General features: G+C 70.4%; 220 protein-coding genes, 1 tRNA gene and 3 riboswitches (2 of these 224 cut by a window edge). Of the genes, 119 read left to right on the top strand and 102 right to left on the bottom strand.

Annotated features, from left to right (window positions below; genetic code table 11):
* On the bottom strand, window positions 1-707 hold the 5' portion of the coding sequence (locus tag ACTJJ4_RS06445) for an IclR family transcriptional regulator (RefSeq protein ID WP_440942507.1). Its footprint begins 34 nt before the window's first position; only the first 707 of its 741 coding nucleotides appear in the window; its start codon is at window positions 705-707; its stop codon lies beyond the left edge, outside the window.
* Window positions 708-804: 97 nt separating this feature from the next.
* Here ACTJJ4_RS06445 and ACTJJ4_RS06440 point away from each other — a divergent pair, with 97 nt between their 5' ends.
* The 6 genes from ACTJJ4_RS06440 to ACTJJ4_RS06415 all read left to right on the top strand — a co-directional run bounded on the left by ACTJJ4_RS06440 (window position 805) and on the right by ACTJJ4_RS06415 (window position 8,188).
* On the top strand, window positions 805-2,658 hold the full coding sequence (locus ACTJJ4_RS06440) for an FAD-dependent monooxygenase (protein ID WP_440942506.1): 1,854 nt from the start codon (window positions 805-807) through the stop codon (window positions 2,656-2,658).
* 84 nt (window positions 2,659-2,742) lie between these two features.
* On the top strand, window positions 2,743-3,714 hold the full coding sequence (locus ACTJJ4_RS06435; protein WP_440942505.1) for an ABC transporter ATP-binding protein: 972 nt from the start codon (window positions 2,743-2,745) through the stop codon (window positions 3,712-3,714).
* A 2-nt stretch (window positions 3,715-3,716) separates the two neighbouring features.
* Complete coding sequence (locus tag ACTJJ4_RS06430) at window positions 3,717-4,529, top strand: ABC transporter permease (protein ID WP_440942504.1); 813 nt, start codon at window positions 3,717-3,719, stop codon at window positions 4,527-4,529.
* Window positions 4,530-4,555: 26 nt separating this feature from the next.
* Entirely contained in the window at window positions 4,556-5,734 is a 1,179-nt protein-coding gene (locus tag ACTJJ4_RS06425; protein WP_440942503.1) for a sensor histidine kinase, read from the top strand.
* Complete coding sequence (locus tag ACTJJ4_RS06420; RefSeq protein ID WP_440942832.1) at window positions 5,728-6,339, top strand: response regulator; 612 nt, start codon at window positions 5,728-5,730, stop codon at window positions 6,337-6,339. Before ACTJJ4_RS06425 ends, ACTJJ4_RS06420 begins: the two co-directional genes overlap by 7 nt.
* Before the next feature lie 103 nt (window positions 6,340-6,442).
* Window positions 6,443-8,188, top strand: a complete 1,746-nt coding sequence (locus tag ACTJJ4_RS06415; RefSeq protein ID WP_440942831.1) for a Na+/H+ antiporter — start codon at window positions 6,443-6,445, stop codon at window positions 8,186-8,188.
* Between the two features lie 123 nt (window positions 8,189-8,311).
* On the opposite strand, the gene ACTJJ4_RS06410 is transcribed toward ACTJJ4_RS06415, so the two are convergent.
* The 6 genes from ACTJJ4_RS06410 to ACTJJ4_RS06385 form a co-directional block, all read right to left on the bottom strand.
* On the bottom strand, window positions 8,312-10,048 hold the full coding sequence (locus ACTJJ4_RS06410) for a thiamine pyrophosphate-binding protein (protein ID WP_440942502.1): 1,737 nt from the start codon (window positions 10,046-10,048) through the stop codon (window positions 8,312-8,314).
* Between the two features lie 164 nt (window positions 10,049-10,212).
* Window positions 10,213-11,028: a class II glutamine amidotransferase gene (locus ACTJJ4_RS06405; protein ID WP_440942501.1), complete on the bottom strand. Its 816-nt coding sequence runs from the start codon at window positions 11,026-11,028 to the stop codon at window positions 10,213-10,215.
* A 102-nt stretch (window positions 11,029-11,130) separates the two neighbouring features.
* Entirely contained in the window at window positions 11,131-12,621 is a 1,491-nt protein-coding gene (locus tag ACTJJ4_RS06400; RefSeq protein ID WP_440942500.1) for an MFS transporter, read from the bottom strand.
* 10 nt (window positions 12,622-12,631) lie between these two features.
* Window positions 12,632-14,056, bottom strand: a complete 1,425-nt coding sequence (locus ACTJJ4_RS06395) for a dihydroorotase (protein ID WP_440942499.1) — start codon at window positions 14,054-14,056, stop codon at window positions 12,632-12,634.
* Window position 14,057: 1 nt separating this feature from the next.
* The gene (locus ACTJJ4_RS06390) at window positions 14,058-14,960 is read right to left on the bottom strand and encodes an acetamidase/formamidase family protein (protein ID WP_440942498.1); all 903 of its coding nucleotides are present in this window, start codon (window positions 14,958-14,960) and stop codon (window positions 14,058-14,060) included.
* Window positions 14,957-15,901, bottom strand: a complete 945-nt coding sequence (locus ACTJJ4_RS06385) for a branched-chain amino acid transaminase (protein WP_440942497.1) — start codon at window positions 15,899-15,901, stop codon at window positions 14,957-14,959. Before ACTJJ4_RS06385 ends, ACTJJ4_RS06390 begins: the two co-directional genes overlap by 4 nt.
* 301 nt (window positions 15,902-16,202) lie before the next feature.
* Here ACTJJ4_RS06385 and ACTJJ4_RS06380 point away from each other — a divergent pair, with 301 nt between their 5' ends.
* The 15 genes from ACTJJ4_RS06380 to ACTJJ4_RS06310 all read left to right on the top strand — a co-directional run bounded on the left by ACTJJ4_RS06380 (window position 16,203) and on the right by ACTJJ4_RS06310 (window position 29,032).
* On the top strand, window positions 16,203-17,090 hold the full coding sequence (locus ACTJJ4_RS06380) for an ABC transporter permease (RefSeq protein ID WP_440942496.1): 888 nt from the start codon (window positions 16,203-16,205) through the stop codon (window positions 17,088-17,090).
* On the top strand, window positions 17,087-17,938 hold the full coding sequence (locus ACTJJ4_RS06375) for an ABC transporter ATP-binding protein (protein WP_440942495.1): 852 nt from the start codon (window positions 17,087-17,089) through the stop codon (window positions 17,936-17,938). The genes ACTJJ4_RS06380 and ACTJJ4_RS06375 overlap by 4 nt, the downstream gene beginning before the upstream one ends.
* A gap of 1 nt (window position 17,939) precedes the next feature.
* The gene (locus tag ACTJJ4_RS06370) at window positions 17,940-18,764 is read left to right on the top strand and encodes an ABC transporter ATP-binding protein (protein WP_285634405.1); all 825 of its coding nucleotides are present in this window, start codon (window positions 17,940-17,942) and stop codon (window positions 18,762-18,764) included.
* Window positions 18,761-19,822, top strand: a complete 1,062-nt coding sequence (locus tag ACTJJ4_RS06365) for an ABC transporter permease (RefSeq protein ID WP_440942494.1) — start codon at window positions 18,761-18,763, stop codon at window positions 19,820-19,822. The genes ACTJJ4_RS06370 and ACTJJ4_RS06365 overlap by 4 nt, the downstream gene beginning before the upstream one ends.
* 72 nt (window positions 19,823-19,894) lie before the next feature.
* Window positions 19,895-20,722 carry a hypothetical protein gene (locus ACTJJ4_RS06360; RefSeq protein ID WP_440942493.1) on the top strand — a complete coding sequence of 276 codons (828 nt, stop codon included), beginning with the start codon at window positions 19,895-19,897 and terminating at the stop codon, window positions 20,720-20,722.
* A gap of 11 nt (window positions 20,723-20,733) precedes the next feature.
* The gene (locus ACTJJ4_RS06355) at window positions 20,734-21,552 is read left to right on the top strand and encodes an MBL fold metallo-hydrolase (protein WP_440942492.1); all 819 of its coding nucleotides are present in this window, start codon (window positions 20,734-20,736) and stop codon (window positions 21,550-21,552) included.
* Between the two features lie 64 nt (window positions 21,553-21,616).
* Window positions 21,617-23,218, top strand: coding sequence for an ABC transporter substrate-binding protein (locus ACTJJ4_RS06350; RefSeq protein ID WP_440942491.1), 1,602 nt, complete (start codon window positions 21,617-21,619; stop codon window positions 23,216-23,218).
* Between the two features lie 72 nt (window positions 23,219-23,290).
* A complete protein-coding gene (locus tag ACTJJ4_RS06345) occupies window positions 23,291-23,962 on the top strand; it encodes a cysteine hydrolase family protein (RefSeq protein WP_440942490.1) in 672 nt (223 codons plus the stop codon).
* 13 nt (window positions 23,963-23,975) lie between these two features.
* Window positions 23,976-24,680: a hypothetical protein gene (locus tag ACTJJ4_RS06340; RefSeq protein ID WP_440942489.1), complete on the top strand. Its 705-nt coding sequence runs from the start codon at window positions 23,976-23,978 to the stop codon at window positions 24,678-24,680.
* Window positions 24,677-25,495, top strand: coding sequence for an MBL fold metallo-hydrolase (locus tag ACTJJ4_RS06335; RefSeq protein ID WP_440942488.1), 819 nt, complete (start codon window positions 24,677-24,679; stop codon window positions 25,493-25,495). Before ACTJJ4_RS06340 ends, ACTJJ4_RS06335 begins: the two co-directional genes overlap by 4 nt.
* An 81-nt stretch (window positions 25,496-25,576) precedes the next feature.
* On the top strand, window positions 25,577-26,494 hold the full coding sequence (locus ACTJJ4_RS06330; protein WP_440942487.1) for a polysaccharide deacetylase family protein: 918 nt from the start codon (window positions 25,577-25,579) through the stop codon (window positions 26,492-26,494).
* Window position 26,495: 1 nt separating this feature from the next.
* Window positions 26,496-26,906 carry a cupin domain-containing protein gene (locus ACTJJ4_RS06325; RefSeq protein WP_440942486.1) on the top strand — a complete coding sequence of 137 codons (411 nt, stop codon included), beginning with the start codon at window positions 26,496-26,498 and terminating at the stop codon, window positions 26,904-26,906.
* Window positions 26,903-27,658, top strand: a complete 756-nt coding sequence (locus tag ACTJJ4_RS06320) for an aldolase/citrate lyase family protein (protein WP_440942485.1) — start codon at window positions 26,903-26,905, stop codon at window positions 27,656-27,658. Before ACTJJ4_RS06325 ends, ACTJJ4_RS06320 begins: the two co-directional genes overlap by 4 nt.
* A gap of 10 nt (window positions 27,659-27,668) precedes the next feature.
* Window positions 27,669-28,286, top strand: coding sequence for a cupin domain-containing protein (locus ACTJJ4_RS06315; protein WP_285634393.1), 618 nt, complete (start codon window positions 27,669-27,671; stop codon window positions 28,284-28,286).
* Window positions 28,287-28,306: 20 nt separating this feature from the next.
* Window positions 28,307-29,032, top strand: a complete 726-nt coding sequence (locus ACTJJ4_RS06310) for a maleate cis-trans isomerase family protein (RefSeq protein ID WP_440942484.1) — start codon at window positions 28,307-28,309, stop codon at window positions 29,030-29,032.
* Window positions 29,033-29,049: 17 nt separating this feature from the next.
* On the opposite strand, the gene ACTJJ4_RS06305 is transcribed toward ACTJJ4_RS06310, so the two are convergent.
* Window positions 29,050-29,943 (bottom strand): polysaccharide deacetylase family protein, encoded by an 894-nt coding sequence (locus ACTJJ4_RS06305; RefSeq protein ID WP_440942483.1) that lies wholly within the window; start codon window positions 29,941-29,943, stop codon window positions 29,050-29,052.
* Window positions 29,944-30,023: 80 nt separating this feature from the next.
* Here ACTJJ4_RS06305 and ACTJJ4_RS06300 point away from each other — a divergent pair, with 80 nt between their 5' ends.
* The 4 genes from ACTJJ4_RS06300 to ACTJJ4_RS06285 are packed head-to-tail and all read left to right on the top strand — an operon-like array spanning window position 30,024 to window position 33,510.
* Window positions 30,024-31,403, top strand: coding sequence for an amidohydrolase family protein (locus ACTJJ4_RS06300; protein WP_440942482.1), 1,380 nt, complete (start codon window positions 30,024-30,026; stop codon window positions 31,401-31,403).
* On the top strand, window positions 31,400-31,576 hold the full coding sequence (locus ACTJJ4_RS06295; protein ID WP_440942481.1) for a hypothetical protein: 177 nt from the start codon (window positions 31,400-31,402) through the stop codon (window positions 31,574-31,576). Before ACTJJ4_RS06300 ends, ACTJJ4_RS06295 begins: the two co-directional genes overlap by 4 nt.
* On the top strand, window positions 31,569-32,996 hold the full coding sequence (locus ACTJJ4_RS06290; protein WP_440942480.1) for an amidase: 1,428 nt from the start codon (window positions 31,569-31,571) through the stop codon (window positions 32,994-32,996). Before ACTJJ4_RS06295 ends, ACTJJ4_RS06290 begins: the two co-directional genes overlap by 8 nt.
* Window positions 32,997-33,000: 4 nt before the next feature.
* Window positions 33,001-33,510, top strand: coding sequence for a phosphoribosyltransferase (locus ACTJJ4_RS06285; protein ID WP_285634381.1), 510 nt, complete (start codon window positions 33,001-33,003; stop codon window positions 33,508-33,510).
* 19 nt (window positions 33,511-33,529) lie between these two features.
* Here ACTJJ4_RS06285 and ACTJJ4_RS06280 read toward each other — a convergent pair whose 3' ends face one another.
* From ACTJJ4_RS06280 to ACTJJ4_RS06245, 8 genes are all read right to left on the bottom strand, one after another.
* Window positions 33,530-35,053, bottom strand: coding sequence for an ATP-dependent DNA ligase (locus ACTJJ4_RS06280; protein WP_440942479.1), 1,524 nt, complete (start codon window positions 35,051-35,053; stop codon window positions 33,530-33,532).
* A 31-nt stretch (window positions 35,054-35,084) separates the two neighbouring features.
* Window positions 35,085-35,855: an enoyl-CoA hydratase/isomerase family protein gene (locus ACTJJ4_RS06275; protein ID WP_440942478.1), complete on the bottom strand. Its 771-nt coding sequence runs from the start codon at window positions 35,853-35,855 to the stop codon at window positions 35,085-35,087.
* Between the two features lie 38 nt (window positions 35,856-35,893).
* Window positions 35,894-37,042 (bottom strand): 1,2-phenylacetyl-CoA epoxidase subunit PaaE, encoded by a 1,149-nt coding sequence (gene paaE, locus ACTJJ4_RS06270; protein ID WP_440942830.1) that lies wholly within the window; start codon window positions 37,040-37,042, stop codon window positions 35,894-35,896.
* Between the two features lie 14 nt (window positions 37,043-37,056).
* Window positions 37,057-37,557 carry a 1,2-phenylacetyl-CoA epoxidase subunit PaaD gene (gene paaD / locus ACTJJ4_RS06265; RefSeq protein WP_440942829.1) on the bottom strand — a complete coding sequence of 167 codons (501 nt, stop codon included), beginning with the start codon at window positions 37,555-37,557 and terminating at the stop codon, window positions 37,057-37,059.
* 5 nt (window positions 37,558-37,562) lie between these two features.
* Entirely contained in the window at window positions 37,563-38,381 is an 819-nt protein-coding gene (gene paaC / locus ACTJJ4_RS06260; RefSeq protein WP_440942477.1) for a 1,2-phenylacetyl-CoA epoxidase subunit PaaC, read from the bottom strand.
* The gene (gene paaB / locus ACTJJ4_RS06255; RefSeq protein WP_285635722.1) at window positions 38,378-38,683 is read right to left on the bottom strand and encodes a 1,2-phenylacetyl-CoA epoxidase subunit PaaB; all 306 of its coding nucleotides are present in this window, start codon (window positions 38,681-38,683) and stop codon (window positions 38,378-38,380) included. Before paaB ends, paaC begins: the two co-directional genes overlap by 4 nt.
* Entirely contained in the window at window positions 38,683-39,657 is a 975-nt protein-coding gene (gene paaA / locus ACTJJ4_RS06250; protein ID WP_440942476.1) for a 1,2-phenylacetyl-CoA epoxidase subunit PaaA, read from the bottom strand. Before paaA ends, paaB begins: the two co-directional genes overlap by 1 nt.
* An 86-nt stretch (window positions 39,658-39,743) precedes the next feature.
* Complete coding sequence (locus ACTJJ4_RS06245; protein WP_440942475.1) at window positions 39,744-40,163, bottom strand: pilus assembly protein CpaE; 420 nt, start codon at window positions 40,161-40,163, stop codon at window positions 39,744-39,746.
* A 54-nt stretch (window positions 40,164-40,217) separates the two neighbouring features.
* On the opposite strand from ACTJJ4_RS06245, the gene ACTJJ4_RS06240 reads away from it, so the two are divergent.
* Window positions 40,218-42,302, top strand: a complete 2,085-nt coding sequence (locus tag ACTJJ4_RS06240; RefSeq protein ID WP_440942474.1) for a RecQ family ATP-dependent DNA helicase — start codon at window positions 40,218-40,220, stop codon at window positions 42,300-42,302.
* 96 nt (window positions 42,303-42,398) lie between these two features.
* On the opposite strand, the gene ACTJJ4_RS06235 is transcribed toward ACTJJ4_RS06240, so the two are convergent.
* The 7 genes from ACTJJ4_RS06235 to ACTJJ4_RS06205 form a co-directional block, all read right to left on the bottom strand.
* Entirely contained in the window at window positions 42,399-42,689 is a 291-nt protein-coding gene (locus ACTJJ4_RS06235) for a nucleotidyltransferase family protein (protein ID WP_440942473.1), read from the bottom strand.
* Window positions 42,690-42,832: 143 nt separating this feature from the next.
* Entirely contained in the window at window positions 42,833-44,134 is a 1,302-nt protein-coding gene (gene paaK / locus ACTJJ4_RS06230) for a phenylacetate--CoA ligase PaaK (protein ID WP_440942472.1), read from the bottom strand.
* A 27-nt stretch (window positions 44,135-44,161) separates the two neighbouring features.
* Window positions 44,162-44,551, bottom strand: coding sequence for a hydroxyphenylacetyl-CoA thioesterase PaaI (paaI, locus tag ACTJJ4_RS06225; protein ID WP_440942471.1), 390 nt, complete (start codon window positions 44,549-44,551; stop codon window positions 44,162-44,164).
* Window positions 44,548-46,629, bottom strand: a complete 2,082-nt coding sequence (paaZ, locus tag ACTJJ4_RS06220) for a phenylacetic acid degradation bifunctional protein PaaZ (protein ID WP_440942470.1) — start codon at window positions 46,627-46,629, stop codon at window positions 44,548-44,550. The genes paaI and paaZ overlap by 4 nt, the downstream gene beginning before the upstream one ends.
* Window positions 46,626-47,480, bottom strand: a complete 855-nt coding sequence (locus ACTJJ4_RS06215) for a 3-hydroxyacyl-CoA dehydrogenase family protein (RefSeq protein WP_440942469.1) — start codon at window positions 47,478-47,480, stop codon at window positions 46,626-46,628. Before ACTJJ4_RS06215 ends, paaZ begins: the two co-directional genes overlap by 4 nt.
* Complete coding sequence (locus ACTJJ4_RS06210; protein WP_440942468.1) at window positions 47,477-48,253, bottom strand: enoyl-CoA hydratase/isomerase family protein; 777 nt, start codon at window positions 48,251-48,253, stop codon at window positions 47,477-47,479. The genes ACTJJ4_RS06215 and ACTJJ4_RS06210 overlap by 4 nt, the downstream gene beginning before the upstream one ends.
* Entirely contained in the window at window positions 48,246-49,436 is a 1,191-nt protein-coding gene (locus ACTJJ4_RS06205) for a thiolase family protein (protein WP_440942467.1), read from the bottom strand. Before ACTJJ4_RS06205 ends, ACTJJ4_RS06210 begins: the two co-directional genes overlap by 8 nt.
* Before the next feature lie 197 nt (window positions 49,437-49,633).
* On the opposite strand from ACTJJ4_RS06205, the gene ACTJJ4_RS06200 reads away from it, so the two are divergent.
* Window positions 49,634-50,971, top strand: a complete 1,338-nt coding sequence (locus tag ACTJJ4_RS06200) for an MFS transporter (protein WP_292700800.1) — start codon at window positions 49,634-49,636, stop codon at window positions 50,969-50,971.
* A 72-nt stretch (window positions 50,972-51,043) separates the two neighbouring features.
* Here ACTJJ4_RS06200 and ACTJJ4_RS06195 read toward each other — a convergent pair whose 3' ends face one another.
* From ACTJJ4_RS06195 to ACTJJ4_RS06185, 3 genes are read right to left on the bottom strand one after another with little or no spacing between them, the layout of a single operon-like run.
* A complete protein-coding gene (locus ACTJJ4_RS06195; RefSeq protein ID WP_440942466.1) occupies window positions 51,044-52,438 on the bottom strand; it encodes a dihydrolipoamide acetyltransferase family protein in 1,395 nt (464 codons plus the stop codon).
* A complete protein-coding gene (locus tag ACTJJ4_RS06190; protein WP_440942465.1) occupies window positions 52,435-53,463 on the bottom strand; it encodes an alpha-ketoacid dehydrogenase subunit beta in 1,029 nt (342 codons plus the stop codon). The genes ACTJJ4_RS06195 and ACTJJ4_RS06190 overlap by 4 nt, the downstream gene beginning before the upstream one ends.
* Window positions 53,460-54,563: a thiamine pyrophosphate-dependent enzyme gene (locus ACTJJ4_RS06185; RefSeq protein ID WP_292700810.1), complete on the bottom strand. Its 1,104-nt coding sequence runs from the start codon at window positions 54,561-54,563 to the stop codon at window positions 53,460-53,462. The genes ACTJJ4_RS06190 and ACTJJ4_RS06185 overlap by 4 nt, the downstream gene beginning before the upstream one ends.
* A gap of 152 nt (window positions 54,564-54,715) precedes the next feature.
* Between ACTJJ4_RS06185 and ACTJJ4_RS06180 the strand changes: the two genes are divergently transcribed.
* Window positions 54,716-55,153 (top strand): Lrp/AsnC family transcriptional regulator, encoded by a 438-nt coding sequence (locus ACTJJ4_RS06180; RefSeq protein ID WP_285634326.1) that lies wholly within the window; start codon window positions 54,716-54,718, stop codon window positions 55,151-55,153.
* Between the two features lie 28 nt (window positions 55,154-55,181).
* Here the strand turns inward: ACTJJ4_RS06180 and ACTJJ4_RS06175 are convergent, their stop codons facing one another.
* A complete protein-coding gene (locus ACTJJ4_RS06175; RefSeq protein ID WP_440942464.1) occupies window positions 55,182-55,832 on the bottom strand; it encodes an HAD-IA family hydrolase in 651 nt (216 codons plus the stop codon).
* Between the two features lie 91 nt (window positions 55,833-55,923).
* Between ACTJJ4_RS06175 and ACTJJ4_RS06170 the strand changes: the two genes are divergently transcribed.
* The gene (locus ACTJJ4_RS06170) at window positions 55,924-57,060 is read left to right on the top strand and encodes a DUF998 domain-containing protein (protein WP_440942463.1); all 1,137 of its coding nucleotides are present in this window, start codon (window positions 55,924-55,926) and stop codon (window positions 57,058-57,060) included.
* Here the strand turns inward: ACTJJ4_RS06170 and ACTJJ4_RS06165 are convergent.
* Window positions 57,049-58,446 carry an MFS transporter gene (locus ACTJJ4_RS06165; RefSeq protein WP_440942462.1) on the bottom strand — a complete coding sequence of 466 codons (1,398 nt, stop codon included), beginning with the start codon at window positions 58,444-58,446 and terminating at the stop codon, window positions 57,049-57,051. The two genes, ACTJJ4_RS06170 and ACTJJ4_RS06165, sit on opposite strands and share 12 nt — an antisense overlap.
* 298 nt (window positions 58,447-58,744) lie before the next feature.
* Here ACTJJ4_RS06165 and ACTJJ4_RS06160 point away from each other — a divergent pair, with 298 nt between their 5' ends.
* The 3 genes from ACTJJ4_RS06160 (at window position 58,745) to ACTJJ4_RS06150 (ending at window position 62,156) form a co-directional block, all read left to right on the top strand.
* A complete protein-coding gene (locus tag ACTJJ4_RS06160) occupies window positions 58,745-60,205 on the top strand; it encodes a glyceraldehyde-3-phosphate dehydrogenase (protein ID WP_285634277.1) in 1,461 nt (486 codons plus the stop codon).
* Between the two features lie 85 nt (window positions 60,206-60,290).
* Window positions 60,291-61,340, top strand: a complete 1,050-nt coding sequence (locus ACTJJ4_RS06155; RefSeq protein WP_440942461.1) for a winged helix DNA-binding domain-containing protein — start codon at window positions 60,291-60,293, stop codon at window positions 61,338-61,340.
* A 27-nt stretch (window positions 61,341-61,367) separates the two neighbouring features.
* Complete coding sequence (locus ACTJJ4_RS06150) at window positions 61,368-62,156, top strand: thioesterase family protein (RefSeq protein WP_440942460.1); 789 nt, start codon at window positions 61,368-61,370, stop codon at window positions 62,154-62,156.
* Between the two features lie 146 nt (window positions 62,157-62,302).
* On the opposite strand, the gene ACTJJ4_RS06145 is transcribed toward ACTJJ4_RS06150, so the two are convergent.
* Complete coding sequence (locus tag ACTJJ4_RS06145) at window positions 62,303-63,745, bottom strand: XRE family transcriptional regulator (protein ID WP_292700831.1); 1,443 nt, start codon at window positions 63,743-63,745, stop codon at window positions 62,303-62,305.
* 112 nt (window positions 63,746-63,857) lie between these two features.
* Here ACTJJ4_RS06145 and ACTJJ4_RS06140 point away from each other — a divergent pair, with 112 nt between their 5' ends.
* From ACTJJ4_RS06140 to ACTJJ4_RS06130, 3 genes are all read left to right on the top strand, one after another.
* Window positions 63,858-65,729, top strand: a complete 1,872-nt coding sequence (locus ACTJJ4_RS06140) for a phosphoenolpyruvate carboxykinase (GTP) (RefSeq protein ID WP_440942459.1) — start codon at window positions 63,858-63,860, stop codon at window positions 65,727-65,729.
* A gap of 174 nt (window positions 65,730-65,903) precedes the next feature.
* Window positions 65,904-67,082 carry an FAD-binding domain gene (locus ACTJJ4_RS06135; RefSeq protein ID WP_440942458.1) on the top strand — a complete coding sequence of 393 codons (1,179 nt, stop codon included), beginning with the start codon at window positions 65,904-65,906 and terminating at the stop codon, window positions 67,080-67,082.
* 1 nt (window position 67,083) lies between these two features.
* A complete protein-coding gene (locus tag ACTJJ4_RS06130; RefSeq protein ID WP_440942457.1) occupies window positions 67,084-67,701 on the top strand; it encodes a helix-turn-helix domain-containing protein in 618 nt (205 codons plus the stop codon).
* Window positions 67,702-67,718: 17 nt separating this feature from the next.
* Here the strand turns inward: ACTJJ4_RS06130 and ACTJJ4_RS06125 are convergent, their stop codons facing one another.
* The 12 genes from ACTJJ4_RS06125 to ACTJJ4_RS06070 form a co-directional block, all read right to left on the bottom strand.
* Window positions 67,719-69,596, bottom strand: a complete 1,878-nt coding sequence (locus ACTJJ4_RS06125; protein ID WP_440942456.1) for an ABC transporter ATP-binding protein — start codon at window positions 69,594-69,596, stop codon at window positions 67,719-67,721.
* A 53-nt stretch (window positions 69,597-69,649) separates the two neighbouring features.
* The gene (locus tag ACTJJ4_RS06120; protein ID WP_285634264.1) at window positions 69,650-69,856 is read right to left on the bottom strand and encodes an AsnC family protein; all 207 of its coding nucleotides are present in this window, start codon (window positions 69,854-69,856) and stop codon (window positions 69,650-69,652) included.
* A 58-nt stretch (window positions 69,857-69,914) separates the two neighbouring features.
* Entirely contained in the window at window positions 69,915-70,328 is a 414-nt protein-coding gene (locus ACTJJ4_RS06115; protein ID WP_440942455.1) for an MmcQ/YjbR family DNA-binding protein, read from the bottom strand.
* 81 nt (window positions 70,329-70,409) lie between these two features.
* Entirely contained in the window at window positions 70,410-71,864 is a 1,455-nt protein-coding gene (locus tag ACTJJ4_RS06110; protein ID WP_440942454.1) for an MFS transporter, read from the bottom strand.
* A gap of 99 nt (window positions 71,865-71,963) precedes the next feature.
* A complete protein-coding gene (locus ACTJJ4_RS06105; protein WP_292701243.1) occupies window positions 71,964-72,323 on the bottom strand; it encodes a Fe-S protein in 360 nt (119 codons plus the stop codon).
* A gap of 98 nt (window positions 72,324-72,421) precedes the next feature.
* On the bottom strand, window positions 72,422-72,898 hold the full coding sequence (gene ribH / locus ACTJJ4_RS06100; protein ID WP_285634252.1) for a 6,7-dimethyl-8-ribityllumazine synthase: 477 nt from the start codon (window positions 72,896-72,898) through the stop codon (window positions 72,422-72,424).
* A complete protein-coding gene (gene ribA / locus ACTJJ4_RS06095) occupies window positions 72,895-74,169 on the bottom strand; it encodes a GTP cyclohydrolase II (RefSeq protein WP_440942453.1) in 1,275 nt (424 codons plus the stop codon). The genes ribH and ribA overlap by 4 nt, the downstream gene beginning before the upstream one ends.
* Window positions 74,166-74,795 (bottom strand): riboflavin synthase, encoded by a 630-nt coding sequence (locus ACTJJ4_RS06090; RefSeq protein ID WP_440942452.1) that lies wholly within the window; start codon window positions 74,793-74,795, stop codon window positions 74,166-74,168. Before ACTJJ4_RS06090 ends, ribA begins: the two co-directional genes overlap by 4 nt.
* Window positions 74,795-75,823 (bottom strand): bifunctional diaminohydroxyphosphoribosylaminopyrimidine deaminase/5-amino-6-(5-phosphoribosylamino)uracil reductase RibD, encoded by a 1,029-nt coding sequence (gene ribD / locus ACTJJ4_RS06085; RefSeq protein WP_440942451.1) that lies wholly within the window; start codon window positions 75,821-75,823, stop codon window positions 74,795-74,797. The genes ACTJJ4_RS06090 and ribD overlap by 1 nt, the downstream gene beginning before the upstream one ends.
* 51 nt (window positions 75,824-75,874) lie before the next feature.
* Window positions 75,875-76,015: riboswitch (FMN riboswitch) on the bottom strand.
* Between the two features lie 177 nt (window positions 76,016-76,192).
* Complete coding sequence (locus ACTJJ4_RS06080; protein ID WP_440942450.1) at window positions 76,193-77,104, bottom strand: hypothetical protein; 912 nt, start codon at window positions 77,102-77,104, stop codon at window positions 76,193-76,195.
* A gap of 57 nt (window positions 77,105-77,161) precedes the next feature.
* The gene (locus tag ACTJJ4_RS06075) at window positions 77,162-78,025 is read right to left on the bottom strand and encodes an Fpg/Nei family DNA glycosylase (protein WP_440942449.1); all 864 of its coding nucleotides are present in this window, start codon (window positions 78,023-78,025) and stop codon (window positions 77,162-77,164) included.
* 40 nt (window positions 78,026-78,065) lie between these two features.
* Entirely contained in the window at window positions 78,066-78,629 is a 564-nt protein-coding gene (locus ACTJJ4_RS06070; protein ID WP_440942448.1) for a GNAT family N-acetyltransferase, read from the bottom strand.
* Window positions 78,630-78,700: 71 nt separating this feature from the next.
* On the opposite strand from ACTJJ4_RS06070, the gene ACTJJ4_RS06065 reads away from it, so the two are divergent.
* From ACTJJ4_RS06065 to ACTJJ4_RS06050, 4 genes are all read left to right on the top strand, one after another.
* Window positions 78,701-79,606: an EamA family transporter gene (locus ACTJJ4_RS06065; RefSeq protein WP_440942447.1), complete on the top strand. Its 906-nt coding sequence runs from the start codon at window positions 78,701-78,703 to the stop codon at window positions 79,604-79,606.
* Window positions 79,607-79,615: 9 nt separating this feature from the next.
* Complete coding sequence (gene mfd / locus ACTJJ4_RS06060; protein ID WP_440942446.1) at window positions 79,616-83,149, top strand: transcription-repair coupling factor; 3,534 nt, start codon at window positions 79,616-79,618, stop codon at window positions 83,147-83,149.
* A gap of 23 nt (window positions 83,150-83,172) precedes the next feature.
* Complete coding sequence (locus ACTJJ4_RS06055) at window positions 83,173-83,559, top strand: hypothetical protein (RefSeq protein WP_440942445.1); 387 nt, start codon at window positions 83,173-83,175, stop codon at window positions 83,557-83,559.
* 62 nt (window positions 83,560-83,621) lie between these two features.
* Complete coding sequence (locus tag ACTJJ4_RS06050; protein WP_440942444.1) at window positions 83,622-84,377, top strand: methyltransferase domain-containing protein; 756 nt, start codon at window positions 83,622-83,624, stop codon at window positions 84,375-84,377.
* Between the two features lie 7 nt (window positions 84,378-84,384).
* On the opposite strand, the gene ACTJJ4_RS06045 is transcribed toward ACTJJ4_RS06050, so the two are convergent.
* Together ACTJJ4_RS06045 and ACTJJ4_RS06040 are read right to left on the bottom strand one after the other, a co-directional pair.
* Entirely contained in the window at window positions 84,385-85,212 is an 828-nt protein-coding gene (locus tag ACTJJ4_RS06045; protein WP_440942443.1) for an alpha/beta hydrolase, read from the bottom strand.
* A gap of 10 nt (window positions 85,213-85,222) precedes the next feature.
* Window positions 85,223-86,056: an SDR family oxidoreductase gene (locus ACTJJ4_RS06040; RefSeq protein WP_440942442.1), complete on the bottom strand. Its 834-nt coding sequence runs from the start codon at window positions 86,054-86,056 to the stop codon at window positions 85,223-85,225.
* A gap of 175 nt (window positions 86,057-86,231) precedes the next feature.
* Here ACTJJ4_RS06040 and cydC point away from each other — a divergent pair, with 175 nt between their 5' ends.
* Entirely contained in the window at window positions 86,232-89,618 is a 3,387-nt protein-coding gene (cydC, locus tag ACTJJ4_RS06035; RefSeq protein WP_440942441.1) for a thiol reductant ABC exporter subunit CydC, read from the top strand.
* Here cydC and ACTJJ4_RS06030 read toward each other — a convergent pair.
* On the bottom strand, window positions 89,587-90,417 hold the full coding sequence (locus tag ACTJJ4_RS06030; protein WP_440942440.1) for a M56 family metallopeptidase: 831 nt from the start codon (window positions 90,415-90,417) through the stop codon (window positions 89,587-89,589). The genes cydC and ACTJJ4_RS06030 overlap by 32 nt on opposite strands.
* A 10-nt stretch (window positions 90,418-90,427) precedes the next feature.
* Window positions 90,428-90,784 carry a BlaI/MecI/CopY family transcriptional regulator gene (locus ACTJJ4_RS06025; RefSeq protein WP_285634214.1) on the bottom strand — a complete coding sequence of 119 codons (357 nt, stop codon included), beginning with the start codon at window positions 90,782-90,784 and terminating at the stop codon, window positions 90,428-90,430.
* A 146-nt stretch (window positions 90,785-90,930) separates the two neighbouring features.
* Here ACTJJ4_RS06025 and ACTJJ4_RS06020 point away from each other — a divergent pair, with 146 nt between their 5' ends.
* Both ACTJJ4_RS06020 and cydB read left to right on the top strand, forming a co-directional pair.
* A complete protein-coding gene (locus ACTJJ4_RS06020) occupies window positions 90,931-92,511 on the top strand; it encodes a cytochrome ubiquinol oxidase subunit I (protein ID WP_440942439.1) in 1,581 nt (526 codons plus the stop codon).
* A gap of 21 nt (window positions 92,512-92,532) precedes the next feature.
* Complete coding sequence (gene cydB / locus ACTJJ4_RS06015; protein ID WP_440942438.1) at window positions 92,533-93,570, top strand: cytochrome d ubiquinol oxidase subunit II; 1,038 nt, start codon at window positions 92,533-92,535, stop codon at window positions 93,568-93,570.
* Window positions 93,571-93,715: 145 nt separating this feature from the next.
* Here cydB and ACTJJ4_RS06010 read toward each other — a convergent pair whose 3' ends face one another.
* Window positions 93,716-94,189 (bottom strand): DUF1772 domain-containing protein, encoded by a 474-nt coding sequence (locus ACTJJ4_RS06010; protein WP_440942437.1) that lies wholly within the window; start codon window positions 94,187-94,189, stop codon window positions 93,716-93,718.
* 59 nt (window positions 94,190-94,248) lie between these two features.
* Between ACTJJ4_RS06010 and ACTJJ4_RS06005 the strand changes: the two genes are divergently transcribed.
* The 3 genes from ACTJJ4_RS06005 to ACTJJ4_RS05995 all read left to right on the top strand — a co-directional run bounded on the left by ACTJJ4_RS06005 (window position 94,249) and on the right by ACTJJ4_RS05995 (window position 95,802).
* Complete coding sequence (locus ACTJJ4_RS06005; protein ID WP_440942436.1) at window positions 94,249-94,815, top strand: TetR/AcrR family transcriptional regulator; 567 nt, start codon at window positions 94,249-94,251, stop codon at window positions 94,813-94,815.
* A 140-nt stretch (window positions 94,816-94,955) separates the two neighbouring features.
* Window positions 94,956-95,114 (top strand): hypothetical protein, encoded by a 159-nt coding sequence (locus tag ACTJJ4_RS06000; RefSeq protein ID WP_292701279.1) that lies wholly within the window; start codon window positions 94,956-94,958, stop codon window positions 95,112-95,114.
* Window positions 95,115-95,205: 91 nt separating this feature from the next.
* Window positions 95,206-95,802, top strand: coding sequence for a gamma carbonic anhydrase family protein (locus ACTJJ4_RS05995; protein ID WP_292701281.1), 597 nt, complete (start codon window positions 95,206-95,208; stop codon window positions 95,800-95,802).
* A 107-nt stretch (window positions 95,803-95,909) separates the two neighbouring features.
* On the opposite strand, the gene gdhA is transcribed toward ACTJJ4_RS05995, so the two are convergent.
* Together gdhA and ACTJJ4_RS05985 are read right to left on the bottom strand one after the other, a co-directional pair.
* Window positions 95,910-97,328 (bottom strand): NADP-specific glutamate dehydrogenase, encoded by a 1,419-nt coding sequence (gene gdhA, locus ACTJJ4_RS05990; protein ID WP_440942435.1) that lies wholly within the window; start codon window positions 97,326-97,328, stop codon window positions 95,910-95,912.
* A gap of 89 nt (window positions 97,329-97,417) precedes the next feature.
* The gene (locus ACTJJ4_RS05985; protein ID WP_440942434.1) at window positions 97,418-100,084 is read right to left on the bottom strand and encodes a phosphoenolpyruvate carboxylase; all 2,667 of its coding nucleotides are present in this window, start codon (window positions 100,082-100,084) and stop codon (window positions 97,418-97,420) included.
* A gap of 103 nt (window positions 100,085-100,187) precedes the next feature.
* Here ACTJJ4_RS05985 and ACTJJ4_RS05980 point away from each other — a divergent pair, with 103 nt between their 5' ends.
* Window positions 100,188-101,351 (top strand): Na+/H+ antiporter NhaA, encoded by a 1,164-nt coding sequence (locus tag ACTJJ4_RS05980; protein WP_440942433.1) that lies wholly within the window; start codon window positions 100,188-100,190, stop codon window positions 101,349-101,351.
* Between the two features lie 70 nt (window positions 101,352-101,421).
* Window positions 101,422-102,057 (top strand): MazG family protein, encoded by a 636-nt coding sequence (locus ACTJJ4_RS05975; protein WP_440942828.1) that lies wholly within the window; start codon window positions 101,422-101,424, stop codon window positions 102,055-102,057.
* A 91-nt stretch (window positions 102,058-102,148) separates the two neighbouring features.
* On the opposite strand, the gene ACTJJ4_RS05970 is transcribed toward ACTJJ4_RS05975, so the two are convergent.
* On the bottom strand, window positions 102,149-102,697 hold the full coding sequence (locus ACTJJ4_RS05970) for a GNAT family N-acetyltransferase (RefSeq protein ID WP_440942432.1): 549 nt from the start codon (window positions 102,695-102,697) through the stop codon (window positions 102,149-102,151).
* Window positions 102,698-102,899: 202 nt separating this feature from the next.
* Between ACTJJ4_RS05970 and ACTJJ4_RS05965 the strand changes: the two genes are divergently transcribed.
* Entirely contained in the window at window positions 102,900-104,159 is a 1,260-nt protein-coding gene (locus tag ACTJJ4_RS05965) for a histidine--tRNA ligase (RefSeq protein ID WP_440942827.1), read from the top strand.
* Between the two features lie 134 nt (window positions 104,160-104,293).
* Entirely contained in the window at window positions 104,294-105,079 is a 786-nt protein-coding gene (locus ACTJJ4_RS05960; protein WP_440942431.1) for an SGNH/GDSL hydrolase family protein, read from the top strand.
* A 123-nt stretch (window positions 105,080-105,202) separates the two neighbouring features.
* Here the strand turns inward: ACTJJ4_RS05960 and ACTJJ4_RS05955 are convergent, their stop codons facing one another.
* A complete protein-coding gene (locus ACTJJ4_RS05955; protein WP_440942430.1) occupies window positions 105,203-105,733 on the bottom strand; it encodes a VOC family protein in 531 nt (176 codons plus the stop codon).
* An 81-nt stretch (window positions 105,734-105,814) separates the two neighbouring features.
* Here ACTJJ4_RS05955 and ACTJJ4_RS05950 point away from each other — a divergent pair, with 81 nt between their 5' ends.
* The gene (locus tag ACTJJ4_RS05950) at window positions 105,815-106,591 is read left to right on the top strand and encodes a helix-turn-helix domain-containing protein (RefSeq protein WP_440942429.1); all 777 of its coding nucleotides are present in this window, start codon (window positions 105,815-105,817) and stop codon (window positions 106,589-106,591) included.
* Window positions 106,592-106,597: 6 nt separating this feature from the next.
* Here ACTJJ4_RS05950 and ACTJJ4_RS05945 read toward each other — a convergent pair whose 3' ends face one another.
* Window positions 106,598-107,830 carry an APC family permease gene (locus ACTJJ4_RS05945; RefSeq protein WP_440942428.1) on the bottom strand — a complete coding sequence of 411 codons (1,233 nt, stop codon included), beginning with the start codon at window positions 107,828-107,830 and terminating at the stop codon, window positions 106,598-106,600.
* A 106-nt stretch (window positions 107,831-107,936) separates the two neighbouring features.
* Window positions 107,937-108,410, bottom strand: coding sequence for a PaaI family thioesterase (locus ACTJJ4_RS05940; protein WP_440942427.1), 474 nt, complete (start codon window positions 108,408-108,410; stop codon window positions 107,937-107,939).
* Window positions 108,411-108,541: 131 nt separating this feature from the next.
* Here ACTJJ4_RS05940 and ACTJJ4_RS05935 point away from each other — a divergent pair, with 131 nt between their 5' ends.
* The 10 genes from ACTJJ4_RS05935 to ACTJJ4_RS05890 all read left to right on the top strand — a co-directional run bounded on the left by ACTJJ4_RS05935 (window position 108,542) and on the right by ACTJJ4_RS05890 (window position 118,275).
* A complete protein-coding gene (locus tag ACTJJ4_RS05935) occupies window positions 108,542-108,892 on the top strand; it encodes a GntR family transcriptional regulator (protein WP_292701306.1) in 351 nt (116 codons plus the stop codon).
* Window positions 108,889-109,926 (top strand): DUF1648 domain-containing protein, encoded by a 1,038-nt coding sequence (locus tag ACTJJ4_RS05930; protein ID WP_440942426.1) that lies wholly within the window; start codon window positions 108,889-108,891, stop codon window positions 109,924-109,926. The genes ACTJJ4_RS05935 and ACTJJ4_RS05930 overlap by 4 nt, the downstream gene beginning before the upstream one ends.
* Complete coding sequence (locus ACTJJ4_RS05925) at window positions 109,923-110,978, top strand: DUF1648 domain-containing protein (protein ID WP_440942425.1); 1,056 nt, start codon at window positions 109,923-109,925, stop codon at window positions 110,976-110,978. Before ACTJJ4_RS05930 ends, ACTJJ4_RS05925 begins: the two co-directional genes overlap by 4 nt.
* 11 nt (window positions 110,979-110,989) lie before the next feature.
* Entirely contained in the window at window positions 110,990-111,970 is a 981-nt protein-coding gene (locus ACTJJ4_RS05920; protein ID WP_440942424.1) for a lysostaphin resistance A-like protein, read from the top strand.
* Window positions 111,971-112,040: 70 nt separating this feature from the next.
* Complete coding sequence (locus ACTJJ4_RS05915) at window positions 112,041-112,700, top strand: O-methyltransferase (protein ID WP_440942423.1); 660 nt, start codon at window positions 112,041-112,043, stop codon at window positions 112,698-112,700.
* A gap of 117 nt (window positions 112,701-112,817) precedes the next feature.
* Entirely contained in the window at window positions 112,818-114,098 is a 1,281-nt protein-coding gene (gene eno / locus ACTJJ4_RS05910; RefSeq protein ID WP_440942422.1) for a phosphopyruvate hydratase, read from the top strand.
* A 44-nt stretch (window positions 114,099-114,142) separates the two neighbouring features.
* A complete protein-coding gene (locus tag ACTJJ4_RS05905; protein ID WP_440942421.1) occupies window positions 114,143-114,697 on the top strand; it encodes an FtsB family cell division protein in 555 nt (184 codons plus the stop codon).
* Window positions 114,698-114,749: 52 nt separating this feature from the next.
* Entirely contained in the window at window positions 114,750-115,286 is a 537-nt protein-coding gene (locus ACTJJ4_RS05900) for a DUF501 domain-containing protein (protein ID WP_440942420.1), read from the top strand.
* The gene (locus ACTJJ4_RS05895; RefSeq protein WP_440942419.1) at window positions 115,283-116,656 is read left to right on the top strand and encodes a S8 family peptidase; all 1,374 of its coding nucleotides are present in this window, start codon (window positions 115,283-115,285) and stop codon (window positions 116,654-116,656) included. The genes ACTJJ4_RS05900 and ACTJJ4_RS05895 overlap by 4 nt, the downstream gene beginning before the upstream one ends.
* 20 nt (window positions 116,657-116,676) lie before the next feature.
* Window positions 116,677-118,275, top strand: a complete 1,599-nt coding sequence (locus tag ACTJJ4_RS05890) for an NAD(P)/FAD-dependent oxidoreductase (protein ID WP_440942418.1) — start codon at window positions 116,677-116,679, stop codon at window positions 118,273-118,275.
* Window positions 118,276-118,337: 62 nt separating this feature from the next.
* Here ACTJJ4_RS05890 and ACTJJ4_RS05885 read toward each other — a convergent pair whose 3' ends face one another.
* The gene (locus ACTJJ4_RS05885) at window positions 118,338-119,165 is read right to left on the bottom strand and encodes an aldo/keto reductase (RefSeq protein ID WP_440942417.1); all 828 of its coding nucleotides are present in this window, start codon (window positions 119,163-119,165) and stop codon (window positions 118,338-118,340) included.
* 21 nt (window positions 119,166-119,186) lie between these two features.
* Entirely contained in the window at window positions 119,187-120,380 is a 1,194-nt protein-coding gene (locus tag ACTJJ4_RS05880) for an MFS transporter (protein WP_440942416.1), read from the bottom strand.
* 117 nt (window positions 120,381-120,497) lie between these two features.
* Here ACTJJ4_RS05880 and ACTJJ4_RS05875 point away from each other — a divergent pair, with 117 nt between their 5' ends.
* Window positions 120,498-120,950 (top strand): MarR family winged helix-turn-helix transcriptional regulator, encoded by a 453-nt coding sequence (locus ACTJJ4_RS05875; protein WP_440942415.1) that lies wholly within the window; start codon window positions 120,498-120,500, stop codon window positions 120,948-120,950.
* Window position 120,951: 1 nt separating this feature from the next.
* Here the strand turns inward: ACTJJ4_RS05875 and ACTJJ4_RS05870 are convergent, their stop codons facing one another.
* The 3 genes from ACTJJ4_RS05870 to ACTJJ4_RS05860 all read right to left on the bottom strand — a co-directional run bounded on the left by ACTJJ4_RS05870 (window position 120,952) and on the right by ACTJJ4_RS05860 (window position 123,393).
* Entirely contained in the window at window positions 120,952-121,548 is a 597-nt protein-coding gene (locus ACTJJ4_RS05870; RefSeq protein ID WP_440942414.1) for a hypothetical protein, read from the bottom strand.
* 39 nt (window positions 121,549-121,587) lie between these two features.
* Entirely contained in the window at window positions 121,588-123,282 is a 1,695-nt protein-coding gene (locus ACTJJ4_RS05865) for a hypothetical protein (protein WP_440942413.1), read from the bottom strand.
* A gap of 38 nt (window positions 123,283-123,320) precedes the next feature.
* Window positions 123,321-123,393 (bottom strand) — tRNA-Leu (locus tag ACTJJ4_RS05860).
* 103 nt (window positions 123,394-123,496) lie between these two features.
* Here ACTJJ4_RS05860 and ACTJJ4_RS05855 point away from each other — a divergent pair.
* The 3 genes from ACTJJ4_RS05855 to ACTJJ4_RS05845 all read left to right on the top strand — a co-directional run bounded on the left by ACTJJ4_RS05855 (window position 123,497) and on the right by ACTJJ4_RS05845 (window position 126,699).
* A complete protein-coding gene (locus ACTJJ4_RS05855) occupies window positions 123,497-124,750 on the top strand; it encodes an amino acid deaminase/aldolase (RefSeq protein ID WP_440942412.1) in 1,254 nt (417 codons plus the stop codon).
* On the top strand, window positions 124,747-126,060 hold the full coding sequence (locus tag ACTJJ4_RS05850; RefSeq protein ID WP_440942411.1) for a D-arabinono-1,4-lactone oxidase: 1,314 nt from the start codon (window positions 124,747-124,749) through the stop codon (window positions 126,058-126,060). Before ACTJJ4_RS05855 ends, ACTJJ4_RS05850 begins: the two co-directional genes overlap by 4 nt.
* A 72-nt stretch (window positions 126,061-126,132) precedes the next feature.
* Complete coding sequence (locus tag ACTJJ4_RS05845) at window positions 126,133-126,699, top strand: LemA family protein (RefSeq protein WP_292701378.1); 567 nt, start codon at window positions 126,133-126,135, stop codon at window positions 126,697-126,699.
* Window positions 126,700-126,730: 31 nt separating this feature from the next.
* Here ACTJJ4_RS05845 and ACTJJ4_RS05840 read toward each other — a convergent pair whose 3' ends face one another.
* Entirely contained in the window at window positions 126,731-127,990 is a 1,260-nt protein-coding gene (locus ACTJJ4_RS05840) for a winged helix-turn-helix domain-containing protein (RefSeq protein WP_440942410.1), read from the bottom strand.
* 68 nt (window positions 127,991-128,058) lie between these two features.
* On the opposite strand from ACTJJ4_RS05840, the gene ACTJJ4_RS05835 reads away from it, so the two are divergent.
* Both ACTJJ4_RS05835 and ilvA read left to right on the top strand, forming a co-directional pair.
* A complete protein-coding gene (locus ACTJJ4_RS05835; RefSeq protein ID WP_440942409.1) occupies window positions 128,059-129,255 on the top strand; it encodes an AI-2E family transporter in 1,197 nt (398 codons plus the stop codon).
* Window positions 129,252-130,481, top strand: a complete 1,230-nt coding sequence (ilvA, locus tag ACTJJ4_RS05830; RefSeq protein ID WP_440942408.1) for a threonine ammonia-lyase — start codon at window positions 129,252-129,254, stop codon at window positions 130,479-130,481. Before ACTJJ4_RS05835 ends, ilvA begins: the two co-directional genes overlap by 4 nt.
* 81 nt (window positions 130,482-130,562) lie before the next feature.
* On the opposite strand, the gene greA is transcribed toward ilvA, so the two are convergent.
* Together greA and ACTJJ4_RS05820 are read right to left on the bottom strand one after the other, a co-directional pair.
* Window positions 130,563-131,051: a transcription elongation factor GreA gene (gene greA / locus ACTJJ4_RS05825; RefSeq protein WP_292701391.1), complete on the bottom strand. Its 489-nt coding sequence runs from the start codon at window positions 131,049-131,051 to the stop codon at window positions 130,563-130,565.
* A 122-nt stretch (window positions 131,052-131,173) separates the two neighbouring features.
* The gene (locus tag ACTJJ4_RS05820; protein WP_440942407.1) at window positions 131,174-131,560 is read right to left on the bottom strand and encodes a DUF4307 domain-containing protein; all 387 of its coding nucleotides are present in this window, start codon (window positions 131,558-131,560) and stop codon (window positions 131,174-131,176) included.
* A 96-nt stretch (window positions 131,561-131,656) separates the two neighbouring features.
* Between ACTJJ4_RS05820 and ACTJJ4_RS05815 the strand changes: the two genes are divergently transcribed.
* Window positions 131,657-131,950 (top strand): hypothetical protein, encoded by a 294-nt coding sequence (locus ACTJJ4_RS05815; RefSeq protein WP_292701396.1) that lies wholly within the window; start codon window positions 131,657-131,659, stop codon window positions 131,948-131,950.
* 7 nt (window positions 131,951-131,957) lie between these two features.
* Here ACTJJ4_RS05815 and ACTJJ4_RS05810 read toward each other — a convergent pair whose 3' ends face one another.
* On the bottom strand, window positions 131,958-132,431 hold the full coding sequence (locus ACTJJ4_RS05810) for an S-ribosylhomocysteine lyase (protein ID WP_285634109.1): 474 nt from the start codon (window positions 132,429-132,431) through the stop codon (window positions 131,958-131,960).
* 74 nt (window positions 132,432-132,505) lie between these two features.
* A complete protein-coding gene (gene trhA / locus ACTJJ4_RS05805) occupies window positions 132,506-133,240 on the bottom strand; it encodes a PAQR family membrane homeostasis protein TrhA (protein WP_440942406.1) in 735 nt (244 codons plus the stop codon).
* Window positions 133,241-133,329: 89 nt separating this feature from the next.
* Here trhA and ACTJJ4_RS05800 point away from each other — a divergent pair, with 89 nt between their 5' ends.
* The 3 genes from ACTJJ4_RS05800 (at window position 133,330) to ACTJJ4_RS05790 (ending at window position 136,812) form a co-directional block, all read left to right on the top strand.
* On the top strand, window positions 133,330-134,112 hold the full coding sequence (locus tag ACTJJ4_RS05800; RefSeq protein WP_440942405.1) for an isoprenyl transferase: 783 nt from the start codon (window positions 133,330-133,332) through the stop codon (window positions 134,110-134,112).
* A 44-nt stretch (window positions 134,113-134,156) separates the two neighbouring features.
* Entirely contained in the window at window positions 134,157-135,287 is a 1,131-nt protein-coding gene (locus tag ACTJJ4_RS05795) for an aminotransferase class V-fold PLP-dependent enzyme (RefSeq protein ID WP_440942404.1), read from the top strand.
* A gap of 217 nt (window positions 135,288-135,504) precedes the next feature.
* Entirely contained in the window at window positions 135,505-136,812 is a 1,308-nt protein-coding gene (locus ACTJJ4_RS05790) for a PhoH family protein (protein WP_292702174.1), read from the top strand.
* A gap of 121 nt (window positions 136,813-136,933) precedes the next feature.
* Here ACTJJ4_RS05790 and ACTJJ4_RS05785 read toward each other — a convergent pair whose 3' ends face one another.
* From ACTJJ4_RS05785 to xseA, 6 genes are all read right to left on the bottom strand, one after another.
* Complete coding sequence (locus ACTJJ4_RS05785) at window positions 136,934-137,794, bottom strand: DUF559 domain-containing protein (protein ID WP_440942403.1); 861 nt, start codon at window positions 137,792-137,794, stop codon at window positions 136,934-136,936.
* A 126-nt stretch (window positions 137,795-137,920) separates the two neighbouring features.
* Complete coding sequence (locus tag ACTJJ4_RS05780) at window positions 137,921-139,339, bottom strand: class II fumarate hydratase (protein ID WP_440942402.1); 1,419 nt, start codon at window positions 139,337-139,339, stop codon at window positions 137,921-137,923.
* Entirely contained in the window at window positions 139,336-140,007 is a 672-nt protein-coding gene (locus ACTJJ4_RS05775) for a carbonic anhydrase (protein ID WP_440942401.1), read from the bottom strand. Before ACTJJ4_RS05775 ends, ACTJJ4_RS05780 begins: the two co-directional genes overlap by 4 nt.
* Window positions 140,004-140,645, bottom strand: coding sequence for a DUF4245 family protein (locus ACTJJ4_RS05770; protein ID WP_440942400.1), 642 nt, complete (start codon window positions 140,643-140,645; stop codon window positions 140,004-140,006). Before ACTJJ4_RS05770 ends, ACTJJ4_RS05775 begins: the two co-directional genes overlap by 4 nt.
* Window positions 140,642-140,881, bottom strand: coding sequence for an exodeoxyribonuclease VII small subunit (locus tag ACTJJ4_RS05765; RefSeq protein WP_285634092.1), 240 nt, complete (start codon window positions 140,879-140,881; stop codon window positions 140,642-140,644). The genes ACTJJ4_RS05770 and ACTJJ4_RS05765 overlap by 4 nt, the downstream gene beginning before the upstream one ends.
* 289 nt (window positions 140,882-141,170) lie before the next feature.
* Entirely contained in the window at window positions 141,171-142,448 is a 1,278-nt protein-coding gene (xseA, locus tag ACTJJ4_RS05760; RefSeq protein WP_440942399.1) for an exodeoxyribonuclease VII large subunit, read from the bottom strand.
* 157 nt (window positions 142,449-142,605) lie between these two features.
* Here xseA and ACTJJ4_RS05755 point away from each other — a divergent pair, with 157 nt between their 5' ends.
* The 3 genes from ACTJJ4_RS05755 (at window position 142,606) to ACTJJ4_RS05745 (ending at window position 145,495) form a co-directional block, all read left to right on the top strand.
* Entirely contained in the window at window positions 142,606-143,577 is a 972-nt protein-coding gene (locus ACTJJ4_RS05755; protein WP_440942826.1) for a 4-hydroxy-3-methylbut-2-enyl diphosphate reductase, read from the top strand.
* A 91-nt stretch (window positions 143,578-143,668) separates the two neighbouring features.
* Window positions 143,669-144,208: a DUF6264 family protein gene (locus tag ACTJJ4_RS05750; protein ID WP_440942398.1), complete on the top strand. Its 540-nt coding sequence runs from the start codon at window positions 143,669-143,671 to the stop codon at window positions 144,206-144,208.
* A 24-nt stretch (window positions 144,209-144,232) separates the two neighbouring features.
* Window positions 144,233-145,495 (top strand): hypothetical protein, encoded by a 1,263-nt coding sequence (locus ACTJJ4_RS05745; RefSeq protein ID WP_440942397.1) that lies wholly within the window; start codon window positions 144,233-144,235, stop codon window positions 145,493-145,495.
* Between the two features lie 66 nt (window positions 145,496-145,561).
* Here the strand turns inward: ACTJJ4_RS05745 and ACTJJ4_RS05740 are convergent, their stop codons facing one another.
* On the bottom strand, window positions 145,562-146,164 hold the full coding sequence (locus tag ACTJJ4_RS05740; RefSeq protein WP_440942396.1) for a DUF4822 domain-containing protein: 603 nt from the start codon (window positions 146,162-146,164) through the stop codon (window positions 145,562-145,564).
* Window positions 146,165-146,270: 106 nt separating this feature from the next.
* Complete coding sequence (locus ACTJJ4_RS05735; protein WP_440942395.1) at window positions 146,271-146,762, bottom strand: hypothetical protein; 492 nt, start codon at window positions 146,760-146,762, stop codon at window positions 146,271-146,273.
* Window positions 146,763-146,809: 47 nt separating this feature from the next.
* On the opposite strand from ACTJJ4_RS05735, the gene ACTJJ4_RS05730 reads away from it, so the two are divergent.
* The 3 genes from ACTJJ4_RS05730 (at window position 146,810) to ACTJJ4_RS05720 (ending at window position 148,627) form a co-directional block, all read left to right on the top strand.
* Entirely contained in the window at window positions 146,810-147,367 is a 558-nt protein-coding gene (locus ACTJJ4_RS05730; protein ID WP_440942394.1) for a sigma-70 family RNA polymerase sigma factor, read from the top strand.
* Window positions 147,364-148,020 carry a zf-HC2 domain-containing protein gene (locus ACTJJ4_RS05725; protein WP_440942393.1) on the top strand — a complete coding sequence of 219 codons (657 nt, stop codon included), beginning with the start codon at window positions 147,364-147,366 and terminating at the stop codon, window positions 148,018-148,020. The genes ACTJJ4_RS05730 and ACTJJ4_RS05725 overlap by 4 nt, the downstream gene beginning before the upstream one ends.
* Window positions 148,021-148,096: 76 nt before the next feature.
* The gene (locus ACTJJ4_RS05720; protein ID WP_440942392.1) at window positions 148,097-148,627 is read left to right on the top strand and encodes a COG4315 family predicted lipoprotein; all 531 of its coding nucleotides are present in this window, start codon (window positions 148,097-148,099) and stop codon (window positions 148,625-148,627) included.
* A gap of 85 nt (window positions 148,628-148,712) precedes the next feature.
* Here ACTJJ4_RS05720 and fbaA read toward each other — a convergent pair whose 3' ends face one another.
* Complete coding sequence (gene fbaA, locus ACTJJ4_RS05715; RefSeq protein WP_440942391.1) at window positions 148,713-149,741, bottom strand: class II fructose-bisphosphate aldolase; 1,029 nt, start codon at window positions 149,739-149,741, stop codon at window positions 148,713-148,715.
* Window positions 149,742-149,924: 183 nt separating this feature from the next.
* Here fbaA and glpX point away from each other — a divergent pair, with 183 nt between their 5' ends.
* Both glpX and ACTJJ4_RS05705 read left to right on the top strand, forming a co-directional pair.
* Window positions 149,925-150,911 carry a class II fructose-bisphosphatase gene (glpX, locus tag ACTJJ4_RS05710; RefSeq protein ID WP_440942390.1) on the top strand — a complete coding sequence of 329 codons (987 nt, stop codon included), beginning with the start codon at window positions 149,925-149,927 and terminating at the stop codon, window positions 150,909-150,911.
* Between the two features lie 127 nt (window positions 150,912-151,038).
* A complete protein-coding gene (locus ACTJJ4_RS05705) occupies window positions 151,039-151,317 on the top strand; it encodes a hypothetical protein (RefSeq protein WP_292701479.1) in 279 nt (92 codons plus the stop codon).
* A gap of 78 nt (window positions 151,318-151,395) precedes the next feature.
* Here ACTJJ4_RS05705 and ACTJJ4_RS05700 read toward each other — a convergent pair whose 3' ends face one another.
* Window positions 151,396-151,989, bottom strand: coding sequence for a 3'-5' exonuclease (locus tag ACTJJ4_RS05700; RefSeq protein WP_440942389.1), 594 nt, complete (start codon window positions 151,987-151,989; stop codon window positions 151,396-151,398).
* Window positions 151,990-152,049: 60 nt separating this feature from the next.
* Here ACTJJ4_RS05700 and ACTJJ4_RS05695 point away from each other — a divergent pair, with 60 nt between their 5' ends.
* Both ACTJJ4_RS05695 and ACTJJ4_RS05690 read left to right on the top strand, forming a co-directional pair.
* On the top strand, window positions 152,050-152,793 hold the full coding sequence (locus tag ACTJJ4_RS05695) for a class I SAM-dependent methyltransferase (protein ID WP_440942388.1): 744 nt from the start codon (window positions 152,050-152,052) through the stop codon (window positions 152,791-152,793).
* Window positions 152,786-153,496, top strand: coding sequence for an HAD family hydrolase (locus tag ACTJJ4_RS05690; RefSeq protein ID WP_440942387.1), 711 nt, complete (start codon window positions 152,786-152,788; stop codon window positions 153,494-153,496). Before ACTJJ4_RS05695 ends, ACTJJ4_RS05690 begins: the two co-directional genes overlap by 8 nt.
* A 19-nt stretch (window positions 153,497-153,515) precedes the next feature.
* Here the strand turns inward: ACTJJ4_RS05690 and ACTJJ4_RS05685 are convergent, their stop codons facing one another.
* From ACTJJ4_RS05685 to ACTJJ4_RS05670, 4 genes are read right to left on the bottom strand one after another with little or no spacing between them, the layout of a single operon-like run.
* Complete coding sequence (locus ACTJJ4_RS05685; protein WP_440942386.1) at window positions 153,516-154,040, bottom strand: hypothetical protein; 525 nt, start codon at window positions 154,038-154,040, stop codon at window positions 153,516-153,518.
* Window positions 154,041-154,063: 23 nt separating this feature from the next.
* Window positions 154,064-155,842 (bottom strand): alpha/beta hydrolase, encoded by a 1,779-nt coding sequence (locus ACTJJ4_RS05680; protein ID WP_440942385.1) that lies wholly within the window; start codon window positions 155,840-155,842, stop codon window positions 154,064-154,066.
* Window positions 155,839-156,141, bottom strand: coding sequence for a hypothetical protein (locus ACTJJ4_RS05675; RefSeq protein WP_440942384.1), 303 nt, complete (start codon window positions 156,139-156,141; stop codon window positions 155,839-155,841). The genes ACTJJ4_RS05680 and ACTJJ4_RS05675 overlap by 4 nt, the downstream gene beginning before the upstream one ends.
* Window positions 156,138-156,674: a hypothetical protein gene (locus tag ACTJJ4_RS05670; RefSeq protein ID WP_440942383.1), complete on the bottom strand. Its 537-nt coding sequence runs from the start codon at window positions 156,672-156,674 to the stop codon at window positions 156,138-156,140. The genes ACTJJ4_RS05675 and ACTJJ4_RS05670 overlap by 4 nt, the downstream gene beginning before the upstream one ends.
* A gap of 115 nt (window positions 156,675-156,789) precedes the next feature.
* Here ACTJJ4_RS05670 and ACTJJ4_RS05665 point away from each other — a divergent pair, with 115 nt between their 5' ends.
* The 3 genes from ACTJJ4_RS05665 (at window position 156,790) to ACTJJ4_RS05655 (ending at window position 158,800) form a co-directional block, all read left to right on the top strand.
* Window positions 156,790-157,449 carry a Type 1 glutamine amidotransferase-like domain-containing protein gene (locus tag ACTJJ4_RS05665; protein WP_440942382.1) on the top strand — a complete coding sequence of 220 codons (660 nt, stop codon included), beginning with the start codon at window positions 156,790-156,792 and terminating at the stop codon, window positions 157,447-157,449.
* A gap of 25 nt (window positions 157,450-157,474) precedes the next feature.
* Entirely contained in the window at window positions 157,475-158,548 is a 1,074-nt protein-coding gene (ychF, locus tag ACTJJ4_RS05660; protein WP_440942381.1) for a redox-regulated ATPase YchF, read from the top strand.
* Window positions 158,549-158,629: 81 nt separating this feature from the next.
* Window positions 158,630-158,800: a hypothetical protein gene (locus tag ACTJJ4_RS05655; RefSeq protein ID WP_440942380.1), complete on the top strand. Its 171-nt coding sequence runs from the start codon at window positions 158,630-158,632 to the stop codon at window positions 158,798-158,800.
* 124 nt (window positions 158,801-158,924) lie between these two features.
* On the opposite strand, the gene ACTJJ4_RS05650 is transcribed toward ACTJJ4_RS05655, so the two are convergent.
* Together ACTJJ4_RS05650 and ACTJJ4_RS05645 are read right to left on the bottom strand one after the other, a co-directional pair.
* On the bottom strand, window positions 158,925-160,766 hold the full coding sequence (locus ACTJJ4_RS05650; RefSeq protein WP_440942379.1) for an alpha/beta fold hydrolase: 1,842 nt from the start codon (window positions 160,764-160,766) through the stop codon (window positions 158,925-158,927).
* Entirely contained in the window at window positions 160,763-161,365 is a 603-nt protein-coding gene (locus ACTJJ4_RS05645) for a TetR/AcrR family transcriptional regulator (RefSeq protein WP_440942378.1), read from the bottom strand. The genes ACTJJ4_RS05650 and ACTJJ4_RS05645 overlap by 4 nt, the downstream gene beginning before the upstream one ends.
* Before the next feature lie 185 nt (window positions 161,366-161,550).
* Here ACTJJ4_RS05645 and ACTJJ4_RS05640 point away from each other — a divergent pair, with 185 nt between their 5' ends.
* From ACTJJ4_RS05640 to ACTJJ4_RS05625, 4 genes are all read left to right on the top strand, one after another.
* Window positions 161,551-162,021, top strand: coding sequence for a hemerythrin domain-containing protein (locus tag ACTJJ4_RS05640; RefSeq protein ID WP_440942377.1), 471 nt, complete (start codon window positions 161,551-161,553; stop codon window positions 162,019-162,021).
* Window positions 162,022-162,078: 57 nt separating this feature from the next.
* Window positions 162,079-162,327: a hypothetical protein gene (locus tag ACTJJ4_RS05635; RefSeq protein WP_440942376.1), complete on the top strand. Its 249-nt coding sequence runs from the start codon at window positions 162,079-162,081 to the stop codon at window positions 162,325-162,327.
* A gap of 4 nt (window positions 162,328-162,331) precedes the next feature.
* The gene (locus ACTJJ4_RS05630; RefSeq protein WP_440942375.1) at window positions 162,332-162,817 is read left to right on the top strand and encodes a DUF2716 domain-containing protein; all 486 of its coding nucleotides are present in this window, start codon (window positions 162,332-162,334) and stop codon (window positions 162,815-162,817) included.
* Between the two features lie 87 nt (window positions 162,818-162,904).
* Window positions 162,905-163,726, top strand: coding sequence for a DNA-formamidopyrimidine glycosylase family protein (locus ACTJJ4_RS05625; RefSeq protein WP_440942374.1), 822 nt, complete (start codon window positions 162,905-162,907; stop codon window positions 163,724-163,726).
* Window positions 163,727-163,754: 28 nt separating this feature from the next.
* On the opposite strand, the gene arfB is transcribed toward ACTJJ4_RS05625, so the two are convergent.
* Together arfB and ACTJJ4_RS05615 are read right to left on the bottom strand one after the other, a co-directional pair.
* Window positions 163,755-164,198, bottom strand: coding sequence for an alternative ribosome rescue aminoacyl-tRNA hydrolase ArfB (arfB, locus tag ACTJJ4_RS05620; protein ID WP_440942373.1), 444 nt, complete (start codon window positions 164,196-164,198; stop codon window positions 163,755-163,757).
* Window positions 164,199-164,215: 17 nt separating this feature from the next.
* The gene (locus ACTJJ4_RS05615; RefSeq protein WP_440942372.1) at window positions 164,216-164,875 is read right to left on the bottom strand and encodes a dihydrofolate reductase family protein; all 660 of its coding nucleotides are present in this window, start codon (window positions 164,873-164,875) and stop codon (window positions 164,216-164,218) included.
* 121 nt (window positions 164,876-164,996) lie between these two features.
* On the opposite strand from ACTJJ4_RS05615, the gene ACTJJ4_RS05610 reads away from it, so the two are divergent.
* The 5 genes from ACTJJ4_RS05610 to ACTJJ4_RS05590 all read left to right on the top strand — a co-directional run bounded on the left by ACTJJ4_RS05610 (window position 164,997) and on the right by ACTJJ4_RS05590 (window position 168,072).
* On the top strand, window positions 164,997-165,731 hold the full coding sequence (locus ACTJJ4_RS05610) for a class I SAM-dependent methyltransferase (RefSeq protein ID WP_440942371.1): 735 nt from the start codon (window positions 164,997-164,999) through the stop codon (window positions 165,729-165,731).
* Window positions 165,732-165,774: 43 nt separating this feature from the next.
* Complete coding sequence (locus tag ACTJJ4_RS05605; RefSeq protein WP_440942370.1) at window positions 165,775-166,137, top strand: hypothetical protein; 363 nt, start codon at window positions 165,775-165,777, stop codon at window positions 166,135-166,137.
* 77 nt (window positions 166,138-166,214) lie between these two features.
* On the top strand, window positions 166,215-167,081 hold the full coding sequence (locus ACTJJ4_RS05600; protein ID WP_440942369.1) for an AraC family transcriptional regulator: 867 nt from the start codon (window positions 166,215-166,217) through the stop codon (window positions 167,079-167,081).
* Between the two features lie 117 nt (window positions 167,082-167,198).
* Window positions 167,199-167,738 carry an alpha/beta fold hydrolase gene (locus tag ACTJJ4_RS05595; protein ID WP_440942368.1) on the top strand — a complete coding sequence of 180 codons (540 nt, stop codon included), beginning with the start codon at window positions 167,199-167,201 and terminating at the stop codon, window positions 167,736-167,738.
* A 7-nt stretch (window positions 167,739-167,745) separates the two neighbouring features.
* Window positions 167,746-168,072, top strand: a complete 327-nt coding sequence (locus tag ACTJJ4_RS05590) for a YchJ family protein (protein ID WP_440942367.1) — start codon at window positions 167,746-167,748, stop codon at window positions 168,070-168,072.
* 10 nt (window positions 168,073-168,082) lie between these two features.
* Here the strand turns inward: ACTJJ4_RS05590 and ACTJJ4_RS05585 are convergent, their stop codons facing one another.
* Window positions 168,083-168,661 (bottom strand): 1-acyl-sn-glycerol-3-phosphate acyltransferase, encoded by a 579-nt coding sequence (locus ACTJJ4_RS05585; protein WP_440942366.1) that lies wholly within the window; start codon window positions 168,659-168,661, stop codon window positions 168,083-168,085.
* A gap of 88 nt (window positions 168,662-168,749) precedes the next feature.
* Entirely contained in the window at window positions 168,750-169,040 is a 291-nt protein-coding gene (locus ACTJJ4_RS05580; protein ID WP_285633987.1) for a Fe-S cluster assembly protein HesB, read from the bottom strand.
* Between the two features lie 144 nt (window positions 169,041-169,184).
* Here ACTJJ4_RS05580 and ACTJJ4_RS05575 point away from each other — a divergent pair, with 144 nt between their 5' ends.
* Window positions 169,185-169,829, top strand: coding sequence for a DUF1345 domain-containing protein (locus ACTJJ4_RS05575; protein ID WP_440942365.1), 645 nt, complete (start codon window positions 169,185-169,187; stop codon window positions 169,827-169,829).
* A gap of 21 nt (window positions 169,830-169,850) precedes the next feature.
* Here ACTJJ4_RS05575 and ACTJJ4_RS05570 read toward each other — a convergent pair whose 3' ends face one another.
* Window positions 169,851-170,324: a DUF6328 family protein gene (locus ACTJJ4_RS05570; protein WP_440942364.1), complete on the bottom strand. Its 474-nt coding sequence runs from the start codon at window positions 170,322-170,324 to the stop codon at window positions 169,851-169,853.
* Window positions 170,325-170,433: 109 nt separating this feature from the next.
* On the opposite strand from ACTJJ4_RS05570, the gene ACTJJ4_RS05565 reads away from it, so the two are divergent.
* A complete protein-coding gene (locus ACTJJ4_RS05565) occupies window positions 170,434-170,583 on the top strand; it encodes a hypothetical protein (protein WP_440942363.1) in 150 nt (49 codons plus the stop codon).
* A 21-nt stretch (window positions 170,584-170,604) separates the two neighbouring features.
* Here the strand turns inward: ACTJJ4_RS05565 and ACTJJ4_RS05560 are convergent, their stop codons facing one another.
* The 3 genes from ACTJJ4_RS05560 to ACTJJ4_RS05550 all read right to left on the bottom strand — a co-directional run bounded on the left by ACTJJ4_RS05560 (window position 170,605) and on the right by ACTJJ4_RS05550 (window position 174,064).
* Window positions 170,605-171,183: a carboxymuconolactone decarboxylase family protein gene (locus tag ACTJJ4_RS05560; protein ID WP_440942362.1), complete on the bottom strand. Its 579-nt coding sequence runs from the start codon at window positions 171,181-171,183 to the stop codon at window positions 170,605-170,607.
* 48 nt (window positions 171,184-171,231) lie between these two features.
* Window positions 171,232-172,338 (bottom strand): 3-deoxy-7-phosphoheptulonate synthase, encoded by a 1,107-nt coding sequence (locus ACTJJ4_RS05555; RefSeq protein ID WP_440942361.1) that lies wholly within the window; start codon window positions 172,336-172,338, stop codon window positions 171,232-171,234.
* A 253-nt stretch (window positions 172,339-172,591) separates the two neighbouring features.
* A complete protein-coding gene (locus ACTJJ4_RS05550; RefSeq protein WP_440942360.1) occupies window positions 172,592-174,064 on the bottom strand; it encodes an MDR family MFS transporter in 1,473 nt (490 codons plus the stop codon).
* A 170-nt stretch (window positions 174,065-174,234) separates the two neighbouring features.
* Here ACTJJ4_RS05550 and ACTJJ4_RS05545 point away from each other — a divergent pair, with 170 nt between their 5' ends.
* A complete protein-coding gene (locus ACTJJ4_RS05545) occupies window positions 174,235-176,238 on the top strand; it encodes an ABC transporter ATP-binding protein (RefSeq protein ID WP_440942825.1) in 2,004 nt (667 codons plus the stop codon).
* Window positions 176,239-176,271: 33 nt separating this feature from the next.
* Here the strand turns inward: ACTJJ4_RS05545 and ACTJJ4_RS05540 are convergent, their stop codons facing one another.
* A complete protein-coding gene (locus ACTJJ4_RS05540) occupies window positions 176,272-177,045 on the bottom strand; it encodes an SDR family NAD(P)-dependent oxidoreductase (RefSeq protein ID WP_440942359.1) in 774 nt (257 codons plus the stop codon).
* A 17-nt stretch (window positions 177,046-177,062) separates the two neighbouring features.
* Window positions 177,063-178,001, bottom strand: coding sequence for a glycosyltransferase family 2 protein (locus tag ACTJJ4_RS05535; RefSeq protein WP_440942358.1), 939 nt, complete (start codon window positions 177,999-178,001; stop codon window positions 177,063-177,065).
* A 70-nt stretch (window positions 178,002-178,071) separates the two neighbouring features.
* On the opposite strand from ACTJJ4_RS05535, the gene ACTJJ4_RS05530 reads away from it, so the two are divergent.
* On the top strand, window positions 178,072-179,061 hold the full coding sequence (locus ACTJJ4_RS05530; RefSeq protein WP_440942357.1) for a squalene cyclase: 990 nt from the start codon (window positions 178,072-178,074) through the stop codon (window positions 179,059-179,061).
* A gap of 204 nt (window positions 179,062-179,265) precedes the next feature.
* Here the strand turns inward: ACTJJ4_RS05530 and ACTJJ4_RS05525 are convergent, their stop codons facing one another.
* From ACTJJ4_RS05525 to ACTJJ4_RS05505, 5 genes are all read right to left on the bottom strand, one after another.
* Complete coding sequence (locus tag ACTJJ4_RS05525) at window positions 179,266-180,423, bottom strand: cysteine desulfurase family protein (RefSeq protein ID WP_440942356.1); 1,158 nt, start codon at window positions 180,421-180,423, stop codon at window positions 179,266-179,268.
* The gene (nadC, locus tag ACTJJ4_RS05520; RefSeq protein WP_440942355.1) at window positions 180,423-181,274 is read right to left on the bottom strand and encodes a carboxylating nicotinate-nucleotide diphosphorylase; all 852 of its coding nucleotides are present in this window, start codon (window positions 181,272-181,274) and stop codon (window positions 180,423-180,425) included. The genes ACTJJ4_RS05525 and nadC overlap by 1 nt, the downstream gene beginning before the upstream one ends.
* Window positions 181,271-182,800 (bottom strand): L-aspartate oxidase, encoded by a 1,530-nt coding sequence (gene nadB / locus ACTJJ4_RS05515; protein ID WP_440942354.1) that lies wholly within the window; start codon window positions 182,798-182,800, stop codon window positions 181,271-181,273. Before nadB ends, nadC begins: the two co-directional genes overlap by 4 nt.
* A complete protein-coding gene (nadA, locus tag ACTJJ4_RS05510; RefSeq protein WP_440942353.1) occupies window positions 182,797-184,095 on the bottom strand; it encodes a quinolinate synthase NadA in 1,299 nt (432 codons plus the stop codon). Before nadA ends, nadB begins: the two co-directional genes overlap by 4 nt.
* Window positions 184,096-184,203: 108 nt before the next feature.
* Window positions 184,204-184,827 (bottom strand): NUDIX hydrolase, encoded by a 624-nt coding sequence (locus ACTJJ4_RS05505; protein ID WP_440942824.1) that lies wholly within the window; start codon window positions 184,825-184,827, stop codon window positions 184,204-184,206.
* 72 nt (window positions 184,828-184,899) lie between these two features.
* On the opposite strand from ACTJJ4_RS05505, the gene ACTJJ4_RS05500 reads away from it, so the two are divergent.
* The 9 genes from ACTJJ4_RS05500 to ACTJJ4_RS05460 all read left to right on the top strand — a co-directional run bounded on the left by ACTJJ4_RS05500 (window position 184,900) and on the right by ACTJJ4_RS05460 (window position 196,563).
* Window positions 184,900-185,811, top strand: a complete 912-nt coding sequence (locus tag ACTJJ4_RS05500) for an amidohydrolase family protein (protein WP_440942352.1) — start codon at window positions 184,900-184,902, stop codon at window positions 185,809-185,811.
* Window positions 185,812-185,903: 92 nt separating this feature from the next.
* Window positions 185,904-185,997, top strand: a riboswitch (glycine riboswitch).
* Between the two features lies 1 nt (window position 185,998).
* A riboswitch (glycine riboswitch) is annotated at window positions 185,999-186,114 on the top strand.
* A 50-nt stretch (window positions 186,115-186,164) separates the two neighbouring features.
* Entirely contained in the window at window positions 186,165-187,271 is a 1,107-nt protein-coding gene (gene gcvT, locus ACTJJ4_RS05495; protein WP_440942351.1) for a glycine cleavage system aminomethyltransferase GcvT, read from the top strand.
* The gene (gcvH, locus tag ACTJJ4_RS05490; protein WP_440942350.1) at window positions 187,268-187,645 is read left to right on the top strand and encodes a glycine cleavage system protein GcvH; all 378 of its coding nucleotides are present in this window, start codon (window positions 187,268-187,270) and stop codon (window positions 187,643-187,645) included. Before gcvT ends, gcvH begins: the two co-directional genes overlap by 4 nt.
* Window positions 187,646-187,701: 56 nt before the next feature.
* A complete protein-coding gene (gene gcvP / locus ACTJJ4_RS05485) occupies window positions 187,702-190,521 on the top strand; it encodes an aminomethyl-transferring glycine dehydrogenase (protein WP_440942349.1) in 2,820 nt (939 codons plus the stop codon).
* A gap of 179 nt (window positions 190,522-190,700) precedes the next feature.
* The gene (locus ACTJJ4_RS05480; RefSeq protein ID WP_440942348.1) at window positions 190,701-192,365 is read left to right on the top strand and encodes a peptide ABC transporter substrate-binding protein; all 1,665 of its coding nucleotides are present in this window, start codon (window positions 190,701-190,703) and stop codon (window positions 192,363-192,365) included.
* A gap of 92 nt (window positions 192,366-192,457) precedes the next feature.
* Complete coding sequence (locus tag ACTJJ4_RS05475) at window positions 192,458-193,384, top strand: ABC transporter permease (RefSeq protein ID WP_285633932.1); 927 nt, start codon at window positions 192,458-192,460, stop codon at window positions 193,382-193,384.
* Window positions 193,377-194,318 (top strand): ABC transporter permease, encoded by a 942-nt coding sequence (locus tag ACTJJ4_RS05470; protein ID WP_285633929.1) that lies wholly within the window; start codon window positions 193,377-193,379, stop codon window positions 194,316-194,318. Before ACTJJ4_RS05475 ends, ACTJJ4_RS05470 begins: the two co-directional genes overlap by 8 nt.
* Window positions 194,315-195,991, top strand: a complete 1,677-nt coding sequence (locus ACTJJ4_RS05465) for a dipeptide ABC transporter ATP-binding protein (protein ID WP_440942347.1) — start codon at window positions 194,315-194,317, stop codon at window positions 195,989-195,991. The genes ACTJJ4_RS05470 and ACTJJ4_RS05465 overlap by 4 nt, the downstream gene beginning before the upstream one ends.
* Complete coding sequence (locus tag ACTJJ4_RS05460; protein ID WP_440942346.1) at window positions 195,988-196,563, top strand: PH domain-containing protein; 576 nt, start codon at window positions 195,988-195,990, stop codon at window positions 196,561-196,563. Before ACTJJ4_RS05465 ends, ACTJJ4_RS05460 begins: the two co-directional genes overlap by 4 nt.
* Window positions 196,564-196,574: 11 nt before the next feature.
* Here the strand turns inward: ACTJJ4_RS05460 and ACTJJ4_RS05455 are convergent, their stop codons facing one another.
* The gene (locus ACTJJ4_RS05455; RefSeq protein ID WP_440942345.1) at window positions 196,575-197,372 is read right to left on the bottom strand and encodes a CPBP family intramembrane glutamic endopeptidase; all 798 of its coding nucleotides are present in this window, start codon (window positions 197,370-197,372) and stop codon (window positions 196,575-196,577) included.
* Between the two features lie 41 nt (window positions 197,373-197,413).
* Between ACTJJ4_RS05455 and ACTJJ4_RS05450 the strand changes: the two genes are divergently transcribed.
* The 3 genes from ACTJJ4_RS05450 to ACTJJ4_RS05440 all read left to right on the top strand — a co-directional run bounded on the left by ACTJJ4_RS05450 (window position 197,414) and on the right by ACTJJ4_RS05440 (window position 203,134).
* Window positions 197,414-199,996, top strand: a complete 2,583-nt coding sequence (locus ACTJJ4_RS05450; RefSeq protein WP_440942344.1) for a UvrD-helicase domain-containing protein — start codon at window positions 197,414-197,416, stop codon at window positions 199,994-199,996.
* A 96-nt stretch (window positions 199,997-200,092) separates the two neighbouring features.
* Entirely contained in the window at window positions 200,093-202,003 is a 1,911-nt protein-coding gene (gene typA, locus ACTJJ4_RS05445) for a translational GTPase TypA (protein WP_285633918.1), read from the top strand.
* A gap of 318 nt (window positions 202,004-202,321) precedes the next feature.
* Window positions 202,322-203,134, top strand: a complete 813-nt coding sequence (locus ACTJJ4_RS05440; RefSeq protein ID WP_440942343.1) for a phospholipase — start codon at window positions 202,322-202,324, stop codon at window positions 203,132-203,134.
* 30 nt (window positions 203,135-203,164) lie between these two features.
* On the opposite strand, the gene ACTJJ4_RS05435 is transcribed toward ACTJJ4_RS05440, so the two are convergent.
* The gene (locus ACTJJ4_RS05435; RefSeq protein ID WP_440942342.1) at window positions 203,165-203,710 is read right to left on the bottom strand and encodes a helix-turn-helix domain-containing protein; all 546 of its coding nucleotides are present in this window, start codon (window positions 203,708-203,710) and stop codon (window positions 203,165-203,167) included.
* A gap of 65 nt (window positions 203,711-203,775) precedes the next feature.
* Between ACTJJ4_RS05435 and ACTJJ4_RS05430 the strand changes: the two genes are divergently transcribed.
* From ACTJJ4_RS05430 to ACTJJ4_RS05405, 6 genes are all read left to right on the top strand, one after another.
* Window positions 203,776-204,519, top strand: coding sequence for an AzlC family ABC transporter permease (locus ACTJJ4_RS05430; protein ID WP_440942341.1), 744 nt, complete (start codon window positions 203,776-203,778; stop codon window positions 204,517-204,519).
* Complete coding sequence (locus tag ACTJJ4_RS05425; RefSeq protein ID WP_292701634.1) at window positions 204,516-204,830, top strand: AzlD domain-containing protein; 315 nt, start codon at window positions 204,516-204,518, stop codon at window positions 204,828-204,830. The genes ACTJJ4_RS05430 and ACTJJ4_RS05425 overlap by 4 nt, the downstream gene beginning before the upstream one ends.
* 42 nt (window positions 204,831-204,872) lie before the next feature.
* Complete coding sequence (locus ACTJJ4_RS05420) at window positions 204,873-205,283, top strand: histidinol dehydrogenase (RefSeq protein ID WP_292701637.1); 411 nt, start codon at window positions 204,873-204,875, stop codon at window positions 205,281-205,283.
* A gap of 9 nt (window positions 205,284-205,292) precedes the next feature.
* Window positions 205,293-205,613 (top strand): ferredoxin, encoded by a 321-nt coding sequence (gene fdxA, locus ACTJJ4_RS05415; protein WP_285633905.1) that lies wholly within the window; start codon window positions 205,293-205,295, stop codon window positions 205,611-205,613.
* On the top strand, window positions 205,614-206,726 hold the full coding sequence (dapC, locus tag ACTJJ4_RS05410; protein ID WP_440942340.1) for a succinyldiaminopimelate transaminase: 1,113 nt from the start codon (window positions 205,614-205,616) through the stop codon (window positions 206,724-206,726).
* A 160-nt stretch (window positions 206,727-206,886) separates the two neighbouring features.
* A complete protein-coding gene (locus ACTJJ4_RS05405; RefSeq protein WP_440942339.1) occupies window positions 206,887-208,176 on the top strand; it encodes a citrate synthase in 1,290 nt (429 codons plus the stop codon).
* A gap of 81 nt (window positions 208,177-208,257) precedes the next feature.
* Here the strand turns inward: ACTJJ4_RS05405 and ACTJJ4_RS05400 are convergent, their stop codons facing one another.
* A complete protein-coding gene (locus tag ACTJJ4_RS05400) occupies window positions 208,258-209,691 on the bottom strand; it encodes an MFS transporter (RefSeq protein ID WP_440942338.1) in 1,434 nt (477 codons plus the stop codon).
* A 143-nt stretch (window positions 209,692-209,834) separates the two neighbouring features.
* Between ACTJJ4_RS05400 and ACTJJ4_RS05395 the strand changes: the two genes are divergently transcribed.
* The gene (locus ACTJJ4_RS05395; RefSeq protein WP_292701652.1) at window positions 209,835-210,404 is read left to right on the top strand and encodes a TetR/AcrR family transcriptional regulator; all 570 of its coding nucleotides are present in this window, start codon (window positions 209,835-209,837) and stop codon (window positions 210,402-210,404) included.
* Window positions 210,405-210,604: 200 nt separating this feature from the next.
* Here the strand turns inward: ACTJJ4_RS05395 and ACTJJ4_RS05390 are convergent, their stop codons facing one another.
* On the bottom strand, window positions 210,605-212,161 hold the full coding sequence (locus ACTJJ4_RS05390) for a DEAD/DEAH box helicase (protein WP_440942337.1): 1,557 nt from the start codon (window positions 212,159-212,161) through the stop codon (window positions 210,605-210,607).
* A gap of 287 nt (window positions 212,162-212,448) precedes the next feature.
* Window positions 212,449-213,402 carry a 2,3,4,5-tetrahydropyridine-2,6-dicarboxylate N-succinyltransferase gene (gene dapD / locus ACTJJ4_RS05385; protein ID WP_440942336.1) on the bottom strand — a complete coding sequence of 318 codons (954 nt, stop codon included), beginning with the start codon at window positions 213,400-213,402 and terminating at the stop codon, window positions 212,449-212,451.
* A gap of 67 nt (window positions 213,403-213,469) precedes the next feature.
* Between dapD and dapE the strand changes: the two genes are divergently transcribed.
* The 3 genes from dapE (at window position 213,470) to ACTJJ4_RS05370 (ending at window position 216,027) form a co-directional block, all read left to right on the top strand.
* Entirely contained in the window at window positions 213,470-214,543 is a 1,074-nt protein-coding gene (dapE, locus tag ACTJJ4_RS05380) for a succinyl-diaminopimelate desuccinylase (RefSeq protein WP_440942335.1), read from the top strand.
* Entirely contained in the window at window positions 214,525-215,739 is a 1,215-nt protein-coding gene (locus ACTJJ4_RS05375; RefSeq protein ID WP_440942334.1) for a hypothetical protein, read from the top strand. The genes dapE and ACTJJ4_RS05375 overlap by 19 nt, the downstream gene beginning before the upstream one ends.
* Window positions 215,740-215,853: 114 nt before the next feature.
* Entirely contained in the window at window positions 215,854-216,027 is a 174-nt protein-coding gene (locus tag ACTJJ4_RS05370) for a DUF3117 domain-containing protein (protein ID WP_286302741.1), read from the top strand.
* Between the two features lie 65 nt (window positions 216,028-216,092).
* Here ACTJJ4_RS05370 and ACTJJ4_RS05365 read toward each other — a convergent pair whose 3' ends face one another.
* A complete protein-coding gene (locus ACTJJ4_RS05365; RefSeq protein ID WP_285633860.1) occupies window positions 216,093-216,722 on the bottom strand; it encodes an O-methyltransferase in 630 nt (209 codons plus the stop codon).
* 86 nt (window positions 216,723-216,808) lie between these two features.
* Here ACTJJ4_RS05365 and ACTJJ4_RS05360 point away from each other — a divergent pair, with 86 nt between their 5' ends.
* The gene (locus tag ACTJJ4_RS05360; protein ID WP_440942333.1) at window positions 216,809-217,204 is read left to right on the top strand and encodes a twin-arginine translocase TatA/TatE family subunit; all 396 of its coding nucleotides are present in this window, start codon (window positions 216,809-216,811) and stop codon (window positions 217,202-217,204) included.
* A gap of 63 nt (window positions 217,205-217,267) precedes the next feature.
* Here the strand turns inward: ACTJJ4_RS05360 and ACTJJ4_RS05355 are convergent, their stop codons facing one another.
* The 3 genes in view from ACTJJ4_RS05355 to ACTJJ4_RS05345 are tightly spaced (each overlapping or abutting the next) and all read right to left on the bottom strand, a layout consistent with a single transcriptional unit that may run on beyond the window.
* Complete coding sequence (locus ACTJJ4_RS05355; protein WP_440942332.1) at window positions 217,268-218,407, bottom strand: Mrp/NBP35 family ATP-binding protein; 1,140 nt, start codon at window positions 218,405-218,407, stop codon at window positions 217,268-217,270.
* Window positions 218,404-218,925, bottom strand: a complete 522-nt coding sequence (locus ACTJJ4_RS05350; RefSeq protein WP_440942823.1) for a DUF1003 domain-containing protein — start codon at window positions 218,923-218,925, stop codon at window positions 218,404-218,406. Before ACTJJ4_RS05350 ends, ACTJJ4_RS05355 begins: the two co-directional genes overlap by 4 nt.
* Window positions 218,925-219,218, bottom strand: the end of a protein-coding gene (locus ACTJJ4_RS05345) for a magnesium transporter (protein ID WP_440942331.1). It continues 969 nt past the right edge of the window; only the last 294 of its 1,263 coding nucleotides appear in the window; its start codon lies off the right edge, out of view; its stop codon occupies window positions 218,925-218,927. The genes ACTJJ4_RS05350 and ACTJJ4_RS05345 overlap by 1 nt, the downstream gene beginning before the upstream one ends.

Raw genomic sequence — 219,218 nt, 5'->3', positions numbered from 1 at the left:
GACTCCTGCAGGCGGGCGGCGATTTCGGCGTCCGGATGCCGGGAGGCGACGTGCACGACGGCCAGCGCGGCGGGGCGCCGGCCGCGCAGTGCGAGCGGCACGGCGATCGAGTGCAGGTTCGGGATGACCTCGTCGTGGCTGGTCGCGTAACCGCGGGCGCGCGCCTCTGCCACCTCGGCGCGCAGCGCCGCGGAGACCTCAGGCCACTCGGCATCCGCCAGCTGCGAGAGGATCGCCTTGCCTGGCGCGCCGGCCGTGACCGGATGCCTCGTGCCCGGCCGCTGCGCGACGTTCGCGACCGTGTGACGGGGCTCGACGCTGGTGAGGGTGATGACCTCGTCGCCGTCGAGCACCGCCAGGAACGCCGTGAGGGCGAACTCGTTGGCGACCGCGGTCAGCTCGGGGAGCGCCCCGGCCTGCAGGTCGTGCGCGACACCCGCGGCGAGTGCCGCCATCCGGGGGCCGAGCGCCGCGAGCCCCGACGCGTTGCGCGCGACGAGCCGATGGTCCTCGAGCGTGCGCAGGAGCCGATAGGCGATCGAGCGGTGCACGTCGAGCCGCGCGGCGACCTCGTCGATCGAGAGGGGACCGTCGGCGAGGATCTCCAGGATCCGGATGCCGCGGCTCAGCGTCTGCGAGGCGGGGGCGGCGGGCACGGGATCTCCTTCGGGTCGCGGGCGGCCCTTGTCAGGGCATCCGCTCGTCATATACGATCTGTTCAATAGTAGAACGGTGTGTTCGAATATAGAACACGCTGTCCCGCCGCGCAAGACCTGACGATGCAGTCCAGGGAAGGACCCGACGATGCAGTTCCACCACCACGGCTACGTGTCCGGCGAGCCCCGCGTGCTTCCGGCCGAAGGGCTGGGCATCGACCGCCCGGCGGACCTCCCCGACGAGATGGACGTGCTCATCGTCGGCTCCGGCCCCGCAGGCATGCTGCTGGCCGCCCAGATGTCGCAGTTCCCGACGGTGAGCACGCGCATCATCGAGCGCCGCAGCGGCCGCCTCGAGCTCGGCCAGGCCGACGGCATCCAGCCCCGCAGCGTCGAGACCTTCCAGGCCTTCGGATTCGCCGAGCGCATCATCGCCGAGGCCTACAACATCGGCTGGATGAACTTCTGGGGCCCCGACCCCGAGAACCGCGAGAACATCATCCGTACCTCGCGCACCGAGGACTACGGCCTGAAGATCAGCGAGTTCCCGCACCTGATCGTGAACCAGGCGCGCGTGCTGGACTACTTCGCCGAGGCCGCCGCCCACGGCCCCGGCCGCATCGTCCCGGACTACGGCGTGGAGTTCCTGGGCCTCACGGTGCACGACGAGCGGGAGTACCCCGTCGAGGTGCGCGTGAACGACAACGGCACTGAGCGCACCATCCGAGCCAAGTACGTCGCGGGCTGCGACGGCGCGCGCAGCGGCGTGCGCGAGGCGATCGGCCGCAAGCACGTCGGCGCCATGGCCGCGCACGCCTGGGGCGTGATGGACGTACTGGTCAACACCGACTTCCCGGACTGGCGCACCAAGTGCGCGATCAACGCCGAGGCGGGCAACATCCTGCACATCCCGCGCGAGGGCGGCTACCTCAGCCGGATGTACATCGACCTGGGCGCGGTCGCGGAGGGCGACAACCGCCAGGTCAAGCACACGCCGCTCGAGGTCGTCATCCAGAAGGCCAACGAGATCCTGCACCCCTACACGCTGGACGTGAAGCAGGTCGCTTGGCACAGCGTCTACGAGGTCGGCCACCGGGTCACCGACGGGTTCGACGACGCGCTGGACGGTGACCGGCACCCCCGCGTCTTCCTGACCGGCGATGCCTGCCACACGCACAGTGCGAAGGCCGGCCAGGGCATGAACGTGTCCATGCAGGACGGCTTCAACCTGGGCTGGAAGCTCGGTCACGTGCTCAGCGGGCGCGCTCCGCAGGAGCTGCTGTCGACCTACGGCGCCGAGCGCCGTCCCGTCGCCCAGCAGCTGATCGACTTCGACAGGGAGTGGTCCTCGCTCATGGCCCGCAAGCCCGAGGAGATCTCCGACCCGCAGGAGCTCGCGACCTTCTACCTGGGCACCGCGGAGTTCCCCTCCGGGTTCATGACGCAGTACGAGCCGTCCATGATCGTCGACGGTGCATCGCAGCAGGAGCTCGCCGTGGGGTTCCCGCTCGGCAAGCGCTTCAAGTCGGCCGAGGTCACCCGGGTCAGCGACGGCAACGCCGTCCACCTCGGCCACCACGCGACGGCCGACGGGCGCTGGCGCGTGTACGCCTTCGCCGACGCGGAGGCCACGAGGCTGGCGGCCTGGGCGGATGCCGTGGAGCCCGTGTTCGCGCGCTACACGCCGCAGGACGGCGATGTGGACGCCGTCTTCGACGTGAAGGCGATCTACCAGCAGCGTCACGACGAGGTCGAGTTCACCGACGCGCCGGCGCTGTTCCGCCCGCAGACCGGCCCCTTCGGGCTGACCGACTGGGAGAAGGTGTACTCCGCGGCCCCGACCGTGTGGTGCCACGACGACATCTTCGAGGTTCGCGAGCTCTCCCGCGACGGCGTGGTCGTCGTGGTGCGCCCGGACCAGTACGTGGCGGCGATCCTGCCGCTGGATGCCGTGGACCGGCTCTCGGAGTTCCTCGAGGGCGCCCTCCTCCCGGCATCCTGACGTCGGGTCGGCATGACAGTTGTCACGCCGACCTCATGACATCGCCCTCCGGCGTCCGGCGTCCGCGCCGACGACGCTGGACACATGCAGACGACAGCAGAACCGCAGACGCGGGTCACCCCCGCTCCCGCCATCCAGGACGCGCGTCCCCAGGACGCCGTGATCGAGCTGCGCGGCGTGCGCAGGGGCTACGGCACGGGCGACCGCCGCGTGCAGGCCGTCGACGGGGTCGACCTCGTCGTCCGCCGCGGCGAGATCGTTGCGCTGCTCGGGCCGAACGGCGCGGGCAAGACGACCACGCTCGACATGCTGCTCGGGCTCACCGACGCGGACGAGGGCACCGTCCAGGTGCTCGGAGGCCGCCCCTCGCGCGCCACCGCCGACGGCTCCATCGCCGCCGTGCTGCAGACCGGCGGGCTGCTCTCCGACCTCACCGTCGGCGAGACCGTGCGCCTGATCGCCTCGCTGCACGGCAGGGCCGCGCTCGGCCGCGTGCCCGAGGTGCTGGCCCGTGCCGATCTCGAGAAGATCGCGCGCCGTCGGGTCTCGAAGTGCTCCGGCGGCGAGCAGCAGCGCGTGAAGTTCGCGCTCGCCCTGGTCGCCGACCCCGACGTGCTCGTGCTGGACGAGCCGACCGCGGGCATGGACGTGACCGCCCGCCGCAACTTCTGGGACGTCATGCGCGCGGATGCCGATGCCGGTCGCACCATCGTCTTCGCCACGCACTACCTGGAGGAGGCCGAGCAGTTCGCCCGCCGCACTGTCGTGATGAACCACGGCCGGGTGGTCGCGGACGCTCCGACGGCGCAGCTGCGTGTCGGGCTCGGCGCCAGGACGGTCGCCGCGAACCTGCCGGAGACCGGCGCCGACGGCATCCTCTCCTTGCTGCGAGATCGCGACGATGTCACCGAGCTGCGCGTGGACGCGGACCGGCTCACCCTGCGCGCGACCGACTCGGATGCCGTGGCCGCCGCGCTCCTCGCCTCCGGCGCACACGATCTGGAGATCACCGCTCCCACCCTCGAAACTGCCTTCACCGCCCTGACGGAGGACTGACCATGACCACCTCGACCCCGAGTCTCACCCGCACGCCGCGTGCTCTGCGCGTTCCGCGCAAGGGCATCTCACCGACCATGCTCCGCATCGAGGCGCTGCGCCAGCTGCGCAACCCGTACACGCTCGCGTTCACCCTGGCCATGCCCGTCGTGATGTACATCCTCTTCGGTGCCAGCGCCGCGTACGGGTCGCAGTCCGCAGGCCACGGCAACGTGTCCTTCTACGTGATGATCTCCATGGCCGCCTACGGCACGGCCGTCGCGATGAGCTCGCTGACCTCGCTGGCCGCCACCGAGTCTAAGCAGGGGTGGGGCCGGCAGCTCGCCATGACGCCGCTCGGAACGCTCGGCTACGCCCTGACCAAGCTCATCACCTCCGTGACGTTCGCCGCCCTCGCGCTGGTCGCGGTGTTCACGGCCGGACTGCTCACAGGTGCGAAGGCGGACGACGCCTGGCGATGGGTCGCGGCCGCCGCGATCATCCTCGGCATCGGGCTGATGTACGGCCTGTTCGGGCTGGGCGTCGGGCTGTTCTTCAACGCCGACTCGGCCGCCGCGCTGGCATCCATCTCGATGACCTTCTTCGCCTTCTTCGGCAACGTGTTCATGCCCCTGGACGGTGTGATGCTCTCGATCGCGCGCTTCACGCCGCTGTACGGGTTCGTGGCTCTCAGCCGGTGGCCGCTCACCGACGGCGTGCTCACCACGGGACAGGCCGACCCGCTCTGGATGCCGCTGCTGAACGTGGCCGTCTGGCTCACCCTGTTCTCGGTGCTGGTCGTCGCCGGGGTGCGCCGCTCGCGGACACGCCGGTGACACGTGCGCGTCACTAGGTTGGACTCATGATGCGGGAGACCGACGAGACGGCCGCGGGCCGGGACGCCGAGGCGATCCGGCCCGCGGCCGGTTCCCTGCCCGCCAGGCGGATGGCGGAGCGGAAGGACAGCCAGCCGAAGAACCCATGGGAGCGGTTCGGCTGGCTGATGGCCGTGATCTGGCTGGTCTTCCTGGCGTATCCGGTGATCGCGCTGCTGGGCTCGACCGCTCCCGAGGCCTGGATCATCGTCGGCTGGGCGGCGATGATCGCCTTCGTCGCCCTGTACGTTCTCGGGTTCATGCGCGGCATGAGCTCGGGCGGTGGTCTGGGCCGGCCGCCGGCGCCGGGGCAGTGGCTGTTCTTCGGCGGGCTGATCGTCTGCGCGGTGATCTCGATCCCGGCGGAGGGCGGCTCGGCGCTGAGCTTCCTGCCGTTCATCATGTCGTTCGCGTCCTACGGGCTGAACCGGATCGCGCACTGGGCGACCTTCGCCGGCGCGGTGACCGTGACCGTGCTGTGGATCCTCCTGGTGCCGGGCGGGCTGGACTATGTCTCGGTGCTCGCGATCGTCGCCCTGCTTGGCGTGGTGAACACGGTGTCGACCTGGCTGATCATCCGCTCCGCCGACGCCGATCGGCTGGGACTCGAGCTGGCGACCAGCGAGGGCCGCGAGGCCGTGGCGCGCGATGTGCACGACCTGATCGGGCACTCGCTGACCGTGGTGAAGCTCAAGGCGCAGCTCGCCCGTCGTCTGATCGACACGGACCCCGAGCGCGCCAAGGCGGAGCTCGCCGCGATCGAGTCGCTGACGGCGGAGGCGATCGCGGGCGTGCGGGCGACGGTGGCGGGCGCCCGCGCCGCATCCCTGACCGAGCAGCTGTCGGCCAGCGCCGATGCGCTGCGGTCGGCCGGCGTGACACCCGTCGTCGACGGCGATCCCGGCGCGCTCTCGCCCGCGCAGGGACTGACGGCCAGCTGGATCCTGCGGGAGGCGACCACGAACATCCTGCGTCACGCCGACGCCTCGACCGTGACCGTCTCCGTGCGGCCGGGCATGCTGGCCGTTCAGGACGACGGGCGGGGCGCGGGCGACCAGGAGGGGAACGGCGTGCGCGGCATGCGCGAGCGGGCAGCGGCCGCCGGCGCGCGCTTCGAGCTGATCAGGCCCGTGACGGGCGGAACGCGTGTGGAGGTCACCTGGTGAGCATTCGGATCGTGATCGCCGACGACCAGGCGCTGGTCCGCGGCGCGCTCGCGGCGCTGCTGGCGCTGGAGCCCGACATCGACGTGGCCGGCGTCGCGGCCGACGGTGCGGAGGCGCTGACGCTGGTGGGCGACCTCGCCCCGGACGTCTGCCTGATGGACATCCAGATGCCGGGGCTCGACGGCATTGAGGCGACGCGACGGCTGCGCGCCGCCAGCCCCGCGACGCGCGTGCTGATCGTCACCACGTTCGCGCGTCCCGGCTATCTGCGGTCGGCGCTGGATGCCGGTGCCGCGGGGTTCATGGCCAAGGATGCCCCGGCGGAGGAGCTGGCCGACGCCGTCCGGCGCGTGCACTCCGGGCTGCGCGTGCTCGATCCGGCGCTCGCCGAGGAGAGCCTCTTCGAGGGCGCGAATCCGCTCAGCGACAGGGAGCGCCAGGTGCTGCGGCTGGCCGCCGACGGGAGGTCGGCCGCGGCGATCGCATCCGAGGTGTTCCTCTCGGCCGGAACAGTGCGCAACCATCTCTCAGCGGCGATCGGCAAGACCGGTGCCGGGAACCGCGCCCAGGCCGTGCGCATCGCGCAGGACAAGGGATGGGTGTGACGTCATCCTCTTCCGTGCGACGACACACGGGAATACCGTCTCCTTGACGGGCGCTGTGCTTCTTCGCACGTCGCGCCCGATGCGACGGCGGATGAGGTGGCGCATGGAGGGTCTGGAGATCACGGTCCTGCTCGGACTGACGATCCTGGTCGGGACGCTGCTCGCGCCGCGGCTGCGCATCGCGCTGCCGCTGGTGCTGGTCGTGTTCGGACTGCTGCTCGGCTTCGTGCCGGCGCTGCGGGAGATCCAGCTGCCCCCGGAGACGGTGCTGCTGCTGTTCCTGCCGGTGATGCTGTTCTGGGAGAGTCTGACGACTTCGCTGCGGTCCATCCGTCGCGACTTCCGGTACATCCTGCCGATGAGCACGCTGCTCGTGGTGGCCTCGGCGTTCGCCGTCGCGGGCGTGGCCGTCCTGTTCGGCCTGCCGTGGGAGATCGCGCTGATCCTCGGCGCCGCGGTCGCGCCTCCTGACGCCACCGCCGTCGCCGCGCTCGGGCGCCTGCTCCCGCGGCGCAGCTTCATGAAGCTCAAGGCCGAGAGCCTGACGAACGACGGCACGGCGCTGGTGCTCTACGCCATCGCGGTGTCGCTCGCGGTCGGCGGCCAGGTGACGCCGCTCATCGTCACCTGGACGATCGTGGTCTCGTACCTCGGCGGCATCCTGGTCGGCGCCGCCGTCGCCGCAGCCGGCTGGATGCTGCTGCGCCGCACGCGGTCGACGATCGCGATCAACGTGACGATGCTGCTGGTGCCGTTCGTGTCCTTCCTGCTCGCCGAGATGATCCACGCCTCCGGGGTGCTCGCCGTCGTGGTCGCGGGGCTGATCGCGGCATACCTCAGCCCTCTGGTCACCACCGCGGCGTCACGCCGCCAGGCCGAGGCCGCTTGGCCGTTCGGCGTCTTCCTGCTCAACGGCGCGCTGTTCGTGCTGATCGGCCTGGAGGTGCAGTGGGTGGCGCACCAGACGTCGCTGCAGACCATCGGCTGGCTCGTGCTCGCGACCGTCGTGGTCTGGGTGACGCTGCTCGTGGTGCGCTTCCTGTTCCAGCTGTTCGCCCTCCCGTTCCAGCGGCTCGGCGGAGGGCAGGTGCATCCGCGTGGCCTGCGCACCAGGATGCAGATCGTCTCGACCGTCGCGGGCATGCGCGGCGCGGTGTCGCTCGCGATCGCGCTCTCCGTGCCGATCGCCGACGGCGCGGGCATCCGCCTCGCCGGACGCGACGACATCATCTTCGTCACGGCGGGGGTGATCCTGCTCAGCCTGCTCGTGCAGGGTCCGCTGCTGCCGGCGGTCGTGCGCTGGGCCCGCTTCCCCGTCGACAACGGCGAAGCCGAGGAGTACGAGCTCGCCGAGCGCGCCATCTCCGGCGCGGCGATGGCTGCGCTCGACGGGCTGGCCACAGAGCACGGGATCAGCGACGAGGTGCGCGACCGCCTGCGGCGGGACGGCTATGAGCGGCTCGAGCTCGCCAACGCGCGTGCGATGGCGAGGGAGCGCGCGCTGATCGACGCCGAGGTGGGGGCGATGGAGGTCCTGCTGGACTCGCCCGATCCGCTCGCCGACGGCTCCGTCGAGCTGGGCGACCAGGCCGGAGCGCCGGGCCGGAGCGATGACCGCGTGACGCTGCAGATGGTCGCCACATCGACCGAGGTCGATCTGGAGCAGCGCTCGCCGCTGATCCGCCACGAGGAGATGTCCCGGCTCAAGCTGGCCGTGATCGAGCACAAGCGCGAGGTGCTGCGCGGCCTGCGCAGATCGGGTGCGGTCGACGACCTGGTCGTGTACCGGATCTCGGCAGATCTCGATCTGGAGCAGGTGCGGCTGCAGGGCATCGAGCAGCTGGACTGAGGGACATCGGGTCCGTTCCCGGGTACAGATGCACGACGGGGAACGGATGCACGGCCGAATGCCGTGATCGGCCGTGCAGGTGTTCCCGAGTCGTGCAGGCGTGCCGCAGGGACCCCGCGCCGCTCAGGAGTTCACGCGGATGATCTCCTGCTGGTACGGGGCGATCACCTTGCCCGAGATGCGCAGGTCGAGCACCAGGAAGCGGCGGACCGCCGGGTCCTCGGATGCCCACGACGCCAGGCGCTCGAGGTCGTCGAGCGTGCGCACCACGACGCCCTCGGCGCCGACGGCCTCACCGAACGCGGCGAAGTCGACCTGCGGGATGAGCATGGGCCCCTCGGCCAGGCCCTTCAGCCCGTAGAGGTTGACCTCGGCGCCGTAGGCGGCGTCGTTCCAGATCACGGCCATCCCACGTCCGCCGGCCGCGCGGACCGCCGACTCCAGGTCGGAGATCGCCATCAGGCCGCCGCCGTCGCCGGAGGTGAGCACGACCGTGGTCTCCGGACGCGCGCGGGTGGCGCCGACCACGCTCGGCCAGCCCTGGCCGATCGACTGGAACGCGGTGCCGACCATCATCATCCGGTCGGGCGCCGCGACGGGCCAGTACATGTTGGCCCAGCCGATGAAGTGCCCGCCGTCCGAGACGACCACGCGGTCCTCGGGCAGCAGTTCCGCGATGCGGCGCGCCGCCGAGCGCGGGTCCAGGCGTCCGTCGGGCGCGAGCTCCTCGCCCTCGGGGTACGCGCGGGCCGCGGCGATGTCGACGGTCTCGCGCCAGGGCTTGAGCGCTTCGCGCGGAGATGTGCGCTTCGTGCGGACAGAATCCGCGGATTCGTCCGCGGCAGGCGCACTTTCCCGCGCGAGGTGCACGTCGGATGCGGCCGGGCGGAGCCGCTCGACCAGTGCCTCGGCCGCCACTCGCGCGTCCGCGCGCACGAAGCCGCCGATGTGCGGGTGCGTCGCGGTGGGAGCCACGTCGATCTGGAACACGCGGGTGCCGGGAGCGAACAGCTCGCCGAAGCGCATCGTGAACTGGTTCAGGGAGGCGCCGAACACGACGGCCACGTCGGCCTGCCGGACGAGCTCCATGGCACCGTCGGCGCCGAAGCCGCCGGTCACGCCCAGGTCGTAGCGCGTGTCGGGGAACACGCCGCGGCCCAGGGCGCTGGACGCGGTCAGTGCGCCGGTCACGTCGGCCAGTGCGCCGAGGGCCTCGCTCGCGCCGGCCAGCCAGGCGCCGCGGCCGGCCAGCAGGAAGGGACGCTCGGCGCCGGCGAGGGCCGCGGCGATCTCGTCCAGCATCCCGCCGGCGAACTCGCCGCGCGGAGCCAGGGGAGCGGGGATGCGGGGCGCGGGCGCCTCGGGGACGGGCCCCGCTTCGAGGGCCGCGACGTCGTAGGGGATCGCGAGCACGACGGGAACGCGGTAGGTCAGGGCGTGCTCGATCGCGATGACGGTGGTGGCCGCGGCATCCGCCCGCCCGGTCGTATACGTGCGCGCGCCGACCGCGGAGGCGAGCGCGATCTGGTCCACATCCCACGGGCGAGGGCCCGAGGTCGGCTCGTCGCCGACCACCAGCACCAGCGGAACGTGCGCCTGCACGGCCTCGGCGAGCGAGGTGATCGTGTTGGTGAAACCGGCGCCGTAGGTCGTGGTGGCGGCGGCGATGCGCCCGGATGCCCGGAAGTGCGCATCGGCCGCGACCACGGAGCCCTGCTCGTGGCGTACCGCGGTGAAGGTGGCATCCGTCTGGGTCTCGATCGCGTCGAGGAAGTAGGCGTTGCCGTTGCCCATCACGCCGAAGACGTGGTCGATGTGCTGGGCGAGGGTGAGGGCGACATGAGCGGACACGGTGGGCATGCGAAAGCCTTTCGAGAGGAACGGAGGGGGTCCGTATGTGTCTCGCCGCTCGCGCGTCATCGCGGGACTCGATCGGAAGTGCTCCTGGATCGGTCGCAGAGTGCTTCGTGCCCCTTTTTCGGGCACCGGCCGTGGCCGGACTCCTCGATTCTAGCGATGCTCCGTCAGGATCGCGCGGCGAGGAGGGACGAGATCCCGATGGTCGAGCGCCGCCGGTCGTCGAGGCGGATGGCGATGACGGACTCGGCGGGGAGCGGCTCCCAGTCCGGCCCGGCCACGCCCGTCGAGCCGACCATGACCGTGCCGTCGGGGGTCTCCCGGATGCGCAGAGCGAAGTAGTCCTCGTTGTGCTCGTCCGGAAGCAGCTCCGCCACGGGCGCCAGCCGCGCCAGATCATGCTCGGTGAGGATGCTGGTGGCACTGGCGTGCACGACCACGAGGTGCTCTGCGTCGATGATCAGCGCGTTGAGGCTGGCGAGCGGGAACAGCTCGCGCAGCGTGTGCGCGACGTGCGCCGCTGCTTCGGGGAGCGGCTCGCCGGCCGCGACCCGTTCGCGGATCAGCGCGAAGTACATCTCGCTGTCGGTCGTGCCCTGCAGCGCTGCGACGCTGTCGGCGGAGAGCAGCCTCTGAAGCGTCTCGCGCGGCTTGATCGTCCCGTTGTGCGCGAACGCGATGCCGTCCGCCTCGAAGGGATGCGCGTTCCGGATGTTCACGGGCAGCCCGGCGGTCGCCCAGCGCAGGTGCACCACGGCTGCGCGGCAGGGCGTCGCGAGCGCCGCGTCGAAGTCGGGGTCCTCAGCGGCGGAGATCTCCGAGCGCGTCACGATCGGAGCGTCGCCGGGGGCGCGCACACCTGCACGGCCCCAGCCGTCGCCGTGCAGCCGCGCCAGTGACAGCAGGCTCTCCATGCCGTCCGCTCCCAGCTCTCCGCGCGCGCTGGCGGTGACGGGGGAGACGAAGGCGAACAGGCGGCACATGAGGGGACCTCGGTCGGTGGGCGGATGCGGGTGGGCATCCGTTCCGCGGAGCGGACGCCCTCTTCGTTTGTACCCCATCGCCGGCGGGGGTGGGGCCGTGCGTCAGATGTGCGACTCGGCGAGGGGACGCCGCTCGAGCGCGAGAATCATCGCCAGCGAGGCCAGGGCGAGAGGGATGAGGGCCAGGAACAGCGGGGGCAGTGCGGAGGCGTACGCCTCGGCGACGGCCGACCGCAGCCCCGGGTCCAGGAGCGCGAGATGCTCGGGGGAGATCGTCGCCAGCGGCAGATCCTCGCGCTGCGGGATGCCGCGTGAGTCGAGGGCGGACGCCAGCGAGTCATGCAGTCGCGAGGCGAACGCCACGCCGACCAGCGAGATCCCCATGGTCGCGCCCGCCTGACGGAAGAAGTTGTTGGCCGCCGTCGCCACGCCGATGTTCCGCGCCGGGAGGGCGTTCTGGGCCAGCAGGGTCAGCAGCAGCACGTTGGTGCCGATGCCCGCGCCCAGCAGCGCCGCCGAGAGCGAGAGGCGGAGCGGGGTGGTGTCCGGGCCGAGCGTCCCGAGCAGCAGCAGTCCCACCACCACGGCGCCGGCGCCGAGTGCCGGGATCAGGATGTACCGACCCGTCCTCGACACGGCGAAGCCGGTCAGTGTCGACGAGGTCACCGTCGCGATGATCATGGGCAGCAGGAGAAGACCCGCCTGCAGGGCGGAGAGCCCGAGCACCATCTGCGCGAACGACGGCAGATAGGACAGCACCACGAACGAGGCGACGCCGCTGCACAGCATCCCGGCCAGCGTCGCGAGGACGAACGTGCGGCTGCGGAACAGGATGCCGGGCAGCACCGGCTGCTCGGCCCGTCTCTCGGCGAACACGAGCGCGCACACCGCGCCGGCGCCCATCGCCCCGATGAACCATGACCACTCTGCGGGGAGCGAGGCGGAGGTGGCCGTGACCAGCGCGGTCGTCGCGATGCACAGCAGCAGCATGCCGGCGATGTCGGGCTGCACGCGGACGTCGCTCGGCCCGCTCGGCGCGATGAACCTCGCGCCGAGCGCCATCGCCACCGCCAGCAGGGGGAGCGTGCCCCAGAACACCCAGCGCCATCCTGGGCCGTCGGTGAGCCAGCCGCCGATCAGCACCCCGCTGATGGTCGCGACCGCCCACACCGAACCGAAGGCGCCGGCGTACTTGGCGCGCTCGCGGGAGGGGACCGCCGCGGCCATGATCGTCTGCGTCAGCACCATCACCCCGCCGCCGCCGATCCCCTGGGCGAGCCGGGCGATGATGAGCACGTCGAGGTTCCAGGACAGCGCGCCCAGCAGGGTGCCCAGGCCGAACACGATGCTCGCTCCGAGCAGCAGGCGCTTGCGATCGAGCACGTCGGAGAGCGCACCGGCCAGGGGCATGCTCAGCGTGGACGTCAGCACGAACGCGGCCACGATCCACCCGATCCGGTCCAGCCCGCCGAGCTCGGCGATGATGGTGGGCAGCGCGGTGTTCAGCACGGTCTGGTTGAACGAGACGACGAGCATCGACGCCATCAGGCTGATCACCAGCATCCGCACCGGTGCGGCGGCCGGCGCCGTCATGTGCGGTCCCTCAGCAGGCCGGACGGCTGAGCACGTCCGACGACACGCGCTGGCTCTGCAGCTCCCCGACCGGACCCGCCACCAGGTTGCGGTCGTCGACCATCACCTGGCCGCGCAGCAGCGTCATCATGTTCCAGGCGCGGGTGCGGTACCCCTCCCACGGCGTGTAGTCGGCCTCGTGCAGGTCCGCGGCGGTGACCCGCCGGTCCACGTCCGTGTCGATCACGGCGAGATCGGCGTCGCTGCCGACCGCGATCGCGCCCTTTCGCGGATACAGGCCCAGGATCTTCGCGGCGTTCGCCGAGGTGAGGTCCACGTAGCGGGTGAGGTCGAGGCCCCGGCCCACGACGCCCTCGGTGTACGCGACGGCCATCCGCATCTCGACCCCGGCGTGACCGCCCGTGGCGTCGTAGATCGTGTTGCCCCGCGTCTTCACGTCGAAGTCCGTGCACACCCCGTCGGTGGCGAGCGTGCTGAGCGTGCCGTCGATGAGCGCCGGCCACATGTGGTCGCGATCGTCGGCATCCTTCAGGGACGGGTAGGTGTGGTAGATCGCGCCGTGCGGCTCGCGGTAGTTCTCTGCGGAGAAGTAGGCGTAGTGCGGCAGGATCTCGCCGTAGATCGGGGCGCCCTCGCCGCGCGCGTTCCGGATGGCGTCGATGCCGACGTTGGCGCTCACGTGCATCAGGTAGATCGCGGCGCCCACGTGGCGGGCGAGCGTGATCGCGCGCTGGAACGACAGCTGCTCGGACAGCACGTTGTGCGCGTGGTGCATGTTCTCGATGCCGATCGCGCCCTGGTGCTTGAGACGGCGGTAGGAGTACATGACGATGTCGTCGTCCTCCGCATGCACCGCGAGCATGGCGCCCGCGGCGGCGGTCTGCTCCATGATGCCCCACATGTTGCCGAGGTCGGTCTTCTGGTGCGGGCGCGTGGGGGTGGTGTTGGTCATCCACACCTTCCAGCTGCCGTGGCCGTTGCGCACGGCATCCGGGATCTGCTCCAGCACGCTGAACGGGACCTCCGGCTCCTTGAACGTGCCGTGCAGCGCGAAGTCCGTGTAGGTCTGACCGTTCCATTCCGCGGCCTTGCGGGCGAACGAGTCGGAGAGGTCGTCGCCCGGCTTCCAGTGCGCGAAGTCGACCAGGGTCGTGGTGCCGCCGTAGATGGCGCCCTCGCTGACCCGGTCCGCTCCGAAGCACATGATCCCGCTCTCGGCGGCGGTGGGCAGCACGGAGTTGGTGTGCACGTGGGGATCGACGCCTCCTGGCACCACGAGCTTGCCGCCGACGTCGATCACGCGGGCGGCGGAATCGAGCGGCGTGGTGCCGGCGAAGGCGAGGGCGGCGATGCGGCCGTCGGCGATCGCGATGTCCAGCGGTTCGGCGCCGGAGGGGGTGACCACCAGGCCACCGGTGATGAGGAGGTCGTACATGTCAGTCCTCTTTCGTCTGGAAGGGAGCGGTGAGCAGATAGCGGGTGTCGAGGGAGACCTTCACGCTCCTGCGGGCGTTGACGAGCTGCGAGACGGCGACGTCGGCGGCGGCGGAGAGGAGCATGGCGGTGCGCTCGCGGGTCCATCCGCGGTCGGCGCGCACGATCGCCATCATCTCGTCGAGTGCGACGGTGGCGGCCTCGTCGAGATCCTCGCCGTCGCCGAGCACGATCATGCGATCCTCGGCGAAGACCACCGGTCCGCGCACGGGGGCGGGGCGCACGACGCGGCAGGACAGCTCGACCGAGCCCTCCATCTCGACGGCGGTGAGCGAGCACTCGCCGTCGCCCTGCACGGCGTGCAGGTCGCCCGCGTAGAGCAGACCGCCGTCCACCTGCGCGGTGATGAAGAGGGAGGAGCCGGTGATGATGTCGCGGCAGTCCATGTTGCCGCCGTAGCGGCCCACGGTCGAGGAGTTCGGGCTGTCGCCCTCGGGGGCGAAGCCGATCTTGCCGATCATCGGACGGATCGGGACGCGCACGTCATCCGGGAAGTGCGCGAACCCGTCGTGCACCGGGACCACCATCCCGTGCATCTCGAGCGGTTCGCCGAAGCCGCCGCGACCCGGCATCGTGACCATGCCGCCGCGATCGGCGATGCGGATGTCGTGGACATCGATGCGGACGAGGTCCCCGGGACGGACGCCCTCGATGCGCACCGGCCCCGTGACGGGGATGGAGAAGATCGAGAAGTCCTCGGCCGTCTCGAAGCGCGGATCGGTGAGCACGCTCCGCGCCTCGAGACGGAACCTCTGACCCTGCGCGACGGACAGCACCGGTTCGGCGCCCGGGTCGAACTCGCCCCGCGCGTGCAGGAAGTCGGCGTGCGCCGTCGCGCCGGTCATGCCGAGGCGGTGCCGTAGACCGGCGTGACCCAGTGGCCGAAGTCGGCGATGCGGCCGCGCACGGCATCCGCGTACAGGCCCTGCAGGCTCGCCGTGATCGGACCGGCGGAGCTGCCGTCGCCGATCTTCGTGCGATCCACGGAGGTCACGTGGTTGACCTCTGCGGCGCTGCCGCAGACGAAGATCTCGTCGGCCGAGTAGAGCTCGGTGCGGTCGATCGGGCGGATGTCGACGTCGAGCCCGAGCTGCGTGGTCGCCAGCTGCAGCACGCTGTCGCGAGTGATCCCCTCGAGGATGCTGTCGGTCGACGGGGGCGTGCACAGCCGGCCCTGGCGCACCATGAAGACGTTGTACCCCGCGCCTTCCGCGACGTGACCGCTCTCGGTGAGCAGCAGCGCCGCTCCGTAGCCGTTGCGCTTGGCCTCCAGCAGGGCGAGGCGTCCGTTCTGGTAGTTGGCGATCGACTTGACGCGAGGGGGCATCGCGCGGTCCGACAGGCGGGCCCAGCTGGAGATCTGGACGTCGAGGCCCGTCGCACCGAAGTAGTTGCCCATCGGGATCGCCGCCATGAACACCGTCGCGGGACCGGTGTCGTCCGGCTTGCCGTCGGGGGAGTCCACGAACACCTGCGTGCGCATGTGCAGGTTCGAGCGCAGCTCGTTCGCGCGGATGAGTCCGATCAGCTGATCGGCCAGCACGGCGGTGTCGGTGGGGCCGTCGATCTCGACGACCCGCATGGAGTCGATCAGCCGGCGCATGTGATCCTCGACGCGGAACGCGTAGAGCTCGCCGTCCTCCTCGCTCCAGTACGCGCGGAAGCCCTCGAAGACGCCGACACCGTACTTCGTGCTCGTGCTGAGCACATGCAGCTGCGCGTCCGCGTAGTCGATGAGCTCGCCGTCGTGCAGCAGATAGCGGACCGGGGAGGGAGTGGGGGACATCGTCGTGCACCATCCTGTCTTCAATCAAGAAGTGTTGTCATCACCATAATGAAGATCAGGGCCACTGAAGTCAATGCTGGATGAAGCTCTTCATTCTGATGAAACGTCGCGCTCGGGTCATCAGGTCAGGATTTACGCGTGTAGTCGACTTCAAGGGTTGACTCTCGCGTCGAATATGTCTTCAATAAGTTGATGATCCGCTTCCGGATCTCGACGACGAGGTCACGACAGGAGTCCGCATGTCAGATCAGCCGCAGGCCGCCGCGCTTCCCGGAGCCGCCCGACACCGCAGCAGGGTCTCGTGAGCGTGCAGTCCGCTCCGCCGACATCGGCGTCGATCCGCGCGGTGCGCTGGAGCCGGCGGGGCCGGCTCCGCCTGGGCGCGCGCTGGAACGGGATCGCGGCGACCATCGCCGTGATCGTCATCATCGGCCTGCCGGTGCTCGCGCTGATCGGCCCGTATCCGATCGATCCGTTCCGCCCCGACCCGAATGCGATCGGGATCGCGCCCGACGGGGTGCACTGGTTCGGTACGGACGGCAACGGCATGGACGTGTTCGCCCGCACGATCGAGGCCGCCAAGCTCGACGTGCCCATCTCCGTGGCGGCCACGCTGCTCGCGCTGGTCGTCGGCGTGCCCATCGGCCTGTTCGCCACGACGGGGCGGGTGGGTGACGCGGTCATGCGGGTCGTCGACGCATTCGCGGCGCTGCCGATCATCGTCATCGCGATCGTCGCGATCCAGCTCATGGGCGGCGGCGCCTGGAACGTCATCCTCGCGATCGCGATCGTCGGCGCTCCGCGCTTCGTGCGCCTGTCCCGGGCATCCGCCATCGCCCTGCGCTCCTCCCGTTACGTCGAGGCCGCCGTCGCCATCGGATGCTCGCCGATGCGCGTGGCGTTCAACCACGTCTTCCGCAACGCCTACGGCGTGGTGCTCGTGCAGGCGACCCTCACCGCGGCCAACGCGCTCGGGACGATCGCCGCACTGAACTTCCTCGGTGTCGGCGTGCACCCGCCCACACCCACCTGGGGCGCCATGATCAGCGACGGAGCCAGCATGCTGATCCGCGGGGAATGGTGGGCCGCCGCGTTCCCCACCCTGGCGATGCTGCTGGTGATCGCCTCGTTCAATGTGATCGCCGGTGCGATCGAAAACCGGATCGAGCGAGTGGAGCGTGCCCGATGAGCGGTCTGGAAGTGACCGGCCTGGTCACCGACTTCGAGAACAGGACGACCTCCGTCCGCGCGCTGCACGGCGTCTCGTTCGGCGTGGGCGAGAGCGAGGTGGTGGGCATCGTCGGCGAATCCGGTTCCGGCAAGTCCACGGTCGTCCGCTCCATCATCAAGCTCCTCATGCCTCCGGGGAAGGTGACCGACGGGCACGTCGACTTCTACGGCACCTCGCTGCTGGACCTCAAGGAGCGCGAGCTGCGCCGGATCCGCGGCAAGGAGATCGGCTTCGTCGCCCAGAACCCCTTCAGCGCGCTGAATCCGGTGCTGCGGATCGAGAAGCAGTTCGACAACATCGCCAAGGCGCACGGCGCGCCGCGCGGCCAGGAGCTGCACCGTCGCGCGGTGGACCTGCTCGAGGCCACCGGCGTGAAGGACGCCGAGCGGGTCATCCGCGGCTACGCGCACGAGCTCAGCGGCGGGATGGCGCAGCGCGTGGTCATCGCCATGGCGCTGTTCCTCAACCCCCGCCTGGTGATCGCTGACGAGCCGACCACCGCGCTCGACCTCACGGTGCAGCGCCAGGTGCTGGACACCCTCACCAGACTGACCGTCGACAGCGGCCGATCGATGCTGATCGTGACCCACGACCTCGGTGTCGTCGCCAACTACTGCGACCGCGTCCTGGTCATGTACCAGGGGCGGATCGTCGAGCAGGGGCCGGTGTCCCGCGTCTTCGTGACACCGGAGCACGAGTACACGGCGTCGCTGCTGGACTCCGTGGTGCGTCCGGAGGAGTCGCCCGCGGGCGGCACCAGGAACATCGCCACCGTCGGCGCCCGGCGCAAGGTCATGGAGTACTGAGATGGCACTGATCGAACTCACCGACGTCACCAAGACCTTCGCCCTGCCGCACGGCGGCGCCAAGGTCGCCGTGGACGGGGTCTCGCTCTCGGTGGAGCAGGGCGAGTGCCTGGGCATCATCGGCGAATCGGGGTCGGGCAAGTCGACCCTGGGCCGGCTGATCCTGCGCCTCTACGACGCCGACAGCGGCTCCGTGGTGCTCGAGGGGCAGGACATCCGCGCGCTGAGCAGGCGCGAGCTGCGCCGCCACCGCCACCGCTGGCAGATCGTGTTCCAGGAGCCGTACGCCTCCCTGAACCCGCGTCTGACCATCGGCCAGATCGTCGAGGAACCGCTCATCGTGCACGGCGGCTACGGTGGCCGCGCCGCTCGGCGCGAACGCGTGACCTCGACGCTGCAGGAGGTCGGGCTCTCGCCGGACTTCCTGGATCGTCGACCCGCCAACCTCAGCGGCGGTCAGCAGCAGCGTGTCGGCATCGCCCGGGCGCTGGTCACCGACCCGTCGCTGGTCGTGCTCGACGAGCCGACGGCATCCCTCGACCTCACGATCCGCGCGTCCACCCTGAGGATGCTGAACCGGCTGCGCGAATCGCGCGGTCTCACCTACGTGTTCATCTCGCACGACATCGAGACGGTGCGGCACTTCTGCTCGCGCGTCGTCGTGATGCACCACGGCCGCTTCGTCGAGAGCGGGACGGCGCAGCAGGTGCTGGACGCCCCGGTCGAGGACTACACCCGCAATCTCATGGCCGCGGCCATGCCGCCGATCCCGTACCGCGGACGCGCGGCCGTACTGGACGACCTCGACGTCTCAGGAGAATCATGATCCGCTACATCATCTCCCGTCTGATCATCGCCGTCCTGCTGCTGTGGGGTCTGATCACGCTGAGCTTCGGGCTGGTCTCCCTGCTGCCCGGCGACCCCGCCAAGGCACTGCTGGGCGAGTTCGCCACCCCGCAGGACGTCGCCAGGATCAATGAGCAGCTGGGCCTGGACAAGCCGTTCCTCGAGCGCTACCTCGACTACCTGGTGCGCGTCCTGCACGGCGACCTGGGGAAGTCGTTCTTCACCGGGAGCTCGGTGTCCGAGGAGCTCTGGACCCGGCTCCCCAACACGCTCGTCTACCTGGTTCCGGGACTGATCCTCGCTCTGGTCATCGGCCTGGCGATGGGCGCGGTCGCCGCGTACCGCGTGGGGCGCCTGCCGGACCGCACGTTCGGCGTGGTGGTGTCGATCCTCATGGCGATGCCGGAGTTCGTGCTCGCGCTGATCCTGCTGTTCATCTTCTACCAGCAGCTGAAGATCGCGCCGGCGCCGCTGGGCATGCTCTCCGCCCTCGACTCGCCGCCGCCGAAGGTGACCGGCTGGGTTCCCGTGGATGCCGTGATCGCCGGCCAGTGGGGGACGGTGGGCTCCATCCTCAGTCGGGCGGTGCTGCCGACAGTGACCATCGGACTGTTCTTCGCTGCGGCGTTCGGCAAGACGGTGCGCACCGGGATGCTGCAGATCCTGGGGTCGCCGCAGATCGAGTTCGCCCGCGCATGCGGCCTTCGGCCCGGGCAGGTCTTCCGGTACGCGCTCACCGATGTGCGCGGTGCCCTGATGACATACATGGTGCTGCTGTTCGCCGCTTCGCTCAGCGGTGCCGCGATCATCGAGAGCGTGTTCTCCTGGCCCGGCATCGGCGGCTGGTCGCTCGACGGCGTGCTGAAGGGCGATGTGCCGGTCATCCAGGGCTTCGTGCTCGTGATGGGCGCGACCAGCCTGCTCGGCTACGTGGTGCTGGACACCCTCATCACGCTGCTCGATCCCCGCACGCGGCAGAACGTCGCTCCACGCCGCCGCGAGGCCGCCCCGCAGGCCGCCGTCGCGACGGCCGCCTGAGTCCGCTCCGCGCCTGCGGAAACCGCGCCTCAGGTCTTGACAACCATCATTCATCTTCAATAGATTGAAGCCATGTTCACTAAAGTGCATGACGGCGGACTGACCGTCCTCGGCGGAGCCTACGAGCTCAGCGATCTCGTCAGCTGGGTCCCGCGCGGATCTACCGGCTACCAGGCGTCGAACTGCTACCTGTTGTCGGAGGGGGAGGACCACCTCCTCATCGACTCGGGGCTGGCGGTGCACAGCGAGCAGGTGCTCGACGACCTCGCGGAGCTGATCGGGGAGGGCGGCGGGGTCTCGATGTTCTTCACGCGGCCCGAGATGGACTGCGTCTCCAACCTCGAGCCCATCGCGCGCCGCTTCGACATCCTCCGGCTGTTCACCGGCGGTGTCATCAACCCGTTCGACGCCTTCGACGACGTGAGCAGGATGGCCCTCCGCGGGCGCCGCCAGCAGATCGACGGGACGCGCACCGCCGAGGGCGATGCCCTCGAGCGCTCGATGACCATCGAGGTCGCTCCCGGCCGCATCCTGGACGTCCAGTCGCCACTGCTGCGCCTGCTCCCCACCTTCTGGGGCTGGGACGAGAAGACCGGCGCGCTGTTCACCTCGGACACCTTCACGCACGGGGTCATGGGCCGTCCCGACGGCTACCGCTTCATCGACGCCACCGTGCAGGACGACACGACGCCGGCGCAGGTCGCCGCGCATCTGTTCGCCAAGTACGAGTGGCTTCCCCGCGCGACGAAGCACCCGCTGCGCGACTGGCTCGTGGAGACCTTCGACCGCTTCGATCCCGAGGTCATCGCTCCCTCGCGCGGCGCGGTCATCCGCGGGCGCGCCAGCGTCCGCCGCCACCTCGACCTCATGCTGGCCGCACTGGCCGACGACGCCGCTTAGGAGACATTGCCATGGAGAACATCATCACCGAGACGATGGCAGCCGAGTTCCCCCGGGAGATCAGGCCGGGCGTCTTCTGGATGGGCGCCTGCCTGCCCTTCCACCTCGCGGACCGCGTCATCCACGGCCACAACTCGGCCTACGTGGTCAAGGGCACCGAGGCGTCGATGATCGTCGACACCGGCAACCCGTCCAGCTGGCCGACCATCTCCGCCAAGCTCGACGAGCTTCTGGGCGACGAGCCGCTCACCTACGTCTTCCCGACGCACCCCGAGCTGCCGCACACCGGCAACCTGCCCCGGCTCGTCGAGAAGTACCCCGACATCAAGGTGGTCGGCGACATGCACGACTACCACCTCTTCTACCCGCAGATCGTGCCGAACCTGAACTCGCGCGTCCCCGGCGACGTCATCGACCTCGGCGGTGGACAGGAGGTGCGCATCGTGGAGGCGATGATCCGCGACCTGCCGAACACCCAGTGGGCGTTCGCGTCGCGCGAGAAGGTCATGTTCACGGCCGACGGGTTCTGCTACATGCACCGTCCCGAGCTCGACGACGAGGATCCGCTGCACCTCCCGGGGGAGTGCGCGCTCACGACCGACGAGCTCTCCCAGCCCATCGCCGTCGAGAACGCCGCGTTCTTCACTGGCAGCGCACTGTACTGGGCGCGATTCAACAACGACGCCGATCGCGTCTACGACCGCGTCCTGGCGCTCGTGGACGAACTCGGCGTCGAGATCGTCGCACCCACCCACGGGAACGTCATCACGAACGTCCGTGATGTCGAGCCCATCATCCGAGCGGGCCACAAGCAGGCCTACCGCTACTGAGGTCGGTCACCGCTCGCACCCCCCACCCACCCCTGCAATACCCGAAATCAGAACGGAACATGCAATGAAGCATTCACGTCTGGCTCTCCTCGGCGCGGTCGCCGCGGCGGTCTCGCTGGTCGTCACGGGGTGCTCCGGCACACCGTCGTCCGACGGGACGGCTCCGGCCGCGTCGAAGCCCGAGAGCGTCGTCGTCGCCGTCGGGGCGGTTCCCGACAGCCTGACCCCCTCGCCCTGGGGCGGCAGCGCCTCGCACGTCGTCCTCAGCGGGCTCGGCTCGCAGCTGATGGCGTACAAGGGCGCCGGCTCCGAGGAGAGCTGCCTCAAGCCGTCCACCGACCTCACCGGGCGTCTGGCCGAGAGCGCCGAGCTCAACCCCGACGGCACCGGCGTCATCGTCAAGCTCCGCGACCTGACCAGCCAGTGGGGCAACAAGCTGTCCGCCGAGGACGTCGCGTGGAGCCTTCAGATCGGCATGGTCCGTCAGCCGGTCATGAAGGGCACGCTGACCACGAGCGGGTTCGATGTCAACAACCTCACCAAGATCATCGACGAGCACACCATCCAGCTGAACACCAAGACGATCACGTCGTACACGCTCGCCTCGCTGCAGAACAACCTGTTCTACATCCACGACAGCGTCGAGGCCAAGAAGCACGCGACCGCGGACGACCCGACGGCCAACACCTGGCTCTCGAAGAACCTCGCGGACTACTCCGGCTGGGATCTCGAGGAGTTCACGCCCGGCACGTCGCTCACGCTGAGGGCCGACACGCACTGGGAGGGCAAGCGCGGCTCCGTCAAGCGCGTCGTCATCAAGGCCGTGTCCAACACCGCGACCCGCAGCCAGCTCGTCGAATCCGGCGAGGCCCAGGTGGCCGGATCGTTCGAGTACGACCAGTACGCGTCGCTCGCGAAGGCCCCCGGCGTGCAGGTGCTCGACTGCGTCGGCCAGACGCGCGACACGCTCATGATCAACACCAAGACCGGCCCCCTCGCCGACCCCGCGGTGCGTCGCGCCGTATCGCAGGCGATCGACCGCGCCGCACTCGTCAAGGGCGCGTACTCCGGCTACGGCGAGCCGTCGAAGGCGATCTTCCCGGGTGTGAAGGCGACCCCGAGCTACACCTTCGACAAGGCCGCGGCCAAGAAGGCGCTGGCGGATGCCGGATACCCGGACGGGTTCGACATGGAGCTGAGCTACAGCGCCACGCGCCCCGGCCCGGTGGCGGAGCGCTCGGCGGTGCTGATCCAGTCGATGCTCAAGGACGTGGGCATCCGCGTCGCGCTGAAGAACATCGCGAGCACCACGGACTTCTCGACCGCCGTGATCGACGGGCGCTACCAGGCGATCCTGTACTCCGAGCCGATCGTCATCAACGATCCCGCGTACTACAGCTACGCGTTCTACGCCGGCGGCGCTCCGAGCAACAGCACCGGCTGGGCCGACCCCCGGTTCGACGAGGCCCGTCTGAAGATGGCCGACGTCAAGACCAGCGAGGCAGATCGCAAGACGCTGCTGCAGGACGCTGCGGACTACATCGACGAGGGCTCGCCGATCCTCGCGCTCGTGCAGACCAAGAACATGCTCGCGCGGCAGAAGGGCCTGACCGGGGCGAATCCGCTCACCAACAACCAGATCTACTTCGCCGCCCTGGGCGGCTGACCAGAAGAGACATCACCCCGGTGCCGGTCGGAGAGCGATCCCGGCCGGCACCGGGTCTGAAAGGAGAACGACATGATCGAGATCTGCGGCAAGCAGGTGCGCGACACCTTCGCTGAACTGCTGGACCCGGCCACGACCGCACTGGTCGTCATCGACATGCAGAAGGGCGCCGTCTCCAAGGGTGGGGCCATCGCGGACTCCGGCCACAACATGAGCATGATGCCGCGCATCGTCGACCAGTGCGGTCGTGCGATCAGGGCGGCCCGGGCGAACGGCGTGCCGATCTTCCACATCTGCGTCGAGAACCTGCCCGACGGCAAGAGCTCGACGGCGGCCTGGCTGCGAGCGCTGTACACCGTGGGTCAGGGGCGCTCGACCGACCTCGGCAGGCTCAGCGCCAAGGGGGATCCGCTCACGGAGTTCACCGAGGCATGCGCGCCGGAGGGCGATGAGATCGTCATCCGCAAGCGCCGCCAGAGCGCGTTCGTCGGCACCGAGCTGGCCCTGCTGCTGCGCAGCCAGGGCATCGAGTCGGTCGCGATTGTCGGGGTGTCGACAGGTGGCTGCGTCGAGGCGACGCTGCGCGATGCCGGCTCCAACGACTTCTACGCGGTGCTGATCGACGACGCGGTCGGCGCGTACGACGAGACCGTGCACGAGGCGGCCCTGACCGTCATGCGCGCCCGCCACGACCACTGCTCGCTGGACGAGGCCATCGTGGTCTGGGAGAGCGCCGCTCGCTGAGCGGGGCACGCTGATGTCGGCCACCACAGTGCACCGCCTCGGCGGTGACATCGACCTCGACGAGCGAGTGAGCTGGTGCCCTCCGGGGGTGCGGGCCTCGCAGCCCGTCAGCTGCTATCTCATCATCGGCGAGACCGGTGCACTGCTGGTGGACACGGGCATCCGCGCCCACGAGCAGGAGGTGCTCGCCGCCCTGCAGGAGCTGTACGACGGCGGCGTCCCGCTCTCGGTGCTGCTCACCCGCACCGAGATGGAGTGCTGTCTGAATCTGCCGGCCATCGAGTCGCGGTTCCCGATCGACGCGGTCTGGTACACCGGCGGCATCACCGTGCCGCGCTCGCTCGCCGAGGTGCGGCGAGTGAGCGTCGAGCCCGGCACGGCGCAGTGGATCGAGCCGCACCCCGGCATGCGCATCGAGCTCATCTCCCCGATGATGCGGCTGCTGCCCACCCTGTGGGTTCACGAACCGGAGACGGGAACGCTGCTCACCTCGGACGCCTTCACCCACGGAGACGGGCCCGCCGAGAACGGCCTGGCGAAGTTCCGCTGGTTCACCCGCGCGGAGACCGGGGACATCGCGGCGCACGTGCGGTCGGTCATCGCGGAGAGACGGATCTCCCTGATCGGTCCCGGGTACGGCCGGCCGTACGAGGGCGAGAAGGTGGCGGAGCAGACCGCCGCGCTCGCCGCCGCCATCGAGAGGATCGGACTGTCATGACCGCCGTGTTCGAGTCGCCCCGCCGGATCGCCGACGGCGTGTACTGGCTGGGCGGTTGCCTTTCCGCCTTCGGCCACGGCGAGGAGGTGCACTACCACGTCAACGCCTATCTGGTGATCGGCGAGGAGCGCACCGCGCTGATCGACACCGGCGACCCCGCGCACCGCGCGGTCGTCCTGGCTCAGCTCGACGAGGCTCTCGCGGGGCGGACGCTCGACTACCTCGTCCCCACGCACCCCGAGATCCCGCACGCCGGGAACCTGCCCGCGCTGATGGAGCGGTTCCCGCAGGCGACCGTCCTCGGCGAGGTGCGCGACTACCATCTGCACTTCCCGGAGTTCGCCGATCGGCTGCGCGCGGTCCCCGCCGGACAGTCCGTCGATCTCGGCGGACGGGAGCTGGTGCTGATGCCGGCGCACATCCGCGACCTGGAGAACACCACCTGGGCGTGGGACTCCGGGGCCGGGGTGCTCTTCGTCTCCGACGGCTTCTCGTTCATCCACGACGTCCCGTCGCCGGATGAGGAGGCCGACGAGCCGGCGCATCTCCCGGGTCAGTGCCGCCTCTTCTCCGGTGAGATGCCCGAGCCTCCCTCCGTGGCACAGGCGGCGTACGGCACGGGTCGGGCGCTCTACTGGACGAAGTTCGTCGACGTCAGCGACGCCTTCACAGCGATCGAGGGCCTGCTCGACGAGCATCCCACCGGCTTCATCGGGCCCGCGCACGGCAACGTCATCGACGATGTCGACGGAATGCTGCGCACCTCTCTCGCGGCGCACAGAGCCGTGTATCAAGGCAGGGGGCTCGGCCAGTGAGAATTCACTATAATGAAGACAGGACTACCGGAGTGAACGCAAGGATGCTGCCGCCCGGTCTCGGAGGAAGAAGCACCGACCATGCGTGATCTCATCGGATACGGAGAGCACCCGCCTGTCGTGGGCTGGCCGAACGGCGCGCGTGTGGCGATCTCGCTGGTGCTGAACTACGAGGAGGGCGCCGAGCTGTCGATCGAGGCCGGCGACGAGCGCGACGAGGACATCTCGATCTTCGGCGGCTGGTCCGCCGACCCCAGCCGTCGCAGCCTGATGAAGGAGTCGTTCTTCGAGTACGGCAGCCGTGTGGGCATCTGGCGCTACCTCGGCATGTTCCGCGAGTTCGGCGTCCGCTCCACCGTCATGGCCTGCGGGGTCGCGCTGGAGCGCAACCCCGAGGCGGCGCGCGCGATCGTCCGCGACGGGCACGAGATCTGCGGGCACGGGTACAAGTGGCGCGGACTGGTCGGCATGACCGCCGAGGAGCAGCGGGCCGAGATCCGCCGCTGCGTCGACTCCATCGAGGAGACCGCCGGCGTGCGGCCCACCGGATGGTACGTCCGTGAGGGGATCACCGAGGAGACCCGCGACGTCCTGGCGCAGGAGGGGTTCCTCTACGACTCCAACTCCTACTCCGACGACCTGCCCTATTACGTGGACACGGAGCAGGGTCCGCACCTGGTCGTGCCCTACTCCGGCGACACGAACGACGCCCGGTTCTGGGGGAGCGGCAGCCTCGGCAGCCCGGACGACTACTTCGCCGTGCTGCGCGACACCCTGGACTGCCTGCTCATCGAGGGGGCGGAGACGCCCCGGATGATGTCGGTCGGCGTGCACCTGCGCATCGGCGGCCGCCCCAGCGTCGCGATGGCCGTGCGCCGCTTCCTCGCCTATGCGCAGGAGCAGCAGGGCGTCTGGTTCGCCACACGCGAGGAGATCGCGCGCTGGTGGCTGGAGCATGCTCCCGCCGGGAGCTCGCGCGAGCTCGAGGAGGCGCGCTGACATGGGCCGTCCGCCGGCGGACATCTCCCGTCTCGTGCACAACGCGCACGACATCGGGTTCAGCGACCTCGCCAAGATCGGGCTGAAGGGCCAGCGCGACGAGGGGCAGGTCTGCAACCTGATCTCCCGCGACCTGAGCGGCTCCGACGACCTCAACGTAAGCCTCGGGCGGATCCTGCCCGGGCAGCACCATCTGTGCCACCACCACCCGGACGTGTCCGAGTTCTACGTGATCATCTCCGGCACCCCGATCGTGCATCTCGACGGCACCGACTACCGGGCGCGCCCCGGCGACGGGATCTACATCCCGCGCGGCACGAGCCACGGCATCACCAACGACACCGACGAGAACATCGAGATGGTGGTCGGGATGAGCAAGCCCGCCGACTGGCAGTTCGTGTGCGACGAATGAACGCGCACGCACCGCTCCGCAACGAGGTCGGGCTGATCACCGCAGACCCCACGCCGACCCTGCTCGGCCTGCTCGAGGTCGCCGGGATCGACTCGGTCGTCATCGACGCCGAGCAGACCGGAATCACCGTCGCCGCGTGCGCCGATGCCGTGCAGCGACTCCGCGGCAGCGGGGTGCGCGTCGGGATCCGCGTTCCCGCCCTGGACGACGACTGCCTGCTGGCCTTCGCGAACACCGGCGCCGACGAGCTGGTGCTCCCGCGCGTGCGCCGGGTCGAGGAGCTCGAGGGCGCCCATCGTGCGACCCGATTCCCTCCCGAGGGCGAGCGGCCACGGCAGGTCTCGCCGGCATCGCGCTACGGCACCGCCTATGCGCACGTGCCCGTGCTGTCCGTGCTCGTCGAGACGACGGATGCCGTGGACGCCATCGAGCAGTTCGCCGCGCATCCGCTCTTCGAGGGGGCGTGGATCGGCCCGACAGACCTCGCGGACGACCTCGCGCGGGCGGATCGTGCGGGGGAGCTGGACTCCGCCGTGCAGCGCGTCATCGACGTGGTGGCCGCGTCCGGGCATCCGATCGGCCTGCCCGCCCCCTCCGCGGCCCGCGCCGCCGAGGTGCATGCGCGCGGCGCGAACAGGGCCGCGGTGTACTGGGAGCGCGAGGTGACGGCGACTCTTCGCACCCTCGCTGCGTCTCGGGGCGCCGAGGACGCGCTATCGTCTCGATACAACGGGCCATCGTCAACGAAGTGAAGGGCTGAACGTGGGTACCACCTCTACGCCGAAATCGATCCCTGAGGAAGGTCTCGATCGGGACTTCTGGATCTCGCATCTCGGCGCTCAGCTGCGCGAGCAGCGCTCCGGCCGCTTCACGGTCGAGGAGCTCGCCGATCGGGCCGGCGTCAGCGCCGGGCTGATCAGCCAGATCGAGCGCGGCATCGGCAATCCGTCCTTCGCCACGCTCCTGCGCCTGGCCAACTCGCTGGACCTGCCGCTCGCCAGCATGTTCGCCGATCCGGATCCCGGCAATGAGCAGATGCTCGTGCGCCGCGCCGACCGTCGCCGCATCGAGATCCCGTCGCAGGGGATCATGATGGAGCTGATCGTCCCGGATGCGGAGCGCAAGCTCGGCGTCGTGAACATGACCATCCCCGCGCGCTTCGACGGCTCGTCGGTGCCGCACTCCCATGAGGGTGAGGAGGTCGTGCTCATCAACGCCGGCCGGCTCGTCGCCACGGTCGCGGGACGGGACTTCGAGCTGGAGGCGGGCGACAGCCTCAGTTACGACGCGTCGCTGCCGCACTGGTGGAGCAACAGGACCGACTCGGCAGCGGTGATGCTCGCGATCTCGACGCCGCCGTCGCTCGGCCGCGCGCACTGAGCGCGACTCTCGGAGGAGACATGACATCCCGAGCCCCCGGGCCCTCGGTGCGCCTCGGCGTGCTCGCGCCGTCGTCGAACTCGAACGCCGAGTCCTCGATCCAGCGAATGCTGGCGGGGCAGGACGACGTCGCCGCGCACTTCAGCCGGTTCCGGCTCCCCGCGTCACTGGGCGACAGGATCGACGCCGAGGTGCTCGGCGAGGCGCCGGCGCTGCTCGCGGATGTCGAGCCGGACGCCGTGGCCTTCCACGGCACATCCGGATCGTGGACGGGGTTCGACGGCGACCGACTCCTCTGCGAGCAGCTGACGGCGGTGGTCGGGGCGCCGGCCACGACCGCGACGCTCGCCGCGCGTGCCGCACTCGACGCGCTCGGGCTGAGATCGGTGGGGCTGGTGTTCCCGGGGCCGCGCGGCATCGCTGAGGAGATCGTCGCGCAGTACGAGGCCGACGGCATCCGGATGCCCGTGCTGTCTGCGCCCGAGATCGAGCTCGCCAACGCCGAGATCGCCCGGGTCGGCGACGACTGGATCGACGCCCTGATGCGACCGGCGTTCTCCGCTGACGTCGACGGAGTGCTGTGCATCGGCACGAACCTGCGCAGCGCCTACCGCGTGGCGGAGTTCGAAGCGGCGTTCGGGATCCCGGTGATCGACAGCGCGACGGCGACGCTCTGGCATCTGCTGCAGCTCGCCGGTGCGGCCCGACCCATCCCGGGCTGGGGGCGCCTGCTCGCGCGCGGCTGAGCAGGGTCCGTCCCGCCTCAGGCGGCGACCGCCGTGCTCCAGTGCTCGGCGATCTGCTCGCGGGTGGCGATCCAGGCGCCCTTCTCCCTGGCGCGGCGGAGCAGCGCGTCGAGGGCGCCGATGTACGCCGGGCGCCCGATCAGACGGGGATGCAGGCCCACGCTGAGCACGCCCGCGCCCTCACGGGGGTCGTCGAGCAGCATGTCCAGCGCATCGCAGAGATGCCCCGCGAAGGATGCCGCCGTGGGGTACTGGCGCAGCAGGGCGGAGTCGTTGGTGTCGCCCGCGTAGGGGATGACCGGAAGGGCCAGTCCGTCCGGTCCCGCGTGCGGGACGTCGTCGTTGAAGCTGTTCGCGTCGTAGCGGAATCCCTCGGCGATCATCGACGAGCGGGAGTGCTCGGTGAGGCCGTCGCGGGAGTACCAGGTCGTCGGCCGCCGGCCGGTGAGCTCCTCGATGATCTCGCGTGAGCGGACCATGCGCGCGTGCTCCTCGTCGGGGGTGAGCAGGGTGTGCGGCTCCCAGAGCAGGCCGTGGTCGGCGATCTCGTGCCCATCCCGGACGAGGGCCTCGGCGATGCGCGGATTGGCCTCCAGCGCGGCGGCGCAGCAGAAGGCCGTGGCGCGGGCGTCGTGACGTCGCAGGGTGCGAAGCAGCCTCCAGATCCCCGCGCGGGCGCCGTACTCGAAGGCCGACTCGAGGTCGAGATTGCGCTGATGCGGATGCGCGGGATGGACGGTCCAGTGCGCTCCGAGGTCGTCGGCGTCGTCGCCGCGGGCGCCACTGCGCTCGGAGCCGTCCTCGACGTTGATGACGAGGGAGACCGCGACGCGGGAGCCGCCCGGCCAGAGCACCTCGGGCGGGTGCTCGCCGTAGCCGCGCAGGTCTCGGGGAAGGGGGTGCGCGGTCATCGGTCCTCCTGGCTATAGTGAAGCAGCTTCGATATGATGAATCTACCGGTGACGAGGCCGGCCGTCGAGAGGGGGAGTCCATGCCGACTCTTATCCGTGCCGGCGTGGTGGTTCCCGCCACCGGCGGGACGATCCTCGAGGGCGGCGCCGTGGTGGTCGACGACGGCCGGATCGTGGAGGTGCTGGACGCGCTGGGCGCGCGTCGCGCCGCGGCGGCGTTCGCCGGAGAGATCGTCGACGAGCCCGACAGCATCCTCATGCCGGGACTGGTCAACATCCACACGCACGGCGTCAGCCCGTCCCCGCTGTTCCCCAGCGGCTCGGCACCGCTCCCGGACGAGCGCTGGCTCGGCCACCTGGACCGGCACGCCGTCGCCGGCACGACGACGGTGCTCAGCACCTGCGGACTCGGCACCATGAACGAGATCCGCGAGGCGGATCGCCGTCACGCCGTGCACGTGCGCGGGGCCACGGCGCACACCGCCGGTTCGATCGCGGCGGCGCTCGCCGCAGACGGAGCCGGTCTGACCGCGCAGCACACCCAGCAGACGATCGAGCGGATGCTGGCGGACGGCGCGGTCGCAATCGGCGAGCTCGCCGGAGGGCAGACCCTCGGCGGCGGCGGTCAGGACCTCGTCTTCCTCCCTGCGGCGATCCTCGAGCACACGGGCGTCGTCGTCACGCAGGCGCAGGCTCGTGCGCTGAAGGAGTCGGTGCTCGGCCGGTTCATGGACGAGGGCTCCTACAGCGCCGCGCTGCTCGCCGAGCGTGCGGCGCAGGCCGGGCTCGGCGGGATCGACCCGGAGGCGCTGCGAAGGCTCGTCGTCGACACCGTGATGCCCTCGGTGGGCAGCGCGCGGGACGGCATCCGGGAGGGCGTCGACGCCGCCCGCAGATTCGGCGTGCCCGCCCTGGTGCACAGCGCATCGGCTTCGGCCGACCTGATCCGCGAGCTGCAGCGGTCGGACGACCGCCGGCCCGCCACGATCATCGCCGGGCACGTGAACCACACCTCGCACACGGCCTCGGAGGCGGTGCGGCTGGCGGAGTCCGGTCGCGATGCCGGATGGTACGGAGAGGCCAGCGTGTTCGACCTGCTCGAGGGCCGCGAGACCGTGCAGACCCGGGAGCACTGGGACGCCCTGCTCGAGGGCATCGACCTCGTCGACGTCCTCGCCACGGACTATGGGCACGACGGCCGCCACGATCCGCTGATCTCGGCCGTGCAGGACGTCATCGCGCGGGGGCATCGCGGCCTCGCGGAGGCCGTGGAGATGGTGACCTCCGTCCCCGCCGCGCTCGTCCCCGGCCTGGTCGAGGGCGGCGCGATGCTGCGACGCGGAGCGCCCGCCGACCTCGTCATCGCGGACCGCGACGACCTCCGCATCGTGCGGCGCGTGTACATCGGCGGGGTGCCGGTCGCGGAGCGCGGCCGGATGCTGTCGGCGGCGCGCGCATGAGCGCACTGTCATCCGGCGACCTCGCGGTCGTCGAAGAACTGCTCGGCGCGGAGATCGCCCGCCAGGATGCGCCGGCCATCGCCGCGGCCATAACGGACCTGCGCGCCGGACTGCCGGAGTTCCGCGCGATCTCCGCGGAGCTCCTTCGGGCGGAGGAGGCGACGGATGCCTGAGCTCTGGCGTCTCGGCGTGGAGGAGGCGTCACGGGCGCTCGCCGACGGGACGCTCAGCAGCGTCGAACTGGTGCGGTCGAGCGTCGAGCGCATCGCCGCGACGGATCCGCACGTGCACGCCTGGGCCATCGTCGATGCCGACGCTGCTCTCGCTCAGGCGCGGCAGAGCGACGCGCGCCGACGTGCGGGGATCGCCCGCGGTCCGATGGACGGCATCCCCGTCGGCGTGAAGGACGTCATCGACGTCGCGGGAATGCCCACGCGCGGAGGGTCCGAGTCCCTCGCCGACGCGGGCCCTGCGGAGCGGGATGCCGTGTCCGTGGCTCGGCTGCGCGACGCCGGCGGCGTGCTGCTCGGCAAGGCGCACACCTACGAGTTCGCCTTCGGGCAGGGTCAGCCGCCGACCCTCAATCCGCGTGACCCCGCGCGCTACGCCGGTGGATCGAGCATCGGCTCCGGCGTGGCCGTCGCCGTGGGCGATGCACCCGCGATGCTCGGGACGGACACCGGCGGATCGATCCGGAACCCCGCATCGGTCAACGGCATCGTCGGCCTCAAACCCAGTGCGGGTCTCGTCTCGACGCAGGGTGCGATCACGATCAGCCGCACCATGGACGCGATCGGCCCGCTCACGGCATCCGCTCTCGGCTGTGCGCTGGTGCTGGATGCCATCGCCGATCCGGCCGCGCGCGACCGCGCGTTCGGAGGCTCCGTCGCCGACAGCGTCCTCAGGCCTCCGGGCGGTCCGCTCCGCATCGGCGTCGACCGCCATCTGTGGTCGCGCTGGGGAGTGGGGGAGCCGGTCCGCACGGCGATCGACGAGTCGCTCGCGCGACTGGCTGACACGGGCGCGGAGATCGTCGAGCTCGACCTGTCCTTCCTGGACGCAGCGCTCACGGCAGGACTCCTCGTCTCGCTCTCCGAATCCGTGTCCGAGCACCGGTCGCGTCTCCGCGCGACGGCGGCCGAGTACCTGCCGGGCACGCGGGTCATGATCGCGACGGGCGCCCTCATCGATCAGGCCGACGTCGAGCTGGCGCTGCGCATGCGGCACGCTCTGCGCAGGCGCATCGAGCGCGCCCTGAGCGACGCGGGCCTCACCGCGATCGCCGCGCCGACGCTTCCCGCCGGCGCTCCGCTGCTGGCGACGATGGCCAGCGAGCTGACGGACGCCGGCGATGACGAGTCGCTGGGCAGTGCGCTGCGGATGCTGAGCGCCGCCAACCTCACGGGACTGCCGGGCCTCGGCATCCCGAGCGGTGAGCCCGACGGCCGGCCGGTCGGCCTGCACCTGCTCGGGCGGTTGTTCGGCGATGCCGAACTGATCGCCGTCGCCCGCCGTCTCGAATCGGTCTCGCCCTGGCGTGCGCGTGTGCCGCTCGATGCGGTGATCTCGCGGGCGCCGGATGCACGAGAATAGAGCAATGACGGATACAGCGATCGAGCGCGAGACGCTCACCTGGGACGGCTTCGGAGACGCGACGCGCGAGCTCGCCCGGAACATCCTCGACAGCGGCTTCGTGCCCGAGGTCGTCGTGGCGATCGCTCGCGGCGGACTGCTGCCCGCGGGCGCCATCGCGTACGGGCTGGGCGCCAAGAACTGCGGCGCGATCAACATGGAGTTCTACACCGGCATCGGCACGGTGCTGGATGCTCCCGAGGTGCTGCCGCCCGAGCTCGACATGGACTACCTGAACGGGCGTCGCGTGCTGCTGGTCGACGACGTGGCCGATTCGGGCCGCACCCTGGCGCTGGCCGTGAAGCTGCTGCAGGAGAAGGGCGCCGACGTCCGCTCGGTCACCATCTACACCAAGCCGACCACGATCATCCAGCCCGACTACTCCTTCAAGGACACCGACCTGTGGATCAACTTCCCCTGGTCCTTCAAGGGCACGGTGGTCGAGGAGGACCAGGGCCTGCCGCCCAGCGCCTGAGCCCTCGCGTGCGGGGCGGTCAGCCGCGCAGCAGCGCGCGCAGCGCCTGAACGGTGTCCGCCTCGGCGGGCTGCTTGTCGGGGCGATAGCCCTTGACCCGGGCGAAGCGCAGAGCGATGCCCCCGGGATAGCGCGGGGAGCGCTGCACGCCGTCGATGGCGATCTCGACGACGAACTCGGGGCGCAGGAAGACCGCGTGCGGCGTGCGATGGCTCTCGACACCGGGGAAGGTCTCGGTCTGCCAGCGCAGCAGCTCGTCGGTGAGGCCCTTGAACGTCTTCCCGACCATCACGAGCCCGCCCGGCTCGACGAACTCGCCCACGGGGTCGAGCGCGCCCAGGTGCAGATTGGAGAGCATCCCGCGGCGGCGGCCCGATCCCCATTCGGCGGCCAGCACGACCAGGTCGAACGTGAGCACCGGCTTGACCTTGACCCAGGACTTTCCGCGCCGGCCGGCGCTGTACGGGGAACCTGTGGCCTTCACGACGACGCCTTCGTGACCGGCGGCCAGCGCCTCGCGGGACAGCTGCTCGGCGGCCTCCGCGTCGTCGGTGACGATCCCCGGCATCCGCCACTCGCCCGCGACGCGCTCGAGCTCGGCGAGACGGGTGGAGAGCGGCTCGTCGATCAGGTCGCGGCCGTCCAGGTGCAGCACGTCGAAGAACCAGGGGCGCAGCGCGAGCTCGCGGGACGCGTCCGCGCCGAAGCGCGACATCGTCTCCTGGAACGGGCGCGGTGCGCCGTCCTCGTCGAGCGACAGCGTCTCGCCGTCGAGGATCGCATCGTGCACGGGAAGCGCGCGCACGATCTCGACGAGCTCGGGCACCCGGTGCGTGATGTCGGCGAGGCTGCGGGTGAACACGCCCACCTCATCGCCGTGCCGGTGCACCTGGATCCGGGCCCCGTCGAGCTTGTACTCCACCGAGGCGCGGCCGGTGATCTCGAGTGCCGCCGTCGGGGTGGCGGCGCTCGCCGCGAGCATCGGCAACACAGGGCGGCCCACCTGCAGGCCGACGGCGTCCAGGTCGGCCTCCGTGCCGGTCAGGGCCAGTCGGGCGGTCTCGCCGAGATCTCCGGCGAGCATGGCCGCGCGGCGGACGGAGGCCACCGGTCGTCCGGACGCCCTGGCGACCGCATCGAGCAGCACGCCGGACAGGGCGCCGGTGCGCAGCTCGCCCAGCATCGCGCGGGCGAGCAGGTCCCACTCGGCCCCGGTGGCGCGCGTGGCGAGGTCGGCCAGAAGGTCGTGCCGCGCGGCGGCGGATCCGGAACCGGACGCGGCGGCCAGGGCATCCAGCATCCGGTCGACGTCGGCGATGGTGAGGGCCGCTGCAGTGGTGTGCACGACGTCGAGCGAGGTCAGCGTGCGCCAGCCCACTCCGAGCCGTCCCTGTCGTGGTGAGGCGAGCAGCAGGCCGACCAGTGGCACGACCTCGTCCGGCTCGGCTCGCTCCAGCAGCCGTGCGAGCGCGTCGATCTTGGCCAGCCGCGACGATGTCGCCGCGACCTCGTCGGTGGTGGCGACCAGCTCCGAGAGCATCATCCCGGCATTGTCGCACCGGCCGCCGACGTTGTCAGCGCCCGTGGAACTCCGGCTTGCGCTTCTGCTGGAAGGCGGCGAAGCCCTCGCGGTAGTCCTCGGTGTCGCACAGCGCCGCCTGGGCGGCGTTCTCGATCTCCACCGACTCCCACAGCGCCAGCCGCTCGTCCCGGATGCGGGCGACCAGCTGCTTGCTCGCGAGGAACGCCGCCGTCGCGCCGCGGGAGGCCGCAGCCGCGGCATCCTCGGCGGCCTGTTCGACCTCGTCGTCGGGGAGCACTCGGGAGAACAGGCCGGATGCCACGGCCTCGGCGCCCGTCATGAGCCGGCCCGTGTAGATGAGGTCGAGCGTCTTGTGCGCGCCCAGGCGGTCGAGGAACAGGGCGTGCCCGCCGGAGTCGAGCGTCGCCCCGAGCGCGGCGAACGGAGAGCCGATCTTCGCGGACTCGGCGACGTACACGACATCCGTGGCGATCAGCAGTCCCAGGCCGACGCCCAGGCATGCGCCGTGCGCGACGGCGAACGTCGGGGCGGGGAAGGCCGCCATCCGCTTGAGGAGCGGGGTGACCAGGCCTCCGAGGTAGCCGATCACGTCGTCATCCCGCGGATCGACGCCGGAGATGTCACGGCCGGCGCAGAACGCTCGCCCCTCGCCGCGCAGCACCAGGGCGCGGACGCCGGCCTGCTCGGCTTCGTCGTATGCACGGCCCAGGTCGTGCAGCGCCTGCTCGTCGAGCGAGTTGAGCTTCGAGGGCGCGTTGAGCGTGACGTGCGCGACGTCCGACGCGATGTCGAGGTCGATCATGGTGCTCCTTCGGTCGTGGGCGGGCCGGTGCGGTCCGGTCAGACGTCGTAGTCGACGACGATGCGGTCGCTGGTGGGGTGGGACTGGCAGGTGAGCACGTAGCCGCGCTCGAGCTCATCGGGCTCCAGCGCGTAGTTCTCGGTCATGGTGACGCTGCCCTCCAGCACCCGTGCACGGCAGGTGCCGCACACGCCGCCCGAGCACGCGAACGGGGCGTCCGGGCGCACGCGCAGCGCGGCGTTCAGCACCGACTCGTGCGCGTCGACCGGGCTCTCCACGGTGGAGGAGACCCCGTCGAGGTTGATCTCGATGCGGTACGCCTTCTCGCCGGCGCGCACCTCCACCTGGCGGGGGCCGCGCTCGGAGGGGGCGTCGCCGGTGGTGAACAGCTCGAAGCGCACGTGCTCGCGGGGCACTCCGATGTCGGCCAGCACCTCGCGGCACAGGTCGACCAGGGCGAACGGCCCGCACAGGAACCACTCGTCGACCGTGGACGGCAGGATGAGCGAGTCCAGGATCGTGCGCAGCTTCTCCTCGTCGATGCGTCCGGAGAGCACCGGCGCGGTGCGCTGCTCGCGCGAGAGCACATGGTGCAGCACCAGTCGGGTCGGGTAGCGGTCCTTGAGGTCCGCGAGGTCTTCGAGGAACATCACGTCGCTGGTGGACTTGTTCGTGTACAGCAGCGTGAAGCGCGTCGTCTCGGATGCCGTGAGCAGATTGCGCGCAAGCGCCATCATCGGCGTGATGCCGGATCCGGCGGCGATGCCGACGACGTGCGTGCCCTCGAGCTCCTCGAGCCCCGAGGTGAACGTGCCCTGCGGGCTCATCACGTCGATCTCGAAGCCCGGATGCAGTTCGGTCTGCGCCCAGGTGGAGAACAGACCGCCCTCGTCGCGCTTGACGGCGACCGCCAGGCTGGTGGCGCCGTCGCGCACGGGCACCGGCGGGCGGCACAGCGAGTACGAGCGGCGCACCTCCGCACCGTCGAGGTGCACGCGCAGCGCCACGTACTGACCGGGAAGGTAGGCGTAGTCGTCGGCGAGCTCGGCGGGAACCGTGAAGCCCACCTCGATGGCGTCGTCGGTGAGGTGGCGCACGTCCGAGACGGTCAGCGTGTGGAACCGTGCGCGGTGCCGGTCTCCGCTCGGATGCGCGGCGGCGCTCTCGTGCGGGCGGGAATCGGGCATCCGGAACAGCGACATCAGATCACCTTGAAATGGTCGAAGGGCTCCAGGCATGCGCGGCACTCGTAGAGCGCCTTGCACGAGGTGGAGCCGAAGCGGGACACCTCGCGGGTGTTCAGCGAACCGCACCGCGGGCACTTGACGCTGAGCGAGAGGCGGATGGGCCCCTGCCCGAGGGCGGCCCGGCCGGAGGGCGGGGCGATGCCGAACTCGGCGAGCTTGCGCTTGCCCGCCTCGCTCATCCAGTCAGTGGTCCAGGCGGGGGAGAGCACCAGCCGCACCTCGACGTCCTCGAATCCCTCGGCGGTCAGCGCGAGGATGACGTCGTCGCGGATGGCGTCCATCGCCGGGCATCCGCTGTATGTCGGCGTGATGTCGACGGTGACGCGCCCTGCGGCATCCGTCCGGACATCCCGCAGCACGCCGAGGTCCTCGATGGTCAGGACGGGGATCTCGGGGTCGGTCACGCGTGCGGCGATCTCCCGCGCACGTGCGGTGGCGACATCGGAGACGGTCATGGTGGTCACCAGCTCGCTCCGGGATGCCGTCGGGCGAGCACCTGCATCTCGGCGAGCAGGTGGCCCATCGGCGTCGAGTGAGCGCCGTGGCGGCCGCCGGCCCGGGACTGGCCGATCGTCGGCGTCTCGAGCTCGGCCTCGGCGAGCACGGTCGCGATCACCGCGTCGAAGCCGGCGCGGAGCGCGGACGGGCGCGCCGCCACGTCGCCGAGGCGATCGATCAGCGGGTCGTCGCGGAAGAGCTCGTCGACGTACGGCCATACGTCGTTCAGCGCGCGGATCATCCGCTCGCGGGAGAGCTCGGTGCCGCCGGCCAGGCGCAGCACCCACTGCACGGCGTGGTCGCGGTGGTAGTCGACCTCCTTGAGGGACTTCTCGGCGATCGCGGCGAGGGTCTCGTCGGTCGAGCGGCGCAGCGCGGAGTACAGCTCGAACATGTAGGCGGATGCCAGGAGCTGGCGCGCGATGGTCTGCGCGAAGTCGCCGTTGGGCTGCTCCATGAGCCAGGCGCTGCGGAACTCGGCCTCGTCGCGGAAGTAGGCCAGATCGTCCTCGCTGCGGCCGTCCCAGGAACCGGCGTAGCGCAGCAGCGAGCGGGCGTGTCCGAGCAGGTCGAGGGCGATGTTGCCGAGGGCGACGTCCTCCTCCAGCTCCGGTGCGCGGGAGATCCACGCTCCCAGCTGCTGCGACAGGATCAGTGCGTCGTCGGCGAGCCACAGCGCGTACTCGGCGATGTCGGCGGACGCGGCGATCGCCTCGCCCCCGGAGAGCTCGGAGGCGAGCTCGAGCTCGTCGACCGAGACGTGGACATCCTCGTGGCTCACAGGTGCGGCACCCCCTCGGATGCCGTGTAGTACACGGCGTGCCGGTAGTTCTTGCCCGCCGGGCTCTCGAAGAACGCGCCCTTGTCATCGGGGTCGCTGGTGGTGATGGCATCCGCTGGCACGACCCAGATCGACACGCCCTCGTTGCGACGGGTGTACAGGTCGCGGGCGTTGCGGACCGCCATGCTCGCGTCGGGCGCGTGCAGCGAGCCGACGTGCACGTGGCTCAGGCCGCGGTTCGCGCGGACGAAGACCTCCCACAGAGGCCAGGTCTCCTCGGGGGAGCCGCCGGGGGTCGCCATCACGCCACCTGCCCTTCCGTGCGCAGGGCCCGCTTGCGGGCATACTCGGCCGCGGCCTCGCGCACCCAGGCGCCCTCCTCGTGGGCGGTGCGGCGACGCTCGATCCGCTCGGCGTTGCAGGGTCCGTTGCCCTTGAGCACCTCGAAGAACTCGTCCCAGTCGATCTCGCCCATGTCGTAGCTCTGCGTCTCGTCGTTCCAGCGCAGGTCGGGGTCGGGCAGCGTGATCCCGAGGATCTCGGCCTGCGGCACGAGCATCCCGACGAAGCGCTGGCGCAGGTCGTCGTTCGAGAAGCGCTTGATCTTCCAGTTCATCGACTGCGCGGAGTTGGGGGACTGGTCATCGGGCGGGCCGAACATGGCCAGGCTCGGCCAGTACCAGCGGTTCACGGCGTCCTGCGCCATCTCGCGCTGCTCCTCCGTGCCCTGCATGAGCGTCAGCAGGATCTCGAAGCCCTGTCGCTGGTGGAAGGACTCCTCCTTGCACACGCGCACCATGGCGCGGCCGTACGGTCCGTACGAGCAGCGGCACAGCGGCACCTGGTTCACGATGGCGGCGCCGTCGACCAGCCAGCCGATCGCGCCCATGTCGGCCCAGGTGGGGGTGGGGTAGTTGAAGATCGACGAGTACTTGGCCTTTCCGTCGATGAGCTGCTGCATCATCGTGTCGCGCGTGATGCCCAGGGTCTGCGCGGCGGAGTACAGGTAGAGGCCGTGTCCCGCCTCGTCCTGCACCTTGGCCATCAGGATGGCCTTGCGCTTCAGGCTGGGTGCGCGCGTGATCCAGTTGCCCTCGGGCTGCATGCCGATGATCTCGGAGTGCGCGTGCTGGGAGATCTGGCGGATCAGCGTCTTGCGGTACGCCTCCGGCATCCAGTCGCGGGGCTCGATGCGCTGCTCGTTGGCGACGAGCTCGTCGAAGCGCGCGAGCGCGTCGGCGTCGTCCACCACGGACAGGTCTGCGGGTGCGGTCATCTTCGACTCCTCGGCGTGTGATCTTTTACTGACCGATCGTTTGGTAATTCTCGCACACGGATGCCGAGCCGCACAAGCGGCAGTGCTCAGCGGGAGCGGGAGATCAGTTCCAGCAGCGCCCGCCCGTAGGCCTCGGACGGGTCCGGATGTTCGTACTGCAGCGTCTCACCGGCGATCTCGACCTCGACCAGGAACGCGTCCGGCAGCCGGACGAGCCGGCGGAACGTGCCGCGCAGCAGTTCGCGGAGCTGGTCTTCCCGTGGCATCCAGATCGCGTCGGCCAGCTCGACGGCATCCAGAGCCCATTCGGTCGTGCCGTTGAACGCGAGATCCGTGCCGCGCGGCGTCCGCCGCGCCTCGATCGTCATCTCGCTGACGGTGAAGGTCTCGGCCTCGATCTCCGGCTCGACGTCGTCGGACAGGTCGAGCTGGAAGCGATCGCCGGAGGCCGGATGCCACACCAGCCCGGCGTCCCGCAGGGTGACGGCGAGCTCGCGACTGATCATGTGCCCACGTTAGTCCGGTCGTCCGTGTCGGTCGCGTGGGGCAGAGTGGAAGGCATGACGTCCACCACCCGCGATGCCGCCCTCGCCGCCCTGCGGGACCTCGTCGGGCGCCCGGATGCCGGCTTCCACGACGGGCAGTACGAGGCGATCGAGGCGCTGGTCGCCGAGCGCCGCCGGGCGCTGGTCGTGCAGCGCACCGGCTGGGGCAAGTCCGCGGTGTACTTCGTCGCGACCCTGCTGCTGCGCAGGCAGGGGGCAGGGCCCACCGTGCTGGTCTCTCCGCTGCTCGCGCTGATGCGCGACCAGATCGCCGCGGCCGAGCGCGCCGGGGTGCGGGCGGTCGCGATCAACTCCACCAACGCGCACGAGTGGGACGACGTGGTCGCGCGGCTCGATCGCGACGTGGTCGACGTGCTGCTGGTCTCGCCCGAGCGGCTGAACAATCCCGCGTTCCGGGAGCAGCAGCTGCCGACGCTGGTGCAGCGCATCGGGATGCTGGTGGTCGACGAGGCGCACTGCATCAGCGACTGGGGCCACGACTTCCGGCCCGACTACCGGCGGCTGCGCGACCTGATCGCGCAGATGCCCGCCGGGGTGCCCGTGCTCGCCACCACGGCGACGGCGAACAGCCGGGTGGTCGCCGACGTCGCCGAGCAGCTGGGTGGCGAGGACGTCCTCACGATTCGCGGACCACTCGCGCGGGCATCCCTGCGACTCGGCGTGCTGCAGCTGCCGAACGCCGCGAGCCGGCTGGCCTGGCTGCTGAGCCACCTCGATGATCTGCCCGGTTCCGGCATCATCTACACGCTCACAGTCGCGGCGGCCGTCGACACCGCGCGGCTGCTGCGCGAGCACGGTCACGACGTGCGCGCGTACACCGGGCAGACGGACGCCGAGGAGCGCGAGGAGTCCGAGGGGATGCTCAAGCGCAATGAGGTGAAGGCGCTGATCGCCACCAGCGCGCTGGGGATGGGCTTCGACAAGCCGGATCTCGGGTTCGTGATCCACCTCGGCGCCCCGTCGTCGCCGGTCGCGTACTACCAGCAGGTCGGGCGTGCGGGGCGCGCCAGCGAGAGCGCCGACGTGCTGCTGCTGCCCGGCGTGGAGGACAAGGACATCTGGCACTACTTCGCCACGGCGTCCATGCCCGACCGGGAGCGTGCCGAGCGGGTGATCGCCGCACTCGGCGATGCCCCGGTCTCGACGCCGGCCCTCGAGGCGATGGTCGACATCCGCCGCACCCCGCTGGAGCTGCTGCTGAAGGTGCTCGACGTCGACGGCGCGGTCCGGCGCGTGCAGGGAGGCTGGGTGTCCACCGGGGCCGGCTGGACCTACGACGCGGAGCGCTACGAGCGCATCGCCGGCGAGCGACGGGCCGAGCAGCAGCACATGATCGACTACCAGCGGACCGGTGGCTGCCGGATGGAGTTCCTGCAGCGCTCCCTGGACGATGCCACCGCTGCGCCCTGCGGCCGCTGCGACAACTGCGCCGGCGCCTGGTTCCCGACCGAGATCGGGGCGGATGCCGGAGCAGCCGCCTCCGGTGCCCTGGATCGCGTCGGCGTGCCCATCGAGCCGCGTCGTCAGTGGCCCACGGGCGCCGACCGGCTCGGCGTCCCCGTGAAGGGGCGCATCGGCGCGGATGAGCAGGCCGCTGAAGGCCGGGCGCTGGCCCGGCTGACGGATCTGGGCTGGGGTGGCACGCTGCGCGAACTGTTCGCCGCGGGAGCGGCGGATGCCCCGGTGTCACCGCAGGTGCTGGCGGCCTGCGTGCGCGTGCTCGCCGGCTGGGACTGGGACGAGCGCCCGGTGGCAGTGGTCGGGATGCCGTCGCGTTCACGTCCGCAGCTGACCGGCACGCTGGCGCGCGGCTTCGCGGAGATCGGGCGGCTGCCGTACCTGGGCGAGCTCGGCTTCGCCGGCGGAGGGCCGACCGGAGGCCCCGGCGGCAACAGCGCCTTCCGCCTGGCGGGGGTCTGGGATCGCTTCACCGCTGAGGGCCTGCAGGTCCCGGAGGGCCCCGTGCTGCTGGTCGACGACATCGCCGACAGTCGCTGGACCCTCACCGTCGCCGCCCGGACACTGCGCCGTGCCGGCGCGACCGCGGTGCTGCCGTTCACCCTCGCCCTGCGGGGGTAGGACGCTCGTCGAGACCTGCGTTCCCGCACGACACGGGGCTCAACGGGGCAAGCCTCGTGCTGGAAGGGAAGTCTCGCCAGGCAACGGATACTGACGTCAGAGCAGGATCATCTCGCGCGTCACGGCCTCCACGACCTCCGGCTTCAGCCCGTTTCTCGGTACCAGGTCCACTCGTCGCTCGAGGATCCGCTCTGATTCACCCTGCATCTGCAGCAGCGCGAAGATCCCGGCATCCGGCTCGAGATCGACCAGCAGATCGACGTCGCTTGCCTCGGTGTCGTCGCCGCGGGCGACGCTGCCGAAGACATAGATTTGACGAGCGCCCAGCGGATCGAGCGCTGCATGGAGTTCTGCGCTGCGCGCTCTCACCCGGGCCAGGAAGCTCACGGTCAGACGCTATCCCGATTCTGCTTCAGCCGCGGAAACAGACTGGATCAGAACCGCATCTCAGCCAGCAGACCGGGTCAAAACTGCATCCCGCAGCCCGCTGACAGACGCAGTTCTGATCCGGGCTGAGCCGGCACGAGCCGTCAGCGCAGGTCGTAGACCCGCTTGTACTTGCCCTCGCTGCGCGGGAGCGTCCCGGGTTCTTCCAGGCGTACCGCGACGCTGGAGCCGACGTGGGTCTTGATGCGTTCGGCCAGCACCTTCGCTGCGGCTTCGCACACGTCGCGCTCCAGGCTCGGGTGGCGTTCGATGCGCACCGCCATGGCGTCCATCCGGCCCTCGCGGGTCAGCTCGATGACGAAATGCGGGGTGAGCTGCTCGATGCCCAGGACGAGCTCCTCGATCTGGGTGGGGAAGATGTTCACGCCGCGCAGGATGATCATGTCGTCGTTGCGGCCGGTGACCTTCTCCATGCGGCGCATCGCCGGCCGCGCGGTGCCGGGGAGCAGACGGGTGAGGTCGCGTGTGCGATAGCGCAGCACCGGGAACGCCTGCTTCGTCAGCGAGGTGAACACCAGCTCGCCGATCTCACCGTCAGGGAGTGGCTGTCCGTTCTCGTCGACCACCTCAGGCAGGAAATGGTCCTCCCAGATGTGCGGGCCGTCCTTCGTCTCGACGCACTCGTTTCCGACGCCGGGGCCCATCACCTCGCTCAGGCCGTAGATGTCCAGCGCGTCGATGCCCAGGCGACGTTCCAGCTCGGCACGCATCTCGTTGGTCCACGGCTCGGCGCCGAGCACCGCGACCTTCAGCGACGTCGATCTCGGGTCGATGCCCGCCTCCTCCATGGCGTCAGCGATCGTGAGGAGATAACTGGGGGTGCACAGGATGGCATCCGGCTGGAAGTCCTGGATGAGCTGCACCTGACGGGCGGTCTGACCTCCCGACATCGGGATGACCGTCGCACCCAGCCGCTCGATGCCGGCGTGAGCGCCCAGCCCGCCGGTGAAGAGGCCGTATCCGTAGGCGTTGTGCACCTTCATACCGGGGCGGATGCCGGAGGCGCGCAGCGATCTGGCGATGAGGTCGGCCCAGTTGGACAGGTCGGCGTCGGTGTAGCCGACCACGGTGGGGCGGCCCGTGGTGCCGGATGAGGCGTGCACGCGGCGCACCTGCTCCATCGGCACGGCGAACATGCCGAACGGGTAGTTCTGCCGCAGGTCCTCTTTTGTGGTGAAAGGCAGCAGGCGTATGTCGGCGAGAGACCGGATGTCGTCGGGCGAGACGCCGGCCTCGTCGAGCTTGCGCGTGTAGTGCGGCACGTTCTCGTAGGCGTGGCGGACGGTCCACTGCAGGCGCTCCAGCTGGAGCGCCTCCAGCTCGGGCCGGGAGAGTCGCTCTGCGGGGTCGAGCTGGTCTGCTGCGGGTGCTGTCATCGTCGACATCTGGTGCTCCGGGTGAGGGTCAGTGCGTCATTCGGCGGCGCGGTTGGTGATGATGGATCGGCCGCGGAACTCGGCGACCAGGTCGCCGGTCTCGTCGGTCACCGTCACGTCGTACAGGCCGGTGCGTCCGCTGACGACGCGCTTCACGGCGGTCGCCGTCAGGGTCTGGCCGGCACCGGTCGACTTGAGGAAGGTGATGTCAGCGCCGGCGGCGACGGTCACGCGCTCGTCCTCGTTGCAGGCGATCGCGAACGCGGTGTCGGCGAGCGTGAACACCAGCCCGCCGTGCGTGATCGCGAAGCCGTTGAGCATGTCCTCGCGCACGACCATCGACACGACAGCCCGCCCCGGCTCGTCGAGCTCGACCGACATGCCGAGCATCGCCGACGCGGCATCCCGCTGCATCATCGCCCTCATGCCGAGACCTCCGCAGCGACCGGCTCCTTGCTCACCAGCGTGAGCACGTCGTAGGTGGCGACGAGCTCATCCTCCTGGTTGCGGATCACGGCGTCCCAGCGCACCTCGCCGTACTCGTCGGTCTCGCGAGGGGTGATCTGCTTGGCGGTCAGCTCGACGCGGATGCTGTCGCCGGGGGAGACCGGGGTGATGAAGCGCAGGTTCTCCAGCCCGTAGTTGGCGAGCACGGGTCCGGGCTCCGGGTCGACGAACAGGCCCGCCGCCCACGACACCAGCAGGTAGCCGTGCGCGACCCGGCCGGGGAAGAACGGGTTCGCCGCTGCCGATTTCTCGTCCATGTGGGCGTAGAACGTGTCGCCGGTGAAGTGCGCGAAGGTCTCGATGTCGTCCAGGGTGACCTCACGCGAGGCCGACACGATCTGGTCGCCGATGCGCAGCTCGGACAGCGACTTGCGGAACGGATGCCGGCCGTCGGCGTGCGCGGTCGCACCGGCGTGCCACACACCGGTCAGCGCGGTGAGCATCTCGGGGGAGCCCTGCACCGCGGTGCGCTGCATGTGGTGCAGCACCGCGCGGATGCCGCCGAGCTCCTCGCCGCCGCCGGCGCGTCCGGGCCCGCCGTGCACGAGGTTGGGCAGCGGGGATCCGTGGCCCGTGGAGGAGCGGGCGTCATCGCGGTCGAGCAGCAGCATCCGGCCGTTGTACGGGGCGATGCGCGACGCGAGCTCCACGGCCTGGGCCGGGTCGTGCGTGGCGACGCTGGTCACCAGCGATCCGCCGCCGCGGTTGACGAGCGCCGCGGCCTGCGCGGTGGTGTCGTAGGTGAGCAGCGACGAGACGGGTCCGAATGCCTCGACGCCGTGCACGGCCTCCGCCTGCGCGTCGTCGAAGCGCAGCAGCACCGGCGAGACGAACGCTCCGTCCGGTGCGACGCCGGTGGTGCCATCGGCCAGACGCACCTCGGGGGCATCCGTGGTGCCGACCACGACCCGGCCGCCGGCATCCTGCAGCTTCTGCACCTGTCGCAGCACCTCGTCGCGCTGCGCGGTCGACGCCAGGGGCCCCATGGTGACGCCCTCGGCGCGCGGGTCGCCCAGCACGGTCTTCTCGGCGATACGGGCCTGCACGGCCGCGATCACGTCATCGGCCGCCGCGGCCGGCACGATCGCGCGGCGGATCGCGGTGCACTTCTGTCCGGCCTTCGTGGTCATCTCGGTGACCAGCTGCCGCACGTAGGCATCGAACTCCGGGGTCCCGGCCGTGGCATCCGTGCCGAGCACCGAGGCGTTGATCGAGTCGGTCTCGGCGGTGAAGCGCACACCGCCGGTCTGCACCGACGGGTGCCGGCGCAGCGACTCCGCGGTCGACGCGCTGCCGGTGAAGCCGACCAGGTCGCCCAGCCGCAGGTTGTCGAAAAGGTCGGGCACGCTGCCGCTGACGAGCTGCAGCGACCCCTCCGGCAGCAGACCGGACTCGACGAGGATGCGCACCATCGCCTCGGCCAGGTAGCCGGTGGGAGTGGCGGGCTTGACGAGCGTGGGCATGCCGGCCAGGAACGCCGGCGCGAACTTCTCCAGCGATCCCCACACCGGGAAGTTGAAGGCGTTGATCTGCACGGCCACGCCGGGGAGCGTGGTGTACACGTGGCGGCCGAGGAACGTGCCGTCCTTCGAGAGCGGCTCGACCGGGCCGTCGACGTGCACGCGGCTGTTGGGCAGCTCGCGGCGGCCCTTGCCGGAGTACGAGAACAGCACGCCGATGCCGCCGTCGATGTCCACCCAGGAGTCCACCTTCGTCGCGCCGGTGCGCGCCGACAGCGCGTACAGCTCGTCCTTGCGCTCGGTCAGGGCGAGGGCGAACTGCTTGAGCAGGACCGCGCGCTGGTGGAAGGTGAGGGCGGCCAGGCTCGCGTGCCCGGTCGTGCGGGCGTACTCGAGCGCACCGACCAGGTCGAGGCCCTCGGTGGAGACGCGCGTGATCACCTCGCCGGTGGAGGCGTCGCGGACCTCAGCGGCCTTCGTCGGCGCAGTGGGAGTCCACCAGGCGCCCTGGACGTAACTGGGCAGGTAGTCGGTCATCGTTCCTCGTTCCACACGTAGAATCCTTCGCCGCTCTTGCGGCCCAGCTTCCCCTCGGCGACCATGCGCCGCAAGAGCGCCGGCGGCTCGAACCGCGGCCCCAGCTCGCGCGCCAGCTCCTCGGCGATCCCCAGCCGCACATCCAGCCCGACCACGTCGGTCGTGCGCAGCGGACCCATCGGATGGCGGTAGCCCAGTTCCATGGCTGCGTCGATGTCCGCGGCATCCGCCACGTTCTCCTCCAGCATCCGGATCGCCTCGAGCGCGAGCATCACGCCCAGCCGGCTGGATGCGAAGCCGGGGGAGTCGCGCACGACGACGGGCGTCTTGCGCAGCGTCGCGACCCATTCCCGGGCGGAGGTGACGACGTCCTTGCCGGTGCGCTCGCCGACCACGATCTCGACGAGCTTGGAGGCCGGGACGGGGTTGAAGAAGTGCAGGCCGAGGAACCGGTCGGGCCGGGCCAGGGATGCCGCCAGGTCGTCGATCGAGATCGAGGATGTGTTCGTGGCGAGCACGGCCTTCTCGGCCACGGCGTCCTCGATCCGGGCGAGCGCGCCCGCCTTGAGATCGCGGTCCTCGGGCACGGCTTCGACGACGAGAGAGGCCGCCGCGAAGTCGGCGAAGTCGGTGCTGACCGAGAGCGAGGACGTGGCGTGATCGGCGTCTGCGAGGTCGCCGCGCTGCACCGAGGTGGCGATGCTGGCCAGCACGCGTTCGCGGGCGGCATCCGCCGACTCCGCATCGCGCTCGACGAGGATCACGCGGGAGCCGGCGAGCAGGAAGGCGTGTGCGATGCCCGCCCCCATGCGCCCGCCGCCGAGCACGCCGACGGTTCCGGGTACGGTCATGAGTTCTTCTCCGTCTTCTGCTGCGTGGCGGTGCGGCGCTCCAGGAACGCCGTCATCCTGCGGTGCTTCTCGTCGCTGTCGAACAGCTCGGCCTGCACCTCGAGCTCGATCGCCGGATGCTGATCCGCCGGGGCGAGCAGGGCGCGCTTGGTGAGCTCCGTGGCACGGGCGCCGTTCGCACCGATGCGGTCGGCGAGGGCGTGTGCGGCGTCGAGCAGGGTGTCGGGCTCGTGCAGGGACGACACCAGGCCCCACGACAGAGCCTCGTCCGCGTCGATGATGCGGCCGGTGAGGAGCAGCTCGCTGGCGCGGGCGTGGCCGATGATCTCGGGCAGCCGCCAGGTGGCGCCCGCGGCGGCGATGATGCCGAGGCCCGTCTCGGGATTGCCGAACTTCACGCGCGGCGTGGCGATGCGGATGTCGGCCGCGTACGCCAGCTCGGCGCCGCCCCCCAGGGCGTAGCCGTCGACGGCCGCGATCACGGGCATCGGCAGGGAGCGGATGCGGCGGAACGCCGTCGAGTTGATGCCGCGACGGGCATCCTCGGCGGTGCGGTCGCGCAGCTGCCCGATGTCCGCACCGGAGGCGAACACGCCGCCCGCACCGATCAGGATGAGGACGCGGGGATCCCGCTCGAGCTCCTCGCACAGGGCGTGCAGCTCGTCGATCATGCCCTGATCGATCGCGTTGCGCTTCTCGGGTCGATTCAGGGTGGCGACGACGCGGTCGTCGCGGCGCTCCAGCAGCAGCGCTCCGGGGATGGGCTCAGGCATCCAGGCGCTCCACGATCATGGCCGTGCCCTGGCCGACGCCCACGCACATGGTCGCGAGGCCGTAGCGGGCGCCGGTCGCCTCCAGGCGGCGCAGGAGGGTGACGATCAGGCGCGATCCACTGGAGCCGAGCGGATGCCCGAGGGCGATCGCCCCGCCGTCGGCGTTGACGATCTCGGGATCCAGACCCAGACGGCGGATGCTGGCCAGCGACTGCGTCGCGAACGCCTCGTTCAGCTCGACGGCGCCGAGGTCCGCGACCGTGAGCCCGGCCTTCGCGAGCGCCTTCTCCGTGGCGGGCACCGGGCCGAGGCCCATGATCTCGGGGGCGAGCGCCGCGGTCGCCGAGGCGACGATGCGCGCCCGGGCGCGCAGACCGTGTCGCTCGACGGCATCCGCGCTGGCCACCACGATCGCCGAGGCGCCGTCGTTGAGGGAGCTGGCATTGCCCGCGGTGACGACCTCTCCGCCTGCGACCACGGGGCGCAGTTTGGCGAGCACCTCCAGCGAGGTCTCCGGGCGCGGGCCCTCGTCCGTGTCGACGATGCCGCGGGCGGTCTCCACGGGGACGATCTCGGCGGCGAGGCGACCGGCGTCGATCGCCGCGAGAGCGCGCTGGTGGCTGAGCAGGGCGAAGGCATCGGCATCCGCTCTGCTGATCCCGTCGACGCGGGCGACCTCCTCGGCGGTCTCGGGCATCGAGAAGGTGGCCTTGTCGCGCGCGACCAGCTTCGGGTTCGCGAAGCGCCAGCCGATCGAGGTGTCGAACGCCGCTCCTGGCTTGGCCCATGCGCGGTCGGGCTTGGCCTGCACCCACGGGGCGCGGGACATGGACTCCACGCCGCCGGCCACGATCACGTCGGCGTCTCCGGAGCGGATGGCCTGCGAGGCCATCGTGATCGCGGACATGCCGGATGCGCAGAGGCGGTTCACGGTGATTCCGGGGAGGGTGTCGGGCAGGCCGGCCAGCAGCACCGCCATGCGGGCGACGTTGCGGTTGTCCTCGCCGGCCTGGTTGGCCGCGCCCAGGATCACCTCGTCGATCGCGTCATGCGGCACACCGGACCGGGATACGGTCTCGCCCACGACGAGCGCGGCGAGATCGTCCGGGCGCACGCTCGAGAGCGCGCCTCCGTAGCGCCCCACGGGCGTGCGGATCCCATCAACCAGGAAGGCCTCGGACATCGTCATCCTTTCGCGCGCGCTCGGCGCCAATAGCAGACCGATCGTTCAGTAATACGATGGCAGATCATCGCGCGGCTGGCAACCCGGCGGCGACATGTTTCCGGCCGAAAGGCGCGCGGTCCGCGCCCGGGATGCGGTAGTGTCCCGATTTGCTGACCCACCGGTCAGTTTCCGCTACCCGAACAACGGAGTTCCCTATGGCGAACACGATCGACAGACGGCGCGAGGAGCGCCGCGTGCTGGCCGGCACCCTCGTCGGCACGACCATCGAGTGGTACGACTTCTTCATCTACGCGCAGGCGGCCGGGCTCGTCTTCGGCGAGCTGTTCTTCGCCCCGCTGGGGGCGACCGGCGGCCAGATCGCCTCCTGGGCATCGCTGGGCATCTCGTTCCTGTTCCGGCCGCTGGGGGCCGTGATCGCGGGCCACCTCGGCGACCGCCTCGGCCGCAAGCGGATGCTTGTGCTCACCCTCATCCTGATGGGAGCCTCCACCTCGCTGATCGGCGTGCTGCCGACATATGCCGACATCGGCATCATGGCGACCGTGCTGCTCGTGCTCCTGCGCGTGCTGCAGGGCTTCTCGGCCGGCGGCGAGTGGGGCGGTGCCGCCCTGATGTCCGTCGAGCACGCTCCGAAGGAGCGCCGCGGCCTCTTCGGCGCCTACCCGCAGATCGGCGTGCCGGTCGGCATGATCCTCGCCACCTTCACCATGTGGGTGCTCAATCTCGCCATCGGGCCCGAGGCGTTCCTCGCCTGGGGCTGGCGCCTGCCGTTCCTGTTCTCGATCGTGCTGATCGTGGTGGGCTACCTCATCCGGCGTTCGGTGGAGGAGTCGCCGGTCTTCCTGGAGCTGCAGGAACGGCGCCGGGAGTCCTCCGCGCCGCTGTCCCTCCTCTTCAAGCACCACACGCGCGAGGTCGTCCTCACGGCCCTGATCTTCATCGCGAACAACGCCGCCGGATACCTGCTCATCGCGTTCTTCACGACCTACGTGTCGACCGTCATCGGCATGCCCCGTCCGACCGCGCTGCTGATGACCACCCTCGCCTCGTTCGGCTGGCTGATCTTCACCATGGCCGGCGGCTGGGTGTCCGACCGGATCGGCCGCGTGCGTACCTTCCAGATCGGGTACGGCCTGCTGGCCGTCTGGTCGGTGCCGATGTGGTTCCTGATCGACACCGGGAACGTGGGGCTGTTCTTCGTCGCGCTGTTCGTGCTCACCATCGGACTCGGGCTCTCCTATGGGCCGCAGTCGGCGCTCTACGCGGAGATGTTCCCCGCGGACGTGCGCTACTCGGGCGTCTCGATCGGCTACGCGCTCGGCGCGATCCTGGGCGGCGCGTTCGCTCCGCTGATCGCCGAGCTGCTGCTCAAGAACACCGGTGCGTCCTGGTCGATCGGCGTGTACATCCTCGCGATCACGATCGTGTCGCTGGTCGCGGTGTCGTTCGTGAAGGAGACGCGGGGCGCCCCGCTCGACACGCAGAGCATCGAGGTCGTCGCCGCGCGGGCGAACGGCACCGTCACGCGCTGACCGTCGCCTGACGGGTGAGGGCTGATCGGGATTCCCGATCAGCCCTCACTTCTGTCCGTCCGGAAGCGCGGTTCAGACCCGGCCGTAGGCGCGCAGCGGGTGCTCGATGAGCTCCACGACGCGGCGCAGGAACCCGGCGGCGTAGCCGCCGTCGCACACACGGTGGTCGAACACGAGCGAGATCTGCGCGATGCGGCGGGCGACGATCGCCCCGTCGACCACCCAGGGGCGTTCGATCATGCGGCCGATGCCGAGCATCGCCACGTCGGGGTGGTTGATGATCGGGGTGGAGCCGTCCACGCCGAAGCCGCCGTAGTTGTTGAGCGTGAACGTCGAGCCGCGCAGCCGCTCGGGCGGCATCCCGCCGGCGCGAGCCGTGGCGGCCAGTTCGCGCAGCGCTGCATCCAGCTCCTCGACGCTCAGACCGTGGGCCTTCGGGATGACCGGCACCATCAGTCCGCGGTCGGTGTCGGCCGCGATGCCGAGGTTCACGCCCTCGAACGAGATGATCTCGGTGGCGTCCTCGCTGAGACGCGACGCCAGCAGGGGAAACTCTGCCAGGGCGATCAGCGTGTAGCGGGCGATCAGCGCGGTGAGCGACGGCGCCTTGCCGCCCTCGGGCGCCATCTGCGCGCGCAGGTTCCACAGCTCGGTCGCGTCGACGTCGACCCACACGGTCGCCTCGGGGATCTCGGCGCGGCTGCGCGACAGCTTGGCGCTGACGGCCTTGCGCAGCGGGCTCATCCGCTCGCGGGAGAGCACCGCGAGACCGTCCAGTTCCGCGCCGGCCGTTGCGGAGGATGCTGTGTGCGATGCGGATGCTGCGGCGGGGGCGGAGATGGTGACCCCGTCCACCGCCGTGTCGACGGCTGCGCGCAACACGTCCGCTCGGGTGATCGCGCCGTCGGAGCCGGTGCCGACGAGGGTGTGCACGTCCACGCCCAGGTCGCGGGCGAGCCGCCGCACCAGCGGCGATCGCACGGCGACGGTGCGCTTCGGTGCGGTCGGCGCCGGAGCGGCGGGCACTGCGGCGGCGGGCACTGCGGGCTGGGCGGAGGCGGCGGATGCTGCGCGAGGACGTCGACGGCCGGAGCCGGTGCGCTCGGTGGTGCCGTAGCCGATCAGCACGTTCCCGGAACCGGAGCCTGCGCGCTCCTCGGCGCGATAGGCGTCCTTCTCGGTGGTGTCGGATGCGGCGGGCGTCGGGGCCTCAGGGGCATCCGAGGCGACCTCGAGCACCGGGGCGCCGACGTCGATGACATCGCCGGGTTCGCCGTGCAGCGCCGTGATCACGCCCGCGAACGGGGAGGGCAGTTCGACGATGCTCTTGGCGGTCTCGACCTCGGCGATGGCCTGGTCGGTGGTGATCGTGTCGCCCACCTTCACGAGCCACTGGACGAGTCCGGCCTCGGTGAGGCCCTCGCCGAGATCCGGCAGGCGGAACACCCGCGCGGTCGTGGTGCTCATTCGGTGACCTCGTCATCCCAGTGCAGCGAGTCGATGGCGTCCAGGACGCGATCGGCATCCGGCAGGTACCAGTGCTCGAGCTTCGGCGGCGCGAAGGGGGTGTCGAATCCGGTGACGCGACGCACCGGCGCCTCGAGGTACTCGAAGCAGCGCTCGAACACGCGGGCCTGGATCTCGCTCGCGACGCTGACGTAGCCGGGCGCCTCGGCGACGACGACGGCGCGACCGGTCGAGCGCACGGCGGCGGTCACCGTCGCGTCGTCGAACGGGGAGAGGCTGCGCACGTCGATGACCTGCACGCTGCGCCCTTCGGATGCCGCGATCTCGGCGGCCTCGAGCGCCACCGGCACCATGGCCGAGTACGCCAGGACCGTGACATCGGTGCCCTCGCGGGCGACGCGCGCGGTGCCGAGGTCGGCCGTGACGGAGGTGTCGACCTCGCCCTTCGACCAGTACAGCTTCTTCGGCTCCAGGAACACGACGGGGTCGGGGGAGGCGATCGCCGCACGCAGCAGCGAGTACGCGTCCTGCGGTGTGGAGGGCGAGACGACGGTGAGACCGGGGGTGTGCGCGTAGTACGCCTCGGAGGAGTCGCAGTGGTGCTCCACGCCGCCGATGCCGCCGCCGAACGGGATGCGGATGACGATCGGCATCCGCAGGGCGCCTCGCGTGCGGTTGCCCATCTTCGCGACGTGACTGACCACCTGTTCGAAGGCGGGCAGGGCGAACGCGTCGAACTGCATCTCGACGACGGGGCGCATGCCGTTCATGGCCATGCCGACCGCGGTGCCCATGATGCCCGACTCGGCGAGCGGGGTGTCGAAGCAGCGGTCCTCGCCGAAGCGCTCGGCCAGCCCGTCGGTGATGCGGAACACGCCACCGAGCGCGCCCACGTCCTCGCCGAAGACGACCACGTCGGGGTCCTCGGCGATGGCGTCGGCCAGCGCGCGGTTGATCGCCGCGGCCATGGTCATGGTGCCGACCACGTGCGGGGTCTCGATCTCGATGTCGTTCGCCATGGTCATCGGTGACCTCCTGCGTCGGTGAGGGATGCGCGTTCGATCTCGCCGCGCAGCAGCTGCCACTGCTCCTCGAGCTGAGGGGAGCGCTCGGCGGTGACGAAGCGGAACAGGTCCTCGGGGTCGAGGTCGGAATCGGCGTTCAGCGCATCGCGCAGCGCTGCCGCGATCACCTCGGCGCCGTCGGCGATGGTCTGCTGCGCGGCGTCGTCGAGCAGGCCTTGCGCCCGCAGGAAGACCTGCATCCGGCTGAGCGGGTCGCGGTCCGCCCACGCCTTCACCTCGTCGCGGTCGCGGTAGCGGGTGTCGTCGTCGGCGTTGGTGTGGGCCTGCATGCGATAGGTGTGCGCCTCGACCAGCGAGGGGCCGCCGCCGCTGCGCGCGCGGTCCACGGCCTCGCCGAGCACGGCGAGAAGGGCTGCGACGTCGTTGCCGTCCACGCGCTGCCCCGGCATCCCGTAGCCGATCGCCTTGTGCGCGAGCGAGGGCGCGGCGGTCTGGCGGGAGAGGGGGACCGAGATGGCGAACTCGTTGTTCTGCACGAAGAACACCACAGGCACGTGGAACACGGCTGCGAAGTTGAGCGCCTCGTGGAAGTCGCCCTCGCTGGTGGAGCCGTCGCCGCACAGGGCGAGCACCACGGTGTCCTCGCCGCGATGCTTGGCCGCCTGCGCGAAGCCGACGGCGTGCAGAAGCTGGGTGGCTAGCGGCGTGGACTGCGGGGCGACACGATGCTCGGCCGGGTCGTAGCCGGAGTGCCAGTCGCCCTTCAGCAGCACCATGGCGTCTGCCGGGCGCACGCCGCGGGAGATCACGGCCACGGAGTCGCGGTACGTGGGGAACAGCCAGTCGTGGTCGCCGAGCACCATCGATGCGGCGACCTGGCACGCCTCCTGACCGTGCGAGGAGGGGTACACGGCGAGACGTCCCTGCCGCACGAGCGCATAGGCCTGGTCGTTGATGCGGCGTCCCTCGACGAGGCCGCGGTACGCGCGCTGCAGCGTCTCGGCATCCGGCAGCGCGTACTGCTCGTCGGCGACGGTCGCGCCGTCCTTGTCGATGAGCGCGACGGGAGTGTCGCGGGGGAGCAGGTCTTCGTGCTGCATCGTGTTCGCCTCCTTGCGGAACCTCTTCGCACAGTGTGCCGCGGAATCATCAATCGTTCGACATGGGAGGCCCAAGAGTGGACGTTCGACAGTACGATCGGCTGAATACGTACGAAGTGTCAGGATCTGCTGACGGAACGAAAGGGGTGCCGATGTCGGATCTGGATGCGGTGGACCGGGCAATCCTGGATGAGCTTCGCCGGGATGCGCGCACCTCCATGACGGCCATCGCCGACGCCGTGCACATCTCGCGCGCCGGTGCGCACGCCCGCATCAAGCGGCTGACGGATGCCGGGGTCATCACCGGCTACACGGTGCGCACGGACCCGGTGCAGCTCGGCCATCACGCATCGGCCTACGTCATGCTCGCCATCGAGCAGTCCAGCTGGCAGGACGTGCAGGCGCGGCTGCGGGCGATCCGGGAGATCGAGCACATGGCACTGGTCGGAGGCGACTTCGACGTGATCCTGCTCGTGCGGGCCAGCGACGCACGCGACCTGCGGCGCATCGTCCTGGAGGACATCCAGGCCATCCCGTTCATCCGCTCGACCCGCACCACGCTGATCTTCGAGGACTTCGGCCGCGACTGAAGCCCAGCGCGGCGAGACGCCGACCGGCTCAGCTGAGCGTGAGCTCGATCCCGTCCTGGTCCACGCGCACCTGCACGTGCGTCAGGTCGTCGACCACGAAGGTCGCACCGTGCGCGTGCGCGTGCGCGCCGACGCCGATGACGCGCATACCGGCCGCGAGCCCCGCCTGCACGCCTGCTTCGGAGTCCTCGAACACCACGCAGTCGGCCGGCTCGATGCCCAGCATCCGCGCGCCCAGCAGGAAGCCCTCCGGGTCGGGCTTGGATGCCGAGACGCTCTCGGCGGTCACGGTCATCGCCGGTGCGGTCAGCCCGGCCGCCTGCATCCGCGCGGTCATCAGCGCCACGTCAGCCGAGGTCACGATCGCGTGCGGTGCGTCCTGCAGGGCGACCAGCAGCGCGGCCGCGCCGGGGATCTCGACGACGCCCTCGACATCGGCCGTCTCCGTAGCGAGCATCTCGGCGTTCTCGGCGAGGTTGATCGCGTGGTCGCGGTCGGGGAGCAGGATCGCCATGCTCTGGTGCCCCTGGCGCCCGTGGATCACCTCGAGCACGCGTCGCGGGTCCAGTCCGTGCGCCTCGGACCACCGCAGCCACAGCCTCTCCACGACGGCCGTGGAGTCGACGAGCGTGCCGTCCATGTCGAGGAGGATCGCCCGGGCGCGGATGCTGTGAGTCATGCGCCCAGGCTATCCGCCGTGCCCGTGAAGGACGGCACGGCGGGTGCCATAGAGTGAGCGCGGGAGGCGGCCGGGAGCCGGCCGGAATCGGATGCCGCAGCTGAAGCAGATCGCCGCAGAGGTGCAGGACGTGCTCCGACGTCCGCTGGGAACGGCGGAGGCGCGCGAGACCGTCGCCCTCCTGGCAGGCGCAGCCGCGTTCGTGATCGGGTTCCCGGTCTCCTGGCTGATCTTCGGCGGTGCGCATCTGGCCATCACCGGCCCGGGATCGATCGGATGGTACGCGGCGGTCGGCGGTGCGATCGTCGCGGTGCTCGCCTTCACCGCCGGGCGGCTGGCCGTGCGACCCTCCGACGCGCCGGCCGATCAGCCTCGTGACGGCTTCGTCGGCCCCGCCGACCGGTTGCGCTGGTTCGACCTGATCGCGATCGGCGGGGCCTACGCGTCGATCGCCTTCCTGGGGTGGTTGGGCATCGCTCAGCTGCTGGAGCTGAGCTTCATCGGCGCTCCGGTGTTCGCCTTCCCCGGAGCGATCCTCGTCGCCGTGGCGTTCGCGCTGACCGCCTACGTGTCCTTCCTCGGCGCCGCGCGACTCACGCCCATGACGCTCTCCCTCGATCTCGCCGTCTTCCTGGTGGTCGGAGCCTTCGCCGCCATGCTCACCTCGAGCGATCCGAAATGGTGGCAGGACAATCTGTCCTCGCTCGGGCAGACGACCAACAGTGCGGCCCCCGCCTTCAACGTCACCCTGATCATCTCGGGCGTCATCGTGACCACCATCGCCCGGTACGCCACAGCGGGGCTCCCGGTCGACACCCGCGCTCAGCGCCGCGGGCGGACGCTGATGCGCACGGGGCTCGTGCTGGTCGGGATCTTCCTGGCCTGCGTCGGGGTGTTCCCCGTCGACCGCTTCTTCCTCGTGCACAACACCGTCGCCACCGGCATGGCCGTCGTCTACGCGATGCTGATCTGCGCGCTGCCGTGGCTGCTTCCGAGCCTGCCGAAGGTGTTCTTCGGCTTCGGATACACCTACGTCGCCGTGATCGCCCTGCTGGCGATCTTCTTCGCGACGGGCTACTACAACCTCACCGCGGTGGAGCTGATCGCGGCCGTCCTGATCTTCAGCTGGATCATCGTGTTCCTGCGCACCGCGAGCGTGACGACCGCGGCATCCGGCGGGGAGATCCCGGATGCCGCGGTCGGGGCGCGATCCGGATCAGCGTCCTGATCGCGGCGCGCGAAGCAGCGCGGCGCCGAGGAGGACGCCGATGACGGCGATGATCGCCGCGCCGGCGAATGCCGCGGAGTAGCCCGCGTCCGGGCCGGCGGACGCGGCCACAGGCGCCGAGACCGCCGACAGAGCGGCCAGCCCCAGCGCGGACCCGATCTGGTAGCTCGTGTTGACCAGGCCGGATGCCACGCCGGCATCGGCGGGAGGGGCGCTTGAGATCGCCGTGCTCAACGACGGGACGAAGGCGAGCGCCATCCCTGCTGCGGCCACCAGAGAGGCCGGGAGGACGTGCCAGGCGTAGCCGCCGTCCGCGAACGCGAGCCACGCGATGCCGCCCGCGAGTGCCGCGAAGCCGGAGACGACCATGGCCTGGGTTCCGAATCGGGCAGCCAGACGCGGGGCGATGAGCGTCATGCCCAGCACGATCAGCAGGGTCATCGGGATCAGCGCGGCGCCGGCCGCGAACGCCGAGGCTCCGAGGACGTTCTGCAGGTGGAGGTTCAGGAAGAACCACATCGGGATCCAGGCCGCTCCGAGCAGCAGCTGAGCGATGTTGGCTCCGCCGAGCTGCGGGATCCGCAGCATCCGAGGTCGCAGGAGCGGTTCCGCCGCGCGTGCCTGACGCGCACCGAATCCGATCAGCAGCAGGACACCGGCGCCCAACGCGATGAGGGTGGACGGGCTGGCCCATCCCATCTCCGGAGCCTGCACGACGCCGAACACGACCGCCGCGAGCCCGAGGGTTCCGGTGACCGCGCCGAGCAGGTCGACGCGTCCGGCGCTGCGGGTGCCTGCCGGGAACGCCGCAGGGACGAGCAGCAGGATCGCGAGCGCGATCGGGACCGTGACGTAGAAGACCCACGGCCATCCGAGGTACTCGGTCAGCACGCCGCCGAGGAAGACACCCGCCGTGCCGCCGATCGGCGCGGCGGCGCCGTACACCGCGAAGGCGCGGGGGAGCTGCGCCGTGCCGCCGAACAGAGTCATGAGCAGGCTGAGGGCCGCCGGGGCGATGAGCGCGGCTCCGGCTCCCTGAACGGCGCGGGCGGTGATCTCCACCCAGGGTGCGGTGGCCAGTCCGGCGCCGACGGAGCCGACGAGAAGCACCGTCCAGCCGAGGGCGAACATGCGCCGAGCGCCGAACAGGTCCGCCAGGCGGCCACCGACCAGCAGCAGTCCGCCGAACGCGATGACGTAGGCGTTGAAGATCCAGGTGAGGGCATCGGGGCTGAAGCCGACGTCGCGCTGGATGTCGGGCAGCGCGACGCCGATGATCGAGGTATCCATGATGACGACGAACTGCGCGGCCGCGATCAGCACGAGGCCGAGCCCGGTGCGCCTGCGGGTCGCCGTCTCTCCGGTCGGCAAGGTCTGGGTGGACACGGGGGAAGTCCCTTCGTAGGTGCGGATGCCGGGGTTCGGCGTCCGTCAGAAGGAGTAAACCAATACCCCCCGGGGGTATTCCGAAATGAACGTGCCCGATGAGATCCGCTCTGCGGCGTCGCGTCCGACCTACGACATAAGAAGGCCGATTCTTTTCAGAACGCCGGTTCCGGACGGGTCTTGCGCCCGGAAAACCGCGGGTTCATGCCCGGCCGGACGTTAGCCTTGATGTGGCGGATCCGCCTCCCACCTTCGCATCGTGAATCGACGATGCTGCACTACGCTCGCAAGGACGCACATGGAAAACGTCGTGACGCACCACGATGACTGGCACATCAATGAAGAGCTCGCCGAGCGGATGATCCCGCTGATCGGCGGCCTGAACCGCAAGCACGACGTCGTGACCTCGCTGCACGGCCACCGCCTGCTGGGCCTGTCGACTACCGGCATCCTCGAGGTGCACGAGCGCGTCGCGCAGCTGGGGCACAGCCACCTGGCCCTCACCGACACGCTCGCCGTGCTCGAGGCGCTGCGTGAGATCGGTCCCGGCGCCTCCTCGCTGGACGTCGCCCGACTGGTCGAAGGGCACGCCGCGAGCGGCATGGACCTCGTCGCATACCTGCGCGGCGAGCTCGCGCCCGCACTGGACGCCGAGCTCTCCGAGCCGGTCGACGTGGTGCTGTACGGCTTCGGCCGGATCGGCCGCCTGCTCGCCCGTATCATCATCGCTCACAAGGGCGGCGGCAGCGGTCTGCGCCTGCGGGCGATCGTGGTGCGCAAGGGCGCCGAGAACGACCTGGTCAAGCGTGCCTCCCTGCTGCTGCGCGACTCCGTCCACGGCCGCTTCGAGGGCACCGTCGACGTCGACGAGGCCAACTCCCAGATCATCGCCAACGGCACCCGCATCCAGGTGATCTACTCCGACGACCCCGGGACGATCGACTACACCGCCTACGGCATCCGCGATGCGATCGTCGTCGACAACACCGGCCGCTGGCGCGACGAGGCGGGCCTGAGCCGCCACCTGGAGTCCACCGGCGTCGCGCGCGTGCTGCTCACGGCGCCCGGCAAGGGCGAGCTGAAGAACATCGTGCACGGCATCAACGACTCCACGATCGAGCCGGGCGACCGCATCCTGTCCGCAGCATCGTGCACCACCAACGCGATCACCCCGGTGCTGGCGGCGATGAACGAGGCCTACGGCATCGTGCGCGGCCACGTCGAGACCGTGCACTCGTTCACCAACGACCAGAACCTGATCGACAACTTCCACAAGGGCGACCGCCGCGGCCGCTCGGCGGTGCTCAACATGGTCATCACCGAGACCGGCGCCGCCAAGGCCGTGGCCCGTGCGCTGCCCGAGCTCGCAGGCAAGCTCACCGGCTCCGCGATCCGCGTCCCCACGCCCGACGTGTCGCTCGCCGTGCTGCACCTGACGCTCGAGAATCCGGCCACCAAGGACGAGCTCAACGACTACCTCCGCCGCGCCTCGCTGCATTCCAAGCTGCGTCAGCAGATCGACTACGTCGAGAGCCCGGAGGTCGTCTCCAGCGACTTCGTCGGTTCGCATCGCGCGGGCATCGTCGACGGCCTGGCCACGATCGCCAATGACAAGGACGTCGTGCTGTACGTCTGGTACGACAACGAGTACGGCTACTCCTGCCAGGTGGTGCGCGTGCTCGAGGTGATGGCCGGCTCGCACCCGGTCGTCCTGCCGGCCCGCCGTGAGGTCACGCTGCACGAGGACGTGCTCGTCTGACCGTGTGACACCGCGGTGCGCCGCCCTGGGATCAGAGCGCCCCGGGCGGCGCACCGATGTCGGACGCTCCCGGCATGATGGACGGATGACACCCCGTGCACTGCTGGAGCGCCGACTCCGCTCGCATCGGCTGACGGCCCCCGCCGCGACTCCGGTGGATGCTGCGCGGCACATGCTCGCCGTGCAGAGCCAGGACCTGCTCGCCGGGCGCTGGGCGCTCGGCGTGCGCACCAGGGGGACGCCGACTCTGACGGCCGTGGATGCCGCTTTCGAGTGCGGCGAGCTGGTGCGGGCGTGGACCATGCGCGGCACCCTGCACATCGTGCCGGCTCGGGACCTCGCCTGGGTGCTGTCGGTCACGGCCGAGCGCCAGCGGCGCCAGGCCGCCGGCCGGCATCGGGACCTGGGCATCGACGACGACGTGATGACGGCCGCGTCGCACGCACTCGCTCCCGCTCTCCGAGACGGCGGATGCACACGCGCGGAGGCGTTCGAGCGGTTCGAAGGGGTCGGTATCGATCCGCGGAACCAGCGCGGAATCCACCTGCTCTTCGCCCTGACCATCGCGGGGGAGATCTGCCAGGGCCCTCTGGCGCCGAACGGCAGGGGAGTCGCTCGCGAGCAGCGGTTCGTGCGGGTGGAGGACGCGATCCGGGAGTCGGATGCCCCGGCCGACCCGCTCGCCGAGCTGTTCATCCGCTACATCGACGGACACGGTCCCGCCGGCGTCGCCGACTTCGCGTGGTGGTCCGGTCTCACGCTCGGAACCGCCCGAGGGGCGGCCGAGCGTGCCGCGGACCGGGTCGAGGAGGTCGACGAGGGACTGTTCGCGGCATCGTCCACGCCTCGGCGCTCGCCGAAGGCCGCAGGAGCCTTCGCGCTCCCCGCGTTCGACGAGTACTACATCTCCTACGCCGATCGCACCGCGGTCTGCGCCCCGGAGCACCTCGATTCCGTGGGGCCGGGCAAGAACGGGATGGTGCGCGCCACGCTCGTCGCGGACGGCCGGGTCGTGGGCACCTGGTCGCACGCCGACGCCACCCGGCATCTGCCTCCCGAGCTGTTCGACGGGTCGACGCAGGCGGAGTCGGCCGCGACCGCGCTCGCCCGCTTCGCCGCCTTCGTGGCGGCCTGAACCGCGGCATGCGCCGCAGTTGACAGAATGAATGGCGTGTCGAGCTACTTCCATCGTCTGTCCGAGACCGCCTTCGAGCCCACCGAGCATGTCGGCGGCGCGTGGAATCCCGACGAGCAGCACATCGCCCCGGTGCTCGGCCTGCTCGCGCACGTCGTCGAGGTGGAGCACGCCGTGCGCCGGCCCGATGTTCCGCTGGTGCTCGCCCGCGCGAGCTACGACATCCTCGGAGTCATCCCGATGGACGCCTTCGAGATCTCCCCGCCCCGTCTGGTCCGTCCTGGCCGCACGATCGAGCTCGTCGAGGTGACGCTGAGCCACGGGGGTCGCGCGGCGGCGACGCTGCGGGCATGGATGCTGCAGCCGAACGACACCGACGCGATCTCAGGCATCCCGCTGCCGACGATGCCCGACCGGGAGACCCTGCCGGAGTGGTCTCCGGCCGATGTCTGGCCCGGCGGCGCCATCCGATCGATCGACGCCCGCCGGGACGCGGTCGGGCCGGGCCGGTCGCGCGCGTGGATCCGCCCGCAGCATCCGCTCCTGGACGGGGAGGCGATCTCAGCCCGGTCGCGGATGCTGGGCATGGCCGACTTCGCCAACGGCATCGCCACGCGGGTCGCGCCCGAGCGCGCGCTCTATCCGAACATCGACCTGACCGCGAGCATCTTCCGCGAGCCCGCGGGCGAGTGGTTCGGCCTGGACACCTCGGTGTCGTTCGGCCCCGACGGCATCGGACTCACCGAGTCGGTGCTCAGCGACGCCGACGGCCCGGTGGGCACGTCATCGCAGACGCTGACGGTTCGCCCGCGCTGAGGAATCCGCTCTCACTGCTCAGGTTCGGTCGCACCAGAACAGGAGCTTTGCTGAGAACAGGACGATCCGCTCGGGAAACAGCATGTTCCCGGCAGTCCTCCTGTTCTCAGCGGCCGTCGGCGGGATGCCGGAGACGGGAGCGGATGCTACTCGTCGACGTGGCGGTCGAGGAACGCGTAGACCTCGCTCTCCTCGACGCCGGGGAAGGCGCCGCGGGGGAGCGGTGAGAACATGTGCGTGTGCACGCGGGCGCTCGGCCATGCACGCCCCTCCCACCGCTGCGACACCGCAAGGGGCGCACGCCGGCAGCACGCCTCGTCGGGGCAGGTCGACTGCGCACGATGGGTGGTCTCGCGCCCGCGCCACCAGCGCGCGTCGTCGAACGGCACGCCGACCGTGATCGAGAAGCCGCCGGAGCTGGTCGACCCGGTCTGGGTCGCGCACCAGAACGTGCCGGACGGGGTGTCGGTGTACTGGTAGTGCTCGGTGGTGCGGTTTCGCTGCTCGAACGCGGCCCGTGCGGAGAACTTGCGGCAGGCGGGCTGTCCTTCGACAGCCCCCGTGACGTCCATCGGCAGGGGAAGATCGTCGTTCTCGTACACACGGGTGATGGCGCCGTTCTCGTCCACGCGCAGGAAGTGCAGGCGCATGTCGAGGTGGTGGGTCATCAGGTTGGTCATGCGCAGGCCGGCGGCCTCGTGCGTGACGCCGAAGGCGTCGCGGAAGTCCTCGACCGCGAGGTTGCGGTCCTTCCTGGCCTGCTGCAGGAACGCCACTCCGGCGCTCTCCGGGATCAGGCAGCACGCGGCGAAGTAGTTGATCTCCAGTCGCTGCTGCAGGAAGTCGGCGTAGTCGGTCGGGCGGGTGTGTCCGAGCAGCCGGTGCGCCATGGCCTGCAGCGCCATGGACCGCAGGCCGTGACCGCCGGGGATCGAGGCCGGCGGCAGGTAGATGCGGCCGTTGTCCAGGTCGGTGATGGAGCGCGTGGAGTGCGGCAGGTCGTCGACGTAGATCAGCTCGAAGCCGAGTCGCTCGGCCATGATGCTGACCGTGCGATGCGTCAGCGCGCCGGAGACGTGGCCGGCGGCCTTGAGCTGCTTCTCGGCCAGCGCCTCGATCTCCGGCAGGTAGTTCGACTTCTCGCGCATGGTGAGCCGCAGCTCGGTGTTGGCTCGACGCGCCTCCTCCGGCGTGGCGATGGCCTCGCGCTCGCGGCGGTGCAGCTCGCGGTGCAGGCCCAGCACGGCCTCGATGGTCTCGTCGCTCATGCTCTTCGACACGCGGATCGGCGCGATGCCCAGCTGACGGAACACCGGACTCGTCTGTGCGCGATCCAGCTCGATCTCCAGCGCAGCGCGATGGTTCGGCGGCTCACCCGAGATGAGGTCGGCGACGTCGGTGCTGCACGCCAGGGCGATGGCCTGCAGCAGCGAGAGCTTGGGCTCGCGCTTGCCGTTCTCGATCAGGCTCAGCTGCGAACCGGCGATCCCCACCAGGGAGCCGAGCTCGTCGAGCGTGAAGCCCTTCTTGGTGCGGTGATGCCGGATGCGATGTCCGAGAGTGCTGAGCTCGAGTCCACTTGTCGCCATTCCTTGAGCATACACGAAAGAAACTGGCTTCTTTCAAGCCGAAACGGCCGAAAGCGGGCGGAAAGTGCGCGGAAGATGGATGTATCGCCCACCTCTTCACAAAGGAGCACCCATGGCTATGGCTGAAACATACGCCCCTCGCACTTCCCCGGTCGCCCCCGTGCGCAGCTTCGGGGCCGTGCCGGCGTATGACACCCCGGCCATGGCCGAGCTGCGCGAGTGGGTCGACGGCATCGCCGCGCTCACCCAGCCCGCTCGCGTCCACTGGATCGACGGCTCCCGTGCGGAGAACGACGCGATCCTGCGCGAGCTGGTCGACGAGGGCAAGATCATCAAGCTCAACCCCGAGTGGCGGCCCGGCTCCTACCTGGCACGCTCGCACCCCAGCGACGTCGCGCGCACCGAGGGACGCACCTTCATCTCTTCGGAGAAGGAGATCGACGCCGGTCCGACCAACAACTGGGCGGACCCGGTCGAGATGCGCGACACGATGAACCGCATCTTCGCCGGCTCCATGCGCGGCCGGACGATGTACGTCATCCCGTTCTCGATGGGTCCCGTCGGCGGCAAGCTCTCGCACATCGGCGTCCAGGTCACCGACAGCGCCTACGCCGTGGCATCCATCAACATCATGACCCGCGTCGGCGATGCCGTCACCCGCCAGATCGCCGAGGGCGCTCCGTGGGTCAAGACCGTGCACTCGGTAGGTGCGCCGCTCGAGCCCGGCGAGGCCGACGTCGAGTGGCCCTGCAACGACGAGAAGTACATCGTGCACTTCCCCGAGACGCTCGAGGTCTACTCGTACGGCTCCGGCTACGGCGGGAACGCCATCCTCGCCAAGAAGTGCTTCGCCCTGCGCATCGCCTCGGTGATCGCCCGTGACGAGGGCTGGCTCGCCGAGCACATGCTGCTCATCCGCGTGATCGACCCGAAGGGCAAGGCGTACCACGTGGCCGCCGCGTTCCCCTCGGCCTGCGGCAAGACCAACCTCGCCATGCTGCGCCCGACGATCCCGGGCTGGAAGGTCGAGACCCTCGGCGACGACATCGTCTGGATCCGTCCCGGTGAGGACGGCCGCATGTACGCGATGAACCCCGAGGCCGGCTTCTTCGGCGTCGCTCCCGGCACCGGCGAGTCCACCAACGTCACCGCTGTCGAGACCCTGTGGGGCAACACGATCTTCACGAACGTGGCGCTGCGCCCGGACGGCGACGTGTGGTGGGAGGGCCTGACCGATGAGGCACCGTCCGAGCTGACCGACTGGCAGGGCAACCCGTGGACGCCGGAGTCCGGCCGCCCCGCGGCGCACCCGAACTCCCGCTTCACGGTCTCGGCCGCGCAGTGCCCGCAGATCTCCGCGGACTGGGAGGACCCCGAGGGCGTCGCCCTCGACGTGATCCTGTTCGGCGGTCGCCGTGCGACCAACGTGCCGCTCGTCGTCGAGGCCACCGACTGGACGCACGGTGTCTTCCTCGGATCGATGATCTCGTCCGAGCGCACCGCCGCCGCAGAGGGCACGGTCGGCGAGCTGCGTCGCGACCCGTTCGCGATGCTCCCGTTCTGCGGCTACAACATGGGCGACTACTTCGGCCACTGGCTCAAGGTCGGGCGTCAGCTGCGCTTCGATCGCGCGCCGCGCATCTTCCAGGTGAACTGGTTCCGCCGCGGCGAGGACGGGCGCTTCCTGTGGCCGGGCTTCGGCGACAACTCGCGCGTGATCGACTGGATCATCCGTCGCATCTCGGGCGAGGTGGGAGCCGTCGACAGCCCGATCGGCCGTCTTCCGCGACGTGAGGACCTCAACCTCGACGGGCTGACGATCTCGGATGCCGATCTCGACGAGCTGTTCGATGTCGACGTCGACGCCTGGATGGCCGAGGCCGACTCGACCGAGGAGTACTTCGGCATCTTCGGCGACCGGCTTCCCGCCGCCCTGCGCAGCGAGCTGGAGGCGCTGCGCTACCGGCTCAGCACCGCGCGCTGAGCCCACCCCGACCCGCGACGGCGGGATGCTGGAGACGACCCATGGCTGAGTGGTCTCCGGCATCCCGCCGTCGCGCTTCTCCGCCGTCGCTGCTCGAAGAGTGAGGCTTTCGGAGAGCTGCAGGAAGAGGTAGTTTCAGACCAGTGGTCTAACCAATGGTCTGAAAGGTTGAGCATGCGCACACTGATCGTCGGCGCCGGTGTTGCCGGCCCGGCACTGGCTTACTGGCTGCGTCGCGCCGGTCACGAGGTCACGCTTGTCGAACGTGCGCCCCGCTTGCGCACTGGCGGCTACCTGATCGACTTCTGGGGCGCCGGGTTCGAAGTGGCCGACCGAATGGGCATCGCACCGCGCCTGCTCGAGGAGGGGTACGTGCTCTCCGGTGCGCACGACGTGGATGATCGCGGCCGTGTCCGCGCACGCGTGGACCAGGCGCGCCTGGCGGAATCGGTGGGTGGCCGGTACGTGAGCATCGTGCGCTCGGATCTCGCCCGGGCACTCTGCGACTGCCTGGATGCGGGCGTCGAGATGATCATGGGCGACACGGTCGCGGCGCTCACCGATCGCGGCGACCACGTCGACGTGGAGTTCGAACGCTCCGAACCGCGGAGGTTCGACCTCGTGTTCGGGGCGGACGGCCTGCATTCGCGCGTGCGCGAGCTCGCATTCGGTCCGCAGGAACGGTTCGAGCAGGAGCTCGGCATCGCTGTCGCCGCGTTCGACGTCGACGCCTACCGCCCGCGGGACGAGCACACCGTCGTCATGCACGCGGCGGTCGGCTCGCAGAGCGCGCGGGTCGCGCTGCGCGATGACGTCACCCTGTTCCTGCTCACGTTCCGGCACGACGGCGCGCTGCCAGACGATCCCGAGGCGCAACGCAAGCTGGTGCGAACGGCGATGGCGGATGCCGGCGGCGAGACGCCGAAGATCCTTGAGCACCTGCCGCGGGCGCGAACGCTGTACCTCGATCGTGCCAGCCAGATCAGGATGCCGCACTGGAGCCGCGGCCGTATCGCTCTGCTCGGCGATGCGGCGGCCTGTCCCTCGCTGCTCGCCGGGCAGGGAGCCGCGCTGGCAATCGCCGAGGCGTACGTGCTCGCTGTCGAGCTGGTGCGCAGCGGTGGAGATCATCGGATCGCGTTCGGGGAGTATGAGCGACTGATGATGCCGATGGTTCTGGCGAAGCAGAACGGCGCCCGGGGGCTTGCGACAGCCTTTGCGCCGCTCACCCGCGGCAAGCTTCGGCTTCGGAATGCGCTGTTCCGGATGATGGGCATCCGGTTCGTGGCGAATCTCGTGATGGGGCGCAGCCTGCGCGATCCCATCGAGGTTCCGGACTGGCCGGGGGCATGAGGTGCCACGCGTCCGTTTCGAGCGCCTCGACTCCGTGCAGCAGGCCGTCATCCTGGAAGCGGCCCTGCGCGAGTTCTCCACCCGCGGCTACACCGAGGCGTCGCTGAACCGCATCATCGCGGCGGCCGGCCTGTCGAAGGGGGCGATGTACTACTACTTCGATGACAAGGCCGACCTGTACCTGTACGTGGTCAGCACTCAGATGGCGCGCCTGGCGGGGTCTCCTGCGGATCTCGAGTTCCTGCGCGCGCGGAGCGCGGACGACTTCTGGTCGATGCTGGAGTCCGACAGCATCCGGATGCTGACGCGGCTCTCGGAGCTCCCCGATGTCACCGCCGTTCTGCGGGACGCGATCGCGGGCACAGGGACTGCCGTGATGCGGCGCGGGGGAGGCGAGGTCGAAGCGGTGACGCAGTCCTGGATCGAGCGCGCCATCGGGTACGGACAGCAGCGGGGCGCCGTACGCGCCGACGTGCCGATCGGGCTGCTCGCCGCGGTCGCCGGTGCGATGATGCAGGCGATGGACGCCTGGTATCTGAGCCGCCGCGACGTCGCGCATCCGGATCGTCGCGTCGTGCACGACTTCATTGGGATGCTGCGGCGAGCACTGCAACCCTGAGTGCTGCCTCGTCGCGCTCAGACCAGCAGCTGATGCCTGGCGAGGTCGCGGTACAGCGGCGTGGACTCGATGAGCTCGTCATGCGTGCCCTGACCGACCACCAGGCCGTCCTGCAGCACGACGATCAGGTCGCTGTCCACCACGGTCGACAGGCGGTGCGCGATCACGACGAGGGTGCGGTCGGCCGCGGCGGCGTCGATGGCCTCGCGCATGCGCTGCTCGTTCACGCCGTCCAGTGAGGACGTCGACTCGTCCAGCAGCAGGATCGGAGCCTCTGTCAGCAGCGCGCGGGCGATCGCCAGACGCTGGCGCTCACCGCCCGAGAGCATCACGCCGTCCTCGCCGACGGGGGCGTCCAGGCCCAGCGGGCTCCGCTCGAGCACGTCGCCGAGGTTCACCGAGCGCAGCACGCGCTCGCAGTCGGCATCCGTGGCATCCGGCGCCGCCAGGCGCAGGTTCTCGGCCAGCGTGCCGGCGAGCGTCGGGGCGTCCTGCTCCACGTACCCGAAGTGGGCGCGCAGCTGCTGCCGCGGGTAGCTGCGCACGTCGTGGCCCGCGAGCCGGATCGATCCGCCGGTCGGGTCGTAGAAGCGCTCGATGAGCGCGAGCGTGGTGCTCTTGCCCGCACCGGACGGGCCGACCAGGGCCACCCGCGCGCCGCGCGGCACGGCGAAGGAGACGCCCTTCAGCACGTCGCGGCTGATCTCGGCATCCGCTTCGCCCGCACGTCGCAGGTGCGCGTCGACCAGCAGGCTCCGCGCCTCCTTCGCTGCTGCCTCCCGTGCGGCGATGACGTCGTCGGGGTACCGGAAGCGCACGTCGCGGAACTCGATGGCGGGGGCGCCCGCGACCGCGGCCGCGGTGATGGCGGCATCCGACTCGTCGTCCTGCGTCTCAGTGGGCAGATCGAGGATCTCCTGGATGCGACCCAGCGCGCCCAGCGCCTGGTTCACCGAGGTGATGGCGCCGAACGCCTGACCGAGGGGCATGACGAGCATGAACAGGAACATGATGAACGTGACCAGCGAGGCGATGCTGAGGGCGCCCGAGGCGACGCGGAAGCCGCCCACGCCGAGCACCACCAGCAGCGAGAGCTGCAGGGCGATGCCGGCGACCGGCACGACCATCGAGGAGATCTTCGCGATGCGCACGCCCAGGCCGTACGCCTCGCCGGCGATGCCGTCGACCGCGGCCGTCTCCCGGTCGGTCGCGCCGGAGGCGCGCACGGTGCGGATGCTGGAGATGCCGCGCTCGATGCCGGAGGCGAGCTCGCCGACCTTGTGCTGCTGCGCGGCGGATGCCGTGCGGATCCGGCCGCTGAGCAGCACGACGACCACGACCGATGCGCCGATCACGAGCACGATCAGCAGCAGGAGCAGAGGGTCGATCAGCAGCATGGCGATGAGGGCGCCGACGAAGAGGATCGCGCCGCCGACGGCGTCCGCCAGTCCCTGCGTGAGGACCGCATACAGCAGCGTCGTGTCGGTGCCCACGCGGGAGACGAGGTCGCCGGTGCGGCGCGCGTCGAACTCGCTGATCGGCAGGTGCAGGATGCGCGCGATCAGCTTGCGGCGGCTGGAGTAGACCACGGCGGTGCCGGTGCGCTGCAGCAGGTAGTGCTGGTATCCGGAGATGATCGAGGCCACGATCACCAGGCCGATGAGCAGCCAGACGAGTGCGCCCAGCATCTCGCCCTTCTGCACGCGGTCGATGACCTGGCCGACGAGCAGCGGCTGCGCGAGGGACGCTGCGGCGCCGACGATGCTGAGCAGCGCGACCGCCACCAGCACCCTCTTGTGCTCGAAGAGGAAGGGGAGGAGCTGGCGGAACGTGGCGCGCGGACCGTCCTGCTGCGCGCCACGCCCGCGTCGGCGTGCTGTCGCCGTGCGAGACATGGGGAACCTCGTTCTGGGGAGCGGTGCGACGGTATCGGGCCGCGGCATCCGATCTATTGTCTGCCGAACTTCTTATGCGCCGCCTGTTTGGTGACGCCGAGGGCGCTCGCGATCGCCTGCCAGGAGTATCCGGCCAGGCGGGCGCGGCGCACCTGCGCCTCCTCCGCTCGGGCCAGTTCGCGGCGGATGCCGGTGAGCCGGTGCAGTTCGGCGATCGGCTCACCCTCGGGATCGACGGCGAGGGCGGTGTGCGGGGTCATGATGTCAATCTAGGTTGACCGTCCGCGCTTGTCAACTATGATTGACAATCCTTGATCGCTACTCGGCCAGGCCGTTCTCGGTGAGCCAGGCTGCGCCGACCGTCTTCGGGACGCGCAGCAGCCAGGCATCCGTGAGCATCTCGCGCAGCAGCTGCTCATCGATGGCGTCCAGCCGGGTGAGCACGGCGGGGAAGCCGTCGAAGTGCGGGATGGTGAAGAACACATCCGGATAGGTCTCGATCGCCGCGGCCTTCGCCTGCTCGCCGTCCACGCGGATGCCCAGGATCACGCCGTCCGGCCAGTCGCGCCCGAGGTCCGCCAGCTGCTCCAGGTCGTGCCTGCGGGGCGGGCGCTCCCAGGCCAGCATCCCGGCACTCGTGCGCCATGCGAGCCCGCCGTTGTGCCCGCCGCTGCGCTCCACCACACGGGGGAACCCCATCGCGATCCGGCGCACATCCTCGATCGTCGCCATGCCGCCAGGCTACGCGGACACGCGTTCGGCATCCAGGGCGGAGCGATCCCGACCGAGGGCTGAGTCAGCCCAGCGTCCCGCTCAGAGCTGCGCGGCGATGCCGAGGTCGTCCTCGTAGTCGTGGTCCTTCGTCTCCGGTGAGAGGATCAACGCGACGAGGGTCAGCACCGACATGGCAGACAGGTAGATGCCCACCATCCACGACGAGCCGTCCGCCGCCGACCACAGCCAGACCGCGACAAGCGGAGCCAGTGCAGCGCCGAGGATCGAGGACACGTTGTAGGCGATCGCCGAGCCGCTGTAGCGCACGTTGGTCGGGAAGAGCTCGGGCAGCAGCGCGCCCATCGGTCCGAAGGTCAGGCCCATCAGCAGGAAGCCGAGGATGAGGAACGCCTGGGTCAGCGGCACCGCACCCGGCTCCGTCGCCGACTGCCCGAGGAAGAGCGGGAACGTGAAGCCGAACAGGATGATCGCGACAGTCACGCCGATCAGCAGCTTGCGGCGGCCGATCCGGTCCGCCCAGGGGCCGGACACCATGGTGAAGACGCCGAAGAACACCACGCCGACGATCTGCATCAGGACGAAGTTGGTGTAGCCGAAGCCCTGGCCCGGATAGAACTGCGCGGCGAAGGCGGCGGCGTCGAACGTCGCCCCCTTGGCCTCTGCAGCGGCCTTGGCCGCGGCGGAGGCCGCTTCGAGAGATGCAGCCTTGGTGCCGTAGCTGAGCGTGAAGTTCGTCATCAGGTAGAACAGCACATACGTCGCCAGCATGATGAACGTGCCGAGGATGAGCTGCTTCCAGTGGTGGCGGAACACCGTCGCAAGGGGCAGCTTTCGGATGACGCCCTTGTCCGCCGCCTTCCTGAAGGTGTCGGACTCGACGAGCTTGAGCCGGACCCACAGTCCGATGATTACCATCACTGCCGAGAACAGGAAGGGCACCCGCCAGCCCCAGCTCAGGAAGGCCTCGGACTTCAGCGCCGGATCCGACTGGTGCGGCAGGGCGAAGTTTATGATGAGGAACAGGCCGTTCGCGATGATGAACCCGAGCGGCGCGCCCAGCTGGGGGAAGGTGCCGTACCAGGCGCGCTTGCCGGACGGCGCGTTCTCGGTGGCGACCAGAGCCGCCCCCGACCACTCGCCGCCGAGCGCGAAGCCCTGGGCGAGGCGCAGCACCAGCAGGAGGAGCGCGGCCCACCATCCGATCTGCTGGAACGTGGGCAGCAGGCCGATCAGGAACGTGGCGATGCCCATCGTCAGCAGCGACGCCACGAGGGTCGCCTTGCGGCCGAACTTGTCGCCGAAGTGTCCGTAGACCATCGCACCGATCGGGCGCGCGACCATCGCGGCGCCGAACACGGCGAACGACGACAGCAGTGCCGTGGTGTCGTTGCCCGTCGGGAAGAACAGGATCGGGAAGACCAGCACGGCAGCGGTGGCATACGCGTAGAAGTCGTAGAACTCGATCGTCGTGCCGATGAGGCTCGCGAGGATCACCCGGGATCGGGGATTGGCGGGCGCGCTGGTCGTGGTCATGTGATGCTCCTCCGGTGGCAGTCCCTAGGGAACTGCTGGGAGTCTACGACCGATGAAGCGGGTCGAGCGTGCAGCGTTACGCGCGGTGCGCGGATCCGCTCAGTGCCAGAACAGCCCGAGACCCGCGTTGAGCAGGGCGAGCACCCCGACGCTCCAGAACATTCCGGCGGGCACGGCCTCGCCGCGCTTCTGGCGGGCCATGCCGATGCCGATGAGGGCTCCGATCACGACCAGCACCACGAGCTTGACGGTGATCTTGATGTAGAAGCCCGCGCCCGGTTCGAACAGGCCCATCGGCCAGGCGAGCAGCAGACCGGCGATGCCGGCGATCGCCAGACCGACGTTCATGAGCTGCGTGAACTGCTTCTTGCCGCCGAACGCCTGGGCGGCCCAGGCGCCGAAGAGAGTGGCGAAGCCGATGATGTGGAGGAAGACGACGATCTCGCGGAGGGTTCCCATGCGGTCCAGGCTATCCAGGAACCGTCCGTGGCGGAACGTGATACGCGAACGGGCTCAGCGGACCTGCACCGGTTCCGCTGACCCCGTCGAGAGCGGCCTCAGCCCCGCAGGTCCGCGATCACGCGCGCGGTGCGCAGCGCGGCATCCGCGGCCTCGGCGCCCTTGTCCTCCTGCGAGCCGGGCAGACCCGCGCGGTCGAGGCCCTGCTGCTCGTCGTCGAGCGTGAGCAGGCCGAAGCCGACCGGCTTGCCGGCGTCGAGCGAGACGCGGGTGAGGCCATCGGTGGTGGCCGCCGAGACGTACTCGAAGTGAGGCGTCCCGCCGCGGATGATGACGCCGAGGGCGACGACGGCATCCGCTCCACCGGCGAACGCGGCTTGCGCGGCGACGGCCAGCTCGAACGACCCGGGCACGCGCACCAGGGTGTGCTCGGCGCCGGCGGCGTCCAGCGTGCGCTGCGCACCGGCGATGAGGCCGTTGGAGATGACCTCGTGCCAGGTGCCGGCGATCACGACGACCCGCAGGCCGGTGCCGTCGACCGGGGTGAGAGGGGTGGGTGCTCCGGCGCCGCTCATGCGTCGTCCTTTCCGTGGGCGAGGGCATCGGCCAGCTCGGACTCGCCGATGATGTGGCCCATGCGATCGCGCTTGGTCTCGAGGTACTGGTGGTTGTTGGGGCCGACGCCGACGATCAGCGGCACCTGCTCGACGACGTCCAGGCCCAGCTCGCGCAGCTGCTTGACCTTGTCGGTGTTGTTGGTCAGCAGTCGCACCTTGGATACGCCGAGGTCGGAGAGGATGCCGGCGGCCGCCGCGTAGTCGCGGGCGTCGGCGGGAAGGCCGAGCGCGAGGTTGGCATCGACGGTGTCGAGGCCCTCCTCCTGCAGGCTGTAGGCGCGCAGCTTGTTGATCAGGCCGATGCCGCGTCCCTCGTGGCCGCGCATGTAGATGACCACGCCGCCCTCGGCGTCGATGCGATCCAGCGCCGCCTGCAGCTGCGGTCCGCACTCGCACTTCTGCGAGCCGAAGGCCTCGCCGGTCAGGCACTCGGAGTGCACCCGCACCAGGGCGGTCTCGCCGGGCGTGCCCGAGACGACCGCGATGTGGTCGGTGCCGGTGACACGGTCCTTGTAGGCGAGGAACCGGAAGGTCCCGTGCTCGGTCGGCACGGTCGCGTCGGCGCGCAGGCTGACGCGACGGGCGGTCTTCTTCGCCCGGCAGTCGGCCTCGTCGCGGGGATCGATCTCGTTCAGGTGACGGATGAGCTGCTCGATGGTGATCACCGGGATGTCCTCGCGGGCGCCCAGCTCCTGCAGCGCAGGCAGTCGCATCATGCTGCCGTCCTCGGCGACGACCTCGGCGATCGCACCGACCGGGTGCAGGCCCGCCAGGCGCATCAGCTCCACAGCGGCCTCGGTGTGACCGCCGCGCTCGCGCACGCCGCCGTCGACGGCGCGCAGCGGCAGGATGTGCCCGGGGCGGATGATGCTCGTGGCGGTGGAGGACGGGTCGGCGAGCACGTTCAGGGTGTGCGCGCGGTCGTGCGCGCTGATGCCCGTGGTCACGCCCTCGGCCGCATCCACGCTGACCGTGTAGGCGGTGGAGCGGGCATCCTCGTTGCTCTCCACCATGGGCGGGAGGTTGAGGCTGTCGGCGAGGTCGGCGGGCATCGGCGCGCAGATCAGACCCGACGTCCAGCGCACCATGAAGGCCATCACCTCGGGGCTCGCGAGCTCCGCGGAGATGATGATGTCGCCCTCGTTCTCGCGGTTCTCATCGTCGGCGACGATCACGGGACGGCCGGCGCGCAGCGCGTCGAGGGCGGCGTCGATGGTGGAAAGGCTCATCGGGAGCCTCCTTCCGGGAGAGTGCGGAACGCGAGCAGGCGCTCGACGTGACGGGCGAGGATGTCGGTCTCGAGGTTGACGACGTCGCCGGGGGTGAGCGCTCCGAGGATCGTCGCCTCGAGCGTCTCGGGGATGAGGGAGACCTCGAACCACGCGTCCGGCTCGGCGACGTCGCTGACGGCACTGACCGTGAGCGAGGTGCCGGCGACGCTGATCGAGCCCTTGTCGACGACGAGCGCGGCCAGGTCGGCGCGCAGCGAGATGCGCAGCATGCGCCACTGGTCGCCGGGGCGCACCTCCAGGACGGCGCCGGTGCCGTCGACGTGCCCCTGCACGATGTGGCCGCCCAGGCGGGCCCCGACCGGCATGGCCTTCTCGATGTTCACGCGGGAGCCGACGTCGAGGGCGCCGAGGGCCGAGACGTCGAGGGTCTGCTTCATGACATCCGCGTCGAAGGTGTCGGCGGTGGAGCCCACCACGGTCAGGCACACGCCGCTCACGGCGATCGACTCGCCGTGCACCGCGTCGGATGCCGCCCTCGGGGCGCGCACGGTCAGGCGCCAGCCGTCTCCCGACGGCGCGATCGCGGCGATCTCGCCGATCTCCTCGATGATTCCGGTGAACATCAGCTTCTCTCTTCCAGAACTGAAGGGCGGGCGACCGCGAGCAGGTCGTCGCCGAGGGGCAGCCATTCGTCGATCGTGAGGCGACGGGCATCCGCGATGGTGTCGACGCCGATGTCGGTGAGCGCGAGACGCGCGCCGCCGAGCAGCACCGGCGCGAGGTACGCCAGCACGGTGTCCGCGAGCCCTGCGGCGATGAACGCACTGGCGAGGGTCGGCCCGCCCTCCACGAACACGCGCTGCACGCCGCGCTCGCGCAGGTCGTCGAGCACCGCGGTGAGGTCGCGGGTGTCGTAGAACAGCGGCTCGCGCGGGTGGCGGCGCACCGCGGCGTCCGCCGGGGTCGGGCGGGAGCCGATCACGACGGGGATCGGCTGGTGCGCGTAGAGTTCGTCGCCGTCGCGGGCGGTGAGTGACGGGTCGTCGGCGAGCACGGTTCCGGTGCCGACGACGATCGCGTCGGACGCCGCGCGGCGGCGGTGCACATCGGCGCGGGCGGCGGGTCCGGTGATCCACTGGCTGGTGCCGTCGGATGCTGCGGCCCGGCCGTCCAGGCTCTGCGCCCATTTGACGGTGACGTGCGGGCGGCCCAGGCGCTGCACGGTGAGCCAGTCGGCGATGAGCGCGCGCGCAGCGTTCTGCTGCTCGCCGGATTCGACATCGAGGCCGGCCGCGCGCATGCGCTCGGCTCCGCCGCCGGATGCCTGGCCCGGATCGTCGAGCGCGTAGATCACCCGCGAGACGCCGGCGTCGATGAGCGCCTGCGAGCAGGGGCCCGTGCGACCGGTGTGGTTGCAGGGCTCGAGCGTGACGACCGCGGTGGCGCCGCGGGCCTGACCGGGGGAGAGCTTGGAGAGCGCATCGACCTCGGCGTGCGGAGTGCCGGAACCGCGGTGCCAGCCCTCGGCGATCACCTCTCCGGCGGGGGAGAGGATCACGGCGCCGACCTGCGGGTTCAGCCCGCGCGGGCCGTTCGGCGCCAGCGCCAGGGCTCGCGTCATCGCCTCGCGTTCCGCCTCGCTGGATGCCATCGGTCGTCTCTCTCTGGATTCCCGGGGTCCGGCGGCACGCTCGACGCGTCGCCCGTGCTGCCTCTCCTCCGGACTAGCGAGCTGCTGCTCGCATCACCGTCGGTTCCGGAGTTCCACCGGATCGGCGCCTGTGACCAGGCGTTCGCGGACTGTCACCGCCGGTTCGGATTCACACCGACCCCGGAGCACGTTGATGCTCTGAGTCTAGTCAACGCGGCATCCGATGATTCATTCCCGGTAATACAACTCACTTCAGCAGCCGGTCGTGTTCCACTCGGTGGCGATGCGAGGAGGGAAACGCCGGCGTTCACGCGGCGTGGCTGACGTTTTCCTCCTTCTATGCGGAGTGGCATCCGGATGCTCCCTGCTTCAGAGGCCGAGAAGGGCACGCACCCACCCGACGACGCCACCACGAACACGGTCCGTCTCTTCCCGCAGCTTCGCGGCGGCTTGCTCGAATTGCTCGCGGAGCCGGTTGTACTGGCTGCCGCGCCGGTGGATGGCGTAGCCGAGCGCGAGGACCAGCAGCGCGACGATGCTGGTGATCCACGGGGCCACATCTCCGGAAGGCACGAAGAACTGGGCGACCGCGGCACCGAGAACAGCGGTGGACAAGGCGATCACACCGCCACCGATCCATTCATGAAGGCGTGCGATGCGGTGGGCCCGCCGGGCGTATCGCATCGCGTCGTCTTCTGATCCGGTAAGTTCCGGGTCGGGGAATGTCGGCTTGACGCGTGTCGGCCACGGGTTCTCTGCCAGGTCCTTCTGATCGTCGGTCAGTCCTGAGAAGTACGGCTGGGCGCGGTTGGTGGCGGTGATTCGTCTGATGCCGCGAAGCACCATGATCCACACAGTGATGAGCAGCCCGAGGCATATGAGGGAGACGACCGTGCGCGACGTCTCCGCGGGTCTCTGCAGCTCGACGCTGAGCAGCGCCGCTATCAGTGCCCCGAACAGGAACCACCGCCCCGTCAGAGAACTGACTGCGGCGGAGGCGTAGTCCCGCAGCCGGACAGTCTTCTGCGGACCCCAGCCGCTGGTCGCGCTGATGAAGATGGTGAAACCGCATCCGACATCGATGAGCGAGAACGTCATCGCGAGCTGCATCAGGGCGGCAGCGGTGTCGTTGATCGTCGCCGCAACCGTTCTCGGACGTCCGTCCGGCGCCCACGGTATCTGTTCCGGCATCCAGAGCACGGTGGCTCCGACGAGCTGGGCGAGCGCGACGAGTACGAGCAAGAGCAGCACGACCCACCAGAAGAGCTGGCTGAGGACCATGGTGCCGTGTCCCACCGCGACGGCCCGGCCGGTGCGCGTCCTGAACGCCAAGGCCGCCTACTTCAGCAGCCGGGAGAGCCGGCGGTCGGCGAGCGGCTTGCCGCCGGTCTGGCAGGTGGGGCAGTACTCCAGGCTGCGGTCGGCGAAGAACACGCTGCGCACGGTGTCGCCGCAGACCGGGCAGGCCTCGCCGCGGCGTGCGTGCACCCGGAAGCCGGCGCGCTTGGCATCCTTCAGATCCGACGGCGGCTTGCCGGAGGCAACCCGGACAGCATCGCGCAGCGTGTCCTGCATGGCCGTGTAGAGGCGGTCGATGGCCTCGTCGTCGAGGTTGCCGGACGGCGCGTACGGCGACATCCTCGCGACGTGCAGGATCTCGTCGCTGTAGGCGTTCCCGATGCCCGCGATCACGCCCTGATCGCGCAGCAGGCCCTTGATCTGCATCCGCCTTCCCGCGAGCAGCGATGCGAAGACGTCGCGCGTGAACGACGGATCCAGGGGATCGGGACCGAGCCGGGCGATGCCGGGCACGTCCTGAGGATCGCGCACGACATAGACCGCGAGCGACTTCTTCGTACCGGCCTCGGTGAGATCGAATCCGCTGCCGTCGTCCAGCGCGATCCGCAGCGCGATCGGGCTGCGTCCGGGCTTGATCAGCGTCGTCGGCAGGGTGTCGTACCAGCGCAGCCAGCCGGCCTTCGCCAGATGGAACACGAGGTGAAGGTCATCGCCGCAGGCGATGTCGACGAACTTGCCGTACCTCGCGGTCGCCGTGATGGTCGCGCCGTGCAGCGCGGTGTTCGGAGGATCGTAGGTCTTCAGAGCTGCGATCTCGCCCACGCTCGTGCGCGTGATCGCGTGTCCCACCGCGCGCTCGCCGAGGAAGTCGACGAGCCCCTGCACCTCCGGCATCTCGGGCATGCAGACATCCTGTCATCCGCATCCGACAACGGCCAGCGCCTCAGAGCACCGGCCACTCCACGGGAGTGCGGTCGTCGGATGCCAGGAGCCCGGCGATCCAGGCGTCGTCGCGGCCCCGCGGGCTGGAGTGCCCCTGGCGCAGCATCCCCTCGTACCGGAAGCCGAGAGCCCGGGCCGTGCGCGCCGACGGGATGTTGCCTACCACCGCTCGCCATTCGACACGGGCGAGCCCCAGCTCGCCGAACCCGAAGTCCACGACGGCGCGCGCGGCCTCGGTCATGACTCCCTGGCCGCGGTGCGCATCGGTGCCCCAGAACCCGATCTCGGCATCGCCGCCGTCCGGACGCAGCGACACCTTGTGCAGGCCGATCATGCCCGCGAGGGCGCCGTCCCTGCGGATCGCCCAGACCGTCTCGACGCCGTCCGCCCACCACGAGGCGACGAGCCCGACGAAGTCCTCGGCGTTCCTCCGCGAGTACGGGCTGGGCACCGTCGTCCAGCGCGGCACCTCGGGGTCCTGGCAGGCCGCGGTGATCGCGTCGATGTCCGCTTCGGTCGGGATGCTCAGGACGAGGCGTTCGGTGCGCAATGTGACGGGTTCCATCCGCCCAGCGTACGGGCCGGTCGGTACGCTTGTGGCACGGCCGTTCCGCCGTCAGACCGGGGAGGACGGCCGTGCCGATGCAGCGCTCATCGCCCAGGGGCGTGCTCGTGTCCCTGCTGGCATCCGTGCTCTTCGCGAGCATCTTCTACCTGACCGCGCAGCTGAGCTCGTCCGCCGAGGTCGTCTGGGCCTGGCGGGTGTTCGTGACGCTGGCGCTCTATCTGCTGGCGCTGTGGCACCCCGGGGCGCGGGAGGCCCTGCGGGTGCTGTTCCGCAGGCTGCGCGCCCGCTGGTGGATGCCGCTGCTCGCCCTGCTGCTCGCATCGATCGTCGGATTCCAGCTGTGGCTGTTCATGTGGGCGCCCATGCACGGGCACGGGCTGGATGCCTCGCTCGGCTACCTGCTGCTGCCGATCACGCTCGTGCTCGGCGGGCGCTTCATCCTGCACGCGCCGGTGAGCCGGGTGCAGTGGTGCGTGGTCGCACTCGCCCTGCTGGCCGTGGTGGTGAAGTTCGCGGCGACGCCGCAGCTGTCGTGGGTGACGATCGTGATCTGCATCCCCTACGCCGTGTACTTCGTGCTGCGGCAGCGCTTCGGGCTCGACGGGCCGCTCGTGTTCGGGGTGGAGCTGGCCGTCATGTCGCCGGTCGCCGCGGTCGTGTTCCTCACGGCGACGCCGGGTCCGCTGCCGCTCCCTGAGGTCGCCGGGCTGGCCCTGGTGGGCCTGCTCGGCGGGATCGGGATGGTGCTGTACCTGGGCGCATCGACCATGCTCACCATGCCGGTGTTCGGCCTGCTCACCTACGTCGAGCCGGTGCTGCTGGTCGGCGTCGCGTTCGTGCTCGGCGAGCGGATGCAGGGAGCGGATGCCGTCGTCTACCTGATCCTCGCCGTGGCGCTCGCGCTGCTGGGCGTCGAGGGCTTCCGAGCCGCGCGGCGGCGTCCGTCAGACCCCGATGTCAGCGCGGCCGAATAGTATGTTCCGGTGACTGTTCCGGGGATTCTGCGCGCCTTGGAAGAGGCGAACCTCTATCGTGACGCCCTCACCTGGGCGCAGACCGACGGCGAGATCTCGGTGGTCGACGGGCTCGACGCCCCGGTCATCGCGGGCCTGCTGCGCAAGCGCGCGCAGGCGGGGCATCCGGCATCCGCCCTCGTCGTGACGCCGACCGGCCGCCGCGCCGAATCGGTCGCCGCTGCTCTGGGCACCTATCTCGCGGATGCCGAGATCCTGACGTTCCCCGCCTGGGAGACGCTGCCGCACGAGCGCCTGAGCCCCAGCCCCGACACGGTGGGGCGCCGGTTGGAGACGCTGCGCCGGATCCGCACCTGGTCCGGCGAGAAGCCGCTGGTCGTGGTCGCCTCCGTGCGCGCCGCGCTGCAGCCGGTCGCCGCGAACCTCGGCGACGCGGCTCCGCTCGAGCTCCGCGTCGGAGGGCGCGGCATCGAGCTCGAAGACGCCGTGGAACAGCTCGTCGAGCGCGCCTACTCCCGCGTGGACATGGTCTCGCGTCGTGGCGAGTTCGCCGTGCGCGGCGGCATCCTGGACGTCTTCCCTCCCACGGCCGATCACCCGGCCCGCGTGGACTTCTTCGGCGACGAGGTCGATCAGATCCGTGCCTTCTCGGTCGCCGACCAGCGCTCCCTCCCGGGCGACGTGGCATCCGTCGAACTGCCCGCCAGCCGCGAGCTGCTGCTGACCGCAGACGTGCGCGAGCGCGCGGCCGCACTGGTCGGCCGGTTCCCGGCGATCTCGGGGATGCTCGAGAAGATGGCCGAGGGCATCCCGGTCGAGGGCATGGAGTCGCTGCTCCCCGCCGTCGCGGGACCGCTGGTGACGCTGGCCGAGTACCTGCCCGAAGGATCCGCCGCGGCGATCGTCGACCCCGAGCGCGCCAGCACGCGCGCCCAGAACCTCGGCGAGACCAACCGCGAGTTCCTGGACGCCGCATGGAGCGCGGCCACATCCGGGGCATCCGCTCCGATCGACCTCGGCGCAGGCGACTTCCGCACCATCGCGCAGCTGCGCGACATCGTGCGCGGACGCGAGGGCGTGTGGTGGCGGCTCAGTCCGTTCGCGATCGACGATGCCGACGCCGCGAACCTCGACTCCTCGATCATCCCGTCCTTCCATGGCAACGTCGACGGAGCGATCGCCTTCGTCGAGGCGCGACTGGGCGAGGGATGGCGCGTCGTCGTGATCGCCTCCGGCCACGGGCTCGTGGAGCGCGCCCGCGACGTGCTGAGCGACCGCGGCCTCGCCGCGCGCATCCTCGAGGACCTCGTCGACGCGCCCGAGGGCGGGATCGCCTCGCTCGTGGTCGGCTCGGTCGAGTCCGGCTTCCAGGTGCCCGAGGCGAAGCTCGCCGTGCTCACCGACAGCGAGTTCTACGGCCGCACGATCGGCGGCGACCAGCGCGTCGTGAAGAAGCTGGCGTCTCGTCGTCGCAACGTCGTCGACCCGCTGCAGCTCAAGCAGGGCGATTACGTCGTGCACACCACGCACGGCATCGGACGGTTCGTCGAGATGACCAAGCGCGAGGTGTCCTCCGGCGGGCGCAACGCCGTCAAGTCCACCCGCGAGTACCTGGTGCTGGAGTACGCGCCGTCCAAGCGCGGCTACCCCGGGGACAAGCTGTTCGTGCCCACCGACCAGCTCGACCTGCTCTCGAAGTACGTCGGCGGCGAGGCGCCCGCACTGTCGAAGATGGGCGGCAGCGACTGGTCGGCGGCCAAGGGCAAGGCCCGCAAGGCCGTGCGCGACATCGCCGTGGAACTGGTCAAGCTGTACTCCGCGCGGGTGAACTCGAAGGGCTACGCCTTCGGGCCGGACACCCCCTGGCAGCGCGAGCTGGAGGAGGCGTTCCCGTTCGCCGAGACGCACGACCAGCTGCAGACGATCGACGAGATCAAGGCCGACATGGAGCGACCCATCCCGATGGACCGGCTGCTCTCCGGCGATGTCGGTTTCGGCAAGACCGAGGTGGCCGTGCGCGCCGCCTTCAAGGCCATCCAGGAGGGCAAGCAGGTCGCCATGCTCGTGCCGACCACCCTGCTGGTCAAGCAGCACCTCGAGACCTTCACCGAGCGCTTCGCCGGCTTCCCGGTGAAGGTGCGTCCGCTCTCGCGCTTCCAGACCGACAAGGAGGCCCGGCTCACGCTGCAGGGGCTCGTGGACGGGTCGGTCGACATGGTCATCGGCACGCACCGCATCCTCACCGACCAGGTGATCTTCAAGGATCTGGGCCTGATGATCATCGACGAGGAGCAGCGCTTCGGCGTCGAGCACAAGGACGCGCTGAAGAAGATGAAGACCAACGTCGACATCCTCGCGATGAGCGCCACGCCGATCCCGCGAACGCTCGAGATGGCGGTCACCGGCATCCGCGAGATGTCGACCCTGCAGACCCCGCCGGAGGACCGGCATCCGATCCTCTCGTTCGTCGGTCCGCGCAGCGACAAGCAGATCGCCGCGGCGATCCGGCGCGAGATCCTCCGCGAGGGCCAGGTGTTCTTCGTGCACAACCGTGTGCAGTCCATCCAGCGCGTGGCATCCGAGCTCGCCGAGCTCGTGCCCGAGGCGCGCATCGCCGTGGCGCACGGCAAGATGGGCGAGCACCAGCTGGAGCAGGTGGTCGACGACTTCTGGGAGCGCAAGTACGACGTGCTCGTGTCGACGACGATCATCGAGACGGGCCTGGACATCTCCAACGCCAACACGATCATCATCGACAAGGCCGACAAGTACGGCCTGTCGCAGCTGCACCAGCTGCGCGGTCGTGTGGGCCGCGGTCGCGAGCGTGCGTACGCGTACTTCCTCTACGACGACGCCAAGCCGCTCAGCGAGACGGCGGCAGACCGTCTGCAGACGATCGCGGTGAACAACGATCTCGGTTCGGGCATGCAGGTCGCGCTGAAGGACCTCGAGCTGCGCGGCGCGGGCAATCTGCTGGGCGCCGAGCAGGCCGGCCACATCGCCGGCGTCGGCTTCGACCTGTACCTGCGCATGATCGGTGAGGCCGTGGCGACGTTCCGCGGCGAGGAGACCTCGTCGGATGTCGAGCTGCGCCTGGAGCTGCCGGTCGACGCCCGCATCCCCGAGCACTACATCGACAGCGAGCGGCTGCGTCTGGAGGCCTATCAGAAGCTCTCCGCCGCAGCCGGTGCCGGTGCAGCCGAGGACGCGATCGACCTGGTCGCCGAAGAGCTCATCGACCGCTACGGCGCGCTTCCCGAGGAGGTCGAGACGCTGGTGACCGTCGCACGGCTGCGGCGCCGGGCGGCCCGCGCAGGCCTCACGGATGTGGTGGCCATGGGCTCGAACCTGCGCATCGCGCCGGCGCGCTTCGAGGACTCCATGAAGGTGCGCCTGGCGCGGCTGTACCCGAAGGCCAAGCTGGTCGGCGGGGGAGAGGCGCTGGTAGTGCCGATGCCCGTGGACGCGGATCTGATCGAGTGGGTGGGCAACCTGTTCACGGCGATGTTCCCGGAGCCGGTGAAGGCTGCGCCGGTCGCCTGACGGCAGAATCCAGAGGCGAGACGATGAGCGACCTGGAGTTCCGCCCGATCGGCGACAGCTTCCTGCGCTGCGTCCTGCAGATCGGCGGTGACACGTATTCGAGTGGGGTGCTTGGCGAGCAGCCGTGGGAAGACGCCGAGAGGCATGACGTCGAAACCGCTGCACGGGCCGCCTTCGAGGTGCTGCAGTCGATGCCTCAGTCCGACCTCTTCCGTGAGGTCGCACTGCGGATGCCCGGCGACGCCGACCCGGCTCTCGTCGCACGATGCGAGCTCGTCTCCGTCAGCGCGTTCTGGAGCTCCGCGGACCACTCGCTGGCGATCTCGCTGGCGTACGGATTCGACGACGGGGCGTACCTCATCGCGTCGATGGTCGGTGGAGCGATCGCGGCGGTGTCGCTCGCCGAGTGATGCAGGGCGGCATCCTCCGGGAGTGGGACGCGGCGGCCCGCTGATCGTGTGAGGATCGAGAGATGGCCGACACCTTCGAGGAGCTCATCGCGGATGCCGAAGCAGCCGACGTCACCGGCTGGGGCTTCGACTGGCTCGACGGGCGGGCCACCGAGGAGCGTCCGCCCTGGGGATACGCCCGCCTGCTCGCGGAGCGCTGGGCATCCGCGCGCGCGGCCCTCGATCTCGACACCGGAGGCGGGGAGGTGCTGGCCGAGGCATCCGTCTTCCCGCCGGTCGCCGTGGCGACCGAGGCATGGCCGCCCAACGCCGCACAGGCCACGGCACGACTGCATCCCCGCGGCGTCGCCGTGGTGCAGACCGCGCCGGGCGCGCCGCTGCCGTTCGCAGCCGGCGGCTTCGACCTCGTCACCAGCCGGCATCCGGTATCACCGGACTGGGAGGAGATCGCGCGCGTCCTGAGCCCGGGCGGCACCTACCTCGCGCAGCACGTGGGTCCTGCGAGCGGATTCGAGCTGATCGAGTATTTCCTCGGCCCGCTGCCGAGGGAGCGCCAGGGGCGCGATCCGCAGGTCGAGGCGGATGCCGCGCGTGCGGCCGGTCTGGAGATCGTCGATCTGCGCACCGCGCGTCTGCGGATCGAGATCAGGGACGTCGGCGCGGTGGTCTACCTGCTGCGCAAGCTGGTCTGGTGGGTTCCCGGCTTCACCGTCGACGCGTACCGCGACCGCCTTCGCGACCTGCACGAGCAGATCCTGCGGGACGGCGTGTTCGAGGATCACTCCTCGCGGCACCTCATCGAGGCGCGCAGGACCTGACCCGCGCTCAGCGCCACAGCCAGCGCAGCGCATCCGGCAGCAGCACGCCGCCGTGATTCGGGCTGTGCCCTCCGTCGCCGACGACCAGGCGCACGTCGTGCCCGGTCCGGGTGAGGGCTGCCGCGGTCTCCAGGGACTCCGCGAACCAGTTCCACTCCGGATCGTTCCAGCCGATGTCCCGGTGCGCGGCGTGCAGCAGGATGCGCAGCTCGCGGCGCGCGCCGTCGCGCAGAAGCCGCGGATACGGATTGCCCTCCGGCATCTGCGCGAAGCTCGGGTTGAACGCGATGACGCGGCGGAAGACCTCCGGTCGCTGCCAGCCGGCCGTGAACGCCGCATCGCCCCCGGAGCTCCCTCCGCAGATGCCGTGGCCTCCCGGCTCGAGGATGTGCAGTGCGGCGACCCGCGGCAGCACCTCGTCGATGAGGAACCCGGCGTAGCGGCCGTCAGCGGCGTCGTACTCGATGTTCCGGTTCTTCGGATCCTCGGATGCCGTGCGGATCCCGGGGTCGACGAAGACGCCCACCGTCGGCGGGATCGCGTCCTGCGCGGCGAGGTTGTCCAGCACGAACCCGGCGCGCACGTCGCCCTCGGGGTCGAGGTACCACCAGCCGTCGTTGAAGAGCATCACGGATGCCGGACGCAGCGAGTCGTGGCCGGCCGGCACGTGCACCCAGACCGAGCGGGTCGTGCCGGGGTAGGCGATGCTGTCATCGATCGTGAACCGCTCGATGCGGCCCGCAACGACGCCGGGGGACGGGAGTGAGTCCGGACCGTAGGCGTAGCTCACGTCGTCCTGGCTGACGGGGAGCGAGGTGTAGGGCTGCATGGTCATGACATCCTCCTCATCGCAGGGCGAAGCCGCCGTCGCTGCTGAGCACCTGACCGACGACCCACGATCCGGCATCGGAGCACAGCCAGCCGATCAGACGGGCGGGATCCTCCGGCCGGCCGAACCGGCCGAACGGAGTGCTCTCCAGGAACCCCGGAAGCCAGCTCAGGTCGCGGTCCGTGGTCTCCGGGTCGAGGTAGCCGGTGTTCACGGGCCCCGGGTTGATCGTGTTCAGGACGATGCCGAGGTCGAGGAGCTCGGCGGCGACCGTGCGGGTCACGCCTGCCAGACCGGCCTTGCTGGTCGCGTAGGCGACCTCGTCGCGCATCGGACCGTCTCCCTGACCCGAGGTCATCCAGATCACGCGGCCGGTGGGCGCGTCGAAGGGCGCGGATGCTCCGCCATCCCGCTTCCTGCGCGCGAACCCGGCCGTCAGCAGCAGGCTCGCCCGCGCGTTGGTCTGCCAGTGCGCGTCGAGCCGGTCGGCGGTCATCTCCAGGATGCTGCCGTCCGACCCGCTCAGGGCCTGGTTGCACACCAGGATGTCGAGGGAGCCGGTCAGCGCCGCCGCGTCGAGCAGATCCTCGATCTCCTGCGCGTCCCGCAGGTCGGCGTGCCGGTCGGCCGTGACGGCGCCGGGCGCGAGCGCATCGCGGATGCCGTTTCGCACGGCTTCGAGGTCGTCGCCGCCCCAGGGCTGGGCGGTGTCGTGCGGACGGAAGTGATGGATGAAGACGTCGGCGCCGAGCGAGGCGAGCTCGCGGGCGACGGCGAAGCCGATGCCCTTGCGGCGGGAGACGCCGGTGACGAGTGCGGTCTGTCCGGAAAGGGGCAGCGGGCGGTGCATGGTGGATCCTTCGGTCGTGGATGCCGCGGCACGCCGGACGGCGGCCTGACGGCGGGGACGGAGGCGACTCACCTGCACTGCATGCCGCCACCGTAGCATCCCGTGCGCCGAGCGCGTCAGCCGGGGGTGGAACGATCCGGCGCCAACGCTCTTCTACAAGCGGTAGAATTCAGGGGTGAGCGTCGATCCGATCCCGAACGATCCCTGGGCGGCCGAGGCCGAGCGCGCGCGGCGAGCTCCCGGATTCCGCCGGCCCGACCTCGGGCCGGTTCCGAAGCCCTCGATCTATCTGCTGGGAGTGCTGGCCGCCTCGCGCGCCGTCGGGCTCGTGCTGATCGCCGAGGCTGTCGCGCGCGGTATCGGGGCTCTGGCCGGGTCCGGCATCACCTCGGAGGCCGCCCGGACGATCCTCCTGCTCGGGCTCCTCGGCATCCTGCTGCGCGCCGGAGGCGAGTGGGCGACCTCGGTCGTCGCACGGCGCATCGCCACCACCGTCAAGCGCGACCTGCGCAGCCGGCTGTGGCGGCGGATCGCCCTCGGCGGGACGGACGGCGGCGGCACCGCCGTGCTCGCCGCCGACGGGCTCGACGATCTCGACGACTACTACGTGCAGACACTCCCCGCGCTGATCGCGGCGGCGGTGGTGCCGCTGATCGTCGGCGTGAGGATCCTCGGCGCGGACTGGCTCAGCGCGCTCATCATCGTGCTCACCATCCCTCTGGTGCCACTGTTCATGATCCTCATCGGCAAGCACACCCAGCAGCGGACGGATGCTGCGCTCACCGCCCTCACCCGGCTCGCCGACCACCTCACCGAGCTCGCGCGCGGGCTTCCCGTACTGGTCGGACTCGGTCGCGTCGACGAGCAGACACGCGCCCTCGACGACATCCAGCGGCGCTATCGCGCGCGCACGGAGGAGACGCTGCGCTGGGCGTTCCTGTCGTCGCTCGCACTGGAGCTCATCGCCACGATCTCGGTCGCCCTCGTCGCGGTCGTACTCGGCCTGCGTCTGCTCGATCGCAGCATGACGCTGGAGCCGGCGCTGATCGCTCTGATCCTCGCGCCGGAGTGCTTCCAGGCCATGCGCGACGTGGGGGCGGCGTTCCACGCCTCACAGGACGGGCTCTCCGCCCTCGACCGCGCCCGGGCTCTGCTGGCGAAGCCGCGCCCGCGCGGGGCCCGGACGGAGCCTGCTCCCGGAATGCACGTCGAGAAGCTCACCGTCCGGTACGCCGGGCGGGAGGCGCCGACGCTGAGCGACTTCACGGCGCACCTGCACGGGATCACCGCGATCACCGGTCCGAGCGGCGCGGGCAAGTCGACGCTGCTCGCCGCGCTCGCCGGTGTGCTGCCGGCGGATGCCGAGGTCACGGGCGCGATCCGGGGAGCGGATGCCGTCGCCTGGGCGCCGCAGGCACCCAGGGCGTTCGCCGACACGCCGCGGGCAGAGGTCGCCCTGTACGGCGGAGGCGACGACGCCCTCGAGGAGGTCGGACTCGGCGCGCTCGCCGACGCGGCCGTCGCCGAGCTGAGCCCGGGGGAGCTGCGGCGTCTCGCCGTCGTCCGTGCGCTGGCGAGAGCGGATGCCGGCGCCCGCCTGCTGGTGCTCGACGAGCCGACCGCCCACCTCGATCCCGCTGCCGCTCAGCTCGTGCGGGATGCCATCCGCCGGCGCGCGGCGGCCTGCATGATCGTCTTCGCCAGCCATGAGCCGGAGACCCTCGCCCTCGCCGACTGGCATATCCCGGTCGGAGAGGCATCCGCACCATCCGTCCTGAAGGAGGATGCCGCTTCTGAAGGAGGATCCGCTTCCGAGCAGCCTTCAGAAGTGCAGGCGTCCTTCAGAAGCGAGCCGCACGAAGGCGCGCCGCGCGCGCCCGAGCCCGCTCGCCGCCTCACCCTGAGCTCGCTGCTGCGCCCGCACGCCCGGCTGTGGGCGGCATCCATCGCGCTGGGGGCGCTCGCCGCAGGCCTCGCCGCCGCGCTCACCGCCGTCTCGGGATGGCTCATCGTCCGCGCGGGCGTCGAGGAGTACATCATGTACGTGCTCGTCGCGATCGTTGGCGTGCGGGCCTTCGGCATCGGCCGCTCGGTGGCGCGGTATGCGGAGCGGCTCGTCACGCACCGGGCGGCGTTCCAGGTCGTCGATGCACTGCGCCTGCGCCTGTGGCGCGCGATCGCCGCGCGCGGCGCGGGCTCTCGCCGGCTGCTGGAGGGCGGTGCCCCGCTGGACTACCTCGTGACGCTGGCCGACGACCTGCGCGACCAGCTTCCGCGCATCATCCCGCCGATAGGCGCCGGCATCCTCGTCATCGCGGGCACGATCGCGACGACCGCGGCGGTCACGCCTCATCTGACCGCGCTCGTCGGCGTCCTGCTGCTCGCCTCCGTCATCGTCGCGACGACACTCGCCATCCGCAGCGAGCGCGGCGCCGGAGCCGAGCGCATCGCCGCGCGCTCGGCGATCGTCCGCGGCACGTCGGCACTGGCATCCGCTTCCGAGGATCTGCGGGGGAACGGCGTCAGCGATCGCGCCCTGCGCGAGCTCGACGCGCACGCCGGACTGCTCGCGACGGCCGAGCGCCGGGCCGCCTGGTCGGCAGGACTCGGCACCGCGGTCGTCACCGCGGCCACGGCGCTGCTGGCCGTGCTCGTCCCGCTGCTGTCGGCGGACGCACCCGCGGCGTCGGCATCGATCGTGGCGCTGCTCGCGCTCGCCGTGCTGGAGCCCCTGGCGGCCCTCGTCGCGTCGGCGCAGCGCATGCCGGCGCTGCGCGCACTGCTCGCGCGGCTCGACCCGATCCTGCAGCCGGCACCCGCTCCGGCCTGGCGGACCGGGCATCCGGATGCCGTGCGTCAGGTCGCGCTCGAGCGCGTCACGGTGCGCTACCCGGGCACCGCCCGCCCGGCCGTGGCCGGTGTGACGGGGACGGCGGCGCGGGGGCGCTGGCTCGTCCTGGACGGGCCGTCGGGGTCGGGCAAGTCCACCGTGCTGTCCGCGATCATGGGGGCGCTGCCCGTCGAGACGGGCGAGATCCGCGCGGACGACCGTCCGCTCGCCTCGCTGGAGGAGCGCGCCTGGCGGGACCGCGTCGCCTGGTGCCCGCAGGACGCCTACGTCTTCGACTCGACGCTCCGGGGCAACCTGCTGCTCTCCCGCGCACGCGATGATGCGCCCGACGACCGCGACATGCGTGACGCGCTGGAGCGTGCCGGGCTGGGCATCCTGATGGACTCCCTCGCCGACGGGCTCGACACCCGAGTCGGCGCAGGAGGATCGGCTCTGTCCGGAGGGGAGCGCCAGCGACTGGCCGTGGCGCGGGCGCTGCTCACCCGGGCCGACGTGATCCTGCTCGATGAGCCCACGGCGCACCTGGACGAGCCCACCGCGGCGGCGATGATGGCCGACGTCCGCGCGGCGACCGCCGACCGGATCGTCGTCCTGGTCTCGCATCGTCCCGGGGATCGCAGGGACGGCGACGCCGTGCTGCAGCTCGGCGACACGGCTCCCGCGACGGCGGGTGCCCGCGTCAGCCTGCGAGCCGGCGGAACCGGTCGCTGACCCGCATCGACCCCGACACCGGCTGATCCGCACCGGGCACGCCGCTGGCGCCCACCTGCAGGATCGCGCGCGCCAGCACCTCGTCATGCACCTCACGGCGAGCATGGTCGTCGGCGAGCATCTCCACCAGCGCCGCGACCTCGACTTCGGCGCGCGCCGCGATCGGGAACCACGGCAGTGCGGAGCGCCAGGCCCGGAAAGCCAGCAGCAGCAGGTCGTGGCGCTGCTCCACGTGGGCGCGCTCGTGCGCGATGACCGCGACGAGCTCATCCGCGTCGAGACGGTCCAGCAGGCCCTGCGACAGCACCGTCACCGAGCGCGCGCCGCGGGGCAGGCAGTACGCGACGGGCACGGCATCGTCCAGCACCCGGGTGCGCGCGCGGGTGGGGTGCGGGGAGGTGAGCATCTCGAGCAGCGCCAGGTGGCGGTGGCGCAGCCGCGTGACCTGCACGACCGTGATCGCGAGATGGGTCAGGAGGTACACGGTGAACAGCGCGGCGGGGATCGGCGCGAGCCACGGATGCTGCGGAAGGGCCGCGTAGCCGGCCAGTGCGAGCGCGCCGATCATCGACAGCCCTCCGGCCAGGCCGATCACCTGCCAGAGCAGCAGCGCCATCACGGGTGCGCGCATGGGCCACGTGGCGCGGGAGAGGGCGACCGGCACCGGCCACGCCAGTGCGACGGCGACGACGCCGAAGACGACAGCAGCGGCGATGACGACCGCATGCGGGATCACCAGGGCCCCAGCCATGCCGGGATCCGCCAGCGCGTGGTCGACCGAGGTCAGCGGGCCGATCATGGCCGTGTGCTCAGCCCGCGCCGCCGAGCAGACGGCGCAGCACGGCGGCATCCTCCGCCGACACGCCGCCCACGAAGCGCTCGAGCACCGCGGTGCGGTCGCCCGCATCGCCCAGCACGGAGTGCATCAGCTCGGCCACGTGATCGGCTCGCGACGCGACCGCCGTGTACCGATGCGGTCGCGAGGAACGGTCCGATGCGACGAAGCCCTTCTTTTCCAGTCTCGACAGCACGGTCAGCAGCGTCGTCGCCGCCAGGGTCCGGCCGTCGGCCTCCAGGGTGTGCTGCACGTCGTAGGCGCTCAGGGACCCGTCCGCGTCCCAGAGCGCGTCCATGACGGCGCGTTCCAGTTCTCCGAGCGTGCTCATCGGCGCCTCCCGTGCCTGTGATGGTTTCTTCCGGCGCATCCATTCTACCTCTCGTCGAAATTGTTCTATTGTGTGTCGAAGTAGTTCTACAAGGCGTAGAATTCAAGAGGATCGGACGCACGGAACGATCCGAGGAGGAGATCCGCATGGACGTGCTCGACATCGCCCGCTGGCAGTTCGGCATCACGACCGTCTACCACTTCCTGATGGTGCCGCTGACGCTGGGCCTGGGCATGATGGTCGCGATCATGCAGACCTGCTGGGTGCGCACGGGAGACGAGAAGTTCCTGCGCATGACCAAGTTCTGGGGCAAGGTCTACCTGATCAACTTCATCGTCGGCGTGGCGACCGGCCTGGTGCAGGAGTTCCAGTTCGGCATGGCATGGAGCGAGTACTCCCGCTTCGTCGGCGACGTGTTCGGGGCCCCGCTCGCGATGGAGGGCCTGCTCGCGTTCTTCGTCGAGTCGACCTTCCTCGGCATCTGGATCTTCGGCTGGGGCCGCCTGCGCAAGGGCCTGCACCTCGCCGCGCTCTGGTGCGCGGTGATCGGATCGTGGATCTCGGCGTTCTTCATCATCGTCGCGAACTCCTGGATGCAGCATCCCGTCGGCGTGGAGATGGGAGCCGACGGGCGGCCGGTCATGACCGACGTCTGGGCCGTGCTCACCAACAACACCGCCCTCGCCGCCTACACGCACACGGTCCTCGGCGCGCTGGTCGTCGCCGGCATGTTCCTGCTCGGCATCTCCTGGTACCACCTGTGGCGTCGTCGCCACGACGGCATCGACACGGTCGACGAGACGGGCCGTGTGGTCGTGGGGGAGACGGATGCCGCGCCAGGGCGCGACCGCACCGACCACGGCGTGTGGATCTGGTCGTTGCGGCTGGGCGCCGTCGTCGCCGTCCTCGGCTTCCTCGGGACGGTCGTCTCCGGTGACGTCCAGGGCAAGCTCATGTACGAGCAGCAGCCCATGAAGATGGCAGCCGCGGAAGCCGCCTGCCACACCGGCTCGGACTTCTCGGTGCTCTCGCTCGGCGATCCCGGATCGAAGGACTGCGGCGACGTCATCACCCTGATCGCGGTCCCCGGGGCACTGGGCTTCCTGGGCACGGGGGAGTGGGGTGCCGACATGCCCGGCATCCGCGACCTCGAGACGCACTACGTCGACCAGTACGGCAAGACCATCCCGGACGAGGCGATCTACGGCGACCTGGCCGGCAGCGACGTGCAGTACGTGCCGGTGATGTGGGTCACCTACTGGGGCTTCCGCCTCATGATCGGCCTGGGCGGCGTCGTGGCGCTCGGCGGCCTGGTGGCGCTGTGGCTGACCCGCAAGGGCACCGTGCCCCGCTCGCCGTGGATCATGCGCCTGGCGCTGCTCGGCATCGTCGCCCCGTTCGCGGCGAACATCGCGGGCTGGATCTTCACCGAGCTGGGACGGCAGCCGTTCGTCGTGGCCCCCAACCCCACCGGCGTCGACGGGGTGTACATGTTCACCGCCGCGGCCGTCTCGCCGGGAGTCACGGCCGGAGAGCTGCTGTTCTCGGTGATCACGCTCAGCGCGGTCTACGGGATCATGCTCGTGATCGAGCTGGTGCTGATGGTCAAGTACATCCGCGGTGGGGTCGCGGCATCCATGCCCGAGCTCGCCACCCGGGCATCCGACTCCGACGACGACCACCCGTCCGGTGACCACCGCGACGACGTGCTCGCGTTCGCGTACTGAGCGCTGAGAGGAACAAGGAAAATGGAACCGCTCCCCGTCGTCTGGTTCATCGCGATCGCCGTGCTCTGGACCGGCTACCTGCTGCTCGAGGGCTTCGACCTCGGTGTCGGCATGCACATGATCTTCTCCACCCGCTCCGAGCGCGATCGTCGCGTCATGCTCAACACCATCGGGCCGGTGTGGGACGGCAACGAGGTGTGGCTGATCACCGCAGGCGCCGCGATGTTCGCGGCCTTCCCCGCCTGGTACGCGGCACTGTTCTCGACCCTCTACGTGCCGCTGACGATCACCCTGGTCGGGCTGATCATCCGTGCCGTCGGCATCGAGTACCGCGGCAAGCTGCACACCGAGCGCTGGCGCACGATCTGGACCTGGATGATCGGCCTCGGCTCGCTGATCGTCGCGTTCTGCGTCGGTGCGGCCCTGGCGCTGACCTCGACCGGGCTGCCGCTGGATGCCAACGGCGACCGCGTCGGCGGGCCGTTCGTGTGGCTGACCCTTCCCGCGGTGCTCGGCGGTCTCGCCGTCGTCGGGTTCGCGCTGCTGCACTCCGCCACCTTCCTCGGCCTCAAGGCCGACGGTCCGGTGCGAGAGCGCGCCGGACGCTTCGCCGCGCGATGGGCGCCGCTGTGCCTGGCGCCCGCGGCGGCGTGGGCGATCCTCGTGCAGATCGAGCACGGCGGCACTCCGCTGGCGTGGACGTTCATCGCGCTGGCCGTGGTCGCGGCGGTGGCCGGCTGGATCGCCGCACGCGCCCGTCGCGAGGGTTTCGCATTCCTCGGCTTCGCCGGGTTCGGGCTCTTCGGCGTCGCCGCGATCTTCGCGGGGATGTTCCCGCTCGTGCTGCCGTCGACCGTGGACGCGGCCTTCGACCTCACCGTCTGGAACGCCGCCAACGGCCCGTACACCCTGGGGGTCATGACCGTGGTCGCCGCCGTTTCGCTGCCCGTCATCCTGCTCTACCAGGCCTGGAGCTACTGGATCTTCCGCAAGAGGGTGACTCCCGGCATGATCCCCGAGGTGCACATCGTGCTCCCGGCCGTGCTCCGCGCACGCTGACGGATGCGGCGGGCTGAGCGCCTGCCGCGGGAATGTGCGCTTCGCGCGGATCGGATGCCCGTGTCCGTCCGCGCCAAGCGCACTTCTCCGCGTGAAGCGCCCGGCGATCTCCGTGCCGGCACCCTGTCGGAGGCGGGACCGGTTCTCACAGCAGAGCGAGCGTGCTCAGCAGCAGGAGCAGAGTCGCCGCGATGAGCGTCACGCGCAGCGGGAGGATCGAATCCCAGCGGGCCTGCAGGGATCGGGCATCCGCCGGCACCTCGTCGGCGAGAGCCGCCGCGGTCAGCGCGGTGTTGATCGGCTTGGCGATGCGGGCATAGACGAGCAGCCAGGTGACGAGCAGCACCAGCCCCGCCGCGGAGAGGATGCCCAGGAGCGTCGTGCCCCAGATGAACGCGGCGGCGGCCGTGACCGCGGTGAGGATCGTCGCGGGGATGCCGATACCCGGCATCCGGCGGTCTGCGTAATAGTGGCCGCGACCGACCACCTGCACCAGGGCGCGGTCGTCGAGGTCGGCGTAGACGGAGCGCTGGACGAGCAGACCGACGACGTCCGCGCCGAAGATGACGGCGAGGCCGAGGACGGCGAACGCCGCGGTGATGGCGATGATGACGGTCATGGTTCCTCCGATTCGGTAGTGTTAGCGATGCTAACTGTTAGCGGTGCTAATCTAACCTCATGCCCCGAGCAGCGCAAGACATCGAGCGGATCCGCGAACGGGAGCGCCGTATCGTCCGTGCTGCCCGCGAGATCGCCGAGGGGGAAGGCTGGGCCGCAGTCACCGTGCGGCGCCTGGCCGACGCCATCGGCTTCAGTCAGCCGATCCTGTACCGGCACTTCCCGGGCGGGAGGGAGCAGATCATCGACCAGGTCGTCATCGACGGCTACACCGAGCTCCTCGCGGCGATCGGCACCGGCGGTGAGGGCCTGGAACCTCTCGTCACCGCCTACCTCGCCTTCGCCCGCGAGAATCCCGCGGTCTACGAGGCGATGACCTCGGCGCGCACGGGCATCGTGTTCGCGTCCGCCGAGACGCCCGAGATCCTGCGGGAGGGGTTCGCGATGTTCGAGCGGGCCGTCGGCGGGGGCACACCGCGGCACCGCGCGGTGCGCGCCGAGCTGCTGTGGAGCACGCTGCACGGCGCCAGCCGGCTTGACGCGGACGGTCGCTTCGACGCCGCGCTCGACGACATCCGCGCCGACGAGATCATCGCGCTCTTCGGTGCCCCGCAGACGGAGGGCTGAGCGCCGGGCTCCCGGCGGCCAGGGACGCGCGCCCCGGATCCTCGGCACCCCCGCTGCAGGCGTACGGGCCGCCGTAGCGGACGTGGATGCCCTGGTCAACGCCCTGTGCGTCTCGACCGGCCGCCGCCATGCTGGAGCGCATGTGGACTCTGCTGATCGTGCTGCTCGTCTTGTGGCTGGGCATGTCCGTGCTCGGATTCGTGGTGAAGGGGCTGCTCTGGCTCGCGGTCCTGGGCATCGTGCTGTTCCTGGCGACGCTGGTGTTCGGGTTCATCCGCAAGGGGCGCACCGACACCTGACCGGCCCTCGGACCGACGACTCGGCGGCGCGGCGAAGGACCCGCCGCCATCCCGTGCTGACCGGGTGCGCGGGCCGGACTAGTCTGGCCGCATGATGTACGAGCACCTCGGGGCTCGGCCCCGCATCCACGACACCGCCGTCGTGGCGCCGACCGCTGTGATCTCCGGCGACGTGGAGATCGGACCGAACTGCCAGGTGCTGCACGGCGCCGTGATCACCGCCGAGGGCGGACCGATCACGCTGGGCGAGCACGTCATCGTGATGGAGAACGCGCTCATCCGAGCGACCGCCGCCAATGCCGTGCACATCGGCGATCACACGCTGGTGGGAACCCTCGCGAGCATCGCCGGTGCCACCGTCGGCGAGGAGGTGTTCTTCGCCTCCGGCGCCCGCGTGTTCAACGGGGCGCTGGTCGGCTCGCACTGCGAGATCCGCGTGAACGCGATCGTGCAACGGCGTGCGGTGCTCCCGGAGGGCACGGTGGTGCCGATCGGCTGGATCGCGGCCGGCCATCCGGTGCGGATGTTCTCGCCTGACCAGGCCGACGAGATCGCGGAGGCCATGCCGGACCTGGACTTCCCGGGCCACGTCTTCGGCGTCGACCGCGACACCCCCGATCTGATGGTGCAGCTCACGGAGCGCTACGCCAGTTCACTGGCCCGTCACGCCGACGACCGCCAGCTCTGAGGTCGCCGAGCCACCACCGAGACGCCGAGCCACCACGCAGGATCAGGTGATCCGCATGGTGGCTCGGCGTTTGCGTGGTGGCTCGGCGGGTTCGCCGGGCAGTCGGGTCAGATGACGCCCTGGGCCAGCATCGCGTCGGCGACGCGCTCGAAGCCGGCGATGTTGGCGCCCGCGACGTAGTCGCCGGGAGTGCCGTAGCGCTCGGCGGCGCGGAAGGACGCGTCGTGGATGTCGGTCATGATGTCGCGCAGCTTCTGCTCGCTGTGATCGAAGTTCCAGCGCTGGCGCGAGGCGTTCTGGCTCATCTCGAGCGCCGAGGTGCCGACGCCGCCGGCGTTCGCGGCCTTGCCAGGCGCGAACAGCACGTCCGAGTCCTGGAAGGCGCCGACGGCCTCCGGGGTCGAGGGCATGTTGGCGCCCTCGGCGACGGCCCGCACGCCGTTGGCGATCAGCATCCGGGCGGAGTCGAGGTTCAGCTCGTTCTGCGTGGCCGAGGGCACGGCGATGTCGACCGGCACCTCCCACACGTTCCCGCCCTCGACGAACCGGGCGCCGGGGCGGCGGTTCGCGTACTCGACGATGCGGCCGCGCTCGACCTCCTTGATCTGACGCAGCAGCCCCAGGTCGATGCCGGCGTCGTCGACGATGTAGCCGGAGGAGTCGGATGCCGTGATCGCGCGCGCACCGAGCTGCTGGGCCTTCTCGATCGCGTAGATCGCGACGTTGCCCGAGCCGGAGACGGCGACGCGCTTGCCCTCGAGGGTCTGGCCGTGGACGGCCAGCATCGACTGCACGAAGAAGACCGCGCCGTAGCCGGTGGCCTCGGTGCGCACCTGCGCGCCGCCCCAGCCGATGCCCTTGCCGGTCAGGATGCCGGACTCATGGCGGTTGGTGATCTTGCGGTACATGCCGAACATGTAGCCGATCTCGCGGCCGCCGACGCCGATGTCGCCCGCGGGGACATCGGTGTGCTCGCCGATGTGGCGGTACAGCTCGTTCATGAACGACTGGCAGAACCGCATGACCTCGGCCTCGCTCTTGCCGTGCGGGTCGAAGTTCGATCCGCCCTTACCGCCGCCGATGCCCTGACCGGTGAGCGCGTTCTTGAAGATCTGCTCGAAGCCGAGGAACTTGATGATCGAGATGTTGACCGAGGGGTGGAAGCGCAGACCGCCCTTGTACGGGCCGAGGGCCGAGTTGTACTGCACGCGGTATCCGCGGTTGACCCGCAGCCGGCCGCTGTCGTCGATCCACGGCACGCGGAAGATGATCTGGCGCTCGGGCTCAACCAGGCGCTCCAGGATACCGTTCTCGATGTACTTCGGGTGCCGCTCGAGCACCGGGCCGATGGAGTGCAGCACCTCGTGCACTGCCTGGTGGAACTCCGGCTCGTTCGGGTTGAGCGAGCGCACCGTGTCGAAGATCGGCTGTGCGGCAGCGCTGAGCGGATGGAAGTCGGCAGTGGTTTCGGTCACGCGGGAAGCTTTCTCGGAGAGGGATGGGGGATGCGAGCGATCGTGTCGCATGGATGCTTCGCCGGATCAGGCTGATTTTCACCCTACAACGATCGCCGGAGGGCCCTGGCGGACGTGTCAGCCGAGCCCCGCGACAGGTCTCACCCGGTGTTCTGCAGGCCGGCCGCGACCCCGCTGACCGAGAGCAGCAGCAGGCGCTGCAGATCGGCATCCGGCACGGGTTCGACCGTGGAGGGCGTGCGCAGGGCGCGCAGCGCCCGCAGCTGCAGCAGCGAGAGCGCGTCCACGTACGGGGTGCGCAGCTGAACGGCGCGCTGCAGGATCGGCTTGTTCTGCAGCAGGGCGTCGCCGCCCGTGAGCCGGATGACCCATTCGCGGGTCAGCCGCAGCTCGTCGAGCACGATGGCGGCGAGGTCGTCGCGGTCGCCCAGCGCCAGGTACTGCCGTGCGATGCGCTCATCGGTCTTCGCCAGGCTCATCGCCACGTTGTCGACCATGGTGTGCAGCAGCGGCCACTCGCGGTACGCCTCGCGCAGTGCGGCCTCGTCGCCCACGGCCTCCAGCGCGGTGCCCAGTCCGAACCAGCCGGCCAGGTTGATGCGCGCCTGTGTCCATGCGAACACCCACGGGATGGCGCGCAGGTCCTCCAGCGACTCGACGGAGAGTCCGCGTCGCGCGGGACGGGAGCCGAGCGCGAGCAGGCCGATCTCCTCCATCGGGGTGACGGTCGCGAACCAGGGGGCGAAGCCCTCCGCCGCCACCAGCGAGAAGAACCGCTCGCGGGATGCCGTGTCCATCGTCGCGGCGATCGGTGCGAAGCGCTCGGCCGCGCCGCTGGTGCGCTGCTCGACCGTCGGCGAGGATGCCAGCAGGGTCGCGGCGGCCACCTGATCGATGTGCCGCATCGCGATGGCGGGCTCGCCGTAGCGGGCGAAGATCACCTCGCCCTGCTCGGTGAGCTTGAACCGGCCGTCGACGGAGTGCGGCGGCTGGGCGAGGATCGCCGAGTTCGCAGGGCCGCCTCCGCGGCCGAGCGCGCCGCCGCGGCCGTGGAAGAGGGTGAGCCGGATGCCGGCATCCACCGCCCACTGGGCGATGTCGCGCTGCGCCTCGTAGAGCGCGAGGTTCGCGGCCACCGGACCGACGTCCTTCGACGAGTCCGAATAGCCGAGCATGACCTCGAGGCGGTTGCCGGTGGCATCCAGCCGGGCACGGAACTCGGGGAACTCCACGACCTCGGCGAGGATGCCGGGTGCGGCCTGCAGGTCGGCGAACGTCTCGAACAGCGGGACGACGTCGAGCACCGGCGCGTCCTCGCCCAGCGCGTAGGCGGCGAGGCGGTGCACGGCGGCGAGGTCGGCCGCCGACCGGGTGAACGAGACGACGTAACGGCCCGCGGCCCGCAGGCCGTAGCGCTTCTGGATGTCCGCCACCGCGCGGAAGACCTCGAGCACCTCCTGGGTGCGCTCGCTGAGCTCGCCGCCCGCATCCAGCTCCGCGAGGGCCTCGGCGTGCACCTGCGAGTGCTGTCGCACCTCGAGCTCGGTCAGGTGGAAGCCGTAGGTCTCCACCTGCCAGATCAGATGCTGCACGCCGCCGAACGCGTGCCGGGTGGCACCGGCGGCGGCCAGCGAGGACTGCACGGTCCGAAGGTCCGCCAGCAGCTCCTCGGGCGCGGAGTAGGCGTCGTCGTCGCCGACCCGGGTGGCGTGCACGCGATGCGCGAGCGAGAGCACGACGCGACGGTGCGGCTCGTCGGGGGAGCGCTTGGCGATAGCGGCCGCCAGCTCCGGCTGCGCCTGCTCGAACGCGGTCCACAGCGCCTCGACCGCGGTGCTCGGCGGGGTGCCCTCGGCATCCAGCGTGAGGGTGCGCCCGATCCGCTCGATGGAGCGCTCGATGCCGCGCAGCACGTGGTCCGCGGCGATCTCGGCAGCCTCCCTGGTGACGGCCGCCGTGACGAACGGGTTGCCGTCGCGATCGCCGCCCACCCAGGAGCCCACCCGGACGAATGCCGGGACGAGGGGGGCGCCGTTGCCCGATCCCTCGCCACGGAGTGCGTCGTCGATCCGCCGGTAGACGTGCGGGACGGTGGTGAACAGGATCTCGTCGAACACGCTCATCACCGTGCGCACCTCGTCGGTGGGCGACGGCTTCTGGGCGCGCAGCGGCGCGGTGCGCCACAGCGTGTCGATCTCCTCCAGCATCCGGCGGTGCGCGCGCGCCTGCTCGGCGCCGCCCGCGCTCGCCGCGTCGTTCTGCGTGAGCAGTTCGGACAGGCGGCGGATGCTGCTGGAGACAGCTCGCCGGCGCGCCTCGGTGGGGTGCGCGGTGAAGACCGGGTGGAATCGCAGCTCGGAGAGGCGCTCGCGGGCCTCCTCCTCGCCGACCTCGCGGCGCAGCTGCGCGAACGCCGTGGCGACCGTGTCGGCGGCGTCCTCCCGGCCCGGCTGCCCGGCGCGCTCGCGCAGCACCCGCACGCGCTGGTGCTCCTCGGCGAGGTTCACCAGGTGGAAGTAGCAGGTGAACGCGCGCGCGACCTCGTCCGCGCGCTCGATCGTGAACGAGTCGGCGATGGACGCCGCGCGCGCGAACGCCTCGTCATCGGCATCCGCCGCCTGGATGGTCGCCAGACGCAGCCGCTCGACGTCCTCGAACAGGCCGGGGCTGCCCGACTCGCGCAGCACCTGACCGAGCAGCCCGCCCAGCATGCGCACGTCCGAGCGCATGCTGTCCGGAATGCCGTTGGACGCCTCGAAACGGGTGATGACGCGGAGGGCTTCGGTGTTCGTCGGCTCGAGGGTCATGTTCCCGAGCGTAACCCGGGCATGCACGGCATCCGTTCTTCGTGACAGGCGATCGGATGCCGCCTCCGGGGGCCGCGGAACCCGACGACCTACGATGGAGGGGATGCGCATCTCGGCAAACCCCCTTCGCGGTCAGCAGTTCCCCTCCGCCCTCCTCCTGGCCGCTGCGGCCCTCGGGCTGCTGCTGGCCAATCTGTCCACCCACGACGGGATCGCCGCGGTGCTGGAGGCGCACATCGCGATCCCCGGCACCGCCCTCGACCTGTCGGTCGAGGAATGGGTGGCCGACGGACTGCTGGCGATCTTCTTCCTGGTCGTCGCGATCGAGCTGAGGCATGAGCTCACCCACGGTGAGCTGAACTCGGTGCGCAAGGCCGTGCAGCCTGCGATCGCCGCCGCGGGCGGCGTGATCGTGCCGATCCTCGTCTACCTGCTCATCGCCGGCGGCGGTGAGACGCATGTCGGCTGGCCGATTCCCACGGCGACCGACATCGCCTTCGCGCTCGGCGTGCTGGCCATGTTCGGCAAGGGACTGCCGACGGCCGTGCGCGTGTTCCTGCTCGCTCTCGCGATCCTCGACGACATCATCGGCATCATCTTCATCGCCGTGCTGTTCGCGCACGACGTGGACTGGCTGATGTTCGGGCTCGCGGTGGTCGCCGTCGCGGTGTTCTGGGCGCTCAGCCACTGGCTGCACGCCACGGGGCACTCCGGCATCGCGGTGGCCATGGGCGTGGTCGGCGTGATCGCCTGGGGTCTCATGGCTGTCTCCGGCATCCACGCCACGATCGCCGGCGTGCTGCTCGGACTCGTGATGGCGCCCGTTCCCGCGGAGCGCGTGCGGCACGCGCTGGAGCCGACGGTGAACGGGCTGATCCTTCCGGTGTTCGCGTTCGTGGCGGCCTTCGTCGTGATCCCGCAGGTGTCGCCGGCGCAGCTGTCGCCCGCCTTCTGGGGCATTGTCGTCGCCCTGCCGGTCGGCAAGGTGGTCGGCATCACGCTGTTCGGCTGGCTGAGCCTGCAGCTGCGCCCGCGCGGAACGGCGCCGGCGCTGGTGCTGCCGGACCTGATCGCAGCCGGCGTGCTCGGCGGCATCGGATTCACCGTGTCCCTGCTGCTCGCCAACCTCGCGTTCGCCGGGGGTGGCGACATCCGGGACGAGGCGATCCTGGGTGTGCTGGCCGGTTCGCTGATCGCCCTCGTGCTGTCCGGCGTGATCGTCTCGATGCGCGCGCGTCACTACCGGATGCTGGCGAAGACCGCCTGAGGAGGACGCCGTGACCGACCCTGATCCGCTGCGCGATGTGTCCGACCCGCTGCGCGCCGCGGCCGAGACCATGCGGCAGGTGCGGGAGCGCTGCGTGTGGTCGCAGCGGATCACCCATCGGGATCTCGTGCCGTATCTGATCGAGGAGTCGCACGAGGTGATCGACGCCGTCGAGGCCGGCGATCGCGCCGAGCTGCGCGAGGAGCTCGGCGACCTGCTCTGGCAGGTGCTGTTCCATTCCGCCGTCGCCGCGCAGGATGTGGACGACCCGTTCGACATCGACGAGGTGGCCCGCGGCCTCACCGAGAAGATGGTGCGCCGGCATCCGCACGTCTTCGGCGACGCCGTGGCCACCACGCCCGAAGAGGTGCTCGTGCACTGGAACGCGGCCAAGGCCGCCGAGAAGCGCGAGCGGCGCAGCGTGCTGGACGGCGTGCCCGCCGGCATGCCGGCGCTGGCGCGCGCGCAGAAGGTGCTCGGACGGGCTGCGAAGGTCGTCGATCCGTCCTCGGTCGTCGAGCGAGCCGCAGGCGAGACGAATCGCATCGCCTCCGAGTCCGCCCTCGGCGATGCCCTCCTCGCTCTGGTGGCCCAGGCCCGCGAGAACGGCTGGGACGCGGAGCGCGCCCTGCGCGATCGCCTCCGCCGGCTCGAGGACGAGGTCCGCGCGGCCGAGGCGGGGCGCGCGCCCGACGGGGATCAATAACGCTTCGCGCAGCATCCGGCGCTCAGCATGGATCGAGAACGCACCGGATTCCGCATCCGCAGAGGAGAATTCGATCCAGCCTGATCGTCGCTCAGCGGTGAGTCGGCACCCAGTACCGGCGCTTCCCGCCGCGAGAGTCCTCATAGACGCCGCCGTTGCGCTCGATCGTCCGCGCGGAGGCGACGTTGTCCTCGTCGCAGGTGATCAGCACGCGCTCCAGCCCGATGGCGGAGGCCTCTACGAGCGCATCGGCCAGCGCGCGCCCTGCGAGGCCCTCGCCACGACGTGACGGACGGATCGAGTAGCCGATGTGCCCGCCGGTCTCGAGGAGCGCGGTGTTCAGGCTGCGTCGGAGGGCGAGGAACCCGACCCACGCACCGTCGTCGTCGAGAACCCAGAACCACGAGCTCTTGACCCGTCCGGGGTGGGGCGGGACGGACTCGTCGGCCTCCTCGGCGAGCATCGCGAGCCAGGTCGCGTAGCCGTCCGGGGTGAGAACCGGGACCCGCGGTTCCCGGTTGCCGTGGAATCCGGACCCCACGAGTTCGGTCGACTCCGGGCCGCCGTAGTCCTCGACCAGCTGGACCCATTCGGCGAAGCGGTCGGCGGAGGGAAGGACGAGCACAGGAGCGGCGCTCATGCTGTGGCCGGTGCCGCGACGGTCGGGCTCGCATCGTTCTCGGGCATGCGTCCACTATGCCAACCGTGCGGCTCCGGTGCCTGACGGCGCGATCGAGAAAGGCCGCGAGGCCGGCGGCTGCGCGCTCTGAGGATCCGGCGCGCAGGACTCCGTTCGCACCTGGAAAGATGGACGGGTGGCAAACGTGAACCCGCCGCGCGGAATGCGCGACTTCCTCCCCGCAGACAAGGCCCGACGCGAGCGTGTGCTCGCCGTCATCCGCGAGCGCTACCGCGCGCATGGCTTCGACGAGATCGAGACCCCCGTGGTCGAGGAGTACGACCGGCTGCATGCCGGCATCGGCGGCGACAACGAGAAGCTGTCGTACAACATCCTGCGCCGTGGGCTCGACGCCGACGCGATCCGCGAGGCGGCCGACGACCCCGCGGCGCTCAGCGACCTGGGCCTGCGCTACGACCTGACCGTGCCGCTTGCGCGCTTCTACGCCACCAACCGCGGTCAGCTGCCCGCCGTCTTCCGCTCGATCCAGATCGGCCCCGTGTGGCGTGCCGAGAGGCCGCAGAAGGGTCGCTACCGCCAGTTCGTGCAGTGCGACATCGACATCATGGGCGACGAGAGCGCCCGCGCCGAGGCCGAGCTGATCGTGGCGTCCCTCGACACCATCGACGCACTCGGGCTCGAGGGCGGCATGGTGCGGGTCAACGACCGGCGCGCGCTGGAGTGGATGCTCGACTCCTTCGGCTTCACCGAGGACGAGCGTCCCGGGGTGCTGATCACGATCGACAAGCTCGACAAGATCGGGCCCGACGGCGTGGCCGCCGAGCTGCGCGAGCGCGGTGCGACGGCATCCGCCGTCGACGCCTTCGCCGCGTTCCTCGTGCGTCCGCAGACCATGGAGTACAACCCCTACGGTGAGCGGCAGATCCGCAAGGCGCTGCCCGAGGGCGCACCCGATGAACTGGTCGCGCACCTGGTCGGACTCGGCGAGGCCGTGGTCGCGGCCCGCCCGGACGCCGGTGAGCCGCCGCTCGTCTACGACCCCTTCCTGGTGCGCGGCATGGGCTACTACACCGGCACGATCTTCGAGCTCGCGCACCCCTCGGTGAGCTATTCGCTGGGCGGTGGCGGGCGCTACGACGGCATGATCGGCCGGTTCCTCGGCCAGCAGGTGCCCGCGGTCGGCTTCTCGATCGGCTTCGAGCGGATCGTCGACCTGGTCGCCGAGCAGGAGGCCGACGCCGCGCAGGCGGTCGTGCTCGTGCACGACGCCGACGTGCCTGTCCCCGAGCTGCTGGCGCACAAGGCCGCCCTGGTGGCGAACGGCGGACGCGTGCGCCTGGAGCGCCGCCCGAAGAACCTCAAGGGACTGCTGGAGCGCTCCGCAGCCGACGGCTACACCGGCTTCGTCTCGGTGCGCGCCGGTGACGAGCCGGGCTCGGCGGAGGTCAAGCCGCTCGGCTGAGCGGCATCCGCCGGCCTTGTCGGCCCCCGATCCGTGCCATCAGCGGGTGACGGATGCCGGTCGGCGGGCGTCTTCCGAAGACCCGTCCTCCGGTGTTCATGCGCCGTTCACGCCCGGACGCTGGGATCGGACGCATGAACCCCATCCGCCCAGCGCTCCTGACCGTGGCCGCGCTCGCCGTGGCCGCCATCGGCGTCCGCCTCGGCCTCGCCCGGCAGGCGGCGATCGCCCGTCGTCGCATCGGCAAGCCGCTGGGGGAGGACGCGCTCGCGGTGGACCGCGTGTGGCGGAGGCGCCTGCCCGGCGACCCGATCGACCTGATCATCGTCGGCGACTCGCTCGCCGCGGGGCTCGGGGCGAGCCGCCGGAAGGAGACGCTCGGCGGGCGGCTCGCGAAGGGCCTCGCGGAGCGGACCGGCCGTCCCGTCCGGCTGCGGTCGCTCGCCGTGGTCGGATCGGAGTCGCCGGACCTCGCCGCCCAGCTCGACCGGCTGACGCCCGAGGACAGGACGGATGTCGCCGTGATCGTCGTCGGCGGCAACGACGTGACGCACCGCATCCCTGTGACCGAATCGGTCGGACATCTCGTCGCGGCGATCCAGCGACTGCAGGAGCGCGGTGCGCGGGTCGTCGTCGGCACCTGCCCGGACCTCGGCGCGCTGCGGCCCGTGCCGCAACCGCTGCGCACGCTGGCATCCCGGCTCTCCCGCCGGCTGGCGGAGGCGCAGGCCGAGGGAGCGGCGCGCGCCGGCGCGGCATCCGTCTCCCTGCGCCGCACCGTCGGCCCGCTGTTCCTCGATGAGCCCGAGCAGATGTTCAGCCTGGACCGGTTCCACCCGAGCGCGCTCGGCTATCGCCGCACAGCCGAGGCGCTGCTCCCCGCCGTCGTCGTCGCCCTGACGGCGCCCGTTGCCCGCTGACGCCGATACACTCCGGGGGCCGACACGCCAGATCACGGACGGATTCGCTCCAAACGTCCGAGAAGTGGCGTGTCGGCCCCCGATCTGTGCCATCGACCGGCGTCCGGCCCAGGCGGATGCCGGTCAGCCGGCGTTGTCCTCCGGGGCGGACGAGAACGATGCCGCCCACTCGGCGACGCGGCGGGCGCTCTCCTCCTCGGAGAGGTCCTCGACGCGGCTCATCACCGACCATCGCACCCCGAAGGGATCGCGGATGCTGGCGAACCGGTCGCCCGACACGAAGTCCGACGGCGCCTCGCGCACCACGGCTCCGGCCTCGACGGCGCGGGCGACCACCGCATCGACGTCGGGGACGTAGATGCCCATCGAGTAGCAGTCGTCCTCGCCCTGGGGCGGGGCGACGAGGTGGTACTCCGGCGACGGCTCGCCCAGCTGCAGGCCGCCGAGACCGAAGTCCAGGTCGGCGTGCGCGACGACGCCGCCGAACTCGGTGACGTCGATCACCCGTGCGCCGAACACGTCGCGGTAGAACGCGATGGCCGCCGCCGCGTCCGGGATCGCGAGGAAGGGCGTCAGCGAGGTGGAGCGGTTCGGGCGCCCGTCGGTGGTGTGGATGCCGGTGAGGCCGGTGGTCGTCTGCTGCGTGGTTTCCATGCTCCGACCGTACGAGCGGCCACGGGGTCGGGGCTTGGAGATTCGCGACAGATGTCCGGCGTCCCGCCTATCGTCGGTGGAATGATCGATGCGCGACGCGGAGTCCTGTATCCCGACCGGATGCCCCGCTTCCACCGCCTGCCGCCGATGCCGGAGGCGCAGCATCTGGTCGCGTGGTTCTGGATCCCGGAATGGGATCTCGAACCGGGGGAGATGTCGCGTCAGGATGTGGTCGCCTATCCGGCGCTGAACCTCGTCGTGGAGCCCTCCGGAGTGCAGCTGGTCGGAGCCACGACCGCGGCCACCCATCGCGACCTGACCGGCAGAGGGTGGGCCGTCGGCGCGCTGCTCCGTCCCGCCGCCGTCGCTGCGCTGACCGAGAAGCCGTCCGGGTTGCGGGACTCGTGGACGGGCCTGTCCGCTCCCGACCTGCTCGAGCCCGTCGCCGCTGCGATGGACGGTGATGACGACGATCGCCTGCCGCGCGCGGTCGCGATCATGTCGCGCTGGCTGGCCGAGCGTGCGGGAGAGCCGACGGATGCCGGGCTGCAGGCCAATGCGATGTCCGAGCTGCTCATGACCGACCCCGGCATCCGCACCGCCGAGCAGGCGGCCACCCGACTCGCCGTCTCGCTGCGGACGCTGCAGCGCATGACGCACCGCTATGTCGGCCTGCCGCCCCTCGCCATGATCCGGCGTCGACGGCTGCAGGAGGCGGCGCAGCGATTGCGGGACGACCCCGGGATCGACCTCGCGGCTCTCGCGGCCGAGCTGGGCTACGCCGACCATGCGCATCTCACCGGCGACTTCCGCACCGTGCTCGGCATGGCGCCGAGCGGCTACCGGCAGGAGTTCTGATCCCCGTCAGGACCGCGACGCGAACCGCAGTCGCAGCAGACGGTATGCCACGCCGGCCAGGACGATCTCCGCGCCGACGATGACCCCGAGCACGGGGAGCGTGACCACGAGAGCCAGGCATCCGAGCATCCCGATCACCTGCAGCGCTCTCGGATAGCGGCGCACGTCGGCGGACTGCCGCCAGGCCGAGGCGTTCGCCAGCAGGTAGTAGAGCAGGACACCGAAGGACGAGAAGCCGATCGCGCCGCGCAGGTCGGCGACAAGCACCACGGCGATCACGATCAGTCCGATCGTGATCTCGGCGCGGCGGGGCACCTGCCAGCGCGGGTCGATGGCGGCGAGCCAGCGGGGCAGATCCGCCTCGCGGGCCATGGCCAGCGTGGTGCGTCCGATGCCCGTGAGCAGCGCTAGAAGCGCTCCGAGGGATGCCGCGGCTGCAGCGATCCGCACGACCGGGCCGGCCCAGGTCCAGCCGGCCGCGGCGGCGACGTCGGCGACCGGATGCGCGCTGCCCACGGCATCCGCACCGAGCGTCAGGGTGACCGACAGTGCGATCAGGACGTAGACGACGACGGCGCCGGCGAGGGCGAGCACGATCGCGCGCGGGATGCTGCGCGCGGGGTCGGCGACCTCCTCGCCCATGGTCGCGATGCGCGCGTACCCGGCGAAGGCGAAGAAGAGCAGGCCCGCTCCCTGCAGCACCCCGTAGGCGGTGGCATCAGGAAGGGGCGCCGGCGTGGCGCTCGCTGCGGACGAGAACCCGGCCGCGACGACGACGGCCAGTCCCAGCAGCGAGACGACCACCAGGATGCGGGTGAGTGCCGCAGTGCGCGTCACGCCGAAGCAGTTCACGGTCGCCAGCGCCGCCACCGCGATGACCGCGACCGGCGTGCGCCATCCCTCGGGCGCGGCGTAGGCGGCGAAGGTCATGGCCATCGCGGCGCAGCTGGCCGTCTTGCCGATCACGAAGCACCAGCCGGCGATGAATCCCGTCCAGGGACCGATCTCGGCCCGGGCGTACGCGTACGTGCCGCCGGACACCGGATGCACCGCCGCGAGCTGCGCGGAGGAGGTGGCGTTGCAGAACGCGACGACGGCGGCGATCGCCAGGGCGACGAGGATGCCGGATCCGGCTGCGCCCAGTGCGGGGGCCCAGACGGCGAAGACGCCTGCGCCGATCATCGAGCCGAGGCCGATGGACACGGCATCCGTGAGGGTCAGGCGGCGTGCGAGGGGCATCCGCCCATCCTGGCACCGCGCGGTGAACGGCGGGTGACCTGATCTCGCCCTGACCGCGTGGTCGGCCCGGCTTCTCGCGGGCCCGTCGATCGGGCGGCTGGGGCGGCTACGACCGACCGGCCTCGGTGACGCGCTTCTTCTCGCGCACGTAGACCTCGCGGCGCACCCGCGCGACGACGTCGCCCTCGGCGTCGGTGATCTCGGTCTCGAACCACTCCAGTACCTTCGCGCCGCCCCGGGCGCGTTCGCGCAGCTCTTCGGCCTTCTCCTTCGGCACCGAGAACTCGGCGGTCAGCACGCCTCGTCCCGGCTTGACGAACTCGATCTCGCCGCGGGTGTCCCAGACGACGTGATCCCGGCCGAGCTGGTGCATCACGAGCATGAAGAAGTACGGGTCGGTCATCGCGGACATCGACCCGCCGAACGCCGTCTTCACATAGTTGCGGGTGAAGACGTTCACGTGCAGTTCGACTGTCGCGTGGGTCCAGTCCTCGCTGAAGCGTCGTACGCGGATGCCGCTGAACAGGTTCGGGATCCACAGGCTCATGCCCAGGGCCAGGCGTCGGGGAGTGATGCGCATGCCTGTCAGTCTGCGCACCCGCATCCGCTCTGGCCGCTTTCGCTGGAGCGAACCGACAAAAGTCGGCGGAGGTAGTTCTACTTGTACTAGTTGTTCTAGCTGCGCTAGATTAATCCCATGGAGGTGATCCCATGCTGATCAGAGTCGAACCCGACAGCGCGACGCCGCTGTTCGAGCAGATCGCGGCGTCGGTGCGCGCCGAGGTCCTCGCCGGCCGGCTGCATCCCGGTGACCGCCTTCCGGCCGCCCGCGAGCTCGCCGCCGGCATCGACGTCAACGTGCACACCGCTCTGCGCGCCTATCAGCAGCTGCGCGACGAGGGGCTCATCGAGCTCCGCCGCGGCCGCGGCGCCGTCGTCTCGGCATCCGCCGCACCGCTCGCGGAGCTCGCGGACGAGATCGCGGCTCTCGTCCGCCGCGGCGCCGAACTCGGACTCACCCCGGCCACGCTGGCCGCGATCGTCAAGGAGATGACGTCATGACCGACCGTTCCGCCGAGCAGTCCGTGACCGCGCAGCACGCGAGCGACCTGCGTCGCGCGCGCCGGATGCTCGTCATCATCGGGCTGGTGGGCCCGGCCGTGATCACGGCTGTCGTCGTCGCGCTCATCATCGCCTGGCTGCCGTCGCTGCCGGACCCGGCCGCCACGCACTGGGGAGTGGGCGGGGTCGATCGCCTCGGCTCGCCGACCATGTATCTGTGGCTCGCGATCGGCGTGGGGCTGGGTCTTCCCGTGCTCATCGTCGCCATGGTGCTGGCGATGGGCCGCACCCAGTGGGGCGGTGCCTCGCGCCTGCTGGGAGGCATGGCGCTGGGCCTCTCGGGGCTGAGCGCCGTCATCAACGGCGGATCCGTCGCCCTGCAGCGGGGCCTGTCGGAGGCCGCCCAGGTCGGGTCGATCTGGCCCGTCGTGGTCGGCGGCTTCTGCGCCCTGCTGGTGCTGACCGCCGTGGGATGGGTGCTGCAGCCGGATGTGCGTCCGACTCCGGCGAAGCCGCTCGAGTCCGCGCATCTCGCGTCGATCTCGGCGGGGGAGCGGGTGGTCTGGATGGCCACGGCCTCGATGCCGCGGGTCGCGATGCTGATCATCGGATTCATCGTCGTGCTCGTGGTCGGCATCACCGCGGTGATGGTGTTCGAGGCGCATGAGGCGTTCTGGATCCCGCTGCTCACGCTCGCGATCATCGGCTTCGCGTTCGCGACCTCGGCGTCCTTCCGGGTGCGCGCCGGCGCGGACGGGCTCACTGTCCGTTCGCAGGTGGGCTTCCCCCAGGTGCATGTCCCGCTCGACGAGATCGTCTCGGTGCGCGCGGTGGAGTGCCACCCCTTCGGCGAGTTCGGCGGCTTCGGCTGGCGGATCGGCATGGACGGCCGAACCGGGATCGTGCTGAGCACGGGTCCCGCCATCGAGGTGGAGCGGCGCGACAAGCGGCCTCTGGTCGTGACGGTCGACGGCGCGGAGGTGGGCGCCGCGACCCTGCAGGCGTATCTCGACCGGCGAGGGGAGAGCTCATGACGGCGGCAGCGGTGGACGAGCGGCGCGGTGGCGCCGGCATCCGGTTGGTCGGTCTGATCGTCCCGCTGGCGATCCTGCTCCTGGGGGCGATCGTGGTGCTGATCCTGCTGCCCCACGTGCCGGACCCCGCGGCGGTGCACTGGTCGGGCGATGGGAGGCCCGACGGCTTCGCCTCGCCGTGGCTCAATCTGCTGCCGGTCGGGATCGGCATGGTGCTCGTGATCCTGTTCGCCTGGCTCGCTCGGGCGCTCCCGCATCTGCAGCAGACCCGTCCCGGTCCGGCGGCGCTGTCGCGGACGCCGGCCCCGACCGCCCCCACGGCGCGTTTCCTCGCCGCTGTGAACCTCGGCCTGGCCGTCATGCTGACGGTGATCTCGATCGCGAGCATGGGCGTCCAGCTCGGACTGGCGGATGCTGCGGACGCACCCGACATCAGCGGCTGGGCCGCTGTCGGGAGCGCGTGCGCGGTCGTCGCGACCCTCGTCGGCTGGTTCGTGCAGTCCGCTGCAGCCGGCGGCGACGATCATGGGGCATCCGTCGCGCCGTCGACCTCGGGGCGCGCCGAGTGGTCGGGCTCGGTCGTGATGGCCCGGACCGGGCAGGTGCTGCTCGGGATCGGTGTCGTCATCACCGTGGCGCTGACCGCCGTCCTCGTCGCCCGTGCTTCGTCGACCGGCAGCTGGGGCTCCGCCGTGCTGATGATCGGCGTGACGGTGCTGCTGCTGCTCGCCGTCGGTACCAGCCTCGTGTTCCGCGTGCGAGTGACATCTGACGGGCTGCGCGTCCGCTCGGTCGTCGGACTCCCGAGCACGCGCATCCGCCTGTCCGACATCGCGAAGGTCGAGGTCCTCGACGTCGATCCGCTGCGCGACTTCGGGGGCTGGGGGTGGCGGATCGCCGTCGACGGCCGACGCGGTGTCGTGCTGCGGGCGGGGCGGGCGCTTCAGATCACCCGCGTCGGCGGACGCCGGTTCACCGTGACGGTCGACGGTGCCGATGAGGCGGCGGCCGTGCTGGAAGGACTGCGGTTGGCATCGTCGGCCGAGAGGTGAGGAGTGCGGAGATGAGCGAGACGCAGAACGCCCAGGTGCCGAGCGAGCGGATGCCGAGGATCGGCCTGAACGCGATCATCGCCTATGTGGTGGTGGCGTTGGGCCTCGCGTGGCTGGTGGCGCTGCCGCTGTGGTTGGGGAACGGGCTGACGACGCCGGGCGCCGTCCTGCTGCTCCCGGTGATGATGTACGCGCCTGCAGCGGCCGTGCTGATCGTCATGTTCGTGATGCGGCCGGTTCCGAAGGGGCAGCGGCTCAGGTTCCTGGGGATGTGGCCGCTGCGCCCTGCGAAGCGCGTGATCTGGATGAGCGTCATCGCGGTCCTGGGGGCGTTCGCGGTGGTGCTCCTGGCGCTCGCCATCGCATCGATGCTCGGCTGGATCACGCTCGACCTGGTGGACTTCTCGGGCTACAGGGAGGCACTCGAGGCGAACCCCCTGGTGGCCGCCTCCGGCAAGGCGCTGCCTCCGCTGGGCGTGCTGATCCTGACCCAGCTGGCTGCCATCCCCTTCGCCGCCATCACGATCAACGCGCTCGCCGCCTTCGGCGAGGAGCTCGGCTGGCGCGGCTTCCTGGTCCCGGCGCTGCGGCGTTACGGCACCTGGACGGCGCTGCTCGTCAGCGGGGCGATCTGGGGTCTGTGGCACGCACCGGTGATCCTGCTCGGATACGACTTCGGCCGCACCGACATCACGGGTGTGCTGCTCATGACCGGCGGATGCATCGCCTGGGGCGTGCTCTTCGGGTACTTGCGGCTGAGGTCCGGGTCGATGTGGCCGGCCGTGTTCGCGCATGGCGCGCTGAACGCCTCCGCCGGCCTGCCTCTCGTGCTCTTCGCGGCCGGAACCCGTCCCGATCCCGCATTCGCGCTCGCGCTCGGCATCTCCGGCTGGATCGCGTGCGTCGTGGTGGTGATCATCCTGCTGCTGAGCGGCGAGTTCCGCCGCCAGCCCGAGCTCGCGGAGTCGCGTCTACGGCATCCGGGAGCCTGACGCCGTCGGAGAACCGGATCGTCTGCTGCGCGCCCTTGACCGCGCGCAGCCGCCGGGGTTGGCTGAGCACATGGACTCCACCCCGGCGGCCTGGCGGGCCGCAGACGACTTCCTCGCCGACACCCTCGTCGGGCACGATCCCGCACTCGAGGCGGCGCTCGACGCCCAGCGCGCGGCGGGCATGCCCGAGATCGAGGTCGCACCGGTCGCAGGCAAGCTGCTGAACCTGCTGGTGCGCATCTCCGGTGCCACCCGCGTCCTGGAGATCGGAACCCTCGGGGGCTATTCGACGATCTGGATGGCCCGTGGGGTGGGGGAGCAGGGCCGCGTCGTCACGATCGAGGCCGAGGCCGCGCACGCCGCCGTCGCCCGGGCGAGCATCGACGCGGCGGGGGTGGGGGACCGCGTCGACATCCGCATCGGTCGTGGCGCGGACGTGCTGCCCACCCTGGTCGGCGGGTTCGATCTGGTGTTCATCGACGCCGACAAGGAGTCGAACACGCTCTACCTGGACTGGGCGGCCCGGCTCGGGCATCCGGGCACCGTGGTCATCGTCGACAACATCGGACGCGACGGCGAGATCGTGAACGACGCGAGTCCGGATCCCAAGGTCATCGGAACCAGGGACGGACTGCGGATGCTGGGAGAGGATCCCCGTTTCGATGCGACGGCCCTGCAGACCGTGGGGATCAAGGGCTGGGACGGCTTCGCGATCGCGGTCGTCGTCTGAGGAGCATCCGCTCGGCGGAAACAGCCTCGGGGCCCGTGACGTCGAATGACTAGACTGAACCGCGGATCGACGTCGCTCCACACCACCACCCTTCCCTCCCTGAAAAGGAGCACACCCGTGGCACTGATCGAGGCTGTAGGCGCACGCGAGATCCTGGACTCGCGCGGAAACCCGACCGTCGAGGTGGAGGTGCTCCTCGATGACGGCATCGTGCAGCGTGCCGCCGTCCCCTCCGGCGCATCCACCGGCGCCTTCGAGGCGTACGAGCTGCGCGACGGGGACAAGAGCCGTTACGGCGGCAAGGGCGTGCTGAAGGCCGTCGAGGCGGTCATCGACGAGCTGGGACCCGCCATCGAGGGCGTCGAGGCCAGCGAGCAGCGCGTCATCGACGAGATCCTCATCGACGTCGACGGCACCGACAACAAGAGCCGCGTCGGCGCCAACGCCATCCTCGGCGTCAGCCTCGCGGTGGCCAAGGCCGCCGCCGACTCGGCCGACCTGCCGCTGTTCCGCTACCTGGGCGGCCCCAACGCGCACCTGCTGCCCGTCCCGCTCTTCAACGTCATCAACGGCGGCGAGCACGCCGACAACGGCATCGACTTCCAGGAGTACTTCCTGGCACCGATCGGCGCCGACACCTACTCCGAGTCGCTGCGCTGGGGCGTGGAGACCTACCACGTGCTCAAGAGCGAGCTGAAGGCCGCCGGCTTCAACACCGGCCTCGGCGACGAGGGCGGCTTCGCCCCCGACCTGCCCAGCAACCGCGAGGGCCTGGACTTCCTGCTCAAGGCCATCGAGAAGGCCGGCTTCACGCCCGGCAAGGACATCGCCGTCGGCCTCGACGTCGCCGCGACCGAGTTCTTCTCCGACGGCGTGTACCGCGTCGAGGGCAAGGAGTGGACGCCCGAGCAGCTCATCGAGTACTTCGAGGGCCTCGTGCGCGACTTCCCGATCGTCACCATCGAGGACGCCCTCGCCGAGGACGACTGGGACAACTGGAAGGCGCTGACCGACGCGATCGGCTCCAAGGTGCAGCTGGTCGGCGACGACCTGTTCGTCACGAACCCGGAGCGCCTGCGCCGCGGCATCGACACCGGCGTGGCGAACTCGCTGCTGGTCAAGGTGAACCAGATCGGCACGCTGTCCGAGACGCTCGACGCGATCAACCTCGCTCACCGCTCCGGCTACACCACGATGCTCTCGCACCGCTCCGGCGAGACCGAGGACACCACGATCGCCGACCTCGCCGTCGCCGTGAACTCGGGTCAGATCAAGACCGGTGCGCCCGCACGCAGCGAGCGCGTCGCGAAGTACAATCAGCTTCTGCGCATCGAGGAGGAGCTGGGAGACGCCGCGGTGTTCGCGAGCCGCTCGGCCTTCCCGCGTTTCAAGGCCTGATCAGGGGTCCTGACCGCAGAGAACTGACGAACGAAGGGGGAGCCATGGCGAGACGTCCGGCTCCCCCTTCGCCGTCCGCGGCGAAGCATCCGGCCAAGGACCGCACGGCCGGACGGGACCGCTCCGAGCCGCGGGACCGCGCTGTTCGCGGCGAGGGCCGACGCGTCGACGTGCGCGAGTGGGCCGGCGGCATCCGCCTCTCCGGCTTCGCCGTGATCATGCTGTCGCTCGTGGTCCTCGGCACCTGGGTCCTGGTGCCGTCGATCGGGACCTACCTCGACCAGCGCCAGAAGATCGCCGCGCTCGAGCACTCGGTGCAGCTGACCAAGGATCAGATCGCCGCGCTCGAGCAGGAGCGCACCCGCTGGAACGACCCCGCGTACATCACCACGCAGGCGCGGGAGAGGCTCTACTACACCAAGCCGGGCGAGGTCATCTACCTCGTCGACAACGACCTCGACCCCGCTGACGTCCCGCCCGCCCAGCAGCACGTCAGCGACAAGATCCAGGAGCGTCCGTCGGACTGGATGCCGCAGCTGCTGCGCAGCCTCACCGGCGCCGGATTGGCGAAGAGCGCGGTGGAGACGCCCGCGGGCTGAATCGCGCCGGGCACTGAGTCTTCACACAGGTCGCGACCCGTACGCTGGTGAGGTGACGACCCCGCCTTACGAGACGCCGACCGCCGCTGAGATCGCCGTCGTGTCCAGCCAGCTCGGACGCGAGGCCCGGGGCGTGGTGGGCATCGCCGCACGCTGCGCGTGCGGCAACCCGACCGTGGTCGCCACGGCGCCGCGTCTGGCCGACGGCACGCCGTTCCCGACGTTCTACTACCTGACGCATCCGGCGGCCACCGCCGCGATGTCCACGCTCGAGGCCGACCACGTGATGCCCGAGCTCGCCGCGCTGCTCGAGGACGACGAGGACGTCGCTGCCGCGTACCTCGCGGCGCACCACGCCTACCTCGCCGACCGCGCCGGCTTCGGCGACGTGCCCGAGATCTCCGGCGTGTCCGCTGGCGGCATGCCCACCCGCGTCAAGTGCCTGCACGCCCTCGCGGGTCACGCGCTCGCGGCCGGTCCCGGCGTGAACCCGATCGGCGACGCGGCGCTCGCCCGCTCCAGCTGGTCTCCCGAGCGGTGCGCGTGCGTGCAGCCGGGCGCTGCGGTCGGAACGAGCGCGGCGGGATGACCCGCGGCCGGATGCTGTCGAGCTTCGCCGCGTCCGCGGCGATGGCGGCATCCGTCGTCCTGGCGGCCTCGCCGGCGGTCGCCGCGGCACCCGCCGCACCGCCGCCGGTCACGTCCGTGCCGGTACAGGCGGAGACGCCGGCGCCCACAGCGCCGCCCGTGCCCGACGATCCCGCAGACCCGGTCCGCGCACAGCAGTACTGGCTCGACGGCGCCCGCATCCGGGAGGCGTGGAACACGACCCTCGGCGAGGGCGTGACGATCGCCGTGCTCGACACCGGCATCGGCAAGGCGGCGGGGGCCTTCGGCGACTCCGTCGCGGGCGGTGTCGACGAGTCCGGTGTCGGCAGCAAGGACGGCCGCTCGCCGGTGGGCGTGATCAACAGCGACCACGGCACGCTGGTGGCGTCGACCGCGGCCGCGCCGGGTAACGCGGACGGCACCGGGATGATCGGCGTGGCGCCCCGCGCGAAGCTGCTGTCGATCTCACTCGGCTTCCCGGGTTCCTCGGCGACGAAGCCGTTCACCGAGCAGGTCGCCGACGGCATGAAGTGGGCCGTCGATCACGGGGCGAAGGTCATCAACCTGTCGTTCACGACGAACACCCTGGACTGGGACAAGAGCTGGGACGACGCGTTCCTGTACGCCTTCGAGCACGACGTGGTCGTCATCGTCGCCGCGGGGAACCGGGGGAGCGGCACGTCCATCGTCGGCGCGCCCGCCACGATCCCCGGCGTGCTCACCGTCGGCGGGGTGGACCAGACGGGGACGGCCAGTGTGGAGGCATCCACCCAGGGCATCACCATCGGCGTGATGGCGCCCAGCGAGCACCTGCTCGGCCTGACGGCCGACGGCGGCGTGGTCTCGTGGGACGGCACCAGCGGGGCGGCGCCGATCGTCGCGGGGGTCGCGGCCCTCGTGCGCGCCGCGCACCCGGAGCTGGACGCGGCCAACGTCATCAACCGGATCATCAGAACGGCCATCAAGGTGCCCGAGATGACCAGGACGCCGGACGTCCAGTACGGCTACGGCCTGCTGGACGCGAACGCCGCGGTCACGGCGTCCGTGCCGGCGGTGAAGGCGAACCCGATGGGCGATCTGAAGGAGTGGATCCGGCTGTACCGCCGCGCGGCCTCGCCCGCCGACCCGACGCCCGATGCGACGGCGACCCCCGTCGCGGTGCCGCCTCTGCCGGCCGCGGACGCCCCGACGGAGCCCGGTTCGCCCCTGCTCCCGTCCGCCGAGACGCTGAGGTACGGTACCCTCCCGCTCCTTGCCCTCACAGTCCCTGGTACTCTGATAGCGCTTGGCGTCACCGCAGCTGCCCGGCGAATCCGATCGGAGCGCGGTAGACGCACTCCCACACCCTGACGACGAGGAGTTGTCCCCCTGTGCCTCAGAACAGCACTGCACCCCGCATTCTGATTGTCGGTGGAGGCTACGCAGGTTTCTACACCGCTTGGAAGCTCGAGAAGCACCTTCGCAAGGGCGAGGCGGAGGTGACCATGGTCGACCCGCTGCCGTACATGACGTACCAGCCCTTCCTGCCCGAGGTCGCAGCCGGCTCGATCGAGGCGCGTCACGCGGTGGTCGCCCACCGTCGCCACCTCAAGCGCACCAACGTCATCACCGCGAAGGTGACCGGCATCGACCACGCCAACAAGGTCGCGACCATCACCCCGCCGCTCGGTGAGTCCTACGAGTTCGCTTACGACCAGATCGTCGTGACCGCCGGCGCCGTCTCGCGCACCTTCCCGATCCCCGGCATCGCCGACAACGCGATCGGGCTCAAGACCATCGAAGAGGCCGTCGCCGTGCGCGACAAGCTGATGTCGAACTTCGACAAGGCCGCCTCGATCCCCGCCGGCCCGGAGCGCGACCGTCTGCTGACCGTCGTCGTGGTCGGCGGTGGATTCGCCGGCATCGAGGTGTTCGCCGAGCTGCGCTCGCTGGCATCCGCCCTCGTCTCGAAGTACCCGCAGCTGTCGTTCGACGACACCCACTTCCACCTGATCGAGGCCATGGGGCGCATCATGCCCGAGGTCTCGCTGAAGACCAGCGAGTGGGTGCTGAAGGACCTCGCCAAGCGCGGCGCCAGCGTGCACCTCGACACGCAGGTCACCGGCGCCGTCGACGGCAACGTCGAGCTGTCCACCGGTGAGGTCATCCCGACCGACCTGATCGTCTGGACCGCCGGTGTCATGGCCAACCCCACCGTCGTGCGCGGCGGCGACCTGCCGGTCGAGGAGCGCGGTCGCATCCGCACCCGCGCCGATCTGCGCGTCGGCACGGCCGAGGAGGCCGTCGAGGGCGCGTGGGCCGCCGGTGACGTCTCGGCCGTTCCCGACCTGTCCGGCGGTGGCGTCGGCGGCTACTGCGTTCCCAACGCCCAGCACGCCGTGCGTCAGGCGAAGGTCCTCGCGAAGAACCTCGTCGCCGTGCTGCGCGGCGAGCGGACCAAGGACTACTTCCACAAGAACCTCGGCGCGGTCGCGGGCCTCGGCCTGTACAACGGCGTGTTCCAGTCCGGCAAGATCGCTCTGAAGGGCTTCGTCGCCTGGGTCGCACACCGCGGCTACCACGGTCTGGCCATGCCGACCTGGGAGCGCAAGTGGCGCGTGCTGTGGGGCTGGTGGAACAACCTGTGGCTCGGTCGCGACATCGTGAACCTCGAGACCGTGCAGAACCCGCGCTACGTCTTCGAGGAGTTCGCGGCTCGGCCGCGTCCGGCTGCGCCGGCTGCTGCGCCGGCCGCTCCTGCCGAGAAGCCCGCTCCGGCGCAGGTCGCCGACGAGAAGGACGTTCCGGTCGCGAAGGATGCCGCGTCGAAGGACGCGGCGCCCAAGGCCGCTGCTGCCAAGGCCCCGGCTGCGAAGGCCGCCGCCAAGAAGGCTCCTGCCAAGCGCCGTACTGAGCGAGCGGAGCGAGACGAAGTGAAGCCGGCCGCCAAGAAGGCCCCGGCCAAGGAGACCGCCGACACCAAGGCGTGACGCTGACATGCTGAAAGGCCCGGATCCGATCGGATCCGGGCCTTTCGCTGTACCGGCGTGGCTCAGGCGGCGTTGAACTCGTCCGGGTGCGGGCCGGTGCGGCCGTCCCGCTCGAGCGCGTCGATCGCATCCAGCTCATCAGCGGTGAGCTCGAAGCCGAACACGTCGAAGTTCTCCGCGATGCGCGCGGGGGTCACCGACTTCGGGATCACGATGCGGCCCTGCTGCAGGTGCCAGCGCAGCACGGCCTGTGCGGCCGAGACGCCGTGCGCCTCGGCGATCGCGACGACGGCCGGGTCGCGCAGCACGGCGCCCTGGGCGAGCGGGCTCCACGCCTCGGTCGCGATGCCGTGACGTGCGTTCGCCGCGATCACGTCGCGGTTCTGCAGGGCAGGGTGCAGCTCGACCTGGTTGACCGCGGGCACGACCTCGGATGCTGCGACGAGGCGGTCCAGGTGCGCGGGCTGGAAGTTCGACACGCCGATGGCGCGTACGCGCCCCTCGGCGTGGATCCGCTCGAGCGCCCGCCAGGTGTCCAGGTAGAGGTCGCGCTCCGGCGTGGGCCAGTGGATCAGGTACAGGTCGAGCTGCTCGAGGCCGAGCTTCTCCAGCGCCTCGTCATAGGCGCGGAGCGTGGCGTCGAAGCCCTGGTCGGAGTTCCAGACCTTCGAGGTGATGAACAGGTCGGACCGGTCGATGCCCGACTCGGCGATGGCGCGACCCACGCCGGCCTCGTTGCCGTAGACGGCTGCGGTGTCGATGCTGCGATAGCCGACGCGCAGCGCCTCGGCGACGGCCACGGTGGTCTCGTCGTCGGGCACCTGGAAGACGCCGAAGCCGAGCTGCGGCATCTCGATGCCGTTGTTCAGAGTGATCGTGGGGATGGACATGATTTCCTTTCGAGGCGTGGGTCAGTTCGCGTGAACGAGTTCAGGGGCGGTGGAGACGGATGCTGCGCTGCGCGCCTTCGCAGTGGCCATGGCGATGCCCATCACGACGAGGGCGGCCACGGTGATGCCGGCGCCGATCCAGATCGGGGCCGTGTAGCCGAGGCCCGCCGCGATGCCGATTCCGCCGGCCCAGGCGCCGAGGGCGTTGCCGACGTTGAAGGCTCCGATGTTGGCGCCGGATGCGAGGGTCGGGGCCTGACCCGCGTACTGCATGATGCGGCTCTGCAGGCCGGGGACCGTTCCGAAGCCGAACCCGCCCATCAGGAAGAGCGACGCGATCGTGGCGATCTGCCACTGCGCGGTGAAGCCGAAGAAGACGAGCACGACGACCAGCGCGGCGATGAAGGCGAGCAGCGTGCGGTCGATCGAGCGGTCGGCGAGCTTCCCGCCCAGCCAGTTGCCGACGACCAGACCGGCGCCGAACAGCACGAGAAGCCAGGGCACCGAGGCGGACGCGAATCCGCTGACCTCGGTGAGTGTGTACGCGATGTAGGTGAACGCGCCGAACATGCCGCCGTAGGCGAGCACGGTGACGGCGAGGGACAGCCAGACCTGGCCGGAGCGGAATGCGCCGAGCTCGGCGCGCAGGCTGACCTGCTGCTGCGCTCCGCGCTGTGCGGGGACGAGGGCGGCGATGCCGATGAAGGCGATGACGCCGATGAGGGAGATGGCCCAGAACGTGGACCGCCAGCCGAGCTGCTGGCCGAGGAACGTGCCGAACGGCACGCCCAGCACGTTCGCGGCTGTGAGCCCCGTGAACATGATGGCGATGGCGCCGGCCTTCTTCTCGGGGCGCACCAGGCCCGAGGCGACAACGGAGCCGACTCCGAAGAACGCGCCGTGGTCGAGCGCGGCGATGATGCGGCCGACCATGGCGATCGCGTAGGTGTCGGCGACGGCGGTGAGCACGTTGCCGATGATGAACAGCACGACCAGCCCGAGCAGCAGCGGCTTGCGGGGGAGGCGGATGGTGAGAGCGGTCAGCAGCAGTGCGCCGACCACGACGGCCAGAGCGTAGCCGGAGATCAGCCAGCCCGCGGTCGCCTCGCTGACGCCGAAGTCGGTCGCGACCTCGGGCAGCAGACCCATGATGACGAATTCGGTGAGACCGATGCCGAACGCTCCGATGGCGAGGGCGATGAGTCCGAGTGGCATGAGGGTTCTCCTGTTACACTTGCCAAGTAGTTGCAGGCGCTGGATTTTGCGAATGCAGGAATAATGATTGCACATGCAAGTAATCGGCGCAAGCAACTATCGCTGAGAGGAGCTCCCATGGGCATCGCGGATGACGCTGTCGAGATCAGGGCACAGGGCTGGCGCACGCTGGCCGCGCTGCACGGCATGATCGAGGTCGAGCTCGAGCGCGCCCTCACGGCGGAGGTCGGGCTGTCGGTCGTCGAGTACACCGTGCTCGACGCGCTCAATCGACAGGATGGCTGGCACATGCGCATGCAGCAGCTCGCCCGCGCCGCGGCGCTGAGCCCGAGCGCGACCACGCGTCTCGTCAACAGGCTCGAGGACCGCGGGCTGCTGACGCGCATCCTCTGCATGGACGACCGTCGCGGCATCTATACCGAACTGACCGCCGCGGGCCAGGAGCTTCACGACCGCGCGCGGCCCGTGCACGATGCGACCCTCGAGCGGGTCCTCGCCGAGGCGGCAGATCAGCCCGAGCTGGCGCCGATGGTCGACGCGCTGCACCGCGAGCCCGTCACCGCGAGCTGAGTCACCGGCCGTGCAGCTGCGCTGAGTCGTTGCGACGGCCGTCTGCACCCGCGGGGTCGCGGGGCGCCGCCGCGGCTTCGAGCAGCTCCGCACCCCAGGCCTTCGTCTGGGCGAGCCAGACGTCTCCGAGTCTCTGGTCGAGCGAATGGCGCCGCAGAAGGTACTGCCTGCGCGCCGCGGTGATGCGGGCGAACGCATCGCGGCCCCCGGTTCTCACCCACTCCGCCGCCTGTGCGCCGTAGGCGCCGTAGTCGGGCCGGAACTCATCCGGGTCATCGAGGGGGAGTTCGGCACCGCTGGCGCGCGCCCAGCCGAGCACCGCAAAGCTCAGGGGGACCAGATCGTCGTAGGCGCTCTCAGCCGGCCCGATCAGGACTCCGTCGCTCATCCCGCGTTCGACGCCGAAGCGCACCGCGACCGCGTCGCGCCGCACCGTGAGCTCCCAGACATCCATCTGCACGGGTCCCCACAGGGACTCCACGTCCCAGCCGGAATCCAGCAGCCGGCGAGCGAGGCCGGCCGCGCGGGCATCGCGCGGCTCCAGGTGGGCGAGGAACTTCGGAAGCACGGTCGGATCGGGATCGGATCGCTCAGCCATGAGTCGAGTGTAAGGAGCCGGGTCGGTGCGGTCGCGGGCTCATCCCGCGGATGAATCGACAGAGATCCCCACCACGCCCGTGGAGTCGTACTCGAAGCGCACGAACACTCTTCCCGGTGCATTCGCGACGATCCAGAACCTGTCGGCATGGTCGTTCGTCCAGGCGGGCGCGCCGAACCGGTCGAGGATCTGCGCGCGAGTGGTGTCCGGTCCGACCCCGTCGATCAGGGCGGTCGGGCGCGCATATGCTCCATGGCCCTCATCGGGCCGGATCCGGATCATGGCGGCGGTGAGGATCCCGTCCTCCAGGATCAGATCCACGTGCTTCTCCGCACCGACGTAGTAGGTGCGGGTCACCGAGCCCACGGCGAACTCGCTGCGTTCGAAGGGCGGGCCGAACAGCGCCAGCGCCGCCTGCACCTCCGCATCCTCCGCTCCGTGCCCGAGCGCCGCGATCACCGTGAGCAGCTCACCCGTGACCACCGCCGTCGATCGCGACGCGGACCGCTCCCGCTCGGACGCGGCGGCAGCCGCCGCTGCTGCGGCATCCGCCTTCTCCGCTCGGGCGGCCGCTCGCAGCTCCTCCTTCCGGGCGACGCGGAACGCACCCGGAGTCTCGGCCTCGCTCTCCGGGAAGTCCTCCAGCCGCTCTCCGCTCACCTCGAAGCCGAGCGCGCGGCATTCCCGCACGAGCGGGACGATCGTCTCGTCCTCGTACTCGCCGAAGTCCACGCACAGCGCGTCGGTGAGGGTGCGGCCCGCCACGGGCTGGAACCACTCGCTCGGTTCGAGCAGGATGATCCCCGCCTCGCCGATCGGCGTGCCCGCGGATCCGTGCCAATAGCCGAGGGCCCTGCCGTCCTCGGCCTCGACCACCCAGGTCGCGCGCTCTGCCGTGAGTCGCGTGGCCGCTGCGTCCACCCGGTCGATCTCGCTGCCGCTCTCGGCCGCCGCGGCCTCGGCTCTCGCGACCTCTCCGGGCAGTTCGCCGTCGGCGAGGAATCGCACGCCGAAGCGATCCCATGGCGAGGTCTCCCCGGCCGCTGCGCGCTCCCGCCACCGTACGAGATCCGGCGGGAGCTCCGCGAGCGAGGGAGCGGTCGTCGGCGTGAGGCGCTCCGCATCTTCGACCTTCGCGCCGCCTTCCTCGCCGTCGGCTCCCTCCTGCGCTCGCAGTGCGGTGAAGAGGGCGTCCCGGTAGCGGCCCGGGCCCTCGATCGCCTGCGTCCGGAGCGATGCGAGCGAGTCCGCCTGGATCAGGTTCGCCGCGGCCTCGGCATCGGTCTGCGCGGCCAGCTCCCGCGCGCGAGCCGTCAGTGCGACGAACGCGTCGTCGTCGAAATCGGATGCGTGAGCGCACAGGGCCTCCGTGATGCTGCGTCCAGGGAGCGTCATGTACTGACCCTCCGTGTCGAGGGAGATCACCACGGCGTCGGTGAACCCGTCGCGGACCGGCGGCCCCTCGGGGCCGGCCCAGTAGCCGAAGACCGCGCCGCCGTCCTCCTCGGCCACCCAGACGGTCAGTGCGCTGGTCGCCGCCATCGCGGCCGCGTTCGCGCGGACGCCGGGATCGGCCAGGTCGTCCTCGTCCAGGTGCGAGGTGTCGAGCAGGGGCGGAAGGTTGTCGTCCCCGAGGAAACGGATGCCCAGGTCGTCCCAGGGGAGGGGATCGCCGGCACGCTGACGCGCCCGCCACAGGAGAAGGTCGGACGGCAGCTGCGGCGTCGCACTCATGACGGTCATCGTAGCGGCGGCCGAACCGGCCCTCCTCGTGCCCCCAGTCGGATTCGAACCGACACTGAAGCGTGTTTAAGACGCCTGCCTCTGCCGTTGGGCTATGGGGGCCCGCGCCGCAAGCCTAGCCGCGCCCGTGCACGGAGCGGGATCAGTATTGAACCGGGTGTCAACAATGCTGATTCCGGGTTCCGGAACGTCGTAGGGTGGGGGAGTGCTCGACCTCACCGCCGAACTGAGCCCCACCGCCGACGAGGGCCGCGCGGCCCGCGACCTCGCCTGGCAGGATCCCGCGCGCTACTGGAGCGGCCTCACCGAGGCCACAGCGCACCTTCCCGCGCCCGTCGCGGTGATCGAGCGAGATGCGCTCAGGCACAACGCGATGGACCTGCTGGTGCGCGCCGGAGGCATCCCCATCCGCGTCGCCACCAAGTCGGTGCGGGTGCGCTCCGTGCTGGACGCCGTGCTCGCGATCCCGGGATTCCGGGGCATCCTGTCCTTCACTCTCGCCGAGGCGCTCTGGCTCGCCGAGGATCACGACGACGTCGTGCTCGGCTACCCGACGGTGGATCGCGCCGGGCTGGCGACGCTGCTCTCCGACGAGAGACTCGCGTCGCGCATCACCCTGATGATCGACGACCTCGCGCACCTCGACCTGATCGACTCCATCGCGGCGCCCGGGAGGCGCCCGGAGGTGCGCGTCGCGATCGACGTCGACGCCTCGTTCAAGGCCCCGGGACTCGGCCACCTCGGGGTCCGGCGCTCGCCGCTGTTCACCGCGGCGGATGTGGCGGGCTTCGCCCGCGAGGTCGTGCGGCGGCCCGGTTTCCGCCTGGTCGGACTGCAGATGTACGAGGCGCAGATCGCGGGTCAGGGGGATGCGGCCGGCCCCGACGCGCCCGTGATCAGGGCCATGCAGTCCCGCTCGCGGGCTGAGCTGCGTCGCCGTCGCGCGGAGATCGCGGATGCCATGCTCGGCGTCGCCCCGCTCGAGTTCCTCAACGGCGGCGGCACCGGATCCCTGGAGTTCACCGGCAGTGACGAGTCCTTGACCGAGGCGACCGCCGGGAGCGGGCTGCTCGCCGGCCGGCTGTTCGACGGCTACCGCTCCTTCCGACCTGCGCCGGCCACGGGCTTCGCGTTCGACGTGGTGCGCAGACCCGCCCCGGACATCGCCACCGTCCTCGGCGGCGGATGGATCGCCTCCGGACCCGCGGTGGAGTCCCGCCAACCGGAACCCGTCTGGCCGCCGCGCCTGCGCACGCTGCCGCGCGAAGCCGCGGGAGAGGTGCAGACCCCGCTCCAGGGCGAAGCGGCGCGCGAGCTGAAGATCGGCGACCGGGTCTGGTTCCGGCACGCCAAGAGCGGCGAACCCGCCGAGCGGATCCTGAGCTACCACCTCGTCGCCGGCGGCTCCGTCGTCGACGAACTGCCCACCTATCGCGGTGAGGGGAAGGCCTTCCTATGACGCGTCCCGGCGGAACCTGGCAGAACTGGGGGCGCTCCGCATCCGTGCGCCCCGTGCGGGTGGAACGCCCGCGCTCGCCCGAGGGCGTGCAGCGCGCGGTGAAGGCCGCGGCGTCCCAGGGCCTCACGGTCAAGGCGGTCGGCGCCGGCCACAGCTTCACCGGCATCGCGGTCGCACCCGGTGTGCTGCTGGAGCTGGACGACATGCAGGGCCTCGTCTCGGCGGATGCGGCCACAGGACGCGTCACGCTGCTCGCGGGCACCCGGCTGCACCGCATCCCGTCGCTGCTGCGCCCCTACGGCCTCGCCATGGAGAACCTCGGAGACATCGACCGGCAGTCCATCGCCGGCGCGATCTCCACCGGCACGCACGGCACAGGCACGGAATTCGGCGGGATCGCCACGCAGGTGCGCGGCCTGACCCTCATCACGGCCGACGGAGAGTTCCTGCGCATCGACGAGACCCACGACAAGGAACTGCTGCCCGGGGCCGTCGTCGGCCTCGGGGCGCTCGGCGTGGTCGTCGAGGTGACCCTGCAGTGCGTGCCCGCGTTCGTGCTGCACGCCGTCGACGCCCCCGCCCCGCTCGACGAGACGCTCGAGACCGTGCACCAGCAGGCCGCCGCGGCCGACCACCTCGAGTTCTACTGGCATCCGCACACCGACGTGGCGCTGAAGAAGACGCAGACACGACTGCCGGAGTCCGCGAAGCGGAATCCGATCCCGCCGATGCAGCACTGGCTCGACGAGACCGTGCTGACCAACGGCGTCTTCGGCGCGTTCTGCGCGGTCAGCCGCGCCGTCCCGGCGATCATCCCGCCGTTCAACCGGCTCGCAGTCAGGCTCACCGGCGACGGCGAGTACTCCGACGAGTCGCACAGCGTGCTCATCCACCACCGCAACGTGCGATTCCGCGAGATGGAGTACGCGATCCCCGCCGAGGACCTCGTGCCCGCCTTCGAGGAGGTGCGGGCACTCGTCGCCGCCCGCGGCTGGCGGATCGAGTTCCCCGTGGAGGTGCGCTTCGCGGCATCCGACGATCTGTGGATGTCCACCGCCTCGGGGCGCGACAGCGCGTACATCGCCGTGCACCGCTACTGGCGCACCGATCCGCGCCCCTACTTCGACGCGGTCGAGCAGATCATGCTCCGGCACGGCGGACGCCCGCACTGGGGCAAGCTGCACAGCCTGGATGCCGAGCAGCTGCGGGAGCGGTATCCGCGCTTCGACGACTTCATCGCCCTGCGCGACCGCCTCGACCCGAAGCGCGTGTTCGGCAACAGGCATCTCGAGCGCATTCTCGGAGCCTGAGAACCGCCTGTCGTCCAGCCGATGCGCAGTGTCGCGCACATAGGATGGATCAAGATCCAAGAGGGGGCATCCATGGAATGGCTGTGGCCGGTACTGATCGTCGTGGGCATCGTCGTGCTCATCGGGATTTATCTGTGGTCGACCTACAACTCGCTCGTGCAGCTGAACGTGCGCGTGGACGAGGCGTGGAGCGGCATCACCGTGCAGCTCAAGCGCCGAGCCGACCTGATCCCGAACCTCATCGAGACCGTGCGCGGCTACGCCGCCCATGAGAAGTCCGTGTTCGAGGGCGTCACCCGGGCACGTGCCGAGACGCTCTCCGCGACGGGCCCCGCTGAGGCGGGAGTCGCCGAGGGGCACCTCCAGCAGGCGCTGCGCAGCCTGTTCGCGGTTGCCGAGGCCTACCCGCAGCTTCAGGCCAGCCAGAACTACCTGCAGCTGCAGCACTCGCTGGTCGACACCGAGGACAAGATCCAGGCGGCCCGTCGCTTCTACAACGGCGGCGTGCGCGAGCTGAACACCAAGATCAAGGTGTTCCCCAACAACATGTTCGCCCGCGGCCTCGGCTTCACCGAGCGCGAGTTCTTCGAGGTCGCCGACGGCAACGCGATCTCGGAACCGCCCCGCGTGCAGTTCTGACGGAAAAGGCCCCGCTCCGGCGGGGCCTTTCTCATTCCCTCGGGTGGGCGTGGCGGTCGAGGGGCGCCTCGCCGCCGTGCAGCGCCCGCGCAACGGCATCCGTCGCGTCACCCCACCCCGACACGCTGATGCGCTCCAGGCCCTGCCAGGCGGCCGCTCTGACGAGCTCCTCGGCGATCCGCGGGGCGTCGGTCTCCGGCCGCGCCTGCGGCTCCCACCACGCCGACTGCACGCGCAGCACGGATGCCGCACGATCCGCCTTCAGGTCGGTGCGCGCGACGATCCTGTCGCCGACCAGCACAGGCAGCGAGTAGTACCCGTAGCGCCGCTTGTGCGCGGGGACGTAGATCTCGATCCGATAGTCGAAGTCGAACACGCGCAGGGCACGGTCACGGAACCACACCACCGGGTCGAACGGCGTCAGCAGAGCCGCGCGGTCGATGCGGCGGGGGAGCGCGGCGTCGCGGTGCCGCCAGGCGGACACCGCCCTCCCGCCGCGATCCCAGCCCCGCACGGCCACCGGCTCCAGCTCGCCGGCATCGACGAGGTCCGCGACCGCCACGCGGACGGCGGACTGGTCCCGGAACCGGTAGTAGTCGTTCAGGTCGGCGACCGTCGAGACCCCGTAGGAGCGCGCGGCGCGGCGCACCAGTTCCCGCACGGCGTCCTGCTCGGCCACCGGGGCCGCCAGCACGTTCGCGGGCACGATCTGCTCGGCCAGGCCGTAGCGCCGCTCGAACCCGATCCGTCCGGCGATCGCCACCTCGCCACAGCGCCAGAGGTGCTCGAGAGCCGACTTCGCGGCATCCCAGTCCCACCAGGGCCCGCGCTCGCGCGGCGCATCGTCGCGCAGATCCGCCGGCCGCAGCGGCCCCCGATCGCGCAGCTCGGCCCGCACCCAGTCGAGCGTGCGGGCGTTCGCGCTCATCCAGCTGTCCGGTCGGGATGCCCGGTCGCGCCAGGCCCGCATCCGGAAGTCCCAGAGAGCCCAGTCCTCGACGGGCATGAAGGCGGCCTCGTGCGCGAGGTACTCGACGTAGTGCGTCGTGCGGGAGAGGAACGACCGATCGAGCAGCGCCGTGTCGTAGGAGCCCAGCCGCGAGAACATCGGCATGTAGTGCGAGCGCGCGAACACGTTCACGGAGTCGATCTGCAGCACGCCCAGGCGATCCATGGCCCGGTGCAGGTGGCGGGATGCCACGGCATCCGGCATGCGTCGGGAGAAGCCCTGCGCGGCGAGGGTGATCCGGCGCGCCTCTCCGGCGCTGAGGGAGGTGGTCGTCGACGTCACCCGTTCAGGCTATCCGGGCCCTCCGACACGGAGCGGGCGCTCCCGGGGAGCGTACGTAGAATTGCACAATGAGCGACAACCCCACACCGAGGTTCCGCAATCCGTTCCGCCACTATCCGCCGGTGATCGACCGCACGGTGACCACCGAGACGGACGAGGCCGTGCCCAGACCGCTGCGGGTGACCGCCGCGTATGCGTGGCGCCTGCTCGTCATCGCGGGGGCCATCGCCCTGTTCATCTGGCTGGTGATGCTGCTCAAGGCGCTCGTCATCCCGCTGATGGTCGGGATCCTGATCACGGCCCTCCTCTGGCCGGCGTTCCAGCTCATGCTCCACGCACGGTTCCCGCGCTGGCTGGCCATCGTCGTCAGCCTGGTCGGAACCATCGGCATCGTCGCGGGTCTGCTGTGGCTGGTCATCTGGCAGGTGCGGGATCAGCTGCCGGATGTGCAGGCGAAGACGAAGCTCGCCGTCGATCAGCTGCGGACGCTGCTGCTGGAGAGCCCGTTCCATCTCACCGCGACCGACATCGACGGATACATCAAGCAGCTGCAGAAGCTGCTCACGGACCAGCAGGACTGGATCTGGAGCACGGCGGGCGCGGTCACCGGAACCGCGGCCGAGGTGCTCACCGGGGCGGTGCTGTCGCTGTTCATCCTGATCTGCCTGCTGGCCGACGGCGGCGGGATCTGGAAGTGGACGCTGCGACTCTTCCCGCGCAAGGCGCGGCCGGCGGCGGATGCCGCGGCCCGCAACGGCTGGGACACGGTCATCAACTACGCGCGGACCCAGATGCTGGTCGCCGGGATCGACGCGGTGGGCATCGGCGTCGGCGCCGCGCTTCTCGGGGTGCCCATGGCCATCCCGGTCGCAGTGCTGGTGTTCCTCGGCTCGTTCGTCCCGATCGTCGGCGCCGTCGTCACGGGTGCGGTCGCGGTGTTCCTCGCGCTGGTCTACAACGGGATCTGGATCGCCATCGCGATGCTCGGCGTCGTGCTGCTGGTTCAGCAGCTCGAGGGACACATCCTGCAGCCCATCCTGATGGGCTCGGCCGTCAAGGTGCACCCCCTGGCGGTGGTGCTGGTCGTCGCGGGCGGCGCGATGATCGCGCGCATCCCCGGCGCCCTGTTCGCCGTCCCGCTGGCGGCCTTCATCAACGTGGCGGCGGTGACCATCAGCACCGGCGCCTGGCGCACGGGTGAGGAGCCCGCCGCCGATCTCATCTGGAGCACAGTCCCGCGTGAGCGGGCGAGGAGGAATCGATGACCGCAGTCCCGAGCCTGGCGGAGTTCTCAGCCGCAGCCGAGAGCCTGTCCGAGGTGATCTCGCACACGCCGACCGAGCTGTCGCGCGCGCTCAGCGACATCGTCGGGGCGCCGGTGCTGCTGAAGATGGAGAACCTGCAGCGCACGGGCTCGTTCAAGATCCGCGGGGCGACGTACCGTCTCGCCCAGCTCACGGCAGAGGAGCGCTCGCGCGGCGTGGTCGCCGCGTCCGCCGGCAACCACGCGCAGGGTGTGGCACTCGCGGCGCAGTCCCTCGGGATCCCCGCGACGATCTTCATGCCGCTGGGCGTGCCGGTGCCGAAGCTGCTGGCGACACGCGGCTACGGCGCCGAGGTGGTGCTGGAGGGCGAGACGGTGGCCACCTCGCTGCGCCTCGCGGCCGAGTTCGCCGAGCGCACCGGGGCCGTGCTGATCCCGCCGTTCAACCACCGCGACGTGATCATCGGCCAGGGCACCCTCGGGCTCGAGATCTTCCAGGACGTCCCTGACGTCGACACCGTGATCATGGGCATCGGCGGCGGCGGGCTCATCGCCGGCGTCGCCGCCGCCATCAAGCAGGCGGCCGCGGAGGCCGGCCGCACGGTGCGGGTCATCGGCGTGCAGGCCGAGAACGCCGCCGCCGTGCCGCCGTCGCTGCAGGCGGGGGAGCCGGTCGAGATCACCACGCACCCCACGATCGCCGACGGCATCCTCGTCGCCCGACCCGGCGACATCCCCTTCGAGATCATCCAGGAGCTCGTGGACGAGGTCGTCACGGTCACCGAGGACGACATCGCCCGGGCGCTCCTCGTGCTGCTCGAGCACGCCAAGGTCGTCGTCGAGCCGGCCGGAGCTGTCGGCGTCGCCGCCATCCTCGCGGGAAAGGTCAGAGGCACCGGCAAGACGGTCCCGATCCTCTCCGGCGGCAACATCGACCCGATGCTGCTGCAGCGCGTGGTCTCGCACGGACTCGCCGCCTCCGGCCGCTATGCGACCGTGCGCATCCCGTTGCCCGACCGTCCGGGCCAGCTCGCGAAGGTCTCCGAGATCCTCGCGCAGGTCGGCGCGAACGTCATGGAGGTGCTGCACACCCGGCACGGCCACGGCCTTCAGATCAGCGAGATGATCCTGCAGCTCTCGATCGAGACGCGCGGTCCCGAGCACACCCAGCTCGCCCTGGACACGCTGCGTGCGGCGGGATTCGAGCCGGAGATCGTGGCGGACTGATCCGCGCCTTCTCGCACTCCGAGACGCAGAAGGCGGGATGCCCCTCAGGGACATCCCGCCTTCTGCCGTGCCGGGTCGTGGTCAGCCGGTGTAGGTCTCCACTCCGGTGATCTCGACCGAGATCGCGCGGCCGTTGGGAGCCTCGTAGCTGGTCTTCTCGCCGATCTTCAGGCCGAGGATGGCCTGTCCGAGCGGGCTGGCCTCGCTGTAGACGTCCATGTCGGCGCCCACGGCGATCTCGCGGCTGCCGAGCAGGAACACCTCTTCGCCACCCGCGACGATCGCGGTGACGACGGTGCCGGGCTCGACGATGCCGCGGCTGGTCGGGGCCTCGCCGACCTTCGCGGTCTTCAGCAGCTGCTGGAGCGTGACGATGCGCGCCTCCTGCTTGCCCTGCTCGTCCTTGGCGGCGTGGTAGCCGCCGTTCTCCTTGAGGTCGCCCTCTTCACGGGCGGCCTCGATGCGGGCGGCGATCTCCTCGCGACCGGTGGTCGAGAGGCGTTCGAGCTCTTCGGCGAGCCGGTCGTAGGCCTCCTGCGTGAGGAACGGTACCTGAGCGTCTGTGGACACAGCGTGCTCCTTCGGTGCGGGCCCCTTCAGGGGCTGAGGATTCCGAACCGTCTGCTGCGGCTCGGCGGATATGCCAAGACGCCCCGGCGTGGGCCGGGGCGTCGGTCGTCTTGCGGACGAGTCTAAGCGACCCAGCAGGACTTCACCAAACCGGTCGTCGCAGCCGCGACGGTCGGGATGCGCACGTCCAGCGCCGAGGTGTGCTTCTGCGAGGCCGGGATCTCGAGCACCTTCCAGCCCACGATGCCGAACTCCTCGTCGAGGGCCTGCACCACGCACACGACGTCGGCGCCGCGCGGCGCGGTGTACTGGAAGCGGACGTCCACGCTGTGATCGTCGTTGAGCGTGAAGCCCATGTCGTCGGCGCTCACGGTGCTCATCTCGTTCACCACGGTCATCCAGCCGAACGCGCCCACGAGCAGCGCCGCGACGGCGCCGCCGATGATCCAGGGCAGCCGTCGGCGACCGGTGCGACCATAGCGCTCATCGAGCTCGCGTGCGGTGGTCACGGGTCTCCTGATCCTTGGTGGAGGGACGGGCCGTTCCGCATCGGCGGATAGGCTGGTACTCCCAGGTTATTCGACCTGAGGATGAAAGGCGCACCCATGATCCTGTTCGGCGACACCACCCCCATGCCGACGCCGACCTCGACCGTCCCGCCCGAGGTGGTGACCCCGGGTTTCGCCGGCTTCGCCGTCGTGATCGTGGTCGTCGCGGCCGTCATCCTGCTGATCTGGGACATGAACCGCCGCATCCGCCGGGTCCGCTACCGCGAAGAGGTGCGGGATGAACTGGATGCCGAGCTCGCCGCGGCATCCGAAGGTCCCCTCGTCGCGGATGCGCCCGCCGAGACGGACGCACCGACCGAGCCCGACGACGACGGCGGCGCGAAGCGCTGATCCGGGCTCAGACTCCGACGCGCTGGAAGGCGTCCTGGCTGATCCCCTGATCCAGGATCCGCTTCGCCCACTCCTTGGCGGAGTGCAGGCTGTGGTCCCGGTAGTTGCCGCACTCCACCGCCGAGACGCCGGGCACGTCGCTCCACTGCGCGGGGCCCGCGATGAACTCCAGGCCCGCGCGGACCGCCGCGACGACGTCGACCACTGCCGGCTCGCCCCACATGATCAGGTGGAAGCCGGTGCGGCATCCGAACGGCGAGAAGTCGATCACGCCGTCGATCTCGTCGCGCAGCACGCTCGCCATGGTGTGCTCGATGGTGTGCAGGCCCGCGGTGGGGATCTCGCCCTCGTTGGGCTGCACGAAGCGCACGTCGAAGTTCGAGATGGCGTCGCCCTTCGGGCCGCGCTCGACGCCGATCAGGCGCACGTAGGGCGCCTGCACGGCGGTGTGGTCCAGGGTGAAGCTCTCGACGTCGGCCATGGTGATCCTCCAGATCGTTCAGCTGTCAGGATGCCACGCCGCACCGCAGGCGCGGCAGCGGATGACGCCCGGTGTCAGCCGGCGAGCCCCAGCGATGGCGCGTGCGGCGCCAGTGAGATGAGCAGGCAGGCCGTCCAATGGCACAGGAACGCCAGCACGGTGCAGACGTGGAAGATCTCATGGAAGCCGAAGTGGCCGGGCCACAGGTTGGGCTTCTTCATCGCGTAGATCACCGCGCCGATCGTGTACAGCACGCCGCCCACGCAGACCAGCACCATCATGGCGACGTTGGCCTGCACCAGGTCGACCATGTACATCACCGCGGCCCAGCCGAGTGCGAGGTACAGCGCGACGTACAGCCAGCGCGGCGCATTGATCCAGAAGACGCGGAACAGGATGCCCAGGATCGCGCCGCTCCACACGACGATCAGCAGCAGCGTGCCCTTGCCGGGCTCCAGCGCCAGCACCGCCAACGGTGTGTACGTGCCCGCGATCAGCAGCAGGATGTTCGCGTGGTCGATGCGCTTGAGCACCATCTTGGTCTTCGGACCCCAGTTGAAGCGGTGGTACAGCGCGGAGTTGCCGAACAGCAGCAGCGAGGTGGCCATGAACACCGCGGCGGCCCATTTGCCCGGGGTGCCGTGCGCGAGCACGATGAGGACGATGCCCGCCGCGATCGCGACGGGGAATGTGCCCGCGTGGATCCATCCCCGCCAGCTCGGTTTGATCTCGACGGCGGCGTCCTTCGCCGCGGCGTCGAGAAGCGGGAGCTGGGGGACATCGGGACTGCCTGCGGCTCGGGTGCTCACGTGCTCACTCTAGGCGCGGCCGCATTCCGTGCGCCGTACATATCCTGCGCACTCCGGTGCCTCCCGGCCTGTGGAGGTAGCGTAGGGATGTGAGTGCACGCGAGAGCTCGGGGCGGGGACCCCTCTATCGGCTCTACGGGAACCGTCTTCGACGTCGGATCGACCCGGCGACCGTGCCGCACCACGTGGCGATGATGATCGACGGCAACCGGCGCTGGGCCCGTCAGCTCGGCTACGAGTCGGCGGCCGACGGCCACCGCGCGGGTGCGGCGAAGATGCGGGAGTTCCTCGGCTGGTGCGACGAGCTGGGCGTGGACGTGGTCTCGCTCTACCTGCTGTCGGCCGACAACCTGACCAAGCGGGATTCGAAGGAGATCGGCGACCTCATCGAGATCATCGCCGAACTCGCGGACACCCTGTCGAAGCACGGCGACTGGAGAGTGCAGCACGTCGGCAGGGCCGACATCCTGCCGCCGGAGCTGGCGCGCGTGCTCGCGGATGCCGAGGAGCGCACCCGCGACCACACCGGGCTGCACGTGAACCTCGCGGTCGGCTACGGCGGCCGCAACGAGATCGTGGACGCGGTGCGCAGCATCATCGGCAAGCACAACGCCTCCGGCGGCACGCTGGAGGATCTCGCGGCCCAGCTCACCCCCGAGATGATCGGCGAGCACCTGTACACCGGCGGCCAGCCCGACCCCGACCTGGTGATCCGCACCAGCGGCGAGCAGCGCCTCAGCGACTTCCTGCTCTGGCAGAGCGCCCACAGCGAGTTCTACTTCGTCGAGGCGCTCGGTCCTGACCTCCGGCGGGTCGACTTCCTGCGCGCCATCCGAGACTTCGCCGACCGCGACCGCCGCTTCGGACGCTGACGGGTCGCCGCGCCGACCTCGGCTGGATGCGCGAGACTGGACGGATGAGCGCTCTGGATGACTACGTCGCGTCGTTCGCGGGGGAGACCGGCTACCTGAACTGGGCGGCGTTCGGCCCGCTCGCGCCGGCGGTCCGTTCTGCGATGCACGATGCGGTCGAGGTGATGGGCGGATACTCTCCGCGAGAGCACGCGTCCGTCACCGCCCGCACCGGGCGCGCCGTCGCCGGCATCGCGGAGATGCTCGGCGCGAAGCGGTCGGAGGTCGTGCTGCGTCCGAGCTCGACGGATGCCCTGCAGCACGCCCTGTACGGGCTCAGCGGCGCGGTGATCGCGGGATCCGGCGAGTTCCCCAGCATCAGCCTCACGCTGCAGCGCGCCGCCGACGCGTCGTCCGGTGCGCTCGAGCCGCGCTGGATCGACCCGGCTGACGGGCGGGTCACGACGGATGCCGTGGCGGCCGCGCTCGACGACGATGTGGCGGCGGTCGCGGTCAGCCACGTCGACTACCGCACCGGCTATCGCGCGGATCTGACGGCGCTGCGAGAGCTCATCGGCCCCGATCGGCTGCTAATCGTGGACGCAGTGCAGTCGTTCGGCGTCGTCGACGAGGACTGGAGCGCCGCCGACGTGGTGGCGGGCCACGGGTACAAGTGGCTGCGGTCGGGGCGCGGCACCGGCTTCGCGCGCTTCTCCGACCGCGCCGTGGAGCGGCTCCGTCCCGTGCTCAGCGGGATCACCGGCATCGACGCCGACGGCCCCTTCTCCGGGGCGGTGCCCCCGCCGGCATCCGCTGCCCGTGCCTTCAGCGCCAGCGTGCCCGATCACCTGGCCGCGGTGCGGCTCGCGGCCGCGCTGGACGAGATGCGCGAAGTGGGCGTCGCAGCGATCGCGACGACCGTGCAGCGCAACGTCGACGAGATCCTCGCGATCGCGGAGCGTCACGGCATCCGGTCGGCGACACCGGCCAATCCCGCGCGGCGCGCGGGGATCGTCTCTCTCGTCCCCGACGATGCGGAGGGGCTGGGCCGCGCCCTCGGCGACGCCGGGCTGGCCGTCACCGTCCGCGGCGGGGCCGTGCGCGTCGCCGCGCACGCCGGCACCGGCGCCGAGACGCTGCGGATGCTGGACGACGCGCTCACGGCATCCGGAAACCGGACGTTCATCACCTCTTAACACGACACGCCCGCGCGTCTTTCGCGGCGTGCGACCGAGCGGGTCGTACCTTCGAGGCATCGGACACCGTGCCCGATCGAGTCGGCCTCCAGGATCGCGACTCGTGGCCCCTGGTCGACTCGCTGCAGAGCCGGGATCATCCCGGGTAGGGGAGTGGATCGTGACCACACGTTCAGCGCAGCAGCAGTCCACCCGCAAGGCCGTCGCAACCGGAGCCGTGTCACACGATGACACGGCTCTTCGCACATATGTGCTCGACACATCGGTGCTGCTCAGCGACCCGCAGGCCCTGTTCCGCTTCGCGGAGCACTCGATCGTCCTGCCGGTGGTGGTGATCTCGGAGCTCGAGGCCAAGCGCCACGACCCCGAGCTCGGCTACTTCGCGCGTCGCGCCCTGCGGCATCTCGACGAGCTTCGGGTCGAGCACGGGCGGCTGGACTTCCCGGTCGAGGTCGGCGAGGGGGGCACGCTGCGCGTCGAGCTCGGCACCGCCGACCTGTCGATCCTTCCCGCCGGCATCCGGCTGAGCGACAACGACAGCCGCATCCTCGCCACGGCCGCGCAGCTCGCGCAGGACGGGCAGGCCGTCACGATCGTCTCCAAGGACCTGCCGATGCGCGTCAAGGCGGCATCCCTCGGCCTGCAGGCCGAGGAGTACCTCGCCGAGCAGGCCATCGATTCGGGCTGGACCGGCATCGCGCCGCTCGACCTCTCCGGTGACGAGATGAGCGACCTCTACGAGAGCGAGGTCGGTCTCAGCGAGCAGGTGCGCGGGGTGCCGGTCAACACGGGCCTGATCATCCACTCCGAGCGCGGCTCGGCTCTCGGCCGGGTCACCGGCGACGGGGAGTACCGCCTGGTGCGCGGCGACCGCGAGGTGTTCGGACTGCACGGACGGTCGGCCGAGCAGCGCATCGCGATCGACCTGCTGCTCGACCCCGAGGTCGGGATCGTCTCGCTCGGCGGGCGAGCAGGCACCGGCAAGTCGGCGCTGGCGCTGTGCGCGGGCCTGGAGGCCGTGCTGGAGCGGCAGCAGCAGAAGAAGATCATCGTGTTCCGGCCGCTGTTCGCGGTCGGCGGCCAGGAGCTCGGCTATCTCCCCGGCGACCGCGAGGAGAAGATGAACCCGTGGGGTCAGGCGGTGTACGACACGCTCGGCTCCGTCGTCTCGGGGAACGTCCTCGACGAGGTCGTCGAGCGCGGGATGCTGGAGGTGCTGCCGCTCACGCACATCCGCGGCCGCTCGCTGCACGACGCGTTCGTGATCGTCGACGAGGCGCAGTCGCTGGAGCGTAACGTGCTGCTGACGGTGCTCAGCCGGATGGGGCAGAACTCACGTGTCATCCTCACGCACGACGTGGGGCAGCGCGACAACCTGCGGGTCGGGCGGCACGACGGCATCGCGAGCGTGATCGAGACGCTCAAGGGGCACGACCTGTTCGGGCATGTCACCCTCACCCGGTCGGAGCGCTCCGCGATCGCGGCGCTGGTCACGGAGCTGCTGGAGGGCGGGGAGCTCAGCTGACGGCCGCACGACCCGGGAACGGGTGCACGACGTCGTGCACATTTTTGGGGGCCGACACGCCACATTTCGGACGTCTTCGCTGGAAACGTCCGAAATCTGGCGTGTCGGCCCCCATTGTGTGTCAGGCATGACGTTGAGGTGCGAGTTGCCAGCGGTGCGGGAGGCGCGCGAGGGCGGCGAGGATCGCGGCCTGCACGGTCGGCCAGTCGTGAATGATCTGGGCGTAGTCGAAGTGCAGGGTCTCGTAGCCGAGAGCGGATGCGGCGGCATCGCGCACCAGATCCTTGTGACGCTTCGAGACGCCGTCGTGGTTCTCCTTGCCGTCCGCCTCGATGATCAGGCGACCGTCGATGACGAAGTCGACCCGGCCGACCCCGTCGATCGTCACCTGGGTGTCAAGACGGATGCCCAGTTGGTGCATCCGCAGCCGGAGCAGGGACTCCAATCCGCTGTCGGCATCCTCGCGGGCCAGATCGACCAGCCACCGCGCATGCTCCGGAAGGGCGGCGCGGATGCGGCTGCGTGAGGCATCCGAGATCAGTCGCAGTCTCAACGCTGATTCGAGCGAGGCGAAGAACGCCTCCTCGCCCTCGCAGCGATGCAGATGGATCAGCGCGGTCGCGACGTCGACCACGCCGAACGCGGATGCGCCTCGGAAGTAGTGGCTGACGCAGCGGCATCCGGCATGCTCGTACGCGCGTCCGCGGCGACCCATCCACACGTGCGGCGGCCCGGGCTCCGCCAGCACCCACACACCATGACGGCGCAGCGCCGCGGAGCAGGTCAGTGCCCCGCCATGGCGCGCGGCCGCGAGGTCGTCGGGATGAGCGGCGTCCGTCGCGAACAGTCCATCGCGGATTCGGTCGACCTCGCCGTCGCGCACCGCCCTGCTCAGCCGCCTCCGACTCACGCCGAACTCCTGAAGACGCGCCCCACGGGCGACGCCGCCCAGTCGGGTGATGAGAACCCGTGGATCGATCATCACGCCAGCATCCGGCATCCGCCCGTCGCGCCGACCGCGCAAACCCGGCATCCGTGCACAACCCGCCCGCCGACCCCGTTTGTGCAGGGAGACAGAATCGGCCCCCGAAGTGCGCCGAGGCGGGCGTCAGCCAGCGTGGGTCATGCTCAGCAGGTCGAGCTTCTGGTCGAGCACCTCGAGGGTGATCTCGCCGCGCTCGACGTAGCCCAGGTCGATCACGGCGTCGCGCACCGTGATGCCCTTGGCGACGGCGTGCTTGGCGATCTTGGCCGCCGCCTCGTAGCCGATGATCTTGTTCAGCGGGGTCACCGTCGACGGGCTCATGCCGGCCAGGGCCGCGGCGCGCTCGACGTTGGCCTGCAGGCCGTCGACGGTCTTGTCGGCCAGCACGCGGGTTGCGTTCGACAGCAGACGGATCGACTCGAGCAGGGCGGTGCCCATCACCGGGATGGCGACGTTCAGTTCGAAGGCGCCGGAGGCGCCGCCCCAGGCGATCGTGGCGTCGTTTCCGATCACGCGGGCGCACACCATGAGCACGGCCTCGGGGATGACCGGGTTGACCTTGCCCGGCATGATCGACGAACCCGGCTGCAGGTCGGGTAGGTGGATCTCGGCGAGGCCGGTGTTGGGGCCCGAGCCCATCCAGCGCAGGTCGTTGTTGATCTTGGTCAGCGACACGGCGATGGTGCGCAGGGCGCCGGATGCCTCGACCAGGCCGTCGCGGTTGGCCTGGGCCTCGAAGTGGTCCTTGGCCTCGGTGATGGGCAGCTCGGTCTCGGCGGCGAGCAGCTCGATGACCTTCTGCGGGAAGCCCAGCGGGGTGTTGATGCCGGTGCCGACGGCGGTGCCGCCGAGGGGGACCTCTGCGACGCGGGGGAGCGCGGCCTGCACGCGCTCGATGCCGAGGCGCATCTGGCGCGCGTAGCCGCCGAACTCCTGGCCGAGGGTGACCGGGGTGGCGTCCATCAGGTGGGTGCGGCCCGACTTGACGACGCTCTTCCAGGCATCCGCCTTCGCCTCGAAAGCGACGGCGAGGTGGTCGAGAGCCGGGATGAGGTCGTCGATCAGCGCCTGGGTGACGGCGACGTGCACCGAGGTCGGGAACACGTCGTTCGAGGACTGCGACGCGTTCACGTGGTCGTTCGGGTGCACCGCGGAGCCGAGGATGCGCGAGGCGAGCGTGGCGAGCACCTCGTTCATGTTCATGTTCGACGAGGTGCCGGAGCCGGTCTGGTACGTGTCGATCGGGAACTCGCCGTCGTGCGCACCGGTGGCCACCTCGTCGGCGGCCTGGGCGATCGCGTCGGCGATGGCGCCGTCGAGGGTGCCGAGGTCCTTGTTCGCGAGTGCGGCGGCCTTCTTGATGCGAGCCAGCGCGGCGATCTGCGCGGGCTCGAGGCCCTTGCCCGAGATCGGGAAGTTCTCGACGGCGCGCTGCGTCTGCGCGCTGTACAGCGCGTTCACGGGGACACGCACTTCACCCATGGTGTCGTGCTCGATGCGGTACTGCGTGCTTTCGCCGCTCTGCTGGTGGGTGTCAGTCACTTCTGCTCCTTCGAGAGTGAGGGGATGTCGGAGTCGGCGAGGCCGACCTGTGCGATGGGGACGGCGCTGCCGTCGGTCAGTCGGTACTTGGCGCCCACGATGGCCAGGCGGCCCTCGGCGACGGCGTCGCTGATGATCTCGGACGACTCCAGCAGGCCGAGGATGGTGCCGCGCAGGTGCTCGCGCCCGACCTCTTCGGGGTCGATGTCCTCGACGGTGGTGCCGCCGTTCTCCTTCAGCACGCGACGTGCGGCGGGGACGATCGGGGCGATGAGCTTCCAGATCTTCGGCGGGATCGGCTCGGCATCGATCGCCGTGCCGCGCACGGCGGCGGCGACCGCACCGCAGGAATCGTGAGCGAGCACGACCAGCAGCGGGACATCGAGCATCGCGACGGCGAACTCGATGCTCGCCACCGCCGAGTCCGTCACCATCTGGCCGGCGTTGCGGGTGGTGAACAGGTCGCCCAGACCGACATCGAAGAGGGTCTCGGCGGCGACGCGCGAGTCGGAGCAGCCCAGGAAGGTGGCGAACGGGTTCTGTCCGCCCGCGATCTCGGCCCGGCGGTGCGCGTCCTGGTTGGGGTGCTCCGAGATGCCTGCGACGAATCGCCTGTTGCCCTCGATCAGCTTCGTCCAGGCCTCAGCGGGGGTGAGTGTCGTGGTCATCCGGCCTCCTTCAGGTCGCTCAACTGCGAGGTGAGTGATTCAGCAAGCTTCTTGGTGGAGTCCGCGGAGCGGGAGCCGTAGAGCAGCACGTAGTCGCGGCCGGCCTGGGTGCCGAGCGCGTACGTGACGTTCGCCGTGCCGCGATCGCCCAGGTCGAACACATCCCAGGTCACGCCGTCGATCTGCTCGGTGCCGGTCGGGGCCATGCCTCCGGTGACCTGCGGCGCCCAGTTCACGTCGGCGTCGAAGGCCTGCGCGAGCTTGACGAAGCCGCGCTCGCGCTCGCCCGAGGGCGCGAGGGTGATGCTCCACACCTTGGTGGCGCCGCCTTCCAGCCCTGCGGCGTTCACACGCCAGAAGTCGCCCAGCTCGGGCACGATCACCGGGCGATCCGAGGTCGACGAGACGTCGGCCGCGATCTTGGCGACATCGATCGCCGGGCGCGCGGTGGGCTCGCCGCGCGGAACGGCGAACACGATCACCGCCACGACGGCGACGGTGATGATGAGCGCGGCGATGAGGTTGCGGAAGGTCTGGCTGGACCGGTAGACGCGGCTCGACTCCGACTTGCGGTCGGCGGTCTCCTGCGGAGTCTCGGGGCGGCCGAGCTCGGCGACGATCCCGGGCTTGCGGCTCATGCCTCTTCTCCGGCGGATGCCGCGTCGCGGGCGGCCTCGAGACGGCGCTTCGCTCCCAGCAGCCACTCCTCGCAGCGGGCGGCCAGCGCCTCACCGCGCTCCCAGAGGGCGAGGGAGTGCTCGAGCGTGGGGGATCCCTGTTCGAGTTCGGCGACGACGCGCACGAGTTCGTCGCGCGCAGCCTCGAACGACAGCGATTCGACGGGGGAGTCGTTGGACGCAGTCACGACATCCATCCTACCGGCGTGTCACGGACGCCCCGTCCGGGCGGGGCGGCGGCACAGATCGGGGGCCGACACGCCACATGACGGACGTTTCCCGCGAAAACGTCCGCAATCTGGCGTGTCGGCCCCCGAAGTGGCACGGCCGGATGCGGGGGCCGGATGCGGGCGCATGCCGGGTGGGACGGATGCCGGGATGGGACGGATACGAGGCCGGACGGATGCCGGGGTGTACAGACACCGGCGTGGGTGAACACCGGGATGCGCGGACCCCGGCGGACGAACACCGCGGAGAGGAGTGCGGTCAGCCCGCCTCGGGGATCTCGCCCTCGGAGCGGGCGCGCAGCGAGCCGCGGTCGACGGTCACCGTCAGTGGCGTGCCGGCCGGGGCATCCGCGGCGTCGCGGACGATGCGCCCGTCGTCGAGGTGCACGATCCCGTAGCCGCGAGCCAGCGTCGCCGCGGGGGAGAGGGCCCGCAGCGATGCGCGCAGCTCGGCGGTGGTGCGCTGGGCGGTGTCCAGACGCCGGGTGAGAGTGTCGCGGCCGCGGGAGGCCAGCAGCCACACCTCCTGGGCGCGGTCGTCGATGATCGGATCGGGCGTGCGCAGCACGGGCCGCGAGCGGAGCTGCTCGAGCTGGGCGATGTCATGCGAGATCCGCTGAGTCAGGCGGCTGGTGGCGCGGGCGCGCAGCTGGGCGATCAGCGCGCGCTGCTCGCCCACGTCCGGGACGACGCGCTTCGCGGCATCCGTCGGAGTCGATGCCCGCAGGTCGGCGACGTCGTCGAGCAGGGGATGGTCGTTCTCGTGCCCGATGGCGCTGACGACGGGAGTGGATGCTGCGGCCACAGCGCGCACGAGTCGCTCGTCGCTGAAGCCGAGCAGCGTCTGCGGGTCGCCGCCACCGCGCGCGATGATGATCACGTCGACCTCGGGGTCGGCATCCAGCCGCTTCAGCGCGGCGAGCACCTCGGGTACGCTGCGGTCGCCCTGCACGGCGACATGCGCGGTGCGGAAATGCACCTGCGGCCAGCGCAGCTCGGCGTTGCGCAGCACGTCCTTCTCGGCATCCGACTTCTCGCCGGTGATCAGGCCGATGCAGTGCGGAAGGAACGGGAGCCCCTTCTTGCGGCTCGCGTCGAACAGCCCTTCCTGGCGCAGCTGCGCACGCAGCTTCTCCAGGCGCTCCAGCTGGTCGCCCAGGCCGACGTGCTTCATGGCCGAGACGATGAAGCTGAAGTCCCCGCCCTTGACGAAGTAGTCCGCCTTCACCGCGGCGACGACATGATCGCCGACGGCGAGGTCGGCGGGGATGCGCGCGCGCACGCTCGACCACACGCGGACGGAGATCTGCGCGTCCGAGCGCACGTCCTTCAGCCGCGCGAAGACGTTCCCCGCGCGCAGGTTCCACGAGGTGATCTCGCCTTCCACCCACACCGTGTTCCACCGCGCGATGAAGTCGCGGATCGTCCCGTTCAGCCGCGCGACCGATGTCGGGGCATCCGGCGTCGAGTCGCGCGGAGCGACCGAATCCGCGGGCGGCGGCTCGCCGGGGAGCGCGGCGGCTTCGAAGACGGTCATGCCTCCATTGTCCCGGATACCGCCGACACGGCCCTTCATCAGGCGCCCTCGGTAGACTTCAAGGGTGAGTGCAACCATCGTCAGGCTTCCCGAGCCCCCGCGCCCAGCCCGTCGATCGGCGCCCCTCCAGGACCGTCCCGTCGACGGCGCGAAGCGCGTGCTGCTGGCAGCCCCGCGCGGCTACTGCGCGGGCGTCGACCGGGCCGTCGTGGCGGTCGAGAAGGCTCTGGAGCGCTACGGCTCGCCGGTGTACGTGCGCAAGCAGATCGTGCACAACATCCACGTCGTGACCGAGCTCGAGAAGAAGGGCGCGATCTTCGTCGACGAGGTCGACGAGGTGCCGGAGGGCGCCCACGTCGTCTTCAGCGCGCACGGTGTCGCGCCCGCGGTGGTAAACGCGGCATCCGACCGCGGCCTGCACGCGATCGACGCGACCTGCCCGCTGGTGACCAAGGTGCACCGCGAAGCAGTGCGCTTCGCGCGGGACGACTTCGAGATCCTGCTCATCGGCCACGACGGCCACGAGGAGGTCGAGGGCACCGCGGGCGAGGCTCCCGACCACGTGACCATCGTGAACTCCCCGGACGAGGCGGACACCGTCGTCGTCAAGGATCCGAGCAAGGTGGTCTGGCTGTCGCAGACCACGCTGTCCGTCGACGAGACCATGGAGACGGTCAACCGGCTCCGCACCCGCTTCCCTGAGCTGCACAATCCGCCGTCCGACGACATCTGCTACGCCACGCAGAACCGTCAGGTGGCGATCAAGAAGGTCGCGAAGGACGCCGACCTGGTGATCGTGGTCGGCTCCGCCAACTCGTCCAACAGCGTCCGCCTGGTCGAGGTCGCCCTCGAGCACGGTGCGAAGGCCGCCTACCGCGTGGACTACGCCGACGAAGTGAAGCAGGAATGGCTCGACGGCGTGCGCACGGTCGGCGTCACCAGCGGAGCATCGGTGCCCGAGGTGCTCGTCCGCGAGGTGCTCGAGGCGCTCAGCGAGGCGGGCTACGGCGATGTCGAAGAGGTGCGCACGGCCGAGGAGGACCTGATGTTCTCGCTCCCCAAGGAGCTGCGTCAGGATGCCGCGGGCAAGCGCGACGAGCGCGCCCTGGGCGGACGCTCGGGGCACTGACGTCGCCGGGCCTCGCTCCCGCGCGGTCACCGTCCCGCCCGACGGCGGCGTTCACATCCCCGCCCAAGGCCCGGGCGGTAGCGTGGATGCCATGAGTGTCGATCGGCCGCAGTACGGCGAATACGCAACGCCCGAGGAGCAGCGTGCGCGCGCGGGCCTGCCGCCCGTGGAGCAGATGCCGACGGCATCCGCTCCGGCACCCGCCCCGCCCGTGCCGCAGCAGTCGGCGGCGCCCGTCGCCCCGGGCGCGCGTCCCGCGAGCCGGGCCCAGGTGCTGATCACCGCCGTGCTGCTGGGTGTCGGCGTGGTGAACGTGCTCTCGTCGATCCCGCAGTTCCTCGACCTCTCCGCCACGCTCCAGCAGACCCTGGAGGTGCTGGGCGGGGAGGGCACCTTCTCCAACTTCGCGGTCGCCAGGACCTGGGGCGTCATCGCGGTGCTCGTGCTGGTGGCGGGCTACGCGGCCACGGTGTGGCTCTCGGTGCGCCGGATCCGGCGCAGCCGCTCGTCGTGGTGGGTGCCGCTGGTGGGCTTCGCGGTCACCATGGTCGCCGTGTCGATCTGCGTCTCGGTGCCGATGTTCGGCGATCCCGCGTTCACGCAGAGTCTTCTCACGCCGCCCGCGGGGTAGCACCGGGCCGGGTAGCCTCGAGAGGTGTCAGCAGAGCAGATCGCGTTCCAGATCACGTTCGCCTCGATCGACTCCGGTGACGGATCGGATCCGCTCGAGAGCACCGAGCGGATGCTGCGCGAGGAGCGGGTCCTCGCCGCCGTCCGCGGTTCTGAGGGCAGCACGGCGACCGTGCTGCTCCCGATCACCGAGGACGCCGACGTCGTCGCCCTGGACGACGGCGGTCTGCTGCGCTTCGACCTCAGCGCTGCGCGCCTCGGTGCGCTGTTCGCCGCTCAGGGGCTGACGCTGCGCCTCGGTCTCGCCGACGACGCGCCGGATGCCGCCGAAGACGCACTGGGGCAGGTCGACGCCGAGCTGGAGCAGGAGTTCGGCGAGGCGTTCGAGCAGCTCGACGATGCCGTCGACGACCTGCCCGGATTCGGGATGCCGGACGCCGGCGACGAGGGTGCGTTCGCACCGGACCTCGTCCGCGTCGCGGAGTTCTCCCGTCGCGGGCCGTGGGCCGCGCGTCTGACCGCGCAGTTGCTGGACACCCGGGTCGACTACCTGGAGGACAGCGCCTGGTCGGTGTACCGGTACCGCACCGATCGCGCACACGGCGCGATCGCGGGCGGCAGGTCCGACGGCCCCGTCATCGAGGTCAACGTCCCACCCCTGGGCGAGGCGTGGGTGGAGGTCAGCGGTACGCACGGCCGGGCCGCGATGTTCTGGCCGAACGCGGAGCGTCTCACCCGGCCCGTCCTCGACTTCGACACGATCTCCGTGCCGGAGAGCGCCGCGCTGTACCGCCGGATGCTGGAAGGGATCGACGGCGCAGGCGATGAGCTCGCCGAGCTCGACCTGGGGAGCGCGGTCGATGCGGCTGCCGTGCGCCGGGCCTGCCTGCCCGAGGCGCTCGGCGGGGTCGTGGGGCCGGATGCCAGGGTGCGCGCGCTCGTGCTCGCCTTCGGCGTTCCGCACTCGCTCGTCGCGGCTGGACTGGAGGACACCGCCCTCGGTCGTCGTTTCGCGCCGCAGGGCTGGCCGCGCACGGCGGGCGACGTCGTGATGGGCGGCCTCGTGGAGTTCGCCTCACTGACGGACCGCGGCCGGCCCGCAGTGCGGTTCGCCCGCTTCCTGCGCAAGCGCCCTCTGCTCGGAGCGGCGCTGAGCACGGCGGAGCTGGCACTGGGCGTCGCTCTCGGGCGGGGGCGCTCCCGGGTCACGCGGGGTCTCGGCATCCTGCTCGCGATCGATGCGCTCGCCGATCTCGTGATCTGGACCGTCCGCATCCGCCGGCGCTGAGCGCTCATACGGATGAGCCCGGTCGACGCCAGGGGACCGGGCTCATCATCGCTGGATCGGTGCGGATCAGCGGGCGTTGCCGTTGTTGAAGTGGTACTCGCCGCTGCCGTTGATGCCGTGGCTGCCGTGCGCGCCGGGGCCGCGGCCGTCGGTGCCGGGCTCGACGTGGTTGGTCTTGGTGTGCACGATGTCGTAGTAGACCGACGTGTCGGCGGCGTTCGGGAACACGCGGTAGGTGAAGACGTTCTTGGTCAGCTCGGTGATCGGCACGACGCGCTGGAACAGCACGTTGCCGTTCGCGTCCTTCGCGTTGATCCAGCGCGACGAGCCATCTGCGGCGACGGTCCAGTCGCCGTGCAGCTTCGGGCTGTTGTCGAGGTTGTACATCGTGTACGTGCCGTCGGCCTTGAAGTACGCCCAGCCGACGAAGCTCGCGACGGCCGGGTTGTCGAGGCCGACGCGGTTGCCGTCCTGGTCGAGCGCGCTCGTGGTCTTCCACGGCGTCGACGCGAGGGTCTCGGACGGGGTCAGGTTCTTCCACGAGGCGGATGCGGCGGCCGGGGCAGGAGCAGCGGCGGCTGCCGTGGTGGGGACGACGGCGATCGCGGCGAGCGCGATGGTCGATGCGGCGATGAGGGAGCGGCGGGAGATCCGGGAGGTGATGTTCATGTCTTCAACGCTACGAATCGGCGTCGAGCCATGACATCGTCCGATCGGCTATTCCTGGGCGCGCCGATGGGGTGAGCTCGGCGTGGATCGCTCAGGCATCCGGCGGTCAGACCGCACCCCACACCGCGCGCGCCCCGGCGTCTCCCGTCAGCACCGTGACGACGACGGTCCCGGCGGCGGCGACGAGGGCCGCGGCGATGATCGCGACAGCGAGGATGCGGCTCATCCGCGGTCTCGTGCGGCGCAGCCGCGGCAGCATCCGATCACCCATCGCGACGGCGACGGACGCGATCAGCAGGGCGATCGTCCACGGGATCAGCATCAGGCCGAGAGCCTCGTGGTGCAGGATCGCGGGGGTGTAGCCGACGGTCGAGGCGAGCGACTGCCCTGCCAGCACGGTCACCGGCACCAGCGCCGCGACTCCCAGCGCCGCGATCGGCGGCGCCCACCCGAGCCGCCGGCGTGCGGCCGGCCACACCGCGACCAGCGCCGCCGCGAGTGCGGTGAGGGGCGTGAGCACGACCACGGCGTGGACGAGCAGCGGATGCAGCGGCAGACCTGCTATGCGGAATCCGTCCGCGTCGGCGAAGATGTCCATACGGAGACAACGATCTCCGCGCCGATCCGGTTCATCGCGACCCGAGAATGAACCGGCGACCGTCCTGCCTCGTTCTCATCGTGAGGAGGCGATCCGTGACCGAAGAGGACGACGAGCGACTGACCGCGCTCTATGAGCTTCACGCCGGCCCGATCCGGCGGTATGTGGTGAGCATCACGGGCAACCGCGGCGGTTCAGCCGACGACGTCGTGCAGGAGACGCTGCTGCGCGCCTGGCGGACCCCGCGCATCCTGGAGCAGGACCCGACCACTTCGAGGGCATGGATGATCACCGTCGCCAGGCACATCGTGATCGACGAGGCGCGCAGCGCCCGCCGCAGGCACGAGAACCCGGTCGCGGAGGTTCCCGAGCGGGCGGCCGACGACCACACCGATCGGCTCTTCGATGCGCTGCTGATCCAGGACGCGCTCGCCGCGGTGAGCCCGGAGCACCGCGAGGTCGTGATCGCCGCGTACTACCGCGGGCGGAGCGTTCGCGAGGTGGCGGAGGAACTGGGGATCGCCGAGGGGACCGTGAAGTCCCGGATGCATTACGGACTGCGGGCCCTGCGGCTCGCACTGCAGGAGAGAGGGGTGACGAGGTGAACGCCGACCACGAGCGGTACGCCACCTGGGACGCCGCATATGCGCTGGGGGCGCTCTCGGCATCGGACCGCGCAGAGTTCGAGGAGCATCTCGCGCACTGCTCGCGGTGCCGCGAGGCCGTCGCCGAGCTCACGTCGACCGTCGTGCTGCTGTCCCAGGTGAGGCCGGAGGACGCCCAGCGGATCGCGGAGCAGGATGCCGACGGCGCGGCGCCCGTGCGTGTGCTGGCCGCCGCACGCGCCCGGCGCACCAGGCGCAGGCGGCTCACCGCCTGGGTGTTGGGGGCCGCGGCCGCGGTCGTCGTGGCCACCGTGGTGTCGGTCGCCCTGCTGATGCCCCGTCCGGCCGAGGCCGTGGCGCTGGAGCCCGTCGGGGGAGCGCCCGTCGTGGCGACGGTGGCGCTCACCACGGTGCCGTGGGGGACCAGGCTCGACGTGGTGTGCGCCTATGAGGGGTACTCGGGATGGAGCGGCACCTACGAGCTGGCGGTCACTTCGCGGGACGGCACGACCACCACCCTGTCGAACTGGAACGTGGAAGCCGGGGCCACCGCGCGGCTGTCGGCGGGAACGGGGCTGCCGGAGTCCGACATCCGGTCCGTCGAGATCCGGGATGCCACCGGGAAAGTCGTCGTGAAGCACGAGTTCGGGTGAACCATCCGCCCCGCCCGTCTCGTGTCACGGGAGCGGCCGCCATCGCGGAGGCTGATCAGACGAAAGGGACGGCACGATGTCGCACAGGGCATACGGGTACAGGGCACACGGGCGCAGGGCACTCGCCATCGGGGGCATCGCCTTCGCACTCCTTCTCGCCGGCTGCTCCGGCGGCACGGGCGGTTCCGGTGGTTCCGGCGGTTCCGGTTCCGGCGGCTACGGGGCGCCGTCGTCGCAGGCCCCGGAGCCGGCGGCATCAGGCCTGGCCGTAGCGGACAGCTCGCTCGGGAAGATCGTGGTCGACGGCGACGGCATGACCGCCTACATGTTCGACAAGGACACTCAGGGCACGAAGACCAGCGCCTGCACCGGCGAGTGCCTGGCGAAGTGGCCGCCGATCCTGTCCGACTCCACGACGCCGAAGGCCGACGGCGTCACGGGCACGCTCGCCACGATCGACACCCCCGACGGCAAGCACCAGGTCACGCTGGACGGCTGGCCGCTGTACACCTTCGCGGGCGACGCGGCGAAGGGCGACGTGAACGGTCAGGGCGTCGGCGGCATCTGGTGGGTGCTCTCGCCCGCGGGCGAGAAGATCGGCGGCTGACCGGCGCGGAACGACGGATGCCCCGGATCGAGGACGATCTGGGGCATCCGCTCTGACGGGTTCGGCGACCCGCCGGCTCTCGTCGTCAGCTCTTGGACTGACCGTACGAGCCGAGCTGGCGGGTGGACTCGATCACGCGGGCCGCCATCGCGGTCTCGGCGATCTTGCCCCAGGCGCGCGGGTCGTACTGCTTCTTGTTGCCGACCTCGCCGTCCACCTTGAGCACGCCGTCGTAGTTCTTGAACATGTAGTCGGCGATCGCACGCGTGTACGCGTACTGGGTGTCGGTGTCGACGTTCATCTTGATGACGCCGTTGGCGACGGCCGTGGCGATCTCCTCGTCCGACGAGCCGGAGCCGCCGTGGAAGACCAGATCGAGCGGGTTCCTGCCGGTGCCGTACTTCGCGGCGACCTGAGCCTGGATGTCGCCCAGCAGCTCGGGGCGCAGCTTGACGCCGCCCGGCTTGTAGACGCCGTGCACGTTGCCGAAGGTGAGGGCGGCGATGTAGCGGCCCTGCTCGCCCAGGCCCAGCGCCTGCACGGCCTGGTCGACGTCGCCGAAGGTGGTGTAGAGCGCCTCGTTGGAGCCCTCGTGCGCGACGCCGTCCTCCTCGCCGCCGACGACGCCGATCTCCACCTCGAGGATGGCGTTGATCGCCTTCATGCGGGGCAGCAGCTCCTTGGCGATCTCGATGTTCTCAGCGAGCGGCACGGCCGAGCCGTCCCACATGTGCGATTGGAAGATCGGGTTGCGTCCGGCCTTGACCTCCTCCTCGGAGGCGGCGATGAGCGGCTCGACGAAGCCGGCCAGCGCGTCCTTCGGGCAGTGGTCGGTGTGCAGCGCCACGGTGATGGGGTAGTTCTTGGCGACCTCGGTCGCGAAGCGCGCGAAGGCGAGGGCGCCCGTGGCACGGCCCTTGACGGTGTGCCCGGCGAAGTAGTCCGCGCCACCGGTGGTGACCTGGATGATGCCGTCGGAGCCGGCCTCGGTCAGACCCTGCAGCACAGAGTTGATCGTCTGCGAGCTGGAGACGTTGAAAGCGGGGTACGCGAAGCCACCGGCCTTCGCGCGGTCGAGCATCTCTGCGTACTGTTCCGGAGTGGCGACGGGCATGGATTCTCCTGCTTCTGATGTGCGGGGGTCATGCTCACTCTATCCGCGCGGATGCCGGTTCTTCTCGGCTGTTTCGGGGCGTCGGGGCGCGGATCTTGAAGACCTGTTAAGAACGTCGAATCCTTCGTCGGGAAAACGGGAAAACTCGCCTGTTCCGCACGGCCGGATCACTAGGCTGACCGCATGGTGAGCCTTACAGCCGATCTCAGCCCGCTTCGTCCCGACCGCAACCTCGCGATGGAGCTGGTCCGCGCGACCGAAGCGGCCGCGATCCGGGCGGTGCCCTTCATCGGCCGCGGCGCCAAGGAGGCGGCCGACGGCGCCGCCGTCGACGCCATGCGCGCGTTCCTCGGCACGGTCGACTTCCGAGGCCGTGTCGTGATCGGCGAGGGCGAGAAGGACAACGCCCCGATGCTGTTCAACGGCGAGGAGGTCGGCACCGGCGTCGGCCCCGAGTGCGACATCGCGGTCGACCCGATCGACGGCACCTCCCTGACCGCGGCGGGCCGCCAGAACGCGCTGTCCGTGCTCGCGGTCTCCGACCGGGGCTCGATGCTCGACGCCTCCAGCGTCTTCTACATGGACAAGCTCGTCACGGGCCCTGCGGGCGTCGGCGTCGTCGACATCCGACTGCCCATCGGCGAGAACATCCGCCGCCTCGCCAAGGCGCTCGACAAGCCGGTCGAGGAGATGGTCGTCTCGGTGCTGCACCGGCCGCGTCACGAGCAGCTGATCCGGGAGATCCGGGATGCCGGCGCCGGCACCCGGCTGATGAGCGACGGCGATGTCGCAGGAGGCATCAACGCCGCCCGTCACAACGCCCGCACCGACATGTGCGTCGGCATCGGCGGCAGCCCGGAGGGCATCGTCACCGCGTGCGCGATCAAGGCGCTCGGCGGGCACATCCAGGGCATCCTCTGGCCGCGCGACGACGAGGAGCGCCAGCGAGGCATCGACGCCGGGCTGAAGATGGACACGGTCTACGAGGCCGACGACCTCGTCAAGGGCAACAACACGATCTTCGTCGCCACGGGCGTGACCGACGGCCAGCTGGTCCGCGGCGTGCGTCGCGAAGGACGCTATCTCTACACGGAGAGCGTCGTGCTGCGCTCCGCCTCGGGCACGCTGCGACGCATCACGTCCGACCACCTCGTGTCGAAGTGGCTGTGAGCACGACGAGATAACGTTCTGACCGCGGTGGCCCGCCCATCCCGCGATTCCCAGCCGCGGCTGGCACAATGAGTGTGGATCCGGCGCCCTCAGCGCGCTGGAGTTGGTCAGAACAGGAGAGCTCGGGATGTCAGCGAGCGAGCAGTCCGAGAAGCAGAGCAGCGCTCAGCACATCACCACGAAGACCGGTCGTATCCTGCGCGTCACCGATGAGCAGCTCGCTGCAGCCGCCGCGGCGAAGGCCGCAGCCAGTGCCATTCCGGATCCGGCCCGCCGCAAGGACGTGCTTTTCCGCGTGCGTCGCGAAGAGGGCCACGAGCTCAGTTCGTGGTGGATGATCGGCGCCTTCCTGCTGACCGCGAGCATCGTCGTCGCCCTGCTGTCCGGAGTGCCCGGCGGCGCCTGATCCCGTGGGTCGCTGAGCGCCCCGCCTGCACTGAGCGAGCGTCAGCGGGACGACGTGGAGAGCCGTGCGCCAGTTCGCTCAGGCGACCGCTCGCTGCGGGGCGGATGCCAGCGGCGCGGAGAGCGGGATGCTGAGCGCGGCGCCCAGTGCGTGCACGTCCGGTGCCTCGGCCAGACGCGCGGCGTCGATCACGATCTGCGCGCAGGCCCGCGCATCCGCCAGGGCGTCGTGGTGTGGGAAATCGCCGAAGCCCGCCGCGGCCGCCGCCTTGGGGAGCCGGTAGGAGTCGAGGTCGTAGGTCTTGCGGGCCACCGCGAGCGAGCACAGCGACCGGTACGGCGGGGCGTCGATGCCCGTCGCCTCGCAGGCGCGGCGCAGCACGTTCATGTCGAAGCCGGCGTTGTGGGCGACGAGCACGTCGGCACCGGCGAACGCGCAGAGCCTGCCGATCTGCTGAACCCAGGTGGCCGCACCTGCGACGTCGTGGGCGTAGAGCCCGTGGATCCTGGTGTTCCACTCGTTGAACTCGTCGTGACCCGCAGGCGGGCGGATCAGCCAGCCGGTCTGCGCGACCACCTTCCCGTCGCGCACGCGGACGAGTCCGACGGAGCAGGCGGAGGCGGGGCTGGAGTTCGCCGTCTCGAAGTCGATCGCGGTGAAGTCCAATGGCACGCTCCCACTCTCGCGCCCACCTCGGCGCCGACGTCGCAGGCTCGCCGTAGGCTGAGCGATATGAGTGACGTGCGAGCGACTTCCTTCGGATCCGAGGCCGACACCTACGAGGCTTCGCGGCCGGACTACCCCTTCGAGGCCGTCGCCTGGATGCTGGAGAAGCTGCCGCACGGAGCGCGGAGGATCGCGGACGTGGGAGCCGGCACGGGCAAGCTCACCCGCGTGATCGCGGATGCTCCGGATGCGCAGGTCGTGGCGGTGGATCCGGATGCGGCGATGCTGGCCAAGCTGCGCGACACGGTCCCCGGCGTCCCGACGTACGTGGGCACTGCCGAGTCGCTGCCCCTGCCGGATGCGAGCCTGGACGCCGTCGTGCTGGGGCAGGCGTGGCACTGGGTGGACCCGGAGACGGCATCCGCCGAGATCGGCCGCGTCGTCCGGCCCGGCGGAACGCTCGGGCTGATCTGGAACGCGCGCGACAACCGCGTCGACTGGGTGCGCCGCTTCACCGCGGTCATGCACGCGAGCGCTGCGGAGGAGATGCTGGATGCCGGCGGCCCGACGGTCGCCGCACCGTTCGGCGAGCTGGAGACGGAGCGCTGGGAGTGGGTGCGCCCGATGACGCGCGCGCAGCTGCACCGCATGGCGGATTCGCGCAGCTATCTGATCACGGCCTCCGAGCAGGAGCGCGCGAGCATCCATGAGGGCATGGACGCTCTGTTCGACGAGCTGGGCGTCACCGGCGAGGACACCATCGATCTGCCGTACGTGACGACGGCGTTCCGGGTGCGACGCCGTGACTGAACCCATCCGCGCCGTCTTCTTCGACCTGGACGACACTCTGGTCGGAGACGGCGCCGTCGACGCCGCGCTGCTCGCCATCGACGAACTCGCCGCGCGGCATCCTGATCTCGACACGCAAGCGATGCGCACGGCGAATGCCACGGTGTGGAGCGGATGCTGGGCGTCACGGGGTGAGCAGTGGATGCGCGGCGAGCTGGAGGACGACGCGCTGACGCGAGAGGTGTGGCGGCGCACGCTTTCCGGCGCCGGTGCGGGCGCGGAGCTCGTGGATGAGGCCGTTCACCTGCATCTGGCGGCGGAGCGACGCACGTTCACCCTGTTCGACGACAGCCGCGACGTGCTGGTGGAGCTGCGTCGACGGGGCATCCCGATCGGGCTGATCACCAACGGGCCCTCGACGTTCCAGCGCGAGAAGCTGCGCACCGTCGGGATCGACGGGCTGTTCGACGTGGTCGTCGCCTCGGGGGACATCGGAGTGCTGAAGCCGGATGCCGAGATCTTCCGCCATGCGCTCGATCGGGCCGGAGCGGTCTCGACCGCTTCGCTTCACGTCGGCGACAGCTTCCCGGCCGACGTCATGGGCGCTGTCGGCGCGGGGCTCTCCGCGTTCTGGCTGAACCGTGAGCGGATCGCGGCGCCGCAGGACGGCCCCCGGCATGTCGAGGGCGACTCGCTGCGATCCGTGCTGGAGCTGGTCGGCTGACCCGCCTGCGGCGGGACGGTCAGGAGCGGGGGAGGATGTCCTTCGCGAGGTCCCGGACCTTGCTGATGTAGCCGCCGTCGGGAACCCGCACGCAGTAGTCCTTGATGGTGACGCCGAGTTGCATCTCGTCGGCGCCGTACCAGACGCCTCCGCTGGAGGCCCCGCCGGTCGCCACATCGAGTGTGATGTCGTCCCGGACGAAGCGGCCCATGGGCTTGGCGGGATCTGTCTCGACGTCGCGATAGGCATCCGTCGGCTTCCAGCCCGACGCGTCGAGCTGCTCGACCAGCGCGTCGAAGGCACCGGCGAGATCGGAACCCGCCTTCGCCGAGATGCCTGCTCGATAGGACACGCCGGGAGTGGGCTCACTCTGGCATCCGTCGACGTGGCCTTTCGCGGTCGCGTCGTCGAGACCGGCCGCGTGCAGTGAGTCGAGCACGTCTTGAGTGGCTGAGTCGATGGCCGCTGCTTTCGCTTCGAGCACCGCGCGGGGGTTCGACGGCACCGGAGAGCATCCGCTGAGGAGGAAGGCGAGAAGTCCCACAGCACCCATGATGGCCGATCTCCTCATGGGGTCAAGCCAGTCTTCGAGCGGCCGGCCTCTCCGGACGTGGGGTCACGATCCCACTCGGGGTCCACGGGGTCGCGCCACCACGGATCGTACGACTGCGACGCGCTGTTCGTGTCGTCGCCGTGACCGTCGACGATGCGGCCCAGGTTGTACAGGGATTCGCTGTCCCGGTCGTAGTACCGCGAATGGTCGTCGAAGTTCGGCCCCCATCCGCGCTGGGGTGATTCCGCTTGAAAGCGATGCGCCCCGAAATCCTCGGACGACGGATCCATGCCCAGACCGGTGTCGAAGAACTGGTCCTTGCGCACCCAGCCCTCATCCCCGAGGAACGCGACGAAGTCACGGCTGTTGCGGCCGTCGTACACATGGTCGGCGCCGACGCTGAAGTCGGATGCGTGATCTGCCGGTCCGGTCCCCGGGCTGCCGATCAGCGCGATGTCGTCGACCGCGAGACCGTGGTCCGTCGCCGCGTAGGACGTCGTCGTCGAACCGTAGCTGTGGCCGATCGCCGTCATGTGCGCCGGATCGTGAGCGCGCGACGCGCGAAGCCCGTCGACTGCGGCGGCGAGACGAGCGCCGCCGTCCGCCGCACGATCCTCCGAGGGGACCTCGCCCCACTCGAGAAGGTCACCGGCAGGTGTGTCGTAGCCGAGCCAGAACATCGTCGCCACGCTCGATCCGTCGCCGTTGAAGCGCGCGCTCTCGTACAACCGGGTCGCCTCGTCCACGCCACCTGGGGCGTCATCCATCTCGGTGCGGATGCCCGGCACCTGCACGGAGACGTCGTCTGCCGTGTCCAGGTCGCCGACGGCGATCGCCACCCGGCCGTCACCGCCGAACGCATCCGGGTCATACAGCCACAGCTGTCCACCCGGTCTGTCGTCGGTGCCGGGGACGACGTATCCGTCCGCGTGCTCCAGCGCTGTCCGCGTCGCGCGGGCGTTGGCGAGCCGTTGCTTCTCCTCGGGAAGAAGCGTGCCGTCGCGCTCCTTCATCTCCAGCTCTGCGAGATCGGCGTCGAGGCGCAGCCTGTTGGCGGCGTCGCGCGCCGAAGCCGGGAGGCCGTCGGCACTGCCGAGCTGATCCGGGTAGGCCGCGATCAGGGCATCCCGCTCCGCCTCCGTCAGGCTGTTCCACCACGCGTTCATCGCCTTGGGTCCGTCTGCGGCGGACGGCTTCCGCCCGATGGCGCCGAGCGCCAGTGCGCTGATGCCGCCGGTCGGCGAGCTCGCCTCGGCGGCGGTGTCGGCACCGGTGAAGAGCTGCACCAGGAACTGCTCGTTCTCCGTGACGCGCCGTTGCAGGTCGGTGATGTCGGTCGTGATCCCCGCACGACGGTTGGTCAGCGCGCGTGCGCGCTCCTGCAGGGCGGCGATCTCCGCCTCCGCGACTTCGCCGGCAAGGTTCACATCCGTGATGAGGTCGGCGCGCTCGCGATGGTACGAAGTGATGTCGCTGCTGATCGTGGTGTGATCGCTCTGCAGGGTCCGCAGCTGGTCGGCGAACACGTCGACACCGCGGGCGACCCGCTTGAGCGTCTCTCCCATCGGCTGGTGCTGCTGCGCGAAGTTCTTGGCGTGGTCGCCATACGCCTCAGCCGCCTTGCCTGCCCAGTACCACTTGGATTCGGCGAGGAGCAGCGCCTCCTCGGAGAACTCCGTGAGGCGAACGGCGCCGCTCAGCAGCGAGGTCGCGAGAGACTCGGAGCCTGCCGGATCGCCCTCAGGGCGGTCGACAGGGTCGATCACAGCGGGGATGTTGATCGTCGTCGTCATCCCGCACCGCCTCCGAGTGCAGCCATCCGGCGAGCGACCTCGGTGTCGAGATTCTCGTACGAGACCCCGGTCTCGCGCAGTTCGTCGGCGTACACCTCGGAGGAGGTCTTGGCCCGGAGGGCGATCTTCTCCCACGAAGCGAGGAAGGTGCGTGCGGGCCCCACGGCGACCGAGGGCAGCCCGCCGGTCGGCGCGGAGGAGAGGGACTTCATGAGCGCGCTCATCTGCGCGGCCTGCGAGCTCCAGCGCCGGTCCAGCTCACCCGGCATCACAGGGTTGTAGGTGACTCCGTCGGTCATGCTGCGGCTCCGATCAGCTCGCGGGCCCGACCGACGCCGACCGGCAGGCCGGTCGAGGTCAGACGGATGAACAGGCGGCCGTGCTCGGCGTCGAATCCGGTCAGCAGCTCTTCCGCGCCCAGTTCGCCGGCGCGGTCGGCCATGATGCGCGGTGTCCCGGTCGGCGGGATGAACAGATGCCAGCCATCCGCTGTCAGCGCACCACGTGCCTCGCGCAGGTGCTCGATACCCGCAGGCGTGCCGACGCCCGCCAGAGTCAGCGTGATGGCGTGCCGCACGGAGTCGCGCGTGGGGCCGGGAATCCACCGGGCCTCGCGTCGGGGCATGCCATGCCCGACGAGCATGCGCCACAGATCGTCGGCGTCCGTCAGCTGGAGCTGCGCGAACGGCCCTGGTGCGCGTTCAGGCAGACCCGACATGGCGGGTGCGGGCCTCTCCGGCGGCAGCAGCACGATGTCCAGGTCGGGATGCCGGCGGTGCACGACCGACCAGAACGGGTCGTTCATCTCGTCTGCGCTGACGTCGTCCGGCACGCTGGGCTCCTTTGATCGGATGGCACCACGCTAGCGGCCCGCCGGCGTCCGGGGGCAGGGGGACTAGTCCCCATCTGATCGGCCCGGTTGCCCGTCGCCGTCGTAGGCTGGCGCGATGAGACTGCTGCTCACCTCCGGTGGAGTGACGAACCCCAGCATCCGCAGGGCATTGGTGGAGATGCTCGGCAAGCCGATCGAGGATTCGACGGCGCTGTTCATCCCGACCGCCCAGTACGGGCATCCGTCGTGCACGCCCGAGGTGACCCTCCGCTCGGCGAGCAGCGACTGGTCGATGACGGCGCTCGGCTGGAAGTCCGCCGGCCTGCTCGAGCTCACCGCCCTGCCGTCGATGGAGGGGGAGCGGTGGGTCCCGTGGGTGGAGCAGGCGGACGCACTGCTCGTGGACGGCGGAGACGCGACCTATCTGGCGCACTGGATCCGGCGCTCGGGGCTGTTCACGCTCTTCCCCCGTCTGGAGCGCACCGTGTGGGTCGGCGTGAGCGCAGGGAGCATGGTGATGACGCCGCGCATCGGCGCGGAGTTCGAGCGCTGGACGTCGCCGGAGCCAGGGGAGGGGACGCTCGGCGTCGTGGACTTCTCGCTGTTCCCGCACCTCGACTACCCGGATTTCCCGGAGAACACGCTCGCGCATGCGGAGCGGTGGGCCGAGCACATCGATGGGCCGGCGTACGCGATCGACGACCAGACCGCGATCCGCGTCGTGGGGGAGGACGTCGACGTGATCTCGGAGGGGCACTGGAAGCGGTTGGAGTAGCGGCTCGCCGGTAGACTCGCATCCCGTGGCTCTCACTATCGGAATCGTCGGCCTGCCCAACGTCGGCAAGTCGACCCTCTTCAACGCGCTGACCAAGAACGACGTGCTCGCGGCGAACTACCCGTTCGCGACCATCGAGCCGAACGTGGGCGTCGTCAGCCTGCCCGACAAGCGCCTCGACGTGCTCGCCGGGATCTTCGGCAGCGAGCGCATCCTGCCCGCCGCGGTGTCGTTCGTCGACATCGCCGGCATCGTGCGCGGCGCGAGTGAGGGGGAGGGCCTGGGCAACCAGTTCCTCGCCAACATCCGTGAGGCCGACGCCATCGCGCAGGTCGTCCGCGGCTTCGCTGACGATGATGTGGTGCACGTCGACGGATCGGTGAATCCGGCATCCGACATGGAGACCATCAACGCCGAGCTGATGCTCGCCGACCTGCAGACCCTCGAGAAGGCGATCGTGCGTCTCGAGAAGGAAGTCAAGGGCAAGAAGACCGAGCCGGTCGTCCTGGAGATGGCCAAGGCCGCTCAGGATGCTCTGGAGCGCGGCATCCTGCTGTCGGTGAGCGGTCTCGACCTCGCGCCGATCAAGGAGCTGGGTCTGCTGACCGCGAAGCCCGTCATCTTCGTCTTCAACGTCGACGAGTCGGTGCTGACGGATGCTGCGCGCAAGGCCGAGCTGGAGGCGCTGGTCGCCCCCGCGAAGGCGATCTTCCTGGACGCGAAGATCGAGTCCGAGCTCATCGACCTGGACCCGGAGGACGCCGCCGAGCTGCTCGCCTCCACGGGGCAGGAGGAGTCCGGCCTGGACCAGCTCGCACGCATCGGCTTCGACACTCTGGGGCTGCAGACCTACCTGACGGCGGGGCCGAAGGAGGCCCGCGCCTGGACGATCCACAAGGGCGACAAGGCCCCGCAGGCCGCCGGCGTGATCCACACCGACTTCGAGAAGGGCTTCATCAAGGCCGAGGTCATCTCGTTCGAGGACCTGGTCGAGACCGGCTCGGTCGCCGAGGCGCGCGCGAAGGGCAAGGCGCGCCTGGAGGGCAAGGATTACGTCATGCAGGACGGCGACGTGGTGGAGTTCCGCTTCAACGTCTAGTGCGAGCAGCGGGATGCTGCCGGGCGCTGCATCTCCCCATCGATCGCTATCCTGATCGGACACTCGACGCGGAGGGGAATCATGGGCCAGTTCGATCAGCTGCCGGGAGAGACACGCGAGCAGTTCGTCCGCCGATTCTCGCAGCGCCCCGGCGTTGTCGCCGACGGTGTCACGCTCGTGGACCTCTACAACCGGATCCGGATGCTCGAGGCCAGGGTCGACGAGCTCGAGGAGCGGAATGCTGAGAGCTGACACGCGTCTCGCGCGATGCTCTGGCGCCTTGACGGCATGACGGGCAGGCATCGTCGAGGAAACGGGCTGCGGCGCGAGAGCGAGGCAGAAGGCGAGCCGCGACGCGGCCCGGCCGTGCTGCGCTTCACCGTCTGAGACCGTCCTGCGCGGCGATCGAGAAGACCTCATCGCGAGGTCCCAGCCGGTCTCCGAGCAGGGCGACGAGTGCGTCGGGGTGGGTCAGCTGCGGGTGGTGCCCGGCGCGCTCCAGTGTGATCAGCTCCACGTGAGGGAGCGGCGCGAACTGTGCGATGGCACGCGGGTCGAGGGGATCCTCACTGCCGGTGACGATGCGCACCGGACCGCTGAACCGCGCGAGCGCCGCTCGCAGTTCGGCGCGCCATCTCTTCGATCCCGCCCGGGCGAGCTGCACGGCCGCACGCGCGGCGCTGCCGCGCCTCAGGTCGCGGACGCTGGACTCGAGAGCGGCGGCGCTCGCGTCCGAGCCGGTCAGCTGCCGTGACAGCCGTGCGGGATCGGTGCGGCGGAGGTACGCTCGGATGAGCGGGGTCAGTCTGGTGGCGACCCCTGTCGGCGTCTGGAGGAAGAACGGGGCGATCAGCGTGAGCGAGGCGATCCGCTCCGGCATCCGGTCCGCGGCGACGACCGCCGCAGCGGCGCCGATCGAGTGGCCGATGAGGTCGGCGGGTTCGTCGCCCAGTATCGCGGGCAGCCAGAGGTCCCAGTCCTCGACACCGGTGCCGCCGGTGAGTCCCAGGCCGGGCAGATCGACGACGCGCGCGCCGATTCCGCCCGCCACGCCGGACCAGGTGTCCGCGTTGATCGGCAGGCCCGGGAGGACCAGGCGAGAGGATTCCGGTGCGCCGAGCTGGAACGTCCGCACACCGCCGGCGTCGACGAATCGACGGGCATCCGCGCGGGCAGCGCCGAAGCGATGCGCGGCCAGGTAGTCCGCCCACAGTTCCAGGGACGCCCGGGCGTCGGGCATCCTCAGGCCATGCCGTTCGGCGAGCTCGATCGCGGATGCCGTCGGGTAGCGGTCCGCGGAGAGGAAGCCGATCGTCTCGGGGTCAGTCCTGCTGATCCGCCGGGGAAGCCTCTTGATGGCGGCGACGGGGATCCGCAGTCGCGGAACCTTCGCGCCCAGGTGGCGGGCGAGGTGCGCCAGCATGTCCGGCAGCGGCGGCGTGGCGTCGTCGAGGATCCAGTACGACCTGCCGGCGGCGGCCTCATCGATGGCGGACGCCGCCATGAAGGCCGCCAGATGATCGACTGTGACGATCGGGACGAAGGTGGTCTCGTCTCCGGGCAGAGCCGCCACGGTGCCGTTCCAGAGCTCCTCGACGCTGCTCGCGAGGCCGACGTGCTGCTCCGACTCGCCGGTGACGCTGTCTCCGATCACGGTCGCCGGGTTGACGATCGTCCACGGGATGCCGCGCTCCTGCGCGAGGGCCTGGAAGATCGCATCGGACTCGACTTTCGAGCCTTCGTACCCGCCCAGCTCCCGGTACACGGCGGCGCGATGCTCGTCGGACCACGGAACGATCGCGGGATCCTGGCCGCCGACGCGATAGCCCGAGATGTGCACGACGCGCTGCAGACGGGGAAGGCCGGCGGCGAAGTCGATCAGCCTCTCGACGATGCCGACGTTCGCGCGTCGTGCCTCCTCCGCGGGCATCCCGAAGCGGAAGGAGCCGGCGCAGTTGTGGATCTCGGTGACGGACGCAAGGACCTCGGGGCCGCCCGGGACGAGCTCCGGGCTGTCGAAGTCGACGATCACGGTGCTGATCGGCCGGCTCGGCCCGTGCGACGCGAGCCATCGCTCGATGCGCGCTCCGGAGTCGGCGGATCGCACGGCTGCCGTGACCTCCGCCCCCGCCGCGGCGAGAGACAGGATGAGGTGCCGGCCGATCAGGCCGGAGGCGCCGAAGACCAGCGCATGGCGGGAGTCCTCGCGCGGCGTCATCGCGTCGCCCCTGCCGTCCGGATGCGCTGCTCGATGAGGTCCGAGACGACGTCGGCGGCCGATTCCAGCGGCTGAGGGCTCCGCATCGCGCGGGACACGATGACCGCCCCCTCGATGGTGGCCACGATGACCGTGGCCAGAGAGCGGGCTCCCTCTGCATCGACGCCATCCGCCTCGAGCAGCGCCGCCGTCGGCACGATCCACGACTCGAAGGCGGAGGCGCACGCGTGCCTCAGCCGCTCGCTCTCCGCGCCCATCTCCAGCGTCACGACCGAGACCGGGCAGCCCAGCCGGTAGTCGCTCCGGCTGACGATAGAGGTCAGGGCCTCGATCGCAGCGCGCGCAGCCTGCGCCGCCCCGCCGGCGGATTCCGCAGCCTCGGCGATCAGCGTGCCGAACTGCGCGGCAGCGAGATCGACCGCCGCGACGCCGAGGCCCTCCTTGCCGTCGGGGAAGTGGAAGTAGATCGAGCCCTTCGGCGCGGCGGCGTGATCGATCACGGCGTTCAGCCCCGTGCCGCTGTAGCCGCTGGTCTGGATGAGCTCGAGCATGGATTCTGCGAGCCGAGCCTTGGTCAGGTCTCCCTTGGACATCGTCATGAATGAAGAATAGACCGGTCTACATATTTTGTGCAAAACGGAACAGACTGCGCACTGACCGGAGCCATCGCGGCGGTGCACTACGCTGGCCTGAGCGTCGCGTGCCGGTGGCAGACCGTGTCAGGCATGGAGGCGTGGAACCTGAAGGAGACGGACGTTGACGATGTCCACCCCTTCGCCCCAGCGTGACTGAGGGCGAGAAGACCAGGCTGGTGGCCTGGAGTCAAGAGCTGCGGAGCGTGCATGCACGGCTGCGCAAGGCGCTGCGGATCGCGCAGGACGCCGCTGCCGAAGGCGGATCGGTGGAGACGGCGAGTCGTGATCTGCTTCTGTTCTGCCATGGATTCTGCGCTGCCCTCACCGGGCACCATGTGGCGGAGGACCGGGAACTGTTCCCTGCCATCGCTGCGGAGCATCCGCACTTGCGGGAGACGCTGCAAAAACTGGAGCAGGATCATTCGATGATCGCGCACCTGATGGGCGGGCTGCAGGCGGCAGTCGACAGCCGGGCTGCGCCGGACGAACTCGCACGGCACCTCGACGGGGTCTCCGCGATCATGGAGAGCCACTTCCGCTACGAGGAGCGGCAGCTGCTCACCGTGCTGGAGACGCTCGCTCTGGATGCCGAGCCGGCTTGGGCGCTGGGGCCCTTCTGATCGCGCGCCGGTGTCGGGCAGGCCACGTCCGAGGAGTCGATGGCTAGCATGTCGGACATGACCGACGCCGACGACCTCGTGCTCGACTTCTCGCCTCCGCTCGTCGCGGTGCTGCTCGCCGCGGAGCGTTCGAAGGGCGCGCCGCTCGACGAGGCGGAGACATTGGCGGTGCGCGACGACGCCGTCTGCATCCGCGTGCCCCGGTCGGTGGCGGATGCCATGGCGGAACAGCGCGGTTATGCGGACATCGACCCCGAGCGGTGCTGGGAGCAGTGGCAGGACATCCGCGCGCAGTTCGATGAGTGATCCAGTGTGGCGTGAAGTCGACTACGAGACGGCGTGGACGCCGTTCGATCGGCGGTTCGTGTTCGCCCCCGACTTCTACGAGCGCTCCGCTCCTGCGATCCGGCTGCCGGAGGATGCCCTCGTCGTGGACCTGGGGCCGATCTTCGAGAGCGACCGGGCTGGTTTCGCCGAGGGCGCCGCGACTCTCGACGATGCCGCATTCGAGGCGTTCGCCCGGCTGGCAGGTGACGCGGAGATGGTCGCTCTCGACTGGCAGCATCCGGCCTACCTCTATTCGCCGTCGGCGCACAACCGAGGTTCTGGCGAGCCTGCGATTCCCGTCTTCCCGAACGGCGACTACCACGCCCACATGCCGCTGGACCTGCGCTGGGGCACCTTCGGGCACCCCTGGCAGCGCACGTTGACGATCTGGGGAGACGACCTCGTCAGCGGGCTCGGCGAGGAACTGCTGACCTGGCTTCCCCGGCATCCGCAGAGCCCGCGGCGGTGAAGCCGGTCACCAGACCCGGCGCGTCCGCTGGGCCATCCGGCCCGTGCGGAGCGTGCTCGAAATCCGGCACGGTGCGAGGATGTACGCATGCCCGAGTCACCGGAGGTCCAGGCGCTCGTCGAGTTCCTCGATGAGCGGATCGCAGGTCGTGAGATCGCCGAGGTGGACGTCGTCGAGTTCCGCATCGTCAAGACGCGCGACCGCCTCCCCGCCTCGCTGACCGGCGCCCGCATCAACGGGATGCGGCGGTTCGGCAAGCACGCCGGGCTCGAGACGACGGCGGGCTGGCTCATGATCGGATTCGGCCGCAACGGCTGGATACGATGGCAGGCGCCCGGAGATCCGGCTCTCGATCCTCGCGGGCCGGAAGTCGCCAGGATCGTGCTCGACGACGGCGCCGTGATGCAGTTCGTGGACACGGGCGACTTCCTCGCCGTGACGGCATCGGTGGTGGACGCCCCGACGGATGTGCCCGGCATCGCCGCCCTCGGGCCGGACCCGCTCTCCGCCGATTTCACCGCCGATCATCTCGAGCGTGCGCTCGGCACCCGCCGGAAGCAGATCAAGGCGCTGCTGCAGGAGCAGACCTCACTCGCGGGCATCGGCAACGCGTACTCCGACGAGATCCTGCATCGGGCACGGATTCCGCTCGCGACCCATGCCGCACTTCTCGACGCAGCTGACCGGGAGCGGCTCTTCACCGCGGTGGTCGGGACCATGACCACAGCCGCCCAGGAGCGCCGTGGTCTCCGCCCCGATGAGCTCAAACCGGCGAAGGTCTCCGCCATGGCTGTGCATGGCCGAGGCGGACAGGCGTGCCCGGTGTGCGGATCGACGATCGTCGACCAGATGTTCGCCGGCGCATCCGCGCAGTCGTGCCCGCAGTGCCAGCCGGAGCACGACGGCTGACGGCACACGGTCGATCACCTACGAGTGCTCAGTCCGACGCCCCGGGACGCCGCCGCGCGTCCTTCGCCTCCGAGCGTCGCTTCTTGTCGTCGAGACGCCGTCGCTGGGAGCTCCTCGTCGGGCGCGTCGCCCTTCGGACGAGGGCCGGCACGACAGCATCACGCAGCAGCGCGGCGAGCCGCTCCCTCGCGGCGATGCGATTCAGCCGCTGGGAGCGCTGCTCGCTGACGCTGATGATGAGCGTCGTTCCGGCCAGTCGCGGCGCGAGCCGCGCCAGCACGCGGCGACGCTGCGTCTCGTCGAGGGCGCTCGTCGTGCCGAGGTCGATCATGAGCTGCACGCGGGAATCGGTCGTGTTCACGCCCTGCCCGCCCGGTCCCGACGCCCTGGAGAACTGCTCGATGAGATCCGCAGCGGGCACGACGATGCCCCGGGGCGCACCGGGGCCCGGCATGACGTGCAGATCGTCCACGTGACCAGGCTGGCACATCACCGCCGCCGGGTGAGGGTCAGGTGCGTCACCCCGCTCGGCGAGGACACGGCCTCGATCGCATAGCGCTCGTCGAGAGCATCCAGGCCGTCCCAGAGCCGGACGCCGCGTCCCAGCAGGATCGGCACCTGCACCACGTGGGCGACATCGACGAGTCCAGCGGCGAGGAAGTCGCGCAGCATGGCGGGCCCGCCGCCGATCCGCACGTCCAGGTCGCCCGCCGCATCGCGCGCCAGGTCGAGCGCCTCTGCGGGAGAGGCATCGACGAAGTGGAACACCGTGCCTCCCTCCATCTCGATCGAGGGCCGGGCGTGGTGGGTGAGGACGAAGACGGGCGTGTGGAACGGAGGGTTCGGCCCCCACCAGCCGCGCCACTCGTCGTCGGTGCCGATGCCCGTCCAGGGGCCGGTGGACGCGCTGAACTTGCCACGGCCCATGATCTCGGCGCCGAAGCCTATGCTGTGCTGCTCGGCGAACACGTTGTCGATCCCCGTGGAGCCGCCTGGCTCTCCGACCATGGACCGCCAGAACCGCGTGGCGAACATCCACTCGTGCAGGCGCTCGCCGGCGTGGCCGAACGGGGCGTCGATCGTGATGCCGTCTCCCGTGCCGAAGCCGTCGAGCGAGATGGAGAAGTTGTGGACACGAACCTGCGGCATGAGCGACTCCCTCGGTTGAGCGACGGTGATCTGCGAATCGTGCTGCGGGTAATCTACCTCGCCGGGCTCCCGCAGCTCTCGGCGCGGGCTCGAGACGACGGCGTCCCGCTAGCCTGTTCGGATGAGCGCCCCGCAGGACTACGACCCGCGGATCGTCGATCTGTACGACCTCGACAATCCGGACGGGCCGGACCACGACTTCTACCGTGCGCTGGCCGACTCCCGCGACGCGCGGAGCATCCTGGATCTGGGATGCGGCACCGGCATCCTCACCGTCACCCTGGCAGCCGAGGGGAGGCGCGTCGTGGGCGTCGATCCCTCCGCGTCGATGCTGGCCTTCGCGAGGGCTCGCCCGGGCGGGGAGCGGGTGGAGTGGATCGAGGGCGACACCGAAGTGCTGCCGGAGGCACGATTCGACCTGATCCTGATGACGGGCAACGTCGCACAGCACATCCCCGACCCGGCGTGGATGCTCACGCTGCGGCGCCTGCGCGCCGTCGCGGCCCCTGGCGCCCTGCTCGCCTTCGAGAGCCGCAACCCCGAGGCGCGCGCCTGGGAGTCGTGGACCCAGGAGGTGCCGTCCGTCAGGGAGACGATGCACGGGCCGCTGGCGGAGTGGAGCGAGATCGAGGAGCTCGGGGACGGCGTCGTGCTGCTGCGCGCGTTCAACCGCTTCGCGCGCACCGGTGAGACGGTGATCGAGGAGCAGTTGCTGACCTTCCGCACCGAGGAGCGCGTCATCCGGGAGCTGCAGACCGCCGGTTTCGACACCGCTGCGGTGTGGGGAGACTGGACGCGTGCGCCGTACGACGGCCGGCAGAGGCTCATGATCTTCGAGGCCACGCCGACCGCATAGCATCGAAGCGTCCCCGGGAAGGGGCACGAGACGAGGGGGACATGTGGGAAGGCGCAAGACACCGGAGGAGCGGGCCGATGAGGAGCGCCGCTATGCGCTCGCCAGCGCCGCGCACACGGACGAGGACTTCGAGCCGTTCTTCACCGATGCGAACCAGGCGATCCGGAACGCCGCGGCGATGAACCCGGATGCCAGCGCGGCCGTGCTCGACCGCTTCGCATCGGACCGCTTCTGGAGTGTGAGATTCGCCGTCGCCGAGCACCCTCGCACGGAGCGCGCGACCCTGCTGCGCATGCTCGAGGCCGACCCGCGCCGCCGTGGTGTGGTGCATCACGAGACCCGGAAGCGCCTGGAGCGCGAAGGCGTCCGATTCGGCGAGGACGGGATGCCGATCCCGGGAGATTGACATCCGATCGGATCGGACCGCGATGATCGGGCGCCGCGGCCGTCGCTGAGGCGAGAGTGGATGCGAAGGGAGCAGCCATGATCGAAGTGCTCAACCACCTGGTCGACGAGATCGAAGCTCATCTCGGCGACGAGACGGATGTGGACGCGCTGGCCGCGCGCCTCGGCACCACCGGGTATCACGCGAGGCGGATGTTCTCGTCGCTCGCGGGCATGCCCGTGTCGGAGTACGTGCGGCGGCGTCGGATGACGGTCGCGGCGTCCGATCTGATCGGCGGCGACGACCTGCTGACCATCGCCGTACGGTACGGGTACGGCTCGACCGAGGCCTTCGGCCGGGCGTTCCGGGCCGTGCACGGCACGAGTCACGGCGATGTCCGGCGTGATGGCGGTCCCCTTCGCAGCCAACCGCAGCTCAGGTTCCGCCTGACCGTAGAAGGGAGCACCCCCATGGATGCCCGCATCACCGAACGCCCCGCCTTCCGCCTGATCGGACACGCCGCGCGCGTGCCGCTGATCCACGAGGGGATCAACCCGCACATCCAGGCGCACATCGCCTCGCTGCCGATCGAGGAGCACGCGCGCCTCAAGCAGCTGAGCGACGCCGAGCCCGCCGGGCTCCTGCAGGTGAGCGCCGACGTCGACCCCGACTACACGCAGGGGAGCGAGCTGACCTACCTGCACGGAGTCGCGATCACCGCCGACTCCGACGTGCCGGCGGATCTGGACGCCATCGAGGTGCCCGCAGGCGCCTGGGCCGTGTTCCGCACCTCCGGCGCGTATCCGGCCGCGCTGCAGTCCACCTGGGCCGCGACCGCGACCGAATGGTTCCCGTCCAACCCCTGGCGTCTTCGTCCCGACCCGTCGATCGTCGCCGTGCTCGACCGCTCCGAGGACTTCAGCACCGCGACCACGGAGCTGTGGCTGCCGATCGAGCGGAGCTGAATCCAGGTGCGGCCGCGGATGCACCGGATGCCGGGCGTCCGCGGCCGTCGCCGCCGCGAGAGAGGCCAAGTAGGGTTGATGGGGCGCACCGCCCGTCACGACCCCGAGGAGCATCCAGTGGCAGAGAGCAGCACCTTCGAGCCGGACGGCCGTGCCGTCGACTACGTCGACGAGGGCGAGGGACCCGTCGGTCTCGTGCTGATCCACGGCATCGGCCGCACCGGTGAGGCGCTCGGCGTCATCGCGCACTACCTGGCCGAGGAGGCGGGGTTCCGCGTCGTGCAGATCGGCGCGGACGCCGTCGACGACGTCATCGCGGTGATGGACCACCTGGGCCTCGAGGACGCCTGGATCGGCGGTCACGGCTCGGGCGGTACGCTCGCACGCCACGTCGTCGCGGAGCACCATGAGCGCTCCAACGGCCTGCTGCTCCTCGGCGTGGAGGACGAGGACATCGCTCTGGCCCCGGCTCTGCCCGTGCTCATCATCCAGGGCTCGGACGACGACGTCACCCCGCCCGTCAACGGCGACCGCCTGCAGGCCACCGCGCCGGAGCGCGCGAGCGTGAAGACGCTCGCCGGCGCCGACCACCACTTCCCGGTCACGCACCCGATCGAGACCGCGTACATCATCGAGGAGTACCTGGACTGGGACTGACCACGTCATGACCGACCAGGAGGAGCCCTCCACCGCCGAGGAGCTCATGCGCTCGCGGTTCGCCGCGTTCAAGCGCGCCGACGCCGCCTGGCTGCTGCGCACCTGGCATCCGTCCACCCGGCCGGACGACCTCGACCTCCGCGACAACCCGCGCTGGCGCGGGCTGCAGATCGTCGAAGTCGCCGGCGGGGGAGCAGATGCCGATTCGGGCGTCGTCGAGTTCCGCGCCACCTATCTGCAGGACGACGGCGAGCTGGGCATCCTGCACGAGCGCTCGCGCTTCGTCCGCGATGACGGTCGCTGGTACTACGTGGACGGCGATCTCTTCGGATAGCGCCCGGCGTTCACGAGGCGAGCGGCTGCTCCTCGCGCAGTCGCGGCTCGACGCGGTGCTCGGGCCGCAGGCCCGCCTTGTCGGCATAGAACGCACGGATGCGGTCCATGTCGGCGGCCACATCACCGGTCAGCTCGATGGTCGGTCCGAGGCCCGTCGTCATCGTCGTGCGGTCGACGTAGCCGAGGGTCACCGGCATCCCGGTCTCGCGCGCGATGCGGTAGAAGCCGGACTTCCAGTGCGAGTGCCCCTTGCGCGTGCCGTCCGGAGTGACGACCAGGCCGAAGACCTCGCCGTCCTGCACCTTCGCGACCACGTCGCCGACCACGCGTCCCGGATCGCTGCGGTCTACCGGGATGCCGCCGAGCGCGCGCATGATCGGACCGCGCCAGCCATGGAACAGGCTCTTCTTCCCGAGCCAGCGCACGTCGATCCCCAGCCGCCAGGCGATCGCGAGCATCAGCACGAAGTCCCAGTTCGAGGTGTGCGGCGCGCCGATCAGCACCGTCGGTCGGGAGGGAGCGGGTTCGGTCGTCAGCGTCCAGCGGCTGAACGTCCAGAACACCCGGGAGATCAGGCGGCGGAGCATGGTTCAACGCTAGGGCCGGGCGCATGCGCCGCACGGCATACGAAGAGCCGCCGCCCGAGCGGGCGACGGCTCTTCGAGGTGCGGACGGTCAAGCCGCCTGCGGGAGCAGCGTGAACGACACCGCGCCCTGTTCATCGACCGTGGCGTCGAGCACCTTGTCGTTCAGCGCCTCGGCAGCGGCGTGCTCGAGGAACACGTGGATCTCGTCGTCGCCGATGACCTCGTCACCGGGTTCGGGCGTCGGAGCGACCGTGACGGCGAAGCGCGGCTCCGCCTCCGTCCCCGACGAATGGATGCGAAGGCCCGCATCCGGCGTCGTGCTCTGCTGGGCGACGATGGTCGCCGCGATCGTGTTTGCGTTCTCGGTCAGGGTGAGCATGCGCTCTCCTTCCGGTTGCGGACACCGCACCGTCCAGCACGGTGTCCGAGCCACGATTCCGCACCGGACGCGGACGGACAACCCGAACCGCCCGACTCGGAGGCCATTCACATCTGCGCCTGATCCGGCGCGTAGCATTCGCTCATGGACGATCAAGCCGTTCGCGCCTCCGTGCGTGTGAGGACCTCCGTCTCGGTGCTGATCGGCATCCTGGCCGGTGCCGGCATCGGCATCTGGCTCGGCCCCGCCGCAGGCATCCTGGGCGGCTGGGGCACCCTCGCACTGATCAACGCGGTGTGGGTGCTGCTGATCGTGTGGCCCATGGATGCGGCTGCGACCCGTGCTCATGCGCTGGCCGAGGATCCGGGACGCCGGGTGGCACGGATCGTCGCCATCATCGGCAGCGTCGTCAGCCTCGCCGCCGTCGGCGTCGTCGTCGTGCAGGCACGGCACGCGCCCGAGATCCAGAGCTATCTGCTCGCGGGGACGGCCGTGCTCAGTGTCGCCGCGTCATGGGTGCTGATCCAGGCGGACTACATGCTGCGCTACGCCCGGATGTACTACTCCGAGCCCGCCGGCGGGATCTCGTTCAACCAGAACGAGGACCCGCAGTACAGCGACTTCGCCTACTTCGCGGTCGGCCTCGGGATGACCTACCAGGTCGCCGACACGAACGTGTCGAACGGCGCGATCAGGCGCGTCGTCGTGGCTCAGACCATGCTCGCCTACCTGTTCGGCGCGGTGATCCTCGCCACCGTCATCAACCTGGTCACGAGTCTCGGCGGCTGATCGCGGGGCGATGCGGCCGGGTCAGTCCTGGCCGCGCCTGAGCATCGCTGGCAGGCCCACCCACAGCAGCAGGATCGCGATCACGCCGAGCACCGATGCGACGACAGCGCTGGGCCGGTCCACCGTGACATCGAGGATCAGCGCCACCACGCCGACGGTCACCGCGCCGATCACGACGAGGTTCGCCTTGACCAGCCGGTTCGCGGTCCGCACCAGGGCGATCTTGCGGTGCTGGTGGAACAGCAGGCGATGCATGCCCACGGGTGCCAGCGCCAGCACGGTGGCGGTCGCCGCCAGCAGCACGAGCACCACGTACAGCGACCGCTGCACGGCATCCAGGTCCGCGAACCGCGGCTGGAAGGCGACAGCCAGCAGGAAGCCGGTCAGGATCTGCGTGCCGGTCTGCATCACGCGGAGCTCCTGCATGAGCTCGTTCCAGTTACGATCGGCGCGCTCGAGTGGCGTCTCGCCAGGGCGCTGCTGCGCTGCTTCCATGAGCGGCAGGCTACTCGCGACCGAAGCGGAGAGCGACAGGCGCGCGCGACGACGCGTGCGCCACGCCGGTGCCGGAGCCCGTCGCGCTGGGGCGGCGTACCATCGAAGGATGGCCGAACAGCAGACGGATGACACGACGGTGACGACACTCGCTGCGCCTCCGTCCCTGCAGCTGCTTCCCACGGACGCCGAGGCCGGGTTGTGCACCGACGGCTACTGCGTGCTCCCCGGTGTTGAGGCGCCCCGACCCACGGAGTGACCTCCGTCGATCCCGCTGCGCTCAGAGCCGCCCGGCGCGCTGCATCAGCGCGGCCGCGATCTCCGCGTCCAGCTGGAGGTCGTCGTCCATCGGCACTGCCAGGGCGAGCAGCGACCGGCTGAAGTGATTGCGCAGCCCCGCGGCCAGCGTGATGTCCAGGATCTGCCGGTCCGAGAAGCCGACGGCCCGCAGTGCCTCGGAGTCGGCATCCGTCATCGAGGAAGGCGCCGTCGAGAGCTTCTCGGCATAGCGGATCACCGCCTGCTCTGCCTCGTCGAATCCGCCGTCGTCGTCCTCGGCGAAACCGCGCAGCCCGGCCTCGTCCACGACCCCCGCCTTCAGCGACTTGCGCGCGTGGGCGATCAGGCAGTGCGCCGAACCGATGCCACGCGCCGCACCCAGCGTTGCCGCCTCGTACACGCGGATGCCGATGGACGGGACGACCGCCCTCACGAGCGCCATGAACGCCTCGTGCGCCTCCGGATTCACCGCCATCGCGGCGGTGTACGTGTGGATGAAGCCGTCAGCCGAGATGTCCTCCTCATACATCTCGGCGACGTGACCGCTGGCGCCGTCCCGCGCCGGGGGAGTGATGATCATGGCACCGCACAGTACTCCGCCGCCGGCGTGCGGGGAAGCCTCGGATCCTCAGGGCATGGCGGGCGTCCCTGACCTGGTGGAGGTACGCGCTGCATTCGCGGCGGCCAGGACGGCGAGTGCCTCGACCGTGGCATCCCAGCCCATGCACGCGTCGGTGATGCTCTGACCGCGCACCAGGCCCGCCGCGCCGTTCCGGACGTCGTGCTTCTGCGCGCCCGCGACGAGGTTGCTCTCGAGCATGACGCCGGCGACGGCGCGGCCGTCGGTCGCGATCTGCTCCGAGAGCTCCACGACCACCTCCGACTGCCGGATGTGGTCCTTGCCGCTGTTCCCATGGCTGGCATCCACGATCAGCCGGTCGGTCAGGCCCGCGGCGGCGAGACGCTCGGACGCCCGCCGCACGTGCTCTGCGCCGAAGTTCGGACCGTCGGCGCCGCCGCGGAGGATCACCGAGGTGTCGGGGTTTCCCGTCGTGGCGACCAGGCTCGCGCGCCCGTCGGCGCCGATCCCGAGGAACGCCTGCGGAGCGGATGCCGCGGATGCGGCGTCCAAGGCCACCTGCAGCCCGCCGTCCGTGCCGTTCTTGAAACCGATCGGCATGGACAGACCGGATGCCAGCTGCCGGTGGATCTGGCTCTCGGTGGTGCGCGCGCCGATCGCGCCCCAGGCGATGAGGTCGGCGGTGTACTGCGGGCTGATCGGTTCGAGGAACTCCGTCGCGCAGGGCAGCCCGAGCGCGGTCACGTCGCGCAGGAAGCCGCGGGCCAGGCGGAGACCCGCCTCGATGTCGTGGCTGCCGTCGAGATGCGGATCGTTGATCAGGCCCTTCCAGCCGACCGTGGTGCGCGGCTTCTCGAAGTAGGTGCGCATGACGATCAGCAGGTCGTCGCGGTGGTGTTCCGCCTCGGATGCCAGTCGGCGGGCGTATTCGAGCCCGGCATCCGTGTCGTGGATCGAGCACGGGCCGACGACGACGAGGAGCCTGTCGTCCGCGCCTGACATGATCGCCCGCACCTCGTCGCGGGCTCGGGAGACGACGACGGAGAGGTCGTCGTCGACCGGAAGCTCGCCGATCACCTCGGACGGGGAGGGGAGGGTGGCGAAGCCGCTGACGTGCAGGTCGGCGGTGCGGTCGGATGTCGTGATGCTGCTCATGGGTCCAGTCCTCTCGAAGGCGGACCCCGTGCAGAGCCCGCCGAAAACGGCACGGGGCTTCGCCCCGAAATGACGAAAGGCAGAGCGGATGCTCTGCCTTTGCCGGCTCTGAAGGTGTCGGTGCGCGCTACATCCGCGCCGGCTCCTCCAGAGCCGGCCCAAAATACGCGAACCAACGGGTCATACCCGGAACACTACCGCACGCCCGGGGACTCCGGGCGCGCGGCAGTGCCATGTGACGATGCGACTGCGGTCAGTGCCCGCCGTGCTGCGGTCCCTCGCCGTCGTCCTCGGGCTTGCGGATCAGGAAGGCGCCGATGATCGTGATCGTGGCGATGACCGCGCCGATCGTGACCGAGGTGCGCGTGCCCGCGGCGACGGCCGCCGGCACCTCGGTGCCGCCGCCCGCGTTCACGATCGTGGTGAACACGGCCATCATCACCGCGATGCCCGCGGCGCCGGCGACCTGCTGGATGGTGCCGATCACCGCGCTCCCGTAGGAGTAGAACTTCGGCTTGAGCGAGGCCAGCGACGCGGTGAACAGCGGCGTGAACGACAGGGCGAGCCCCACCGACAGCAGCGTCTGCGCGACCATCACCAGCCAGACAGAGCTGCCCGTGCTGAGCGTCGTGAACAGCCAGAGCATGGCGGCGGCGAGGATCGACCCCGGGATCAGCAGGATCCGGGTGCCGTGACTGTCGTAGATCCGGCCGATGACCGGGCCCAGCAGACCCATCGCCAGCGCACCGGGCAGCACGACCAGGCCGGCGTCGAGCGCCTTCAGTTGCAGGGCGTCCTGCAGGAAGAGCGGGATCACCGTGATGCTGCCGAAGAAGGCCAGCGAGAGGAGGAACATCTGCGCCATGGAGAGCGAGAAGTCGCGCGACGCGAACACGCGCAGGTCGAGCAGCGCGTCGTCCTCCTTCTGCAGCACCACCTGGCGCCAGAGGAACAGGCCGAGCCCGACCACGCCGACCGCGAGGGCGATCGCCATGGGCATCCAGCTGGCGCCGTTGCCCAGACCGCCGATCTGGCTGAGACCGAACACGAGACCGCCGAAGCCGAAGGCCGAGAGCACGATCGACAGCGCGTCGATCGGGGCGTGCGTGGTCTCGCCGACGTTCGTCAGCCAGCGCCATCCGATGAACATCGCGACCAGGGCGATCGGAAGCACGACCACGAAGATGGCGCGCCAGCCGAAGTGGTCGAGCAGGAAGCCGGACATGGTCGGTCCGATCGCCGGAGCGAGCGAGATGACCACGCTCACGCGGCCCATCATGCGACCGCGGGAGGCGGCGGGCACGAGGTTCATGATCGTCGTCATCAGCAGCGGCATCATCACGGCCGTGCCGGACGCCTGCACGACGCGGGCGCCGAGCAGCATCGGGAATCCGGTCGCCAGCGCTGCGAGCAGCGTGCCGACGGAGAACAGCGCGATGGCGCTGAGGAACATCTGACGCGTCGTGAAACGGCGCAGCAGGAACCCGGTGATCGGGATGACCACGGCCATGGTCAGCATGAACGCACTGGTCACCCACTGCGCGGCGATCGGTGTGATGCCGAGGTCGGTGATGAGGTGCGGGATCGCCATGCCCATCGTCGTCTCGTTGAGGATGGCGACGAAGGCGGCTGCGAGCAGCACCCAGATGACGGCCATGTCCTTGGCCGGGATGAAGCCGGGGGAAGCGCCCTGGGCGGGTGTGGTGCCGGTGTCGGCGGTGGACATGGGACTCCTCAGGAGATCTTGATGTGCGGTGTTCTCGCGAGTGCGACTGATCAGCGTTACAGCGTAACCGGAGCCACCGACATTCCATTCCGGTTCGCAGGATCTTTCCGATGAACGCGCCGCGAACGGGCGTCGACGTCGGACGGGCGCATTAGCCTGGGGCGATGAGCATGGGTGGCGTTCGCGGTGGGGGCGGTCGCGGATTCCGCGGTGTGGACGAGGCAGCGCAGCGCAGGCTGAACGCCGAGGCCCCGAGGATCGCCGACCTCGGGAAGCGCGTGGTCGCGCTCTTCCGCCCGTACCGCGGACGCATCGTACTGACCGTCGTGCTGGTGGTGCTCGGCGCCGCGATCGCGGTGATCCCGCCGCTGCTGGTGCAGCGGATCTTCGACGACGCGCTCTTCCCGGTCGGCGGTGGCGAGCCCGTGCTCGGTCTGCTGCTTCAGCTCGTGCTGAGCATGATCGGGCTGTTCCTGCTCTCGGCCGGGCTCGGGGTCGCGCAGACCTGGCTCACCTCCACGGTCGGCAACAGCGTGACGGGCGATCTGCGGGTGCGGCTGTTCGAGCATCTGCAGGCGATGGAGCTCGGCTTCTTCACCCGCACCAAGACCGGTGTCATCCAGTCGCGGCTGCAGAACGACGTCGGCGGGGTGTCCGGCGTGCTCACCAACACGATCACCAGCATCCTCGGCAACGTCGTGACCGTGATCGCCTCGCTCGTCGCGATGATCCTGATCGACTGGCGGCTGACGCTGATCGCCGTGGTGCTGATGCCGCTCCTCGTGCTGGTGCAGCGCCGGGTCGGGCAGGTGCGCGCACGCATCGCCGGCCAGACCCAGGAGTCGCTGTCGGAGCTGACCGCGATCACGCAGGAGACGCTGAGCGTCTCGGGCATCCTGCTGTCGAAGTCGTTCAACAGGCAGCGCACCGAGTCCTCGCGATACCAGCAGGAGAACCGCAACCAGGTGCGCCTGCAGGTGCGCCAGGCGATGAGCGGCCAGGGCTTCTTCGCGGTGGTCCAGGTGCTGATGGCATCCGTCCCGGCCGTGATCTACCTGGTCTCGGGCTACTTGGTCGCAGGCGGCACCGGCGCGATCACGGCGGGAACCATCGTCGCCTTCACCACCGTGCAAGCCCGTCTGCTCATGCCGATGATGGGCCTGATGCGCGTCGCGCTCGACCTGCAGACCTCCTCCGCCCTGTTCGCGCGCATCTTCGAGTACCTCGACATGGTCCCGGAGATCCAGGATGCCCCCGACGCGATCCCCGTGTCGCAGGCGCCCGGTCCGCGGGGCCGGGTCGAGTTCCGCGACGTCGTCTTCCGCTACCCGGATGCCGCGCCCGATGCGCGCGCGACGCTGCAGGGCGTCTCGTTCGTGGCCGAACCCGGGCAGCAGGTCGCGTTCGTCGGCCCCTCGGGCGCGGGCAAGACCACGATCCTCTACCTCGCCCCGCGGATGTACGCCGCGGCCTCCGGGGAGGTGCTGTTCGGCGGCGCGGACGTGCGCACGCTGACCCAGGAGTCGATCATCGACGACGTGGGCATCGTGTCGCAGGAGACGTACCTCTTCCACGCGACCATCCGCGAGAACCTGCTCTACGCCAAGCCAGAGGCCACCGAGGAGGAGCTGATCGCGGCCTGCACAGCCGCCAACATCCACCACATCATCGCGGGCTTCGAGGACGGCTACGACACGGTCGTGGGCGAGCGCGGCTATCGGCTCTCCGGCGGCGAGAAGCAGCGCATCGCCATCGCCCGCGTGCTGCTGAAGGATCCGCCGGTGCTGCTGCTGGACGAGGCCACCAGCGCCCTGGACACCGTGTCGGAGCGGGTGGTGCAGCACGCGCTGGACCAGGCGGCCGCCGGTCGCACCGTGCTCACGATCGCGCATCGGCTCTCCACGGTGATGGGCGCCGACATGATCCATGTGATCGAGGCCGGCCGCATCGTGGAGTCCGGCACGCACGCCGAGCTGCTCGCCGCGGGCGGGCTGTACACCGAGCTCGCCGCGCAGCAGATGGCCGCCTCGAACGTGCTCTCGGACGACGCTCCCGCCCTGCCGGAGCGGCGCGCCGATCAGGCGCCGAAGGACTCGGCCGCCGAGGACGCGGTGCGCGCGCTCACGGCATCCGTCCCTGTGCCCGACGTCCCGCACCTCGACCCCGACGCGTAGCGGCATCCGATCGGCGCGCGTTCCCGCGTGCCTTCAGTGGGCGGAGAGACCGCCGTCCACGAACAGCGAGTGCCCCGTGACGTACCCCGAACCCGCGCCGGCCAGGAACACGGCGGCACCGGCGAAATCGTCCGGCAGTCCGTTGCGGCCGATCATGGTGCGTGCCGCGAGCTCGGCGACCTTCGCGGGATCCTCCTGCAGCCGCGCGTTCAGCGGGGTCAGCACGAAGCCGGGCACCAGCGTGTTGCTCGTGACCCCGGTCCCACCCCACGCCTCGGCCTCCGAGCGCATGAGGGATTCGATCGCGCCCTTCGAGACGCCGTAGATGCCGCTGGACACGAACGCGCGATGCGCCTGCTGCGAGCTGATGTGGATGATCCGCCCGTACCCGCGCGCGGCCATGCCCGGCGCGAAGCGCTGGCCCAGCAGGAACGGGGCGTGCGTGTTCACGGTGAGGGTGGCATCCCAGTCGTCATCGGTGATCTCCGTCATCGGCGGACGGATGTTGATGCCCGCCGAGTGCACCAGGATGTCCGGCTCTCCGAACGGCTCTGCGACGGCCTCCGAGAGCGTCCGGATGCCGTCGCGGGTGCTCAGATCGCCGATGACGCCGGCGGCGCGGCATCCGGCATCCGTCAGCTCCTGCGCGGTCCGCTCGACGCGATCCCGCCCGCGGGCGGCGATCACGGTCGCCGCCCCCGCCTTCGCGAGCGCCGTGGCGATGCCGCGTCCGATGCCGGAGGAGCCGCCGGTGACGACGGCGGTGCGGCCGTGCAGCGAGAAGAGCGAGTCGAGGTAATCGGTCACGGCGTCTCCGTTCGGGCTCACCACGCGAGCGCGGCGGCGAGGGCGGGGTCGGGGCGGGCTTCGGCGAACTCGGGAAGCGCCTGGAGCTCGGCCTCGAAGGCCGTCAGCGTCGCGGAGTACTCGGGGTCGGGATGCTCGGCGGCGATGCGCCGCAGCGGCGGCAGATCCATGGCGAGGATCAGGTCCAGGCGGGCGACGACGGCCGCGCGCTGGCCGGCTTCGTGCAGCACGCGGATGCCGCCGCGGAGCGCCGCGAGGTAGTCCCGCAGCACCGGCATCCGGTCCTTGCCCTGCGTGATCGAGGTGCCGTCGGCTCGCAGCCGCCAGTGCGCGACGATGTCGGGGATCACATCGAACGCCCGCGCCTCGGTGTACATCCGCTGCGCGACGATCTGATCCTCGTAGGCGACGTTCTCGGGAAAGCGCAGGCCTTCCCAGAGGCTCGTGCGGCTGAGCTTGGACCACGCGACGATGTTCGCGGAGGCGTCCGGGTGCTCGGCGAGGGTGACGCCGAGGCGCCGCGGCGAGGTGGCCTTCGCCACCCACGGCTGCACGCGTCCGGGAAGATATCCGCTGCCGTTCGCGCGATTGCGCACGTATGCACCGGCGACGAAGTCGCTGCCCGACTCCTGGAGGGTCCCCAGCCACAGCTCGATCGCCGCCGGGGTGAGCTCGTCGTCGGCGTCCAGGAAGCCCACGAACGGGGTGTCGACCCGATCCAGTCCGATGTTGCGAGCTGCGCCCAGGCCCCGGGCCTCCACGTGGTGCAGTACCTCGAAGCGGTCGTCGGACGCCGCCGCGTCGGCGAACACGTCTCCGGTGTCGTCGATCGAGCCGTCGTCGATGAGCAGCGCCCGCCACCGCGGCATGGTCTGCGCTCGCAGCGATGCGATCGCGGCGGGTGCGAACGAGGCGATGTCGCGCCCCGGGACGATCATGGTGACGAGCGGATGCACGACCCCGATCCTACTTTTCCCTGCGGGGGCCGGCTTCCGCATGTCGGAGGCGCGGCGTAGCGTCGCACGCATGTCATCGCTGACGACCGAGAAGACCGACTGGCTGCTCGACTCCGACCCGGCTCTGCGCTGGCAGGTGCAGCGCGACCTGCTCGGCGATCCCGCCGACGTCTGGGAGGCGACGCGCGACCGGATCGCCACCGAGGGCTTCGGGGCTCGGATCCTGTCGCGTCAGGATCCGGACGGGCAGTGGGCCGGCGGGGCGTACTTCCCGTCGCGCGAGCGCGACCTGACCGGGCTGGGGATCATCGAGCGTGACGAGGACGCGCAGCCCTGGATCGCGACGACCTGGGCGCTGAAGGACCTGCGCGATCTCGGTCTCAACGCGACGGCGCTGCGGGGGACGGCGCAGAAGCTCGCCGCGAGCAGCCGCTGGGAGTACGACGACCTGCCGTACTGGGGTGGTGAGGTGGATGTGTGCATCAATGCCTTCACCCTGGCGAACGGCGCCTGGCTGGGCGCGGACGTCTCGGCGCTGGCTGCCTGGTTCCCCGAGCACCGGCTGGACGACGGCGGCTGGAACTGCGAGGCGGAGGAGGGGAACTCGGAGCGCTCGTCCTTCCACTCCACCCTCAACGCGGTCGTCGGGATGCGGGAGTACGAGCGTCTCACCGGGGACACGTCACTGAGGGCGACGCGGAATGCGGGGGAGGAGTATCTGCTCGAGCGTGCGCTTATGCGCCGTCTCTCCACCGGTGATCTCGTCGGTCCGTGGGTGAGCGAGTTCATCGCTCCCAGCCGCTGGCAGTACAGCGCGCTCGCCGCGCTCGATCACTTCCGCGCCGCGGCGCTGCTGGAGGGAGCCGCGCCCGACCCGCGCCTGGCGGAGGCCGTCGACCTGGTTCGCGTGGCACGGCAGCCGGACGGCAAGTGGCGGCAGGGCGAGGTCCCGGGAGGCGCCGTGTGGGTGGAGATCGACGCCCCGCAGGGCGAGCCCTCGAAGTGGCTCACGCTGATCGGCACGCGCGTGCTCGACTGGTGGGATGCCGCGCAGCACTGAGCGCTGTCGCGCTGGTGCGGGCAGGTCCGCACTGCCGCAGGGTGCGCCGATGCTGCGTGCACGCCGATGCCGCGTACGCTTCGCGCGGAGAAGTGCGCTTGGTGCGGACGGATTCCCGTGATTCGTCCGCGGGAGGTGCACAAGTCCGCGGGAAGTGCTCGGCTCAGGCGTGCGCGACCGCGGCTCAGGCGTGCGCGACGCGGCTCAGGCGTGCGCGACCGCGGCTACGGATGCTGCGACCAGCGCCGCGAGCTGCGCCGGCGCGCCGTCGGGCAGCGGAGTGCGCCCGAAGGTGAACCGCACCGAGGTCTGCGCGACCAGCGGGTCGATGCCGCACGCCACCAGCACGTGCGAGGGTTCGTCGGAGCCGGCCGCGCACGCCGATCCGCTGGAGCTGATGACGCCGCGTCGCTCGAGCTCCAGCAGCACGGACTCGCCGCTGACGCCCCCGAACGTGAAGCTCGCCGTGCCCGGCAGGCGGCGGGTTGGATGCCCGGTCAGGCGCGCCTGCGGGACGGCCCCCAGCACCCCGGCGATGAAAGCGCGCGTCGTGGCCGTGACCGCGGCGGATGACGCCGCGCGCTCCGCCTCGGCGAGCTCGAGGGCGGCCGCCAGGGCGACGGCACCCGCGACGTTCTCGGTGCCGCTGCGCCGACCGCGCTCCTGGCCGCCGCCGTGCAGCAGCGGTTCCAGGGGGACTCGCGCGCGCACCGCCAGGGCGCCGGTGCCCTTGGGCGCGCCGAGCTTGTGCCCGGCGATCGAGATCGCATCGACCCGGGCCTCGCTGCCGAGCGGGCGCAGGTCCAGCCAGCCAGCCGACTGCACAGCATCGACGTGCATCGGCACACGGTGTTCCCTTGCGACGGTCGTGAGTGCAGCGATGTCCTGCACCGTCCCGATCTCGTTGTTGGCGTGCGCGATCGAGATGAGCGCCGTCTCCGGGCGCAGCGCCGCGGCGAGGTCATCGGGATCGACGACGCCGCTCTCGGACACGGGGAGCAGCGTCACGTCCACGCCGTGGAACCGCTCCAGGTACCGGGCGGATTCCAGCACCGACTCGTGCTCGATCGGAGTGGTGATCAGGTGCCGGCGGTGCGGGTCCGCGTCGAGGGCGCCCAGCACGATGCCCTTCACGCCCGAATTGTTCGCCTCGGTGCCGCCCGAGGTGAAGACGACATCGTTCGCGCGCGTGCCCAGGGCGGTCGCGACTCGCGCGCGGGCGCCCTCCAGGGCATCCGCCGCCGCCTCGCCGGCCGTGTGATGGCTCGACGGGTTGCCGAAGACGTCCGTCAGGTACGGGCGCATCGCCTCCAGCACCTCGGGGCGCACCGGCGAGGTCGCGGCGTGGTCGATATACAGCATCACCGCATCCGCAGGTCGAGCCCGAGATCCAGAGCACGTGCGGAGTGGGTCAGCGCGCCCACCGAGATCACCTGCACGCCGGTCTCGGCGATGCCGCGCACGGTGTCGAGGGTCACCCCGCCCGATGCCTCGGCGGTCGCACGACCCGCGAGCAGGCCGACGGCCGTGCGCAGATCGTCGAGGGTGAAGTTGTCGAGCAGCACGGTGTCGGCACCGCCCGCCACCACCGCGTCGATCTGATCCAGGCGGTCGACCTCGACCACCACGTGCGTGGTGTGCGGCAGCCGGGAGAGCGCTTCGCGCAGGGCGGTGGCCAGATCCTGCCCGCTCTGACGCAGCACCTCCAGGTGGTTGTCCTTGGCCATCACGGCATCCGACAGCGACCGGCGGTGGTTGCTGCCGCCGCCGCTGACAACGGCATGCCGCTCGAACTCGCGCAGCCCCGGGGTGGTCTTGCGCGTGTCGGCGATCCGTGCACCGGTCCCATCGACGGCGTCGACGTAGGCGGCCGTGAGCGTCGCGATGCCGCTCATCCGCTGGGTGAAGTTGAGCGCGACGCGCTCGGCGGTGAGGATGCCGCGCGCCGGACCCGACACGGATGCCAGCGCATCGCCGGCCTCGAAGCGATCGCCGTCGGCGACGTGCAGATCGACCCGGATGCTCGGATCGGTCAGCGCGAACGCGGCGACGAACACCTCGCCGCCGCTGAAGACGCCCGGCTCGCGGGCGATGAGATCGGCCGTGGCCTGCGCCCCTGCAGGCAGCAGCGCGGTGCTGGTGATGTCGCCCCACGGGGCGTCCTCCTCCAGAGCCGCGCTGACGGTGCGGTGCAGGGTGGCGGGGGTGATCATGCGGCTCCGATCAGGGCGGACGGGGTCGGTGCGGGAGCGGTCAGGGCGGGGGAGAGCCGGAAGTGCGCGCCGAGCGACTCCGTGCGGGCGAGTGCGGCGGATGCCACGGCCCGCGCGACCACGAGCAGGTTCGCGTCCTCCAGCTCGACCGGCGTGCGCGGCGCTGGCGCCTCCCACGCGTGCAGGGTGCGCACGGCATCCGCGAGCCCCTCGTCGTCGCGGAGCAGCCCGACCTTCTCCCACATCAGCCGCTGCAGAGCCGCCCGGGAGAACGAAGGACCGTCCAGGTCGCAAGATCTGCCGGAATGATCTGAGTCAAACGGCAGAAGTTGATACCTGGACCGTCCTGGGATGCCGGGATCTGGCGGAAGCTGCGCGTCGGAAGCGGATGTGAGTGCGTCCGCGAGACGGGCGCCGAACACGGCGCCCTCGAGCAGCGAGTTGGAGGCCAGGCGGTTCGCGCCGTGCACGCCCGTCCGCGCCGTCTCGCCGACGGCCCAGAGGCCGGGCAGGGTCGTGCGGCCGTCGATGTCGGTGACGACGCCGCCCATCAGGTAGTGCGCTGCGGGGGAGACGGGCACGGGTTCACGGGTCCAGTCGATCCCGCGGGAGCGCAGCTCCGCGTCGATCGTCGGGAAGTGCGCGGCGAGGTCGTGCACGCCGGTCGCGTCGAGCACGACGGGGGAGCCCTGCGTGAGCGCCTGGCGGGCGACGGCGCGCGCGACGACGTCGCGCGGTGCGAGCTCGGCATCCGGATGCTCGTCGACCATGAAGCGCCGCCCTTCGGCATCCCGCAGCACCGCACCCGCGCCGCGCACGGCCTCCGAGACGAGGAACGGCTCGTGACCGGACAGCACGGTCGGGTGGAACTGCACGAACTCCAGATCGGCGACGGATGCCCCGGCGCGCAGCGCCATGGCGATCCCGTCGCCCGTGGTGCCGGACGGGTTGGTGGTGAACGGGTACACGCGTCCGGCGCCGCCGGTCGCGAGCACCACGGCATCCGCTTCGAGCTCCTCACCGCTCAGCAGGCGGATGCCGCGCACGCGGCCGCCCGCCGTCAGCAGGTCCGCGGCGAACGCGCCCTCCCGCACCCGCACGGCGCTCGCGCGCACCCGGGCGACGAGCGCGTCGGAGATCGCCTTCCCGGTCGCGTCGCCGCCGGCGTGCGCGATGCGCGGCAGACTGTGCGCGGCTTCCAGGCCCCGGGCGATCGAGCCGTCAGAGGCGCGGTCGAAGGGCACGCCCGCCGCGACCAGCGCGTCCAGGGCAGCGATCGCACCGTCGACCAGAGCCGCGATCGCGACCGGGTCCCCGTGCCCGTCGCCCGCGTGCATGGTGTCCAGAGCGTGCAGCGCAGGCGAGTCTCCCGGGCCGTACTCGCCGGCGATGCCGCCCTGCGCGTGCGCGGTGCAGCCCTCACCGAGCACGCCCTTCACCAGCACCTCGACGTCATGGCCGAGGGCATCGGCCCGGAGCGCGGCGGTCAGTCCGGCGATGCCGGCGCCCGCGATCAGGACCCTCATCGCGGCTTCGCCGCCAGCATCCGCTCCAGCGCCACGCGGGCCGGAGCCGCGACATCGTCCGAGACGCGGATGCGGTTGACCACGCGCCCGCCGACCAGCTCCTCCAGCACCCACGCGAGGTAGCCGGGGTGGATGCGGTACATGGTCGAACACGGGCAGACGACGGGATCGAGGCAGAAGATCTCGTGCTGCGGGAACTGGGCGGCGAGTCGCCGGACGAGGTTGATCTCGGTGCCGATCGCGAAGACGGTGGGCTCCGTGGCCGCGGCGATCGCCTTGCGGATGTAGTCCGTGGAGCCCGCCTCGTCCGCGGCGTCGACGACCTCCATCGGGCATTCCGGGTGGACGATCACGCGCACGCCCGGGTGCTCGGCGCGGGCCTTCTCGATCTGGTCGACGCTGAACCGGCGGTGCACCGAGCAGAAGCCGTGCCACAGGATGACACGGGCGTCGCGCAGCTCGCCGTCGGTCGAACCGCCGAGCGGCCGTCGCGGGTTCCACATCGGCATCCGCTCCAGCTCCACGCCCATCGCCTTGGCGGTGTTGCGGCCGAGATGCTGGTCGGGGAAGAACAGCACGCGACGGCCACGGGCGAACGCCCACTCCAGCACGGTCGTGGCGTTCGAGGAGGTGCACACGATGCCGCCGTGCCGTCCGACGAATCCCTTGATGGCCGCCGAGGAGTTCATGTAGGTGACCGGGATCACGGGCACGAGGCCCTCGTCGTCGGCGACGTCCAGCGGGCCGTAGACGTCGGCGAGCTGCTCCCAGCAGTCCTCCACCTGGTCGATGTCGGCCATGTCGGCCATCGAGCAGCCCGCGGCGAGGTTCGGCAGGATCACGGACTGCCCGGGGCCGGAGAGCAGGTCGGCGGTCTCGGCCATGAAGTGCACGCCGCAGAACACGATCGCCTCGGCGTCAGGATGCTCCAGCGCGGCGTTCGCGAGCTGGAAGGAGTCGCCCACGTAGTCGGCGTGCCGCACGACCTCCTCGCGCTGGTAGAAGTGGCCGAGCACCACGACGCGCTCGCCGAGGGACAGCTTGGCCGCGCGGATGCGATCGTGCAGCTCGTCCTCGCTGGCATCGCGGTACTCCTGCGGCAGCTCGCCCTGGCGCGGCGAACCCGTGGGGATCACGTCGCCCATCGAGGAGCCGGGGCCGTAGCCGGGACGGATGTCGAAGTCCCAGGGGCCGGCCGCGAGGTCGGTGGTGCACGTCGACTCCGTGGAGCCGCCGAGCACGATCGCCTGGATCGCGTGGTCGACCGAGGGGTCGAGCAGAGAGGTTTCAGACATCAGGCGCCGCCTTCTGGTCACTTCGACACTTAGTGATGTGGGATCAGATTATGTCGATCTGACCAGAAGTGCAATCGGCATGACGCGACGACGCCGTGCAGCGACGGCTCAGGAGGTGGCGTTGTAGCGGTACAGACGCGCCGGACGATGCTTGCCGGTGCGGAACGACTCGGTCGGCACCAGCTCGTCCGACCCCTCCAGCAGGCGGCGGAAGTTGGAGGGGTCCAGGCGACGGCCCAGCACCGCCTCGTACACCTCGCGCAGCTCGGTGAGGGTGAACTCGTCCGGCAGCAGGCCCGCCGCGATGCGGCTGTAGCCGACTTTGTTGCGCAACCGGTCCAGGGCGTACTCGGCGATGCGGTTGTGGTCGAAGGCCAGGGGCGGGATGGCGTCGACATCGAACCATTCGACGTTCTCCGGAGCATCCGCCGCCGAGCGCTGCGCATCGACGAGGTCCGATCGCAGCAGAGCCCAGTACACGATCGAGATCGCGCGGCTGGGTGCGCGGTCGACGTCGCCGAACGTGTACAGCTGCTCCAGGTAGCTCGGCTTCAGCGCGGTGGTCTCGGCGAGCGTGCGGGATGCCGCGGCATCCAGGTCCTCGGCCGGATCCAGCCACCCCCCGGGCAGCGCCCACGCGCCGAGGTGCGGCTCGCGGGTGCGCCGCACCAGCGGCAGCATCAGCCGATCGCCCTCGGGCGCCGTGCGCAGCGAGAAGATGACGGTCGACACGGCGACGCGGATCGCGTCGTGCTCGCCTGTCGTGCCACTCACATCGACGAGCCTAGGGGAGAGGATGGGGGCATGCCGGCATCCGACACCACACCAGGGCCCGCGACCGATGCCGAGGTCCCCGCCTACCTCTCCGCGCTGCGCATCCCCGGGCTCGCCGATGTGCACGTGCATTTCCTCCCGGAGCGGATGCTGCACAAGGTCTGGTCGTACTTCGACGCAGCAGAGCAGAACTACGGCTACGCCTGGCCCATCCAGTACCGGTACGACGACGACACGCGGCTCGCCATCGCACGCGGGCTGGGCATGCGGGCGATCCCGGCACTGACCTATCCGCACAAGCCGGGGATGGCCGCCTGGCTGAACGACTGGAACCGGCGCTTCGCGGCGGCGCATGGCGACGTCGTGCACTGCGCGACGCTGTTCGCGGAACCGGAGTCGGCGACCTACGTGCCGGAGGCGCTCGAAGCCGGTGCGCGGCTGTTCAAGGTGCACATCCAGGTCGGCGGGTTCGCGCCCGACGATCCGGTGCTGGATGCGGCGTGGGCGGCCCTCGAGCGTGCCCGCGTGCCCGTGGTCATCCATGCCGGCTCGCGGCCGCTGCCCGGTGCGCACACCGGACCGGACGCCATCGGCGCGGTGCTCGCGCGCCACCCGCGACTCGCGTTCGTCATCGCGCACATGGGGATGCCGGAGTACGACGCCTTCGCCGATCTGGCCGAGCAGTGCGAGAACGTGCATCTGGACACCACGATGTTCGCGACCGGGTTCCTGGACGGGCCGTCGGTGTGGCCGGACGGCTATCTCCAGCGCCTCGGCGCGCTGCAGGAGCGCATCGTGCTCGGATCGGACTTCCCGAACATCCCCTACCCGTACGCCCGGCAGCTGTCCGCCCTCGCCGACCTCGGTCTCGGAGACGACTGGATGCGCGCCGTCCTGTGGCGCAACGGCGCACGTCTTCTGGGGCTCCCCGACGCCGGCTGAGGGGCATCCGCTCCGCCGCGGAACGGCGCGGGACACGCCGCCGTGCCGCTATGCTGGAGGCCTAACTGAACAGCCAATTCAATACAGGCCGAACGACCTGTGCGGGAGAGTCCGGTGATCGCAGCCGGACACCGAAGGAGCAAGCCTCCCCGCCAATCTCTCAGGTACCCCTACCGTGCTGGTCCGGCCGCTCTGAAAAGCGATGCTCCGGCATCCGCCGACGGTGAAAGCCTCTCTCCTGACATGGGTCCCCGAGACCGTCGCAGGGTGGGCGAAGCTCTCAGGCCCGATGACAGAGGGGGAGTTCCGAGGACGCCGATGATGTCGTCCTGCAACCCGACCGGGAGAACTCCGTGACCGAACCCCGTTACACCCCGCTCCGTGCGCGCCATGAGGCGCTCGGCGCCTCCTTCACCGATTTCGGCGGCTGGCAGATGCCGGTGCGCTACACCTCCGACCTCGCCGAGCACCACGCCGTGCGCGAGGCCGCCGGGATCTTCGACATCTCGCACATGGCCGAGTTCACCGTGCGCGGTGCCGACGCCGCCGCGTACCTGGACTACTCGCTCGCGGGCCGCCTGTCGGCGATGACCGTGGGCAAGGCGAAGTACTCGCTGCTGCTCGCCGAGGACGGCGGCATCATCGACGACGTGATCGTCTACCGCCTCGGCGACGACGACTTCCTGATCATCTCCAATGCGGGCAACCGGGATGCTGTGCGCGAGGCGCTGCTCGCCCGCACCGACGGGTTCGACGTCGAGACGGTCGACGTCTCCGACGACTACGCGCTGATCGCGGTGCAGGGCCCCGCCGCCGAGCAGATCCTCACCGAGGTCGCCGGCATCGGCGAGGTCTCGATCCCCTGGGCCGAGCAGAAGTACTACGCCTGGGCCGACGCCACGTGGAACGGCAAGCCGCTGCTGCTCGCCCGCACCGGGTACACCGGCGAGGACGGCTTCGAGCTGCTGGTGGCCGCCGCCGACGCGGAGTCGCTCTGGGATGCCGTGCTGTCCGCCGGTGAGTCGAAGGGCCTCGTGCCCTGCGGCCTCGCCTCCCGCGACACGCTGCGCCTCGAGGCGGGCATGCCGCTGTACGGCCACGAGCTGAACCGTGAGATCAAGCCCGCGCAGGCCGGGCTCGGCCGCGTGGTCGTGACCGACAAGGAGCGCTTCGTCGGGCAGGGCGCCGTGACGCCCGCCGAGGGCGCACCCGTGCTCGTCGGCCTGCAGGCCGAGGGCCGTCGCGCCGGCCGTGCCGGCTACGCCGTGGTGGATGCCGAGGGTGCGGCCCTCGGCGAGATCACCAGCGGCGCCCTCAGCCCGACGCTCGGCCACCCCATCGCGATGGCCTTCGTCGACCCCTCTTCCGCTGAGGAGGGAACCGCAGTATTCCTTGATGTGCGCGGGACGAAGATCCCCGCGACCGTGACCGCCCTGCCTTTCTACCGGAGGAAGAAATGACCGATCTGACCAACCTCAAGTACAGCGAAGAGCACGAGTGGGTCGCCCTGGAGGGCTCCGTCGCGACCGTCGGCATCACCGACTACGCCGCCGACGCCCTCGGTGACATCGTCTTCGTCGAGCTGCCCGCGGTCGGCACCGAGCTGAGCAGCGGCGACGTCTTCGGTGAGGCCGAGTCCACCAAGTCGGTCTCCGAGCTGTACGCCCCCGTCGCGGGCACCGTCGTCGAGGTCAACCAGGCCATCGTCGACGACCCGTCGCTGGTCAACTCCTCGCCCTTCGAGGACGCGTGGATGATCAAGGTCGAGGTCGCCGACGGCGCCCTCGACGGTCTGCTCGACCGCGACGGCTACACCGCGATCACGGAGGGCTGAGAGTGGTCTCCTTCGCAGACCGTCATATCGGGACGACCTCCGATGCGCAGCGGCAGATGCTCGATGCGCTCGGGGTCACCTCCGAGCTGGCCGACTGGAGCCCGGTCGAGGCGCTGATGCGCCAGGCTGTGCCCGCGTCGATCTTCACCACGGCGGGCGACTCGGTCATCCCGGGCGCCGCCAGCGAGGCCGAGGCGCTCGCGGAGCTGCGCTCGCTCGCGAACCGCAACACCGTGAACCGGGCCATGATCGGCCTCGGCTACTACGGCACCTTCACGCCCTCGGTGATCCAGCGCAACGTGCTCGAGAACCCGTCCTGGTACACCGCGTACACGCCGTATCAGCCGGAGATCTCGCAGGGCCGCCTGGAGGCTCTGATCAACTTCCAGACCATGGTGTCCGACCTCACCGGGCTCTCGACGGCCAACGCGTCGATGCTCGACGAGTCGACCGCGGTCGCCGAGGGGATGCTGCTGGCGCGGCGCGCCTCGAAGGCGAAGACGGACGTGTTCGTCGTCGACGCCGACGCCCTTCCGCAGACCAAGGCGCTGCTGGCGACCCGCGCGGCCGCCGTCGGCATCCAGCTGGTCGAGCGCGACCTCGCCGCGGGCGAGGAGCTGCCCGCCGAGCTGTTCGGCGTGTTCGTGCAGTACCCGGGTGCCTCCGGGCGCGTCTGGGACCCGGTCGCCGTGATCGACGCCGCGCACCTTGCGGGCGGTATCGCCGTGGTCGCGGCTGATCTGCTCGGCCTCACGCTGCTGCGCTCGCCTGGTTCGCTCGGCGCCGATGTCGCCGTGGGCACCACGCAGCGCTTCGGCGTGCCGATGGGCTTCGGCGGACCGCACGCCGGCTACATGGCCGTGCGCGCGGGCCTCGAGCGTCAGCTGCCCGGTCGCCTCGTCGGCGTCTCTCAGGATGCCGTGGGCTACCCGGCCTATCGTCTCGCTCTGCAGACCCGCGAGCAGCACATCCGCCGTGAGAAGGCCACCTCGAACATCTGCACCGCTCAGGTGCTGCTGGCCGTGATGGCCTCGATGTACGCGGTCTACCACGGCCCCGACGGGCTGAAGGCGATCGCGAGCGACGTCGCACAGAAGGCCGCTCTGCTGCGCGATTGGCTCGTCGAGGCCGGTGCCGAGGTCGTGCACGACGCGTTCTTCGACACCCTGAACGTGCGGGTGGCGGGCGGCGCGGCCGCGCTGGTCGAGAAGGCGCATCAGGCAGGCATCCTGCTGCGCGTGGTGGATGCCGACACCGTCGGCATCGCGGTCGACGAGACCACCACCGTCACCGACCTTCACCGGGTCGCGGTGCTGTTCGGCGGCAAGGAGGAGCGGGTCTTCGGCTTCGCCGACGGTCTGAACGCCCTTCCCGGCGCGCTGCTGCGCGAGGACGAGTACCTCACGCACCCGGTGTTCCGCGCGCACCGCTCCGAGACGGCCATGATGCGCTACCTCAAGCAGCTCGCCGACCGCGACTACGCGCTCGACCGCGGCATGATCCCGCTGGGCTCGTGCACGATGAAGCTCAACGCGGCCACCGAGATGGCGGCCATCACCTGGCCCGAGTTCGCCCAGCTGCACCCGTTCGCCCCGGCGGACGACGTCGAGGGCTCGCTCGCCATGATCGACCAGCTCGAGGCGTGGCTCGCCGAGGTGACCGGCTACGACGCCGTCTCCTTGCAGCCGAACGCCGGCTCCCAGGGCGAGCTCGCCGGCCTGCTCGCGATCCGCGGCTACCACCACGCCAACGGCGACGAGCACCGCACCGTGTGCCTCATCCCGTCGTCGGCGCACGGCACGAACGCGGCATCCGCCGTCCTCGCGGGCATGAAGGTCGTCGTCGTGGCGACCGACGAGCTCGGCAACGTCGACCTGGGCGACCTGCGCGCCAAGATCGAGCAGCACGCCGAGAGCCTCGCCGCACTGATGATCACCTACCCGTCCACGCACGGCGTGTATGAGGAGCAGGTCGTCGAGATCACCTCCGCCGTGCACGAGGCCGGTGGCCAGGTGTACGTCGACGGCGCCAACCTCAACGCGCTGCTCGGATACGCCCGCTTCGGCGACCTGGGCGGCGACGTCTCGCACCTGAACCTGCACAAGACGTTCGCCATCCCGCACGGCGGCGGCGGACCTGGCATCGGCCCGGTGGCGGCCAAGGCGCACCTCGCGCCGCACCTGCCCGGCCACCCGCAGGCGCAGAAGGACGTGCACGCGGGCGGATACGTGTTCGAGGGCGGTCCCGTCTCCGGCGCGCCGTACGGCTCGGCGGGTGTGCTGCCCATCTCCTGGGCGTACGTGCGCATGATGGGCGCGGACGGCCTGCGCAACGCCACGGCCGCAGCCGTGCTGTCGGCGAACTACATCGCCGCACGCCTGGCCGATCACTACCCGGTGCTCTACACCGGTGAGAACGGCCGCGTCGCCCACGAGTGCATTCTGGACCTGCGTCCGCTCAAGGAGGCCACCGGAATCAGCGTCGACGACGTCGCCAAGCGTCTCATCGACTTCGGCTTCCACGCGCCGACCATGTCGTTCCCCGTCGCGGGCACGCTCATGGTCGAGCCGACGGAGTCGGAGGACCTGGGCGAGCTGGAGCGGTTCATCGAGGCGATGATCATGATCAAGGCCGAGGCGGATGCCGTGGCCGCCGGGCGCTGGCCGGCGGACGACAACCCGCTGGTGAACGCACCGCACACAGCCGCGTCGCTCATCGCGGGGGAGTGGACTCACGCGTACACGCGCGAAGAGGCCGCATACCCCGTGCACGCGCTGGTCGCGACGAAGTACTGGCCGCCGGTGCGCCGCATCGATCAGGCGTACGGAGACCGCAACCTGGTGTGCGCCTGCCCGCCGATCGAGGCGTTCGCCTGAGAGCGCTCCCTCGTGATCACCCCGTCGCCGGTTCCGGCGGCGGGGTGATTCGGTTAAGACGTCATAACGCTTGCCTCACGGAGCGGGTCCTTCGGGGGAGTGCGTCTTAGGATCGGTTCATGCGCCGCCCTCGCAGCTGAGGATGGCGTCACGCTCTGAAGTCCATAGGAGGACACAAAGTGAAGCGCAACAAGATCGCACTCGCCAGTGCGGCAGTTCTGGTCGCGGGCGTCACCGTGCTCGCAGGCTGCTCGTCGTCCGGCTCCAACCCGAAGCCGAGCGCCGACACGGGGAACGGCAACACCGATCCCAAGGCCATCATCACGGCAAGCGGTTCCGAGCCCGAGAACCCGCTGATCCCGACCAACACCAACGAGGTCGGCGGAGGCAAGATCCTCGACTCGATCTTCGCGGGTCTGGCCTACTACGACGGCAGCGGCAAGCTCGTCAACGACATGGCGGACAAGATCGAGGTCACCGCACCCGACGAGCTGACCGTGACCCTGAAGAAGGGCATGAAGTTCACCGACGGCAGCGACGTCAAGGCCGACAACTTCATCAAGGCCTGGAACTACGGAGCACTGTTCTCCAACAAGCAGCTGAACCAGTCGTGGTTCGCCGACATCGAGGGCTTCAACGCCGAAGCGGACTCCGAGCTCACCGGCCTGAAGAAGGTCAGCGACACCGAGTTCACCATCAAGCTGACCAGCCCGGTGGCCGCCGACTTCGCGACCCGCCTGGGCTACTCCGCGTTCTACCCGCTTCCCGACGTCGCGTTCACCGACATGGCGAAGTTCGGCGAGAACCCGATCGGCAACGGCCCCTACAAGCTGGCCGGCGACGGCGCCTGGCAGCACGACGTGCAGATCGACCTGGTCAAGAACACCGACTACAAGGGCGTGCGCAAGCTCGCCAACGGCGGTCTGACCCTGAAGTTCTACACCTCGTACGACGCGGCGTACGCCGACCTACTGGGTGGCAACCTCGACGTCATCGACAGCATCCCGGATGCCTCGATCGCAACGTTCCAGAGCGACCTCGGCGACCGCGCGGTCAACCAGCCCGCCGCGATCTTCCAGTCGTTCACGATCGGCGAGTGGATCGAGCACTTCTCCGGCGACGAGGGCAAGCTGCGTCGTGCGGCGATGTCGATGGCCATCGACCGCGAGTCGATCACCAAGACGATCTTCAACGACACCCGCGTCCCCGCGACCGACTTCACCTCGCCCGCACTCGACGGCTACCAGAAGAGCCTCAAGGGCGGCGACGCGCTGAAGTACGACCCGAAGGAGGCGAAGAAGCTGTGGGCCGAGGCCGACAAGATCTCGCCGTGGTCGGGCAAGTTCGAGATCGCGTACAACGCCAACGGCCCGCACCAGGCCTGGGTCGAGGCCGTCGCCAACTCGCTGAAGAACACGCTCGGCATCGACGCGGCCGGCGCCTCGTACGTCGACTTCGCCACGCTGCGCGCGGCGATCAACGCCAAGGACGCCAACGGCAAGCGCACCTTCAAGACCGCGGCCCGTTCGGGCTGGCAGGCCGACTACCCGGGTGTGTACAACTTCCTGTTCCCGCTCTACTCGACGGGCGCCTCGTCCAACGACGGCGACTACACCAACGCCGAGGTCGACAAGCTCCTCGCGGAGGGCGCATCCGCCGACACCCCGGCGGACTCGGTGAAGAAGTACACCCAGGTGCAGGAGATCCTCGTGAAGGACCTCCCGGCGATCCCGCTGTGGTACCAGAACTCCATCGGTGGTTTCGGTGAGAGCGTGCACAACGTGAAGTTCGGATGGAACTCCGTGCCGCTGTTCGAAGACATCACCAAGGACAAGACGAAGTAAGGCTCCGCAGGGCTGACCGTGAGGCGGCGACGTGAACGTCGTCGCCTCACGGCGTGCCCACGGAGTGCATCGTCCGCACGAATCGAGAGTGGATGTTCTCTTACATCGTCCGCCGTATCCTGCAGCTGATCCCCGTCTTCCTGGGATCCACGCTGCTGATCTACGCCCTGGTGTTCGCCATGCCGGGCGACCCGATCGCCGCGCTGTTCGGCGACAAGCAGCCCAGCCAGCAGCTGCTGGACGCGATCCGCGCCCAGTACCACCTGGATCAGCCCTTCATCGTGCAGTACTACTACTACATGTCGGGGCTCGTCCGCGGTGACATGGGCACCACCTTCTCCGGCCAGTCCGTCAACGACGTGCTGGCCCGCACTCTGCCGGTGACCGGCCGCCTGGCGGTGCTGTCGATCGGCATCGAGTTCCTGCTGTCGATCATCGTCGGCACGTTCTCGGCACTGCGCAAGGGGAAGGTCTCCGACAACGTCGCGCTGATCATCGCGCTGGTCTTCCTGTCGATGCCCATCTTCGTGATGTGCTTCCTCGCGCAGTACTTCCTGGCGATCCAGCTGGGCTGGTTCCGGCCGACGGTCGGCGGGCAGAACGGCTGGGGCGACATGTGGCTGCCAGCCATCGTGCTGGGCCTCAGCCTGTACGCCACCAGCATGCGGCTCATGCGCGGCTCCGTCATCGAGACCATGAACCAGGACTGGGTGCGCACCGCCTACAGCAAGGGCCTCCCGCAGTATCGCGTCCTTCCCGTGCACGTGATCCGCAACTCGCTGATCCCCGTGATCACGAACTCCGCGACCAACTTCGGCGTGCTGCTGGTCGGCGCGACCGTCACCGAGTTCATCTTCAACATCCCCGGCGTCGGAAACACCCTGTTCCGCGCCATCCTGCAGCATGAGGGCCCGACCATCGTCTCGTTCGTCACGATCTTCGTCGTGCTGTACGTGCTGGTGAACCTGCTCGTCGACCTGCTGTACGGGCTGCTCGATCCGAGGATCCGCTATGTCTGACCCGCTGTCCCGGCGCTATGTCGCCCCCGTCACCACGGAGCAGCTGCCCACCGACGCCGTGCGCGTCAGCGGCAAGCCTTCCAACCTGTGGCGCGATGCCTGGTACGACCTGCGACGTCGCCCGTTGTTCTGGATCTCGCTCGCATTCGTGGCGCTGCTGCTGCTGATGGCGGCGTGGCCGACCCTGTTCACGCAGGTGCCACCGGACAACCTGTGTCACCTGGAGAACTCCAACAAGGGGCCGACCGAAGGGCACCTGCTGGGCTTCACGTTCCAGGGCTGCGACGTGTTCTCCCGCATCGTGCACGGCGCGAGCACCTCGCTGAGCGTGGGTCTGCTGTCCACCATCATCGGCTCCGGCATCGGATGGATCATGGGCACGATCTCCGGCTACTACGGCGGCTGGGTCGACTCGCTGCTCTCGCGCATCGGTGACATGTTCTTCTCGATCCCCTACATCCTGGCCGCCGTGGTCGTGATGACGGTGTTCGAGAAGTACCGCAACGTGTTCACGCTGTCGCTCGCGATCGGAGGGTTCGCGTGGGCGGCCACCGCTCGCGTGGTCCGCGCCGAGGTGATGCGTGTGCGGCAGGCGGAGTTCATCACGGCGTCCAAGGCCGTCGGGCGCTCGAAGTTCAGCACCCTGATGGCTCACGTCGTGCCCAACGCCATCGCGCCGCTGATCGTGCTCGGCACGCTCGCGCTCGCGGGCGGCATCGTGGCGGAGTCCACCCTGGCGTTCCTCGGTGTCGGCCTCGGGACGGAGACGATGTCCTGGGGCGCCGACATCAGTCGTGCTCAATCGACGCTGCGGGTCGCCCCGATGTCACTGATCTACCCGTCGATCGCACTGACGACGGCCGTGCTGTCCTTCGTCGTGCTGGGCGAGCTCCTCCGAGACGCCATGGATCCGAAGGCGAGGGCCACCCGATGAACGCTTCGATCGATCAGGAGCCGCTGGTCAGCATCCGCGACCTGAAGGTCGCCTTCCGCGGCCAGCACGGCGTGCGCGAGGTGCTGCACGGCGTGAGCTTCGACATCTTCCCCGGCGAGACCGTGGCGATCGTGGGGGAGTCGGGTTCCGGCAAGTCCACCACCGCGGCGGCCATCGTCAATCTGCTCCCCGGCACCGGCAAGGTGACGGGCGGGTCCATCGTCATGGACGGACGCGAGCTGACCAAGCTCGGCCGCCGTGAGATGGAGCACCTGCGCGGGCGGGACATCGGCTTCGTCCCGCAGGACCCGATGTCGAACCTCAACCCGGTGTGGAGCATCGGCTTCCAGGTCAAGGAGGCGATCCGCGCCAACGGCATCGCCCAGGGCAGGGCCGAGGTCAAGCGCCGCGCGATCGAGGTGCTGCAGCAGGCGGGTCTGGCGGATGCCGAGAGGCGCCTGCACCAGTTCCCGCATCAGTTCTCGGGAGGCATGCGCCAGCGTGCGCTGATCGGCATCGGCCTCGCGGCCGATCCGCGTCTGCTCATCGCCGACGAGCCCACCTCCGCGCTGGACGTGACCGTGCAGCGCGTGATCCTCGACCACATGGCGAGCCTCACGCGCGACCGCGGCACCTCGGTGCTGCTCATCACGCACGATCTGGGACTGGCCGCCGAGCGCGCCTCCCGGATCATCGTGATGAACCAGGGCGAGATCGTCGAGGCGGGCCCCAGCCGCGAGATCCTGGAGGACCCGCGGCATCCGTACACCAAGCGCCTGGTCGCGGCCGCTCCGAGCATCGCCTCGCAGCGGATCCAGGCCGAGGTGACCGAGCACGGCATCCAGACCGAGGAGTCGCTCGCCGACGCACCCACCATGGTGCGCGTGGCGGGGCTGACGAAGGACTTCAAGATCCGTCAGGGCGGTTTCCGCAGCGAGCTGTTCCGCGCGGTCGACGACGTCAGCTTCGACATCCCCCGGGGCAAGACGCTGGCGCTCGTGGGCGAGTCGGGTTCGGGCAAGACCACGGTCGCGCGGATGGTGCTCAAGCTCGAGTCCGTCACCTCCGGCACCATCGAGGTCGCGGGCGAGGACGTGTCGCACCTGTCGAACGCGCAGGCGTTCGCGCTGCGCCGCCGGATGCAGCCGGTGTTCCAGGACCCGTACGGGTCGATGGATCCGTTGCGCAACATCGGCAACACCATCGCCGAGCCGATGGTCGTGCACGGCGTGGGCGATCAGTCCTCGCGGCGCGAGCGCGTGCTCGAGCTGCTGGAGCAGGTCGCGCTGCCGAGCGAGGTCGTGTCCCGCTACCCGAACGAGCTGTCCGGCGGTCAGCGTCAGCGCGTGGCGATCGCGCGCGCCCTGGCGCTCAAGCCCGACGTGGTCGTTCTCGACGAGGCCGTCTCGGCTCTCGACGTGCTGGTGCAGGCTCAGATCCTGAAGCTGCTCGCCGAGCTGCAGAGCGAACTGCAGCTGACCTATCTGTTCATCACGCACGACCTCGCGGTGGTGCGTGTCTCCAGCGACCTGGTGGCCGTGATGGAGAAGGGCAAGCTGGTCGAGAAGGGCAGCGTCGACGAGATCTTCGCGAACCCGCAGCAGGAGTACACGCAGCGTCTGCTCGAAGCCATCCCGGGAGCCTCCATCCAGCTCGGCGGAGGCGGCCTGTGAGCTCTCCTGACAAGGAGACGAACGAGTCCCGTCCGCGCACCTACCGTGCGTGGACGGGACTCGTCTTCCTCGCGATCTCGACGCTCGTGGTCGCGTACCTGCTCATCGACGCGGCCGTGCGCGCCGGGTTCGGGCAGATGATGCTGCTCGCTCCCTGGGTGCTGCTGGCGCTGTGGGTGGTCTACGCGGCGTCCGCGGCCTCACTGCTGCGTCTGGACGAGCGCGGCGTGCGGATGCAGAACCTGCTGCGCCGGATCAGCTTCGGCTGGGCGCACGTGAAGGATGTCGACTTCCGCTGGCAGCTGGAGTTCTCGCTCGACGACGGGTCGAAGGCCACCGCGATGGGCGGTCCCGCACGCTCCCGTCCGCGTCGGCAGACCGCCCGCGAGCGGGACGTGGAGGGCGTGAAGCCCCCGTCCGGCGTGCGGGAGCTCGCCGACATCCGCACGCGCTGGAAAGCGGCGCGGAAGGATGCCGATGCTCCGATCCGCCGCAGCTGGGACTGGCCCGCTCTCGCCGCCCTGCTGGTGATCGCGGTGTGGGCCGTGGTCTCGATCGTCGTCACCCGCTGACCGCGACGGCGCTAGCCGGGCAGCCCGAAGAGGCCCGGCCACATGGCGGCCGCCCACGGATAGCCGACGAACGCCGCGGCGTCGATGAGGAAGTGGGCGACCAGGAACGGCATGAGGCGCCCGGTGCGGGCGAAGAGCCAGCCGAACAGCATCCCCATCGCGAAGTTGCCGATGAACGCGCCCGGCCCCTGGTACAGGTGGTAGCTGGCGCGCAGCGCGCTGGTGGCGACGATGATCGGCCAGGTTCCCCAGCCCAGCTGCCGCAGCCGGGCGAACAGGTAGCCGAGCACCACGAACTCCTCCTGGATCGAGGCGCGAGCGGCCGAGAGCAGCAGGATCGGCACCGTCCACCAGTGCGCGGCGAGCCCACCCGGGTCGACGGCGACGAACAGCCCCAGGGCGCGTCCGAGCAGGTACAGGCCGATACCGGGGATGCCGATGGCCAGCACGAGCAGAGCGCCCCAGCCGGTGTCACGCCCGTAGCGCCGGCCGTCCAGGCCCAGCGCCTGCAGGTGCGGGCGCTGGGAACGCCAGAGCAGGAAGCAGACCAGCAGGGCCGGCACGATCGCGAACCCGATCGAGAGCAGCTGGTATATGAGGTCGAAGGCCTCCCTGTCGCTGCGCGACGGGTTCAGCGTGGTCGTCTGATCGGCCAGGGGAGTGCTGTCGGTGAGTCGGTACGCGAGCTGCACGATCGAGTAGATCGCCGACTGCCCGAGGCCGAGCGCGAGCACGATGCCGATCTCCCACCACAGTCGCGTGCGGCCGGGGCCGGGTTCGACGGACGGCAGGATCCGGGCAGCGGGCATAGCCAGATGCTACCCAGTGCGTCAGTAGGCTTGACCGAGGAATGACGAGCACGACACGACGTGCCGCGAGCGGCGGCACAGCACCCGCTCCCGCGCCGAGGTCGGTGGTGGTGCTTCGCGCCCTGCTCGCGACATGGCGGGACTACGACGAGAAGTCCGCGTGGTACCGGACGTGGTTCCTGCCCTCCGTGATCGCCGATCACGTCGCCGCCGCGCGCTCGGACGTCGAGCGCGAGCTGCTGACCGACCTGCACGCCGCCATGACCGAGCGGCAGTGGCGGGCGCTGCCCGAGAACGTCGCCCGCGTCGCGAAGGACTCCGCTGCGACGATCGCCAAGGCGCGCACGTTCCGCGACAGCAGCCTGCTCGCCGGCGTGCGGAGATCGACGTCGGGCGCGACGTCCGCACCGCCGCCGCGCGCGAAGTCCGCACCGCCGCCGGAGGCGCCGGCCATGGACGCCGTTCTCGAGTGGGCCCGCAAGGAGCATCCCGAATTCCGGCCCACTCCCGAACAGGCGGCCGTGATCGGCACGACCCACGGGCATGCGCTCGTCGAGGCCCGCGCCGGGAGCGGGAAGACCACGACCATGATCGCCCGCGCCGCCCACCTGATCGAGCGGCGCGGCGTGCGGCCCGACGAGATCCTCATGCTCGCGTTCAACAGCTCCGCAGCCGCGGATCTCCGGCGCCGCGCGGAGGAGTGGCTGCCGGCGGCCGCTCAGCCGCACATCATGACGCTGGACGCGCTCGCCTACCGCCTGGTCCGTCCGGCGGAGCGTGTGCTCGCCGAGGACGCGGATCGGCGCGTCGAGGAGATCGTGCGATCCCTGTGGCACGACCCCGCGTCGCAGGACGAGATGCGGGAGCTGGTGCTGTCGTTCGTGCGGGCGGACGCCGACGGCGAGACGGGCACCCGGTACTGGAGCCTGCGCGGCGACGCGCTCCCCACCCGGGCCGCGCAGAGCATCGCCGACGCGCTGCTGCGCAGTGGGCTCGGCAGCGATGGACGGGACTTCCGATTCCACCGCAGCAGCTCCGTCTTCGAGCTGCTCGACGCGGACGGCGGGTCACAGCTGCGGATCGCCATCACCGACCCGCGCCGTCCGTTCTCCGCAGACCTGCGCTACGACGAGCGCACCACGGCGGCGAGCGGGTTCGAGGAGCGCCTACGCCGCGATCTCCGCTCGGCGGGCGTCCCGACCGCCGAGATGGACGACGACCGTCTCTGGGAGGCGATCCGGGGATCGATCGGCGAGAGGCTGCTGCGGGCGATCACGCAGATCGTGATGCGGGCGCGGCAGCGCATGTGGAGCGGCGCGGACCTGCTGCGGGAGTGGCGGCAGCGCGACGGGGACGAGTCCCGTCGAGGCGCGATCGAGCTCGGCGCCCGGATGCTGGATCTCTACGCGCAGGCGCTCGCCGAGGCGCACGAGGAGGACTTCCCCGGGATCGTCTGGCGGGCGGCGGCGCGGGTCGGGGAGGGATTCACCGACTTCTCCGGCGGTGGCCGCAGCGGCGACGTCCGCGCGATCACGCACATCGTCATCGACGAGTTCCAGGACTTCACGCCGCGCTTCGACGCACTGATCCAGGCCGTGCTCGGCCAGGCGCCGCGGGCGAGGGTCATGGCCGTCGGCGACGACTGGCAGGCCATCAACGAGTTCGCCGGCTCGTCCACCGAGTACTTCGCCGAGTTCACCGCCCGCTTCCCGGGCGCGATGCGCCTGCGGATGCTGGGGAACCAGCGCTCCAGCGCCGACATCGTCGACGTCGGCAACAGCATCATGGCCGGGCGCGGCAGGCCGGCCAGGGCGGTGGCGGAACTCACCGGGCGCATCAGGCAGTTCGGGATGGACGACTTCGAGCCGACGCCGGAGGAGGAGCGGCTCGGCCGTCCTTCGACCTCCGCCGTGCTGAGGCTGGTCAAGGAGCACCTCGGACACGGGCGCACGGTGGCCGTGCTGGCGCGAACGCGCGAGGTCGCCGAGCGCGCCGTCGCGGGTCTTGCGCGGGTCGTGCCGCCGGATGCCGTCGCGCGCTGCGACGTCGGCACCATCCACTCCTACAAGGGCCGGGAGGCGGATGCCGTGATCCTGGTGGGCGTGGCCGGATGGGCGTTTCCGCACGTGCATCCGACCTGGCAGCTCGGGCGCGTGTTCGGCGACTCCTTCGCCTCGATCCTCACGGCGGAGCGACGACTGCTCTACGTCGGGGTGAGCAGGCCCCGCCGCTGGCTCGACGTCGTGACGGGTCGCGAGGACGATCCGTCGCCGCTCTGGGAGAGCGCGTCGCTGCTGCCCGCCGTGCGTCGCACGGACTGGGCGTCGGTCGCTCCCGCCCTCGGCGCGCCGGCCGTGCGACGTGCGACCGTGCGGGTGTACAACGGCATGTACGACGGACGCTGGCTGCTCTCCTGGGACGACTTCCACGAGAGCAAGAACCTGCTCACGGCCGACGGCGGCTTCCGCTACGAGCCGTCCGGCGGGCGGGCGCACTGGGTCGCGCGGATGGATGCCGCCGAGCTGCGCGCGCGCGACGTGCTCGATCACCCCTGGGCGCGGTTCGACGGCATCCGCGTCGAGGTCGAGTGGCCCGACCGACGTCGTCAGGTGTTCACCCGCTAGCCTGACCGGGCCCTCAGGAAGGCGCTGATGGCGTGCGCTATCCTGGAACGTCGGCATCCCGGCGCACAAATCCCAACTCCGCTTAGGACTCCTTGAATGGCGCACGCCCTCCGCTCTGACCTCCGAAACGTCGCGATCGTCGCACACGTCGACCACGGCAAGACCACCCTCGTCGACGCCATGCTCCGCCAGACCGGCTCGTTCGGCGAGCACGCCCACGTCGAAGAGCGCGCGATGGACTCCAACGACCTGGAGCGTGAGAAGGGCATCACGATCCTCGCCAAGAACACGGCGATCACGTACAAGGGCAAGCACTCCGAGACCCCGGTGACGATCAACGTCGTCGACACCCCCGGCCACGCCGATTTCGGTGGCGAGGTCGAGCGCGCGCTGTCCATGGTCGACGGCGTCGTGCTGCTGGTGGACGCCTCCGAGGGCCCGCTGCCGCAGACCCGCTTCGTGCTGCGCAAGGCGCTCGAGGCCAAGCTCCCCGTCATCCTGCTGGTCAACAAGACCGACCGTGCCGACGCGCGCATCGCCGAGGTCGAGGCCGAGGCGCAGGACCTGCTGCTGGGCCTGGCATCCGACCTGGTCGACGACGTGCCCGACCTCGACGTCGACGCCCTGCTGGACGTTCCGGTCGTGTACGCCTCCGGCCGTGCCGGTGCGGCATCCCGCACCCGTCCCGCCAACGGCGACCTGCCCGACAACGACGACCTGGAGCCGCTCTTCGAGGCGATCCTCGAGCACGTGCCCGCGCCGTCCTACGACGACGAGGCCCCGCTGCAGGCGTGGGTCACGAACCTCGACTCCTCGTCCTTCCTCGGCCGCCTCGCGCTGCTGCGCGTCTTCAACGGCACGCTGAAGAAGGGCCAGACGGTCGCCTGGGTGCGTCAGGACGGCACCACCCAGAACGCCCGCATCACCGAGTTGCTGATGACCAAGGCGCTGGAGCGCTACCCGGCCGAGTCCGCCGGTCCCGGCGACATCGCCGTGATCGCCGGATTCGCCGACATCATGATCGGCGAGACCATCGCCGACCCCGAGGACGTGCGCCCGCTGCCGCAGATCACGGTCGACGAGCCGTCGATCTCGATGACGATCGGCACCAACACCTCGCCGCTGGTCGGCAAGGTCAAGGGCCACAAGCTCACCGCCCGCATGGTGAAGGATCGCCTGGACCGCGAGCTGATCGGCAACGTCTCGATCCGGGTGAACGACATCGGCCGTCCGGATGCTTGGGAGGTGCAGGGCCGCGGCGAGCTGCAGCTCGCCATCCTGGTCGAGAACATGCGCCGCGAGGGCTTCGAGCTCACGGTCGGCAAGCCGCAGGTCGTCACCCGCAAGATCGACGGCAAGGTGCACGAGCCCTACGAGCACCTCACGGTCGACGTCCCCGAGGAGCACCTCGGCGCCGTGACCCAGCTGATGGCCAACCGCCGCGGCCGCATGGACAACATGATCAACCACGGCACCGGCTGGATCCGCATGGAGTTCATCGTGCCCTCGCGCGGTCTGATCGGCTTCCGCACCGAGTTCCTCTCGATCACCCGCGGCACCGGCATCGCGAACGCGATCTCGCACGGCTACGACGAGTGGGCCGGCTCCATCGTGGCCCGTCAGAACGGCTCGATCGTCGCGGACCGCGCCGGCGTGGCGACCCCGTTCGCCATGATCGCCCTGCAGGAGCGCATGTCGTTCTTCGTGCGTCCCACCGAGGAGGTCTACGAGGGCATGGTCGTGGGCGAGAACTCGCGCGCCGACGACATGGACGTGAACATCACCAAGGAGAAGAAGCTCACCAACATGCGCTCCTCCACGGCCGACACGTTCGAGTCGATGACCCCGCCGCGCATCCTGTCGCTGGAGGAGTCGCTCGAGTTCGCCCGTGAGGACGAGTGCGTCGAGGTCACTCCGGATGCCGTCCGCATCCGCAAGGTGATCCTGGACCAGACCGTCCGCGGTCGCGAGGCGTCGCGCCTGAAGCGCCAGGACGCCAACGCCTGACGCGCGTTCCGATCCACCCGAAGGCCCCGGTTCCGACCGGGGCCTTCGCTTTTCCACGGCGGGCCGTCCACCGGAAGTAACGAACGCATAACACATCTTCTTGGGAGTGTGAAGCCGGGATTCCCACGAACCAGGCACGGAATGTCCAGGTCCGTGGCATGTTCCGTCCAGAACGGGGGCGCAGACTCGTTCGGTGCCCGGGAAACCGCTCCCGATGAGCAAGCCCTCCGCGGGTTCCGGGCCGACGACGACCCGAAAGTCGAAACCCGAATGCCTCATACCCTCCACACCCGTGCGTCCCGCCGGGTGCATGCCGCCGTGTCCGCCCGCTCCGCGATGCGCAAGCCGCTGGTCGGCGTCGCCGTCGGCGCCGTCCTCGCCGCCGCGGCGGCCACCGGCATCCTCGCAGCTCCCGCTCTCGCCGCCCCCTCGCAGGCAGATGTCCACAAGGCCTCCCAGGCCGAGAGCGACGGCCGGATCGCCCTGAACAACGCCGTCGCACTGAACCACGTCGCCGAGTCGGCGGACGTGCTGCCCGGCACCACGCTGAAGGATGTCGCGATCGCCGACCTGACGCACGACGTGAAGCTGCTGTCGGCCGCGGAGCAGCCGAGCTCCGAGCAGCTCGCCGACATGACCGACGACGTCATCCGGAGCACCGTGCTCGTGCAGCGGGACACCGCCGCGCTGCAGGAGTCGCTGACCGCAGCCAAGGATGCCAAGGCCGCGGATGACGCGGCGAAGGCCGCCGAAGCCGCGCGCATCGCCGCCGAGCAGGCCGCCGAGCAGCAGCGCGTCGCCGCCGCGGCCCTGGCCGCCGCGAACACCCCGGACGGCGCACGGGCCACCGCTCGCGCCATGGCCGCCAGCAAGTACGGCTGGGGCGCTGGTCAGTTCTCCTGCCTGTCGAGCCTGTGGAACAAGGAGTCCGGCTGGAACTACAAGGCCTACAACCCCAGCGGCGCGACCGGCATCCCGCAGGCGCTGCCCGGAAGCAAGATGGCCACCGCGGGTGCGGACTGGCGCACCAACGCCGCGACGCAGATCTCCTGGGGCCTGGACTACATCAAGCGGGCCTACGGCTCGCCCTGCTCGGCGTGGTCGCACTCCCAGGCAGTGAACTGGTACTGAGTCGAAGGCCCGAGACCTGCGCGGTCCTGATCACCGGAGTTCGGTGATCAGGACCGCTGTCGTCCCGGCGGCGCGCGCCTCGAAGATGTGCGGAGCGTCGCCCGGATAAGAGAGGTAGTCGCCGGGGTGCAGCAGCTCCGGTGCATCGGCGGGACCGAGCAGGGCTTCGCCCGAGACCAGCACGACGTGCTCGGTGGTGCCCCGGTGGTGGGGGAGCGAGCGGCGGGGTTCGCCCGGCTCGGCCTGGATCAGGTAGATGTCGCGGCGTGCGCCCGGCGCCGCTGCGGACAGGAGCGTCGCGAGATAGGGGGCGGCGGCCGACGGCACACCGGGGTGGTCGCCGACGCGGATCAGCCGTGGTGCGGTGGTGCTCTCGTCGACCAGGGTGGAGAAGGGGATGCCGAGGGCGTCGCCGAGGGCCCAGAGCGTCTCGACGCTGGGGTTGCCCGCGCCGCTCTCCAGCTGGGACACGGTCGCCTTGGACACGCTCGCGCGGCGGGCCAGCTCCGAGACCGAGATGCCGGCCGCCTCCCGTTCGCGTCGCAGGGCGTGGGCGATGCGTTCGCGCAGTTCCATGTGTTCAGTATCGCAAACGATCGTTCGACTTGACGGACATCGAGCGCTCGTTCAGAATGTTGGTCATGCGTTCGGCGAATCGAACAGAGGCGGATGTCGCCACCCGTGCCGCCCGGGAGGTGTGGCGCGAAGGCCTCGGCGTGGCCATTGCGACCAGCGCCTACGGCATCTCCTTCGGCGCTCTCGCGGTGGCATCCGGCCTCGACGTCTGGCAGACGTGCGTGCTGAGCCTGGTGATGTTCACGGGCGGCTCGCAGTTCGCGTTCATCGGAGTGCTGGGCGCCGGCGGGCTCGCGGCGCTGCCGTCGGCCATCGCATCCGCAGCACTGCTGGGGGTGCGCAACGTCGCCTACGGCATGCGGATGTCGTCCCTCATCGGCGACGGATTCTGGCGCCGCACCGCCGCAGCGCAGGTGACCATCGACGAGTCGACCGCGGTCGCGATCTCGCAGGAGTCCCCGGCGCTGGGGCGGCTGGGGTTCTGGATCACCGGGCTGGGCGTGTTCATCGGCTGGAACCTCACGACGCTGGCCGGCGCCCTGCTCGGCGACGTGCTCGGCGATCCGAAGTCGTGGGGGCTGGATGCCGCTGCGGCCGCGGCCTTCCTCGCCCTGCTCTGGCCGCGGCTGAAGCAGCGCCAGGCCATCGCCGTCGGCGTCGCCGCGGCGGTCGTCGCCGCCGCGCTCACGCCGGTGCTCATGCCGGGCATGCCGGTGCTCGTCGCGGCCGTGGTCGCGATCGTCGTCGGCTGGTTCAACTGGCTCGGGCGGGACGGCGATGCCGCGTCGGTGAAGGAGGCGGCGTCATGACCCTGTGGAACGCGGTGCTGCTCGCCGCCTGCATCTGCGTCGGTCTGAAGGCCGTCGGCTATCTCATCCCTGCGCGGCTGCTGGAGGCACCGCGGCCCGCGCGGATCTCCGATCTGCTCACCGTCGCGCTGCTGGGGGCGCTCGTGGCGGTGCAGTCGCTCGGAGCCGGCCAGGCGATCGTGGTGGATGCCCGGGTCCCGGCGGTGCTGGTGGCCGCAGGGCTGCTGTGGATGCGGCAGTCGTTCCTCGTCGTGGTGGTCGCGGCGGCGGCGGTCGCAGCGCTGCTCAGACTCGTCGGCTGGGCGGTCTGATCGCGGCGGCGCACCCACAGCATCCGCCGGTAATCTGAGGGAGTGCGCTCTGTGATCTCCCGTGGTCTGTCCTGGCTGGCCGCCCTCCTCATCGGCGGCGTGTACGGCGTGGCGGCCACGATCGCGCACAGCTACACGCTCGGACCGGTGCCGGTGGGGATGATCCTCGGCGCGATCGCGTGCGCGGCACTGCTGATCGCCCTGCGCACCCTGACCGGCGACCGCTGGGCGGCGCTGGCGGCGGGCTTCGGCATGATGGCGCTGATCCTGCTGATCTCGCAGCGCGGCCCGGGCGGATCCGTGGTCGTGCCGAACACGCCGCTCGGCAACATCTGGATGTACGTCGCGGCGGGGATCGTCGTGCTCGTGGTCATGTGGCCGGACCTCTCCAAGGTGCGCCGGCTGTCGGCATCCGCCGGGGCGGCGGGCGATCGGCACTCGCGCGCGTCGTAGACTGGTCACGTGACGTATGTGATCGCCCTTCCCTGCGTCGACGTCAAGGACCGCGCCTGCGTCGATGAGTGTCCCGTGGACTGCATCTACGAGGGTGAGCGGATGCTGTACATCCACCCCGACGAGTGCGTGGACTGCGGCGCCTGCGAGCCGGTGTGCCCGGTCGAGGCGATCTTCTACGAGGACGACCTTCCCGGGGAATGGGCCGACTACTACAAGGCCAACGTCGAGTTCTTCGACGAGCTGGGCTCCCCGGGCGGTGCTGCCAAGGTCGGCGTGCTGCCCTACGACCACGCCGTGGTCTCCGCGCTGCCCCCGCAGGGGGAGTGAGTGGGCGTCCGCGACCTCGCGAACTATCCCTGGGACGCGGTCGAGCCCTATCGGGAGCGCGCTGCGGCGCACCCTGACGGCATCGTCGACCTCTCCATCGGCTCGCCCGTCGACCCGACCCCCGAGGTGGTCCGCGCCGCGCTCGCCGAGGCCACCGACGCGCACGCGTACCCGCAGACCGTCGGCACACCGGCGCTTCGCGAGGCCATCGTCGACTGGTACGCGCGCCGCCGCGGTGTGCCGGACCTCGCCGTCGGGAACGTGATCCCCACGATCGGCTCGAAGGAGCTCGTGGCGCTGCTGCCCCTGCTGCTCGGACTCGGCGAGGGCGACATCGTGGTGCATCCGCGGGTCGCCTACCCGACCTACGCGGTCGGCGCGATCACCGCGGGCGCGACCCCGGTCGCCGTCGACGATCCCGCGGAGTGGCCCGAGGGCGCGAAGCTGATCTGGATCAACACGCCGGGGAATCCGGACGGACGGACCTGGGGCATCGACGAGCTCGCCGCAGCCGTGCGCCGCGCCCGCGAGCTGGGCGCCGTGCTCGCCAGTGACGAGTGCTACGCCGAGCTCGGCTGGGACGGCCCCTGGGCATCCGAGCCGATCCCCTCCGTGCTGGACCCACGCGTCACCGGGGGGACCCGCTCCGGTCTGCTCAGCGTCTACTCGCTGAGCAAGCAGTCCAACCTCGCCGGCTACCGCGCGGCCCTCGTGGCGGGATGCGCGCGCATCGTCGGCGATCTGCTGACCGCGCGCAAGCACCTCGGGCTCATGCCGCCTGCGCCGGTGCAGCACGCCATGGCTGTGGCGCTGCGCGACGACGAGCACGTCGCCGCGCAGAAGGAGCTCTACCGGCAGCGGCGCGAGCTGCTCGTGCCCGCCCTCACGGCGGCGGGCTTCCGCATCGACGGCTCCGAGGCGGGGCTGTACCTGTGGGTCACGGAGGGGCGCGACGCCTGGGAGTCGATGGGCCGCCTGGCCGATCTCGGCATCCTCGCGGGGCCAGGGCACTTCTACGGCGACCACTCCGCCGACCACGTCCGCATCTCGCTGACCGCGCCGCTCGATCGCGTCGCGCAGGCCGCACAGCGGCTCTCAGCATCCGCCCGGTGAGCCCGTTTGTCGGATTCCGGTGTGAAACCGCTCATATCTTGGTGGATGTCACAGTAGGCCGGAGGCGCGGCTAGGCTGTAAACGCGATGCGGCCGTTCACCCGGCAGGCGCTCTGCGCCACACATCGTCCACGACGACACAGACGCAGCAGGAGGTTGGCGTGAGCGCAGCTCAGCCGGACAAGGCGACTCTCTCGATCGGTGACACGACCGCGGAGTTCCCTCTGCTGCCATCTGTCAGCGGGGCGGGGAGCATCGACTTCTCCACGCTGACGCGCCAGACGGGATACACCGGTCTGGACTACGGATTCGTGAACACGGCCTCCACCAAGTCCGCGATCACCTTCATCGACGGAGACCAGGGCATCCTGCGCTACCGCGGTTACCCGATCGAGCAGCTGGCCGGACGCACGAGCTACCTCGAGGTGGCCTGGCTGCTCATCTACGGCGAACTGCCCACCGCGGACGAGCTCGCGGACTTCGACGAGAAGATCCGCCGTCACACGCTGCTGCACGAGGATCTCAAGCGCTTCTTCTCCGCGCTGCCGCACACCGCGCACCCGATGTCGGTGCTCTCCTCCGCGGTCGCCGCGCTGTCGACCTACTACGAGGGCCAGACCGACCCGCACGATCCCGAGCACGTCGAGCTGAACATGGTGCGCATGCTCGCCAAGCTGCCGGTCATCGCCGCGTACGCGCACAAGAAGAGCGTCGGCCAGGCGTTCCTCTACCCGGACAACTCGCTGAGCTTCGTCGACAACTTCCTCAAGCTCAACTTCGGCGTGCTCTCCGAGGAGTACGAGGTCAACCCGGTCATGTCGAAGGCGCTCGAGCTGCTGCTGATCCTGCACGAGGACCACGAGCAGAACGCCTCCACCTCCACCGTGCGCCTGGTCGGCTCGACCGGGGCGAACCAGTTCGCGTCCATCTCCGCCGGCATCCAGGCGCTCTCAGGGCCGCTGCACGGCGGCGCCAACGAGGCCGTCCTCACCATGCTCGGTCAGATCCGCGAGTCCGGTCAGAGCGTGCAGCGCTTCGTCGAGCGGGTGAAGAACAAGGAGGAGGGCGTCAAGCTGATGGGCTTCGGCCACCGGGTCTACAAGAACTACGACCCGCGCGCCAAGCTCGTCAAGGAGGCGGCCGACGAGGTGCTCGCCGAGCTCGGCGTGACCGACCCGCTCCTCGACCTGGCCAAGGAGCTCGAGGAGATCGCCCTCGCGGACGACTACTTCAAGGAGCGCCGCCTGTATCCGAACGTCGACTTCTACACCGGCGTGATCTACAAGGCCATGGGCTTCCCGACCCGGATGTTCACGGTGCTGTTCGCGATCGGCCGCCTGCCCGGCTGGCTGGCGCAGTGGCGCGAGCTGAACCTCGACCCGCAGACCAAGATCGGCCGTCCGCAGCAGCTGTACGTCGGCTCGCCGGAGCGCGCATACCCCGGCCACTGAGCGTGACACGCAGAACGGCCCCGGAATCCTGTGGAGGATCCCGGGGCCGTTCTCGTCCGCGCCGGCGAGCCGGCGGTGACGTCACGCCGCGTCGGCGAGCACCGGCTGCGGAGCCGTCGGGAGGAGGACCGGCACCTCGTCGCGACGACGGGTGACGGGGACGACGGCCACGATGACGGCTGCGAGCACCGCGACGGCAGCGATCGTGAGCCAGGCGGTGTCATAGCCGCTCTCGAACGGTCGTCCGCCGGCGTCGACGGAGCCGAAGACGATCGCGGTCATCAGCGCGGATCCGATCGCGGACCCGATCGAGCGCAGGTTCGCGTTCACGCCGGTGGCGATGCCGACACTGCTCGCGGGCACGCCTTCGACGATGATGCTCGCCATCGCGGCGTAGGCGGTTCCCACGCCGATGCCGAAGAGCCCGCCCGCGACAGCGAGCTGCCAGATCGCCGCGTGGAAGAGCACGGCCGCGACCACGGACGCCCCCATCACCAGCGCACCCGTCACGAGCTGCGTGCGCAGGGTGAGCACCCGGCTGAGCGCGCCGGTGGCGAAGCCCGCCAGCGACATGCCCGCCAGCAGCGGCACCAGCACGAGGCCGGCGGTCTGCGCGGTGAGGCCGAGCGCCCAGCCCGTGTCGGCGGGCACCTCGAGGAACAGCGGCAGGTATCCCCAGAATCCGAAGACCGCCACGCCGATCAGCACGCCGGCGGCGTTCACCGGCCAGATGCTGCGGTGCGCGAGCATCCGGATGTCGACCAGCGGCGTCGCGGAGCGCAGCTCCGAGACGACCCATGCCACGAGCAGCACGGCCGCGAGGGCGAACAGGCCGAGCGTGACGGGGCTGGTCCAGCCCCAGTGCGCACCCGAGGCGAGAGGAAGGAGCAGCGCGACCAGCCACCCCGACAGCAGCACCCCGGAGAGCGAGTTCAGCCGACCGCTGGCACGGGTGGCCGACCGCGGGATCCAGGCGACGGTGAGGAGGGCGCCGATCGCGGCCGCGATGAGCGCCACCTCGAACAGGCCGCGCCAGCCGATCGAGGCCGAGAGCGGGCCGGCCAGCACGCTGCCGGCGGCCCCGCCGATGCCGATCAGGGCGCTCACGGAGCCGATCGCTCCGGTCAGGCGCTCCGGCGGCATGAACTCCCGCAGCAGGGCGAAGGCGAGCGGGAAGACGGCTCCGCCGGCGCCCTGCAGGACGCGCCCGGCGATGAGGACGCCGATGTTCGGCGCGAAGGCGGCGACGAGGTCGCCGAGCATCACGAGGCCGAGGACGGCGAGGAGAGTGGCTCGTCGTCCGCGCAGGTCGCCCACGCGTCCGAGCAGGGGAGTGGCGACGGCCGCGGCGATCAGCCAGGCTGTCATGGTCCAGGTCGCGGCATCGGAGTCGATGCGCAGGTCGGCCTCGATCATCGGGATGACGGGGATGACGAGATTCTGGAGCAGCGCGATGGATGCGACGCTCACGGCGACGGCCGCGTAGGCGGGCCGGTGGTTCGAGCGGATGGTCATGGTCCTTCCGATCTTGCAGAGAGGAGAGGTAGAATCGGAGAGTGGCTCCGAACGGAGGAAGCCTCCGGTTAGAAGTTACCGGAGGAACCCTCCGGTTCGCAAGTGCATCGACAGACTTTTTCCGACATCCCCTGGAGGTCAGCGTGACGACGGTGGCACCGGCATCCGCTCTGGCGGAGCGCCGCCCGAAGCGGGCCGACGCCGCGCGCAACTTCGACGCCCTGGTGGCGGCCGGACGCGCGGCGTTCGCGGAGTCCGGCTCCGACGCGTCGCTGGAGGACATCGCGCGGCGTGCCGGGGTGGGCATCGGCACGCTGTACCGTAACTTCCCCACGCGCGACGACCTCATCGAGACCCTGTACCTCGGCGAGGTCGACGCGCTGGCCGCCTCGGCCCTGGAGGTCGCCTCGCTCGAGCCCTGGGACGCACTGCGCGCCTGGCTCGACCGCTTCGTCTCGTACGTCGGCACCAAGCACGCGCTCCTGGACGGCCTCAACCGCGAGTCGTCGGTGCTGACGCAGTGCCGCCACATCATGCTCTCGGCGGGGGAGCCGCTGCTCTCCCGTGCGCAGCAGGCCGGGGCGGTCGATCCCGACATCACCATCAGCGACGTCGTCAAGCTCGTCTCCGGCGTCGCGGCGGTGGCCTCCTACGACAGCCCCGCCCAGCGCGAGCGCGTGCTGAACCTCGCGATCAACGCCATCCGGGCCTGACGCCGCCCGCGTGGCATCTCGCGCACGCCGGCGTCCAGCGGAGAACGGAGACCATCCGGTCCTCTGCCGGCGTGCCGGGCGCCGACACGCCGATCCGCATCCGCTTCGTCCGGGCTCTCCGGCGACGGTGATGGCGGGCGGATGCTGAAGAGCGGTCCGCGGGATCAGACCCGCGGACCGCTCTTGGACGACTCAATGCGTCAGCGGCCCTGCGGGCGGCTGGCGCGACGCGACCCGGTGCGTGCGCGACCGGAGGCGTGCTGCTGGCCGTTCGCGGCCGGACGGGCGGCGCCGTGGCCGCCGCCTCCGTGCTGACCGGACGGTGCACCGGTCTGCGTGGTGTAGCGGGTCTGGCCGGCCTGGCCGTGGGAGCGCGTGCGGGAGTGCTCCGACCGTCCGGCAGCATCCTGCCGCTGGCCGCCGTTCTGCCGCTGACCGCCCTCGGCGCGCTGGGTGTTGTCCCCGCCGCGGCCGGAGCGGCGGCGTCCCGAGCGGCCGCCGGCGGGCCGCTGCTCGCCGGCGACCTGCGCCGGCTTCACCTTCGGCTTGCCCTGGGGCTGCTTCACGACCGGGACGTACTTCACCTTCGCGGCGCGCTCGCCGACGAGTTCCTCGACGATCGCCGGGGTCGCGTCCTCGAGGGGGACGGTGATCTGCGCCTTGCGCAGGATGTCCTTCACGTCGCGGCGCTGCTCCGGCAGCGTGAGCGTGACGACGGTGCCCGCGGCACCGGCACGCGCGGTGCGGCCGGAGCGGTGCAGGTACGCCTTGTGCTCCACGGGCGGGTCCACGTGCACGACCAGCTCGACGTCGTCCACGTGCACGCCGCGTGCGGCGACGTCGGTGGCGACCAGCACGCGCACGCCGCCGTCGGCGGGATCGGCGCTGAACGCTGCGAGGTTGCGCTCGCGGGCGTTCTGCCCGAGGTTGCCCTGCAGGTCCACGGCGGGGATGCCCGCGGTGGTCAGCTGCTTGGCCAGCTTCTTCGCGTGGTGCTTGGTGCGGGTGAACAGGATGCGGCGGCCCTCGCCGGATGCCAGGTCCTGCACCAGCTGCTTCTTGGCATCGGCATCCGCCGCGACGAGCACCCGGTGGGTCATCTCGCCGACCGGAACGCTCGCCTCGTCGACCTCGTGGCTGACGGGGTCGTGCAGGAAGCGCTTGGCGAGTGCATCGATGCCGCGGTCGAGCGTGGCGCTGAACAGCAGCCGCTGACCGTTCTTCGGCGTGGCGGCGAGGATGCGGGTGACGCCGGGCAGGAAGCCGAGGTCGGCCATGTGGTCGGCCTCGTCGAGCACGGCGACGTCCACCGAGTCCAGCGAGACGACTCCCTGCTTCATGAGGTCCTCGAGACGGCCGGGGCAGGCGACGACGATGTCGACGCCCGCGCGCATGGCCTGCTCCTGCGGACGCTGGCTGACGCCGCCGAACACGGTGGTGACGCGCATGCCGACGGCCTCGGCGAGAGGCTTGACGGTGGCTGCGATCTGCGTGGCCAGCTCGCGCGTGGGGGCCAGCACGAGGCCGCGGGGGTGCCCGGGGCGGCGCTGCGTGCCGGATGCCGACAGCCGCGTCACGAGGGGAAGCGCGAACGCGATGGTCTTGCCGCTGCCGGTGCGGCCGCGGCCGAGCACGTCGCGACCGGCCAGGGAGTCGGGGAGGGTGTCGCGCTGGATGGCGAACGGCTCGGTCTTGCCGTCGGCGGCGAGCACGTTCGCGAGGGCGGCGGGCACGCCGAGGTCGAGGAAGGAAGGCATGGGTGTCTCCATAAGGAAGGCGCAGGGATGCTGCGGAATGGGCGACGGCGCGGGTTCGCGCATCGGTTCGCCGCTCGAGATGTGACCGCGGACCGGATGCCGGGGCGGAAGTGTGTCGACGACGCAGACGTCTCGCTTGGCGAGAGGCGTCGGATCAACCCTAGCAGTCGCCGATGGCCGCGGCTGTGCATACGCCGACACCCCCGCCTGCCGTCGAGACCGCTGCCTGCGGACGTCTCCAGGCAGGGGTGTCGACGGTTACCGGGGGTGTCGACGGAGGGGCTGGGTCAGGCGTGCAGCGCCTCGTTCAGGGTGACGCCGGCGCCCGCGCGGCGGACGACCTCGACTGCGCCGCTCAGCGAGTTACGGCGGAACAGCAGTCCGTCCTCGCCGGAGAGCGCGGCGGCCTTCACGGTCTGCCGGCGGCCCTCGGCGGTCGGCGCCGCGTCCGCGAGCTCCACCTTGGTGCCGGCCGTGAGATAGAGCCCCGCCTCGACGATGCAGTCGTCGCCCAGCGAGATGCCGATGCCGGCGTTCGCGCCGAGCAGGGTGCGCGCGCCCACCGAGATGCGGTGCGTGCCGCCACCGGACAGCGTTCCCATGATCGAGGCGCCGCCGCCGATGTCGCTGCCGTCTCCGACGACCACGCCCTGCGAGATGCGTCCCTCGACCATCGAGGCGCCCAGGGTGCCGGCGTTGAAGTTGACGAAGCCCTCGTGCATCACGGTAGTCCCGGGGGAGAGGTGCGCGCCCAGGCGCACGCGCGAGGCGTCGGCGATGCGCACGCCCGCCGGCTGCACGTAGTCGGTCAGCCGCGGGAACTTGTCCAGTCCCTGCACCTGGATGCCATGGCGCTGCAGCAGCGGCCGCAGCCGCGCCGCGTCGGAGGGCAGCATGGGGCCCGCGTTGGTCCAGGCCACGGTGGGGAGGTGCGCGAAGATGCCCTCCAGGCTGACCTCGTTCGGCCGCACGAGCAGGTGCGACAGCGCGTGCAGACGCAGGTAGGCGTCAGGAGTGGACGCGACGGGCGCGTCCAGGTCGATGCTCAGCTGCACGAACTCGACCGTCACGCCGCGACGCTCGTCGGGTTCGGCGAAGGCGTCCCAAGTGAAGGCGGCCGCCGCGGCGTCCTCGGCATCCTGCTCGCCGAAGCCGAGTTCGGGGAACCATGCGTCCAGGACGGTGCCGTCGGAGGCGATCGTGCTGAGGCCCGTGCCCCAGACCGTGCGTGCTGTGCTCATCCTGCAACGCTAGCGCGACAGGTCATGCGGAGGCTGGGCATGTGACGCACGGTTTAGTGTGGGTGACATGGTGCTCGATCTGACCGCATCCTCTGCTGACATCACCCGCGTGATCTGCGACATCCCCAGCGTCTCCGGCGACGAGGCCCGCCTCGCCGACGAGATCGAGCAGACCATGCGAGCCTTCCCGCACCTGGAGGTGACTCGGCACGGCAACACGATCGTGGCGCGCACCGACCTGGGCCGCGCGCAGCGCGTCGTGATCGCGGGCCACATCGACACGGTCCCCATCAACGGCAACGTGCCCACGCGCGACGTCGAGATCGACGGGGTCCGGCATCTGTGGGGCCGCGGCACGGTCGACATGAAGGCCGGCGTGGCGGTGCAGCTCAAGCTGGCCGCCGAGCTCACCGAGCCCGCGGTCGACATCACCTGGATGTGGTACGACAACGAAGAGGTCCAGGAGTCGCTCAACGGCCTGTTCCTGCTGGCATCCGATCGTCCCGACCTGTTCCAGGCCGACTTCGCGATCCTCGGCGAGCCGTCCGTCGGACGCATCGAGGGCGGATGCAACGGCACGATGCGCGCCGTGATCCGCACCCGCGGCGTGCGGGCGCACAGCGCGCGCTCCTGGGTCGGCGAGAACGCCATCCACGGCGCCGCCCCGATCCTCACGCGTCTGGCCGAGTACCGTGCCCGCGAGATCATGGTCGAGGGGCTCGGCTACCGCGAGGGTCTGAACGCGGTCAGCATCCGCGGCGGGGTCGCGGGCAACGTCATCCCCGACCTGTGCGAGGTCGAGGTCAACTACCGGTTCGCGCCGAGCAAGAGCGTGGCGGATGCCGAGGCGCACATCCGCGCAGCCTTCGACGGCTTCGAGGTGGAGATCACGGATGCCGCGGCCGGCGCCCGGCCCGGCCTCGACGCGCCCATCGCGCAGCGCTTCCTGGCCGCCGTCGGCGGCGAGGCGCATGCGAAGTACGGCTGGACCGATGTGGCGCGCTTCTCCGCGCTGGGCGTCCCTGCCGTGAACTACGGCCCCGGCGACCCGCATCTCGCCCACCACGACGAGGAGCGGGTGCCGCTCCCGCAGATCGAGGCGGTCGAACGCGGGCTGCGGGCGTGGCTGACGGCATCCTGAGCTCCGCGCTGCGGCGCTGGGCGCGGGTGCCGGTGATCGGTCGCATCGCGCTCGTCTATCTGATCGCCCGACTCGTCACGACCGGGTTCCTCGTCCTGGCGTCCACGGTGTCGACGTCGCAGTCGCGCTTCGGACCGGCGCCCGGCCTGCGCTCGTTCGTGCTGGGCTGGGACGCGCAGTGGTACTGGTGGGTGGCCGTCAACGGCTACCCACAGGCTCTGCCCTCCACCGCCACCGGGCAGGTCGCCGAGAACTCCTGGGCGTTCATGCCCGTGTACGCATACGTCGCGAACGCGGTCGGATTCGGGGACTGGGGTCTCGGCGCCCTGCTCGTGTCCCTCGTCTCGGGGCTCCTCGCGTGCATCGTGCTGCACCGTCTGCTGCGCCCGCGCATCGGAGCCTCGGCGGCGATGTGGGCGGTCGCGTTCTTCGCCAGCGGACCCCTCGCCGCGCTGTTCCAGGTGGGATACGCCGAGGCGCTTTTCACCCTGCTGCTGCTGCTCGGGCTCGACCTCGTCGCGCGGCGGAGGTACGCCTGGCTGTACCTGGTGCTCCCGGTGATGGGGTTCACGCGTCCGGGCATCCTGGCGTTCGCGCTGTTCCTCGGCCTGCACGGCATCCTGCGCTGGCTGCGCCGCGATCGCGAACCCCTTCCGGTGCGGCACATCGTCCACATCGTGGCGCTCGGACTGCTCTCCGTGGTGGTCGGCTTCGCCTGGCAGGTGATCGCGGGCGTCGTCACGGGCGACCCGTCCGCCTATCTGAAGACCGAGCTGGCTTGGCGGCGCAATTGGCTTCCCGAGTCGGACGACAGCTTCTTCCCCTTCGAGGGGTTCGTCCGCGGTGCGGAGTTCTGGGCGGGGCAGCTCGGCATCCCCGCCGGCGGCGGGGTGATCGTGCTCGTCGCGCTGGTCGTGGCGGTGGCGGCGCTGCTGCTCCGCTCCCGCTCGGTGCGCAGGCTCGGCCCGGAGATCCGCCTGTGGAGCGCGAGCTACCTGCTCTACCTGCTCGCGGTGTTCTTCCCGCAGTCCAGCACGCTGCGGCTGCTCATGCCGCTGACCCCGCTGTGGGGTGCGCTGGCGGTGCCGCGCTCGCGCATCTACCGGTGGGGGATGCTCGGGCTGTGCCTGCTGGCGCAGTGGCTGTGGATCGTGTCGATGTACGGGATCGCCAGCACGTACTACCAGGTTCCATAGCGGGGTCAGAGCGGGCGCACAGGCCGTCTGACCGGCGATTGTGTCGGGCTGACATGCCCAGGCCGGATGCTGACGATAAACTTGACGCATACCACCGAGGGAAAGGGAGCCACGATGGCAGCGATGAAGCCGAGGACCGGCGACGGACCGATGGAGGCCGTGAAGGAGGGGCGTCTCATCATCGTGCGCGTTCCGCTCGAAGGAGGCGGACGTCTGGTCGTCTCCGTCAATGATGCCGAGGCGAAGGAGCTTCACGACGTGCTGGGCGCCGTCGTGACTGCGGCCTGATCGGCGAGAACGCGAGAGGGGCGATGGGTTTCCACCCATCGCCCCTCTTCTCGTCTTCGGAGTCCTCAGGCGATGCGCGAAAGCTGCAGCAGACCCTCGCCGGTCGTGGAGAGGGCTGCGAGCACGGCGGGGGACTCCTGAGTCTCCTGCACCAGCGAGCGATACGCCGAGGTGACCTCATCGCGCTGCACGGGGTCGGCGACCTTGCCACCGGCCAGCACGCGCGGGACCAGCACCAGGCCGCCCGGGCGCACCAGGCGCAGTCCGTGCTCGACGTACTCGATCACGTTCTCGGGGTCGGCGTCGATGAGGACGATGTCGTAGGAGCCCTCGTTCATGCGCGGCAGCACATCCGCCGCACGGCCGGTGATGAAACGCGCCTTGGCGGGCGGGATCTTCGCCTCGGCGAACGCCTGACGGGCGGCGGCGAGGTGCTCGGGCTCGTTGTCGATCGTGGTGAGGACGGCCTGGGGCGCGCCGCGCAGCAGCCACAGTCCTGACACGCCTGCGCCGGTGCCGATCTCGACGATCGATCGTGCGGCGACGGATGCTGCCAGCACGGCGTACTGGGCCCCGATCCCGGGGCTGATGGGGGCGGCGCCCAGCTCGAGCGCGTGGGTGCGTGCGCGGGAGATGGGCGCGGGCTCCACGATCGTCTCGCGGGCGAATCGGGCGTTCGCGTCGTGCTCGCTCATGGCAATTCTCCTGAAACTTCGGTCACCGACCAGCGTAGGCGTCTCGGGTGCATCCGGAGGGGAGGCGCGGCGGGTAGCCTGGTGGGATGAACTGGGGCCTGGACATGGACAAGCTGCTGCTGATCGGCATTGTCGCTGTGCTCATCATCGGTCCCGAGCGTCTACCGAAGGCCGCGGAGGCGCTGCGGAGGTTCGCCCGTCAGGCGGCCGCGTACCTGCGCGACACCAAGGACAAGATGAAGGACGAGCTCGGCGAGGACATCGACGACGTCGACTGGCGCAAGCTCGATCCCCGGCAGTACGACCCTCGTCGCATCATCCGCGACGCCCTCTTCGAGGAGCCCGCCTTCGACAGCGCGCCCGCGACCTCGTCCAACCCGTTCACGACCGACCCGGTCGCGGCGGCTCCCGAGCGCGCTCCGATGACCCGTCAGGTGTTCAGCCGCATGAGCCCGCCGCCGTTCGACGTCGAGGCGACCTGAGGCACCGGGGACCTGACCCCGCTACCTGATCCGCGGCTTCCGCCCGGACGGGTGAGGGATCGCTCAGCTCAGCCGCATCGGCAGGGAGCGGCCCGCCAGCCCGCGTCCGCGGTGCGCGATGGTGCGCGCCAGCGCGATGACGGCGGCTGCCGCGGCGTCATCGGGCTGCGCCAGCACCACCGGCATCCCGGCGTCTCCGCCCTGTCGCAGCGCGGGGGAGAGCGGGATGGATGCCAGCAGCGGCACGTCCTCGGCGACCGAGCCGTGGTCGCCGGGCTCGCTGAGCGCCTGGGCGACCTCGGCGCCCCCACCCGAGCCGAACAGATCGATCACGGTGCCGTCGGGCAGCGCGTACGGCGCCATGTTCTCCACCACGCCGATCACGCGCTGACCCGTGCGGCGAGCGACCAGCCCGCTGCGGATCGCCACCTCGGCGGCGGCCGCCTGCGGGGTGGTCACCACGAGCACCTCCGCATGAGGCAGGATCTGCCCGATCGAGATGGCGATGTCGCCGGTGCCGGGGGGCATGTCGATCAGCAGCACGTCCAGGTCGCCGAAGAACACGTCGGTGAGGAACTGCTGCACGGTGCGATGCAGCATCGGGCCGCGCCACGCGACGACGGACTCGCCTTCGCGCAGGAACATGCCGATGGAGACGGCCTTCACGTCGTGCGCGACCGGTGGCAGCATCAGGTCGTCGATGCGCGTGGGCTGGGTGCCGGGTGCGATCCCGAGCAGCCCGGGGATCGAGAAGCCGTGCACATCGGCATCCACGAGGCCGACCCGCAGGCCCTGCTGCGCCAGAGCGACCGCGAGGTTCGCCGTGACGGTGGACTTCCCGACACCGCCCTTGCCGCTGGTCACGAGGATCACGCGGGTGAGCGAGTCGGGACCGAACGGCATCTGCCGGGCAGGGCGACCCGCCCGCAGCCGCTCGGTGAGCGCGCGCCGCTCGTCCGGCGTCATCACGCCGACGTCGACGGTCACGTCGGCGATTCCGGCGACGGATGCCGCAGCATCCCGCACATCCTGCTCGATCCGCCGCGCCGCGGGGCATCCGACGATCGTGAGCACGATCGACACGGTCGCCGCGTCGCCGTCGACGGCGACGTCCCGCACCATGTCCAGGTCGCCGATCGGGCGGCGCAGCTCGGGGTCGGTGACCGCCGAGACCGCCGCCCGCACCTGCTCGGACAGCGTCACGGCGCGCTCTCGGCTGTGGTGTCCTTCGCGGCGTCCCTGTCGAGTTCGGCCAGCAGCGACTTCAGCTCCTGGCGCAGCACGTCCCGGGTGACGATCTGCGAGTTGCGCTCCTCGAGGGCCAGCCGCAGCGCGACGATCTCTCGCGCGAGGTACTCGGTGTCGGCGAGGTTGCGCTCGGCCCGCTGCCTGTCCTGCTCGATCTGCACGCGGTCGCGGTCGTCCTGACGGTTCTGCGCGAGCAGGATGAGGGGAGCGGCGTACGACGCCTGCAGCGACAGCATGAGGGTCAGCGCGGTGAAGCCGAGCGCGGCGTCGTCGAACCGCAGCGGCTCCGGCATGGCGGTGTTCCAGATGATCCACGCGGCGCAGAACAGCGTGAGGATGACCAGGAAGGCCGGGGTGCCCATGGCGCGGGCGACCCACTCGGTGAAACGGCCGAAGCGGTCGCGGGAGGGCGCGGAGGGACGCACGGCGCCGGCGCGGCCCCGGGGCGTGTCGAGGCTGGAGCTGCGGGCCATCATCGCGTGCCGCTCGCTTCCGGCTCGTCCTCGTCGTGCGTTCGCCAGTCGTTCGGCAGCAGGTAGTCGAGCACGTCGTCGACGCTGATCGCGCCGACCAGGCGGTGCGCTGAGTCGATGACGGGCAGTGAGACCAGGTCGTAGCTGGCCAGCATGCGAGCGACCTCGGTGGCGGATGCCGTGACCGAGACCGGCTCGATGTTGTCGTCCAGGATGGCGCCGAGGCGCTCGTGCGGGGGATAGCGCAGCATCCGCTGGAAATGCACCACGCCGAGCAGACGGCCGGTCGGTGT

The sequence above is a fragment of the Microbacterium sp. 22195 genome, from assembly GCF_052056515.1.
Lineage (GTDB): Bacteria > Actinomycetota > Actinomycetes > Actinomycetales > Microbacteriaceae > Microbacterium.
The sequence above is the reverse complement of the archived record's forward strand: the minus strand, read 5'-3'. Positions and strand labels throughout refer to the sequence as shown.

What these genes read in the sequence shown, in the direction of transcription:
- ACTJJ4_RS06440 (WP_440942506.1), top strand. Translation starts at nt 805, where the DNA reads ATGCAGTTCCACCACCACGGCTACGTGTCCGGCGAGCCCCGCGTGCTT.
- ACTJJ4_RS06435 (WP_440942505.1), top strand. Translation starts at nt 2,743, where the DNA reads ATGCAGACGACAGCAGAACCGCAGACGCGGGTCACCCCCGCTCCCGCC.
- ACTJJ4_RS06430 (WP_440942504.1), top strand. Translation starts at nt 3,717, where the DNA reads ATGACCACCTCGACCCCGAGTCTCACCCGCACGCCGCGTGCTCTGCGC.
- ACTJJ4_RS06425 (WP_440942503.1), top strand. Translation starts at nt 4,556, where the DNA reads ATGATGCGGGAGACCGACGAGACGGCCGCGGGCCGGGACGCCGAGGCG.
- ACTJJ4_RS06415 (WP_440942831.1), top strand. Translation starts at nt 6,443, where the DNA reads ATGGAGGGTCTGGAGATCACGGTCCTGCTCGGACTGACGATCCTGGTC.
- ACTJJ4_RS06410 (WP_440942502.1), bottom strand. Translation starts at nt 10,048, where the DNA reads ATGCCCACCGTGTCCGCTCATGTCGCCCTCACCCTCGCCCAGCACATC.
- ACTJJ4_RS06405 (WP_440942501.1), bottom strand. Translation starts at nt 11,028, where the DNA reads ATGTGCCGCCTGTTCGCCTTCGTCTCCCCCGTCACCGCCAGCGCGCGC.
- ACTJJ4_RS06400 (WP_440942500.1), bottom strand. Translation starts at nt 12,621, where the DNA reads ATGACGGCGCCGGCCGCCGCACCGGTGCGGATGCTGGTGATCAGCCTG.
- ACTJJ4_RS06395 (WP_440942499.1), bottom strand. Translation starts at nt 14,056, where the DNA reads ATGTACGACCTCCTCATCACCGGTGGCCTGGTGGTCACCCCCTCCGGC.
- ACTJJ4_RS06390 (WP_440942498.1), bottom strand. Translation starts at nt 14,960, where the DNA reads ATGACCGGCGCGACGGCGCACGCCGACTTCCTGCACGCGCGGGGCGAG.
- ACTJJ4_RS06385 (WP_440942497.1), bottom strand. Translation starts at nt 15,901, where the DNA reads ATGTCCCCCACTCCCTCCCCGGTCCGCTATCTGCTGCACGACGGCGAG.
- ACTJJ4_RS06375 (WP_440942495.1), top strand. Translation starts at nt 17,087, where the DNA reads ATGAGCGGTCTGGAAGTGACCGGCCTGGTCACCGACTTCGAGAACAGG.
- ACTJJ4_RS06370 (WP_285634405.1), top strand. Translation starts at nt 17,940, where the DNA reads ATGGCACTGATCGAACTCACCGACGTCACCAAGACCTTCGCCCTGCCG.
- ACTJJ4_RS06365 (WP_440942494.1), top strand. Translation starts at nt 18,761, where the DNA reads ATGATCCGCTACATCATCTCCCGTCTGATCATCGCCGTCCTGCTGCTG.
- ACTJJ4_RS06360 (WP_440942493.1), top strand. Translation starts at nt 19,895, where the DNA reads ATGTTCACTAAAGTGCATGACGGCGGACTGACCGTCCTCGGCGGAGCC.
- ACTJJ4_RS06355 (WP_440942492.1), top strand. Translation starts at nt 20,734, where the DNA reads ATGGAGAACATCATCACCGAGACGATGGCAGCCGAGTTCCCCCGGGAG.
- ACTJJ4_RS06350 (WP_440942491.1), top strand. Translation starts at nt 21,617, where the DNA reads ATGAAGCATTCACGTCTGGCTCTCCTCGGCGCGGTCGCCGCGGCGGTC.
- ACTJJ4_RS06345 (WP_440942490.1), top strand. Translation starts at nt 23,291, where the DNA reads ATGATCGAGATCTGCGGCAAGCAGGTGCGCGACACCTTCGCTGAACTG.
- ACTJJ4_RS06340 (WP_440942489.1), top strand. Translation starts at nt 23,976, where the DNA reads ATGTCGGCCACCACAGTGCACCGCCTCGGCGGTGACATCGACCTCGAC.
- ACTJJ4_RS06335 (WP_440942488.1), top strand. Translation starts at nt 24,677, where the DNA reads ATGACCGCCGTGTTCGAGTCGCCCCGCCGGATCGCCGACGGCGTGTAC.
- ACTJJ4_RS06330 (WP_440942487.1), top strand. Translation starts at nt 25,577, where the DNA reads ATGCGTGATCTCATCGGATACGGAGAGCACCCGCCTGTCGTGGGCTGG.
- ACTJJ4_RS06325 (WP_440942486.1), top strand. Translation starts at nt 26,496, where the DNA reads ATGGGCCGTCCGCCGGCGGACATCTCCCGTCTCGTGCACAACGCGCAC.
- ACTJJ4_RS06320 (WP_440942485.1), top strand. Translation starts at nt 26,903, where the DNA reads ATGAACGCGCACGCACCGCTCCGCAACGAGGTCGGGCTGATCACCGCA.
- ACTJJ4_RS06310 (WP_440942484.1), top strand. Translation starts at nt 28,307, where the DNA reads ATGACATCCCGAGCCCCCGGGCCCTCGGTGCGCCTCGGCGTGCTCGCG.
- ACTJJ4_RS06305 (WP_440942483.1), bottom strand. Translation starts at nt 29,943, where the DNA reads ATGACCGCGCACCCCCTTCCCCGAGACCTGCGCGGCTACGGCGAGCAC.
- ACTJJ4_RS06300 (WP_440942482.1), top strand. Translation starts at nt 30,024, where the DNA reads ATGCCGACTCTTATCCGTGCCGGCGTGGTGGTTCCCGCCACCGGCGGG.
- ACTJJ4_RS06295 (WP_440942481.1), top strand. Translation starts at nt 31,400, where the DNA reads ATGAGCGCACTGTCATCCGGCGACCTCGCGGTCGTCGAAGAACTGCTC.
- ACTJJ4_RS06290 (WP_440942480.1), top strand. Translation starts at nt 31,569, where the DNA reads ATGCCTGAGCTCTGGCGTCTCGGCGTGGAGGAGGCGTCACGGGCGCTC.
- ACTJJ4_RS06285 (WP_285634381.1), top strand. Translation starts at nt 33,001, where the DNA reads ATGACGGATACAGCGATCGAGCGCGAGACGCTCACCTGGGACGGCTTC.
- ACTJJ4_RS06280 (WP_440942479.1), bottom strand. Translation starts at nt 35,053, where the DNA reads ATGATGCTCTCGGAGCTGGTCGCCACCACCGACGAGGTCGCGGCGACA.
- ACTJJ4_RS06275 (WP_440942478.1), bottom strand. Translation starts at nt 35,855, where the DNA reads ATGATCGACCTCGACATCGCGTCGGACGTCGCGCACGTCACGCTCAAC.
- paaE (WP_440942830.1), bottom strand. Translation starts at nt 37,042, where the DNA reads ATGCCCGATTCCCGCCCGCACGAGAGCGCCGCCGCGCATCCGAGCGGA.
- paaD (WP_440942829.1), bottom strand. Translation starts at nt 37,557, where the DNA reads ATGACCGTCTCCGATGTCGCCACCGCACGTGCGCGGGAGATCGCCGCA.
- paaB (WP_285635722.1), bottom strand. Translation starts at nt 38,683, where the DNA reads ATGGCGACCCCCGGCGGCTCCCCCGAGGAGACCTGGCCTCTGTGGGAG.
- paaA (WP_440942476.1), bottom strand. Translation starts at nt 39,657, where the DNA reads ATGACCGCACCCGCAGACCTGTCCGTGGTGGACGACGCCGACGCGCTC.
- ACTJJ4_RS06245 (WP_440942475.1), bottom strand. Translation starts at nt 40,163, where the DNA reads ATGATCAGTCGCGAGCTCGCCGTCACCCTGCGGGACGCCGGGCTGGTG.
- ACTJJ4_RS06240 (WP_440942474.1), top strand. Translation starts at nt 40,218, where the DNA reads ATGACGTCCACCACCCGCGATGCCGCCCTCGCCGCCCTGCGGGACCTC.
- paaK (WP_440942472.1), bottom strand. Translation starts at nt 44,134, where the DNA reads ATGTCGACGATGACAGCACCCGCAGCAGACCAGCTCGACCCCGCAGAG.
- paaI (WP_440942471.1), bottom strand. Translation starts at nt 44,551, where the DNA reads ATGAGGGCGATGATGCAGCGGGATGCCGCGTCGGCGATGCTCGGCATG.
- paaZ (WP_440942470.1), bottom strand. Translation starts at nt 46,629, where the DNA reads ATGACCGACTACCTGCCCAGTTACGTCCAGGGCGCCTGGTGGACTCCC.
- ACTJJ4_RS06215 (WP_440942469.1), bottom strand. Translation starts at nt 47,480, where the DNA reads ATGACCGTACCCGGAACCGTCGGCGTGCTCGGCGGCGGGCGCATGGGG.
- ACTJJ4_RS06210 (WP_440942468.1), bottom strand. Translation starts at nt 48,253, where the DNA reads ATGCCTGAGCCCATCCCCGGAGCGCTGCTGCTGGAGCGCCGCGACGAC.
- ACTJJ4_RS06205 (WP_440942467.1), bottom strand. Translation starts at nt 49,436, where the DNA reads ATGTCCGAGGCCTTCCTGGTTGATGGGATCCGCACGCCCGTGGGGCGC.
- ACTJJ4_RS06200 (WP_292700800.1), top strand. Translation starts at nt 49,634, where the DNA reads ATGGCGAACACGATCGACAGACGGCGCGAGGAGCGCCGCGTGCTGGCC.
- ACTJJ4_RS06195 (WP_440942466.1), bottom strand. Translation starts at nt 52,438, where the DNA reads ATGAGCACCACGACCGCGCGGGTGTTCCGCCTGCCGGATCTCGGCGAG.
- ACTJJ4_RS06190 (WP_440942465.1), bottom strand. Translation starts at nt 53,463, where the DNA reads ATGACCATGGCGAACGACATCGAGATCGAGACCCCGCACGTGGTCGGC.
- ACTJJ4_RS06185 (WP_292700810.1), bottom strand. Translation starts at nt 54,563, where the DNA reads ATGCAGCACGAAGACCTGCTCCCCCGCGACACTCCCGTCGCGCTCATC.
- ACTJJ4_RS06180 (WP_285634326.1), top strand. Translation starts at nt 54,716, where the DNA reads ATGTCGGATCTGGATGCGGTGGACCGGGCAATCCTGGATGAGCTTCGC.
- ACTJJ4_RS06175 (WP_440942464.1), bottom strand. Translation starts at nt 55,832, where the DNA reads ATGACTCACAGCATCCGCGCCCGGGCGATCCTCCTCGACATGGACGGC.
- ACTJJ4_RS06170 (WP_440942463.1), top strand. Translation starts at nt 55,924, where the DNA reads ATGCCGCAGCTGAAGCAGATCGCCGCAGAGGTGCAGGACGTGCTCCGA.
- ACTJJ4_RS06160 (WP_285634277.1), top strand. Translation starts at nt 58,745, where the DNA reads ATGGAAAACGTCGTGACGCACCACGATGACTGGCACATCAATGAAGAG.
- ACTJJ4_RS06155 (WP_440942461.1), top strand. Translation starts at nt 60,291, where the DNA reads ATGACACCCCGTGCACTGCTGGAGCGCCGACTCCGCTCGCATCGGCTG.
- ACTJJ4_RS06150 (WP_440942460.1), top strand. Translation starts at nt 61,368, where the DNA reads ATGAATGGCGTGTCGAGCTACTTCCATCGTCTGTCCGAGACCGCCTTC.
- ACTJJ4_RS06145 (WP_292700831.1), bottom strand. Translation starts at nt 63,745, where the DNA reads ATGGCGACAAGTGGACTCGAGCTCAGCACTCTCGGACATCGCATCCGG.
- ACTJJ4_RS06140 (WP_440942459.1), top strand. Translation starts at nt 63,858, where the DNA reads ATGGCTATGGCTGAAACATACGCCCCTCGCACTTCCCCGGTCGCCCCC.
- ACTJJ4_RS06135 (WP_440942458.1), top strand. Translation starts at nt 65,904, where the DNA reads ATGCGCACACTGATCGTCGGCGCCGGTGTTGCCGGCCCGGCACTGGCT.
- ACTJJ4_RS06125 (WP_440942456.1), bottom strand. Translation starts at nt 69,596, where the DNA reads ATGTCTCGCACGGCGACAGCACGCCGACGCGGGCGTGGCGCGCAGCAG.
- ACTJJ4_RS06120 (WP_285634264.1), bottom strand. Translation starts at nt 69,856, where the DNA reads ATGACCCCGCACACCGCCCTCGCCGTCGATCCCGAGGGTGAGCCGATC.
- ACTJJ4_RS06115 (WP_440942455.1), bottom strand. Translation starts at nt 70,328, where the DNA reads ATGGCGACGATCGAGGATGTGCGCCGGATCGCGATGGGGTTCCCCCGT.
- ACTJJ4_RS06110 (WP_440942454.1), bottom strand. Translation starts at nt 71,864, where the DNA reads ATGACCACGACCAGCGCGCCCGCCAATCCCCGATCCCGGGTGATCCTC.
- ACTJJ4_RS06105 (WP_292701243.1), bottom strand. Translation starts at nt 72,323, where the DNA reads ATGGGAACCCTCCGCGAGATCGTCGTCTTCCTCCACATCATCGGCTTC.
- ribH (WP_285634252.1), bottom strand. Translation starts at nt 72,898, where the DNA reads ATGAGCGGCGCCGGAGCACCCACCCCTCTCACCCCGGTCGACGGCACC.
- ribA (WP_440942453.1), bottom strand. Translation starts at nt 74,169, where the DNA reads ATGAGCCTTTCCACCATCGACGCCGCCCTCGACGCGCTGCGCGCCGGC.
- ACTJJ4_RS06090 (WP_440942452.1), bottom strand. Translation starts at nt 74,795, where the DNA reads ATGTTCACCGGAATCATCGAGGAGATCGGCGAGATCGCCGCGATCGCG.
- ribD (WP_440942451.1), bottom strand. Translation starts at nt 75,823, where the DNA reads ATGGCATCCAGCGAGGCGGAACGCGAGGCGATGACGCGAGCCCTGGCG.
- ACTJJ4_RS06080 (WP_440942450.1), bottom strand. Translation starts at nt 77,104, where the DNA reads ATGGTCCTCAGCCAGCTCTTCTGGTGGGTCGTGCTGCTCTTGCTCGTA.
- ACTJJ4_RS06075 (WP_440942449.1), bottom strand. Translation starts at nt 78,025, where the DNA reads ATGCCCGAGATGCCGGAGGTGCAGGGGCTCGTCGACTTCCTCGGCGAG.
- ACTJJ4_RS06070 (WP_440942448.1), bottom strand. Translation starts at nt 78,629, where the DNA reads ATGGAACCCGTCACATTGCGCACCGAACGCCTCGTCCTGAGCATCCCG.
- ACTJJ4_RS06055 (WP_440942445.1), top strand. Translation starts at nt 83,173, where the DNA reads ATGAGCGACCTGGAGTTCCGCCCGATCGGCGACAGCTTCCTGCGCTGC.
- ACTJJ4_RS06050 (WP_440942444.1), top strand. Translation starts at nt 83,622, where the DNA reads ATGGCCGACACCTTCGAGGAGCTCATCGCGGATGCCGAAGCAGCCGAC.
- ACTJJ4_RS06045 (WP_440942443.1), bottom strand. Translation starts at nt 85,212, where the DNA reads ATGACCATGCAGCCCTACACCTCGCTCCCCGTCAGCCAGGACGACGTG.
- ACTJJ4_RS06040 (WP_440942442.1), bottom strand. Translation starts at nt 86,056, where the DNA reads ATGCACCGCCCGCTGCCCCTTTCCGGACAGACCGCACTCGTCACCGGC.
- ACTJJ4_RS06030 (WP_440942440.1), bottom strand. Translation starts at nt 90,417, where the DNA reads ATGATCGGCCCGCTGACCTCGGTCGACCACGCGCTGGCGGATCCCGGC.
- ACTJJ4_RS06025 (WP_285634214.1), bottom strand. Translation starts at nt 90,784, where the DNA reads ATGAGCACGCTCGGAGAACTGGAACGCGCCGTCATGGACGCGCTCTGG.
- ACTJJ4_RS06020 (WP_440942439.1), top strand. Translation starts at nt 90,931, where the DNA reads ATGGACGTGCTCGACATCGCCCGCTGGCAGTTCGGCATCACGACCGTC.
- cydB (WP_440942438.1), top strand. Translation starts at nt 92,533, where the DNA reads ATGGAACCGCTCCCCGTCGTCTGGTTCATCGCGATCGCCGTGCTCTGG.
- ACTJJ4_RS06010 (WP_440942437.1), bottom strand. Translation starts at nt 94,189, where the DNA reads ATGACCGTCATCATCGCCATCACCGCGGCGTTCGCCGTCCTCGGCCTC.
- ACTJJ4_RS06005 (WP_440942436.1), top strand. Translation starts at nt 94,249, where the DNA reads ATGCCCCGAGCAGCGCAAGACATCGAGCGGATCCGCGAACGGGAGCGC.
- ACTJJ4_RS06000 (WP_292701279.1), top strand. Translation starts at nt 94,956, where the DNA reads ATGTGGACTCTGCTGATCGTGCTGCTCGTCTTGTGGCTGGGCATGTCC.
- ACTJJ4_RS05995 (WP_292701281.1), top strand. Translation starts at nt 95,206, where the DNA reads ATGATGTACGAGCACCTCGGGGCTCGGCCCCGCATCCACGACACCGCC.
- gdhA (WP_440942435.1), bottom strand. Translation starts at nt 97,328, where the DNA reads ATGCGACACGATCGCTCGCATCCCCCATCCCTCTCCGAGAAAGCTTCC.
- ACTJJ4_RS05985 (WP_440942434.1), bottom strand. Translation starts at nt 100,084, where the DNA reads ATGACCCTCGAGCCGACGAACACCGAAGCCCTCCGCGTCATCACCCGT.
- ACTJJ4_RS05980 (WP_440942433.1), top strand. Translation starts at nt 100,188, where the DNA reads ATGCGCATCTCGGCAAACCCCCTTCGCGGTCAGCAGTTCCCCTCCGCC.
- ACTJJ4_RS05975 (WP_440942828.1), top strand. Translation starts at nt 101,422, where the DNA reads ATGCGGCAGGTGCGGGAGCGCTGCGTGTGGTCGCAGCGGATCACCCAT.
- ACTJJ4_RS05970 (WP_440942432.1), bottom strand. Translation starts at nt 102,697, where the DNA reads ATGAGCGCCGCTCCTGTGCTCGTCCTTCCCTCCGCCGACCGCTTCGCC.
- ACTJJ4_RS05965 (WP_440942827.1), top strand. Translation starts at nt 102,900, where the DNA reads ATGCGCGACTTCCTCCCCGCAGACAAGGCCCGACGCGAGCGTGTGCTC.
- ACTJJ4_RS05960 (WP_440942431.1), top strand. Translation starts at nt 104,294, where the DNA reads ATGAACCCCATCCGCCCAGCGCTCCTGACCGTGGCCGCGCTCGCCGTG.
- ACTJJ4_RS05955 (WP_440942430.1), bottom strand. Translation starts at nt 105,733, where the DNA reads ATGGAAACCACGCAGCAGACGACCACCGGCCTCACCGGCATCCACACC.
- ACTJJ4_RS05950 (WP_440942429.1), top strand. Translation starts at nt 105,815, where the DNA reads ATGATCGATGCGCGACGCGGAGTCCTGTATCCCGACCGGATGCCCCGC.
- ACTJJ4_RS05945 (WP_440942428.1), bottom strand. Translation starts at nt 107,830, where the DNA reads ATGCCCCTCGCACGCCGCCTGACCCTCACGGATGCCGTGTCCATCGGC.
- ACTJJ4_RS05940 (WP_440942427.1), bottom strand. Translation starts at nt 108,410, where the DNA reads ATGCGCATCACTCCCCGACGCCTGGCCCTGGGCATGAGCCTGTGGATC.
- ACTJJ4_RS05935 (WP_292701306.1), top strand. Translation starts at nt 108,542, where the DNA reads ATGCTGATCAGAGTCGAACCCGACAGCGCGACGCCGCTGTTCGAGCAG.
- ACTJJ4_RS05930 (WP_440942426.1), top strand. Translation starts at nt 108,889, where the DNA reads ATGACCGACCGTTCCGCCGAGCAGTCCGTGACCGCGCAGCACGCGAGC.
- ACTJJ4_RS05925 (WP_440942425.1), top strand. Translation starts at nt 109,923, where the DNA reads ATGACGGCGGCAGCGGTGGACGAGCGGCGCGGTGGCGCCGGCATCCGG.
- ACTJJ4_RS05920 (WP_440942424.1), top strand. Translation starts at nt 110,990, where the DNA reads ATGAGCGAGACGCAGAACGCCCAGGTGCCGAGCGAGCGGATGCCGAGG.
- ACTJJ4_RS05915 (WP_440942423.1), top strand. Translation starts at nt 112,041, where the DNA reads ATGGACTCCACCCCGGCGGCCTGGCGGGCCGCAGACGACTTCCTCGCC.
- ACTJJ4_RS05905 (WP_440942421.1), top strand. Translation starts at nt 114,143, where the DNA reads ATGGCGAGACGTCCGGCTCCCCCTTCGCCGTCCGCGGCGAAGCATCCG.
- ACTJJ4_RS05895 (WP_440942419.1), top strand. Translation starts at nt 115,283, where the DNA reads ATGACCCGCGGCCGGATGCTGTCGAGCTTCGCCGCGTCCGCGGCGATG.
- ACTJJ4_RS05885 (WP_440942417.1), bottom strand. Translation starts at nt 119,165, where the DNA reads ATGTCCATCCCCACGATCACTCTGAACAACGGCATCGAGATGCCGCAG.
- ACTJJ4_RS05880 (WP_440942416.1), bottom strand. Translation starts at nt 120,380, where the DNA reads ATGCCACTCGGACTCATCGCCCTCGCCATCGGAGCGTTCGGCATCGGT.
- ACTJJ4_RS05875 (WP_440942415.1), top strand. Translation starts at nt 120,498, where the DNA reads ATGGGCATCGCGGATGACGCTGTCGAGATCAGGGCACAGGGCTGGCGC.
- ACTJJ4_RS05870 (WP_440942414.1), bottom strand. Translation starts at nt 121,548, where the DNA reads ATGGCTGAGCGATCCGATCCCGATCCGACCGTGCTTCCGAAGTTCCTC.
- ACTJJ4_RS05865 (WP_440942413.1), bottom strand. Translation starts at nt 123,282, where the DNA reads ATGAGTGCGACGCCGCAGCTGCCGTCCGACCTTCTCCTGTGGCGGGCG.
- ACTJJ4_RS05850 (WP_440942411.1), top strand. Translation starts at nt 124,747, where the DNA reads ATGACGCGTCCCGGCGGAACCTGGCAGAACTGGGGGCGCTCCGCATCC.
- ACTJJ4_RS05845 (WP_292701378.1), top strand. Translation starts at nt 126,133, where the DNA reads ATGGAATGGCTGTGGCCGGTACTGATCGTCGTGGGCATCGTCGTGCTC.
- ACTJJ4_RS05835 (WP_440942409.1), top strand. Translation starts at nt 128,059, where the DNA reads ATGAGCGACAACCCCACACCGAGGTTCCGCAATCCGTTCCGCCACTAT.
- ilvA (WP_440942408.1), top strand. Translation starts at nt 129,252, where the DNA reads ATGACCGCAGTCCCGAGCCTGGCGGAGTTCTCAGCCGCAGCCGAGAGC.
- ACTJJ4_RS05815 (WP_292701396.1), top strand. Translation starts at nt 131,657, where the DNA reads ATGATCCTGTTCGGCGACACCACCCCCATGCCGACGCCGACCTCGACC.
- ACTJJ4_RS05810 (WP_285634109.1), bottom strand. Translation starts at nt 132,431, where the DNA reads ATGGCCGACGTCGAGAGCTTCACCCTGGACCACACCGCCGTGCAGGCG.
- ACTJJ4_RS05795 (WP_440942404.1), top strand. Translation starts at nt 134,157, where the DNA reads ATGAGCGCTCTGGATGACTACGTCGCGTCGTTCGCGGGGGAGACCGGC.
- ACTJJ4_RS05785 (WP_440942403.1), bottom strand. Translation starts at nt 137,794, where the DNA reads ATGATCGATCCACGGGTTCTCATCACCCGACTGGGCGGCGTCGCCCGT.
- ACTJJ4_RS05775 (WP_440942401.1), bottom strand. Translation starts at nt 140,007, where the DNA reads ATGACCACGACACTCACCCCCGCTGAGGCCTGGACGAAGCTGATCGAG.
- ACTJJ4_RS05770 (WP_440942400.1), bottom strand. Translation starts at nt 140,645, where the DNA reads ATGAGCCGCAAGCCCGGGATCGTCGCCGAGCTCGGCCGCCCCGAGACT.
- ACTJJ4_RS05765 (WP_285634092.1), bottom strand. Translation starts at nt 140,881, where the DNA reads ATGGATGTCGTGACTGCGTCCAACGACTCCCCCGTCGAATCGCTGTCG.
- xseA (WP_440942399.1), bottom strand. Translation starts at nt 142,448, where the DNA reads ATGACCGTCTTCGAAGCCGCCGCGCTCCCCGGCGAGCCGCCGCCCGCG.
- ACTJJ4_RS05750 (WP_440942398.1), top strand. Translation starts at nt 143,669, where the DNA reads ATGAGTGTCGATCGGCCGCAGTACGGCGAATACGCAACGCCCGAGGAG.
- ACTJJ4_RS05740 (WP_440942396.1), bottom strand. Translation starts at nt 146,164, where the DNA reads ATGAACATCACCTCCCGGATCTCCCGCCGCTCCCTCATCGCCGCATCG.
- ACTJJ4_RS05735 (WP_440942395.1), bottom strand. Translation starts at nt 146,762, where the DNA reads ATGGACATCTTCGCCGACGCGGACGGATTCCGCATAGCAGGTCTGCCG.
- ACTJJ4_RS05730 (WP_440942394.1), top strand. Translation starts at nt 146,810, where the DNA reads ATGAACCGGCGACCGTCCTGCCTCGTTCTCATCGTGAGGAGGCGATCC.
- ACTJJ4_RS05720 (WP_440942392.1), top strand. Translation starts at nt 148,097, where the DNA reads ATGTCGCACAGGGCATACGGGTACAGGGCACACGGGCGCAGGGCACTC.
- fbaA (WP_440942391.1), bottom strand. Translation starts at nt 149,741, where the DNA reads ATGCCCGTCGCCACTCCGGAACAGTACGCAGAGATGCTCGACCGCGCG.
- glpX (WP_440942390.1), top strand. Translation starts at nt 149,925, where the DNA reads ATGGTGAGCCTTACAGCCGATCTCAGCCCGCTTCGTCCCGACCGCAAC.
- ACTJJ4_RS05705 (WP_292701479.1), top strand. Translation starts at nt 151,039, where the DNA reads ATGTCAGCGAGCGAGCAGTCCGAGAAGCAGAGCAGCGCTCAGCACATC.
- ACTJJ4_RS05695 (WP_440942388.1), top strand. Translation starts at nt 152,050, where the DNA reads ATGAGTGACGTGCGAGCGACTTCCTTCGGATCCGAGGCCGACACCTAC.
- ACTJJ4_RS05680 (WP_440942385.1), bottom strand. Translation starts at nt 155,842, where the DNA reads ATGACGACGACGATCAACATCCCCGCTGTGATCGACCCTGTCGACCGC.
- ACTJJ4_RS05675 (WP_440942384.1), bottom strand. Translation starts at nt 156,141, where the DNA reads ATGACCGACGGAGTCACCTACAACCCTGTGATGCCGGGTGAGCTGGAC.
- ACTJJ4_RS05665 (WP_440942382.1), top strand. Translation starts at nt 156,790, where the DNA reads ATGAGACTGCTGCTCACCTCCGGTGGAGTGACGAACCCCAGCATCCGC.
- ACTJJ4_RS05655 (WP_440942380.1), top strand. Translation starts at nt 158,630, where the DNA reads ATGGGCCAGTTCGATCAGCTGCCGGGAGAGACACGCGAGCAGTTCGTC.
- ACTJJ4_RS05650 (WP_440942379.1), bottom strand. Translation starts at nt 160,766, where the DNA reads ATGACGCCGCGCGAGGACTCCCGCCATGCGCTGGTCTTCGGCGCCTCC.
- ACTJJ4_RS05645 (WP_440942378.1), bottom strand. Translation starts at nt 161,365, where the DNA reads ATGACGATGTCCAAGGGAGACCTGACCAAGGCTCGGCTCGCAGAATCC.
- ACTJJ4_RS05635 (WP_440942376.1), top strand. Translation starts at nt 162,079, where the DNA reads ATGACCGACGCCGACGACCTCGTGCTCGACTTCTCGCCTCCGCTCGTC.
- ACTJJ4_RS05625 (WP_440942374.1), top strand. Translation starts at nt 162,905, where the DNA reads ATGCCCGAGTCACCGGAGGTCCAGGCGCTCGTCGAGTTCCTCGATGAG.
- ACTJJ4_RS05615 (WP_440942372.1), bottom strand. Translation starts at nt 164,875, where the DNA reads ATGCCGCAGGTTCGTGTCCACAACTTCTCCATCTCGCTCGACGGCTTC.
- ACTJJ4_RS05610 (WP_440942371.1), top strand. Translation starts at nt 164,997, where the DNA reads ATGAGCGCCCCGCAGGACTACGACCCGCGGATCGTCGATCTGTACGAC.
- ACTJJ4_RS05600 (WP_440942369.1), top strand. Translation starts at nt 166,215, where the DNA reads ATGATCGAAGTGCTCAACCACCTGGTCGACGAGATCGAAGCTCATCTC.
- ACTJJ4_RS05590 (WP_440942367.1), top strand. Translation starts at nt 167,746, where the DNA reads ATGACCGACCAGGAGGAGCCCTCCACCGCCGAGGAGCTCATGCGCTCG.
- ACTJJ4_RS05585 (WP_440942366.1), bottom strand. Translation starts at nt 168,661, where the DNA reads ATGCTCCGCCGCCTGATCTCCCGGGTGTTCTGGACGTTCAGCCGCTGG.
- ACTJJ4_RS05580 (WP_285633987.1), bottom strand. Translation starts at nt 169,040, where the DNA reads ATGCTCACCCTGACCGAGAACGCAAACACGATCGCGGCGACCATCGTC.
- ACTJJ4_RS05575 (WP_440942365.1), top strand. Translation starts at nt 169,185, where the DNA reads ATGGACGATCAAGCCGTTCGCGCCTCCGTGCGTGTGAGGACCTCCGTC.
- ACTJJ4_RS05570 (WP_440942364.1), bottom strand. Translation starts at nt 170,324, where the DNA reads ATGGAAGCAGCGCAGCAGCGCCCTGGCGAGACGCCACTCGAGCGCGCC.
- ACTJJ4_RS05565 (WP_440942363.1), top strand. Translation starts at nt 170,434, where the DNA reads ATGGCCGAACAGCAGACGGATGACACGACGGTGACGACACTCGCTGCG.
- ACTJJ4_RS05560 (WP_440942362.1), bottom strand. Translation starts at nt 171,183, where the DNA reads ATGATCATCACTCCCCCGGCGCGGGACGGCGCCAGCGGTCACGTCGCC.
- ACTJJ4_RS05555 (WP_440942361.1), bottom strand. Translation starts at nt 172,338, where the DNA reads ATGAGCAGCATCACGACATCCGACCGCACCGCCGACCTGCACGTCAGC.
- ACTJJ4_RS05550 (WP_440942360.1), bottom strand. Translation starts at nt 174,064, where the DNA reads ATGTCCACCGCCGACACCGGCACCACACCCGCCCAGGGCGCTTCCCCC.
- ACTJJ4_RS05545 (WP_440942825.1), top strand. Translation starts at nt 174,235, where the DNA reads ATGGGTGGCGTTCGCGGTGGGGGCGGTCGCGGATTCCGCGGTGTGGAC.
- ACTJJ4_RS05530 (WP_440942357.1), top strand. Translation starts at nt 178,072, where the DNA reads ATGTCATCGCTGACGACCGAGAAGACCGACTGGCTGCTCGACTCCGAC.
- ACTJJ4_RS05525 (WP_440942356.1), bottom strand. Translation starts at nt 180,423, where the DNA reads ATGCTGTATATCGACCACGCCGCGACCTCGCCGGTGCGCCCCGAGGTG.
- nadC (WP_440942355.1), bottom strand. Translation starts at nt 181,274, where the DNA reads ATGATCACCCCCGCCACCCTGCACCGCACCGTCAGCGCGGCTCTGGAG.
- nadB (WP_440942354.1), bottom strand. Translation starts at nt 182,800, where the DNA reads ATGAGGGTCCTGATCGCGGGCGCCGGCATCGCCGGACTGACCGCCGCG.
- nadA (WP_440942353.1), bottom strand. Translation starts at nt 184,095, where the DNA reads ATGTCTGAAACCTCTCTGCTCGACCCCTCGGTCGACCACGCGATCCAG.
- ACTJJ4_RS05500 (WP_440942352.1), top strand. Translation starts at nt 184,900, where the DNA reads ATGCCGGCATCCGACACCACACCAGGGCCCGCGACCGATGCCGAGGTC.
- gcvH (WP_440942350.1), top strand. Translation starts at nt 187,268, where the DNA reads ATGACCGATCTGACCAACCTCAAGTACAGCGAAGAGCACGAGTGGGTC.
- gcvP (WP_440942349.1), top strand. Translation starts at nt 187,702, where the DNA reads ATGCTCGATGCGCTCGGGGTCACCTCCGAGCTGGCCGACTGGAGCCCG.
- ACTJJ4_RS05475 (WP_285633932.1), top strand. Translation starts at nt 192,458, where the DNA reads ATGTTCTCTTACATCGTCCGCCGTATCCTGCAGCTGATCCCCGTCTTC.
- ACTJJ4_RS05470 (WP_285633929.1), top strand. Translation starts at nt 193,377, where the DNA reads ATGTCTGACCCGCTGTCCCGGCGCTATGTCGCCCCCGTCACCACGGAG.
- ACTJJ4_RS05465 (WP_440942347.1), top strand. Translation starts at nt 194,315, where the DNA reads ATGAACGCTTCGATCGATCAGGAGCCGCTGGTCAGCATCCGCGACCTG.
- ACTJJ4_RS05455 (WP_440942345.1), bottom strand. Translation starts at nt 197,372, where the DNA reads ATGCCCGCTGCCCGGATCCTGCCGTCCGTCGAACCCGGCCCCGGCCGC.
- ACTJJ4_RS05450 (WP_440942344.1), top strand. Translation starts at nt 197,414, where the DNA reads ATGACGAGCACGACACGACGTGCCGCGAGCGGCGGCACAGCACCCGCT.
- typA (WP_285633918.1), top strand. Translation starts at nt 200,093, where the DNA reads ATGGCGCACGCCCTCCGCTCTGACCTCCGAAACGTCGCGATCGTCGCA.
- ACTJJ4_RS05435 (WP_440942342.1), bottom strand. Translation starts at nt 203,710, where the DNA reads ATGGAACTGCGCGAACGCATCGCCCACGCCCTGCGACGCGAACGGGAG.
- ACTJJ4_RS05430 (WP_440942341.1), top strand. Translation starts at nt 203,776, where the DNA reads ATGCGTTCGGCGAATCGAACAGAGGCGGATGTCGCCACCCGTGCCGCC.
- ACTJJ4_RS05425 (WP_292701634.1), top strand. Translation starts at nt 204,516, where the DNA reads ATGACCCTGTGGAACGCGGTGCTGCTCGCCGCCTGCATCTGCGTCGGT.
- ACTJJ4_RS05400 (WP_440942338.1), bottom strand. Translation starts at nt 209,691, where the DNA reads ATGACCATCCGCTCGAACCACCGGCCCGCCTACGCGGCCGTCGCCGTG.
- ACTJJ4_RS05390 (WP_440942337.1), bottom strand. Translation starts at nt 212,161, where the DNA reads ATGCCTTCCTTCCTCGACCTCGGCGTGCCCGCCGCCCTCGCGAACGTG.
- dapD (WP_440942336.1), bottom strand. Translation starts at nt 213,402, where the DNA reads ATGAGCACAGCACGCACGGTCTGGGGCACGGGCCTCAGCACGATCGCC.
- dapE (WP_440942335.1), top strand. Translation starts at nt 213,470, where the DNA reads ATGGTGCTCGATCTGACCGCATCCTCTGCTGACATCACCCGCGTGATC.
- ACTJJ4_RS05370 (WP_286302741.1), top strand. Translation starts at nt 215,854, where the DNA reads ATGGCAGCGATGAAGCCGAGGACCGGCGACGGACCGATGGAGGCCGTG.
- ACTJJ4_RS05365 (WP_285633860.1), bottom strand. Translation starts at nt 216,722, where the DNA reads ATGAGCGAGCACGACGCGAACGCCCGATTCGCCCGCGAGACGATCGTG.
- ACTJJ4_RS05360 (WP_440942333.1), top strand. Translation starts at nt 216,809, where the DNA reads ATGAACTGGGGCCTGGACATGGACAAGCTGCTGCTGATCGGCATTGTC.
- ACTJJ4_RS05350 (WP_440942823.1), bottom strand. Translation starts at nt 218,925, where the DNA reads ATGGCCCGCAGCTCCAGCCTCGACACGCCCCGGGGCCGCGCCGGCGCC.